This window comes from Vibrio sp. 2132-1, from assembly GCF_033344315.1.
In genome coordinates this window covers 1-184,604 of sequence record NZ_JAWPON010000012.1, presented here as the reverse complement: position 1 = coordinate 184,604, position 184,604 = coordinate 1, and the positions used below count along the sequence as shown (strand labels likewise).

164 protein-coding genes, 2 tRNA genes, 1 other RNA gene and 1 pseudogene are annotated in these 184,604 nt (G+C 44.9%); 103 read left to right on the top strand and 65 right to left on the bottom strand.

From position 1 onward, the window contains the following. Positions 1 to 150: 150 nt before the first annotated feature. The 5 genes from R8N47_RS15355 (at position 151) to R8N47_RS15335 (ending at position 2,626) form a co-directional block, all read left to right on the top strand. Positions 151 to 227: transfer RNA gene (locus tag R8N47_RS15355), tRNA-Asp, on the top strand. A 35-nt stretch (positions 228 to 262) separates the two neighbouring features. Continuing rightward, positions 263 to 339, top strand: a tRNA-Trp gene (locus R8N47_RS15350). Positions 340 to 812: 473 nt separating this feature from the next. After that, complete coding sequence (locus tag R8N47_RS15345; RefSeq protein ID WP_064353645.1) at positions 813 to 1,145, top strand: DUF1904 domain-containing protein; 333 nt, start codon at positions 813 to 815, stop codon at positions 1,143 to 1,145. 12 nt (positions 1,146 to 1,157) lie between these two features. Beyond that, a complete protein-coding gene (gene mepA / locus R8N47_RS15340; protein ID WP_064353646.1) occupies positions 1,158 to 1,994 on the top strand; it encodes a penicillin-insensitive murein endopeptidase in 837 nt (278 codons plus the stop codon). Between the two features lie 323 nt (positions 1,995 to 2,317). Continuing rightward, the gene (locus R8N47_RS15335; protein ID WP_005381765.1) at positions 2,318 to 2,626 is read left to right on the top strand and encodes a hypothetical protein; all 309 of its coding nucleotides are present in this window, start codon (positions 2,318 to 2,320) and stop codon (positions 2,624 to 2,626) included. Positions 2,627 to 2,668: 42 nt separating this feature from the next. On the opposite strand, the gene R8N47_RS15330 is transcribed toward R8N47_RS15335, so the two are convergent. From R8N47_RS15330 to rdgC, 3 genes are all read right to left on the bottom strand, one after another. Continuing rightward, positions 2,669 to 2,923 carry a YfhL family 4Fe-4S dicluster ferredoxin gene (locus tag R8N47_RS15330; protein ID WP_005381763.1) on the bottom strand — a complete coding sequence of 85 codons (255 nt, stop codon included), beginning with the start codon at positions 2,921 to 2,923 and terminating at the stop codon, positions 2,669 to 2,671. 2 nt (positions 2,924 to 2,925) lie between these two features. Beyond that, positions 2,926 to 4,326: a tRNA 5-hydroxyuridine modification protein YegQ gene (gene yegQ / locus R8N47_RS15325; protein ID WP_005381754.1), complete on the bottom strand. Its 1,401-nt coding sequence runs from the start codon at positions 4,324 to 4,326 to the stop codon at positions 2,926 to 2,928. A gap of 165 nt (positions 4,327 to 4,491) precedes the next feature. Then, a complete protein-coding gene (gene rdgC, locus R8N47_RS15320) occupies positions 4,492 to 5,406 on the bottom strand; it encodes a recombination-associated protein RdgC (protein ID WP_005381753.1) in 915 nt (304 codons plus the stop codon). 224 nt (positions 5,407 to 5,630) lie between these two features. Here rdgC and phoB point away from each other — a divergent pair, with 224 nt between their 5' ends. The 3 genes from phoB to R8N47_RS15305 are packed head-to-tail and all read left to right on the top strand — an operon-like array spanning position 5,631 to position 8,618. Beyond that, a complete protein-coding gene (gene phoB, locus R8N47_RS15315) occupies positions 5,631 to 6,320 on the top strand; it encodes a phosphate regulon transcriptional regulator PhoB (protein ID WP_005381752.1) in 690 nt (229 codons plus the stop codon). Between the two features lie 40 nt (positions 6,321 to 6,360). Then, positions 6,361 to 7,659: a phosphate regulon sensor histidine kinase PhoR gene (gene phoR, locus R8N47_RS15310; RefSeq protein ID WP_005383667.1), complete on the top strand. Its 1,299-nt coding sequence runs from the start codon at positions 6,361 to 6,363 to the stop codon at positions 7,657 to 7,659. Next, on the top strand, positions 7,659 to 8,618 hold the full coding sequence (locus tag R8N47_RS15305; protein WP_053306547.1) for a PstS family phosphate ABC transporter substrate-binding protein: 960 nt from the start codon (positions 7,659 to 7,661) through the stop codon (positions 8,616 to 8,618). The genes phoR and R8N47_RS15305 overlap by 1 nt, the downstream gene beginning before the upstream one ends. Positions 8,619 to 8,652: 34 nt before the next feature. Here R8N47_RS15305 and ppx read toward each other — a convergent pair whose 3' ends face one another. Next, entirely contained in the window at positions 8,653 to 10,158 is a 1,506-nt protein-coding gene (gene ppx, locus R8N47_RS15300) for an exopolyphosphatase (protein ID WP_053306546.1), read from the bottom strand. Continuing rightward, on the bottom strand, positions 10,142 to 12,232 hold the full coding sequence (gene ppk1 / locus R8N47_RS15295; protein ID WP_005381748.1) for a polyphosphate kinase 1: 2,091 nt from the start codon (positions 12,230 to 12,232) through the stop codon (positions 10,142 to 10,144). The genes ppx and ppk1 overlap by 17 nt, the downstream gene beginning before the upstream one ends. 207 nt (positions 12,233 to 12,439) lie before the next feature. On the opposite strand from ppk1, the gene R8N47_RS15290 reads away from it, so the two are divergent. From R8N47_RS15290 to phoU, 5 genes and pseudogenes are all read left to right on the top strand, one after another. Beyond that, complete coding sequence (locus R8N47_RS15290) at positions 12,440 to 14,644, top strand: ABC transporter permease subunit (RefSeq protein ID WP_005381747.1); 2,205 nt, start codon at positions 12,440 to 12,442, stop codon at positions 14,642 to 14,644. Between the two features lie 30 nt (positions 14,645 to 14,674). Continuing rightward, positions 14,675 to 14,906, top strand: a pseudogene (locus tag R8N47_RS28855) (phosphate ABC transporter, permease protein PstA); the annotation flags it as partial. 128 nt (positions 14,907 to 15,034) lie between these two features. Continuing rightward, complete coding sequence (pstA, locus tag R8N47_RS15285; RefSeq protein WP_373920836.1) at positions 15,035 to 16,348, top strand: phosphate ABC transporter permease PstA; 1,314 nt, start codon at positions 15,035 to 15,037, stop codon at positions 16,346 to 16,348. Positions 16,349 to 16,350: 2 nt separating this feature from the next. Further along, positions 16,351 to 17,169 carry a phosphate ABC transporter ATP-binding protein PstB gene (gene pstB, locus R8N47_RS15280; protein ID WP_005381745.1) on the top strand — a complete coding sequence of 273 codons (819 nt, stop codon included), beginning with the start codon at positions 16,351 to 16,353 and terminating at the stop codon, positions 17,167 to 17,169. 30 nt (positions 17,170 to 17,199) lie between these two features. Further along, positions 17,200 to 17,898, top strand: coding sequence for a phosphate signaling complex protein PhoU (gene phoU, locus R8N47_RS15275; RefSeq protein ID WP_005381744.1), 699 nt, complete (start codon positions 17,200 to 17,202; stop codon positions 17,896 to 17,898). Positions 17,899 to 17,960: 62 nt separating this feature from the next. On the opposite strand, the gene ppk2 is transcribed toward phoU, so the two are convergent. The 3 genes from ppk2 to R8N47_RS15260 all read right to left on the bottom strand — a co-directional run bounded on the left by ppk2 (position 17,961) and on the right by R8N47_RS15260 (position 20,446). Next, on the bottom strand, positions 17,961 to 18,737 hold the full coding sequence (gene ppk2 / locus R8N47_RS15270; protein WP_064353648.1) for a polyphosphate kinase 2: 777 nt from the start codon (positions 18,735 to 18,737) through the stop codon (positions 17,961 to 17,963). Between the two features lie 70 nt (positions 18,738 to 18,807). Then, positions 18,808 to 19,551 (bottom strand): copper homeostasis protein CutC, encoded by a 744-nt coding sequence (locus tag R8N47_RS15265; protein ID WP_141135606.1) that lies wholly within the window; start codon positions 19,549 to 19,551, stop codon positions 18,808 to 18,810. A 283-nt stretch (positions 19,552 to 19,834) separates the two neighbouring features. Then, positions 19,835 to 20,446: a peroxiredoxin C gene (locus R8N47_RS15260; protein ID WP_005381738.1), complete on the bottom strand. Its 612-nt coding sequence runs from the start codon at positions 20,444 to 20,446 to the stop codon at positions 19,835 to 19,837. A gap of 199 nt (positions 20,447 to 20,645) precedes the next feature. Here R8N47_RS15260 and R8N47_RS15255 point away from each other — a divergent pair, with 199 nt between their 5' ends. From R8N47_RS15255 to aceA, 3 genes are all read left to right on the top strand, one after another. Continuing rightward, positions 20,646 to 21,551: a hydrogen peroxide-inducible genes activator gene (locus R8N47_RS15255; RefSeq protein ID WP_005383681.1), complete on the top strand. Its 906-nt coding sequence runs from the start codon at positions 20,646 to 20,648 to the stop codon at positions 21,549 to 21,551. Between the two features lie 606 nt (positions 21,552 to 22,157). Beyond that, positions 22,158 to 23,786, top strand: coding sequence for a malate synthase A (aceB, locus tag R8N47_RS15250; protein WP_017820561.1), 1,629 nt, complete (start codon positions 22,158 to 22,160; stop codon positions 23,784 to 23,786). 120 nt (positions 23,787 to 23,906) lie between these two features. Then, the gene (aceA, locus tag R8N47_RS15245) at positions 23,907 to 25,220 is read left to right on the top strand and encodes an isocitrate lyase (protein ID WP_005381733.1); all 1,314 of its coding nucleotides are present in this window, start codon (positions 23,907 to 23,909) and stop codon (positions 25,218 to 25,220) included. 123 nt (positions 25,221 to 25,343) lie between these two features. Here the strand turns inward: aceA and R8N47_RS15240 are convergent, their stop codons facing one another. Further along, complete coding sequence (locus R8N47_RS15240; protein ID WP_017820562.1) at positions 25,344 to 25,793, bottom strand: CBS domain-containing protein; 450 nt, start codon at positions 25,791 to 25,793, stop codon at positions 25,344 to 25,346. 312 nt (positions 25,794 to 26,105) lie between these two features. On the opposite strand from R8N47_RS15240, the gene R8N47_RS15235 reads away from it, so the two are divergent. The 8 genes from R8N47_RS15235 (at position 26,106) to R8N47_RS15200 (ending at position 34,258) form a co-directional block, all read left to right on the top strand. Beyond that, the gene (locus tag R8N47_RS15235; RefSeq protein ID WP_064353650.1) at positions 26,106 to 27,272 is read left to right on the top strand and encodes a S1 family peptidase; all 1,167 of its coding nucleotides are present in this window, start codon (positions 26,106 to 26,108) and stop codon (positions 27,270 to 27,272) included. 268 nt (positions 27,273 to 27,540) lie between these two features. Further along, positions 27,541 to 28,593 (top strand): tRNA preQ1(34) S-adenosylmethionine ribosyltransferase-isomerase QueA, encoded by a 1,053-nt coding sequence (gene queA / locus R8N47_RS15230; RefSeq protein WP_005381728.1) that lies wholly within the window; start codon positions 27,541 to 27,543, stop codon positions 28,591 to 28,593. Positions 28,594 to 28,740: 147 nt separating this feature from the next. Further along, complete coding sequence (gene tgt, locus R8N47_RS15225; protein ID WP_005381727.1) at positions 28,741 to 29,877, top strand: tRNA guanosine(34) transglycosylase Tgt; 1,137 nt, start codon at positions 28,741 to 28,743, stop codon at positions 29,875 to 29,877. A 177-nt stretch (positions 29,878 to 30,054) separates the two neighbouring features. Then, positions 30,055 to 30,384, top strand: coding sequence for a preprotein translocase subunit YajC (gene yajC / locus R8N47_RS15220; protein ID WP_005381725.1), 330 nt, complete (start codon positions 30,055 to 30,057; stop codon positions 30,382 to 30,384). Between the two features lie 21 nt (positions 30,385 to 30,405). Next, on the top strand, positions 30,406 to 32,262 hold the full coding sequence (secD, locus tag R8N47_RS15215) for a protein translocase subunit SecD (RefSeq protein ID WP_213913858.1): 1,857 nt from the start codon (positions 30,406 to 30,408) through the stop codon (positions 32,260 to 32,262). 14 nt (positions 32,263 to 32,276) lie between these two features. Further along, entirely contained in the window at positions 32,277 to 33,224 is a 948-nt protein-coding gene (gene secF / locus R8N47_RS15210; RefSeq protein ID WP_005383689.1) for a protein translocase subunit SecF, read from the top strand. A gap of 164 nt (positions 33,225 to 33,388) precedes the next feature. Then, a complete protein-coding gene (locus tag R8N47_RS15205; RefSeq protein ID WP_017633921.1) occupies positions 33,389 to 33,805 on the top strand; it encodes a hypothetical protein in 417 nt (138 codons plus the stop codon). 141 nt (positions 33,806 to 33,946) lie between these two features. Next, positions 33,947 to 34,258 (top strand): hypothetical protein, encoded by a 312-nt coding sequence (locus R8N47_RS15200; protein ID WP_017633920.1) that lies wholly within the window; start codon positions 33,947 to 33,949, stop codon positions 34,256 to 34,258. Positions 34,259 to 34,328: 70 nt separating this feature from the next. Here the strand turns inward: R8N47_RS15200 and suhB are convergent, their stop codons facing one another. Then, complete coding sequence (gene suhB, locus R8N47_RS15195) at positions 34,329 to 35,132, bottom strand: inositol-1-monophosphatase (RefSeq protein WP_005381722.1); 804 nt, start codon at positions 35,130 to 35,132, stop codon at positions 34,329 to 34,331. A 231-nt stretch (positions 35,133 to 35,363) separates the two neighbouring features. Here suhB and trmJ point away from each other — a divergent pair, with 231 nt between their 5' ends. The 20 genes from trmJ (at position 35,364) to R8N47_RS15095 (ending at position 54,146) form a co-directional block, all read left to right on the top strand. Further along, a complete protein-coding gene (trmJ, locus tag R8N47_RS15190; protein ID WP_017633919.1) occupies positions 35,364 to 36,083 on the top strand; it encodes a tRNA (cytosine(32)/uridine(32)-2'-O)-methyltransferase TrmJ in 720 nt (239 codons plus the stop codon). 125 nt (positions 36,084 to 36,208) lie between these two features. Beyond that, positions 36,209 to 36,715 (top strand): Fe-S cluster assembly transcriptional regulator IscR, encoded by a 507-nt coding sequence (gene iscR / locus R8N47_RS15185; RefSeq protein ID WP_005381720.1) that lies wholly within the window; start codon positions 36,209 to 36,211, stop codon positions 36,713 to 36,715. Positions 36,716 to 36,743: 28 nt separating this feature from the next. After that, positions 36,744 to 37,958, top strand: a complete 1,215-nt coding sequence (locus R8N47_RS15180; protein WP_005381719.1) for an IscS subfamily cysteine desulfurase — start codon at positions 36,744 to 36,746, stop codon at positions 37,956 to 37,958. Between the two features lie 38 nt (positions 37,959 to 37,996). Continuing rightward, positions 37,997 to 38,380 carry a Fe-S cluster assembly scaffold IscU gene (gene iscU / locus R8N47_RS15175; protein WP_005381718.1) on the top strand — a complete coding sequence of 128 codons (384 nt, stop codon included), beginning with the start codon at positions 37,997 to 37,999 and terminating at the stop codon, positions 38,378 to 38,380. A gap of 70 nt (positions 38,381 to 38,450) precedes the next feature. Then, complete coding sequence (iscA, locus tag R8N47_RS15170; protein WP_318070352.1) at positions 38,451 to 38,774, top strand: iron-sulfur cluster assembly protein IscA; 324 nt, start codon at positions 38,451 to 38,453, stop codon at positions 38,772 to 38,774. A gap of 55 nt (positions 38,775 to 38,829) precedes the next feature. Further along, the gene (gene hscB, locus R8N47_RS15165) at positions 38,830 to 39,345 is read left to right on the top strand and encodes a co-chaperone HscB (protein ID WP_005381716.1); all 516 of its coding nucleotides are present in this window, start codon (positions 38,830 to 38,832) and stop codon (positions 39,343 to 39,345) included. Between the two features lie 21 nt (positions 39,346 to 39,366). After that, complete coding sequence (hscA, locus tag R8N47_RS15160; protein ID WP_053302969.1) at positions 39,367 to 41,220, top strand: Fe-S protein assembly chaperone HscA; 1,854 nt, start codon at positions 39,367 to 39,369, stop codon at positions 41,218 to 41,220. Between the two features lie 13 nt (positions 41,221 to 41,233). Next, the gene (fdx, locus tag R8N47_RS15155) at positions 41,234 to 41,572 is read left to right on the top strand and encodes an ISC system 2Fe-2S type ferredoxin (RefSeq protein WP_005381713.1); all 339 of its coding nucleotides are present in this window, start codon (positions 41,234 to 41,236) and stop codon (positions 41,570 to 41,572) included. Positions 41,573 to 41,616: 44 nt separating this feature from the next. Beyond that, positions 41,617 to 41,811 carry a Fe-S cluster assembly protein IscX gene (gene iscX / locus R8N47_RS15150; protein ID WP_005381711.1) on the top strand — a complete coding sequence of 65 codons (195 nt, stop codon included), beginning with the start codon at positions 41,617 to 41,619 and terminating at the stop codon, positions 41,809 to 41,811. Between the two features lie 161 nt (positions 41,812 to 41,972). Further along, on the top strand, positions 41,973 to 43,271 hold the full coding sequence (gene pepB / locus R8N47_RS15145) for an aminopeptidase PepB (RefSeq protein ID WP_005381709.1): 1,299 nt from the start codon (positions 41,973 to 41,975) through the stop codon (positions 43,269 to 43,271). Between the two features lie 95 nt (positions 43,272 to 43,366). Beyond that, the gene (ndk, locus tag R8N47_RS15140) at positions 43,367 to 43,792 is read left to right on the top strand and encodes a nucleoside-diphosphate kinase (protein ID WP_042521171.1); all 426 of its coding nucleotides are present in this window, start codon (positions 43,367 to 43,369) and stop codon (positions 43,790 to 43,792) included. A 373-nt stretch (positions 43,793 to 44,165) separates the two neighbouring features. After that, the gene (locus R8N47_RS15135; RefSeq protein WP_017633913.1) at positions 44,166 to 45,293 is read left to right on the top strand and encodes a bifunctional tRNA (adenosine(37)-C2)-methyltransferase TrmG/ribosomal RNA large subunit methyltransferase RlmN; all 1,128 of its coding nucleotides are present in this window, start codon (positions 44,166 to 44,168) and stop codon (positions 45,291 to 45,293) included. Positions 45,294 to 45,728: 435 nt separating this feature from the next. Further along, positions 45,729 to 46,679, top strand: a complete 951-nt coding sequence (rodZ, locus tag R8N47_RS15130; protein ID WP_005383707.1) for a cytoskeleton protein RodZ — start codon at positions 45,729 to 45,731, stop codon at positions 46,677 to 46,679. A 6-nt stretch (positions 46,680 to 46,685) separates the two neighbouring features. Further along, a complete protein-coding gene (gene ispG / locus R8N47_RS15125; protein ID WP_005381699.1) occupies positions 46,686 to 47,804 on the top strand; it encodes a flavodoxin-dependent (E)-4-hydroxy-3-methylbut-2-enyl-diphosphate synthase in 1,119 nt (372 codons plus the stop codon). Positions 47,805 to 47,830: 26 nt separating this feature from the next. Then, on the top strand, positions 47,831 to 49,099 hold the full coding sequence (hisS, locus tag R8N47_RS15120; protein WP_005381698.1) for a histidine--tRNA ligase: 1,269 nt from the start codon (positions 47,831 to 47,833) through the stop codon (positions 49,097 to 49,099). Between the two features lie 126 nt (positions 49,100 to 49,225). Next, the gene (locus tag R8N47_RS15115) at positions 49,226 to 49,840 is read left to right on the top strand and encodes a YfgM family protein (RefSeq protein ID WP_005381697.1); all 615 of its coding nucleotides are present in this window, start codon (positions 49,226 to 49,228) and stop codon (positions 49,838 to 49,840) included. Between the two features lie 12 nt (positions 49,841 to 49,852). Continuing rightward, complete coding sequence (bamB, locus tag R8N47_RS15110) at positions 49,853 to 51,013, top strand: outer membrane protein assembly factor BamB (RefSeq protein ID WP_064353652.1); 1,161 nt, start codon at positions 49,853 to 49,855, stop codon at positions 51,011 to 51,013. Between the two features lie 167 nt (positions 51,014 to 51,180). Next, on the top strand, positions 51,181 to 52,677 hold the full coding sequence (der, locus tag R8N47_RS15105) for a ribosome biogenesis GTPase Der (RefSeq protein ID WP_017820569.1): 1,497 nt from the start codon (positions 51,181 to 51,183) through the stop codon (positions 52,675 to 52,677). A gap of 59 nt (positions 52,678 to 52,736) precedes the next feature. Further along, positions 52,737 to 53,612, top strand: a complete 876-nt coding sequence (locus R8N47_RS15100) for a hypothetical protein (protein ID WP_064353684.1) — start codon at positions 52,737 to 52,739, stop codon at positions 53,610 to 53,612. A gap of 309 nt (positions 53,613 to 53,921) precedes the next feature. After that, positions 53,922 to 54,146, top strand: a complete 225-nt coding sequence (locus R8N47_RS15095; protein ID WP_005381691.1) for a zinc ribbon domain-containing protein — start codon at positions 53,922 to 53,924, stop codon at positions 54,144 to 54,146. Positions 54,147 to 54,159: 13 nt separating this feature from the next. Here R8N47_RS15095 and xseA read toward each other — a convergent pair whose 3' ends face one another. Further along, positions 54,160 to 55,491, bottom strand: coding sequence for an exodeoxyribonuclease VII large subunit (xseA, locus tag R8N47_RS15090; protein WP_017633909.1), 1,332 nt, complete (start codon positions 55,489 to 55,491; stop codon positions 54,160 to 54,162). Positions 55,492 to 55,722: 231 nt separating this feature from the next. Between xseA and guaB the strand changes: the two genes are divergently transcribed. The 5 genes from guaB (at position 55,723) to R8N47_RS15065 (ending at position 63,220) form a co-directional block, all read left to right on the top strand. After that, positions 55,723 to 57,189, top strand: a complete 1,467-nt coding sequence (guaB, locus tag R8N47_RS15085; RefSeq protein WP_042521181.1) for an IMP dehydrogenase — start codon at positions 55,723 to 55,725, stop codon at positions 57,187 to 57,189. Positions 57,190 to 57,288: 99 nt separating this feature from the next. After that, positions 57,289 to 58,842, top strand: a complete 1,554-nt coding sequence (guaA, locus tag R8N47_RS15080; RefSeq protein WP_005383721.1) for a glutamine-hydrolyzing GMP synthase — start codon at positions 57,289 to 57,291, stop codon at positions 58,840 to 58,842. A 165-nt stretch (positions 58,843 to 59,007) separates the two neighbouring features. Beyond that, positions 59,008 to 60,531 carry a Na+/H+ antiporter NhaC family protein gene (locus tag R8N47_RS15075; RefSeq protein ID WP_064353653.1) on the top strand — a complete coding sequence of 508 codons (1,524 nt, stop codon included), beginning with the start codon at positions 59,008 to 59,010 and terminating at the stop codon, positions 60,529 to 60,531. Positions 60,532 to 60,743: 212 nt separating this feature from the next. Further along, positions 60,744 to 62,447: a chitinase gene (locus tag R8N47_RS15070; RefSeq protein WP_054579030.1), complete on the top strand. Its 1,704-nt coding sequence runs from the start codon at positions 60,744 to 60,746 to the stop codon at positions 62,445 to 62,447. A 182-nt stretch (positions 62,448 to 62,629) separates the two neighbouring features. Beyond that, positions 62,630 to 63,220 carry an acetate uptake transporter gene (locus R8N47_RS15065; protein WP_064353654.1) on the top strand — a complete coding sequence of 197 codons (591 nt, stop codon included), beginning with the start codon at positions 62,630 to 62,632 and terminating at the stop codon, positions 63,218 to 63,220. 100 nt (positions 63,221 to 63,320) lie between these two features. On the opposite strand, the gene R8N47_RS15060 is transcribed toward R8N47_RS15065, so the two are convergent. Next, entirely contained in the window at positions 63,321 to 64,868 is a 1,548-nt protein-coding gene (locus tag R8N47_RS15060; protein ID WP_005381681.1) for an alanine/glycine:cation symporter family protein, read from the bottom strand. Between the two features lie 307 nt (positions 64,869 to 65,175). Next, positions 65,176 to 66,432, bottom strand: a complete 1,257-nt coding sequence (locus tag R8N47_RS15055; RefSeq protein ID WP_064353655.1) for a D-amino acid dehydrogenase — start codon at positions 66,430 to 66,432, stop codon at positions 65,176 to 65,178. 106 nt (positions 66,433 to 66,538) lie between these two features. Here R8N47_RS15055 and R8N47_RS15050 point away from each other — a divergent pair, with 106 nt between their 5' ends. The 4 genes from R8N47_RS15050 (at position 66,539) to R8N47_RS15035 (ending at position 71,207) form a co-directional block, all read left to right on the top strand. Continuing rightward, complete coding sequence (locus tag R8N47_RS15050) at positions 66,539 to 67,450, top strand: LysR substrate-binding domain-containing protein (protein WP_042521185.1); 912 nt, start codon at positions 66,539 to 66,541, stop codon at positions 67,448 to 67,450. Between the two features lie 119 nt (positions 67,451 to 67,569). After that, positions 67,570 to 68,838 (top strand): O-acetylhomoserine aminocarboxypropyltransferase/cysteine synthase family protein, encoded by a 1,269-nt coding sequence (locus R8N47_RS15045; protein ID WP_005381677.1) that lies wholly within the window; start codon positions 67,570 to 67,572, stop codon positions 68,836 to 68,838. Positions 68,839 to 69,045: 207 nt separating this feature from the next. After that, positions 69,046 to 70,377 carry an aspartate aminotransferase family protein gene (locus R8N47_RS15040; RefSeq protein ID WP_064353656.1) on the top strand — a complete coding sequence of 444 codons (1,332 nt, stop codon included), beginning with the start codon at positions 69,046 to 69,048 and terminating at the stop codon, positions 70,375 to 70,377. Next, a complete protein-coding gene (locus R8N47_RS15035) occupies positions 70,368 to 71,207 on the top strand; it encodes a 3-keto-5-aminohexanoate cleavage protein (RefSeq protein ID WP_033905815.1) in 840 nt (279 codons plus the stop codon). Before R8N47_RS15040 ends, R8N47_RS15035 begins: the two co-directional genes overlap by 10 nt. A 74-nt stretch (positions 71,208 to 71,281) precedes the next feature. Here the strand turns inward: R8N47_RS15035 and R8N47_RS15030 are convergent, their stop codons facing one another. The 4 genes from R8N47_RS15030 to R8N47_RS15015 all read right to left on the bottom strand — a co-directional run bounded on the left by R8N47_RS15030 (position 71,282) and on the right by R8N47_RS15015 (position 76,159). Beyond that, positions 71,282 to 72,649, bottom strand: coding sequence for a Na+/H+ antiporter NhaC family protein (locus R8N47_RS15030; protein WP_005381672.1), 1,368 nt, complete (start codon positions 72,647 to 72,649; stop codon positions 71,282 to 71,284). 180 nt (positions 72,650 to 72,829) lie between these two features. Further along, on the bottom strand, positions 72,830 to 73,417 hold the full coding sequence (locus tag R8N47_RS15025; RefSeq protein ID WP_005381671.1) for a DedA family protein: 588 nt from the start codon (positions 73,415 to 73,417) through the stop codon (positions 72,830 to 72,832). Between the two features lie 204 nt (positions 73,418 to 73,621). Beyond that, positions 73,622 to 75,157, bottom strand: coding sequence for a bifunctional GNAT family N-acetyltransferase/carbon-nitrogen hydrolase family protein (locus R8N47_RS15020; RefSeq protein WP_064353657.1), 1,536 nt, complete (start codon positions 75,155 to 75,157; stop codon positions 73,622 to 73,624). 120 nt (positions 75,158 to 75,277) lie between these two features. Then, positions 75,278 to 76,159 carry a LysR family transcriptional regulator gene (locus R8N47_RS15015; RefSeq protein ID WP_064353658.1) on the bottom strand — a complete coding sequence of 294 codons (882 nt, stop codon included), beginning with the start codon at positions 76,157 to 76,159 and terminating at the stop codon, positions 75,278 to 75,280. 398 nt (positions 76,160 to 76,557) lie between these two features. On the opposite strand from R8N47_RS15015, the gene R8N47_RS15010 reads away from it, so the two are divergent. Further along, a complete protein-coding gene (locus tag R8N47_RS15010; RefSeq protein WP_054730034.1) occupies positions 76,558 to 77,121 on the top strand; it encodes a porin family protein in 564 nt (187 codons plus the stop codon). Positions 77,122 to 77,805: 684 nt separating this feature from the next. Here R8N47_RS15010 and R8N47_RS15005 read toward each other — a convergent pair. Continuing rightward, positions 77,806 to 78,291, bottom strand: a complete 486-nt coding sequence (locus R8N47_RS15005) for a DUF6795 domain-containing protein (protein ID WP_053302978.1) — start codon at positions 78,289 to 78,291, stop codon at positions 77,806 to 77,808. Between the two features lie 640 nt (positions 78,292 to 78,931). Next, positions 78,932 to 79,660 carry a hypothetical protein gene (locus R8N47_RS15000; RefSeq protein WP_005483033.1) on the bottom strand — a complete coding sequence of 243 codons (729 nt, stop codon included), beginning with the start codon at positions 79,658 to 79,660 and terminating at the stop codon, positions 78,932 to 78,934. 348 nt (positions 79,661 to 80,008) lie between these two features. Between R8N47_RS15000 and R8N47_RS14995 the strand changes: the two genes are divergently transcribed. The 4 genes from R8N47_RS14995 (at position 80,009) to R8N47_RS14980 (ending at position 82,940) form a co-directional block, all read left to right on the top strand. Further along, the gene (locus tag R8N47_RS14995) at positions 80,009 to 80,653 is read left to right on the top strand and encodes a recombinase family protein (protein ID WP_024700125.1); all 645 of its coding nucleotides are present in this window, start codon (positions 80,009 to 80,011) and stop codon (positions 80,651 to 80,653) included. A gap of 147 nt (positions 80,654 to 80,800) precedes the next feature. Continuing rightward, on the top strand, positions 80,801 to 81,001 hold the full coding sequence (locus R8N47_RS14990) for a hypothetical protein (protein WP_005479249.1): 201 nt from the start codon (positions 80,801 to 80,803) through the stop codon (positions 80,999 to 81,001). A gap of 661 nt (positions 81,002 to 81,662) precedes the next feature. Next, the gene (locus R8N47_RS14985) at positions 81,663 to 82,274 is read left to right on the top strand and encodes a hypothetical protein (RefSeq protein WP_024700124.1); all 612 of its coding nucleotides are present in this window, start codon (positions 81,663 to 81,665) and stop codon (positions 82,272 to 82,274) included. A 168-nt stretch (positions 82,275 to 82,442) separates the two neighbouring features. Continuing rightward, on the top strand, positions 82,443 to 82,940 hold the full coding sequence (locus R8N47_RS14980) for a ribonuclease HI (protein WP_024700123.1): 498 nt from the start codon (positions 82,443 to 82,445) through the stop codon (positions 82,938 to 82,940). 50 nt (positions 82,941 to 82,990) lie between these two features. On the opposite strand, the gene R8N47_RS14975 is transcribed toward R8N47_RS14980, so the two are convergent. The 3 genes from R8N47_RS14975 to smpB all read right to left on the bottom strand — a co-directional run bounded on the left by R8N47_RS14975 (position 82,991) and on the right by smpB (position 85,755). Continuing rightward, positions 82,991 to 84,724, bottom strand: a complete 1,734-nt coding sequence (locus R8N47_RS14975) for a site-specific integrase (protein ID WP_242412941.1) — start codon at positions 84,722 to 84,724, stop codon at positions 82,991 to 82,993. A gap of 111 nt (positions 84,725 to 84,835) precedes the next feature. Further along, positions 84,836 to 85,203, bottom strand: a transfer-messenger RNA (tmRNA) gene (gene ssrA / locus R8N47_RS14970). Positions 85,204 to 85,269: 66 nt separating this feature from the next. Then, complete coding sequence (gene smpB, locus R8N47_RS14965; protein WP_005381642.1) at positions 85,270 to 85,755, bottom strand: SsrA-binding protein SmpB; 486 nt, start codon at positions 85,753 to 85,755, stop codon at positions 85,270 to 85,272. Between the two features lie 119 nt (positions 85,756 to 85,874). Here smpB and R8N47_RS14960 point away from each other — a divergent pair, with 119 nt between their 5' ends. Continuing rightward, positions 85,875 to 86,318 (top strand): SRPBCC family protein, encoded by a 444-nt coding sequence (locus R8N47_RS14960; protein WP_005381641.1) that lies wholly within the window; start codon positions 85,875 to 85,877, stop codon positions 86,316 to 86,318. Then, a complete protein-coding gene (locus tag R8N47_RS14955; RefSeq protein WP_064353661.1) occupies positions 86,308 to 86,667 on the top strand; it encodes an RnfH family protein in 360 nt (119 codons plus the stop codon). The genes R8N47_RS14960 and R8N47_RS14955 overlap by 11 nt, the downstream gene beginning before the upstream one ends. Positions 86,668 to 86,768: 101 nt before the next feature. Here the strand turns inward: R8N47_RS14955 and bamE are convergent, their stop codons facing one another. The 5 genes from bamE to nadK form a co-directional block, all read right to left on the bottom strand. After that, a complete protein-coding gene (gene bamE, locus R8N47_RS14950; RefSeq protein WP_017820585.1) occupies positions 86,769 to 87,128 on the bottom strand; it encodes an outer membrane protein assembly factor BamE in 360 nt (119 codons plus the stop codon). 242 nt (positions 87,129 to 87,370) lie between these two features. Next, positions 87,371 to 87,853, bottom strand: a complete 483-nt coding sequence (locus R8N47_RS14945; RefSeq protein WP_005381636.1) for a GNAT family N-acetyltransferase — start codon at positions 87,851 to 87,853, stop codon at positions 87,371 to 87,373. A gap of 21 nt (positions 87,854 to 87,874) precedes the next feature. Continuing rightward, positions 87,875 to 89,539, bottom strand: coding sequence for a DNA repair protein RecN (gene recN / locus R8N47_RS14940; RefSeq protein WP_005383750.1), 1,665 nt, complete (start codon positions 89,537 to 89,539; stop codon positions 87,875 to 87,877). Between the two features lie 166 nt (positions 89,540 to 89,705). Next, the gene (locus tag R8N47_RS14935; protein ID WP_005383752.1) at positions 89,706 to 90,896 is read right to left on the bottom strand and encodes a DUF3103 domain-containing protein; all 1,191 of its coding nucleotides are present in this window, start codon (positions 90,894 to 90,896) and stop codon (positions 89,706 to 89,708) included. A 265-nt stretch (positions 90,897 to 91,161) separates the two neighbouring features. Next, entirely contained in the window at positions 91,162 to 92,046 is an 885-nt protein-coding gene (gene nadK / locus R8N47_RS14930) for an NAD(+) kinase (protein ID WP_005381631.1), read from the bottom strand. Positions 92,047 to 92,192: 146 nt separating this feature from the next. Here nadK and grpE point away from each other — a divergent pair, with 146 nt between their 5' ends. The 4 genes from grpE (at position 92,193) to dnaJ (ending at position 98,095) form a co-directional block, all read left to right on the top strand. Then, entirely contained in the window at positions 92,193 to 92,789 is a 597-nt protein-coding gene (gene grpE / locus R8N47_RS14925; protein ID WP_021034134.1) for a nucleotide exchange factor GrpE, read from the top strand. A gap of 417 nt (positions 92,790 to 93,206) precedes the next feature. After that, positions 93,207 to 94,481, top strand: coding sequence for a dicarboxylate/amino acid:cation symporter (locus tag R8N47_RS14920; RefSeq protein ID WP_005381625.1), 1,275 nt, complete (start codon positions 93,207 to 93,209; stop codon positions 94,479 to 94,481). A 347-nt stretch (positions 94,482 to 94,828) separates the two neighbouring features. Further along, a complete protein-coding gene (gene dnaK, locus R8N47_RS14915) occupies positions 94,829 to 96,742 on the top strand; it encodes a molecular chaperone DnaK (RefSeq protein WP_005381623.1) in 1,914 nt (637 codons plus the stop codon). Positions 96,743 to 96,946: 204 nt separating this feature from the next. Further along, positions 96,947 to 98,095 (top strand): molecular chaperone DnaJ, encoded by a 1,149-nt coding sequence (gene dnaJ / locus R8N47_RS14910; RefSeq protein ID WP_064353662.1) that lies wholly within the window; start codon positions 96,947 to 96,949, stop codon positions 98,093 to 98,095. 69 nt (positions 98,096 to 98,164) lie between these two features. Here dnaJ and R8N47_RS14905 read toward each other — a convergent pair whose 3' ends face one another. Beyond that, positions 98,165 to 98,596: a type IV pilin protein gene (locus tag R8N47_RS14905; protein WP_064353663.1), complete on the bottom strand. Its 432-nt coding sequence runs from the start codon at positions 98,594 to 98,596 to the stop codon at positions 98,165 to 98,167. Between the two features lie 103 nt (positions 98,597 to 98,699). On the opposite strand from R8N47_RS14905, the gene R8N47_RS14900 reads away from it, so the two are divergent. The 6 genes from R8N47_RS14900 to tadA all read left to right on the top strand — a co-directional run bounded on the left by R8N47_RS14900 (position 98,700) and on the right by tadA (position 104,114). Continuing rightward, positions 98,700 to 99,215 carry a GspH/FimT family pseudopilin gene (locus R8N47_RS14900; protein ID WP_064353664.1) on the top strand — a complete coding sequence of 172 codons (516 nt, stop codon included), beginning with the start codon at positions 98,700 to 98,702 and terminating at the stop codon, positions 99,213 to 99,215. A 10-nt stretch (positions 99,216 to 99,225) separates the two neighbouring features. Continuing rightward, positions 99,226 to 99,864 carry a PilW family protein gene (locus tag R8N47_RS14895; RefSeq protein WP_064353665.1) on the top strand — a complete coding sequence of 213 codons (639 nt, stop codon included), beginning with the start codon at positions 99,226 to 99,228 and terminating at the stop codon, positions 99,862 to 99,864. Next, entirely contained in the window at positions 99,864 to 101,105 is a 1,242-nt protein-coding gene (locus R8N47_RS14890) for a hypothetical protein (protein ID WP_064353666.1), read from the top strand. Before R8N47_RS14895 ends, R8N47_RS14890 begins: the two co-directional genes overlap by 1 nt. After that, complete coding sequence (locus R8N47_RS14885; RefSeq protein ID WP_005381606.1) at positions 101,095 to 101,505, top strand: prepilin-type N-terminal cleavage/methylation domain-containing protein; 411 nt, start codon at positions 101,095 to 101,097, stop codon at positions 101,503 to 101,505. Before R8N47_RS14890 ends, R8N47_RS14885 begins: the two co-directional genes overlap by 11 nt. A 288-nt stretch (positions 101,506 to 101,793) precedes the next feature. Further along, positions 101,794 to 103,353: an AbgT family transporter gene (locus tag R8N47_RS14880; RefSeq protein WP_064353667.1), complete on the top strand. Its 1,560-nt coding sequence runs from the start codon at positions 101,794 to 101,796 to the stop codon at positions 103,351 to 103,353. 212 nt (positions 103,354 to 103,565) lie between these two features. Continuing rightward, entirely contained in the window at positions 103,566 to 104,114 is a 549-nt protein-coding gene (tadA, locus tag R8N47_RS14875) for a tRNA adenosine(34) deaminase TadA (RefSeq protein WP_081248149.1), read from the top strand. Positions 104,115 to 104,687: 573 nt separating this feature from the next. On the opposite strand, the gene mltF is transcribed toward tadA, so the two are convergent. Next, positions 104,688 to 106,265 carry a membrane-bound lytic murein transglycosylase MltF gene (gene mltF, locus R8N47_RS14870; RefSeq protein WP_064353669.1) on the bottom strand — a complete coding sequence of 526 codons (1,578 nt, stop codon included), beginning with the start codon at positions 106,263 to 106,265 and terminating at the stop codon, positions 104,688 to 104,690. Between the two features lie 299 nt (positions 106,266 to 106,564). Between mltF and purL the strand changes: the two genes are divergently transcribed. Together purL and R8N47_RS14860 are read left to right on the top strand one after the other, a co-directional pair. After that, positions 106,565 to 110,458: a phosphoribosylformylglycinamidine synthase gene (gene purL, locus R8N47_RS14865; RefSeq protein ID WP_064353670.1), complete on the top strand. Its 3,894-nt coding sequence runs from the start codon at positions 106,565 to 106,567 to the stop codon at positions 110,456 to 110,458. A gap of 294 nt (positions 110,459 to 110,752) precedes the next feature. Then, a complete protein-coding gene (locus tag R8N47_RS14860; RefSeq protein WP_025998700.1) occupies positions 110,753 to 111,061 on the top strand; it encodes a DUF3622 domain-containing protein in 309 nt (102 codons plus the stop codon). A gap of 90 nt (positions 111,062 to 111,151) precedes the next feature. Here the strand turns inward: R8N47_RS14860 and R8N47_RS14855 are convergent, their stop codons facing one another. The 3 genes from R8N47_RS14855 to R8N47_RS14845 all read right to left on the bottom strand — a co-directional run bounded on the left by R8N47_RS14855 (position 111,152) and on the right by R8N47_RS14845 (position 115,228). Beyond that, a complete protein-coding gene (locus R8N47_RS14855; protein WP_005381599.1) occupies positions 111,152 to 111,592 on the bottom strand; it encodes a hypothetical protein in 441 nt (146 codons plus the stop codon). A 118-nt stretch (positions 111,593 to 111,710) separates the two neighbouring features. Next, complete coding sequence (locus tag R8N47_RS14850) at positions 111,711 to 113,897, bottom strand: TonB-dependent receptor domain-containing protein (protein ID WP_064353672.1); 2,187 nt, start codon at positions 113,895 to 113,897, stop codon at positions 111,711 to 111,713. Positions 113,898 to 114,160: 263 nt separating this feature from the next. Beyond that, positions 114,161 to 115,228: a succinylglutamate desuccinylase/aspartoacylase family protein gene (locus R8N47_RS14845; RefSeq protein ID WP_017635689.1), complete on the bottom strand. Its 1,068-nt coding sequence runs from the start codon at positions 115,226 to 115,228 to the stop codon at positions 114,161 to 114,163. Positions 115,229 to 115,558: 330 nt separating this feature from the next. Here R8N47_RS14845 and R8N47_RS14840 point away from each other — a divergent pair, with 330 nt between their 5' ends. After that, positions 115,559 to 116,098, top strand: coding sequence for a DUF3332 domain-containing protein (locus tag R8N47_RS14840; protein ID WP_005381596.1), 540 nt, complete (start codon positions 115,559 to 115,561; stop codon positions 116,096 to 116,098). 64 nt (positions 116,099 to 116,162) lie between these two features. Here R8N47_RS14840 and R8N47_RS14835 read toward each other — a convergent pair whose 3' ends face one another. Further along, a complete protein-coding gene (locus R8N47_RS14835) occupies positions 116,163 to 117,635 on the bottom strand; it encodes an aminoacyl-histidine dipeptidase (RefSeq protein WP_053350265.1) in 1,473 nt (490 codons plus the stop codon). A 1,023-nt stretch (positions 117,636 to 118,658) separates the two neighbouring features. Between R8N47_RS14835 and R8N47_RS14830 the strand changes: the two genes are divergently transcribed. The 14 genes from R8N47_RS14830 to pgpA all read left to right on the top strand — a co-directional run bounded on the left by R8N47_RS14830 (position 118,659) and on the right by pgpA (position 131,535). Further along, on the top strand, positions 118,659 to 119,948 hold the full coding sequence (locus R8N47_RS14830) for an NCS2 family permease (RefSeq protein ID WP_005381592.1): 1,290 nt from the start codon (positions 118,659 to 118,661) through the stop codon (positions 119,946 to 119,948). A 264-nt stretch (positions 119,949 to 120,212) separates the two neighbouring features. Then, positions 120,213 to 120,677 (top strand): oxytetracycline resistance phosphoribosyltransferase domain-containing protein Tet(34), encoded by a 465-nt coding sequence (tet(34), locus tag R8N47_RS14825; RefSeq protein WP_005381590.1) that lies wholly within the window; start codon positions 120,213 to 120,215, stop codon positions 120,675 to 120,677. Positions 120,678 to 120,768: 91 nt separating this feature from the next. Continuing rightward, on the top strand, positions 120,769 to 122,016 hold the full coding sequence (gene frsA, locus R8N47_RS14820) for an esterase FrsA (RefSeq protein WP_064353673.1): 1,248 nt from the start codon (positions 120,769 to 120,771) through the stop codon (positions 122,014 to 122,016). 115 nt (positions 122,017 to 122,131) lie between these two features. Then, entirely contained in the window at positions 122,132 to 122,521 is a 390-nt protein-coding gene (gene crl, locus R8N47_RS14815; RefSeq protein ID WP_005381584.1) for a sigma factor-binding protein Crl, read from the top strand. Between the two features lie 121 nt (positions 122,522 to 122,642). Beyond that, positions 122,643 to 123,782, top strand: a complete 1,140-nt coding sequence (gene proB, locus R8N47_RS14810; RefSeq protein WP_005383771.1) for a glutamate 5-kinase — start codon at positions 122,643 to 122,645, stop codon at positions 123,780 to 123,782. 17 nt (positions 123,783 to 123,799) lie between these two features. Continuing rightward, positions 123,800 to 125,050, top strand: coding sequence for a glutamate-5-semialdehyde dehydrogenase (locus R8N47_RS14805; RefSeq protein ID WP_025768889.1), 1,251 nt, complete (start codon positions 123,800 to 123,802; stop codon positions 125,048 to 125,050). 206 nt (positions 125,051 to 125,256) lie between these two features. Further along, positions 125,257 to 125,706, top strand: coding sequence for a transcriptional regulator NrdR (nrdR, locus tag R8N47_RS14800; RefSeq protein WP_005381578.1), 450 nt, complete (start codon positions 125,257 to 125,259; stop codon positions 125,704 to 125,706). 7 nt (positions 125,707 to 125,713) lie between these two features. Further along, on the top strand, positions 125,714 to 126,841 hold the full coding sequence (ribD, locus tag R8N47_RS14795) for a bifunctional diaminohydroxyphosphoribosylaminopyrimidine deaminase/5-amino-6-(5-phosphoribosylamino)uracil reductase RibD (RefSeq protein ID WP_017635684.1): 1,128 nt from the start codon (positions 125,714 to 125,716) through the stop codon (positions 126,839 to 126,841). An 8-nt stretch (positions 126,842 to 126,849) separates the two neighbouring features. Continuing rightward, positions 126,850 to 127,503, top strand: coding sequence for a riboflavin synthase (locus tag R8N47_RS14790; RefSeq protein ID WP_005383626.1), 654 nt, complete (start codon positions 126,850 to 126,852; stop codon positions 127,501 to 127,503). Between the two features lie 173 nt (positions 127,504 to 127,676). Further along, on the top strand, positions 127,677 to 128,786 hold the full coding sequence (gene ribBA / locus R8N47_RS14785) for a bifunctional 3,4-dihydroxy-2-butanone-4-phosphate synthase/GTP cyclohydrolase II (RefSeq protein WP_005381573.1): 1,110 nt from the start codon (positions 127,677 to 127,679) through the stop codon (positions 128,784 to 128,786). A gap of 169 nt (positions 128,787 to 128,955) precedes the next feature. Then, positions 128,956 to 129,426: a 6,7-dimethyl-8-ribityllumazine synthase gene (ribE, locus tag R8N47_RS14780; protein WP_005381572.1), complete on the top strand. Its 471-nt coding sequence runs from the start codon at positions 128,956 to 128,958 to the stop codon at positions 129,424 to 129,426. Beyond that, on the top strand, positions 129,426 to 129,893 hold the full coding sequence (gene nusB / locus R8N47_RS14775) for a transcription antitermination factor NusB (RefSeq protein ID WP_005381571.1): 468 nt from the start codon (positions 129,426 to 129,428) through the stop codon (positions 129,891 to 129,893). The genes ribE and nusB overlap by 1 nt, the downstream gene beginning before the upstream one ends. 78 nt (positions 129,894 to 129,971) lie before the next feature. Beyond that, positions 129,972 to 130,937 (top strand): thiamine-phosphate kinase, encoded by a 966-nt coding sequence (gene thiL / locus R8N47_RS14770; protein WP_047102095.1) that lies wholly within the window; start codon positions 129,972 to 129,974, stop codon positions 130,935 to 130,937. A gap of 91 nt (positions 130,938 to 131,028) precedes the next feature. Continuing rightward, positions 131,029 to 131,535, top strand: coding sequence for a phosphatidylglycerophosphatase A (gene pgpA / locus R8N47_RS14765; RefSeq protein ID WP_005381569.1), 507 nt, complete (start codon positions 131,029 to 131,031; stop codon positions 131,533 to 131,535). A 58-nt stretch (positions 131,536 to 131,593) separates the two neighbouring features. Here pgpA and dxs read toward each other — a convergent pair whose 3' ends face one another. Genes dxs through xseB form a run of 3 tightly spaced genes read right to left on the bottom strand, consistent with a single transcriptional unit; the run spans position 131,594 to position 134,628 of the window. Continuing rightward, entirely contained in the window at positions 131,594 to 133,459 is a 1,866-nt protein-coding gene (gene dxs / locus R8N47_RS14760) for a 1-deoxy-D-xylulose-5-phosphate synthase (RefSeq protein WP_064353674.1), read from the bottom strand. 20 nt (positions 133,460 to 133,479) lie between these two features. Next, positions 133,480 to 134,364, bottom strand: coding sequence for a (2E,6E)-farnesyl diphosphate synthase (ispA, locus tag R8N47_RS14755; RefSeq protein ID WP_033905843.1), 885 nt, complete (start codon positions 134,362 to 134,364; stop codon positions 133,480 to 133,482). Between the two features lie 21 nt (positions 134,365 to 134,385). Continuing rightward, positions 134,386 to 134,628 (bottom strand): exodeoxyribonuclease VII small subunit, encoded by a 243-nt coding sequence (gene xseB / locus R8N47_RS14750; RefSeq protein ID WP_017635682.1) that lies wholly within the window; start codon positions 134,626 to 134,628, stop codon positions 134,386 to 134,388. Between the two features lie 263 nt (positions 134,629 to 134,891). Between xseB and pomA the strand changes: the two genes are divergently transcribed. From pomA to rlmM, 7 genes are all read left to right on the top strand, one after another. Continuing rightward, on the top strand, positions 134,892 to 135,653 hold the full coding sequence (gene pomA, locus R8N47_RS14745) for a flagellar motor protein PomA (protein ID WP_005381564.1): 762 nt from the start codon (positions 134,892 to 134,894) through the stop codon (positions 135,651 to 135,653). A gap of 14 nt (positions 135,654 to 135,667) precedes the next feature. Continuing rightward, complete coding sequence (locus tag R8N47_RS14740; protein ID WP_005383619.1) at positions 135,668 to 136,615, top strand: flagellar motor protein MotB; 948 nt, start codon at positions 135,668 to 135,670, stop codon at positions 136,613 to 136,615. A 211-nt stretch (positions 136,616 to 136,826) separates the two neighbouring features. Continuing rightward, entirely contained in the window at positions 136,827 to 138,275 is a 1,449-nt protein-coding gene (gene thiI, locus R8N47_RS14735) for a tRNA uracil 4-sulfurtransferase ThiI (RefSeq protein ID WP_005383617.1), read from the top strand. Positions 138,276 to 138,785: 510 nt separating this feature from the next. Continuing rightward, the gene (locus tag R8N47_RS14730) at positions 138,786 to 139,706 is read left to right on the top strand and encodes a transcriptional regulator GcvA (RefSeq protein WP_005383616.1); all 921 of its coding nucleotides are present in this window, start codon (positions 138,786 to 138,788) and stop codon (positions 139,704 to 139,706) included. Then, positions 139,687 to 140,310, top strand: a complete 624-nt coding sequence (locus R8N47_RS14725) for an alpha/beta fold hydrolase (RefSeq protein ID WP_005383614.1) — start codon at positions 139,687 to 139,689, stop codon at positions 140,308 to 140,310. The genes R8N47_RS14730 and R8N47_RS14725 overlap by 20 nt, the downstream gene beginning before the upstream one ends. Continuing rightward, positions 140,300 to 140,698, top strand: a complete 399-nt coding sequence (locus tag R8N47_RS14720) for a DUF423 domain-containing protein (protein ID WP_042521214.1) — start codon at positions 140,300 to 140,302, stop codon at positions 140,696 to 140,698. Before R8N47_RS14725 ends, R8N47_RS14720 begins: the two co-directional genes overlap by 11 nt. Beyond that, complete coding sequence (rlmM, locus tag R8N47_RS14715; RefSeq protein ID WP_017820611.1) at positions 140,695 to 141,786, top strand: 23S rRNA (cytidine(2498)-2'-O)-methyltransferase RlmM; 1,092 nt, start codon at positions 140,695 to 140,697, stop codon at positions 141,784 to 141,786. Before R8N47_RS14720 ends, rlmM begins: the two co-directional genes overlap by 4 nt. Positions 141,787 to 141,895: 109 nt before the next feature. Here rlmM and xni read toward each other — a convergent pair whose 3' ends face one another. The 5 genes from xni to queF form a co-directional block, all read right to left on the bottom strand. Next, a complete protein-coding gene (gene xni, locus R8N47_RS14710; RefSeq protein ID WP_025768895.1) occupies positions 141,896 to 142,678 on the bottom strand; it encodes a flap endonuclease Xni in 783 nt (260 codons plus the stop codon). A 58-nt stretch (positions 142,679 to 142,736) separates the two neighbouring features. Continuing rightward, a complete protein-coding gene (gene ppnN / locus R8N47_RS14705; RefSeq protein WP_047102074.1) occupies positions 142,737 to 144,113 on the bottom strand; it encodes a nucleotide 5'-monophosphate nucleosidase PpnN in 1,377 nt (458 codons plus the stop codon). A 291-nt stretch (positions 144,114 to 144,404) separates the two neighbouring features. Then, positions 144,405 to 145,970 (bottom strand): sensor domain-containing diguanylate cyclase, encoded by a 1,566-nt coding sequence (locus tag R8N47_RS14700; protein ID WP_005381978.1) that lies wholly within the window; start codon positions 145,968 to 145,970, stop codon positions 144,405 to 144,407. A 98-nt stretch (positions 145,971 to 146,068) separates the two neighbouring features. Continuing rightward, positions 146,069 to 148,351 carry a tetratricopeptide repeat protein gene (locus tag R8N47_RS14695; protein ID WP_017635678.1) on the bottom strand — a complete coding sequence of 761 codons (2,283 nt, stop codon included), beginning with the start codon at positions 148,349 to 148,351 and terminating at the stop codon, positions 146,069 to 146,071. A 164-nt stretch (positions 148,352 to 148,515) separates the two neighbouring features. After that, positions 148,516 to 149,361 (bottom strand): NADPH-dependent 7-cyano-7-deazaguanine reductase QueF, encoded by an 846-nt coding sequence (gene queF, locus R8N47_RS14690; RefSeq protein ID WP_025768898.1) that lies wholly within the window; start codon positions 149,359 to 149,361, stop codon positions 148,516 to 148,518. Positions 149,362 to 149,469: 108 nt separating this feature from the next. Between queF and syd the strand changes: the two genes are divergently transcribed. Both syd and R8N47_RS14680 read left to right on the top strand, forming a co-directional pair. Further along, a complete protein-coding gene (gene syd, locus R8N47_RS14685; RefSeq protein WP_025768899.1) occupies positions 149,470 to 150,015 on the top strand; it encodes a SecY-interacting protein in 546 nt (181 codons plus the stop codon). A 2-nt stretch (positions 150,016 to 150,017) separates the two neighbouring features. Continuing rightward, a complete protein-coding gene (locus R8N47_RS14680) occupies positions 150,018 to 150,794 on the top strand; it encodes a Zn-ribbon-containing protein (RefSeq protein ID WP_005383605.1) in 777 nt (258 codons plus the stop codon). Between the two features lie 126 nt (positions 150,795 to 150,920). Here the strand turns inward: R8N47_RS14680 and R8N47_RS14675 are convergent, their stop codons facing one another. The 3 genes from R8N47_RS14675 to metN are packed head-to-tail and all read right to left on the bottom strand — an operon-like array spanning position 150,921 to position 153,464. Continuing rightward, positions 150,921 to 151,730 (bottom strand): MetQ/NlpA family lipoprotein, encoded by an 810-nt coding sequence (locus R8N47_RS14675; protein WP_005381966.1) that lies wholly within the window; start codon positions 151,728 to 151,730, stop codon positions 150,921 to 150,923. A gap of 32 nt (positions 151,731 to 151,762) precedes the next feature. Next, positions 151,763 to 152,440 carry a methionine ABC transporter permease gene (locus tag R8N47_RS14670; RefSeq protein WP_005383604.1) on the bottom strand — a complete coding sequence of 226 codons (678 nt, stop codon included), beginning with the start codon at positions 152,438 to 152,440 and terminating at the stop codon, positions 151,763 to 151,765. Continuing rightward, the gene (metN, locus tag R8N47_RS14665; protein WP_005381962.1) at positions 152,430 to 153,464 is read right to left on the bottom strand and encodes a methionine ABC transporter ATP-binding protein MetN; all 1,035 of its coding nucleotides are present in this window, start codon (positions 153,462 to 153,464) and stop codon (positions 152,430 to 152,432) included. The genes R8N47_RS14670 and metN overlap by 11 nt, the downstream gene beginning before the upstream one ends. A 341-nt stretch (positions 153,465 to 153,805) precedes the next feature. Here metN and gmhB point away from each other — a divergent pair, with 341 nt between their 5' ends. The 4 genes from gmhB to treC all read left to right on the top strand — a co-directional run bounded on the left by gmhB (position 153,806) and on the right by treC (position 158,753). Next, on the top strand, positions 153,806 to 154,357 hold the full coding sequence (gene gmhB / locus R8N47_RS14660) for a D-glycero-beta-D-manno-heptose 1,7-bisphosphate 7-phosphatase (RefSeq protein ID WP_005381961.1): 552 nt from the start codon (positions 153,806 to 153,808) through the stop codon (positions 154,355 to 154,357). Positions 154,358 to 154,431: 74 nt separating this feature from the next. Next, on the top strand, positions 154,432 to 155,379 hold the full coding sequence (treR, locus tag R8N47_RS14655) for a trehalose operon repressor TreR (RefSeq protein ID WP_005381960.1): 948 nt from the start codon (positions 154,432 to 154,434) through the stop codon (positions 155,377 to 155,379). A gap of 176 nt (positions 155,380 to 155,555) precedes the next feature. Beyond that, the gene (gene treB / locus R8N47_RS14650; protein WP_064353675.1) at positions 155,556 to 156,980 is read left to right on the top strand and encodes a PTS trehalose transporter subunit IIBC; all 1,425 of its coding nucleotides are present in this window, start codon (positions 155,556 to 155,558) and stop codon (positions 156,978 to 156,980) included. An 87-nt stretch (positions 156,981 to 157,067) separates the two neighbouring features. Continuing rightward, positions 157,068 to 158,753 carry an alpha,alpha-phosphotrehalase gene (treC, locus tag R8N47_RS14645; RefSeq protein WP_064353676.1) on the top strand — a complete coding sequence of 562 codons (1,686 nt, stop codon included), beginning with the start codon at positions 157,068 to 157,070 and terminating at the stop codon, positions 158,751 to 158,753. Between the two features lie 98 nt (positions 158,754 to 158,851). On the opposite strand, the gene R8N47_RS14640 is transcribed toward treC, so the two are convergent. The 3 genes from R8N47_RS14640 to R8N47_RS14630 all read right to left on the bottom strand — a co-directional run bounded on the left by R8N47_RS14640 (position 158,852) and on the right by R8N47_RS14630 (position 162,096). Continuing rightward, positions 158,852 to 159,751, bottom strand: a complete 900-nt coding sequence (locus R8N47_RS14640) for a hypothetical protein (protein WP_064353677.1) — start codon at positions 159,749 to 159,751, stop codon at positions 158,852 to 158,854. A gap of 131 nt (positions 159,752 to 159,882) precedes the next feature. After that, a complete protein-coding gene (locus R8N47_RS14635; protein WP_064353678.1) occupies positions 159,883 to 161,403 on the bottom strand; it encodes a winged helix-turn-helix domain-containing protein in 1,521 nt (506 codons plus the stop codon). 90 nt (positions 161,404 to 161,493) lie between these two features. Then, positions 161,494 to 162,096: a YitT family protein gene (locus R8N47_RS14630; protein WP_017635671.1), complete on the bottom strand. Its 603-nt coding sequence runs from the start codon at positions 162,094 to 162,096 to the stop codon at positions 161,494 to 161,496. 347 nt (positions 162,097 to 162,443) lie between these two features. Here R8N47_RS14630 and glyA point away from each other — a divergent pair, with 347 nt between their 5' ends. Then, positions 162,444 to 163,694, top strand: a complete 1,251-nt coding sequence (gene glyA, locus R8N47_RS14625; protein WP_005381985.1) for a serine hydroxymethyltransferase — start codon at positions 162,444 to 162,446, stop codon at positions 163,692 to 163,694. Between the two features lie 405 nt (positions 163,695 to 164,099). Here the strand turns inward: glyA and lipA are convergent, their stop codons facing one another. The 12 genes from lipA to leuS form a co-directional block, all read right to left on the bottom strand. After that, entirely contained in the window at positions 164,100 to 165,065 is a 966-nt protein-coding gene (gene lipA / locus R8N47_RS14620; protein WP_005391329.1) for a lipoyl synthase, read from the bottom strand. Continuing rightward, positions 165,062 to 165,724, bottom strand: coding sequence for a lipoyl(octanoyl) transferase LipB (gene lipB, locus R8N47_RS14615; RefSeq protein ID WP_064353679.1), 663 nt, complete (start codon positions 165,722 to 165,724; stop codon positions 165,062 to 165,064). The genes lipA and lipB overlap by 4 nt, the downstream gene beginning before the upstream one ends. Positions 165,725 to 165,900: 176 nt before the next feature. Next, on the bottom strand, positions 165,901 to 166,179 hold the full coding sequence (gene ybeD, locus R8N47_RS14610) for a DUF493 family protein YbeD (protein WP_005384135.1): 279 nt from the start codon (positions 166,177 to 166,179) through the stop codon (positions 165,901 to 165,903). Between the two features lie 139 nt (positions 166,180 to 166,318). Beyond that, positions 166,319 to 167,497, bottom strand: coding sequence for a serine hydrolase (locus tag R8N47_RS14605; protein ID WP_005384132.1), 1,179 nt, complete (start codon positions 167,495 to 167,497; stop codon positions 166,319 to 166,321). A gap of 91 nt (positions 167,498 to 167,588) precedes the next feature. Then, positions 167,589 to 168,392: a septal ring lytic transglycosylase RlpA family protein gene (locus R8N47_RS14600; protein ID WP_017635670.1), complete on the bottom strand. Its 804-nt coding sequence runs from the start codon at positions 168,390 to 168,392 to the stop codon at positions 167,589 to 167,591. A gap of 2 nt (positions 168,393 to 168,394) precedes the next feature. Further along, on the bottom strand, positions 168,395 to 169,516 hold the full coding sequence (gene rodA / locus R8N47_RS14595) for a rod shape-determining protein RodA (RefSeq protein ID WP_005373004.1): 1,122 nt from the start codon (positions 169,514 to 169,516) through the stop codon (positions 168,395 to 168,397). Then, positions 169,516 to 171,432, bottom strand: a complete 1,917-nt coding sequence (mrdA, locus tag R8N47_RS14590; protein WP_005373006.1) for a penicillin-binding protein 2 — start codon at positions 171,430 to 171,432, stop codon at positions 169,516 to 169,518. Before mrdA ends, rodA begins: the two co-directional genes overlap by 1 nt. Before the next feature lie 29 nt (positions 171,433 to 171,461). Further along, positions 171,462 to 171,932 (bottom strand): 23S rRNA (pseudouridine(1915)-N(3))-methyltransferase RlmH, encoded by a 471-nt coding sequence (gene rlmH, locus R8N47_RS14585; RefSeq protein ID WP_017821762.1) that lies wholly within the window; start codon positions 171,930 to 171,932, stop codon positions 171,462 to 171,464. A gap of 4 nt (positions 171,933 to 171,936) precedes the next feature. Next, positions 171,937 to 172,254 (bottom strand): ribosome silencing factor, encoded by a 318-nt coding sequence (gene rsfS, locus R8N47_RS14580; protein ID WP_005373015.1) that lies wholly within the window; start codon positions 172,252 to 172,254, stop codon positions 171,937 to 171,939. An 88-nt stretch (positions 172,255 to 172,342) separates the two neighbouring features. After that, entirely contained in the window at positions 172,343 to 173,362 is a 1,020-nt protein-coding gene (holA, locus tag R8N47_RS14575; RefSeq protein WP_064353680.1) for a DNA polymerase III subunit delta, read from the bottom strand. Positions 173,363 to 173,367: 5 nt separating this feature from the next. Then, positions 173,368 to 173,907 carry an LPS assembly lipoprotein LptE gene (gene lptE / locus R8N47_RS14570; protein ID WP_005384122.1) on the bottom strand — a complete coding sequence of 180 codons (540 nt, stop codon included), beginning with the start codon at positions 173,905 to 173,907 and terminating at the stop codon, positions 173,368 to 173,370. Positions 173,908 to 174,059: 152 nt separating this feature from the next. Further along, entirely contained in the window at positions 174,060 to 176,633 is a 2,574-nt protein-coding gene (leuS, locus tag R8N47_RS14565) for a leucine--tRNA ligase (RefSeq protein WP_064353681.1), read from the bottom strand. A gap of 153 nt (positions 176,634 to 176,786) precedes the next feature. On the opposite strand from leuS, the gene R8N47_RS14560 reads away from it, so the two are divergent. Beyond that, a complete protein-coding gene (locus R8N47_RS14560) occupies positions 176,787 to 177,257 on the top strand; it encodes a zinc ribbon-containing protein (protein WP_005373024.1) in 471 nt (156 codons plus the stop codon). Positions 177,258 to 177,341: 84 nt separating this feature from the next. Here the strand turns inward: R8N47_RS14560 and lnt are convergent, their stop codons facing one another. The 5 genes from lnt to miaB form a co-directional block, all read right to left on the bottom strand. After that, positions 177,342 to 178,859 carry an apolipoprotein N-acyltransferase gene (gene lnt / locus R8N47_RS14555; protein ID WP_064353682.1) on the bottom strand — a complete coding sequence of 506 codons (1,518 nt, stop codon included), beginning with the start codon at positions 178,857 to 178,859 and terminating at the stop codon, positions 177,342 to 177,344. Between the two features lie 33 nt (positions 178,860 to 178,892). Continuing rightward, positions 178,893 to 179,792 carry a CNNM family magnesium/cobalt transport protein CorC gene (corC, locus tag R8N47_RS14550; protein WP_005384118.1) on the bottom strand — a complete coding sequence of 300 codons (900 nt, stop codon included), beginning with the start codon at positions 179,790 to 179,792 and terminating at the stop codon, positions 178,893 to 178,895. 105 nt (positions 179,793 to 179,897) lie between these two features. After that, complete coding sequence (gene ybeY, locus R8N47_RS14545) at positions 179,898 to 180,362, bottom strand: rRNA maturation RNase YbeY (protein WP_005373030.1); 465 nt, start codon at positions 180,360 to 180,362, stop codon at positions 179,898 to 179,900. 2 nt (positions 180,363 to 180,364) lie between these two features. Then, positions 180,365 to 181,462: a PhoH family protein gene (locus tag R8N47_RS14540; protein ID WP_005373033.1), complete on the bottom strand. Its 1,098-nt coding sequence runs from the start codon at positions 181,460 to 181,462 to the stop codon at positions 180,365 to 180,367. Between the two features lie 73 nt (positions 181,463 to 181,535). Further along, entirely contained in the window at positions 181,536 to 182,960 is a 1,425-nt protein-coding gene (gene miaB / locus R8N47_RS14535) for a tRNA (N6-isopentenyl adenosine(37)-C2)-methylthiotransferase MiaB (RefSeq protein WP_005373038.1), read from the bottom strand. A gap of 257 nt (positions 182,961 to 183,217) precedes the next feature. On the opposite strand from miaB, the gene R8N47_RS14530 reads away from it, so the two are divergent. Continuing rightward, complete coding sequence (locus R8N47_RS14530; protein ID WP_064353683.1) at positions 183,218 to 184,396, top strand: 2-octaprenyl-3-methyl-6-methoxy-1,4-benzoquinol hydroxylase; 1,179 nt, start codon at positions 183,218 to 183,220, stop codon at positions 184,394 to 184,396. A gap of 13 nt (positions 184,397 to 184,409) precedes the next feature. Here R8N47_RS14530 and R8N47_RS14525 read toward each other — a convergent pair. Next, positions 184,410 to 184,604 (bottom strand): hypothetical protein (locus R8N47_RS14525; protein ID WP_206949545.1); only part of this gene is annotated, 195 nt, incomplete at its 5' end.

Below are 184,604 nucleotides of genomic sequence, written 5' to 3'. Positions count from 1 at the left end.
ACTCAGAAGTGAAACGAAATAGCGCCGATGGTAGTGTGGGGCTTCCCCATGTGAGAGTAGGACATCGCCAGGCTTTAGTTTTATTTTCACTTTTTCGAAAAGTGAAGACAAAAGCGGACGCTTGCTTATTAAAGCGAGTGATACCACTGCGGAGTGGTAGTTCAGTTGGTTAGAATACCGGCCTGTCACGCCGGGGGTCGCGGGTTCGAGTCCCGTCCACTCCGCCACTTATTTGAGCGTCGTCTCAATAAACACGAATTACAGGGGTGTAGCTCCAATTGGCAGAGCAGCGGATTCCAAATCCGCGTGTTGGGAGTTCGAATCTCTCCACCCCTGCCATACTCTAAAGCCTCAGCAGTAATGCTGGGGCTTTTTTGCATCTGAAGAAAAGAGAATCTGACTAGTTGGAGAGCTGTCGATTCCTCTGATACCAAAGTATCGGGGGATTGAAAGTTCATATCTCCGGGATATTGGTCCACTTCACCTATCCCCCATGTTCATAACCTCTGGCTTAGGTCAGGGGCTCTTTTATTCCTAACGTATAGTTTCGGCGTCAGGTGTATGTTTATCCAACGAATATGGCATACCTTTGCTTCAGATAGTTTTATTTTCTAGTAATGTAATTACTAAATGTTGATGTATCGCTTTGCTCTTTCTGTTTTACCTTCGAATTTCATAACACTTTTTCTTCGTTATCGAGCACATCTGATTCACAATCTATTGAAAGGTCAGTGGTTACATTGGCTTGGATGATTACTGACTTGGTTCCTGTTATCATCATGCATTAATGCTAATAATTAGGAAGTAAGTTTATGCCACATTTTCGATTCCGTGCTGTAGAGCCACAAGCTGTTCAGGCATTATCAAAACCCCTTACGGATGAACTTCAGCCTCTAATGGACTGTCCGCGTGAGGATTTTACTTTTGAGTATATCTACACTACGTTTTTCAATGAGGGTGAGGTGAGTGCTGCATATCCTTTTGTCGAAGTGCTTTGGTTCGACCGTGGCCAGGTAGTGCAAGATGAAGTTGCCAAGCTTATTACGCAACAAGTGCGCGGTATCGCTGGTGCCGATATTGATGTTGCAGTTATCTTTTCCGCCTTATCTCCTAAAGCTTATTACGATAATGGCGAACACTACTAAAGGTTAAAGGCTATGAGGCTGAGTTTCATTGTAACTTTGGGTTTATGTTTCTCAGCTTCAGTATGTTCTACTCCTTGGGAGTCTGTGGTTAATCCTACCCGAAACTCTTCCTCCTCTATTGGTAGTTATGCTAACGGTTGTTTAGATGGTGCATTACCCTTGCCTCTCGATGGCGTTGGTTATCAAGTCTTACGTAGTAAAACGAAGCGCTACTATGGGCACCCTAAAACGATAGGGTTTATTGAAAATCTGGCGCTTAAAGCTCATCAAAATCTCAACACCACTCTGCTAATTGGTGATTTGTCTTTACCTAGAGGTGGAAGGTTCTCCTCTGGTCATTCTAGTCATCAAACTGGGTTAGATATCGATATCTGGTTAAGACTTGCTGACCAACCGCTTTCTTATAACGAATTACAACTTCCTAAGCCCATGAGTGTGGTGGATTTAAAAGGTTATTCCATACTTAATCATCGCTGGGAAGAACGACACTTTAAACTAATTCGGTACGCTTCAAAAAGTAAGGATGTTGCACGAATTTTTGTACATCCTGTTATTAAGGAGCAACTTTGCTTGCAAGAAAACGGCAAAGATCGTTCTTGGTTACGTAAAGTGCGTCCATGGTGGGGGCATCACTACCACTTTCACGTCAGGTTGTCTTGTCCTGATTCGAGCGACTATTGTGTTGATCAAGCACCACCTCCAGTAGGTGATGGTTGCGGTGCTGAGCTTGCAAGTTGGGCGCCAAAAGCAAAACCTACTGATACCCCTCAACGGGTAAAAACAACCTCTAAGCCCAAACGAAAAAAAGTCGTTCCACCTCAATGCTTGCCGCTTATCAATCCTAATTAGTGTTACTCTTCAGGTTTATCTGTACTTGGTGATCTCTTTTATGAAACTGGAGAAACATCATACTTTTGTCTACATTGAATAGTACCAATACAAAAACTAACCCAATCAGTTTTGGGGACATATTATAGAAATCTAAATTAAACAAAGAGTTGTAGTATGGGTAAGTTGTAACTTCTCTGTTTAGAAAAAGATCTTTCGTCACGATACTCTGGTTTCTTAGCAATATGTCTGTCAGTTGGCTAAAAAGCGATAACAACGCAGACAAGTGTGTAAGGCAGGGATATACCCTTTTCCTGTTAGAAGAGTAAATCAAGGACAAAACCATGACTATGATTTGTGCAAAAGAATTTGCAGAGTGGTTAAGACACAGATTTAGCAGTGATACTAAAGGAGTCTCTTTGACTCGAGAGGATGTGAATCACCTGACTGGGCGTCAACGCCTTGATCCGGGTTTTGTTAATGATGTGCATTATGAGCTGATGCAATATGGAATGGCTTTCGTTACTGATACGAGCCGAGAAAACTTTTATTTAATACCTGTTTCTCAAGCGGAAAATTGGCGTGAGAGACTAGAGTATCATTTTGAAAAAGAGCTATTCTGCAATATTATCCCTATTGAAAAATCAGGTTGAGAAAAGGTTCAACTTTGATGTCAAAGTTGAACCTAATTGCTCTTATGCTAACCCTTGAATAATCACGAATTTTTCAAGCAACTGCTCTTCAGTTTCGACATGGTTCGGATCAGTGATTATGCATTTTGTAATTGGACACACTGACTGACAGGTCGGCTTTTCGTAATGCCCCTTACACTCTGTACATAGCGCTGGATCAATTTCGAAAATGCTCTCTCCCATACTGATTGCCCCATTGGGGCATTCGGGATCACACATGTCGCAGTTAATGCATTTATCAGTAATGAGCAAGGCCATGGTTACTTACCAGTCGGGTTACGGGTGTCCTGCCCTGAGTTTAGATTACGCATTAATAGGCCATATTCTAAATCTAGCTCTGCTGGTACTGGAATGAATACAAAGTGACCGTTTCCTTTCGCGTCTTCAATAGACTCTGATTTGCGGTTTTCCATTGCCTCTAGCGTGAAAACAATATTGCCTTTTGGCGTCATTAGTTCAAGGCTATCACCGACAAGAAACTTATTTTTTACTTCTACTTCAGCCATGTCACCACGACGTTTGCCAGTGAATTCACCAACAAACTGTTGAGCATCAGAGACTGAGTAACCATAATCGTAGTTTTGGTAAGTATCGTGTGTATGACGGCGTAGGAAGCCTTCAGTGTAGCCACGGTGAGCTAGGCTTTCTAGTGTACCCATTAGGCTTTCATCGAATGGTCGACCTGCTACAGCATCATCAATTGCTTTACGATAAACTTGAGCGGTACGTGCGCAGTAGTAGAACGATTTAGTACGACCTTCAATTTTCAATGAGTGAACACCCATCTTAGTTAAGCGTTCAACGTGCTGAACCGCTCGTAGGTCTTTAGAGTTCATGATGTAAGTACCATGCTCATCTTCGTAAGCCGCCATTTTTTCTTCTGGACGGTGCGCTTCAGAAAGCAGAACGACTTCATCTGTTGGTTTGCCGCGACCAATTGTGGTTTCAGGGCGCTCGTCTTGTACTTCGACAGGCTGTGCTTCAGTCGGGTCGAATTTCTCTACGATATCACCAGCGTCGTTTTCTTTACCCTCTTCAACTTTGTATTCCCAGCGGCATGCGTTAGTGCAAGTGCCTTGGTTAGGGTCACGTTTGTTGATATAGCCAGAAAGTAGGCAACGACCAGAGTAAGCCATGCATAATGCACCGTGAACGAATACTTCAAGCTCAGTTTCAGGGCAATGCTCACGAATTTCTTCGATTTCTTCTAGAGATAGCTCGCGAGAAACGATCACACGCTCCACGCCATTCGCTGCCCAGAACTTAACGGTCGCCCAGTTTACAGCGTTCGCTTGTACAGAAAGGTGAATTGGCATTTCTGGGAAAGCTTCACGAACCATCATAATTAGGCCTGGATCTGACATGATCAATGCGTCAGGACCCATCTCTACGATTGGCTTAAGATCACGGATGAAGGTTTTTAGCTTCGAGTTGTGTGGTTGAATGTTACATACCACATAAAGCTTTTTGCCTAGGGCGTGGGCTTCATCGATACCGATTTTTAGGTTCTCGTGGTTAAACTCGTTGTTACGTACGCGAAGGCTGTAGCGAGGTTGGCCAGCGTAAACTGCATCTGCCCCGTAGGCGAATGCGTAACGCATGTTTTTCAGGCTGCCCGCTGGAGATAGTAGCTCAGGCACGAATGCTTTCTCAGTTGTCATTGCTCAATTCTCTTTTATCTGATCACAAGTCAGGCCAATTCCACCTAATGGAAATGGGGCGCAAATTTTACGTCAAAATGTGAACTGTGACTAGGGTAATTGTGCTTCAGATAGAAAAACGCCCTCAAAAAAAGTGAGGGCGTTATGGTTAACCTTTATACAATATTATGCGTTAGGATTCGGTAAGCCGCCTAGCGCATCGTATAGGTTGGGAAGGAAAGCACTGAACTCTCCACACATTAGAGAGAAGTCTGCATCAAATCGAGCTGCTTGATCTTCACGTGGAATATCATCGTTTTGATCTTTCAATTCATCAGAGAATTTTAGACGTTTGATGCCTGCATCTTCCGTCATAATGAACTCAATACGATCTTGCCAATTAAGCGCAAGTTTCGTCACGACTTTATCCGCAGCGATGTGGTTGCGGATTTCATCAGTGGTTAGCTCTTGCTTCTTACAGCGAATCACACCACCTTCTTCAAGTACGGATTTTAGCTCAGCTTCGTCCATCATGCTGATACCTTGAGGTGTGTCACCGCTTTTCACCCACTCGGTTAGCGTAGTTTCAATCGCCACTTCTGGAATAGCAGGAACAACAGGTAAACTACCCATGGTTTTACGAAGCAATGCTAATACATCTTCTGCTTTTTTATAGCTGCTTGCATCAACAAGGATAAAACCTTCTTTTGGCATGATGAGCACGTGAGTGTGGCTGCTGCGGCTGAATGCGCGCGGCAGTAAATCCATTACGATGTCATCTTTCAGATTGTCTTTCTCTTTCTTCTTCAGAGGACGACCTTCTTGCGCTTCCATTGCTTCTACTTTTGCATTCAATGATTCTTTGATCACAGAGGCAGGTAGCATTTTCTCTTCTTTCTTGGCGCAAATCAGAATGCGGTTTTCTGACACGTGAGTCATCATATCGCCATGTCTACCCATTGCACTGACCCAGCCAAATTTCTGTTTGTCTTGACTGCCACACGGGGTGAATCGGAATTCAGACAGCTGAGTTTCTAGTTGTTCGGCGTTAAAAGTAACCTCGCGGTTAACGCGGTATACCAGACAGTTTTTAAACCACATAAATCTTCTCTAGGCTTGATGACAAGGGACTAATCATAGGGAATTTTTGTGCTGATGTCTTAATAGAAATGAAAAATATCCGAATGAACCTCAAAAGAAAGTTATATGAAAATTTGTTTTCAAAGGTCACAAAAGTGTCATAATTGGTAGTGATAATGCTTATGCATAGAGAGGCGCTTTGTCTCTTAAATTCATTAGCTCAACGAACATAAGGTTACTCAATTATGTCTAGAAGGATTCTGGTTGTTGAAGACGAAGCTCCTATTCGCGAAATGCTGTGCTTCGTACTTGAGCAGAAAGGTTACCAAGCGGTAGAAGCGGAAGATTATGATACTGCAGTAACCAAACTGGCTGAACCCTTCCCTGATTTAGTTTTACTGGATTGGATGTTACCAGGCGGTAGTGGCATTAACTTCATCAAACATATGAAGCGAGAGGAATTAACGCGCAACATTCCAGTTGTGATGCTTACCGCTCGTGGTGAAGAAGAAGATAAAGTGCGCGGTTTAGAAGTCGGTGCGGATGACTACATTACTAAGCCATTCTCTCCTAAAGAGTTGGTTGCACGCTTAAAAGCGGTGATTCGTCGCGTTACTCCGACTGCACTAGAAGATGTAATTGATGTACAGGGATTAAAGCTTGACCCTGTATCGCACCGTGTTACGGCTAATGATGCGCCATTAGACATGGGTCCAACAGAATTTAAGATGCTTCATTTTTTCATGACGCATCAAGAACGCGTATACAGCCGTGAGCAGCTATTAAACAATGTTTGGGGCACTAACGTGTATGTCGAAGACCGTACGGTCGATGTTCACATTCGCCGCCTGCGTAAAGCATTGGAAGCTGCAGGGCATGATAAGCTGATCCAAACTGTTCGTGGTGCTGGATACCGCTTCTCGACGAAGGCATAAATTAACACGCAGCTTATCGGTACCATTTCTGGAGTTATGAGTGGTTGAAAGATTAACGTGGAAAAAGCTGGCCTGGGAGCTGGCTTTTTTTTACACCCCATGGGTGATAGTAGGTTGGATATTCGGTTATATGCCGTGGTTGCTTTTGGCTGCTACGGCATTGCAGCTTGTGTGGCATTTGCATAACCAAGTACGTTTATCTTCTTGGTTATGGGATGAAAAACGCCTCACGCCACCATCTGGTAGCGGTAACTGGGAATCTTTGTTCAATGGGTTGTATCGCTTACAACAGCGCCAACGCCGCAAACGAAAAGAGCTTACTAATCTTATTCGTCGATTCCGAAATGGTGCAGAATCGCTACCCGATGCGGTAGTGGTATTCCGTGCTGAAGGTAATATTGTTTGGTGCAACAAGCTGGCTCAGCACTTACTGGGCTTTCATTGGCCAGAAGATTCAGGTCAACCTATCTCCAATCTCATTCGTACACCTGATTTTATCAAGTACCTCAACAAGAAAGACTTTTCAGAGCCATTAGAAATGCGTTCACCACTCAATGTCGAACGCATGCTAGAACTACGTATCGTACCGTATACCGAAGGTGAACATTTGATGGTGGTGCGTGATGTTAGCCAGTTAAAACAACTTGAGGGAATGCGTCGCAACTTCTTTGCCAACGTATCTCATGAACTGCGTACACCAATGACGGTGCTACAAGGTTATCTTGAGATGACAGAAGATCCTGATATGGTCGTGGGTCCAATGTGGAGCAAAGCTCATGGTGTCATGACGGAGCAGCTTAACCGCATGAACAGTTTGGTGAACCAACTACTGACACTATCTAAAATTGAAGCGGCACCTATGCATGAGCTTGAGGAAGTCGTGAATGTGCCCGCGATGCTTGAAGTGTTAGAAAAAGAGGCGGTTAGCCTTAGTGGGGACAACCAACATAAATTGAAATTTGATGTTGATGCTAGCCTACGCGTGCTGGGCGATGATGACCAGTTACGTAGTGCTATCTCTAACCTCGTTTATAATGCCGTCAAATACACACCGCCTGGTGCGAACATTAATGTTCGTTGGTTCCAGACCTCTCAAGGCGCATGCTTAGAGGTGGAAGATAGTGGTGATGGCATTGAACCTCAGCACCTCCATCGACTTACTGAGCGTTTTTATCGAGTGGATAAAGCAAGATCACGTGATACTGGTGGAAGTGGTTTAGGGCTAGCCATTGTAAAACACGCGCTGAGTCACCATGACTCTCATTTAGAAATTCACAGTGAAGTAGGTGTGGGCAGTAAGTTTTCTTTCGTATTGCCTGAGCGTTTGGTGGTGAAATAATGACTTTACGATTGGCAAAAACATTCAGTTTATTCGCGCTTGTTTGTTCTTTTATGGCTGGCGCTCAAGATAAACCATTGCCGACTTATCATAAAACGACGGGGATTGTCGGGAACTTGCTCTCTGTTGGCTCCGATACACTTGCGGGTATGACAACGCTTTGGGTTGAAGAGTTTAAATCCATTTACCCGAATATTAATGCGCAAGTCCAAGCGTCTGGCTCTTCTACTGCCCCTCCAGCATTGACCGAACAAACAGCTCAGTTTGGTCCCATGAGCCGCCCTATGCGTTTAAGAGAGGTTGAAGCGTTTGAACGTGAACATGGCTACAAGCCAACGGCGCTTAGGGTAGCCATCGATGCAATCGGTATTTTTGTTCATCAAGATAATCCAATTCAAGGTCTTAACTTTAGTCAATTAGATGCTTTGTTTTCTGCCACGCTACGCTGTGGTGAAAGTCAATTTGTAACAAACTGGCAGCAACTCGGTCTTGAATCACAGTGGGCAAAGCGAAACGTACAGTTGTTTGGTCGTAACTCCGTTTCTGGAACTTATGGTTACTTCAAAAGTAATGCCTTGTGTGGCGGCGATTTCAAGACTCGAGTTAACGAGCAGCCAGGCTCCGCGTCAGTTGTGCAAGCTGTAGCGTCAACCATCAGTGGAATTGGTTATTCCGGTGTCGGTTATCGAGTGGCAGGCGTGCGCTTAGTCCCTGTGGCTAAAATGGGAAATGACTACGTGACTCCAACGCGAGAACATATTGTTAGTGGTAAGTACCCACTATCACGTTACTTATATGTTTACGTGAATAAGCACCCTGATTACCCATTAACACCAATTGAAGCTGAGTTTATTCGCTTTATCTTTTCTGCTCAGGGACAAGCGTTGGTTGAGAAAGATGGTTATGTGCCCATTACGGCAGACTTTGCAGAAGAAGAGTTAAAAAAAGTCGGCCTGTAAGCCGACTTTTTATTTAGGTATGGACAGTACGAGATCAGAAAGTGAGTGTCCACTTCGCGCTGTCCCAACGTTCTTGTTCTTCCTGTAAATCCGCGTGAAGTAATTTATTGTTTTCTAGCCATGCTTCATCTGTGCAGGTGAGAATCCATTCGTCATTTTTGATAGATAAGGTGATATCAGGCAATGGATCTTCATTACGCTGCCCATTTAATACGATAGAAAGTCGTAATATTTTGATGAGGCTTATAATGTCACTCTGTTTATAGAGGTTGAAATCTGGTAGTTCTTGCAATTTGAGCGCTTTACGCTGGAAGCGAGCTAATGTTGCAAGCACTAATTGCTGCTCACGGTTGAAGCCTTGTAGGGTGGAGTGCAACAGAATATAAAAAGAGTGGCGATGGAAACTACGCAAGTTGATACTTAATCCGACTTCATGAAGCAACGCTGCCCATTCTAGTAAGTCAAATAACTCACTCTTTTTCTTAATGCCTAGTTCAGAGCGTACCTGACATAACATCTCACGTGCATGCCCCTTAACACGAGCGGCATGCTCTAAGTCGACTCGGTGCTTGTTGGCTAAATTTTCTGTGGTGCGCATGCGAATATCGGAGCGTGCAAAACGTTCTTCCATTTCGTACAACAGGCCTTCGCGTAGAGCACCATCGGAGAAAAACATTTGCTCAATGCGAAGCGCTTTGAAAATCGCGGACAAAATCGCTACGCCTGCTGCGAATACGGGTTTACGTTCTTCTGTTAGACCCGCCAGCTCAATATCTTCAATTGAATCAAATTTACACAGAGTTTCGATAAGTGTATCCAGTCGACTCGCTGTGATCAGGCCATCTTCAAAACCTAATCCTACTAGCACTTCTTGAATCGCTTTGATGGTTCCTGATGAGCCGAGAGCAATATCCCAGCCCTTTTTACGATATGTTGAAGCGATGGACTCGAGTTTTTGTTCGGCCGCTAACATCGCCTTGCTGAAGTTTTTTCCTGACAGTTTGCCGTTTTTAAAGTATTGCTCTGTAAAACTGACGCATCCCATCTGTTTACTGTTGAGAAGCTCAGGCTCAAATTCTTGTCCAATAATCATCTCGGTACTGCCGCCTCCGATATCGATGACTAGTTTGGAGTTGGATTCTACTTGAGTGTGCGCGACACCTAAGTAAATCAGGCGGGCTTCTTCTTCTCCAGGGATAATTTCTATTGGGAAAGGCATCACTTCTTTTGCACGCTCGATGAAAAGGTGGGCATTTTTAGCGCGTCTTAGTGTGTGTGTTGCGGCGATACGTACATTTGACTCATCAAGCCCTTGCAACCTTTCAGCGAACATGGCTAAGCATTCTAGTGCACGCTCCATTGCGGCGTGACTTAAGTTCAATTCACTGTCGAGTCCTGATGCTAAGCGAACACGTTGTTTATGACGACTAACCAGTTGTAGGTCACTGCCAACAACTTTGGCCACCACCATATGGAAACTGTTTGAGCCGAGGTCTATCGCGGCAATGTAGCGAGTATCTTGTTCAAGTATTTGAGGCATCTGAATTTTGTTTTCTAGTTTGCTTTTCTATATTTTTAAGATAGTCATAGATAGCGATTTGAGAGCGAACTTTTTTGCGATTACCTCGTGGTACGTAAGCGTTACTCATTTCTTTATCTATTAAACGAGCCTTTACTGTATCGGTAAAATGGATATTCGTTATATCAATAATTCTCTGTTTCAAACGTGGATCACGGACTGGTACTGCTACCTCGATACGGTGATCAATATTTCTTGTCATCCAGTCTGCGGAGGAGATATAAACTTGCGGATCGCCATCATTGTGGGTGATCACCACGCGAGGGTGCTCAAGAAAGCGGTCAACAATACTGATGATGCGAATATTGTCGCTGATCCCCTCAATGCCCGGTACTAATGAGCACATGCCTCGAATGATCATGTTTATTTTTACACCGGAAGTACTTGCTCCATAAAGCTTATTGACGATGCCTTTATCGACTAGGTTATTGACCTTGATCGTAAGAGCGGCTTTTTTCCCTAGCTTGGCATTCGCAATTTCATTATCAATTAAGCGGTAGATTTGGGTTCGAGAATTACGAGGAGATACCATAAGGTGATTGAACTTCACTGGTCGGTATGGATTCTCAATGTAACCGAAGACATTACGGACTTCATTAGTGATTTCTTGATCTGCCGTAAGAAGGGAGAAGTCGGTATAAATTCGTGCCGTCTTCTCATGGAAGTTGCCTGTGCCGATGTGTGCGTAGCGAATAATTTCTTCACCTTCGCGTCGGCTAATCATCAGTAGCTTTGAGTGAATCTTAAGACCAGGTGCACCAAAGATGACGTGAACACCCGCTTCGGTTAATACTTTTGACCATTCGATATTGGCTTCTTCATCAAAGCGAGCTTGCAGCTCGACGACCACAGTGACATTTTTGCCGTTGTGCACTGCATCAATTAAAGAGTTCATCAAGCGAGAATCTTTCGCGACGCGATAAATGTTAATCTTGATACTAAGTACTTTGGGATCGAAGGAGGCTTGGCGCACTAATTCACTAATGTGGTCAAAAGTGTGGTAGGGATAATAGAGCAGAATATCTTTCGCTTTAATCGCGTCAAAGCTGTTGGCATAACCTTCGAAATCGGCACATTTCATTGGCGGGAGAGGTTTATTTTCAAGATACTCTCGTCCAACATTTGGAAAGCCGATGAAGTCTTTAAAGTTGTGATAGCGTCCGCCGGGGATAAGGTTATCGTAGTTAGAGATATTAAGTTTGTTACACAGAAACTCTAACATTTGAGGCGGCATATCGCGTTCGTAGACGAAGCGAACGGGCTTTGCTGTCAGTCGCTGATTGACACCCTCTGACATTTGTTCAAGCAAGCTGTACTCGATTTCATTGCGTAAATCGTATTCAGCGTCACGCGTCATTTTCATCGCATAGCCGCTAAGCTCATCATAATCAAAAAAGCCTTTGAACAGCTCGTCCAAACAGTGGCGGATAATATTATCAAGTAAGATGATGGTTTTTCGACGCTTTCCTTTCTGTTCTGGTACCATCACAAAGCGGGGAAGGTGATCGGTCGGAATTTCGATCAGAGCGTATTGGTAATGTTCTTCTTTACGCAGTTCTACGGCGATGTAAGCGTACTCGTCTTTGAGAAATTGCAGAACATCAATCTCGTCTTTCATTAGGAGGGGAGTGATATGCGGCATTACCTCTCTACGGAAGTATTTCGCGATCCACTTTTGTTGCGATTCATCCAGTTGCTGTTCGTTGACCAAGAAAATGCGACGTCGCGCCATTTCTCGAATCAATTCGCTGTAAAGCTCATCAAATTGTTCGTTAAGCTTTAGTGCTTTCGACTGCATTTTGGTTAACAGTCGTTTAGGGCTATCACTGCCACCGCGCTCTTGGCTGATTAGGATTCTGCGCTTCACGTCCGCAAAGCGTACTTTGTAAAATTCATCTAAATTGTTGGAAAAGATCCCAAGAAAGCGAATACGTTCGATCAAAGGGACGGTTTTATCGGCAGCTTCTTGTAATACTCGTTCGTTGAAAGACAACCAACTCAGTTCTTTTTCTATATATAGTTTTTCTGCGCTCATAACCTTACCTAGCCAAAAGTGAAGTAATACGTACTCATCTTGGAAAAATGGATGAGTGAGAACATTATGAGATTTTCATTACAGATTTATTTCATACCACGCATTGCATAAGAGTTGTATTCTTTTCAGGTGTTTAATGTGATCTGTAATATAATTGTCATCTTAACGACATATTCTAGTACTAAGTCAAAAAAGGTAGAGATTTAAATGGCACAAGCCGAGTTTTCATTGCAGGAAAAAGATAAGAAACGACTGATAAAAGATCGTTTAGTTCGACTTGCAGTGACATCCGGTGGTGTCGGCGTACTTGCGGCGCTTATTTTGATCTTTGTCTACCTCGCCATGGTGATCATTCCGCTTTTTTCTGATGCGGAGATCAAAACCAACCAAGCCATTCGAGCCACTCATATTGAAACACCACTTGCGATTTCAGTGGATGATTACGCTCAGCTCGCGTTCGTTCTAACCCAAAGTGGTGAGATTCAATATTTGTCGATGGACGATCCTACGAAACCTGCGGTGTATACACAGCAAATCGCCCAGAAACCCGTCGCTTTCTCTCAATCTGCTCCTGGGCTAGGTTGGTATGGATTTGTTGATGGGCAGGGTAAAGCGAACCTTTTCAAGCCAGAATTTAATGCCACATTGAGAGAAAATACACGTCCTCCGGAAGTGATTGAGCTAGACACCAGCATGGATCTGACACTAAGTACGCCTCAAGATCCTGTGACTCAGTTTGTATTTGCAGCTTCGACGCCCTTACCAACGGTTGTTTGGCAGACGCAAAGCGGTGAAGTGAAAGCTCGCTGGCAAGTGGCTTCGTCTTTGGGTACGTCTCCTACAACGATCGATTTTACGTTCTCTTCAGGCTTTAATACGCCTCAGCAAATGTTGTTGACACCTGACGGTGAAACGCTTTATTTGCGCGATGGCTCTGAGTTGATCGTGTTAAAGAAAACCGCACGTAAATTTGCTGTGCGAGAGGTGGTCGATCTCACTCAAGGTGATAAGAAGCATTCCGTTCGTACGATAGACTTATTGGCTGGTGCTTACTCGCTTTTGGTGACGCACAACGATGGTCGGGTGTCGCAATGGTTTGATACGCTGCAAGAAGAAAAACGCACGTTAACGCATATTCGTGATTTTAAATTGGCATCAGAGCTTAAGTATTTGTTGCCGGATTCTCATCGAAAAGGATTTTATAGCTTTTACACCAACGGCACGTTGCAAAGCCATTATACAACCAGTGAAAAACTGGTGTTGTTTAAGCGTGCGTATAATCAAGCGCCCGCAATCGCAGCAATGTCTAACAATGAACGCTACTTAATCACTTGGCAAAATAATGCGTTAAATGTTGCGGAAGTGGACAATGCCTATCCGGAAATTTCATTGTCTTCATTATGGCAAGAAGTGTGGTACGAAGGGTATCCTGAGCCTGAATTTGTGTGGCAATCGACTTCGGCGAGCGATAACTTTGAGGCTAAGTTCAGCCTAGTACCTATTGCGTTTGGAACGATAAAAGCGGCGATGTTTGCGATGCTGTTTTCAGTACCGCTCGCAGTGCTAGGTGCTATTTATACGGCTTACTTTATGTCGCCACGCATGCGTCGTGTCGTAAAACCGTCGATTGAGCTAATGGAAGCACTGCCGACGGTGATCATTGGTTTCCTCGCGGGATTGTGGTTCGCGCCTATTGTCGAAGATCACCTGATTACGATCGTCGTTATGCTGTTTGTTTTGCCCTTGAGCACCATGATTATGGGCGGGCTATGGGCATTAATACCGCAACCTTTGCGGAATCGTCTGCCTAATGGTTGGCATGCTTTAGTGCTCATGCCTGTCATATTGGTACTGATTGGGCTTGGAGTGTGGATTTCGCCTACGATTGAGCAGACGTTCTTTGGTGGCGATATGCGCTTATTCTTAACCGAGCATGGTATTGGTTACGATCAGCGCAATGCATTGGTGGTGGGGCTAGCGATGGGGTTTGCTGTTATCCCGACGATTTTTACCATTGCCGAAGATGCTATTTTCTCTGTACCGAAGCATTTATCGGATGGCTCTTTGGCATTAGGGGCCACGCCTTGGCAAACTTTAATCTATGTTGTCTTGCTTACTGCAAGCCCAGGTATTTTTTCTGCCATTATGATGGGCCTGGGACGCGCTGTTGGCGAAACCATGATTGTGTTAATGGCAACGGGCAATACGCCATTAATGGATTGGAATATTTTGGAAGGATTGCGCAGCCTGTCGGCGACCATCGCCGTTGAGTTGCCAGAGTCGGAAGTTGGAAGTTCGCATTATCGCCTGCTGTTCCTAGCTGCATTGATTTTGTTTGTGTTTACGTTTGCAGTAAACGCGCTTGCGGAGTGGGTTCGTCAGAGACTGAGAGATAAGTACCGTGCGTTGTAATAATGGTTTGAATAAAGAGCGAGTAATAACGTGTTAAATTGGATTCGTTCTGGCGCACCGTGGATATGGCTAACAGGCGGTGCAGTCAGCATCAGTTTGTTGTCGGTATTAGGGTTGTTACTCCTTATCGGCTGGAAAGGCCTGACTTACTTTTGGCCAGCGCCTTTGTATCAGTGGAATGTTGCAGCGCTGACTCCTGTACAAGGCGAAGTGCTACATGAAAATACTATTCTGATTGGTCAAGTGTATGAGCGCAGCTTTGTACCGAAGAGTTATTTGCCTGAAAGCGCAGCACAACAGTTAGAAGACGATGAAGATTTTGCCACGCGACTCAGTATCAAAATCGCTAACCGAGAGTTGTATCCCGCCGATTTTATCTCCGTATTGCAAATGCAGTTGGATGAGCCCACGACGCCAAAAGAGTGGGCGGTGATAGAGCGCAGTAGTGGTGGTTACTTCTTTGGTAAGCTGGTGGCGTTTCAAGATGGCGATAATATATACACCAGTGATATTCAATCGGTACTAAATAAAAAGCTTGATGATGCAGAAACTCTGCGCCATGAGATTGATTCTTTGGTGGTCGATCAGCTTAAAGAGCTTGGTTGGAAGCTAGAGCAGTTGCGATTAGAAAAGCGCAAGCATGAATTGAATGACACGCTGACAGAAAGCTTCTTAAAGGAAAATCAGACGAAAAAAGAGCAGATAGAAAAAGCGCTTGCGACGTTAGATTTGCAACTTGATGGTTTACGACTTCAGCTCTCTGACTATGCCTTGATTGCCGAGGATATGACGGGGTCACAAGTATCGATTCCGCTCGAAGACATTTTGGACTACTGGTATCCAAACCAAATGTCACTGCCTGATAAAGTCATGCATTGGGGAAAACAGGTTTGGAAGTTTTTATCTGAAGATCCAAGAGAGTCTAACTCCGAAGGAGGCGTGTTCCCTGCGATATTTGGTACGGTTTTCTTAGTACTCATTATGTCGATCATTGTGATGCCACTTGGGGTGATCGCCGCTATCTATCTACATGAATATGCTAAGAATAACGCTCTAACCAGAGTTATTCGTATTGCGGTTATAAACCTAGCGGGTGTTCCATCGATTGTTTATGGCGTGTTTGGTTTAGGTTTCTTCGTTTATACGATTGGTGCCTCTATCGACAACGTATTCTATGCGGAGAAGCTACCGGCACCAACCTTTGGTACGCCGGGTTTGTTATGGTCAGCACTAACTCTTGCCGTGCTGACGCTTCCAGTTGTGATTGTGACGACAGAAGAAGGTTTAACTCGAATTCCGAGCTCCGTACGACATGGCTCTCTGGCACTTGGTGCAACTCAGTTCGAAACGCTATGGCGCGTGGTTTTGCCTATGGCGACGCCAGCTATTATCACAGGTTTGATCCTTGCGATTGCGCGTGCAGCTGGCGAAGTAGCGCCACTGATGCTGGTGGGGGTCGTGAAATTGGCATCCAGTTTACCGGTTGACGGACAATTCCCTTATGTGCATTTGGATAGAAAGTTCATGCATTTAGGTTTTCACATTTACGATGTTGGCTTTCAAACCTCCAACATCGAAGCGGCGCGACCATTAGTTTATGCCACCTCTTTCCTACTCGTGACAGTGATTGTCGGGCTAAACTTAACAGCAATCAGTATTCGCAATAATTTACGAGAAAAATACAGAACGTTAGGACAAGATTAAGTATGTTTAATTTTGATAGTACATTAGGTTATGAGCCACCATTGGATGTTCATAATTTAACGGATGAACAAACAGCCATCTCAATCGAGAACCTTAATCTGTTCTATGGTCAAACTCAGGCGCTGCATGATATTTCGATGCGAATTCCCAAAGGGCGAGTCACCGCTTTTATCGGTCCTTCAGGGTGTGGAAAGTCGACGTTATTACGTTGCATCAATCGCATGAACGACTTAGTGGAAGGGTGTCGAGTCACAGGTAAAGTGCGTCTCCATGGCAAGAATGTTTATCATCCTAATGTCGATGTTGCGACACTTCGACGCCGAGTGGGGATGGTGTTTCAAAGACCCAATCCATTTCCTAAGTCTATTTATGAAAACGTAGTTTATGGCTTACGCTTACAAGGTGTAAAAAACAGCCGCAGTTTAGATGACGCAGTGGAGCGATCCTTGCGCTCGGCGGCGTTGTGGGATGAGGTAAAAGACCGCTTGCATGAGAACGCATTTGGCTTATCTGGTGGTCAGCAACAGCGCTTGGTCATTGCGCGCGCGGTGGCGATTGAGCCGGAAGTCCTGTTATTGGACGAGCCAACATCAGCGTTGGATCCAATCTCAACTTTAACTATTGAAGAGCTTATCAATGAGCTGAAGACTCAATATACTGTCGTTATCGTTACCCATAACATGCAACAAGCGGCGAGAGTGAGCGATCATACTGCATTCATTCATATGGGTAAGTTAATTGAATACTCTGACGCGGACTCGATTTTCACCTCGCCAATGAAGAAACAGACCGAAGATTACATTACGGGTCGCTACGGTTAAGTCGCGACTCTATACGGAATAAGGAACATCATGCACTTTGGACGTCATATTTCAGGACAATTTAACGTAGAGCTAGAATCGATTCGTACTCATGTATTAACCATGGGAGGCTTGGTAGAGCAGCAGCTTTCGTATGCTATTCAAGCCTTGCATAAAGAAGACATCGAACTGGCGCGTAAGGTTGTGCGTGACGATCATAAAGTGAATGCGATGGAAGTCTCGATCGATGACGCCTGTACACGCATTATTGCTAAGCGTCAGCCAACGGCAAAAGACTTGCGCTTAATCATGGCTATCATCAAAACGATCACGGATTTAGAACGCATCGGTGATGTGGCGACACGCATTGCTTACGTTGCCATTGAAAGCCCATCATCAAAAGAACGACAATTCCAAGTGTCGTTAGAGCCTCTCTGCCGTCAGGCAATTAATATGCTGCATCAGGTTTTAGATGCGTTTGCCCGCATGGATGTAGAAGCGGCAGCAGAGGTGCACAAACAAGATGACAAACTAGACGCCGAGTATGAAGCGGTGATTCGTCAGTTGATGACATACATGATGGAAGATCCAAAAAATATCCCTAATATTCTGCAAGTGATGTGGTCGGCACGCGCGATTGAGCGCGTGGGGGACCGCTGCCAGAACATCTGTGAATACATTATTTACTTCGTGAAAGGGAAAGATGTACGCCATCTAGGTGATCAAAGTATTGATGACGTACTGAAGTAACTGACTTCAATAAATAGACCAGCTTTTAGGCTGGTCTATTTATTAGAGAGAAGGAAAGCACATCAATATTTATCAGGAACGAAGGTCTGATCATCAATGGGCGCTCTGACGTAACCTTCTTTATTGAGTTCAGGTAATTCGATGGGTGAGTACTCAAGTGCTTTGTAATCAATCTGGCTTAGTAAATGACTGATACAGTTCAAGCGCGCTTTCTTTTTGTCATCAGAAGGGACGACCCACCAAGGGCAGTTTTTCGTGTCTGTATAGGCAAACATCTTATCTTTTGCTTCCGAATACTCCGCCCAGCGATGACGTGACTCTAAATCCATTGGGCTGAATTTCCAACGTTTGATCGGCGTATTAATTCGACCTAGAAAACGTTTTTCCTGCTCTTCGTCTGAAACCGAAAACCAATACTTAATCAGAATAATCCCAGAGCGTTGCAACATTCTCTCGAATTCAGGGCAAGAGCGTAAAAACTCCTCGTATTCGTCTGGAGTACAGAACCCCATGACTTTTTCGACACCTGCTCGGTTATACCAACTTCGGTCAAATAAAACGATTTCACCAGCAGATGGTAAATGAGCGACGTAACGCTGGAAGTACCATTGCGTTTTTTCTTTTTCTGTCGGTGCAGGCAGAGCCACTACGCGACCAACACGCGGGTTTAGCTTTTCTGTAATTCGCTTTATCACTCCGCCTTTGCCCGCAGCATCACGTCCTTCAAACAGAACCACCACTTTTACCCCTTTGTGTTTGACCCACTCTTGAAGTTTTACGAGCTCAACTTGAAGGTTTTTGAGCTCCTTTTCGTATTCCTTTTTCTTCAATTTAGACATACACCTTTCCTCACTCCTTGATAAACAATATGTTAGCACTCAAAAGCTATGCGCGTGAGGTTACGGTGGTCTATTTGAGAGCTGCTACGACATCGGTAATGGCTTGTGTACTTGTGATGGGGATTAAAAAATCATCGACATCGGATGCGCCCATTTTGCTTTGTTCAGCAACAAAGGTCATTTGGCTAGGGCGTGTGGTTTTGCCTGACAGATGGATTTCAGGAACTTGAGTGTCTTCTACTAACGCACGTACGTTACTCGCATTAACGCCAGCACCCGCCATGATTGCTATGCGTCCTTGGGCTTGCTTAACCAAAGCTCTAAGCACATCGATCCCTTGTGGTGCTGAAGGCGCAAGACCGGAGGTTAAAATACGTTCACAACCTAAGCTGATCACTTCTTCCAAAGCTTTTTCAGCGTCACGACACTGGTCAAAGGAACGATGGAAGGTCACGCCTAAGCCAAGCGCTTGAGCAAATTCACACAGCGCAGCCGCGTAAGGCATATGAATATCACCGTCTTGAGTGAGCACGCCGAACACGACACCGCTCAAGCCTGATTGGTGAGCTGCTTCAATATCCCAACGCATCATTTCGATCTCTTCTGCATTGTAGAAGAAGTCACCTTGGCGTGGGCGGATCATGGCATAAACTGGAACACTCGAAAGCTTAGCCGCTTGCTGCATAAAGCCATAACTGGGTGTTAGTCCGCCTAAAGCCAAAGAGGAGCAAAGTTCAATCCGAGTGGCGCCGCCAGCAATGGCGTAGTGCAGAGATTCAATATTATCAATACAGACTTCTAGGTGAGTAACCACGTTCATTCATCCTGCTAACGTTACAAATAGGTGTTGTGGCTAAGATATTAACAGGGCAAGTAAGCAGAATCTGTATGGAGGAGATGATAAATAGAGGTAAAGTTTACGCTAAAGCGTTACCTCATTTTGGCGGTTTATCTGAAGGAAAAAGAAAGCCCAGAGCAGAGGCTCTGGGCTTTGATAGGACTTTACTTAGACTGATTGGCGTTTGCGGTTTTCCGCATTAGCTTATTGCTTTATATACATCCAACCATCACACCCGTTGAGCTAGGGTGAAGGTCTATTATTTTTTGCCTAGGTCAGCTGCGTGCTCAGATAGGAACGCTGCAACACCTTTTGGAGATGCGTCCATACCTGCTTTACCTTCTTCCCATTGTGCAGGACATACTTCGCCGTGCTTCTGGTGGAAGTTAAGAGCGTCAACCATGCGTAGCATTTCGTCGATGTTACGGCCTAGTGGTAGGTCGTTAACTACTTGGTGACGTACAACGCCTTCTTCGTCGATTAGGAAAGAACCACGGAAAGCAACGCCTGCTTCTGGGTGCTCAACGTCGTAAGCTTTACAGATTTCGTGCTTAACGTCAGCAACTAGTGGGTACTTAACTTGACCGATACCGCCATCTTCGATAGCAGTGTTACGCCATGCGTTGTGAGAGAACTGAGAATCGATAGAAACACCGATTACTTCAACACCTTTAGCTTGGAAGTCAGCTAGACGGTTGTCGAATGCGATTAGCTCAGATGGGCAAACGAAAGTGAAATCTAGTGGGTAGAAGAATACTACTGCTTTCTTACCTTTAGTGAACTCTGCAAAGTTGAAGTTTTCAACGATTTCACCGTTACCTAGAACAGCTGCTGCAGTAAAATCAGGGGCTTGACGACCTACTAGTACCATTTTTTTGCTCCTAAAAAGTATGGTTAGCTCCAAACCGAATTCAGTTGTGTCGGTTTGGTTCGTGTTTGTACGAGACAAACTATAGTACAGATTGTAGTATTGAAAAAAGCGAAATAAATAGATTGAGTTAATCGAAAAAAACGATAATAACAAAACTCTTAACTCGATCACTGGAACGGCGGTAGATACAAATACAATTATGAATAAATGGCCCAGTTTGAAGCAGTTACACTATTTAGTCACACTGCATGAAACAAGACATTTTAGTGACGCTGCAGAGCGTTGTTTTGTCAGTCAGTCGACTTTAAGTAAGGGTATTCAAAACTTAGAGGAATTGATAGGTTGTCCCTTATATGAAAAGAAAGATAAGAAAAGTCCACTGGTTTTTACCCAAACAGGAGAAATGGTAGTAAAGCAGGGGCGAGAGCTGTTAGCAAAAGGGCAAGATTTGGTCGAGCTTGGACGTATGTGCCAAGGCGACGATATGCAAGGCCAGCTAAAAGTAGGATGTATACCAACAATTGCTCCGTTTTTACTGTGTGATTTGGTACAAGAGGTGAACTACCGTTTTCCACAACTGAATCTTTTATTAAGAGAAGACACGACGACAAACTTACTTCAAGCGCTCAGACATGGTGAGCTGGATGTGCTTATTTTAGCGTTACCAGTCGAAATTGATGGGATGGAAAGCCGAGTAGTGGGTAAGGATCCGTTTCGAATGGTTATAAGCGCTAATCAAGCCCAATCGGTCCCTGTGCCGATTCGTTACGCGGATTTACCTGACGAATCCGTCTTTCTACTAGAGAAAGAACATTGCTTAACGGAACATGCGGTATCAGCGTGTAAATTAACAGACAAAGAAAAAATCAATCCGTTTACGGCAACCAGCCTCCATACACTGGTGCAAATGGTTGCGAATGGTTTGGGAACAACGTTCATTCCTCAAATGGCTATCGACCATGGCTTGCTGCATAACCAGAATTTAGTCGTGATCGATCCTCCTGGTAAACAAGCTTATCGCGAAATCGGCTTAGTTTGGCGTCCGAGCTCGTCAAGAACGAAAACATTTAATCAACTTGCAGAAGTCGTTTCAGAGCTGCTTTAGCTATTAGTATTAGCCCTTACTTCTCCATTATTTATCTAAAAGCGCACTGGAAACAGTGCGCTTTCTAGTATTTTATTCTGTTGGTAAACTTTGACTTGTAAAATTTTACAGCTCTTCTTTGATGAAGCTTTCATAAAATAGTGAAATTTCACAATGTTAATTTTACACAAAGCCCTGCATACCTTGTTTGACCCCTGTTTAAATACATCTCTTCAGCCCTTGTGAATACAAGGTGTTTGTTTACCAGTCTATATTCATACGCTTGTTTGAAATGATAAAACGACTTTAAATTTAATGTAATTTTATTACGTAATAACTTACAAAATAAGGCGCTTGATAGATGGTTTTTACCTTGCGGAATAAAACTTTGAATTTTCTGTTTTGTTTATATTGGGGGTTTCACTAAACCCCTTGTTGATATAGCTTATTTAAAGGCCGATACGACTTATGTCTAGATTGAAAATACACGTAGCATTACGCAATCTATCGGCATGGCTAGACGAGTTGAACACAAAGTTAAAGGATGTAATTTGTTGTTCATAACTTACAAATGTAGCTTTACGCTGACTGCCCAAGATTGATAAAGCACGTTAAGGATGAATGATTATGCTTGCTCAGACAGAACAAAAAACACAACAACTAAAGCAAACCCAAGGCATGCTTGAGGTGAATGGAGTCGTTGCTCCAGAACATCAAGCAATTTTCCCTGTTGAAGCCCAAACCTTTTTATCTCTACTGTGTGAAAAATTTGCCGGACGTGTTGAACAGTTGCTGGAAGCAAGAGAAGAGAAGCAAGCACGTATTGATGCTGGTGAGCTACCAGATTTTCTACCAGAGACACAAGACATCCGTGAAGGAAGTTGGAAGATCCTAGGAATCCCACAAGATCTGCAAGATCGCCGTGTGGAGATTACCGGACCAACTGACCGCAAGATGGTGATTAACGCACTGAATGCGAATGTAAAAGTGTTCATGGCAGACTTCGAAGATTCAATGTCTCCAGCATGGAGTAAAGTGCTGGATGGTCAAATTAACTTGCGCGATGCTGTTAATGGCACCATCAGTTACACCAATCCTGGCAATGGCAAACATTATCAGCTGGAAGATGACCCAGCGGTGTTGATCTGCCGTGTTCGCGGCCTTCATTTAAAAGAAAAACACGTTACGTGGCACGGTCAGATCATTCCAGGTGCGCTATTCGATTTCGCTCTGTATTTCTATAACAACTACAAAGCGTTACTTCAAAAAGGCAGCGGCCCTTATTTCTACCTTCCAAAACTGCAATCGCATCACGAAGCGAAGTGGTGGAGCGAAGTGTTCCATTTCACGGAAGACTATTTCGGTTTGGATACAGGCACCATCAAAGCGACTGTGCTGATTGAAACCTTACCAGCGGTATTTGAAATGGACGAGATTCTGTTCTCGCTTAAAGAACACATCGTTGGTTTGAACTGTGGTCGCTGGGATTACATCTTTAGCTACATCAAAACATTGAAAAAACACTCAGACCGAGTACTGCCAGATCGCCAAGTGGTAACGATGGACAAGCCATTCTTAAACGCTTACTCGCGATTATTGGTACGTACTTGCCATAAACGAGGTGCTTTCGCGATGGGAGGAATGGCCGCATTTATCCCAGCTAAAGACCCGAAAGAGAATCAAAAAGTATTAGACAAGATCCAGACTGACAAATCGTTAGAAGCAAACAACGGCCACGACGGTACTTGGGTGGCTCATCCAGGTTTGGCTGACACTGCTATGGAAGTCTTTAGTGCTGTGCTGGGTGAACGCACCAACCAGTTGGATGTGAGCCGTGCAGAGGATGCGCCTATTACAGCAGCCGAACTGCTTGAGCCTTGTGAAGGCGAGCGCACTGAAGGCGGAATGCGCCACAATATTCGCGTTGCGCTGCAATACATCGAAGCTTGGATTTCTGGCAATGGTTGTGTGCCGATTTACGGACTGATGGAAGACGCAGCAACGGCAGAAATCTCACGCGCCTCTATCTGGCAATGGATTCAACACGGCAAGTCGCTAGACAACGGATTAAAGGTCACTAAAGAGCTGTTCGAGCTCTATCTCAAAGAGGAGATTGAAGTCGTGAAGCAAGAAATTGGCGAGCAGCGCTACCATGCGGGTCGATTTGAAGAAGCAGCAGACTTAATGGCAAGGCTCACGACGAGCGATGAACTGACCAACTTTTTGACAGTTCCTGGTTATGACTACCTGGATTAATAAAGAATAACTGTAACACCAATAACGTGAAGGATTTTCAAGGCAGATAGGGAAGTACTGCCTGAGAACGGAAACTCAACGCACACGCATAAAGTGCAAATTATAAAGAGGGATAGACCAATGACTAACTTAACTCGCCGCCAACAAATTGAAGCTCTGGAAAAAGACTGGGCAACTAACCCACGCTGGAAAAATGTGAAGCGTACTTACACTGCCGAGGAAGTGGTGGAACTGCGTGGCTCTATGGTGCCTGCAAACACAATTGCACAACGTGGTGCAGACAAACTTTGGTCACTGGTCAACGGTAGTGCGAAAAAAGGTTACGTAAACTGTCTTGGTGCGCTAACGGGTGGTCAAGCGGTTCAACAAGCTAAAGCAGGTATTGAAGCGATTTACTTGTCAGGCTGGCAGGTAGCGGCGGATAACAACACCGCTTCGACGATGTATCCAGACCAATCTCTTTACCCAGTAGATTCTGTACCGTCAGTAGTAAAGCGTATCAACAACTCATTCCGTCGTGCAGACCAAATTCAGTGGGCTGCTGGTAAGACGCCTGAAGATGAAGGTGGTATTGATTACTTCCTACCTATCGTAGCGGATGCTGAAGCGGGCTTTGGTGGTGTGCTTAACGCTTACGAACTAATGAAATCGATGATCGAAGCCGGTGCCGCGGGCGTTCACTTTGAAGACCAGTTAGCATCGGTGAAAAAGTGTGGCCATATGGGTGGTAAGGTATTAGTTCCTACGCAAGAAGCGGTACAAAAGCTCGTTGCAGCTCGTTTGGCTGCTGACGTAGCGGGTACAACAACATTAGTTATTGCTCGTACTGATGCGAATGCGGCGGATCTCATTACTTCAGATTGTGACCCATATGATAAAGACTTCATCGAAGGTGAGCGTACTCAAGAAGGTTTCTACCGCGTTCGCGCGGGTATCGACCAAGCGATTTCTCGCGGCCTGGCTTACGCACCATATGCAGACTTGATTTGGTGTGAAACGGCTACGCCATGTTTGGAAGAAGCACGTAAGTTTGCAGAAGCAATTCACGCTGAATACCCAGATCAATTGTTGGCGTACAACTGTTCGCCGTCCTTCAACTGGGAGAAGAACCTAGATGCAGAAACCATTGCTAAGTTCCAACAAGAGTTGGCAGACATGGGCTACAAGTACCAATTCATCACGCTAGCAGGCATTCACAACATGTGGTTCAACATGTTTGAACTGGCGCACGCTTACGCTCAAGGTGAAGGTATGCGTCATTATGTTGAGAAAGTTCAGCGTCCTGAATTCCAAGCAGCTGAAAAAGGCTATACGTTTGTTGCGCACCAACAAGAAGTAGGTACAGGTTACTTCGATAGAATGACCAATACTATCCAAGGTGGTAACTCTTCAGTGACAGCATTGACAGGTTCGACCGAAGAAGACCAATTCTAATTGGCAGAGAAACACTTCCTTAATCAGCGTCAGTAATGGCATTTTGAGCGGCAACCCTGCCGCTCTTTTTTCGTTTAACCGGTGTAAAAACGAAACTTACAACAAAGAGAATACGCTTGCGTACTACTCTTCCTGCTCGATTTCTTCAGGTTCCACTTCTTCTTGCAGTTCCAATAAGTTAATCGCAATGGTCACAAAGTCACTGTCAGTAATGATGCCGACCAATCGACCTTTGGTGACAACAGGTAGACAGCCAACTTTATGCTTTTGCATATAGATAGCGCTCTCTTTGAGCCCCGCGATAGGCTCTGCCGTCATGATATTGGTGTGCATCATTTCGTAGAGCGGTGTGTCTAAAGTAAAAGATTGTTCAGCCTCATCTGGGTGCAAGCTCGATTCTTGAGCAGCAAGAATGTCGCGTTGAGTCACCAAGCCTTGTAAGTGGTTATTGGCATCAACAACCGGAATGTGTCGAATATCAAGCGCATCCATCATGCTTTTTGCATCACGCAAGGTGTGCGTGCGCAGTAAGGTATGAGGATTACGAGTCATCATGTCTTCAACCTTGATCATAGAGACCTCCAGCGGCATTGTCCTTCTCTTAAATATAGAGAATATTTTTCTGTATATCTGGGAGCTAACTCGTTTTTCATCAATTAAATAGCACAATGCTGATGGGCTGCGTAATCTGTGTTTTATTGGTGTTTTTATTAATTTGAATAAGTCGGTTTGTGTGCGAGTCAGTTGGCATTTTTAGTTGATATTGAATGTGTTCCCAAGGTAATCCAATGAATTGAATCGCACATTTTTATTCGCTGGATTTTCCAAGATTCTTCTCTCGAAGAAGATACGTCCAGGCTTACCAAATTGAAGACAGCAACCTAGATGAAACGAACAACGTGTAACAAACTTATTGCGCTGGCAGTGGCGGCATTCAGTGTGCCATCAACACAGGCGATTGTGTTAGGAGATGAACAAACCGATCCTGTTGACCGCGTTACTTTGCGAGCAAGTAACATGGCAGAGTTTCCGCTGTGTGGTGGAACGATGCTGACAGAGCAATGGGTACTGACTGCGGCGCACTGTGTGGTGATGGGACAAGGAACCAATGAAGCAACCTACTATGTGACCCCGCCGGGTGAGCTGTCGGTGAATGCGAATGCGTATGAACTTAATTCTGCAGGGCTTGATAACTTTTATCCGGTGTCTCACGTTGTGGTTCATCCGGATTACACCCGGATTTCAAAAGCTGAGACCGACAGTAATGGCAACGTGAAACCTATCCAAACCGGTTTAGATTCAGACATCGCGTTGCTGTATCTCACGCGCCCAGTGGCAAACGCGAACTTTGCTGACCTAGCGAGTAAAGTTGACATGGAGAGTATCGAAGCACGTTTGGTGGCGGATTGGAACGATAATTACCTGACCAATCAACGTGTCGAAAATGTGCAAGTGTTTGGATGGGGGGCTACTCAGCCGGATGCTTCTGAACCTTCTTATACGCTCAAAACCACCATTAGCACATTTTTACCCATCGACAAATGTTATGAGCGTTTAGAAATTGGCAGCAGTTTTCCGGGGATCATTGATTCAAGAGACAACCAAACCAAAATTTGTACGCTACCAACACAAAACCATGTATTGGAGCCAGATAGCCATACTCAATATGGCAACTCTGCATGTAAAGGTGACAGTGGTGGCCCGTTGGTCGATGTGGCGACCGGCAAACAAATTGGTATTGTTAGTGGCGGCCCCCTTATTCTACCAACGTGTGGCTCTTTGACGATCCCAAGTTTCTATACCAAGGTGAGCCACTATTACGACTGGGTACAGTCTTACATCACTGCCGATGCGCCACCAAGTCGTTACATCATTGCGCCGAATTTTATCAAAAGTGCTAACAATGAAAGTGGTGACAATAAAGAGTGTCACGATGGCATTGCGACCAATAACTGTGATTTCAAAGGCTCAGATGATGAAGGTGGCAGTCTAGGGTTTTTGTTATTGGGTTTATTCGTGCCGTTATTCTTGTGGCGAAAGCGTGAGGTTTGATAGGGCGATTGGAATGCCAAACTAATAAGCAGCGGTATACGTTGCTTTGCTTTTTTCATGTTCTCTCTTTGGGGCTCAAATTAAAAATAGTGCCAAGTAATCGAGGCTTTTCACGTTTTATTACACTCTTCACCATGGCTTTTACTGCTATATTCTGGTGATTTGCTTGCTATTGCAGCATGTAAACATATACTAGTCTGCTGCGAAAAACTCGTCGCAATTTTATCGTCGCCTAGACGTGATTTGACCAATAGATAAGACAAGTAACATGCAAGTATCAGATTTCCATTTCGACCTTCCAGATGAACTCATCGCTCGCTACCCTCAACCAGAGCGTACCGCTAGCCGACTGCTGCAAATGGACGGCAATACCGGAGAGCTCATTGATGGCACATTTACTGATGTATTGGGCCAAGTTCAACCCGGTGACTTAGTGGTGTTTAATAATACTCGTGTTATTCCTGCTCGTCTTTTTGGCCGCAAGGAATCGGGCGGTAAATTAGAAGTGCTGGTGGAGCGCATGTTGGATGAGAAAAGCATCCTCGCGCACGTTCGTTGCTCTAAATCACCAAAACCAGGTACAACCATTATTGTTGGCGAGAATGATGAATATTCAGCAGAAATGGTTGCACGCCATGATGCTTTATTTGAACTGAAATTTAGTTCTGATAAGACGGTACTAGAAATTCTGGAAGAAATCGGCCATATGCCGCTTCCTCCTTACATCGACCGTCCAGACGAAGATGCAGATAAAGAGCGTTACCAAACGGTATATAATCAAAAGCCAGGTGCGGTTGCGGCACCGACAGCGGGCCTTCACTTTGATGATGTTCTCTTGGAGAAAATCAAAGCGAAAGGTGCAGAGTTTGCTTACGTTACTTTGCACGTTGGGGCGGGTACATTCCAGCCGGTAAAAGTGGAAAATATCAACGATCACCACATGCATGCCGAGTACGTAGAAGTACCACAAGAAGTCGTCGAAGCAATTAAAGCGACGAAAGCGCGTGGCGGACGAATTATTGCTGTTGGTACCACATCTGTGCGTTCACTTGAAAGTGCAGCGCAAGACGCATTGCAAAAAGGGACTGAGCTGGCCCCATTCTTTGGCGATACTGAAATCTTTATTTTCCCTGGTTACGAATATCAGCTGGTGGATTGCTTGATCACCAACTTCCACTTGCCTGAATCAACATTGATCATGTTGGTGAGTGCATTTGCTGGATACGAGAACACCATGAATGCTTACAAACATGCGGTGGAAAACAAATACCGTTTCTTCTCGTATGGCGATTCAATGTTCATCAAGAAGAAAACGGCGTAGTTAAAAATAGATTTACGAGTGCTAGCAGTAAGCTAGGAAATAAAGCATCCATTGCTTTGTCTCTCGCAAGGAAAAGCGACCGCTCCTTAAAGTAGGGTAGAGCCCTAAACACTCAGTCAGACTGTTTCTCTGACACCCGGAGGCATCGTGAAATTAAAATTCGATCTTAAGAAGAAAAACGGCAATGCACGTCGTGGTCAACTGACTTTCGAACGCGGCACTGTTCAAACTCCTGCGTTCATGCCAGTAGGTACTTACGGTACCGTTAAAGGTATGACACCAGAAGAAGTAAAAGGTACTGGTGCAGAAATTCTGCTAGGTAATACTTTCCACCTGTGGCTACGTCCTGGTCAAGAAGTGATGAAAATGCACGGTGACCTGCACGATTTTATGAACTGGCACGGTCCTATTCTTACTGATTCAGGCGGCTTTCAAGTATTCAGCCTTGGTAAGATGCGTACGATCACTGAAGAAGGTGTTCACTTTCGTAACCCAGTAAACGGTGACAAGATTTTCATGGACGCAGAAAAGTCGATGGAAATTCAAAAAGACCTGGGCTCTGATATTGTTATGATTTTTGACGAGTGCACGCCATACCCAGCGACACATGATGAAGCGAAGAAATCGATGGAAATGTCATTACGCTGGGCACAGCGTTCACGTGACCACTTCGAGAAGCTAGAAAACCCAAACAACCTATTTGGTATTGTTCAAGGTGGTGTTTACGAAGATTTACGTGATGTGTCGGTAAAAGGTCTAACGGAAATCGGTTTTGACGGTTATGCGGTTGGTGGTTTGGCAGTAGGTGAGCCTAAAGAAGACATGCACCGTATTCTTGAGCATACTTGTCCTCAACTTCCTGAAGACAAACCTCGCTACTTGATGGGCGTAGGTAAGCCAGAAGACTTGGTTGAAGGTGTTCGTCGTGGTATCGACATGTTTGACTGTGTAATGCCAACGCGTAACGCACGTAATGGTCACTTATTTGTGACTGGTGGTGTGATCAAGATCCGTAATGCGAAACATAAAACGGATACAACACCATTGGATCCGCATTGTGACTGTTACACTTGTCAAAACTACAGCAAGTCGTACCTTCACCATTTAGAGCGTTGTAATGAAATCTTAGGCGCTCGCTTGAATACAATCCATAACCTGCGTTACTACCAGCGTCTGATGGAAAGCATTCGTAAAGCAATTGATGAAGATCGCTTCGATGAATTTGTTACTGAGTTCTATGAGCGTCGTGGTCGTGAAGTGCCACCACTAGCAAAAGAGCAGTAATTGAAAAACTAAAAGAATTAAAGCCTTTGGCATGTCGCCAGAGGCTTTTGCTAATAAAGTAGGCTAACGCACGTTATTTTTGAGAGAGCGATCTCTATTAGTTACTCTCAGACTTGAATCTAAAATGCGAAAGCCCAATTTGTTTGATTATCAATAAAATATAATGAGGATGTTTTAATGTTTATTTCTCAGGCTCACGCAGCAGCAGAAGGCGCGCCAGCAGGCGGTGGTTTTGAAATGCTAATCATGCTTGGCATGTTCGCAGTGATCTTTTACTTCATGATTTACCGCCCACAAGCGAAACGCGTAAAAGAACACAAAAACCTAATGGCTTCTATGGGCAAAGGCGACGAAGTTTTAACTAGCGGTGGCCTAGTGGGTAAAATCACTAAGATTGCTGAAGACAATGACTACATTTCAATTGAGCTTAACGCGAACAATGAAGTAGTAATCAAGAAAGACTTCATCACTGCAGTGCTACCAAAAGGTACGCTTAAGTCTCTATAAAACAGCTAAAGGATCCTCGCTGTGCTAAACCGTTATCCATTATGGAAGTACTTGATGGTGCTTTTTGCCATCATCACCGCTGCGTTATACGCACTTCCAAATATCTACGGTGAAGATCCGGCTATTCAAGTTACAGGGGCGCGTGGCGCCTCTGTAGATATGTCAACGCTGGATGCTGTCACTACTGCTCTTAACAAAGAGCAACTTTCTCATAAATCCATTGCTCTCGAAGATGGATCAATTCTTGTTCGTTTTAACGACACTGACACACAAATCAGTGCTCGTGATGTCATCAGCGAAGCGCTAGGCAAAGACACAATTGTTGCACTTAACCTTGCACCTTCTACACCCGATTGGCTAGAAGCGATTGGCGCGTCACCATTGAAGCTAGGTCTTGACCTTCGCGGTGGTGTTCACTTCTTAATGGAAGTGGATATGGATGCAGCGATGGAAAAGCTTGTTGGTCAACAAGAAGAAGCTTTCCGTAGCGAACTTCGTGACGCCAAGATTCGTTACCGTGCAATCCGCCCTTCTGGAAAAGAAGCGGTAGAAGTGTTGTTGCGTAACGAAGAGCAATTAGCAGAAGCGAAAGCAACGCTAGAAAAGAATCACCCGGACATGGTTTTTGTCGATTCTGATTCAAATGGCCGTTACGCTCTTACTGCAACCTTTACTGAGCAACGTTTACAAGAGATCCGTAACTATGCTGTTGAGCAAAACATTACGATTTTACGTAATCGTGTCAACGAACTAGGTGTTGCGGAACCATTGGTTCAACGTCAAGGTGCTAGTCGCATTGTGGTTGAACTGCCTGGTGTTCAAGACACTGCTCGTGCAAAAGAAATTCTCGGAGCTACGGCAACGCTTGAATTCCGTGAAGTTGATGATAAAGCTGACCTATCGGCAGCGGCAAATGGTCGTGCGCCAGCAGGTAGTGAAATCAAGATGGACCGTGATGGTCGCCCAGTTGTGCTTAAGAAGCGCGTTATTCTTGGCGGTCAAAGCATCACAGATGCAAGCTCAAGTGTTGATGAATATGGTCGTCCACAAGTTAACATCTCGCTAGACAGCGAAGGTGGTAATAAGATGTCTGCGTTCTCTAAGAAGAACATTGGTAAGCTAATGGCTACCGTGTTTGCAGAATACAAAGACAGTGGCCGTCGTACGCCTGAAGGCAAAGTTATTCTGGATAAGCATGAAGAAGTCATCAACCAAGCAACGATTCAATCGGCTCTTGGTCGTAACTTCCGTATCACAGGTATCGACTCTGCTGCAGAAGCACACAACCTAGCAATTCTACTACGTGCTGGTGCACTGATTGCACCTATCTCTATCGTTGAAGAACGTACCATTGGTCCATCAATGGGCCAGCAAAACATCGATATGGGTATCCAAGCATGTATCTGGGGTATGGTTGCCGTAATGCTATTTACGCTGCTTTACTACCGCGGCTTTGGTTTGATTGCAAACATCGCTCTAATGGCAAACTTGGTGCTTATCATTGGTGTTATGTCGATGATTCCAGGCGCTACCATGACGCTTCCAGGGATAGCCGGTATCGTGTTAACAGTCGGTATGGCGGTTGATGCGAACGTACTGATCTTCGAGCGTATCCGTGAAGAAATTCGTGATGGACGCAGTCCACAACAAGCAATTCACCAAGGTTACGCGAATGCATTCAGCACGATTGCTGATGCGAACATCACAACACTAATTACTGCAATCATTCTATTTGCGGTCGGTACAGGTGCGGTGAAAGGTTTCGCAGTTACTCTATCTATCGGTATCTTAACTTCAATGTTCACCGCCATTATTGGTACACGTTGTATCGTGAACCTGATCTACGGTGGCAAACGCGTTGATAAATTGTCGATCTAAGGCTGGGAATTAATATGTTTCAAATTCTAAAAGCAGAGAAGACGATCGGCTTTATGCGTTGGTCGAAAGTAGCATTCGTTTTTTCAATTATAATGATTGCTGCTTCTATCTTCACTTTGTCAACCAAGTGGCTTAATTGGGGTCTAGATTTCACTGGCGGTACGCTTATCGAGGTAGGTTTTGAACAGCCAGCAAACCTTGAAGAGATTCGTGCAGCACTAGATTCCAAAGGCTTTGGTGATGCGACAGTACAAAACTTCGGTAGTGCTCGTGAAGTCATGGTCCGTCTTCGTCCACGTGATGACGTTTCTGGTGAAACGCTAGGTAACCAAATCATTGGTGCTATCAAAGATGGTACTGGCGAAAGCGTAGAAATGCGTCGTATTGAGTTCGTAGGTCCCAACGTTGGTGATGAGCTAACAGAAGCTGGTGGTCTAGCGATCTTGGTATCGCTGATCTGTATCCTGCTTTATGTATCGATGCGATTTGAATGGCGTCTAGCGGCTGGTGCGGTAATGGCATTGGCTCACGATATAATTATCACGCTAGGTGTCTTCTCGTTTCTACAAATTGAAGTTGACCTGACCATCGTAGCTGCGCTACTGACGGTTGTGGGCTACTCACTCAACGATACCATAGTTGTATTTGACCGGATTCGTGAAAACTTCCGTAAGATGCGTAAGGGTGAACCTTCAGACATTATGGACGCCTCAATCACTCAAACGTTGAGCCGTACATTGATTACATCTGGTACGACGCTGTTCGTGGTAATTGCACTGTTCATGCAGGGTGGTGCGATGATTCACGGCTTCGCAACTGCACTACTACTAGGTATCACTGTTGGTACTTACTCTTCTATCTACGTAGCATCAGCACTAGCGCTAAAACTGGGCATCCAGAAAGAGCACTTGATGCCACCTCAAGTAGAAAAAGAAGGTGCAGAGTTCGACGAAATGCCATAAGGCAGATTGAGAACCGAAAACAAAAACCGCTGAACAATCAGCGGTTTTTTTATGCCTGATAGATTTGAAAGTTTCATTTTTTTTTGAGGTACTTCCAGCTTGAATTGTAGTTTTTTGATTGAGTTGAATATCGGAAGTATGTTCAACAATTTCGGGAGGAAATAATGTCAAGGCAAGCTGAAATAAAAGTACAGTTACTGAAGTTTGTAGAGATTTCTTACAAGCACAATAAAGGTGTTACCACCAAGCTAGTTACTGGAGGGAAAAGGTTCAAGTTAGCAGTTGATGAGTCAGGTAAAGTAACTTTATCTGGTGAGCTTGGATTTACTAAGTTTGAAGTTTCAAAAGAAATGGTTGAAGAGCTGGGCATAAAATTAAAAGCCGTTTCTGTTACTTTTAAAACTACTCGTGATGGTGTTTTGACATACAGTGGGAGTGTTTCTCTTTTTGGTGTTGTTTCCTTTGGAGTTACTGGGCAGGTAAATGTCCGTGAGCTTTTAGAGCAGTGCGAGTGGGGGCTTTGTAAGTACAGATTTAAGCCGAGTAAAATTGATCAAGCGCTCCGTGAAGCTGGGGTTTAGTTGGTTATGCTAAATAGAATTCTACCTATTCCGGTTTTACTAAGTGTTTCAACGCCCTGCATCGCAAGTCCACTCCACGATACTTACCTTGATATACGTAATAATTTATACAAGATGCAGTATATAGAGGTGGTAGAAGCTATGGCAGGACCAAATCTATCGATTGAAGAGCTGAACAGTATTAAGTCTCACCCAATAAAATTTGGTCATCAATTTCCATTTTTATCATCTATCCCATCAAGTTTGGTTACAGAGCTGTCTTACTTTGAAGAGTACAGTGAGGATGGAGGAGTTGGATGTCTTTCTGTAAATGGCTTTGGTGATGTATACCAGCCAGTCACGGTTTCGCTGCAGTTTTTAATGAAGGAACAAATATGGAAGGTTAAGCACGTAAAAATAGACCACTTATCTGACTACGACCGTTTCTACAAACAGGCTGATTGTTCGAAATAAAAAAGCCCCGCTCAATGAGCGGGGCTTTCTAAAGTCATCAGCGTGACGGGCTATATATGACTTTCAAATCTTACTTAAGGATCGCGCTGTTACCGTTTTCGCGGATGTGCTTAAGGATAGATTTTACGCCACGAGCGCTTGAAGCAACGATGTTACCAGACTTCATGTAGTCAGTGCCGCCAGCAAAGTCTGTTAGGATTGCGCCAGCTTCACGAGCAATAAGCTCACCTGCTGCCATATCCCAAGGTTTTAGGCCTAGCTCGAAGTAACCATCAACACGGCCAGCAGCCACGTAACAAAGGTCAAGAGCAGCAGAGCCGCTACGACGGAAATCAGCACATTCAGTGAATAGCGCACCAACGATCTTGATGTAAGACTCAGCGTGTTGTTTCTGCTTGAATGGGAAGCCTGTTGCTAGAACAGTACCTTGAAGGTCTTTTAGTTGAGCAACACGAATACGTGCACTGTTTAGTTGAGCGCCGGCACCGCGTTGTGCAGTGAATAGCTCGTTTTGCATTGGATCGTAAACACAAGCAACTTCAGTTTTGCCCTTAATACGAACAGCGATAGAAACCGCGAAAGTTGGGTAACCTTTTACAAAGTTAGTGGTGCCATCCAGAGGGTCGATGATCCATTGTACGTCTTTATCTTTACCTTCGATAAGACCTTGTTCTTCAGCAACGATACAGTGCTCAGGGTAAGACTGCTTGATAGTATCGATGATGATGTATTCTGCTTCTTTGTCTACGTTAGTGACAAAGTCATTAGTGCCTTTAAGAGTAGATTCTACTTTATCAGTGTTTTCTAATGATTTAGCAATATGATTGCCTGCCTTTCGCGCAGCGCGAATAGCAATGTTTAGCATTGGATGCATACGAATTTCCCAACGGATGTTAAAGAACAAATGAAAGCGGCGGCGAGTATACCAGAGATAATCAAAAAGGGAAGTGGTTATTTTTTACTCTAATTGCGGCCGACTGAGTGTACAGATCATACTGCGGACGAGAACAATAACCAAGAATGAGAAGAGAGGTCTGCTTGCCTCTAGGGTGTCTTAAAAAACTATGATAACATTCTGCGGTTTTAATTTAGGTAGCAAACACAGATGTTGGATCAAGTAAAAATTGTACTCGTAGGTACCTCTCATTCAGGCAATATTGGCTCAGCAGCTCGAGCAATGAAAGTGATGGGTTTAAACCAACTAGTATTAGTCGATCCACAATGTGAAGTGGATGAACAAACTCTTGCTTTAGCTGCGGGTGCTGGTGATATTGCTCAAAATGCAAAGATTGTCGGCACATTAGAAGAAGCGGTTGAAGATTGTGGCCTTGTTGTGGGTTCTAGCGCCCGCTCTCGTACATTAGAATGGCCAATGCTCGAGCCACGTGAATGCGGTGAGAAATTTGCAGTTGAAGGCCGAAAGCATCCGGTTGCGCTCGTGTTTGGCCGAGAAAGAACTGGTTTGACAAACGAAGAGCTACAAAAGTGCCACTACCATGTTTGTATTCCCGCTAATCCTGAGTACAGCTCGCTTAACCTAGCGATGGCTGTACAAACTCTCAGTTACGAAGTGCGAGTTGCACACTTGAACTTAGAGCAAAGCCAGTTTTCCCCAAATGAATCGGAAGAATACCCGCGTCATCGAGAACTCGAATTGTTCTTCGAGCATCTTGAAAAGGTGATGGTTGAGACCCAGTTTATTAACAAAGAGCAACCTGGACAGGTGATGAATAAGTTGCGCCGTTTGTTCTCTCGTGCTCGACCAGAAACCCAAGAACTTAATATTCTACGAGGCGTTTTGACTTCGATAGAAAAGAAGTTCTGAGTGAATAATAACCACTTTAGATGTGAGGATGAATACCTGAGTAAAATGGTCAAATAAATACTTGACCAAATTACTCAGGTATGGAAAAATCTTAACCATTACAAACCATGTGGATACGGTGTGGTATGAAACTTACATCTAAAGGAAGATATGCGGTGACAGCCATGCTGGATGTGGCACTGCATTCGCAACAAAACCCTGTACCTCTGGCTGATATTTCAGAGCGTCAAGGGATCTCGCTCTCTTACTTAGAGCAGCTATTTTCAAAATTGCGTAAAGCAGGTCTCGTTGCCAGCGTTCGTGGTCCTGGTGGTGGTTACCGACTTGGTGCCGACGCTCACAGTATCGCTATTGGTACCGTGATTGCTGCCGTTGATGAGTCAGTAGATGCAACCAAATGCCAAGGTAAAGGAGATTGCCAAGGTGGAACACGTTGCCTTACTCACACGCTGTGGCGTGACCTAAGCTCTCGCATTAGTGACTTTTTGAATAACATCACTCTTGGTGAGTTGATGACAGACAATGAAGTACTCGAAATTTCTGATCGTCAGGACATTGATCTGGCGGTAACCCATGGGCTATCAAACAAAAATACAACCGCCGCGCCCATCGGTGTAAACGTCCGCTCTTAGCGGTCAGCTTTTTACATTGGAGTAGAGAATGAAACTGCCGATTTATCTTGATTATTCCGCTACATGTCCAGTTGATCCACGTGTTGCTGAAAAAATGGTTCAGTACATGACAATGGATGGCACATTTGGCAACCCAGCGTCACGTTCGCACCGTTACGGCTGGCAGGCAGAAGAAGCGGTCGATACTGCTCGTGAGCAAATTGCTGACCTTCTAAATGCAGATCCTCGCGAAATCGTATTTACATCTGGTGCGACAGAATCAGACAACCTTGCGATTAAAGGTGCAGCGCACTTTTACTCGAAGAAAGGCAAGCACGTAATCACTTGTAAAACAGAGCACAAAGCCGTTCTTGACCCATGTCGTCAACTTGAGCGTGAAGGCTTTGAAGTGACTTACCTTGAGCCAGAATCAAATGGCTTGATCGATCTAGAGAAGCTTAGAGCAGCCATGCGTGATGACACCGTGCTTGTGTCTATTATGCATGTAAACAACGAGATTGGTGTGGTTCAAGACATTACAGCGATCGGCGAACTGTGCCGTGAGCGTAAAATTGTTTTCCACGTGGATGCTGCGCAATCTGCTGGTAAATTACCAATCGACGTTCAAGAGATGAAAGTTGATCTAATTTCACTTTCTGCTCACAAAGTTTACGGTCCTAAAGGTATCGGTGCACTTTACGTACGTCGTAAGCCTCGTATTCGTCTTGAAGCGCAAATGCACGGTGGCGGTCATGAGCGTGGTTTCCGCTCTGGTACACTTCCTACTCACCAAATCGTAGGTATGGGTGAAGCATTCCGCATTGCAAAAGAAGACATGCAAAAAGATTACGATCATGCTTTAGCGCTTCGTAACCGTCTTTTTGATGGCGTGAAAGACTTAGAAGCAGTGACGGTAAACGGTGACTTTGAGCAGCGTGTACCACACAACCTAAACATCAGCTTCGCATTCGTAGAAGGTGAATCACTACTAATGTCGCTTAAAGATCTAGCGGTATCTTCTGGTAGTGCTTGTACGTCTGCAAGCCTTGAGCCTTCTTACGTTCTTCGTGCCCTAGGCATGGATGACGAATTGGCTCACAGCTCGGTTCGTTTCTCGTTTGGTCGTTTCACGACTGAAGAAGAAATTGATTACGCAATTGAACAAATCCGCGTTGCAGTGACTAAGCTACGCGACATGTCTCCTCTATGGGATATGTACAAAGAAGGGATTGATTTGAGCACTGTTGAATGGGCTCACCATTAATCTCAGGGATTGAAATAGAGGATTCGAGGTAATTTATCATGGCATACAGCGAAAAAGTAATTGATCACTACGAGAACCCACGTAACGTTGGTTCATTCGATAAAGAAGATCCATCAGTAGGTAGCGGCATGGTTGGCGCTCCTGCGTGTGGTGACGTAATGAAGCTTCAAATCAAAGTGACACCTGAAGGTATCATCGAAGATGCGAAGTTCAAAACATACGGTTGTGGTAGTGCAATCGCATCAAGCTCACTAGTAACTGAGTGGGTAAAAGGTAAGTCAGTTGATGAAGCGGCAGCAATTAAAAACTCTGAGATTGCTGAAGAGCTAGAGCTTCCACCAGTGAAAGTTCACTGTTCTATTCTTGCTGAAGATGCAATCAAAGCAGCGGTTGCTGACTACAAGAAAAAACACCAAGAATAATTATTCCGTAATATAATGGGAGCTTTGACGCTCCCATTCCAATCGAAATTTAGACAGACTAAGGTGCAGTATGGCCATCACAATGACAGAATCAGCGGCAAGTCGCGTAAGAGCATTCCTAGATAACCGAGGCAAAGGTATCGGTTTACGTCTTGGAGTGAAGACGACTGGTTGTTCCGGCATGGCATACGTACTTGAGTTTGTTGATGAGCTCAATGAAGAAGACGAAGTATTTGAACTCTCTGGAGTGAAAATTATCATCGATCAAAAGAGCTTAGTGTACCTAGATGGTACTAAATTGGATTACGTGAAAGAAGGGTTGAATGAAGGTTTTGAATTCAACAACCCTAACGCGAAAAGTGAATGTGGTTGTGGTGAAAGCTTCAACGTCTAATTGATTGTCCTTCTGGGCAAACGAGTCCGGAAGGCTTTACTAGGACCCGAACTTAATGAATCACTTTGAATTATTTGGGCTACCAAGTCAGTTTAAGCTGGATGGTAGCCTTCTTTCTTCTCAGTTCCGAGAACTACAAAAACGCTTCCACCCGGATAACTTTGCAACGGGCTCAGAACGTGACCGTTTGATGGCGGTGCAAAAGGCGGCGCAAATCAACGATGCCTATCAAGTTCTGAAAAATCCTATTTCTCGCGCCGAGTATATCCTCGCAGAGCAAGGTGTTGAGATCCGAGGTGAACAGCAAACAATGCAAGATCCGATGTTCTTAATGGAGCAAATGGAACTGCGCGAAGAACTGGAAGAGATTGCTGACAAGTCCGATCCTGAATCGGCGCTTTTTGACTTCGACTCTAAGGTCAGCAAAATGTACAAACAGCATCTGGCAAGCGTCGAGCAAGAGCTTGATGATGGTCTATGGACTGAAGCCGCAGACCGAGTTCGTAAGCTAAAATTCATTGCCAAACTAAAGAACGAAATTGAGCTAGTCGAAGACAAACTCCTCGGCTAGTAAGCGTGACAAGGACCTATCATGGCACTACTTCAAATCGCAGAACCGGGCCAAAGCTCGGCACCTCATGAGCATAAGTTAGCAGCGGGTATCGACTTAGGTACTACCAACTCTTTGGTTGCTTCTGTACGTAGCGGCGATGCAACTCCACTTGCGGACGAGCAGGGCCGTACTATTTTACCTTCAGTCGTTAATTACGCTGAGGAAACGTTAACGGTCGGCCACGAAGCCAAAGCCAAAGCAGAGTTTGAACCAGAGAACACGATTATCTCTGTAAAACGTTTGATCGGTCGTTCATTAAAGGACATTCAGTCCCGTTACTCTTCACTTCCTTATCGTTTTAAAGAGAGTGAAAACGGCCTGCCAATTCTGCAAACACCTCAAGGTGACAAAAACCCGATTGAAGTATCTGCGGACATCCTAAAAGTATTGGGTAAGCGAGCTGAAGATACGTTAGGTGGTGAGTTAGCTGGTGTAGTTATTACCGTTCCTGCTTACTTTGATGACGCGCAACGTGCAGGTACAAAAGATGCGGCGAAATTAGCTGGTCTTCATGTTCTCCGTCTACTTAACGAACCAACCGCTGCGGCAATTGCTTATGGCCTAGACTCTGGTCAAGAAGGTGTGATTGCGGTTTACGATCTAGGTGGCGGTACTTTTGATATCTCTATCCTACGTTTATCGAAAGGCGTATTTGAAGTATTAGCAACAGGTGGCGACTCTGCATTAGGCGGTGACGACTTCGACCATCTATTTGCCGATTATTTAATGGAGCAAGCGGGTCTAGAAGCGCCGCTTTCTGCAGAAAAGAACCGTACACTGTTGAACATTGCTACTGAAGCTAAGATTGCTTTCTCTGAGCAAGACAGTGTTGACGTTGACGTTTTTGGTTGGAAAGGCACCGTGACTCGCGAGCAGTTCGAAGATCTGATTCGTCCGCTAGTGAAGAAAACCCTGATGTCTTGCCGCCGTGCGCTGAAAGATGCGGATGTAGATGCGGAAGATGTACTTGAAGTAGTCATGGTCGGTGGCTCAACACGCACATTGCTTGTACGAGAAATGGTTGGCGAATTCTTTGGCCGTACACCACTGACAAGCATTAACCCAGATGAAGTCGTCGCAATCGGTGCGGGTATTCAAGCTGATATCCTAGCGGGTAACAAACCTGACTCTGAAATGTTGCTTCTTGATGTGATTCCACTGTCGCTCGGTATTGAAACCATGGGTGGTTTGGTCGAGAAGATCATCCCCCGCAACACTACGATTCCCGTTGCGCGTGCGCAAGAATTTACCACATTCAAAGATGGCCAAACGGCGATGAGTGTTCATGTGGTACAAGGTGAACGTGAAATGGTTGATGACTGTCGTTCACTTGCTCGCTTCTCGTTAAAAGGTATTCCTCCGATGGCAGCGGGTGCGGCACATATTCGCGTGACTTACCAAGTTGACGCAGATGGCCTTCTTTCTGTTACGGCAATGGAGAAGAGCACTGGTGTTCAATCAGAGATTCAAGTAAAACCTTCTTACGGCTTAAGTGACAATGAAGTGGCGGATATGTTGCGTGATTCAATGACGCACGCAAAAGAAGACATGCAAGCTCGTGCCTTAGCTGAGCAGCGTGTTGAAGCCGACCGAGTGATAGAAGGTTTGATTGCAGCGATGCAAGCTGATGGTGATGACTTACTATCAGAACAAGAGAAACAAAACTTGATTAAAGCCATCGAAGCCTTGATTGAGCTGCGTAATGGTGATGATGCAGATGCGATAGAGCAGGGCATTAAAGATACCGATAAAGCGAGCCAAGATTTCGCATCACGCCGTATGGATAAATCGATTCGAGCTGCGTTGTCAGGTCAATCAGTAGACGATATATAAGAGATAAGTAGTTATGCCTAAGATTATTGTATTACCACACGACGATTTGTGCCCAGAAGGTGCAGTGTTGGAAGCAAACTCTGGTGACACCGTTCTAGACGTAGCGCTAAAAAACGGTATCGGTATTGAACATGCGTGTGAGAAGTCATGTGCGTGTACTACCTGCCACGTAATCATCCGTGAAGGTTTTGATTCACTCGAAGAAAGTGAAGAACTAGAAGACGACATGCTAGATAAAGCGTGGGGTCTAGAGCCTGAGTCACGCCTAGGGTGTCAGGCGAGAATTGCTGATGAAGACTTGGTGGTAGAAATTCCTAAATACACATTAAACCACGCTTCAGAAGATCACTAAAACTATCTTCCCAATATAGGGAAGAAGCAAAAGGAAGATGAGCAATGAAATGGACAGATTCTCGCGATATCGCGATTGAACTTTGTGACAAGTTTCCAGATGTCGATCCAAAAACAGTGCGTTTTACCGATCTTCATCAATGGATCATGGAGTTAGATGAGTTTGACGATGAGCCAAACCGTTCTAATGAAAAGATTCTAGAAGCCGTTATCATGTGCTGGATGGACGAAGCAGACTAAGTCTGTAAAACACAGCCTAGTTAACAATTCTTACTAAAAAAAGCGGACCTTTAGGTCCGTTTTTTTATCCAATTGACATTTTTGCCCTACATAATGCTAACATCCGTGAGTTATTTAAAAGAAGCAGCGTAGGCAACGCTGCTATAAGACAAGGAGAAACCATGTCTACACAGATGTCTGTATTTTTAAGTCAAGAGTCGGCAGCACCACATTGGGGTGAAAAAGCACTGCTTTCATTCGCTGAAAACGGCGCAACTATTCACTTAGGTGAAGGTCATGATCTCGGCGCAATTCAACGTGCAGCTCGTCAGCTAGATGGCCAAGGAATTCGTTCTATTTTTCTTTCTGGTGATAACTGGGATCTAGAGAGCGTATGGGCTTTCCACCAAGGGTTCCGTAACCCTAAAAAACATGGCTCAGTTGAGTGGGCAGCATTGTCTGATGAAGATCAAGCAGAGCTTCAAGCTCGTATTACTTCGACTGATTTTACCCGCGATATTATCAACAAAACGGCAGAAGAAGTTGCTCCTCGTCAGCTAGCGACAATGGCTGCTGAATTCATCAAATCTGTTGCGCCGAAAGGCACGGTGACAGCTCGTATCGTCAAAGACAAAGACTTGTTGGCAGAAGGTTGGGAAGGTATTTACGCAGTAGGCCGTGGTTCTGAGCGTACTTCTGCGATGCTTCAGTTAGACTACAACCCAACTGGTGACGAAAACGCACCTGTATTCGCATGTCTTGTGGGTAAAGGCATCACCTTTGATTCCGGTGGTTACAGCTTGAAGCCTTCTACCTTCATGAGTGCAATGAAAGCAGATATGGGTGGCTCGGGTACTATAACTGGTGGCCTAGGATTAGCTATCTTGCGCGGTTTAAACAAGCGCGTAAAACTGATCTTGTGTTGTGCTGAGAACATGGTTTCTGGCCGTGCCCTTAAGCTTGGCGACATCATCACTTACAAAAACGGCAAAACCGTTGAGATTATGAATACCGACGCGGAAGGTCGCTTGGTGCTTGCCGACGGTCTTATCTACGCCAGTGAGCAAAAGCCTGAGTTAATTATTGACTGCGCGACGCTAACAGGCGCAGCGAAGAATGCGTTAGGTAACGATTACCATGCGCTAATGAGCTTTGATGATGAGCTATCGCATCAAGCGCTTACGGCGGCAAACCAGGAAAAAGAAGGCTTGTGGCCGCTACCACTTGCTGACTTCCATCGAGAAATGCTGCCATCTAATTTTGCCGATTTATCGAATATCAGCTCTGGTGATTATTCTCCAGGTGCAAGCACTGCAGCTGCATTCTTGTCTTACTTCGTTGAGGACTACAAAAAAGGCTGGTTACATTTCGACTGTGCGGGTACGTATCGTAAAGCCGCTTCTGATAAATGGGCTGCGGGAGCAACGGGTATGGGTGTTCGTACACTTGCTCGTTTCCTCAATGAGCAAGCTGGAAAATAAGATTGATTGCAGCACTCTCTTGTTTGAGTGCTGCTCTTACCCAGTAAGTCACTTTAAAAGCACAACTATTATTACAAGTACAGAAAGGAAATTTTATGGCTCTAGAAAGAACATTTTCAATCATTAAGCCTGATGCTGTAGAGCGAAACCTAATTGGTGAAATCTACAATCGTATTGAAAAGGCTGGCCTACGTATCATCGCTGCCAAAATGGTTCACCTGACAGAAGATCAGGCAAGCGGCTTTTATGCAGAGCATGAAGGTAAAGAGTTTTTCCCTCCTCTAAAAGAGTTCATGACATCTGGTCCTATTATGGTTCAGGTATTGGAAGGTGAAAATGCGATTGCACGTTACCGCGAGCTAATGGGTAAAACCAACCCAGAGGAAGCGGCATGCGGCACTTTGCGTGCTGATTACGCACTCAGCATGCGTCACAATTCAGTTCATGGTTCCGATAGCCCTGAGTCTGCCGCTCGTGAAATTGAGTTTTTCTTCCCTGAATCAGAAGTTTTCTCTCGCTAACTCGTTCATGCATCACTTTTGCGTGATGATCTAGTTCGTAACAACCTCGGATTTGTCCGAGGTTTTTTATTCCGCGTTCTCCATTTCACCGGCGAGTTCATTCGTAATTATTCGCGAAGACGTTGGCTAATCTGAGCATCTTACAGGGGGGAAAGCTTAGTTAAGTGTGTTTGTTCTCACTGTTTTCTCTGTATCACTTCTACGCTTTTGCTGTCGGTTGTCTAATCATTATTCTCACCGCAAAGTCTGTTTAAAATTTAATCGTTTTTATTTTAATGCCTTAGCAAACTCAGGGTCTTACACCCCTTGTTGTAGCTGCATAAAGGCTGTACAATTCGCGCCCTTATTCTTGTTTCAGTCATTGAGAGGCAACATGACCACTGAAAAAATCAATCTACTCGACTTTGATCGCAAAGGCATGCGTCAGTTTTTCGCGGAAGAACTTGGCGAGAAAGCGTTTCGTGCCGATCAGGTTATGAAGTGGATCTACCATTTCGGTGTCGATGACTTCGAAAAAATGACAAACATCAACAAGAAGCTGCGCGAAAAGCTTTTACACAAGTGTGAAATTAAAGCACCAACTGTAGCAGAAGCCCAGCATTCTTCAGACGGCACGATCAAGTGGGCAATGAAGGTTGGTGATCAGGATGTAGAAACGGTTTACATTCCAGAAGATGATCGCGCAACGCTTTGTGTATCTTCTCAAGTAGGTTGTGCATTGGAATGTAAGTTCTGCTCAACAGCACAGCAGGGCTTTAACCGTAACTTGAAAGTTTCAGAGATCATCGGTCAGGTGTGGCGTGCTGCACGTGAAATTGGTCTTGAGAAAGAAACAGGCCGTCGCCCAATTACGAACGTCGTGATGATGGGCATGGGTGAGCCGCTTCTTAATATGAAGAACTTGATTCCTGCATTGGAGTTAATGCTGGATGACCTTGGCTTTGGTTTGTCGAAGCGTCGCGTAACCGTATCAACATCAGGTGTCGTTTCTGGTCTTGATCAGATGACGGGCAAAATCGACGTTGCGTTAGCGATCTCTCTTCATGCGCCAAACGATAAGCTGCGTAGTGAAATTATGCCAATTAACGATCGTTGGGATATTCAAGATTTCCTAGCATCCGTTCGTCGTTACATTGCTTCATCGAATGCAAACCGTGGCAAGGTAACAGTCGAGTACGTGTTGCTTGATCATGTGAACGATGACATGGACCATGCACGCGAGCTGGCTGAATTGATGAAAGACACACCATGTAAGATTAACTTGATTCCGTTTAACCCGTACCCAGGTTCACCTTACAAGAAACCAAGTAACTCACGTATTGATCGCTTCCAAAAAACATTGATGCAATACGAGCACACAGTTACGGTTCGTAAAACACGTGGTGATGACATTGATGCCGCATGTGGTCAGTTGGTCGGTGATGTAATTGACCGAACTAAACGTACGGCAATGCTGAAAGCGTCACGCGGTGCTGATACCATTGAAGTGAAAGCTGTATAAACGACCGGAATTCAAAAATAGCCAGAGCCATTCGCTCTGGCTATTTTGTTTATTGTTTAGGACATTTTCGCCAAGATTTGGGACTATCACTCTTCAACCTAAGGTTATTTGGGTATAATTTCGAATTCCTTTGTCAAAGTTTGGACAAAAGCTTGAGCTATCTGTTAGTTTGAGTGTAAAGAGTTTTTGTCTTCGTTGCGCATTCGCTTATCATGATATGTAACACTAACGATGACACCGATAATTCTCAGCACTTTCTCACATACGTTTTGCTGATTTTTGCAAAACGGGTATTCGCACTCAGATCGCTGAGAGTTTCTTAAAATTATTATTTTTGGTTAACGCGTTTTGGCTAGCTATCTTTAAAGAGGCTTAAGAACAATAACGAAAATACATGACCACGTTAGCCACTAAAACAGATTAAATACCGCCATTATGACAGAACACGAAAATACGAATGAAGTGCCACTCTCTATTGAAGCTGGCACATTACTGAAAAACAAACGTGAATCCTTGGGAATGAGCCAAAAGCAAGTTGCCGACCGCCTGAGGCTTCGCATTTCTGTGATTGAAGATATTGAAAATAACCGATTTGAATCTCAACAAGTCGCGACATTTACGCGTGGTTACTTACGCTCTTACGCTAAATTCGTAGGTCTTGATGAGAAGGTGGTTTTGACGGCGTTAGAGCAGACTGCCGATGCTCAGCCTCAAGAGCAAGAAATTGAAATGCAAAGCTTCTCTCGTAAAACAAAAGACGAGAAGCACAATAGCCGTATTATGCTCCTTACTTGGGTTATCGGGCTAGTCATTATTGGCATTTCAGCTGCATGGTGGTGGCAAAACCAACAAGAGAATAGCCTAACTAAGGAAGTAACGGATTCAAGTGTTGAAGCGCCGCAGCCCACTGCTCAAGAATTAGCTGATATCGATTTGATGACGGCTGAAGAGTTAATCGCAAGCACTCCTGAAGAAGTTGCTTCAACTAATGAAGGTGTTGCTGAATTGACTGAAGCACCCGTTGAGCAAGGGGCGGATCCTTTGCTGACTGAAACTGAAAATACAACAAGCGTAGATTCTGAAGAACCTGTTGCCGTGATTGAAGCGGCGGAAGAGGAACAGCCTGCGCCAGTAGTACCTGAAGGCATGACACTTCTTACTATGAAGTTTAAAGCGGACTGTTGGATTCAAGTAAAAGACACCAATGGTAAAACGCTGGTAAGTGGTACTCATAAGCCAGGACAAGATGTAGAACTTACCGGAAAAGCGCCATTTAAAGTGATATTAGGCGCACCGGAAGGGGTTACAATGACATTTGCAAGTGAACCTGTCGACCTTTCTGGGTATACTTCAGGCAAAGTAGCTAGATTCACTCTACCGTTATAAAAAATTATGCAACACGAATCTCCAATTATTCGTCGTAAATCGACGCGTATTTATGTGGGTGATGTGCCAATTGGTGATGGTGCGCCAATTGCAGTACAGTCAATGACTAACACTCGCACGACTGACGTAGAAGCGACAGTCGCTCAAATCCGAGCACTAGAAAAAGTCGGCGCAGATATCGTTCGAGTTTCTGTACCTACGATGGACGCAGCAGAAGCTTTCAAACTGATTAAACAGCAAGTTTCTGTACCATTAGTGGCTGATATTCATTTCGACTATCGTATCGCGCTGAAAGTGGCGGAGTACGGAGTTGACTGTTTACGTATCAACCCAGGTAACATCGGCAATGAAGAGCGCATTCGCGCTGTTGTTGATTGCGCTCGCGATAAAAATATCCCGATCCGTATTGGTGTCAATGGTGGATCTTTGGAAAAAGATCTACAGATGAAATACGGTGAGCCTACGCCAGAAGCCTTGGTTGAATCGGCGATGCGTCACGTAGATCATCTCGATCGTCTTAACTTTGACCAATTTAAAGTTAGCGTGAAAGCTTCAGACGTTTTTCTTGCGGTGGATTCATATCGTCTGCTGGCGAAGAAAATCGATCAGCCTCTTCATTTAGGTATCACAGAGGCGGGTGGTGCTCGAGCTGGCGCTGTTAAGTCATCTGTTGGCTTAGGTATGCTGTTATCTGAAGGGATAGGCGATACGCTGCGTATCTCTTTGGCTGCCGATCCAGTTGAAGAAATCAAAGTCGGTTTCGACATCCTTAAATCTCTGCGCATTCGCTCTCGAGGCATCAACTTTATTGCGTGCCCAAGCTGCTCACGCCAAGAATTCGATGTGATTGGTACGGTGAATGCACTGGAGCAACGTTTAGAAGACATCATCACGCCAATGGATGTGTCTATCATCGGTTGTGTGGTAAACGGCCCTGGTGAAGCAGAAGTTTCTCACTTAGGTCTAGCAGGTAGTAACAAGAAGAGCGCATTCTACGAAGATGGTAAACGCCAGAAAGAGCGCTTTGATAACGATGACCTTGTGAATAAGCTAGAAGCTAAGATCCGTGCGAAAGCAGCTATGATGAATGGCGAAAACCGCATCGAAGTTAAAGTACAAGATTAATCTCAACGAGAATTACGGTAAGTATTGTGGCAAAAACAATTCAAGCAATTCGAGGCATGAACGATTGCCTCCCAACTCAGTCGCCACTGTGGCAAAAACTAGAAAACACAGTGAAAAATGTAATTAGCGCATACGGTTATAACGAAGTGCGCATGCCAATCGTTGAAGAAACAAACCTATTCAGCCGCGCTGTTGGTGAAGAAACAGACGTCGTTTCAAAAGAAATGTACACCTTTGATGACCGTAACGGCGACAGCCTAACACTTCGCCCTGAAGGTACGGCGGGTTGTGTACGTTCATGTATTCAAAACAGCCTTATCAACCGTGATGAACAGCGTCTGTGGTACATGGGGCCTATGTTCCGCCATGAACGTCCGCAGAAAGGTCGTTACCGTCAATTCCACCAGTGTGGTGTTGAGGTGTTTGGTCTAAATGGTCCAGATGTTGATGCAGAGCTTATCATGATGACGGCGCGTCTATGGCGTGAGCTAGGTATCAATGAGCATGTCCGTCTTGAGCTGAACTCTATCGGTTCTCAAGAAGACCGCGCAGACTACCGTACTGCACTGGTTGCATTCCTTGAGCAACATATTGATGTGCTAGACGAAGATTGTAAGCGTCGCATGCACACGAATCCACTGCGTGTTCTGGATACGAAGAACCCAGACGTTCAAGCTATTTTAGGTGATGCACCTCGCCTTTCAGATTACTTGGGTGAAGAGTCTAAAGCACACTTCGCAGGTCTATGTGAACTTTTAGACGCCGCAGGTATCAAATACACAGTTAACGAACGTCTAGTTCGTGGTCTGGATTACTACAATCGCACGGTATTTGAGTGGATCACTGAGAGCCTAGGTGCTCAAGGCACTGTATGTGGCGGTGGTCGTTACGATGGCCTTGTAGAGCAATTAGGTGGTAAACCAACACCAGCGGTTGGCTTTGCAATGGGCCTAGAGCGTCTAGTACTGATGCTAGAAACGTTGGAACTGACAGACGTTCGTCGCAGTGTTGACGTGTACGTAGTCACAGCGGGTGAAGGCACCATGATGGCAGGAATGAAGCTAGCAGAACAGCTTCGCGAGTCTGTTCCAGGCGTTCGTGTGATGAATCACTTCGGTGGCGGTAACTTCAAGAAACAGTTTAAACGCGCAGACAAAGTTGGTGCTGTTGTAGCATTGGTTCTGGGCGAAAACGAAGTTGCGGATAATACCGTAGTACTGAAAGACTTAGCTGGTGGTGAGCAAGAGACTTACAACCAAGCAGAAGTTGCAGAAAAGATCGCAGCACTGATTTAAGTCTTTTAGTAATCTAACAAAATTACATCCTAGTTCGTAAGCTAAGGCTCCCAAATGTGGAGCCTTTAAACGAAATAGGAACAATGGCAGCTAAGCTGCCATTTACATGTTTTAAGAGGACAGGAAGTGGAACTTTACGATACTGAAGAACAACAAGTTGAAGCCATTAAAGACTGGTGGAAGGAAAACGGCAAAGCCGTCATCATCGGTGCGGTTGTTGGTTTAGGTGGTCTATTCGGCTGGCGTTACTACCAGGATTCTGTGATTCAGGCGAGTGAAGCAGCTTCTCAAAGCTACACGACAGCAATGAATGCTTTGCAAGACAAAGGCACTGATGCTCAAGCTGACGTGAAAGCTTTCATTGAGTCAAATGAAGTAAAAGAATATTCAGTATTGGCTGCGCTACAACTTGCTAAAGCACAAGTTGAAGCTCAAGACCTTTCTGCTGCATTGGAGCAACTGAAGTGGGCGCAAAGCAACACTCAAGATGCTGCGTTGTTACCATTGATTAGTTACCGCATTGCGCGTATTGAGACGGAAATGGGTAACTTCGACGCTGCAACGGCAGAGCTAAGTAACGTCACTGATACAGCATGGACAGGTCGTATTGCTGAACTTCGTGGCGATATTGCGATTCGCCAAGGTGACAAAGATGCTGCGTACGCTGCGTATACTGAAGCTCAGCAAGCGGCAGATGCAAGCCCGACACTACAAATGAAATTGGACGATCTGGCGAAATAAGGACCGCATTGGATGAAAAGAGTCTTTAAGAAAGCCTTGCTAGGGGCGTTAACAATGGGAGTACTTGTCGGTTGTGCAGGTGAGAAAGACACCATTGTAATGGCGCCACTACCTCAGGTAGACAGTCAGTTTACAACCAGTAGTGAGTGGAGCACATCGGTTGGCGATGGTGTTGGTCATTACTTTTCAAAACTATCCCCTGTATTTGCGAATGATACATTGTTCGTGGCAAGTCGTGATGGCTTAGTAAAAGCGCTGGATCCTGAAAACGGTAAACAACGTTGGCAAACGGACCTAGAAGAAGATGTCATTGCTCGTCTCTCTGGTGGTATCACAGCGGCATACGGAAACCTTTACATTGGCTCTGAGAATGGTGAAGTCATCTCTCTTGACCAAGAAACAGGTGAAATTGTTTGGCGTGTCAAAGTTGGTGGTGAGGTACTGGCGAAGCCAGTTGCAGATTCAGGCCTTATTATCATCAATACTAGCCGAGGCATGTTGATTGCCCTTAATGAGAGTACAGGTGAGCAACGCTGGGCATTGAGTACAGAAGTGCCGAACTTAACTTTACGTGGCGACAGTACTCCGACTGCAATTGGTGGCGGTGTATTTTGGGGAACGGCAAATGGCCGACTCGCAGCTGCTATCGTTGAGCGTGGTCAGTTGATTTGGCAACAGCCTGTTGGTACGCCAAAAGGCGCGACAGAAATTGATCGTTTGGTTGACGTTGATTCATCGCCAATTGTGCTAGGCGGTACTCTTTTCACCATTGGATACAATGGCCAACTTATCGCTATTGACTTGCGTTCAGCGAACCCGATTTGGAAGCGTAATTACTCATCTGCGACAGACATTTCTACAGATGGTAGTCGCATCTTTGTGATAACGGAAAAAGATCATGTTGTTGCCGTTGATTCACGAAGCGGAACTGAGTTGTGGGAAAACAGCTTGCTTGAGCACCGACAACTTACAGCGCCAGTTATTGTTGGCAATTATCTCGTTGTCGGTGACACGCTTGGTTACCTTCACTGGATGGATCGTTCAACGGGCGAATTTGTTGCGCAGCAGTTTGTCGATGATAGCGGCTTGGCTGTTGGCCCGACGTTATTGTCGGATGGTTATGTGATTACAACTCGCAACGGCGATGTAAAGAAACTAACCATTAACGAATAATATCGTGATATAATTCACATTCGGCTCCTGGCTGGTGACAGCTAGGAGCCGTTTTGTTGTTTGAATTTATTAACCCTGACGTGGTTATAGGTAAAAAGCTGGTTTGATTTGGCATCGAGCAAGTCGTTACCTATAACTACAGAAGAAAGATTATTGTAGAGGTTGTTATGGTACCTGTTGTAGCTCTAGTAGGGCGTCCGAACGTAGGTAAATCTACACTATTTAACCGATTGACTCGCACTCGTGACGCGTTGGTTGCGGACTTTCCAGGCCTAACGCGAGACCGTAAATATGGCCAGGCGAGACTTGGTGAAGAGCACGAATTCATTGTGATTGATACTGGTGGTATCGATGGCACAGAAGAAGGCGTGGAAACAAAGATGGCAGAACAGTCATTAGCCGCGATTGATGAGGCTGATGTTGTATTGTTCCTTGTTGACGGTCGTGCTGGTCTGACACCTTCAGATGAAGCAATTGCTGCGCATCTGCGTAAAATTGAAAAGCCAGCGATGCTGGTAGTAAACAAAATCGATGGTATTGATGCCGATGCGGCGTGTGCTGATTTTTGGCAGCTCGGCGTGGATGATATGTACCAGATTGCGGCTGCTCATGGCCGTGGTGTGACCGCTTTGCTTGAGCGTGCTTTATCTCCATTCTTTGATGATCTACTAACAAGTGAATCTGAAGAAGGTGAGATTGAAGACCTGACTGGATTCGAAGACGAAGAGCCTCTTGTTGAAGATTACACTGAAGAAGACGCAGAAGCTGAATTCAAACGCCTTCAAGAGCAGCCGATTAAGTTGGCGATCATCGGTCGTCCTAACGTAGGCAAATCGACACTGACTAACCGTATTCTGGGTGAAGAACGTGTGGTTGTATACGATATGCCTGGTACAACGCGCGATTCTATCTACATCCCGATGGAGCGTGATGGACGCGAATACGTACTAATTGACACCGCAGGTGTTCGTCGTCGTGGTCGTATCAATGAAACGGTTGAAAAGTTCTCTGTTGTTAAGACGCTGAAAGCGGTAGAAGATGCAAACGTCGTTCTACTGGTGATTGATGCTCGTGAAAATATTTCAGACCAAGACCTAAGCTTGCTTGGTTTTGCACTGAATGCTGGCCGCTCAATTGTCATCGCCGTTAACAAGTGGGATGGTCTAGACAGTGACGTGAAAGAAAGCGTGAAGAAAGAACTGGACCGCCGTCTAGGATTCGTCGACTTCGCGCGTATCCACTTTATCTCTGCGCTGCACGGTACTGGCGTTGGTCACTTGTTTGAATCTATCCAAGAAGCATATAACTCGGCGACAACGCGTGTGGGTACGTCAGTACTGACGCGTATCATGAAGATGGCTGTGGATGATCACCAACCGCCAATGGTTCGTGGTCGTCGTATCAAACTCAAATACGCACACGCAGGTGGTTACAACCCACCGATCGTTGTTATCCACGGTAACATGGTTCGTGAATTGCCAGATTCGTATAAACGTTATCTGATGAACTACTTCCGTAAGTCTCTGGAAATTATGGGAACACCGATTCGCATTAACTTCCACAACAGTGATAACCCATACGAGAACCGTACGAATAAGCTTACGCTATCACAAGAGCGTAAACGTAAGCGTATGATGTCGATGGTGAAAAACCGCAATAAATAATGAAATTCGAATACCCAAGTTTCTACTTGGGTATTTTTTTATCAAAAGTAATCGTAAAAATGACTATCACAGCAACAAAGACTCGTTTTTGTCATCAAACATGGCAATTAGAAGCACAAATACAGCTCGTTCAATATACGGAAGAAGTGACTTACGTTATTACAGATGTCACGCCGTTCCATCCCGTTAGTCACATATGGCCGGATCACCCTGCAGACAAAGGAACGTTGAAGGTGAATGGGGCTGAGCATGACGTAGTAGATTGCCAAGTTGGGGCAGTGGAGCAGGAAAGTGGTGCTCTGTATGTGGGTAGTGACATCCCTGTAAAGCGTGATGCTGAAGGTTGGGTGTTTGTCGTCGTGCATGTTTTATCACGTACGGAATCACTTGTTACTGATGATTTGGTGACATTGGCGGTAGATAAGGATTACCAACGCGCTTTGAGTCGAGGCCACACTGCAGGACACTTAGCGTATTTGGCGTTGAATAAAGTACTAGCGGAAGACTATTGGCGAAAAGACGCAGACCGCAAAGACCCACATGGTTATTATGACTTTAATAGCTATGCACAAGTTACGAGTTATGTTACTCCAGACAAGTGCCTCGATACGTACCGTTTAGGCAAAACACTCCGTAAAAGAGGATTAAACAGTGCAGATATGCTGAATGACCTCCAGGCGATTGCAGAAAAAGTGAATGGCCAACTGGTTGAATGGCTTCAAAGAGATGCGATGATCACCATGGAATGCCACGGCGATAGATTAACGGATTCTCGCTATTGGAAGTGCGATTTAGGGGAAGGTCAATTAGCGGTAATCCCTTGTGGTGGAATGCATGCGAGCCATTTAAATGAGTTTGCTTTTATCCAAGTTAAACTCGTTAAGCTCGACGCTCAAACTATCGAAATGCACACCAATGTAAACACTGCTTTTTGAATAAGATCTTTTTATTAAATTCTGATTTTTCGTTTAATTAAATCTCTTTAAGGTTTTTTATTCTGTCTTAAATTGGAATGCAGAATATGTAACTTATGCTTTCGGTGTGTGGTTATATAAATATTCTTTTAAGGGGTGATCGCTGATCAAGGAGTAAATATCAGACGATCAGTATAAGATCCTACGTATCAAGTATGGTTAACGCCTCGTGAAACTTGTTGGGGCGGTGATGAAGAGCAACATACTTGTTCGTTATTTTGAGTAGCATGCGTTACTCGAAATTGCTTAGTTTAGAGAGAGGAACGGGATATGCAGCAGAACATTTGCCCGACTTGCAATGTCGAACTGGAATGGACAGGACAATACCATTGTGCACAGTGTGAATCGGATTTTAAAAAAGTAGGTTTTTGCCCTGATTGTGAGGCAGAGCTGGAGAAGCTGCAAGCATGCGGTGCTGCGAGTTACTTTTGTAATGTGTGTAATGAACTCAAATCAAAATCACGTGTCCGATTTGAGTTCCAGAAAGTCAGTTAACCAGAGTTTGTATTCAGTTAACGGTAGAACGAACGTCGCCTTCGGCTAACCGGGTAATCAATACATCTCCCGACTTTACATCTGAAGATTGCGTAATTACTTTACCTTGCTCAGTTTGAGTAATTGAGTAACCTCGTTTCAATGTCGCTAGTGGGCTGACGGTGTCCAACTTTTCTGCGGCAATCGCGAGTTGATGGCGCATAGTCAGTAATTTGCGATCCATTGCATCCATGAGCTTTTGCTCAACACGTTCTAGCTTCGACTTCTGCTCGGCAAGGCGTGTTACAGGAGAATTTAATTGCAGCCGATAATGTTGACGCTCGATTCGCTGTTGACGCAAGGCAATAAAACGACTCATCGCTCGCTGTAAGCGCATGTCCAACTCATCTAACTGTTGCGTCTGACGTTGCAAGCGATAGCTTGGGTGCTGTCTCTCTAGACGGTGCACTAATTGAGCAGATTGCTGCTTTTGTTGTGCTAGGTAGTAACGCATCGCGCTCGCTAACTTATGCTGGCGGGTAACTAAAGCTTGATCTTTGTGGCTGTTATCACGGCTTACTAGCTCAGCGGCTGCTGATGGAGTAGGCGCGCGTACGTCGGCGACAAAATCAGCTATTGTCACGTCAACTTCATGTCCAACGGCGCTAATAATAGGAATTTGGCTTGCTGCAATCGTGCGAGCTAATATCTCGTTGTTAAAGCACCATAAGTCTTCTAATGAACCACCACCTCGGCCCACAATTAGCACATCACATTCATCACGGCTGTTAGCGCGACCAATGGCTTGTGCAATTTGAATGGCTGCGTCCTCACCTTGTACCACTGTAGGATAAATCACAACAGGTAGGGAAGGATCACGACGTTTCAATACGTCTAAGATGTCGTAAAGCGCGGCACCAGTTTTCGATGTGATGACGCCAACACGTTTAGGGTGCTCAGGCAAAGATTGCTTATTGATTTGAGCGAACAACCCTTCTGCTGCAAGCTTCATTTTCAGCTCTTCAAACTCTTGCTGAAGTCGGCCGTCACCTTCCGGTTGCATGCTTTCGATGATCAATTGGTAGTCACCGCGAGGCTCATAAAGAGAAAGACGAGCTTTTACTAGGACTTGATTACCGTTAGCGGGCTTGAAAGTAACGCGGCGATTGTTACCACGAAACATGGCACATTTAACTTGAGCGCGAGAGTCTTTAAGAGTGAGGTACCAGTGACCAGAGACAGGAGCTGAAAAGTTGGATATCTCTCCGACGAGCCAAACGATCCCCATTTCGTTTTCAAGGAGTAAACGAACTTCTGCGTTGAGACGAGAAACAGTAAAGATGTTTTGATTGGTCTTGGAGAGCACAGCTAATCTCTTAGACGTGAGTATGGAAATTAGCGGCAATATAATACATAGCAAGGGGGTAATTGCAAGAAAAAAATTAAAAAATTTGTGGTCAAGCGATTGCGTTAACCGTATAATCCCTCCGCAATATCTAATCCAAATGTAGCTTGTTGCTAACACAGGTTACCCTCATTATGCGAAACGATGAGATTGGATTGTTCTTTTTACTCCTCTAATTGTGAGATATTGCAAATGCTAAGAATTGCCAAAGAAGCGCTGACATTCGATGACGTACTACTTGTGCCAGCACACTCCACCGTTCTCCCAAACACAGCTGATCTTCGCACTCAGCTAACTAAGAACATCACCCTAAACATCCCAATGATTTCAGCGTCTATGGACACTGTTACTGAAGCTCGTCTAGCGATTGCGCTAGCGCAAGAGGGTGGCATTGGCTTTATCCACAAGAACATGTCTATTGAGCAGCAGGCAGCCGAAGTTCGTAAAGTTAAGAAGTTCGAAGCTGGTATGGTGACTGACGCGGTTACTGTAAACCCTGACGCGACCATCGCTGATGTTGTTGCACTCACTGAAAAACATGGTTTTGCAGGTTTCCCTGTTGTCACTGAGAGCAATGAGCTTGTTGGTATTATCACTGGTCGTGACGTTCGTTTTGTGACGGACCTTTCTAAGAAAGTATCTTCAGTAATGACGCCAAAAGAGAAGTTGGCAGCAGTTAAAGAAGGTGCAACACGAGAAGAAGTGCAAGAGAAAATGCACGAAGCTCGTGTAGAGAAAGTATTGGTTGTGAATGATGAGTTCCAACTAACCGGTATGATTACTGCGAAAGACTTCCACAAAGCAGAACGTAAACCAAACGCATGTAAAGATGAGCGTGGTCGCCTACGTGTTGGCGCAGCCGTTGGTGCTGGCGCTGGTAACGAAGAGCGTGTTGCTGCTCTAGTTGAAGCAGGCGTTGACGTTCTACTTATCGACTCTTCACACGGACATTCTGAAGGTGTACTAAACCGCATCCGCGAAACTCGCGCTGCTTACCCAGATCTAGACATCATCGGTGGTAACGTAGCAACAGGTGCTGGTGCTAAAGCACTAATCGAAGCTGGCGTAAGCGCAGTGAAAGTTGGTATCGGCCCTGGTTCTATCTGTACAACTCGTATTGTAACGGGTGTGGGAGTTCCACAAATCACTGCAATCGCAGATGCGGCAGAAGTGGCTAATGATTATGGTATTCCGGTTATTGCTGATGGTGGTATCCGTTTCTCAGGTGATATCTGTAAAGCAATCGTAGCTGGCGCATCATGTGTGATGGTTGGTTCTATGTTTGCTGGTACTGAAGAAGCGCCGGGTGAAGTGATTTTATACAATGGCCGTTCTTACAAGTCTTACCGCGGCATGGGTTCTCTTGGTGCTATGTCTCAAGGTTCTTCTGACCGTTACTTCCAGTCTGACAACGCAGCGGACAAGCTAGTACCAGAAGGCATTGAAGGTCGTATCGCATACAAAGGCCGTCTAAAAGAGATCGTACACCAACAAATGGGTGGTCTACGTTCAAGCATGGGTCTAACTGGTTCTGCAACTATCGAAGATATGCGTACGAAAGCTGAATTTGTACGTATCTCTGGTGCAGGTATGCAAGAGTCTCATGTACACGATGTTCAAATTACTAAGGAAGCGCCGAACTACCGTCTAGGGAACTAATTACCTAACGGAAACGTTTGCTTTTTCCTTGAAGCATTAAGAAGAGGCGAGTACACTCGCCTCGGTTTTAATCACTTAGCCTTAAAAAGACTGCTCAAAATGACTAAAAATATCCATGACCAACGTATTCTGATCTTGGACTTCGGTTCTCAGTACACTCAATTAGTAGCACGCCGCGTACGTGAAATCGGCGTTTACTGTGAACTATGGAGCTGGGATGTAGAAGAAGCGGATATTCGCGAATTCAACCCAGATGGCATTATCCTATCTGGCGGTCCAGAAAGCGTAACGGAAGAGAACTCTCCACGCGCGCCTCAATATGTGTTTGACTCTGGCGTTCCTCTACTTGGCGTATGTTACGGCATGCAAACTATGGCGGAACAGCTAGGAGGCAAAGTAGCGGGCTCTAACGAACGTGAGTTTGGCTACGCTCAGGTTAAAGTTTCTGGTGAATGTGCTCTATTTAAAGACCTTGAAGCAACTCAAGACGTTTGGATGAGCCATGGCGACAAAGTAGTAGAGATCCCAGCCGATTTCGTAAAAGTTGGTGAGACAGACACTTGTCCTTACGCTGCGATGGCGAACGAAGAGAAGAAATACTATGGTGTTCAGTTCCACCCAGAAGTGACACACACAAAAGGTGGCCTACAAATGCTTGAGAACTTTGTTCTTGGCGTATGTGGCTGTGAGCGTCTATGGACTTCGGAATCTATCATCGAAGACGCGGTTGCTCGCATTAAAGAGCAAGTGGGTGACGACGAAGTTATCCTAGGTCTATCTGGTGGTGTTGATTCATCGGTAGTTGCGATGCTGGTTCACCGCGCAATCGGCGACAAGCTAACGTGTGTATTTGTTGATAACGGTCTACTTCGTCTAAACGAAGGTCAACAAGTAATGGATATGTTCGGCGACCAATTTGGTTTGAACATCATCAAGGTTGACGCTGAAGAACGCTTCCTAAAAGCACTTGAAGGCAAGTCTGACCCAGAAGAGAAGCGTAAGACTATCGGTCACGTATTCGTAGATGTATTCGATGAAGAGTCTAAGAAGCTGAAAAACGCGAAATGGCTAGCTCAAGGTACGATTTATCCTGATGTAATCGAGTCAGCTGCATCTAAGACTGGTAAAGCGCACGTGATCAAATCGCACCACAACGTGGGCGGTCTTCCAGATGACATGGAAATGGGTCTTGTTGAGCCACTACGTGAGCTGTTCAAAGATGAAGTACGTAAGATTGGTCTAGAGCTAGGCCTGCCTTATAACATGCTTTACCGCCACCCATTCCCAGGTCCAGGTCTAGGTGTTCGTGTTCTTGGTGAAATCAAGAAAGAATACTGTGACTTGCTACGTCGTGCTGATGCTATCTTTATTGAAGAGCTTCACGCTGCAGACCTATATGACAAAGTATCTCAAGCGTTCACGGTATTCCTACCAGTTCGCTCTGTAGGTGTAATGGGCGATGGCCGTAAATACGACTGGGTTGTATCACTGCGTGCAGTAGAAACCATCGACTTTATGACGGCACACTGGGCGCACCTACCATACGACTTCCTTGGTAAGGTATCTAACCGTATTATCAACGAAGTTGATGGCATTTCTCGTGTTGTTTACGACATTTCAGGTAAGCCACCAGCGACTATCGAGTGGGAATAATTTTCCTCTAGACAGTTGAGTTTATAAGAACCAGCCTTCGGGCTGGTTTTTTTGTACTTCAAGTTTGTGAAGAGGTGGTTCAACTTTTTTGTGAGAGATATATACATGCGGTTAAATTAAATATATATTCACTTTAGTTGTTTAATTATCATAAATGGTATTGCTATGGAACAGGCTGACGTTACCTCTCTCATTCCCATCCTTATTACTCTTTTCCTCGCGCTGACCACAAGAAATGTCGTTGTTGGTTTATTCGCGGGTGTGGTGAGTGGTGTCGCTATGCTTGAAGGGACATTTGTCGAAAAAGGGCCACTAGACTCGTTTAGTGCATTGATGAAAAGCTATCTACTGCCGCAATTAACTGACAGCTACAATGCGGGCGTCATTTTGCTCTTGGTCTTTATTGGTGGCTTTGTTGCCTTGATGGAGAAATCTGGCGGTGGTGTGGCGTTTGCTAAAAAGGTTACTCAATGGGTTGCGAGTAAATGCCAAGCTCAACTGTCCGCATGGTTCGGTGGTGTGGTTATTTTCTTCTCAGACCTTGGTACACCACTGATTGTTGGCCCTGTTTTTCGCCCTTTATTTGATAAGTTAAAAGTATCACGCCAAAAATTAGCTTTTATTATCGACTCTACTTCCTCTCCCGTCGCAATCTTGATCCCTTTTATCGGATGGGGCGTTTACATCATGGGATTGATTCAAAAAGAGTTTACTGCCCTGAATGTCAGTATGAGTGATTGGGATGCTTTCATTGGTGCGATCCCGTATCAGTTTTACGCCTTTCTTGCGATCGCGATTGTGCCGATTGTCTCTTTCTTCAAATTAGATTTCGGACCGATGGCGAAGGCTGAACAACTAGCAGAGCAGGGCTCCGACTTTGGGAAAGTGCAGGAGTCCATGAATGTGTTTACGCATAAAAATGCAAAATCTAGTTTTGTATGGGCACCTTTGCTCGTTATGCTGGTGGTTCTATGTACCATCCTCGTGCCACACGGTTTTCCATTTCAAAAAGTGGCAGGATCAACGTTTAGGGCTGCACTTTCTTCTGCATATTTCTTCGCGGCCTTCACTTTAATTGCGCTGATGGCGTTTTATGGCGTAAGAAAGCTTTCGGATGGTATTCAGGTTTATCTGAAAGGGATGTCAAACATGATGTCAGTGGCGGTGATTCTGGTATTGGCTTGGGCGCTTAGCTCGGTTGGGAAAGAATTAGGTGCAGCTGCATACATTGCTGAACAAGCTCAAGCCGGTTTCCCTTACTGGTTATTGCCAGCGGTTGCGTTTTTACTGGCCGGTATTATCTCGTTCGCTACGGGATCATCTTGGGGGACGTTTGCCATCATGATGCCATTAGTGATCCCAACTGCCGTCGCGATTGATGCACCACTGTTGGTTTGTATTGGTGCGGTATTATCTGGTGGCTTGTTTGGCGATCACTGTTCTCCCATCTCTGAAACTACGATTTTGTCGTCGACAGGAGCGGGGTGTGAACAGTATGAGCACTTCCGTACACAATTACCTTACGCATTACTCAATGGAATGATCGCATTGGGGTGTTTTCTTTTAGCTGGAATCAACGCCTCACCAGTGATTGTGCTTGCCGCAATTATTTCTCAGTGTGTGGTTTATTTTGTGCTGTCTAAACAAAAGTCAACCGCGAAGCTAGAGGTGGTTTCGGCAGATCAATAAAGAGAGAAACATCACAAAGCGGAGGCTCACAGGGTCTCCGCTGTTCTTTTGAGTCAAGGTAACATTTTTCTTGTGACAAAATGTGTGTGAGGACCTATTTATTCATTTTGTCTCGCAGAATCAACGTACTTGGCTCGGTGTTTCGTATATATGATCCACTATATGTCTAGTTATTCCTCGTATATTGTATTGTTGAAATCCGGAGACTAGACATGTTTGCACTCAAACATCTTCCTCTTGCATTGAGTTGTGTCTTAGCAGCACAAGTGAATGCGAGTATGAATATTCAGCCCGATCCGCAAAATCCGAATGGTTATGTTATTGCTCGTGGTGACGTTCAAGCCGTAGAGCAAAGCAAAACTTCTGATCCTATGTATGCCATTTGGTCACAAGCATTAGAGACACGCCCGAACTCAGTAGTTGAAGCGATTGTTCCAGGGGCGACAACCAACCCAGAAAACGTGAAGCGTGTAGAGCGTGTATTCCCCGAAAGTGAGTGGGACTTCCTGACTCAAATGGCGGCACCTGAATACACTTACACGCGTTTCCTACGTGCAATTGGTAAGTTCCCTGCATTCTGTGGTGAGTACACAGACGGTCGTGATTCGGATGCAATTTGTAAAAAATCGATCATGACAGCGTTTGCTCACTTTGCACAAGAAACCGGTGGCCATATTTCGATCGATAACGTATCGGATAATCCGCTAGGGTTGGAAGAGTGGCAGCAAGCTTTGGTTCATGTGCGAGAAATGGGATGGTCTGAAGGGCAAGAAGGTTACACAACAGGTTGTGGTCAAAATGACTGGCAAAACAAACGCTGGCCATGTGAACCTGGACAAGGTTACTTTGGACGTGGTGCAAAACAGCTTTCTTACCATTTTAACTATGGCGCGTTCTCTGAAGTGATGTTTGATGGTGATGCATCTGTATTGCTAAAAAATCCAGGCTTGGTTGCGGATTCGTGGCTGAACTTAGCATCGGCTATCTGGTTCTTCCTAACCCCACAAGCACCGAAACCTGCAATGCTACATGTGATTGACCGTACTTGGGTGCCTTCACAGCGTGAGCTTGATGCTGGCATTGGTTACGGCTTTGGTACCACCATCAACGTGATCAATGGTGGTATTGAGTGTGGTGAGCAAAACAAGGATAAAGGTCAACCTGTTAACCGTATTCGTTATTGGGAAGGTCTTGCCGCCCATTATCAAATTCCAATTGAAGCCGATGAGACCAATACCTGTTGGCAGCAGACGCCTTACGGTAGCTTAAATCTGAATGGTGCGACAGACGTGTTGTACACCAACTGGGATGGAAACTGGAAATACTACTCAGATCGTCCGGGAGGCCACTCTTTTGAATGTGAACTTGTTGGTTTCCAAACGGCTTACTCTGCGCTAGTTGCGGGTGATTATGAGAAATGTGTAACTAACTTCTACCAATCTCATGCGGGTTGGCCAGAAGTTCGTGTAGTTGACAAGTTAGATCCAGTGGATCCGGTCGATCCGCCTGTAGGTGGTGTGGCAGCTTGGGATTCTGGCAAAGTATATAACACGGGGGAACAAGTCTCTTACCAAGGTGCTGTTTACGAAGCGAAATGGTGGTCACAAGGTAATGAGCCAACGAAAGGAGACCCGTGGAAGCTGGTTTCAGGCACTCCTACGGAGCCGCCTACAACGGAACCTGAACCACCGGTGACTGAGCCAGAGCCGCCCGTCACAGAACCTGAGCCGCCAGTAACCGAGCCAGAACCACCAGTGACAGGCAATTTTATTCAGTGGGAGCCGGGTGTAACGCAAGTCGCTAACGGCGATAAAGTGACGTACCAAAACAAATGTTTTGTTGCGAAAAATGGCCCAGGAGTGTGGGAAAGCCCAACGCAAAGCAACTGGTTCTGGGACGAGATTTCTTGTCAGTGATCGAGTAAAAAACAACCTAACCATCTATAAAGACTCTGCTTTTTTGCAGGGTCTTTTTTTATATATGTAGTGGTTTATTTATGGAATCTAAGTTTTCAATAACAGCTTTTCTCTTTTGTTCTGGAGCCCATTAAAATTCGCGCGCATTTTTTATCAACATTTTTGAAAAAAGGTATTTGTACATGTCGACAAAACTGGCTAACCCAGCACCGCTAGGTCTAATGGGTTTCGGTATGACCACTATTCTGCTCAATATTCATAATGCAGGATTTTTCCCAATTGACTCTATGATTCTAGCGATGGGCATCTTTTACGGTGGCCTTAGCCAAGTAATCGTTGGCATCATGTGTTTTAAACGCAGTGATACGTTCGGCACAACTGCGTTTACTTCTTACGGTCTATTTTGGCTAACATTGGTTGGTCTAATCGTAATGCCTCACATGGGTCTTCCTGCAAGCCCTGCAAGCTTTATGGGTTGGTACCTAGCGCTTTGGGGCATCTTCACTGGTTTCATGTTCATTGGTTCTCTATGTTACCCAACAGCGAAGCAAGTGGTATTTGGTTCTCTAACTATCCTGTTCTTCTTGCTTGCTGCTCGTGATTTCACTGGTAGCGAAGTGATCGGTGCTATCGCTGGCTTCGAGGGTATCTTCTGTGGCGCAAGTGCAATTTACTTTGCAATGGCGCAAGTACTGAACAACGAATTTGGTCGTGAAGTATTACCTGTCGGTAAAGCAAAAATCGCTCGTAAAGTTGAAGCGGTTATCGCCTAAGCTGTTACTCATAATGAAGAAAGGGGGATTAACCATTGGTTAATCCCCCTTTTTTATGTCCTCAATCGGACCACTGCTTTTTCTTATTTATGTGATAACGCTATGTTGATGGTTGCTCAACAGTTTCTGCGCTATTGCTGTCTGCCGTTGGTGCTTTACCCGTTTTACGTCGGTACTTATCTTCCCAGTAATCTGCGCCTTTAATGCCCAGTGCAACAGGGTTAAATGTAAAATCGGTCACACCACGTTTTTGTTGCTCTTCGTAGTCGTTCAATGCTTTGAGTGCAGGCTTCGACATAAAGAAGATGATCAAAATACCGATGATGTTTAGCCACGCCATCAGTCCTACGCCTACATCACCCATCGCCCATGCTAAGTTGGCGGTTTTCACGGTTCCGTAGAACACGGATGAAATAATGATGACTTTCAGAATAAACATCAGTCCATTTACTTTGAACGTACGACGAATGTAAGCAATGTTCGTTTCTGCAATGTAGTAGTAAGCCAGAATGGTCGTAAACGCGAAGAAGAATAGAGCGATTGCGATGAATGGCTTACCCACGCCAGGTAGTGCGCTTTCGATCGCCATCTGTGTAAACACAGGGCCATTTGCACCAATATCCGCTGGTAGGTTTTGAACCAGGAATGTACCTTCAATCGCACCATTTACGTTGTACGCGCCAGTGATAAGAATCATGAACGCGGTTGCTGAACACACAAGTAATGTATCGATGTAAATAGAGAAAGATTGAACAAGACCTTGCTGAGCTGGGTGATCAACACTCGCTGCTGCTGCTGCGTGAGGACCAGTACCTTGACCTGCTTCGTTGGAGTAGACACCACGTTTTACACCCCAGCCGATTGCTGCACCAACGCCTGCCATTGGTGTGAACGCGTCACCAATGATCATGCCGAAAATGCGTGGAACCTCACCAATGTTTAGAAGGATGATGACAAACGCAGTAATGATGTAAGCTAACGCCATAAATGGCACAACGACTTGGGTAAAGTTCGCGATACGCTTTACGCCACCAAAAATGATGAAAGCCAAAATGACACAAACAACCGTACCAGTGAAAATTTTAGCAAAACTGAAGGTACCAATAGCGGTTTCAATCATGTCACCTGAGCCAAATGCGGCTTCTACTGCGTTACCGATACTGTTCGATTGAACGCCAGGAAGTAGAACACCACAAGCAAAGATGGTCGCGATAGCAAAGATCCAAGCGTACCATTTTTGTCCCATTGCTTTCTCAATATAGTAAGCAGGGCCACCACGGAACTCGCCTTCGTCTTCTTCTTTATAAATTTGTGCAAGTGTTGATTCTGCGTATGCGGTTGCAGCGCCAAAGAAGGCTACGACCCACATCCAGAATACGGCGCCTGGGCCACCGAAACCGATAGCAGCAGCAACACCAGCAATGTTACCTGTACCTACACGGCCAGACAGTGAAACGGCAAGTGCCTGAAATGATGATATCCCTTTTGTTGAACTCTTCCCTGAAAGTAATAAGCGCCACATCTCAAAGAAGTGACGAATTTGTACAAAACGCGTCATGATTGAATAGAACAAACCTGCGCCAAGGCACAAATAGATCAGTACCGGGCTCCAAATAATTCCATTCAGAAAATCAACTAATGACTGCATGAGTATTTTCCCTGTTAGTTGTGTTTGTGGTTGTTTTTCACACAATACATTACCCTTTATGTAATGCAATTGTTAACTTTTTTAGCTACAAATCCTTTGTAGCGTGATGATGAACACAGAATGGAGAGTAGTTGTTAAAATTTGGTTCTTGTTGCTTATTTGCTCCTTTTAGGTAGAAGATTTGCCTGATGATTAATTATGCAGCACATTGTCATTTAAATGTGCTGCGATTTTGATGAGTTAAAAATGCCAGTGGTTATGCATTTTGTGGAGTAAGTGTCTGCCTGTTTTTTGTTCAGTCATGTCCTCAGGCGTAACGACAAAGGTTAAGCTCCGCATTATCCATCACTTTTGTTTTTTCACCTTTCATTACGCTTGCTAGCAATTGACCTGAACCACAAGCCATCGTCCAACCCAGAGTTCCGTGTCCGGTGTTAGTAAAAAGGTTATCGTATTTAGTCGCGCCGATAATTGGTGTGCCATCAGGCGTCATTGGCCTAAAGCCGCTCCAAAACTCAGCTTGGCTGAAGTCACCACAACGAGGAAAAAGATCACGGATGACCATTTCGATAGTGTTTTTGCGCTTTTGTGGAAGGGAAGTATCAAACCCTGCTAATTCTGCGGTGCCAGCTACGCGAATTCTGTCATCAAATCGAGTCATAGCGACTTTATAGGTTTCATCCATCACAGTAGATCGAGGAGAGAAGTGTTCATCTTCCATCGGGATGGTGAGTGAATAGCCTTTGACAGGGTAGACCGGAATATCAATATCGAGTTGCTTGAGTAGCGCTGTAGAGTAGCTGCCAGAGGCCACTACATATTGGTCTGCTTTAAATTGTCCTCGGTTCGTTTGGACACCTATGATCTTTTTGCCTACTGTAACCCAATTGCTTACTTCAGTATCGAACTCAAATCGGACACCGTGTGCCTTAGCAAGCTCCGTTAGTTGTTGGCAAAATTGATGGCAATCGCCCGTTTCGTCATCAGGTAGATGCAAGCCACCAACCAGTTTGTCTTTCACAAGTGCAAGCCCTGGCTCTTGTTCAATACATTGTTCGACGTCCATTAGCTTAAATCGGGTTCCGCTTTGTTCAAGGAGCTGCATGTCCTTTTCAATAGCTTGCAGCTGTTGATGTGTTCGGAATACTTGCAAGGTCCCAAACTGACGTCCTTGATACTCAATGGCGTGTTCTTGGCGTAACTGTTCTAAGCAAATACGGCTGTGGTTAGCGATCGAAAGCATGCGAGCCTTGTTAACTTGATAGCGAGGTAGGGTGCAGTTCGCGACCATTTTACTCGCCCAGCGGATCATGTCGGCATTCAGAGTGGGTTTGATTTTAAGTGGAGCATGCTCTTCCACTAACCACTTAATGGCTTTAACAGGAACACCAGGCGCAGCCCAAGGCGAAGAATAGCCATACGAGATCTGCCCGGCATTGGCGAAGCTCGTTTCCATGGCACTGCTTGGTTGGCGGTCAATGACGGTAACTTGATAGCCTGCTTGAGATAAATACCAAGCAGAGGTTAAGCCGATAACGCCGCTGCCTAATACGATGACTTCCATTGATGCACTCCACACATTTATCAGAGTGCTCAGTTTCTTTTCTTTACCTTTTATTAACAATCGATATAAATTACACACAGTGTTTAGAAAAACTATAGGCTCAAGGATGAAAAGTAATCTGATAAGTGGTTTGTGCCTATTTAGCCAAGTCGCGGAGTACAGTAGCTTTACTGGTGCCGCAAGACATTTACACCTCACCACTGGTGCCATAAGCCAACAAATTATTCATTTGGAAGCGTTATTAGGTTTTACTTTATTTGAACGCCACTCTCGCGGTATTCGTTTAACCGTAAAAGGCACTCAGTTACACCAAGCGACGCAGTTTCACTTTTCGGAACTGAGCAAATTGCTTGATGAGCTCAAAGTAGAAAAGCAAACCAATGAAATTCGTTTGAAGTTGACGCCTTCTTTTGCTTTCAAATGGTTAGTCCCAAAGCTCGAAAGCTTCCATCATGATAATCCGGATATCCAAGTACAAATCTTTGCGGAAGGTGCGCTGGTAAATAGTGAGATAAAAGACTATGACGTCGCAATTGACTATGGTCTTCATCCTTATAGAAATGCTAACGCGGAGCTGATTTTGGATGAGCATCTGCTACCGGTGATGAGTCCAAAATACCTTGAGGATCATGGCTGGCTAAAAACGTTGTTTGGTGAGCAAAAAAACTCAATGCCAGTGAAGCAATGGCAAGAGGCGACGCTACTACACGATGCGATGCCATGGGAAAAAGCGACGCGTGACTATGAGTGGCTATATTGGGCGTCAGCGATGGGGTTGGATTTTAAAACCGATGTCGGACACTTTTTTAATCGAACGGATATGGCGATGTCTGCAGCCGAAGCTGGCGTTGGGATTGCGATGGCTCGAATGGCATTGATTGAGGATGAATTGACGACAGAGCGTTTGGTTTCTCCATTCAAACCGATTCCTGCCAATGCAGGGTATTACTTGATCATGAACACACGTACGAATGCGACAGAAACGTTTCGTCACTGGTTACTTGGACAGTTGAATTAGCGTTTTATCTCTGTGATTTATCCCTACGTTATTTGTTGAAAAATTGGGCAATATAAGTTTTATAAGCAAGGTAAGTGCTTTGCTTGCCGCTATTTGAGTGATGAAAGACAGGGAAGAACATGAAAGACGAAACGCTATCCATCCATTTTGGTTACGAAACTGACCCGACCACCAAATCTGTCGCGACACCGATTTATCAAACAGTCGCGTACGAGTTTGACAACGCGCAGCACGGCGCTGATCTGTTTAACTTGGAAGTGCCGGGGAATATCTACACTCGCATCATGAATCCGACTAACGATGTTCTGGAAAAACGCATGGCGGCGTTAGAAGGCGGCATTGCTGGATTGGTCGTGAGTGCGGGGAGTGCAGCGATTAACTATGCGATTCTGACCTTAGCGCAAGCGGGCGATAACATCGTTTCTACGCCGCAACTTTATGGCGGTACTTATACCTTGTTTGCGCACATGCTGCCAAATCAGGGTATTCAGGTGAAGTTTGCTAAAGATGACAAGCCAGAAAGTTTGGCCGAGTTAATTGATGAAAATACCAAAGCGGTGTACTGCGAGAGCATTGGTAACCCTGCAGGTAATATCATCGATTTAGAACGTGTGGCGGAGCTTGCTCACGCACAAGGCGTGCCTGTGATTGTGGATAACACCGTCGCGACGCCAGTGCTGTGCAAACCCATCGAGTTCGGTGCGGATATAGTAGTTCACTCTCTCACTAAATACGTTGGTGGGCATGGCACCACATTGGGTGGCGTGATTGTGGATTCAGGTAAATTCCCTTGGGCGCAGCACAAAGACCGCTTTCCTGTTTTCAACCAACCAGAACCTTCTTACCACGGCGTGGTGTATACCGAAGCGTTTGGTGAGGCGGCATTTATCGGGCGTGCGCGTACCGTACCACTGCGTAATACCGGAGCCGCATTATCACCGATGAATGCATTTATGCTTATGCAAGGGCTAGAAACGTTACCGCTGCGTATGGAGCGCCATACCGAGAACACACTCAAAGTGGCTGAATTCTTGGAACAGAATGACAAAGTCAGTTGGGTAAGTTATGCCGGATTGCCAAGTTCTGAACACTTCCATCTCGCCGAAAAATACATGAAAGGTAAGCCTTCTGCGATTTTGTCGTTTGGTTTAAAAGATGGTTATGACGCTGGTGTGCGTTTTTATGATGCTTTGAAAATCTTTAAGCGTTTGGTGAACATTGGCGATGCAAAATCATTGGCTTGTCATCCTGCATCGACGACTCATCGTCAATTGAGCGAAGCAGAACAAAAACAAGCTGGTGTGTCTCCAGAGATGATTCGTTTATCGGTGGGTATTGAACATATTGACGATATTCTAGCCGATTTAGAACAGGCACTAAACGCGTAAACGATTCTGTTTTTAGCTTTGGGTTACCCATAGGCCAGCCTTTAAAAAAGCTGGCCTATTTTTATTTTATTGTTTAAATATCAAGGGTTTTGGTGTTTTTGGTTTGTGGCATTCCAAAAGCTCATAGAGGGTGAGATTTATTCTCTTGTCACGTTTGGGTTTGTTCCTGATGATGTGTGCAAGTATTACACATTGGAAGGGACTCAAATGTCTTACGTATTTCACCGTCATTGCCATGCCACGCTACCAATCATCGATAGAGGTGAAGGTGTTTATCTATTCGATAAGCATGGAAAGCAGTATCTCGATGCTTGTGGTGGTGCTGCGGTATCAAACCTTGGCCACAGTCATCACGCCGTTAAAAAAGCCATGTTGGAACAGATCGAGCGAGTGCCATTTGCTCATACTGGATTTTTTACTAGTGACAACAGTGAGCGCCTAGCAGAATTGATTTGTCAGCATATGCCTGAACAGTTCAACCATGTGTATTTAGTCAGTGGAGGATCAGAAGCGGTGGAGTCGGCACTAAAAATGGCGCGGCAGTATTTCGTGGAATCAGGTAAGCCAGAGAAAAAGCAATTCATCGCGCGTCAGCAAAGTTATCACGGTAATACCTTGGGGGCTCTGGCTGTCGGAGGTAATGAATGGCGACGTGAACCGTTCAAACCCATCTTACACCCGAGCCATCATATCGCCCCGTGCTATGCTTATCGTTATCAGCAGAGTCATGAGTCGGAATTGGATTACTCATTGCGAGCGGCGAATGAGCTAGAGGCAAAAATTCTTGAGTTGGGGGCTGATAATGTCATGGCTTTTGTCGCCGAGCCCATTGTGGGTGCCACCGCTGGAGCTGTGCCTGCAACGCAAGGCTATTTCAAGCGTATTCGCGAAATATGCGACCAATACGATGTGTTATTGATCTTGGATGAAGTCATGTGTGGCGTTGGACGCAGTGGCAGTTTTTTTGCGTTTGAGCAAGAAGAGGCAGAGCCCGATCTGGTTTGTATGGCTAAAGGGCTTGGTGCGGGTTATCAACCTATTGGCGCGGTGGTTGCGAATGATCGAGTCTACCAAGCTATTGCCGGTGGAAGCGGTTTTTTCCAACATGGTCATACTTTTATGGCGCACCCTGTGGCGTGCGCTGCTGCCGTGGCGACCATTCAAACCATCTTCCAAGATGATTTGTTAACGGCGGTGAATCGGCAAAGTGCTTTGGTGCGTAATGAGCTTACTTCTGCATTGGCCCATTTACCGTACATTGGCGACATTCGTGGTAAAGGTTTGTTTTTTGGCATTGAGCTGGTGGCCGATCAAGAAAGCAAGGCGCCTCTGAGTAAAGCCACATTGGCAGACAAACGCATCAAACAGCGAGCAATGGAAAATGGCTTAATGTGCTATCCAATGGGCGGAACGATTGATGGCGTTAATGGGCACCATATCTTGCTTGCGCCGCCATTCATTATTCAGCCTCACCATATTGATGAGCTAGTTGGCAAACTCTCATTAACGCTAAAAGAGGTAGCGAAGGAATGGAATTAGAAAATCGATGTATACGAGAGCCTATCGCTATTATCGTGGCCCCAAACGGTGCAAGAAAAACTAAGCACGATCACGCCAGCTTACCCATGACAACAGACGAACTGGTTGCAGAGGCTATCGCTTGTCAAACGGTAGGGGCTGCCATGATCCATTTGCATGCTAGAGACGCCAACGGACGTCATTCATTAGACATCGACGACAACATGGCAATTTACCATGCCGTGAAAGAAGCGGTGGGACAAAACATGATGGTACAGCTCACCACAGAGGCGGTGGGCTTGTATTCTCCGCCACAACAGATGGCGTTAGTTAAAGCTGTGAAACCAGAAGCGGCTTCTTTTGCATTGAGGGAGTTAATCCCTGATCGCGCAAGTGAGAAAGAAGGGCATGCCTTTTTCCATTGGGTGGCAGAACACAACATCGTGAGCCAAATTATTCTCTACGATGCAACCGACATTGAACGTTATTTCCAACTGCGTGATGCGGGCGTGTTACCTAAAACGCATCAGCATGCATTAGTGGTGTTAGGGCGTTATCACCAAGCTCAACAGTCTTCGCCATGGGATTTACGAGGTTTGAATTTGGCGCGTTTTGTCGAGGAAGAAATTCGATGTGCCATTTGTGCTTTTGGCGCGCGAGAGCAAGACTGTTTAGCGAGTGCGATGTTACTTGGATTCGATGTGAGAGTGGGGTTTGAGAATAACCACGTCGATGTGGCAGGCGAATTAGCAATCAGTAACGCGGCTCAGGTGGAAGCTCTACGCGATGTGGCGCATCGCTTTGCGATTCCTTTACGCAGTGCGCAAAGTTTGCGTTCAGCTTTGAAGTAAATCTGCTCGCGGAAAAGAAAAAAAGAAGAAAGGAAAGTAAAAAGGCTCCATCGGAGCCTTTTCGGTATTTGTCGTTAGTTCTCAGTTTGCGCTACAGGTTGACGAGCGGGATGTTTGATAAACACCGCGACAACAGCCGCTATCGCTAATGCAAAACAGTAGTAAGAATTGGCAACTACTTCAAGTGGCGAGAGGTTGAACACGGAACCTAGCAGTAGTACTTGAGCACCGTAAGGCAACACGCCTTGCACCACGCATGAGAAAATGTCTAACAAGCTTGCTGAGCGGCGAGGAGAGACATTATTCTCTTCCGCCAGTTGGCGAGCAACGCTGCCCGATACAATGATGGCTACGGTGTTGTTTGCCGTACAGCCATTGACCATTGATACCAAACCTGCAATACCTAGCTCGCTTGCACGACTGTTCGCATGCTTAGAGTGACTAGAGCCAAACGCGTGGATAAGGCTACTAACGAAATTTGTTAGAAAAGCAAGACCACCTTGGCGACGCATCAGTTCACTCAAGCCACCAATCAGCATGGATAACAAGAAGATCTCTTGCATGTTACCAAAGCCTTTGTATACGTCTTGGGCTAGATTAGTTAGTCCGTAATTGTCAATCGATGCCAAGCTCACGCCGCCAGCCAAAAGAATGCCAATCGACAGAACCACAAACACATTCACACCAGATACCGCTAGGATCAAAATAGTGATGTACGGCAAGACTTTTAGCCACTCAATATCGCCAGTTGCAGGCACTTGAGTCGCGGTGCTGTTGAAAGCGAACACTGCAATCGCGATCAACGCCGCAGGCAAAGCAATACGAATGTTCTCTTTAAACTTGTCTTTCATCTCACAACCTTGAGAGCGTGTCGCCGCGATCGTGGTGTCAGAGATGATAGAAAGGTTATCACCAAACATAGCGCCGCTCAGCACAACGCCTGCGGTTAACGGTAAGCTCATTCCTGCTGATTCAGCAATACCCAACGCTACGGGGGCAACGGCTGCGATGGTACCCATCGAAGTGCCCATTGCTGTTGCGATAAAAGCAGAAATCAGAAAAATGCCCGGTAAAATCATGCTGGTTGGAATAGCGGATAAACCAAGGTTCACTGTTGCATCAACACCACCAGAGGCTTTTGCTACCGCAGCAAAGGCACCTGCAAGCAGATAGATCATACACATTGCGATGATGTCTGGGTGGCCAACACCACGCATGAAGTGTTCGATTGAGCGGTTAAGTTTCTCTTTACTTAAAAGAAACGCAATGATGATGGCTGGTAATACCGCGATGGGTGCAGGCAACTGGTAGAAGGCAAATTCCACGCCTTGCAAAGATAAGTAAGTGCCTACGCCAATAAATAGCGCAAGGAATACAATTAATGGGATCAGTGCGACCGCAGACGGTGCAACTGTTTTAGTAGTTTGTTGGGAACCGGACATGTAAACGACAATGTTAATGATAAGAGAGAAGAGCAGACTAATATCACATTTCTACATTGTCAACGTCTAGACGTCTAAATGGCCGTTTAAATTTTACACGTAAAGAAAAAGAGAAAAGCTCGTGTTGCGTATCTCACTGATACCACGAGCTTTAGTTATGCGCTAATGAAGAGACTGTCGTTATTGCATTGATTTGGCTTTTTTGCGTTTAACAATACCTAAAACCATCCACGTAAATAAGACAGCAGCAAATGCCCATACCAGATATTTGTATTCGGTGTACAGGTTGCTCAACACGCTTAAATGCTCAAATGCAAAGTGAGTTAACAAGCTGAATACCAATACCCAAACCGTCGCCGCGAGAGCGTTACCGAGCAAAAACTCTCTACGTGGCATTTTCGCGATACCGCATGCAAGAGGCATAAATTGCTTCATTCCTTCAATAAAGCGGCTGACGACCAAGCACGTAGGGCCGTATTTCTGGATAGTCAATTGAAGCGTTTGCATCTTCGGGCCGGAAATGTAGCCTTTTTTATCCAACCAGCCTTCAAAGTAATAGCCGATTAGGTAACCACAGGTATTACCCAAAAAGCAGCTCAGCCACGATACCATCATTACCATACTTAGGTTCATGACTTGTTCTGACGAGAGCAAAGATGCCGCGATCATCAGTGATTGACCAGGCATCGGGATACCTATCCCTTCTAGAAATATACTGACAATCAGCGCAACGTAGCCGTATTGCTCAAGCAAAGGCTTCATTGACACGAGAAGTTCGTTAATCTGTTCCAAAAGCTTTCCCCCAATAAAAGCGGAACGAAGTTGGAGTGATACTCCGAATGTCCTATTGGGTCAATTCTTGTTTCTCACCATTGAGAAAAACTGACATGCCTCTGATAATTGCGCAGAATCAACCTGCAGCAGGCTTTATTCGCCGCCACGCTCTTTGGTAGCGGCGAATTAGGGAGATCCTTATGACTCTTTGGCTTTGGTGAATGCACCATACAAATCAAGGCGGCGATGACGTAAGTTGGTGACAGAGCCTTCGGTATTAAGCTGTTTCAACTTAGTCAAATCAACATCAGCGAAGATTATCATTTCGGTGTTGGCGCTTGCTTCTGTCAAGGTCGCATCGTGTGGAAAATAGATATCCGACGGTGAAAATACGGCAGATTGTGCGTACTGGATATCGACATTATCAACACGAGGTAAGTTGCCAACACTGCCACCAATTGCAACATAGCATTCGTTTTCAATAGCACGCGATTGGGAACAAATTCGTACTCGTTGATAGCCATTTTTTGTGTCCGTCCAGAAAGGAACGAATACAATTTGTGCGCCTTGTTCTGCTAACATTCTTCCCAATTCAGGGAATTCGCTGTCATAACAAATCAGTATGCCGACTTTGCCCGCATCGGTTTCGAACACTTGAACATTGTCACCACCGTCGATCACCCAGTCTCTTTGTTCATGAGGCGTGATGTGGATTTTATATTGAGCGTTAATTTCACCATCTCGTTGCAGCAAGTAGGCCACATTATACAGTTTGCCATCTTCGATAACGGGCATACTGCCTGCAATAATGTTGATGTTGTAGGTGACTGCCATCTGCGAGAAACGGTTTTTGATCTCTTCCGTAAAGCTAGCCAAAAAGCGGATTGCTTCAACGGAATTTTTGTCGTTTTGCAAGCCCATCAGCGGTGCGTTAAAGAACTCAGGGAATAGGGCGAAATCGGCCTTGTAATTCGCAAGAGAAGAAATGAAGAACTCAGCTTGATCGAGCAAATCCTCCAGGTCATTCATCGCGCGCATTTGCCACTGTACAACACCAATTCGAATCAGAGTCTTTTCTACATCGTGTACGGATTGAATATCCTCTTCGTAGAAAAAGTTATCCCACTCCAGCAGTGTCGCGTAACCTTTAGAAGCGCTATCCTCTGGTAAGTAGCCGCGCATGATTCGTTTTACATCGAAGTCGTTAGCAAGCTGAAAAGACAAAATAGGGTCATGAAGCTCACGGCGTTTTACTTTGTCGATGTATTCAGCCACGCTCAGTTCGTCAGCATATTTGTGGTAATTCGGGATGCGACCACCGGCTAAAATTGCTTTGAAATTCTTACTCCGGCAAAGTTCTTTACGCGCATCATACAGACGGCGACCTAAACGTAGCCCTCGATAGTCCGGGTGGACAAATACATCGAGACCATACATTGCATCACCGGTTACTTGATTCTGTATGACGTTGTTTTCGGTAATGATGTCGGTATATAGATGAGGAAGAGAAAAGCGGTTGTAGTCCACTTTAATGGTTAATGCTGCACCGACTATTTTGCCGTTATCTTCAATACAGATTTGGCCATCAGGAAACTGATGAATGAGATCCATAATAGTCAGCCGTGGCCATGAGCCGCCAACATCAGGAAACACTAAGTCCATTAGTTCTGCAAGCTCAGGGTAATCCGTTGGCTCAATGGTACGTAATGAGAGTTTGGGCGAATTGCTGTCCATATCTTTCAATCCATTTATCCTTTTGAAACAGTGTTAATGAGAATGCCACAATTTGGAGCAGACAGATACTGAAGTCTTTGAGTTGTTTTGGTTTACCAAAAGCATTTCAAGAAAACAATATTAGCTTAGTTTGCTCTTCAACCATTCGTAAAACGCCGCCACTTTCTTAGCCGATAGGCGATAATTCGGGATCATCACGTAATAACCATAACCACTCTGTAAAGTTAGGTTGAGAATATGTTGGATATCCCCTCTTAAAATAGAATTCTGCGCCATAAAATCAGGAAGTAAGGCGAGTCCTTTTCCCATTTTGACGGCTTCGTAAGCTAGGTAAAAATGTTCAAAGCCTACAGGTTGATAGGTAACGGGAGATTCTACAGTGTAGACAGCTTTAAATTGCTCCCATAGCTGAGGGCGAGTGATTTGAGGTATAAAAGGATAATTGCTAACAGCGTGCACACTCTCAATTGCAGGAGCATTTGTACAACCGACTAATAACAATGTTTCTTCGCACAGTAAGTGGCTGTATTCATAATGTGTGGATAATGGAAGGCAGCGAATATGTAAGTCACTTTCGTTGCTCGAATCTTTGACGTTCCCATCCCCAGTACAGACTATTACTCGGATGTTAGGATGTTGCTGGTGGAAGTCATCAATATTAGGTATCAACCAAAGACTGGCAAAAGAAGGGGTTACGTCCACGGTGAGTAATTCTTGCTTTGAATCTGACTGGATTAAGTTGGCAGTTGCATGCTGAATAAGCTCCAAAGCTTCTGTGACTTGCGGCAGATAACGCTTGCCTTCTTCGGTTAACTCAATACCACTCGTCCCTCTTTGTATTAAAGGTAAGCCCACCAATTGCTCCAGCGATGCGATTTGTTTGCTTACTGCGCTTTGCGTAATACATAGGGCATCCGCTGCTTTAGAGAAACTGAGGTAATTAGAGACCGCGACAAACGTCCTTAATGCTCGAATAGAAGGGTATTCACTGCCTTTTAACATACTTCAGTTCCATTAAACTCTGCTTAGGCAAAGAGTAGAGTATTCACGGCTTGAAGCAAAGTAAGATGCAACGTATGTGTGATTAGCTTCCTTTCTTATAAAAACTAGCTAAGCGTTTTTTGACTGATTAATCTACAAGAGTATTTTAGATGTTTATTTAATTTCTTTGAAAAATCTACAAATTAACAAGAATCTTTTTCACATCAGCGATTAACCTCAATTTAGTATTGTTTATATAAAGTAAACAGACAGCTCTTTTTTTCTGTTTTTGTTCGGCGTTCTTTAGAGGATTGTCAGTGTTCTATAAAATTAAATATATTTTTCATTAATTTAAAGTTGGCATTGCATTTGCTCTTTACTATTCGAACCTTCAATGGAACTTATATTAGGAGAACGAAATGAAAAGCAATGTTGTTACTTTGATTAGCCTTTTTTCTTTAGCAACGTTTAGTACTTTATCACATGCTGCGGACTCCAACGATCATGGTGTATATGTTGGCACCAACTACGGTTACTTAAAAGTTGATGGACAAGATGACTTTGATGATGACAGCGATGTTATTCAAGGTTTAGTTGGTTACCGTTTTAATCCTTACTTAGCGTTGGAAGGTGGTTACATTGATTTCGGTAGCTATGGTAATAACCTAGCAAATGCCGAAACGGACGGCTATACAGCGGCTCTAAAAGTTACCGCTCCCATTGCTGATCGTGTCGACCTTTACGCAAAAGGCGGTCAAATGTGGTACTCGACGGATTACAACGTTGCGGGCTTCCAAGGCAACAAAGATGATGAAGGTGTATTCGCTGGTGCCGGTGTCGGTTTTAAAGTTACTGATAACTTCTTAGTTAACGCAGAATATATGTGGTACGACGTAGAACTCAATGCGGAGAATGTCGCGAACGGTGCAAACACGGAAACAGACTTTAACCAAGCATCACTAGGTGTAGAGTATCGCTTCTAATATAGTTAGCCGTGCTGGACTCAATAAAAGTGCGAAGCAAAATAGCTTCGCACTTTTATTATTTATCATTCAAATAATTTAAGACCGATGAAGCGTATATATAAAACGATGGCTAATTTATTTTATTGTTACTCCAGGGTATTTAATACGTTACTAGCATGACTGTCTAGCCTTTTTACTAACCTTGAAAAACAAAGCTTTATTGCTCTACAAGTAATATTAGATAGGTTAATTTCCGCATTGCCTGACATTACATTTATGTGGCCTATAATACCGCGCACGTGTTCGTTACATTCATCTTTTAGCTCTGAAATTAGCTAATTGAACCCAAGTAGCAAGGCCTACGGTCGCATCTGTTGTATTATATGACCCAGACCTGAAATTCTTAGTAAAGTCAAAGTTGAAGAGACTATTTTACTTACCCAACCATCAGTCATCCGAGCATTATATCTATTGTTGAAGTCAAGAAATACGTTGCGTTCTAGGTAAGCTTGAGATTTGGGTTGTAGTGCCGACCACTCATTACTTGTAGCGGTATTGACATAACCCGGAACAGATTTTTTTCCTAGTCCATGAGCGCAGAAGTCGATACCAGAACCTCCTTCTAATCGATACTCAATGCCCCCGTGAATGAATGGCCAAAGAGGAGACATAGGAACTGGAGTTGCATCATGAGTGCATTATTTAATTTCCATACAAGTCAGAGTCTATATAACCAAATAAGTTACATTGGCTGTTCACGTAGTAGTCATCGTTTTCTTCATCATCAATTGAAAAAGCAAAGTACTTAAGAGGGTTCTCAGTGTCACAAGCAAGGTTAGCCATGTTATTTTTTACGTAATCCTCTATTTTATAACCATCAAAGCTTCCTTCCCAAATAATAGTACTTTCATCATTGCTGAGTTCTGCGACTAAAACAATAGTTACATAGCGATCAATGAGAGGAGTGCTTATGACGTCTTTATTTTCATAGACTGGAGAAAACTCAAAGCGACCAGTACTGTCTGTGAATGTTGATAAGTCTATTGATTTCCCTGACATGCTTAAACCAATACTAAGGCTAACCTTTAGGCTACTAAGTGGTTTTCCTTTCTTTGTTAACACACCATTGATTTGCGGTGTGTATTGATTAACGTGTTCGTCATTCAATTTACTTTCTTCAAAATTCATTACAATGCTCACTAATATGACTGTAATAATTCCAGCAACTTAATTTTTCACAACAATATTTTCATTTTGAAATTTAAAAATCTATATATGTTGTGTTTCTGTTCAATATCTAAGGTTACTTTGTGATTAGAGTTACATTATTTTTTGTAACTACTGTTTGTAGTCATTACATCTATAGAGTTGTAATGAAACAAGCGAGTAGGGACTAACAATGAATACATCAATCAATTCATCGAGGGAGATGAGTATAGACTTTAGACTTAGATCTAGTTATCTCTTAGAAAGGATAGGTAAGCAGAAGACTTTTAAGTTACAGGGCTTTTAGTACCATGCTCTCTGCCTTTTTGATTAGTACTTATGAACTTCTTGTTTACTGATTAATACTCAACGAGTTTGTAAACCTACATGGGCCAAAGGTATGCGGTAATCTATGTAGTAAGATTTCAGAAAGCATGAATGTTTGAAAAAAGAGACTATTTTAGTTGATACAAAAAAGGCCACCCGAAGGTGGCCTTTTCCAAACGTTTGGTGGAGCTGGCGGGATTCGAGAGTTCGTCGCCTTTTCCTCTGTAAGTCTCTGATATACAAGGAAGGTACACCAGTGGTTTACTCGAAATGTAGCACACCTTGTAGAACACTGCTAGTTCGGTTCAGTTCCCTGTTGGGGAGTTGAATTGGAGGCGTTGTTGTTTTGGGTGGGTATTGCAGCTTGAGAGTCTCGCATTTTTCTAAATTTACGTGTGGGTATGAAGTTCATAAGGAATCGCTTCCAAGCCCCTATACTTAGGTAGTCTTGTAAGGCTTGCGTAAATTCGATTATCTCCAAGTACTTCGTTTTGAGGTGCCTATTGTATTCTTGTCTAAGACCCACAATTTCCCATTCTTGCTGACCTACAGGTGCTTTTCGGATTTCAATGCTAAGGCTTTCTCGCAAATGTACAACGTTGATGAGTTGGGCATGATGGGCGTTTAAGGCTGAGATTTGCATCCGTAGTAGGAATAACTCAGAGCTTCGAAAGCTCGCAGGCAAGTGCAGAAGTTGAGTGGGGTAGTCAATAAGTGCAGCAATACCACTCAAAGTCATTTTTCCGTCTATGCCTCTTAACCTCAATAACTCGTTGTTGAGTACCCCTATATTAGCCCGACACCGCATGAGGTTGTCTTCAGTGAGACCTATTAATTGCTGACGCACAATACGGTTGTAGGATAGAGTTTTAAGCTTACCTCCAAACCAGCCAACAAGTAAGGAAAGCACAATACCTAGAACAGCACCAAGGACTGCTGCAAAAATTGTTAGATAGGTGTTTGATGCATCGAGCTGACTGGATAGGTTGGTGAGGTAATTGCTCACGAATTCATCAAGGTTCATATATGCTCTCACGAGTGATTCATAATGTTTACTATATGCATCTTGGCGCTTTAATCAAAATGTGACGGAGTGATGTGTGATGGTCGAATAATTTTTGCAAAAAAAATTTCTGGAGCCATTGTTTATATGTCTTGTCCTCAAATCCCCCCCTAACCCCTTTAGCGAAAGTAGTCATTCTTGCTAGTTAGACTCAGTGCCACGTTTTATTTTTCGATGTATGTCTTAGGTTATGCCCAAAAGCATACACTCTAAGGTTGTTATTTTTGTGTGCTTTAGGTGTTGACTTGTCGATATACATACAATAAGTTAAGCATATAGTAACCTAAAGCACTCGTTCGAGGTATGACAATGACAACTCAATCCAATGACAGTAACTCAATGGTCTTTGCTTATGTCCGTGTGTCGACTAAGGAGCAGAACGTGGACAGCCAATTGAGTGACATCTCAAAGCTTTACCCTGATGCGGAGATTACGACAGAGAAAGTGTCGGGTACTGTGCCAGCTAAAGAGAGGGCAGGGCTATCGGTTCTTCTTGGTAAGCTACGTAAAGGAGATACTCTAGTCGTATGGTGGGTTGACCGTTTAGGGCGTGACTATCGAGACGCTGAATCGACTATACGTGAGCTTCTCGACAGGGGTGTGTGCATTAAGACTATCAACCAAGGTCTGACGTTCTCATACTCAAGCAAAGATGATGACATGCAGAACATGGTCACTGACATCCAGATTACCATGCTCACGGCTATGGCTGCGGCAGAGCGTAAGAATCGCTTAGCGTCGGCTGAGGCTGGAAGACAAGCGCTTAAAGCTAACCCTACGAAGTGGGCTGAGAAGTTCCAAGGACGCAAACCTAATACCAAGCAGCATCAGCGTATCATTGAGTTGTTACTTGAGGGCAAGTCTATCCGTGGTGTCGCTCAGGAGCTTGGCTGTAATGCAAGTACCGTACAGAGAGTGAAGAAGAAGGCGGTTGAAGCTGGCACCGTGTTCTAAGTGTCGGCTGATTGAACAATAAGTGCTCACTTAGCAAGCTCTTGCGTGACCATATTCAAGTTATTGCACTCACTAGTGACTACACATAACACAACCAAGTTGAGTTTCGGTATCTTTAGCTCACCTTAAGCACAAAGGAGCATTGATATGAACGACGTCTTAACTATTAAAGCCTCTAATCATCTTGATACTCAAACGCTGCTTACAACGCAAGACTCGCAGTTGCACCAAGAGGTGTGGGGGCATGTTAAAGCGTTAGTAGAGCTTGGTGTCTTTGAGGACGCTACAAATGGCATTGAGAATGTCTTAGCGCCTTACATGGCAGAGGTTAACGCCGAGCTTATCTAAGTCACTTGGGCGGGTGCAACGCCTGCCCTTGTCTGTTTTAGTTAGGTCAAACCATCGAGATATCAACGCTCTCATCCCCTGCCTTTACGCTCTCTTTGAGTCTCAACGCAATGCCAATCGAATTACGACTGCCTATAGGGCGCAGCCCGATACGGTGAGTCTGACAGGATGTTAATAACCTGTAATTACGACTGCCTATAAGAACAAACCCAATGCGGACTGTAGCCGCCAAACCACAGCAAGAAGTCACACATCAGAGTCACGCACTGAGTGGGCTTCAAGGCCATCACCTCGTAACCTCTCGGCTTCATAGAGAGTGAGTCTTAATGCCTTGGGCAAGCAGAGAGACAAAGAGCAACACATGCACCAGACGCAAAGCTTAAGAGTTCTCTTTAAGGGAAGCTTTAAGCTTGTAAGACGTGCTGGTGTAGGGCGTGGATACTTAAAGTCTGTCTTTAAGATGTGATTGTAGTTATTAACAATAACAATCACTTACTTAGAGCTTAACTTAAAGTAGTTCTTAGAGAGACTTTAAGCTCTGCGCCTTCCTATCAATCATCGTCCTTTCTACCCAACCCTAAGTAACTACTCAATGCCTTTCTTATATATGTTGCAGTCTTGCAGGATTGTTCTGTAATTGATTGTTTTTAAAGGACTTGATATGACGTATGTAAACAACTCAAAGCTGAAAGCTAAGCTTGCTTGTGCACTTGAGTACTCAGACCTTAGTCGTCGCCAGATGGCCGTCTTTGATAACGCCTGTCGTTTGTCTGGGGTAGGTCGAGGGCTGTCTAGAAGCCGAATCTTTCGATTGCTTCAGACGCTCGATACACTTACCTATGACAGTCTTGAAAGGCGTCTTAATGTCAGTCTCAAAGCACTAAGCCGCGAGTCGTATTCAAAGCGCACCATTGCGTTGTACTTATCTGTTTGCCGTAAGGTAGCGTCTCAGTTAGCACAAATGTATGGGATACCTCGTCATGAGACAACAATCCCTGAAAGTGAGTCTCAGTACAGGCTCAGTGTTAGCGACAAGCGAGTCTTTACTGTTGCTGAACGAATGCTACCGAAAGGGGCAAAGTATCTTATCGTGTCGATGTCGACGCTTGAAGAAGCTCTAAGGCTCAAGCCTCGTACTATTCGAGAGTCGCTAAAGCGGCTTGACCACCACGGCTATATCGTGTGTTTAGGTGGTGATGAAGGTGCGAACTACAGCATTACCTTTAAACGCTCGATACATGCCACATCAGCGCTATCACTCCAAGCTGCCTGATTAACCCTCAGATCTCCACAACCCACAATAGGCCACCACAAGGTCTACTTCACTTCAAACCCAACGCTTAACCGCAAAGCCATGCTGTCAGCTAGTCACTACGAGTCTTTCGTTGGTGTAGTTGGCTATGTGGGGCTTTCGGTGTGGCTTTACGATTAAGGGCTCAATATGAATACACAACTTCAAACGACACATCTATTACACAACGCTCAGCACCCACTAAGTATCTATTGCGATGGTTCAGCACCAGACAATCAGCACGGGTGTCTTCAAGGGGGTGTTGGTATCGCGGTTTACGACGCTCTTGGTCAATGCGTCTATGAGTACTCATCCTCGGTTCGCAGGACTGGCGGTGTTACCAGCCAAAGGGCTGAGCTTCTGGCTCTCATCATTGCCTTACTTGTAGCAGGTGAGGGGGACAATGTCTTTAGTGACAGTCAGTACTGTGTGCGGGGCTTCAATGAATGGCTTGATAGCTGGAAGCGTAACGCTTGGCGCAACTCAAGCAAGAAGCCTGTCGCTAATCAGGACTTATGGATGCTGATAGATGAGCTTAAAGCTATTCGTCCACGTGTTAGCGTTGAGCACGTAGCTGGTCACTCTGGCGTCAAAGGTAATGAGCATTCAGACTGCTTAGCGAGACAAGCAGCCGAAGGTAAAATGTAAAATGAAAGGTAACACTTGGGTAGACGTCAGGTGTTACCTTTTAATTTGTACTAGTTAGATAGTACATAGGGCTTTATGTCGAAGTCGAACGTAATGTTGTCCAATATAGGAGCTAATGCTGATGCGACATAAGCTTTACCATACCGTCCAAACGTTTCACTTCCGTCCTCATGACCCACATAGGCTGCTGCATGACTGCGGGATACGCCTGATTGCTTCAGGGCGTTGATGAAAGTGTGCCTGAAAGAATGGTAAGCCTTATGTTCGTTCTTGGCGTTAGGCAGCACTTTGTCGCGGAAGCGAGCAAACCATTTGGATGGTGCTTGTCCATACCCATCTCTTCCTCTCTTAAGCTCAGGAAAGACGCGCTCATGAGTGAGGTTCTGTACGTAGTCAACGAACCCTAGTTCAATTAATTTAGGGTGCAGTGGAATAGTGCGAATTGAACTCATATTCTTGGTTTTCTGGTCTTCTTGAGTATTGGTGATGGTCATAGTCCAAAGTCCGCTCTCATCATCTCTACGAACGTCACATACATGCAACTGACACAACTCGTTGAGACGAGCACCTGTATAAAGCCCTAGTACAGGTAGCCAGTAATAGTGTGGGTGTTTACTCTCACCTCCTTGGAAGTATGGATGCTGAAATAGGGTCTTTAAGTCAGACTCAGTGAACGCGCTACGCTCATCAGATGCCTTTTTCTTGGTCTTTACTTTGAGTCCTTTAAAGGCATTCTTGGACGCGTACTCATTCAACACGCACCAGTCGAAGAATGAGCTAACACCAGTCATTGTGTCATTTGCTGTGCTTACTGCCATCGGTGTCGGTTTGAGAGCAATGACATCATCAACAGGTAAGCCCTTAAAGCTCGACACTTTGTTGAGGTTCGCTGGTAACTGCAAGAGTTTATCCTTGAACATCAAAGCATCAGCACGCTTGAGAGAGTCAATAGGACGGTCGCCCAAGATGTATAGCATGAGTCGCATACGAGCCTTGTAGCTTTCAAAGGTCTTGGGTTGCATGTTGTCTTTTTCTCTATCCTTGAGGTAAAGCTCTACGCATTCAGATAACAGCAAGCTTTGATGTTCGCTCTCCGTAGGAGCTTGCGTTCCCCTTAGTTCATGAAGGTAGGTATCAGACGCATTAGGTAACTCAAGACGCTCTGCCATCACATCCGTGAGCTGAGTAGTTAATGAGGATAGTCCTTGTATCGACTTTCTACAGCTCTCGATGACAAGTTGTCTTTGAGTTTCAAATGGTTGCTCTACAAAGTACTCGTAGTGCTCTGACTCCATCGCACCCTCAATGATACGCCATGAGCGCGAAAGCTTGGCGTCATACTCACTCAATCTATTTTCGGCAAGGTCGCACATTAGTTCGCATAAATCATCTCTCATTGCCTCAATACCCGTAAAGACGCTCTCACGCTCCTTTAGTGGCGCAGTAAAGACTTGTGCGTGTAGTAAGCTCTGAGTTCCTACTAGGTTGCCAGACGTCGCTTGAGTGATTTCTTTGTGTTGAGCTTGGCTAGCTTTGACGTCAACGAGCACCTCAAGTGGGTTACTTGCGTAGCCTTTAGGTTTGCTTGTCGTTGTTGCGAGAGTCTCATGCTGCGCAAATAGGACGTCATGCTCTACAGATAGCTGACGCGCTCTAACACGAGCTTCTGCGACAGACTTGGTGCGCAGTGAGATTTTGATGGACTTTTTGTTGCCAAAGAATGGCTGAGAGTGGGTTGGGATACGGCGTTGATAGTACCAGTTACCGTTTGCCCGTTGTGTCATGTGCAAAGTGTCATCTCCGTCCATATGTAGAACAGGATGTACCTCAATTTCTCTTTTCATAGGCATATATAAAAAGAAAGCCCCTGAAAAATCAGAGGCTTACATGATGTTTGGTGGAGCTGGCGGGAGTTGAACCCGCGTCCGAAAACCGTTCATCATTGGTACTACATGCTTAGTCGATCTTTAATTTCGCCACCCACCTGCGAACCGACACGCTAATGAATGACTAGCCTGAATTAAAATTCGCCGTTCATCTCTCAGGCGGGAGAATCCGGGCTAGCGCGTTTGGGTTTGATCCCTCGTTGATCCCCGTCTTACGTGCGGAAGCTAGGGCGAGAGAGCTCTTAGCAGGTTATTAAGCTGCTAGTGCGTAGTTTTCGTCGTTTGCGACTATTTTTTTGCGGTTTGTTAACGAGGCCTACCGCACCTCGGCATGCACCTCAGACTTCTGAATTCCCGTCGAATCCTAAATCAGCCCCAGGTAATATTCGCATAGTAACAGAAAAGCATTGGCTGTCCAGTACTATGCGTTTAAGTGGTCAAGATTAACGCAGCGCGCTCTTCATTACGCGTGCTTTTTCTCTTGCCCAGTCTTTTTCTTTTAGATCCGTACGTTTATCGTGCAGCTTTTTACCTTTTGCTACGCCAATTTTTAGTTTCACCCAAGAGCGAGACCAGTACAGTGAGAGGGCCGTTAATGTCATACCTTCACGGTTTACACGTCCGAATAGATTATCCAGCTCACGACGACTCATTAGTAGTTTACGCACACGTGTAGGATTCGCCACAACGTGTGTCGATGCCTGATTTAAAGGAGTGATTGTCATGCCACTCACAAAGGCTTCACCGTCACGCATAAATACGTAACTTTCAGAAATATTGGCTTTACCTTGGCGAAGGGCTTTCACTTCCCAACCTTGGAGCTCCAAGCCAGCTTCGATTTCATCATCGATGAAATACTCGTGGCGAGCTTTTTTATTCAGCGCGATAGTATTGCTACCCGCTTTTTGTTTCGTTTTTTTCTTTGCCATAATAGCGTCATTATACGGGTTGGATATCGGATAGGAAATCCTTTTATTTGCGCAATCGTGGAATAAAAGTAAAATTGGCGAGTAGCTTTAAATCTGTACATGTATCGATAGGAGTATGTATGAAGCAAGTCAGCCGTTCTGCGCTTGTGTCTTTTAGCGCCGAACAGATGTTCAATCTGGTTAATGATGTTGCTAAATACCCTGAATTTCTGCCTGGTTGCTCGGGCTCTAGAATCATTGAGTCTTCGGGGAATGGTATGGTGGCTTCTGTCGATGTGGCGAAGGCTGGAATCAGCAAAACGTTTACGACTTCAAATGAGTTGATCCCCGGTCAGGCAATTATGATGAACTTGGTGGATGGCCCGTTTAAGACGTTGCGTGGTGGTTGGATTTTTACCGCGCTAGATGAGCAAGCTTGCAAGGTTGAACTAAAGCTTGAGTTTGAATTCTCAAGTAAAATGATTGAGATGGCCTTCGGTAAGATTTTTAACGAGCTTACTAGTAATATGGTAAATGCATTTACTAAACGCGCAAAACAGGTCTACGAGTGTTATGAGTATTGAGTCAGATATGATTCACGTTGAGGTTGTCTATGCTCTTCCTCATGAACAGCGTGTATTTAACTTAGTGGTAAATAATCACGCAACGGTAGAAGAGATCATTCGACAATCCGGTGTATTGGAGTTGTACCCTGAAATTGATTTGTCCAAGAACAAAGTGGGTGTGTTTAGTCGTAACGTGAAGTTGGATGCGACCGTTCGAGATCGAGACCGAATAGAGATTTATCGTCCGTTACTCGCCGATCCGAAAGAGATTCGCCGTAAAAGGGCGGAGCAGGCTAAAGCCGAGGGAAGTACAGACCCAGTCACCGGTGGCAAGCCTAGTTCTGTACGTAAAAATAAGCAGGATTAATATAAACCCAATAGCTCATGTGAGTTACTCAAAGTTTGACTAACGTGATTTCTATATAATAAAAAACCTCCCAAACGGGAGGTTTTTTTGCAAAAGTCAGTTTACTGAATTTGCTCGTAAAATGCGTCACTTTTTGGAAAGTCACCACTGATGTCTGCGAGTGTGCCTTGGTCATTAAAGTTTACAATCAGATCTTTCTGTACTGGTTCGCCATGGCCAGGAGTATGATGATAGATGTAATACCAAGTGTTTGGATAGCCGTTTTCAATAAGCATTGGCGACCCTAATACGAAGCGAACCTGTGCTTTAGTCATCCCAAACTTTAATTTATCAACCGCACTTTGTTCTACATAGTTGCCTTGGTTGATATCAATACGATAAACCAGTCTTTCCAATACCGAACATCCTGTCAGCAATGTCATTGCTAATGGTACGGCAACTAACCACTTCTTTAATTGCATAATAATTTCTTAGTAACCTTTAAAATACTGCGCTGATAATAAACAAGCTCGACGCAGATGTAAAAAGCTATGCGTCGTATGGTAGACAATCTGACAACGAATTTTGAGTTGAGTTGCATTTATTCACCGATATTAGGCGGTAAATGTCACCACATGACGTATTAGTTAGGTGACGAAGAGCACATTTCAATCGGAGATAGGGTGATGGACGCTTTCAGCGGTGAGCCAAGCCTAGTGACTCGTTAGTCGGTTTTGGCGAATTCGCGTAATGCATCACCTGAAAAACGATAATACTCTTTTTCATGAATTAGTGTTGCACCAATTGAGCGGTAAAACTGACCTGCGGTAGGGTTACTACTTTCAGCTGTCCAGTCCAACCTTTGGCATCCACACTTGATCGCCAAAGATGCCAGATACTTCATTAACTTGAGACCAACCCCTTTTCCTCGAACCTTCGAAGATACGAACAGATCTTTTAAGTACATCTGCCCTGAGAGTTTTGGGGCAGGGAACATGACGGTATAAGATGCAAAGCCTACGACGTCATCATTATCGTAAACCGCAATGATATTAACACCAGAATGTTCAGAGAAGACTTGGCTCTTTAGATAATGGACCAGATCGTGTTTTGATGAAGCTTTTTCTTTGAAGTAGTAATGTTCTAACTCAATAAAAATAGGGATGAGATCTAAGCAGTTGGTTTTGTGTATTGCTCTGATATCCATATCTCATCCCTTGTCGATTTATTAAGCGGCGATAAGCAGTTCTTTTGCGTTTGCCAACGTTGAGTCGGTTATTTGACTACCACCAAGTAAGCGAGCTAATTCTGCCACACGTTGTTGTTCATCTAATGCGTGCATTTGGGTTTCGGTTTGGCCTGCTTTGGTTTGCTTAGCAACAAACATTTGTTGATGGCCGCATCCGGCAACTTGAGGGAGGTGAGTGACACACAATACTTGAGTAGATTCGCCAAGCTTGCGTAGCATTTTGCCCACTACGGCAGCTGTTGGGCCACTAATACCTACGTCCACTTCATCGAAGATTAAACTTGGTGTATCTACTTTCTGAGCGGTGATCACTTGGATAGCTAGAGAGATACGTGATAGCTCACCGCCTGACGCAACTTTTGCTATAGGTTGCAATGGTTGTCCCGGGTTGGTCGATACTAAGAAGCACACGCTGTCCATGCCAAGCGGCGATGGGTGCGTGTTGTCATTGCTAACTTCGATACTGAATACTGCTTTCTCCATGCTCAATTCGTGCATGCTTTGTGTGATCAGTTTGTTCAGTTCTTTTGCGTAACGGCTGCGTGATTTGTGCAGTTTTTCTGCTTGTGTTAGAAAGCTTTGGTACTTGTGTTCTACTTCTTGAGCAAGTTCATCTAAACGTTCATCGGAGCAATCTAACGCTTCTACTTGGGCCAGAAGATCTTGATGATGCTGGTAGAGTTCTTCTGGCATTACGTGGTGTTTACGAGCTACAGACATCACTTTAGAAAAACGTTCTTCTACATAAGCCATACGAGCTGGATCAACATCGATGCCATCTAAGTAGCTGCGTAATTCATTCTTCGTTTCTTCAAGTTGAATCATCGCTTCTGACAGCATGTTAGGTAGCTCAGATAGCTTTTCATCTAATTCGGCTAATTGAATTAGGGAGTGATTGGCCGATTGCAAAATACCAAGCGCATTGACTTCTTCACCTTCGTAAATAAGTTCGATGGCTTGCTGACAGGTAGTGGCGAGTTCACCACTGTTGGATAGTCGTTTATGCTCTTGCTCGAGCTCTGCAAATTCTTCTTCACCTAGCGATAACTCATTCAGTTCTTTGATTTGGTATTCAAGCAACTGTTTTTGCGCCTGGTTTTGCTGGCTATTTTCTTTTAGCTGCTTGAGGTTATTATCCGCCTGACGCCAATGCTGGTAAGCACTTCGTGTGCTTTTTAGTAGGTTTAAATGCCCAGCATATTGGTCGAGCATGGCCATTTGGTGCTCACTTTTCATCAATTGATGATGAGCGTGCTGCCCATGGATATTGATAAGTAGCTGCCCTAGAGATTTGAGTTGTGATAGTGGAACAGGGCTGCCATTAATGAAGGCTCTTGAGCGGCCTTCTTTTGTGATAATACGACGCAAAATACACTCACTGCCATCTAGCAGATCGTTATCTTCTAACCAACGTGTTGCATGTAAGTTGTTGTCCAATAAAAAAGCGGCGCTAACTTCGGTTTTCTCTTCACCTTGTCGCACCATGCCGGCATCGGCTCGTCCGCCTAAGCAGAGCCCTAAAGCATCGATAGCAATGGATTTACCCGCGCCTGTTTCACCTGTAATGGTGGTCATGCCCTTAGAAAGCTCGAGTTGTAAAGACTTAACAATCGCAAAATTATTAACACTTAGATGAGCCAGCATTTTATTTACCTGTATAACTGAACAATACTGTATAAGAGAACAGTATATACTGTTTCTTTATACAGTAAAGTCAGGTAGGGAAAATTTTCTTTGTAGGCTGTTTTTTTGTGATGAAGTGGGAAAAATGAGCCGATGTGATTACAACGACTCATTAAAATTGAACAGGTTACGGACGAGTTGGGTTAATCGTTAGTGGTTCTAGTGTGACGACTGCATTCACACCTGCACCTGGGTGATCTACGTATGAAGTATCTTGCATTAGAGTGTAGTAAACGTCGACGAAGTCATCATCATTCGTGAGTACACCATCGGGGATAGTGTCGATGATCTTGTTCGTGATTTGCGGAATAATCGCGTAAGCCTGAACTTCTGGATCTGGAATCGCTTTCAATACTTCTTCGGCAACTTGAACAAGGAGTTTTGCCAATTGTTTATAGTCTGTGCCGTCATCTTGCTCCATGAGCACAATGTCTGCCGCACCCCAGCGGTAACGAGACCAGTGAATAATGATCTGATTTGGATAGTAATCTTGGTTATCGTAGTCTAAGTATGGAAGCTCCACCAAATCGAGAGTAGGTTCATCACGACTTGGATTGACGCCCGTTACGATAGCGTAGATTTCTGCCTTGCCAGAGATCCAAGGTTCTTTGTCATCGGCTAGACGGATCTTTTTCAACTGCGTGGTTTGAATTGGAGCCGCTTCGCCCACTGCGCTACTTGACAATAGCGGTGTATTTTGGCGTTGTTCATCAGCAATATATGGTTGAACTAAAGCTGGTTGACCGAGTTTTTTCATCTCAGCTTGCATAGCTTGCAAGCCTGCTTTTAGCTCTGCAGAGCTATTGTTATCAACGACAAGTACAGGTACCTCAGGGAGCTGGTAAACATCGAGTTGATGGATGTTGCCATAAACATCAAATGCTTCGATGTATTGCCAATTCTCATCATCACCACTTGGTTCAAATGCAAATAATGGCTCGACCTCGCCACTTTGCCATGCTGTTATCATGGCTTCATTTGCCAAGCGAACTTCTAACAACTGATCAGAGTATTCAGAAATACCTTTCCAGCTACGAATTTGAGTGTCAGCTTGTACAAGCTGGCGGCTGAACTCTGAGTTAGGGTTTTGCTTAACAAATGCTGATACAGACACGTTAGTCTGTTGCGGAGTAATATCTCTTCTCAGCATGGGTTCAATGGCAGCATAATTCTCACTCAATTGTTGAGCTAGGGCCCGTTTCGTCTTAGTGATATCTTCCGCTTTTGCATTGGACACACTGTTGACTTGCGTTTCCTCTGATTGGCAGCCAATAAGTGCTAATGTACTGAGAACAGACAGAATGATGGTTTTCTTCATAATATGTCCTTTATTGATTGTATGAAATAGAGTTAATACTCTATTCATGGTGAGAATATCACCGGACATAGATCATTGAATTTGCTTTTCTATCTTTTGTGTAAAGTTTGCCCACAGGATCAAAATTTATAAGCTTCTCTTTAATGATGACAAATATCGTGTCGCCTCACTACTTTGTGTCTATTTCTTGTCTAAGAAAGCCAAAAGCCAGTAGCAATTGAGCTGCTGGCTTTTTTATTGAAGTTATTACCCTGAGTAACAAGTGTTAGAACAATTTACTAGACCAGCCAAGCTTATTCCGTAAGACGTGATAGTAGCTGTAGTCTTTTGGATGGATGAGCTTTAGTACATTTGGACTTTGATAGATGTGAATTTCGTCGCCAGGGGTAACTGGAAGTGAGACTTGTCCATCACAGCTAACTTCTTGTGTTCCACGGTTTTCTGGTGATACCACCAATTTAATTCGACGTTTTCCATCAACCACCAAAGGTCGACTCGACAATGTATGCGGGAACATTGGCACGAGTGAAATGGCATTCAAGCTAGGAGAAAGAATTGGGCCGCCGCCAGAAAGTGAATATGCCGTCGAGCCAGTCGGAGTGGAGACAATCAAACCGTCGGCCCGTAAAGAGAAGGCGAAGCTTTCATCTATGTACACTTCAAATTCAATCATATGGGCAATTTGCCCTGGGTGAAGTACGGCTTCGTTTAGCGCAGCGTTATGACTCTTTATTTGTCCGTGGCGGTGTACTTCCGCCTCTAAAAGAAAACGCTCCTCTTCAATATACTCACCGTCGAGTACCGCTTGCAGAGACGCTTGGAAGTCGTCTGGGTTCAAGTCAGTTAAGAAGCCCAGATTTCCACGGTTCACGCCTATAACTGGTACATCAAATCGGGATAAAATTCTTGCTGCACCTAGCATGTTGCCATCGCCACCAACCACAATGGCTAGATCGGCATTTTTTCCTAGTTCAACTAAGCTAGCAAACTGACTCTGTGGGATATCATCCAGTATTGCGGCAAGGCGATCGTCAATGAATACTTTATAGCCCTCAGAGGTCAACCATTGGTACAACTCTTTATGAGTTTGAATTGCTTGTTGATCTCTTGGTTTTCCGATAATCGCGATCACGTTACATGGATTTTTCATAGCATTTCCGCATTAAAGAGGCTTGAATCAGGAATCTTCATCCCCATAATAATGGCAAGTCACCTAAATATGCGAATTTTTATGTGGTTAAAGCCCGCAAAAACGCGCATGGCTTTAAGGGCATTATGTTGAATTCTGGAGATATCATGAGCAACGAAGAAAACAAAGTTACAGAAGAAGAGCTTGATCAAATCATCGAAGAGGCTGAAAAAGTAGAAGCTGAAGCACAAGAAGTTGAAGCTGAGCTTGAAGAGCTTGGTGATGAGACAGACGCTAAGATTGCTCAACTAGAAGCGGCACTATTGTCTAGCGAGGCAAAAGTAAAAGAGCAACAAGATGCGGTGTTGCGTTCTAAAGCTGAAGTAGAAAACATGCGTCGTCGCACTGAGCAAGAGATCGATAAAGCACGTAAGTTTGCGTTGAACAAGTTTGCAGAAGAGCTGCTTCCTGTTATTGATAACCTAGAGCGTGCAATTCAAGCGGCAGATACAGAGAATGAAACTGTGAAGCCGTTCCTAGAAGGCGTTGAACTAACACATAAAACGTTTGTAGACGTTGTAGCGAAATTTGGCTTGAAAGCAATCAACCCTGAAGGTGAAGCATTCAATCCAGAGTTCCATCAAGCGATGTCGATTCAGGAGAGCCCTGATCATGAATCAAACACTGTTATGTTTGTTATGCAAAAAGGTTACGAACTAAACGGCCGTGTGATTCGTCCGGCAATGGTAATGGTTGCTAAGTAACTTTAACTGCCTGTTTTTTAAATATAAAAGCGCCCATCATTTTTGATGGGCGCTTTTTTGTTTTAAACATAAATGACTGCATCGAACTTCGTTGTATATCGATAAATGAAAATTTGATCCCCTTCATATTTTTTCCTATTGGTTAATTATTTTCCTATAGGAGATTTTCTCTCATCTCGCTGCGTGTTTATTAACGGAAAGGGCTATAAGTGATTGTAATCATTCGTTGTGTGAATATTTGTTCTGCATAGGAATGTAAATATAGTCATTTTTTCTAAAACAATGTCGTTAACAAAAATGTAAATTATCACTTTATTTTGTAACTTCGGTGTGTATGATTTGCGACTAATGCTTTAAAAGTAAGCATATATAACTACAAAAATGTAAATAGTAAACACAACATATCGGAGATTTATAATGGATAAATCGCTTTCTAGTAAGATTTTTATAGGCTTGTTTGCCGGCCTTGTGCTGGGGACAGCAATTCAGTACTTATTTAGCGGTATTGCGATTTTTGATACATACCTACTTGGAGCAGCAGAAGGTGTTGGCGGCATGTTCGTCTCACTGATCAAATTGCTTGTTGTTCCTTTAGTTTACGTTTCAATCGTATGCGGCATTGTTGACTTGAAAGACATCAGTGCATTTGGTCGTCTTGGTGGAAAAACTTTTACCCTTTACATTCTTAACACCATCATTGCGATTACGGCGGCTTTGACTGTCGGCTTGATCTTCCAGCCAGGAGCGGGCGCTAATCTAGCAGGAACGGTATCTGAGGCTGTACAGCTGACAACGACAGAGACGCCGGACATTTTCTCTTTAGTTGTTAACATTGTTCCTAGCAATCCTGTACAAGCGTTTGCTAGCGGCGACATGCTGCAAATCATCTTTATGGCAATTTTGACGGGGCTTGCAATTCAAGCTTTGGATTCTCGTGGTGGCCCAGCTATTCGCACATTCAAAATGGCAAATGAAATCATGATGAAATTGGTTGGATTAGTGATGAGTCTTGCACCATATGGTGTGTTCGCACTAATGATTCAACTAGGTGCAACGCTAAACGCCAATACATTAATGTCCGTTGCCGGTTACGTGGCTTTGGTGGTTGCGATGTTGGTGTTCTGGATCTTCTTCTTCTACCCAATGGCAGTGAGTATTGCGACAGGAACTTCTCCAAAGACTTTCCTACGTGCAACTCGTGAGCAGATTCTTTTCTCTCTATCTACCGCGAGCTCAAACGCGACTATCCCGGTAACGATGCGCACACTGACAGAAAAGCTTCAGGTCTCTAAATCGGTTGCTGGCTTCGGTGTACCACTGGGCGCAACGATGAATATGTCTGGTGTGTCTATCTATATTGCTCTAGCAACGATGTTTGTTGCGAACGCTTTTGGCCAGCCAATTAACACCGCAGACATCTTCACACTTGGCTTAACTATTCTTCTGTTATCTATTGGTGCTGGCGGCGTTCCTGGGGGCGGCGTGGTAATGGTAGGCGTTTTGCTTCACCAACTAGGTTTACCACCTGAAGGTTTAGCAATCATTGCAGCGGTCGACCGTATAAATGATATGTTCTGTACATCATCTAACGTTGTCGGCGACACGGCAGTGAACACCATTGTTGCAAAAACAGAAGGTGAGATAGGTAAAGAAGAAGGTGTTGATGCTGAGCCTGCTCAAGCGAACGCCTAATACCTTGAATAATTTATTTTAACCCTAATATTGAAGCGAGCTCTTATGAGCTCGTTTTTTATTTAGGAAGAGTCGGACATAAATAAATTTATCTGGGAAATGACGTTTTGTTGCGCTACAGCAGTGTGACGAGTTCCCAACTAATCAGAAAGAAACACATAAATTTCGAAAAAAGACGCTTTTTTTTAATTCTGCCCTTGAAAAGCATTTTGCCGCCCTTATCTATGTGGCATAGAGAAGCAAACATTGATTATTTTTGTTTGTGAGCAAGGGTTGAAACCCGATTCTCCTCCCCCCACATTGGGGTTATAACCAAACGAAAATAGAATTTATTCGGAGATAGCCAGATGGGTAAAATCATTGGTATTGACTTAGGTACTACTAACTCATGTGTTGCTGTATTAGACGGCGACAAACCACGTGTAATTGAAAACGCAGAGGGCGAACGTACTACTGCATCGGTTATTGCTTACACTGACGGTGAGACGCTAGTAGGTCAACCAGCGAAACGTCAAGCAGTAACTAACCCAGAAAACACGCTATTTGCAATTAAGCGTCTAATCGGTCGTCGTTTTGAAGACGAAGAAGTTCAGCGTGACATCGAAATCATGCCTTACAAAATCGTTAAGGCTGACAACGGTGATGCTTGGGTAGAAGCGAAAGGCCAAAAAATGGCAGCTCCTCAGGTTTCTGCTGAAGTTCTTAAGAAAATGAAGAAAACTGCTGAAGACTTCCTTGGTGAGGAAGTAACTGGCGCAGTTATCACAGTACCTGCTTACTTTAACGATGCTCAGCGTCAAGCGACAAAAGATGCTGGCCGTATCGCAGGTCTAGAAGTTAAACGTATCATCAACGAACCAACAGCAGCTGCGCTAGCTTACGGTCTTGATAAGAAAGGCGGCGATCGCACTATCGCGGTATACGACCTTGGTGGTGGTACATTCGATATTTCAATCATCGAAATCGATGAAGTTGAAGGCGAGAAAACATTCGAAGTTCTAGCAACTAACGGTGATACTCACCTAGGTGGTGAAGACTTTGATAACCGTCTAATCAACTACTTGGTTGATGAGTTCAACAAAGAGCAAGGCATCAACCTTAAAAACGACCCACTAGCAATGCAGCGTGTTAAAGAAGCAGCAGAGAAAGCGAAAATCGAGCTTTCTTCTACTTCTCAAACAGACGTAAACCTACCTTACGTTACTGCAGATGCAACTGGTCCTAAGCACATGAACATTAAAGTGACTCGTGCAAAACTAGAATCTCTAGTTGAAGACCTAGTACAACGCTCTCTTGAGCCATTAAAAGTAGCTCTAGCTGACGCTGACCTATCAGTAAACGACATCACTGACGTAATCCTAGTTGGTGGTCAGACTCGTATGCCAATGGTTCAAGCGAAAGTTGCTGAGTTCTTTGGTAAAGAAGCGCGCCGTGACGTAAACCCTGACGAAGCAGTAGCAATGGGTGCTGCAGTTCAAGGTGGTGTACTTGCTGGTGACGTTAAAGACGTACTACTACTAGACGTAACTCCACTGTCTCTAGGTATCGAGACAATGGGTGGCGTGATGACTAAGTTAGTTGAGAAGAACACAACTATCCCAACTAAAGCGAACCAAGTTTTCTCTACAGCGGAAGACAACCAGAGCGCGGTAACTATCCACGTTCTACAAGGTGAGCGTAAGCAAGCGATGTACAACAAGTCTCTAGGCCAATTTAACCTAGAAGGCATCCAGCCTGCACCACGTGGTATGCCACAAATCGAGGTTACTTTTGACCTTGATGCGGATGGTATCCTACACGTATCTGCGAAAGACAAGCAGACTGGTAAAGAGCAGAAGATCACTATCCAAGCTTCTGGCGGTCTAAGCGATGAAGACATCGAGAAAATGGTTCAAGAAGCAGAAGCTAACAAAGAAGCGGACAAGAAGTTCGAAGAGCTAGCGACTGCACGTAACCAAGCTGACCAAATGATTCACGGTACTCGTAAGCAAGTAGAAGAAGCTGGTGAAGCGCTACCTGCAGAAGAGAAAGAGAAGATTGAAGCAGCAATTTCTGAGCTAGAAACAGCACGTAAAGGCGAAGACAAAGAAGCTATCGATGCTAAAGTTCAAGCACTAATGACTGCTTCTCAAAAGCTGATGGAAATCGCTCAACAACAAGCTCAAGCGCAGCAAGCACAAGGTGCTGACGCAGGTGCACAGTCTAAAGAAGACGACGTTGTAGATGCTGAGTTCGAAGAAGTTAAAGACGACAAGAAATAATATTTCTTAACCAGATGGCTGCATAGCCATCTGGGGTCGATAAGACTTCGTGTGCGGGCGTTTGGGGCAACTCTTACGCCCGTCTGTTTGTAAACGCTGTCTTTCTAGTTAAGTATGTTGCAGACAAGTGCACTTACCTAGAACGATACAAACACCAAGCGGTGAATCGATGCCGTTTGTAGTAATTAACTGGTGACGAAGAACATGTCAAAACGTGATTTTTACGAAGTATTAGGCGTAAGCCGTGATGCCTCAGAGCGCGATATCAAAAAGGCGTATAAGCGTCTAGCGATGAAATTCCACCCAGACCGAAACCAGGGTGATGATTCTGCGGCGGACAAGTTTAAAGAAGTAAAAGAAGCGTACGAAGTTCTGACCGACCCTCAAAAGAAAGCGGCGTACGACCAATACGGTCATGCAGCTTTTGAACAAGGCGGCGGTGGTTTCGGTGGCGGCGGCTTTGGCGGCGGCGGTGCTGATTTCGGCGACATCTTTGGCGATGTATTCGGTGACATCTTTGGTGGTGGTCGTCGTGGCGGTGGTGGCCAACGTGCCCAGCGAGGTGCTGACCTACGTTACAACATGGAATTGACGCTAGAAGAAGCGGTTCGTGGTGTAACGAAAGAGATCGAAGTACCGACACTAGTACACTGTGATACCTGTGATGGTAGTGGCGCGAAGAAAGGTTCATCTGCTGAAACATGTGGTACCTGTCATGGTCATGGTCAAGTACAGATGCGCCAGGGCTTCTTCGCAGTGCAACAAACCTGTCCTACCTGTCACGGCAAAGGTAAAATCATTAAAGACCCTTGTAATGAGTGTCATGGTCAAGGTCGTAAGCAGAAAACAAAAACACTTAACGTTAAGATCCCAGCAGGTGTTGATACTGGCGACCGTATTCGTCTATCTGGCGAAGGTGAAGCGGGAGAAATGGGAGCACCAGCGGGTGACTTGTATGTACAAGTGCACGTGAAAGAGCACCATATCTTCGAGCGTGATGGCAACAACCTATACTGTGAAGTGCCAGTAAGCTTTGCGATGGCAGCTCTAGGTGGTGAAGTTGAAGTACCAACCCTAGATGGTCGCGTAAGCCTAAAAGTGCCTTCAGAAACGCAAACAGGTCGTATGTTCCGTATGCGTGGTAAAGGTGTGAAAGGCGTTCGCGGTGGCGGTGTTGGTGATCTTATTGTTAAGTTGGTTGTTGAAACACCAGTAAACCTAAGCTCACGCCAAAAAGAACTGCTCAAAGAGTTTGAAGAGTCTTGTGGTGGTGAAGCGGCGACAAAGCACAAGCCTAAATCAGAAGGCTTTTTCAACGGTGTGAAAAAGTTCTTTGATGATTTAACCAGCTAAGACGTTAGTGAAAAGCACAAATACAAAGGCCTGCTAAAATGCAGGCCTTTTTGCATCTCGGTGTTCTTCCTAATTCCAGCAATCACTTGGTTCTTCGACATTTGTTGACGTTAAAGTAATCGTTTTAGAACCAGTCAAGCACTCGTCGTCGTCTTGTCCCAGAGCCGATTTTGCTGTTGCTGTAATGGTATAGGCCGTACTTGCAGAGCTCGCAATATCGAAAGAAAATCTATTTTTGTCTGAGTCACATAGAGTGCATGTCCCTCCAGAGAGAATATGACTCCAGTCGTACCCACCATCATAAGATGTCTCTAGCTCTAGCTGAATTCGACTAAGATCGCTCAAGGCAACCGTCCTATGAGACTTGATTACATGATTAGTGTAAGAAGGGTAGGCGACCGCAGCAATGATCCCGACAATCACGACAGCTATCAGTAATTCGATCAATGTCATCCCTCTCAATCCTTTTTTGTAGCCGTTACAACGAGAAATTCGAATCATCACGAGTAGTTTCCTTTTCACTTTTCCGCCTATTTTTGGCAGGTGATAGCATCTGTGCAAGATGAATTACGGCCCTTTTGCCGTTTACATAGGAATTTGGGAAATGCCTCGCGGGTTTACGTTGTTGGAGCTTCTTATTACTGTTGCTGTACTGAGTATTATATTGGCGTTTGCAGCTCCATCTTTCCAAAATGTTTTTGAAACCAACAAAATGCAGCGCTTAGCTAATGAATTGCATGGCTTTGTTATTGAAGGCAAGTCTGAAGCAGTATTACGGCGTGAAAGACTTTGGGCACACATCATCATGTCTGGGAGTTCATCTAGTGACGGAAACTGGCGTATTGATTTGACAGATAACGGAGCTGAGGGGGCTGGGACTGTGTTGTTCTCTTTATCAGGTAAGCCGTATGACGGTATTGTCGTTACACCTAGCTACGATTCAGACCAAATCAGTTTTGACGACGTTTATGGCCGACCATCATCAGGAAGCTTGAAGTTTCATCCTGTTGGTGAATCATCAAAAGTCTTAAAACTTATTTCTCACACTTTATCTGCTCGCGTGCGAGTGTGTAGTGATAGCAACAGTACAGAATATTACGGTTATTCAACTTGCTCTTAAAAGGATGATTATGTTTAAACAAAAAGGGGCAAGCCTTGTTGAGTTTATGATCGCATCGGCACTTGGGCTTATTTCTCTTGCTACAGTGGGGTCAATCTATGTGAGTGGTCAAAGGGTGATAATGGAACGGTCGAAAGAGCTAATGTTGTTACAGAACTCTGAAAGTGTTGTGCAAATGCTCAAGAGTGACATTCAGCGTGCTGGTTTTGATGGTAACGATGGCAATTCTATAAAAATATCTGGCTCATCAAACACAATTTACACTCTCGATGATGTTGATAGAGGGGTGATTGCTTATGCTTATTACATAGGTGTTTCTGGCGCTGGCGCTAGCTCTTTTCCTTTATATAAAAACGTAGCTTATGAGCAACGAGTTAGCACGCCAGAGTCGCTATTTGTTTGTGAAAAAAAACAAACAACGATATGGGATGTTGATGACGTGATTAACCTTGCAGGCACTCGCTCATGTAAAAATCTTTTTGATAAGAAAGTTATTCACGTTAATCGTTTTGACCTTACTAGTGAACTGTTAGAAAGCACTGATGCAAAAAGTGTACTGGTGACCGTTACATTGGGAACCGAATTGAAAGATGCGACTGATATTCGCACTCAGCAGTCGTTTACTGCGATGCAAAGGAACTGGCAGTAATGAAGAAACAACAAGGTGCAGTAGCGTTACTCGTTGTCAGTGTATTACTTGTCGCAGCGTTAATGATGTCGCTTGGTAGCTACAAGTCTCTTTTTTATCAGATCAAGCGTGCCAACAATCAAATTGAAGCACGACAAGAACATTGGCTTGCAGAAGGGGGATTGGAGTGTGGCTATGCGATAAATAAAGCGGATATGTCGATCGCACCAAATATGCAAGACTACTCTAGTTGTTTACAAAGTACTGTTGTCGCAACTCAATCTTTGGTGGATCCCAAATTCTACGAGCTATCTTCAAGCGTAAATAACCGAGTTGAGACCTTCAAAAGTATTGAAGTAGTTGGTAGACCAAGCGGAGCTATACAAGCCCGCTCAGATTTGAAGTTAATGGGCTCTTATCTTTTTACACCTGAATTTGTCGAGCAGGATACTTGTGTTTCTGTTCGATTTATGAAATCAGTAGTAATGGAGGGCGCTTTTGTTACTTCACACCCTTCTGGAAAAACGTGTAGTTCATCTCATATGACTAACACTGCCCGCTTAGGGTTATGCGTTTCTGGTGACGCTAACTGCGATGATTCTGGTGGCGTAAACGACTACAAAGTGAAAGTCATTGGTAACAATCAAAATTATATTGGCGACGAAAAGATGTTTGAGCATGATTTTGTTCATGACCCAAATCTTGACCCTTTTGAAGCTTTTTTTGGTTATCCTCGCTCCCAATTAACTCAAATAAAGAATGGATTTGTGGTGATTGATGGGAGTGTGGCAAGCAGCTCGTCAACAGTTAAATCTTGTGTTGATAGAATTGTTAGTTCATTTTCTGTGAGCGACAAAGTGTGGGTGGTTGGTGATTGTGACCTAGAAACTGGTATCGGAATCAGCCTCAATTCTAGCCCTAAGCTTCTTGTTATCGAGAATGGCTTATTGTCGGTTAATGGGGTTGACTCTTTTCCCGGAACTGTTTACCAATTGTTTACTTCTACAGTTAGTGACATGTCCGCAAGATGGACATCAGATGTCTCAGTCACTCCATTTATAGGAGGACTCTCTACAGACGAAATAAAGAAGCTTACTTTTTTTTCCCGTGGCGCTTTCAAGCCTGTAGGTGGATATGTTTTCGACACCCCAGGAGGGTTAAGTGTCTTTGGTGCTGCAGTTAATTTGGAGTTTGATTCAACATCTGTACCCAATGTTCACAAGAAAGTAAAATGGAAAAAGGGCTCCTGGAATGATCTCTAAACAAAAAGGTTTTAACCTTCTTGAAGTTCTAATTTCTTTTCTACTTATCGGTGTTGGGGCTCTAGGTTTAACGAAGCTAAACGTATATCTAGAACGCGAATCCGAATATGCCATAAAAAGTATTGAAGCACTTCGTCTAGCAGAAAACCAGCTCGAATGGTTCCGGACGCGTGGTGCTTCTGCGGCGATGTCTACCATCACACCTGCAAATTTTGCTTCTATTGCAACAGGCTCTTCTGTTACTGGATCTTATGTCGTCGAGTGGGAAGTTCCAGCTGCCACGGTTTCAGGAACACTGAAAACTATCACCATTACCTCTAGCTGGAAGGATAGAATCGGCGAGACGCGATCAGTTCAGCTTAAAACGATGATCTCACAATACAGTGAATTCGAAAACTAAGTTCAATTGCATACATGGGCTGAGACAAATGCGGATGTAACTCCTGTTTGATACCGGATTTGTCACGGTTAATAAATGGTTTTTGAACTGTTAATTGAGTTGATGTTCTACTGTTTTTATTATGTTTAATTGAAGTGGTGTTTTTGCAAAAAATGTCTCCAATTATGAAAAAAAATCTAGAACCTTGTGCTTTCTCCATTAGTGTTTACTAGAATACTCGTTGGATAGTAGGTCGTTATAATTATTCAAATAGGCCTTGGCACCAACATCATTCACTATGGAGTTACCATGAGTAACCAAGCTGTAAATAAGGCACCATCATCGAAGCCGAGCGGGATGGAGCGCTTTTTAAACTTTATCGAGAGGACAGGTAACAAAATTCCTGATCCTGCGATTTTGTTCTTCTGGGCATTGATCATTACTTGGGCGGCGTCAGCACTTTTGTCGAATGTATCATTCGCTCTTCCAAACCCTCGAACGGGCGAAGCTCTTACTATCACCAACTTACTTACGGGCGAAGCGCTAGCAAGTTTCCTTGCTAACATGGTGACGACGTTTACTGGCTTTGCGCCACTGGGTATCGTACTTGTCGCAATGCTAGGTGTGGGTGTTGCAGATTCTTCGGGTTTTATTACGACGGGTCTTAAGAAGATGCTGAACTTCACGCCAGCTAAGCTTCTTACTCCAATGCTTATTTTGGTTGCCATTGTATCGCATACTGCGGCAGATGCAGGCTATGTTCTAGTTATTCCTCTTGGCGGTATTATCTTCCATGCGGCAGGTCGTCACCCTTTAGCAGGTATTGCGGCAGCATTTGCAGGTGTATCTGGTGGCTTCTCTGCAAACTTTATCCCTTCAGGTATCGATCCGCTATTGGCTGGCTTTACGCAAACTGCGGCGCAGGTTCTTGATCCTGAATATGTGGTTAACCCATTAGCGAACATCTTCTTCACTGGCCTATCCTCTATCATTATTGTGGGGATTGGTTGGTACGTGACAGAGAAAATCATCGAGCCTCGTTTATCAAAAATGCCAATTGATGATGATGCGGAAACCGCGCCAAACCTAGGTTCATTTACTGAACTGGAATCAAAAGCATTCCGTTATGCAGGTTGGGCAATGATGGCGGGTATTGCTTTACTTGTTGCAGCGTTAATTCCAGAAACATCAGCACTTCGCTCGCCTGAAGGTGAAATTACAGCCTTCTCAGCACCGATAATGAAGTCTATCGTGCCGTTGATCTTTATTCTGTTTATCATTCCTGGTTACGTTTACGGTAAAGTGTCTGGAACGTTCAAGACCAGCAACGACATTATCAAAGCGATGGCTGATACTATGTCAACCATGGGCGCATACATTGTTATGTCGTTCTTCTGTGCTCAGTTCCTATCTGCATTTGCTCAGTCAAACATCGGTACGATGCTAGCGTTGTATGGCGCAGAAGGCTTAAAAGCGATGAACCTACCAGGTGAAGTGACCATCATCGGTATGATCCTTCTAACCGCATCTGTAAACCTACTTATTGGTTCGGCATCGGCAAAATGGGCTTTAATTGGTCCAATCCTAGTGCCAATGCTAATGGCGGTTGGTATCTCGCCTGAGCTGTCTCAGGCGGCTTACCGTGTGGGTGACTCTGTATCGAACATCATTTCGCCTCTAATGGTATTTTTCCCTCTTGTTGTGGTTTACTGTCAGCGTTATGTGAAGTCGGCTGGTATCGGTACGCTTGCGTCACTAATGATGCCATTCTCGATCGCAATGCTGATCGGTTGGTCTATCTTCCTAGTTGCTTATTGGATGGTAGGTATCCCGCTAGGCATTCAAGCTCCTTACACTTACACAATGTAAAAACGTGTAGGGTGTGAAAGCCGCTAATTGGCAGCCAAAAAGCGCAGGTCTTCGATCTGCGTTTTTTTGTTCTCGTAAAACGAACATCGATAGGTCTTGTAACTAGTTTTTTGGAGTTGCAGACTTTGTCCCGTGATGTGTTGCTGTAGTGAAACCGAAGTTGGTGATAAAATTCCTGACTTCAATCGTTTTTTGTTTCTTTGGAGCCTCCTTTGTCTAACCATCCGTTTTCCCCTCAAGATGAATTGTTTATGCGCAGAGCGATGGAGCTTGCTGAGCAAGCAGAAGCTGAGGGGGAAGTACCTGTTGGCGCAGTGCTTGTCAAAGATGGTGAAATTATCGCTGAGGGGTGGAATCGCTCTATTGGTACTAATGACGCTACCGCACATGCTGAGATCCAAACGCTGCGTAAAGCAGGCCAAAAGCTAGAAAATTACCGCCTTCTGGATACGACGTTATATGTAACACTTGAGCCATGCCCAATGTGTGCCGGAGCCTTATTGCATAGCCGCGTTAAGCGGGTTGTTTTTGGAGCGCCAGATTTAAAAGCTGGAGCAGCAGGAACAGTGCTTAATTTGTTTGAAAGTCAAGCCGCTTACCATTACGCCTTAATTGAAAAGGGGCTGCTAGAAGATGAGTGCCGTACTCAGCTACAAGCGTTTTTTAAGCGCCGCCGAAAGGAAATTAAAGCGAAGAAGCAAGCACAAAAAGCATTAGAAAATGGAGAGAGCGAACAAGGTAGTAGGAGTGGTGAGGGCTAGCAAACACCTACAACGTGGTAGATGTTTGCTTGGACGCACTAGTGATTGACTAAATGTACAAAAACACGATTACGTGAACTTACTTTCTTTTTCATACATGTCAGTTTACGTTTACGTCGGATAGCAGCTACTGTGTTATTTAAACGCTTTGACTGCACTCTACGTCTTCTCATATTCAAAACCTCCTGCAGACAAGACTTATACCAGTAAAGTGCGGCTCATCGATGCTTGGCAATAGGCTCGATAATCGCACTAAACATTGTATGGTTTAAACGTTCTTCATTTGACTTCTGCATTGCACAGAGCCAGCAAACAATTTCAATACGATGCTTAATAATAGGAGTGACGTTATTTCGGCAGAGTGTAGCCGAAGGCGCCGCTTCATCAAGTGAGCTAAACCATGTGGTTACAAAGCAATCAGTTTTACTAACGATGAAGAAAAGGCGACCAACCAAAGGAATGGTTGAGTGTGGTTGGTGTCACTCAGAATATTGGATTCTAGATAAGTTTTCGTTAGGACTCAACAAAAATGACGAGCTTCATAGGCTCGTCATTTTTTAGTTTACCGCGGGTTTATTCTTCAATGCTTTCTTGTTCGGTGTCTTCTTCAACCGTGACGTCAGAAGCGCCAGAGACTTGTTCTACGACGGTCTCTACTGCGCCCGATATCAAAATGTCGGGGTTGAGCGGCGGAATCACTTGCAAGTCATCGCTATTCTCATCAATCGCTGGCTGTTGGCTGACATGACCAATGATGGATTGGTAGTAACGTCGAATATTTTCTACGTAATTACGCGCTTCATCGCCTCTGGCGTACCCATAGCGAGTTTGGCTGTAATAGCGCTTCTGACGAAGTAAAGGCAGCCTGTCTTTTACATCGGCCCAAGCGTTCGGATCGCCACCTTGTGCTTTGGTGAGTCGTCGTGCGTCCATCATGTGGCCGTAACCAATATTGTATGAAGCTAACGCAAACCATATTTTTTCATGCTCGTTGATGCTATCAGGCACGCGACCTACAATGCGACGTAAGTACTCGACACCACCACGAACAGATTGCTCAGGGTCTAAACGGTTTGTTACCCCGACGCTTTTCGCCGTTGGCAGAGTCAGCATCATCATCCCCCTAACACCCGTTGGCGATTTTGCTGTTGGTTTCCAGTGTGACTCTTGATACGCCAATGCTGCAATTAAGCGCCAGTCGAACTCTTCGCTGTACTTTTGGAATAAAGGTGCCCACTTAGGCAATTTGTCATCCAGAGCTCGAATGAATGCGCGAGTATCAACGTAATCAAATGCCTCAATATGACCAATGTACTTTTCTTCGAGGGTGGACAGTTCTCCTGATTGTTTGATGTTACCGAAAAACTCTATCAGCATCGCATACAAACTTTCGTCTTCAGAACGTCGAGTAAACCAAGACACTGGTTGATCTTCTGTAAGTTCAAATGCGAGCGCAAGATCGGGGTAAAGGCGTTGAGCTAGGGAAAGTTCCACCGAATCAGTCACAGTAAAACGTAACTCACCCGTCGATACGTATTTGAGTAAGTCTTTCGTGTCAGCATCACCAACAATTTCAAACTGAAGTTCTGGATACTGCTTCTTTAACGCTGTTAGGGTCGGAACATATTGCGATTGTTCAACGATCTTTAATGTTTGCGCTCCTGCATTTGTATCTTCGTCGGACTCGTCGTCTTTCGAGGCTTGGTATTCAATGAGTTGTTCGATATCACGTGGTCGAAGTTGCCCTTTTTTATATACCACTTGTTGGCTTACATAATAATAGGCAGGGCCTGGTCTAAATCGTTTGACTGCTTGTGACGTTTGATTTAAACCCGTAGCGATGATATCGATATCTCCTTTCTTAAGAGCAGGAAAAAGCTCAGCCTGGCGAAAGGCTGGTTTAATCTCGAGTTTGACGCCGAGCTGCTCCGCAAACTGACGCGCCAATTCGTAATCCAACCCTGCGGGACCATCGGGTCCTATGTAGTAGGAAAGCTGATTGTTTAGCGTGCCAACACGAAGCACACCACGTTCTTGAATTTTTTCAAATTCACTTTTGGGCTCCGACTCAATCTGGCAAGCAGAGAGCAAAAGAACAGAAACTAAAATTAGAGCACTGCGCTTGAGCCGGTTGAAGTGACTTATTTGCATTAATAGGTACATCTTGGAAAATTTCTATTTGCCTTTATATCAAAGCGAGCTCATGGGGCAAAGTGAATCACACACTTATAACGTGACATTGTGTGTTTTATCGACATTTTAGTTGTAATTCAAATTTGACAAAAAAAATGACGCAAACGGTTGCTTTTGGTGTTACATCACAAAAACAATTACTATATAATGCGCTCGCAATGACGAGGTGGAATCGGCATAGGTTCGACAGGGCTTATTTTAAGTGTCTGAATTTATTCCAATATCACCTTAATCAATTGCATAAGAGACCTAAGCACATGAGAATTTTGCGTGGCTCCCCAGCTCTTTCTGAGTTTCGTGTTAATAAACTACTGGAACTTTGTCGTGAACAAGATCTGCCTGTAACTGGTATTTATGCCGAGTTTATGCACTTTGCCGATCTAAAGTCAGACCTTGATGACCAAGAGTTAGAAAAACTTGAAAAGTTACTAACTTACGGCCCAACCATCGAAGAGCATGAGCCTGAAGGTCTTCTACTTCTTGTCACGCCTCGTCCTGGCACTATCTCGCCTTGGTCTTCTAAATCTACCGATATCGCTGTTAACTGTGGTCTGGATAAAGTGAAACGTCTAGAGCGTGGTACGGCTTATTATGTCGAATCTTCAGTTGTTCTATCAGAAGCTCAAGCTGACGCTGTTAAAGCGTTAATTCACGACCGCATGATGGAAACAGTATTCACAGCATTTGAAGCCGCATCAGCATTATTTACTGTTGCAGAGCCTAAGCCTGTCGCACATGTTGATATCTTAGCTGGCGGTCGTCTTGCGCTTGAAGAGGCAAACGTTTCCCTTGGCTTGGCACTCGCAGAAGATGAAATTGATTACTTGGTAGAGAACTTTACTAAGCTTGGGCGTAACCCAAACGACATTGAATTGATGATGTTTGCTCAGGCGAACTCAGAGCATTGTCGCCACAAAATTTTTAACGCAGATTGGACTATCGACGGGGTAGATCAACCTAAGTCTTTGTTCAAAATGATCAAAAACACTTTTGAAACGACACCTGACTATGTGCTGTCTGCATACAAAGACAACGCAGCCGTTATGACAGGTTCTAAAGCGGGGCGTTTCTTCCCTGACCCTAAATCCCGTCAATACACATACCACCATGAAGATACGCACATCTTGATGAAGGTAGAAACGCACAACCACCCAACGGCAATCTCTCCGTGGCCGGGCGCATCGACTGGCTCAGGCGGTGAAATCCGTGACGAAGGCGCGACGGGTATCGGCGGTAAGCCAAAAGCGGGTCTGGTTGGTTTTACAACCTCTAACTTACGTATTCCTGGTTTTGAACAGCCATGGGAAACCGACTTCGGCAAGCCGGGTCGTATTGTAAATGCGTTAGACATCATGCTTGAAGGTCCTCTAGGAGGCGCGGCATTCAACAACGAATTTGGTCGTCCAAATCTATTGGGTTACTTCCGTACTTACGAAGAAAAAGTCACTTCTCATGCGGGTGAAGAAATTCGTGGTTACCACAAACCAATCATGATTGCTGGTGGTATGGGTAACATCCGAGATGAACACGTACAGAAGAAAGAGATTCCAGTGGGTGCGAGCCTAATCGTACTTGGTGGTCCGGCAATGAACATCGGTCTTGGTGGTGGCGCGGCGTCCTCAATGGCATCTGGTCAGTCAGCAGAAGATCTGGACTTCGCTTCAGTACAGCGTGAAAACCCAGAGATGGAACGTCGCTGTCAGGAAGTGATCGACCGTTGTTGGCAGTTAGGCGACGACAACCCAATCGCATTTATCCACGATGTGGGTGCAGGCGGTATCTCTAACGCATTGCCTGAACTTGTCGACGACGGTGAGCGTGGCGGTAAGTTCCAATTACGCGATGTACCAAACGATGAGCCGGGCATGAGCCCACTGGAAATCTGGTGTAACGAATCACAGGAACGTTACGTTCTAGCGGTAGCGCCAGAAAACATGGAAGCATTCGACGCAATCTGTAAGCGTGAACGCGCACCGTATGCAGTGGTGGGTGTAGCGACAGAAGAGCGTCATCTAACGCTAGAAGATTCTCACTTCGACAATACGCCGATCGATATGCCAATGGATATCCTGCTTGGTAAGCCACCGAAGATGCACCGCGACGCAACCACACTAAAAGTGGAAAGCCCTGCCATTGTTCGTGATGGTATTGAGCTTAATGAAGCGGTGGATCGCGTACTTCGTCTTCCTGCTGTTGCAGAAAAAACATTCCTAATTACTATCGGTGACCGAACAGTAACGGGTCTGGTTGCTCGTGATCAAATGGTTGGTCCTTGGCAGGTACCAGTAGCAAACTGCGCAGTAACAGCGGCAAGCTACGACACTTACCATGGCGAAGCAATGTCGATGGGTGAGCGCACGCCAGTGGCATTACTAGACTTTGGTGCATCGGCTCGCCTAGCAGTTGGTGAGTCACTAACGAACATTGCGGCAACAGACATCGGTGATATTAAACACATTAAACTGTCTGCGAACTGGATGTCTCCAGCGGGTCACCCAGGTGAAGATGCGGGTCTTTACGAAGCAGTGAAAGCGGTGGGTGAAGAACTGTGTCCTGCTTTAGGTTTGACTATCCCAGTTGGTAAAGACTCCATGTCGATGAAAACCAAGTGGGAAGAAAACGGCGAGAGCAAAGAAGTTACTTCTCCACTGTCGCTAGTTATCACGGCATTTGGTCGTGTGGAAGACGTACGTAAGACCGTGACTCCTCAACTACGCACTGACAAAGGAAATACTTCTCTAGTTCTTGTTGACTTGGGTAACGGCAAAAACCGCTTAGGTGCGACAGCATTGGCACAAGTATACAAACAGCTGGGTGACAAACCTGCTGACGTAGATAATGCAGAGCAGCTAAAAGGCTTCTTTGATGCAATGCAAGCGTTAGTACGTGATGACAAGCTAGTGGCTTACCACGATAAAGGCGACGGCGGTCTGTTTGTTACACTGGCTGAGATGGCATTCGCGGGTCACTGTGGCGTAAAAGCGAACATCGCAGAGCTGGGTGATGATGCGCTAGCCGTTCTATTTAACGAAGAGCTAGGTGCGGTTGTTCAAGTTAAGAATGATGATCTAGATTCAGTTCTATCTACTCTGGCGGCAAACGGCTTAGAGGCATGCTCACATGTGATTGGTTCTGTTGAAGCTTCAGACGACTTTGTTATCACTTCTGGTGATGCAGTTGTGCTTGAACGTTCACGTACCGAACTACGCGTTATCTGGGCTGAAACAACGCATAAGATGCAAGGTCTACGTGATAACCCTGCGTGTGCAGACCAAGAGCACGAAGCTAAGAAAGACAACTCTGACCCTGGTCTAAACGTTAAGCTCAGCTTCGACGTAAATGAAGACGTTGCAGCACCGTACATTGCGAAAGGTGCTAAACCTAAGATGGCAATCCTACGTGAGCAGGGCGTTAACTCCCACGTCGAAATGGCAGCAGCGTTTGACCGAGCTGGTTTTGAAGCAACCGACATCCATATGAGCGATATCCTAACGGGCCAAGCGGTACTGGATGAATACCATGGCCTAGTAGCTTGTGGTGGCTTTTCTTACGGCGACGTACTAGGTGCGGGTGAAGGTTGGGCTAAGTCTATCCTGTTTAACGCACAAGCTCGTGAACAGTTCCAAGCCTTCTTCAACCGTGAAGAGACGTTCTCTTTAGGTGTATGTAACGGTTGTCAGATGCTATCAAACCTGAAAGAGCTGATCCCAGGTGCAGACTTGTGGCCACGTTTTGTGCGCAACGAATCTGAGCGTTTTGAAGCGCGCTTTAGTCTAGTTGAAGTTCAGAAATCTGACTCTGTATTCTTCGACGGAATGGCTGGTTCGCGCATGCCAATCGCGGTTTCCCACGGTGAAGGGCGTGTAGAAGTACGTGATGCAGAGCACCTAGCAGCGATTGAGGCATCAGGTACGGTTGCGGTTCGTTACGTGGATAACCTCGGTAACCCAACACAACAATACCCGAACAACCCGAATGGTTCGCCAAACGCGATTACCGGTTTAACAACAGCAGACGGTCGCGTAACTATCATGATGCCTCACCCAGAGCGCGTATTCCGCACAGTTGCAAATTCTTGGGCTCCGGAAGGTTGGGGTGAAAATGGCGCTTGGATGCGTATGTTCCAAAATGCCCGTAAGAATATCGGTTAATTAACCAAAGGTTAATGTAGCTTAAGTAAAGCGTTGGTTGAGAGACCAGCGCTTTCTTTTTTCTTATCACTCTTTTTCTTCGTCGCTCTTTCTAGTGACTTGGCGAAACGTTGCTTTGTTCTGCCTCTTCTTTGTCATCTATTATCTAGCGTAAAAAACTTGCAGCGTTTAGATTACTTTTATGCTCTAATACCGCGCTTACCAAGGGATGGTGTTAAACAGCTCAGCTTAGATGGAGTTATCAAGTTGACCGAATCCCTGATTGATCCCTAAATCCCTTAGGAAATGAAAGAAATGTCTAAGAATCCAAAATTTGCTATCCGCGTCACTGAAAAACGTAACGGCTGGAGCGCAGAAATCACTCGCCAAGTGACATCTCGTAAGACTGTAGTATCAAAGCGTGAAACAGGCTTTGACAGCGAAGAGAAAGCACAAGCTTGGGCTGAACAAGAACTGGCTGGATTTATCCAAAACCAAGTGGTTCGTAACGAGCGTAAAGCAGCGCAACGTCAAGAGCGTGAAGCAGAACAACTAGCGGCAAAAGTTCGTAAAGAAGAAGCCCGCAAAGCACGTGAAACCGAAGTAGACACTGACGAAGAATAAGTTTAAATCGGTGAGATGGTGACGTTACCCATCAAACAAATAGTGAAAATGCCCTGAGTTTTGTCTCAGGGCATTTTTTATTTATATCGGCTAAAAACAATCCGATGATACGGACAGGCTAAACGTGCCGTCTTCAGGGGCTGCAAATTGTTTATTGCCAGGAAGAAGGTGAGGGTTATTAGCATAAGTGCGATGTGTCGATTTGACCTTTGCAGAATGTCTTTCCGGTAAATCAAAGTGTTGTAAGCCGTCAGATAGATCGTTTGCTTCACCGTAGTCGAAATGTGTTGCGACGTCTTTGGGCTGCTTGGCGTAACGACAGTGATCCGGCTTACCATCTTCGTGCCAAGTTAAAGAGTTAGTTTTTGCATCTAGATTCAGGTTATTTGCTGTTGGCTGTGCGTAAAAATCTTCTGAAACTTGGTGCTTGCTTTGTTCTTGTAAGTAGTCTGCAATGTTCTCAGAAGCTTGCGCTAGGCTACCTACAGGGAAGAAGCAAATCAGAAGAAGCCGTGTTTTTAGATTGTTCATAATGTGTATGCAAGCAAAAGGAAATGATAATACTGATAAATAAAACGGCGTGCAATTATGGCCATTGGATACGATATAACAGGGCAGTTAATGTCTGCCCTGCATCTTTTAGGTATGGTTAGTATTGATAAGTGAGGTGCAGTTTGACTTCGCGACCAGGCGAAGGCACGCCATTAGATAGGTATGCTTCGTAGTAACGATCGGTTAAGTTTTTCACAACCGCGCCAACGCTCAAGCCTTCGACTTGTTGTATTTCCCAAACCACGTAAGCGTTTTGTAGCGTGTATTGCTCACTTGGCGATTTCACTTTTAAATTATTACCGCTTGCCTTGGTTTTGGTTTGCGCATCATACCAACGGACTTCCCAGCCCGTACGTAAACCAGGAATCCATTCGTAACCTAAACCCAGATTAATGTTTAATGGCGGTACATCAGGATGATCATCATCTGAACCTGTAGAGTCAGATAGGCTACCTTTGTTTTTGCCGCGAATGTAACTTGCTGAGAAATTACTGTAGAAATCTTCAATCCGGTATTGTGAAATTAGCTCAAAGCCATAGTTTTTAAAGCCATCTAGGTTTGTATTCCAGCTTTGTAACTCAGTAGTATTTTTGTCGAGGTTATCGCCCGTTCGTATATCAACTGTGTCGCTAACATCGTTATAGAACATAGTTAACTCTGTTGCGAGGTTATCGCGAGAGTTCACCAGCCCTTCCGTTAAGTTGATAACGCTTGCTTGATAAGCATGGATACGAGACACGTCCAGATTCAAAGCAGTAGCCGTAGCGGTAGCTCGCGCATATTGCACTGAGTAGATGTTATCAACGGTTGGTGCTTTTAAAGCGTAGGCGTAGGAGGCGTTTAAACGCGTATTATTGCTCGCATCAAAGTCGATATCCAAACGTGGGCTAAAGCCTTTATGCGTCGTTTCACCGTAGTTATGTCCGGCAACTGGATCATTATAATCCGGCGCAGCGTTCCCTTTTCCTTCACTCTTGATGTATTCGTAACGCAGAGAAGGTGTGATTGTTAGGCGGTCTGTTGCTTGATAGTGATCAGCAATGTAAGCGGCATAAATTGACTGCGTGCCAGATGGTTCGTAGTAAGGGGTGTACCAACCGTAGTTTTTCGCTTCATTACTGTCGTATGATGCGTTGAATACTAACGAGTCTCTATCGGTTTTTTGATATTGAAGCCCAGTGACTAGAGTGTGGTCTCCGAATTGCGCTTGGTTAAACACATCAACGTAATCACGCTCGTAACTCAGCCATGACTCATGACCGTAACTGCCAACAGAAACGAACATTTTCTCGAATGCTACGTCAGGGCGAACCCAATGACGATCGTTTTCGGAACGTGCCATTTTGATATTGAAATCAATATACGGGTTAGTCGGCATGTAGTGGTAAGAGATGGTCGTGGTGTTGTCCGTGTATTTGTTATCGACGGTGTAAGCGTATTGGGCTTTTTCTAATGAGCCGTATTTCTTGATATTGTATTCGGTGATGTTAGGCATTTTTCCGCGGCGGTTAGCCCAAGGTTTACGACCTTCATCTTTGTAGCGAGTGTGGCTAATTTCAAACTCGTGATCGTTGTTTTCATAACCGACCTTTACGAGCATGTTTTCTTGCTCATAACCTGAGTAATCCAGCGTTTCACCACCTCCGACTTTAATGTCATCAGAATCTTTTACCGAGCCATTCGCTAGAAAATAAAAACCAGTATCGTTTTTACCATAGAGTGTTAGCGTGTAGGCGTTCTCATCGCCGTTGGTGTTGTATGCACTTGAGATGCGAGCACCAAAGTTTCTTTCGCCGTACAGGAGATCATCGACACTTTTGGTTTTAATGCGAATGGAGCCACCAAACTTCCCGTTGAGTGCTCGATAGTCGTGCGCGCCCTTGATAATTTCTGCTTCGCCAATTAAGAACGGATCAAAAAAGAAGGTACCGTAGCGGTATTGTTGAAAGCCAATTGGAGCGCCATCGACAAACACGGCGATATCGCTTGGATCATCAAAACCACGAATGTTAATACGTTCGCCACCAGAACGACCGCCACCATCTATTGATGCACCGGGAACGGCATCGATCATTGAGGCAAAATTAGAGTACTGTTGCTCTTCAATCTCTGACCAATTAATGGTGGTTTGCGCAGGCTCAGCAATGGTAATAGGTTTGGCATAACGAACGCCTATGACTTCAAGCTCTTCATTTGGCGCTGTCTCGGCATATGAATAAAGAGGGAAGAGCAAAGCCAGTGAAATGAGATTTACTTTGAGTGGATGACTTTTTAATCGTTTCATATTGATGATTTATAGTGTTTTTATGAAGCTCGGATTATAAGAACATTATTACGATTAATAAATGATAATGAGATTAATTATCAAATGTGTTTTTGCGACGGATTGTAAAGTTTTTTATCCATTCGTGGAAACTACGATAAGTATCGTTAGCGTACATAAAACAAAAAGCCCAGCATCATGGACGCTGAGCTTATTGGCTTTAAACAAGATAGTGCGAGCACTGTTGCTCCTTTTGAGCTAATCAGGCGCCTACTTGGTAGGAATTACTGAGTTTCTAACGGTATCTGTCCGGTGGTCAGCGGCTCGGCATCGAATTCAGTGAGGCCTTCAATATAGCTTTCGACTGCTTGCTCTAAAGCATTATCACCTTGGTTAAAATAGGCAAGGTGGAAAATTGCATCGCCTTCGTTCACCAATGGTAATGTTTGTTGACCGATAACCAAACCACGCTTCGGGGCTTTTAGTTCTATCTCGTCATGACCAAGAGGAGAGCTAATATAAGCGAGCGTTTCACCCTGTTCTACTTTGTCTCCCAGATTAACGACAGTACGCAAAATGCCGTTACCTGACGCGCGAACCCAGCTGGTGGACTTCGCTATGATAGGCTCAGGCAGCTTTTTCCTGCTCGCACGCAACATACCAATGGCTTGCATTACGCGCCGAACCCCGAGTACACCAGCGCTGATCGAAAGTGGATCAAAACGCAATGCTTCGCCAGCTTCGTAGGTGAGCACTGGAATATCGCATTTTTCTGCTTCACTGCGTAAAGAGCCATCACGCAATGCTGAATCAACAATCACTGGCGTTGCAAATGCTTGAGCAATACGCAGAGTTTCTGAGTTGCTTAAGTTTGCGCGGATCTGTGGCAAGTTCGTGCGATGAATGGCCCCTGTGTGTAGATCCAAAATGTAGTCACAACGCTTGGCAATGTTGTTAAAGAACCCGTGTGCCATACGAGATGCAAGTGCGCCTTTTTCACTGCCAGGAAAGCAACGGTTGAGATCTCGTCGGTCGGGCAAGTAACGAGATTTATGGATGAAACCAAAAACGTTAACGATAGGTACTGCAATGACAGTGCCTTTCAGTTTTTGTGGATCCAGTTGGTTAATGATCTGACGAACGATTTCTACGCCATTAAGCTCATCACCATGGATAGCGGCATTCACCATTAACACTGGTCCTTCTTGTTTCCCATGGATGATTTCCACAGGAATAGATAAAGGCGAATGTGTATATAGCTTCGCTGCTTCAAATTCGATCTCTAATCGTTGTCCTGGTTGTATTTGATGTCCTAAGAGCTCAAATACTTTGCTTTTTTTACTTCTGGCCATAAACCATCTCTGTCAAATGCGTCATCAGCAATGTAACAATTGCTGCAAAATCGCACTAATCATTCTCATTAAGGACACGACAAATTACTTTAATCGTCATGCGTGAAATTTTGGTATGTGTGAAGTTTTTGTTTTCAATATGATCTTTTCTATCAGTTTAATACATAACAAGCCATAGAGAAGAGAGCGCAATAATAGCCTTAAAAAATGTGACTGTATTAAAAATAATACTGTTCATGGAGGACAAAAAAACGGACTTTTAACCCTACTTTTTATCCGATAATATCCGCGCCGAATTTGAGGTTTCACACTTTCTAACTAGAGGTTTTGATGAAAAAGGCAATTGCTAAAATTGGTGCATTGACTGCGGTAGCAGTTTCACTTTCAGGTTGCGTAGGTAGTAATGCCGTGACAGGTTATGTCATGGGGTTTAACTTGAAAGCTGTTGACAACCGTTACGCTCGAGGTGGCCTAAATATGCTTTTAGCGCCTGTTTATGGTGTCGCGATCGCAGCGGATTATATCGTGTTTAACTCTCTAGAATTTTGGACGGGTAAGAACCCGTTAAATGGTAAGCCACATATCTTCGATACAAAGGTAGATACTTACATTGATGTCAATCACCAGTTAGATAAGTCGTTAACGACGGCACCAATCGCACCATTAGCGGATAACCGTGTCATTGAGCAGGGGCGAATGCAGCAAATCGATGAGAACACTGTTCAAATGGATATTACTTACAGTAACGGTGAAAAGGCGACACTCATGGGTGTACGCGATGGTGAGTTTGTTACTTACTACATTGATGGTGAAGTTGCTGCACAAACCTCAATGGATGAATTAGCCGCTTACGCGCAAAACCGTGTGTAGTTGGGTTCAACTAAACCAAAAAAAGGGTGCCGTATGGCACCCTTTGTCATTTTTCGTGATTGAATTATGCTTTCTCTGGAATCGCTTCTAAAAGCGCGACCATCTGTTCCCAGTACAACTGAACAGTATCAATCTTCACTTTCTCATCTGGAGAGTGAGGGAATTTTATTGTTGGACCGAAAGAAACCATATCCATGTGTGGGTATGGTTCTTTAAATAGGCCACACTCAAGACCAGCATGGATGACCATGATGTTCGGCTTATGACCGTAAATGCCTTCATACATATCACGGAAAATTGCCATGATCTCGGAATCTGCATCTGGCTTCCAGCCAGGGTAAGCGCCTGAGAACTGAATTTGTGCGCCTGCTAGCTCAGTAATCGAGCGCAGCATGCTTTCCACTTGGCTACGGCCAGAGTCAATGAGAGAACGAATCAAGCAAAGCACGGTGACTTTATTTTCTTCTGTGCTGATCACACCAACGTTTAGAGAAGTTTCAACAACGCCTTCCACCTCATCACTCATACGGATTACGCCGTTTGGACAAGCGTTAAGTGCCGCAATGAATCGTTGCTGATCGGCGATTGAAAATACTTGCGCGTCAGTCGTGATCACTTCATTAAAGGTTACGATACCTGTTTCGATTTTACCCAATTCAGTTTTAAGCAGCTCAGTGTAGTGGTTGAACAGCTCAGCAAGCTTGTCTTGGTTTTCGACAGGAAGCGCGACAGTAACAAACGCTTCGCGAGGGATTGCATTACGTAAGCTACCGCCACGGAATTCGACTAAACGTAAATCAAGCTCTTGAGCATGACCGGCAAGGAAACGACCAAGTAATTTGTTGGCATTACCGCGACCTGTGTGAATGTCACAACCTGAGTGACCACCTTTTAGGCCTTTCAGCGTCAGTTGGCGTGTTACAAAACCTGCAGGCGTTGATTCTCGAGAAATATCGAAAGTCATGGTGCCATCAACGCCACCTGCACAACCCATGTAGACTTCGCCTTCTTGCTCAGAGTCTGTATTTAGAAGAATCTCACCCTCTAACCAACCAGCTTCAAGGCCAAATGCGCCAGTCATGCCTGCTTCTTCATCAATCGTCAGCAGAACTTCGAGTGGACCGTGCTTAATATCTTTAGATGCCAATACAGCAAGGCAAGAAGCCATACCAATACCGTTATCTGCACCAAGCGTCGTGCCTTTCGCAGTTACCCATTCGCCATCGATGTAAGGTTGGATTGGATCTTTGGTGAAGTCGTGTTCAGTGTCTTCGTTTTTCTGCGGCACCATGTCGATGTGTGCTTGAAGTACAACAGCCTTCTTATTCTCCATTCCTGGTGTCGCGGGCTTTTTGATGAACACGTTACCGGTTGGATCACGGCGAACGTCAAAGCCTTGCTCTGTTGCCCAGTTGATAATGTACTGTGCTAATGCTTCTTCATGTTTCGATGGATGAGGGATAGAACAAATCTTATCGAAAAACTGCCAAAGTGGAGCAGGTGATAAGGTACTGATCTCAGAATGGAACTCAGACACGGAGGACTCCTTTTGATGTGCTTTGCCAAATATATACCGTAAAAATATTATCAAGGTAGCATTAAATGCTAGACGATTTGGCCTTCAAATTGCCGTTAGCATACCACCAGATAAGGAGTACGAGTAGTCGCGATCACAAGGATTTCTCTCAGAACTGTCACAGTTTGTGAATACAATAACAAGCACTATGTGTTCTCTATCATATATTCTGAAAGTGGCTTTATTTTTTAATTCATAAAGTTGTAATTTAATTACACATAAACTTTGATAAAGGTCAATTTGTGCATTTTTTGTGATTTCAATCACTAAAATGCTTGTAATTAAATTTCTTGGTGGTATATTTGTAACCAGCTTCTGAGAGAAGAATGAAATGCTCAAAGGATGAGTCCGTTTTATCGCCTCCAAGGAACCGAGAAATCAACGAATGTTTAATTGATTTAAAAGGTGATAGTTATGAAAGGTTTACCAAGTACAATGTTCTGGAATAGCAAGTCTGTTTACACCGGTAACTTTGTATACCCAACAAGCTTTGGCTACTAAGTGAAGTCAACGCATGTGACTCGAACAGTTTGTTCACCCCTATAAATTGGAATTTTTTTTCAGTGATAGTGCTGACATGATTCACCGCCACCCAAATTGGGTGGCGTTTTTTTATCTCTATTTTCTCTTCCTGACTCACTTATTGCCATCAAAGCCTTCTTCTATTCCCCATTCTTCGGTTTTATCGACTTTTCCATCAAATCTGTTAGATACCATGTTTAAAATGGGCCTTTTTCATCTGAAAGTTTAGTACATTGCTCAGTTTTTATTCTCTTTTAGAGAACTGTGTTATCTGGGTTACCTATTGTTTTATAAGAATATATTTCTTTGCTTGCTATGATAGATTAGAGAATGTGTTTCATATCCAAAGAAAAAAAACGCATTAGAGTGAAGATTCTATCTAGAATTTGCTATTTGATAACTTTATAATTCCCGCCAATCGATTACGCAACCGTTTACTTTTTACCTTTACAGGATTCGATCATGCTCGAGAGGCTTTTTAAACTCAGTGAAAATGGCACAAATGTGCGCACTGAGATCATTGCAGGTGTTACGACCTTCCTAACTATGGCTTACATTATTTTTGTAAACCCAGCGATCCTGTCGGATACCGGTATGGACCGTGGCGCCATTTTTGTCGCGACTTGTCTTGCTGCCGCAATCGGCTGTTTTATCATGGGATTTGTTGCCAATTACCCAATCGCACAGGCACCAGGAATGGGCCTGAACGCATTTTTTACTTACTCTGTTGTATTGGGAATGGGTTATACGTGGCAAGTTGCGTTGGCGGCTGTATTTGTTTCTGGCCTTCTGTTCATTCTTTTAAGCGTATTTAAGATCCGTGAGTGGATTATTAACTCGATCCCGCATTCTCTACGAACAGGTATTTCAGCTGGTATTGGTCTTTTCTTAGCGTTTATCGCATTAAAAAATGCAGGTATCGTCGTTGATAACCCAGCGACATTAGTTTCTATGGGAGAGATCACATCATTGCCATCTGTATTGGCCGCGATTGGCTTCTTTCTTACGATTGCACTGGTTCACCGTGGTGTGAAAGGTGCGGTGATGATCGCCATTCTTGGCGTTACAGCGCTTGGTCTTCTATTTGGTGATGTGCAGTGGGGCGGTATTATGTCAACGCCACCAAGCATTGCGCCAACTTTCATGCAACTGGATTTCTCTGGTTTGTTTGAAGTAGGCATGATTTCCGTCGTATTTGCTTTCCTATTTGTCGATTTATTTGACACCGCAGGTACGCTCGTTGGCGTTTCTCAAAAAGCTGGTCTAACTGACGAGAATGGCAACATCCCTCGTTTAAACAAAGCGTTACTTGCAGACTCAACAGCAACGTCAGTAGGGGCATTACTTGGTACCTCCAACACGACATCTTATATTGAAAGCGTTTCTGGTGTAGCTGCGGGTGGGCGTACTGGTCTAACAGCCGTGGTTGTTGGTGTACTCTTCCTACTTGCTCTATTGTTCTCACCACTTGCGGGTATGATCCCTGCTTATGCAACGTCAGGTGCGCTATTCTATGTGGCGATCTTGATGCTGTCTGGGCTAGTAAGCATTGATTGGCGTGACCTAACTGAAGCGTCCCCAGTTGTTGTGACTTGTTTAGTTATGCCGCTAACATTCTCGATTGCAGAAGGTATCACGTTAGGCTTTATCGCATACGCGGCGATCAAGTTATTCAGCGGTAAGGGCCGTGAAGTGTCGATGAGTGTATGGGTGATGTCAGCCATCTTCATCGTTAAATACCTCGTCGGTTAATTTCTCGAGCAAAAAGCCAGTGTGGATTTATTCACGCTGGCTTTTTCTTTTTTTACGTTGTTCACAGAAGACGGTTTTTCTGCGGAATAGGCAGAGAATTTTGATATCACCGTTGGTATTAGCGGTGTGTTTCGGTAGAATAATCGTTTGCGCAGCTTGAAATCCTCGTCTCCAAACATTTTGGAGAAGTTAGTGAGCATTCCGCTTTTGAGTGACTTCGCTAGATTTTGAGGATGCATATTTTCAAATTATTAGGTTATTACAATGAGTAAAAAATTCATTATCACTTGGGATGCAATGCAGACTTACTGCCGTGAACTGGCTGAAAAACAAATGCCAGCTGAGCAATGGAAAGGAATTTGGGCGGTAAGCCGCGGCGGTTTGGTTCCTGGCGCTATTTTGGCTCGTGAACTGGGTATTCGTTACGTTGATACAATCTGTATTTCAAGCTACGACCATGATCATCAGCGCGACATGACGGTACTAAAAGCACCTGAAGGTGATGGCGAAGGTTACCTAATCGTTGAAGACCTAGTAGACAGTGGTGATACAGCGCGCAAACTACGTGAGATGTATCCAAAAGCGAAAATGATCGCTGTGTGTGCGAAACCATCAGGCAAAGAGCTGCTGGATGATTACGTTGTAGATATTGCTCAAGACACTTGGATCGAGCAGCCTTGGGATATGTCAATCCAGTATGCTGAGCCAGTAAACCGCAAGCAAAAATAAGCGCGGTTAAAGAATATTGAGAAATGCCCCTTTATAGGGGCATTTTTTTTATTATGATATTAAATCATGCTAATAGCCTAGGGTTCTTCCTATGTCTGAAGACGTCAGTAAAAATCTTTCCGAAACTTTGTTCGTGAAACATAAGCAAGCAAAAGAAACCTCCGCGCTTACCCAGTACATGCCGACCAGTAAAAAAATACTTGATGAACGAGAAGCGCAAGGTGATCGTGCTTGGTATCGTCATTTGCGTCGCTTGCAATGGGCTTGGCAAGGATTGTCTCCGATCGAAATGGAAGGCGTACTGTCCAAAATTGCTTCATCTTCTCACTCGCGAACCAATGATGATTGGTTAGACACTGTAATGGGTTATCACAGTGGTAACTGGACATTTGAGTGGATCAAGCTTGGTATGGATCATCAGAAGCGAGCAAATGAAATGCAAGGAGAAGAGGCAGCGGATGAACTCTTCACTGCTTCTTTGTGTTTTAGTATTGCAGGCTACCCACATTTAAAAAATGACAATTTGGCATCGCAGGCTCAAGTACTGGCAAACAAAGCGTATTCTGACGGCGCAGAAAAAACTAAGTACACCATCAAGCAAATTGAAGTGCCTTACCAAAATCGCAAAATCATCGCGAACCTCCATTTACCAAGAACGGATAAACAGTTGCCTGTGGTCATGGTGAGCGCTGGTTTGGATACTCTACAAACCGACATGTGGCGTTTGTTCCGTAATCGTCTTGCACCGCGAGATATTGCGATGTTAACCGTGGACATGCCTTCGGTAGGGCATAGCTCTCATTGGCCCTTGACCGAGAATTCAAGTTGCCTACATCAAGCGGTATTGAATGAGCTTTACTCGCTACCTTGGGTTGATCATCACAAAGTGGGGTTAGTTGGGTTTCGTTTTGGTGGTAATGCCATGATCAGACTCTCTTTTGTTGAGCAAGAAAAGATCAAAGCTTGTGTCGCTCTAGGCGCACCCGTACATGATATTTTTACTTCCCCTCAGAAGTTACAAAAAATGCCGAAGATGTACCTAGATCTTTTGGCTTCCCGTTTGGGGAAAAATGCGGTTGATATTAATAGCATGGCTGGTCAGATGATGGCGTGGTCATTGAAGGTTCAGGGCTTCCTGAGCAGTCGAAAAACCAAAGTGCCTATTTTGGCTTTGAGTCTTGAGGGCGATCCAGTGTCGCCACACAGTGATAATCAACTTGTTTCTCTATTTAGCCAGTATGGTAGAGCGAAAAAAATCAGTTCCAAAACAATTACAAAAGGATATGAGCAATCCCTCGATTTAGCCATAAAGTGGCTAGAAGATGAATTATTAGGGTGACAATTCTCCTAAATTAGTTAAGAGTGATATATCTGAGCAAAAAATAAGCTCATGATAATTAAAAATAATAATCATTCTTGGGTGTTTACTTTTAACTATGAAAACGGAGATTCATATGTCAGAGACGACTCAGGGCCCGACTCACTTTCGCTTGATGTCAAAGTTGAAGGCGATAGGGCCTTACCTGCGCGAACCACAATCGCAAGAAGGGCGCTATTATTTTGATTGTTTATCTGTATGTGTAGACGACAAAAAATCGCCTGAGAAGCGTGAATTTTGGGGCTGGTGGATGGATTTGGAATCCATCGAGGGAGGCTTTACTGCTAAATATCATATTGGCAAGTACAACAAAGAAGGGCAATGGGTATCTGAAGCCCTTCCCAAAAAAGTGGTAGAGGAAGTGTATCTCACGCAGAGCACATTCCATCAAAAGCTGGTTGATACTTTAGAAGAACACTTCAAATTAGAAGTCGAATATCACACGGAGTCTTTCGATTTCGCTTAATTTGGTTGTTTTCATTTAATACCAAACAAAAAGGTGCGAAAACGCACCTTTTCTCTTGTTAATTCCCTATTTGATTGTTAAAACATCCTCTCTTTATTTGTTTTTCACTTCAGAAGACATCATGACAACGAATCAACAAAATGCAGTTGTTTCACAACCACAAACTGTCGTTGTGAAACTGGGTACAAGTGTGCTGACAGGCGGCACTCTGGCACTCGACCGTGCACACATGGTTGAGTTAGCACGCCAGTGTGCTGAGCTTAAAAAACAAGGCCATTCAATCGTAATGGTTTCGTCTGGTGCGATTGCAGCAGGCCGTGAGCATCTTGGTTACCCCGCATTGCCCAACGAGATGGCGAGTAAGCAGTTACTTGCCGCGGTGGGGCAGAGTCGCTTGATTCAAACATGGGAGTCTTTGTTTGGTATTTATGGTATCAAGATCGGCCAAATGTTACTAACCCGTGCCGATTTAGAAGATCGTGAGCGATTCCTTAACGCGCGTGACACTATTAATGCGCTCGTTGCGAACGATATTGTTCCTATCGTAAACGAAAATGATGCCGTTGCGACTAGCGAGATTAAAGTTGGCGATAACGACAACCTTTCCGCTTTGGTAGGCATTTTATGTGGTGCAGATAAGCTCTTGCTTTTAACGGACCAAAAAGGTCTGTTTACTGCTGACCCTCGTAAAGATCCGAACGCAGAGCTTATCAAGGAAGTAAAAACCATCGACGATACGCTGCGTAAAATCGCAGGTGGAAGCGGTACAACATTGGGTACTGGTGGTATGGCAACGAAGCTGCAAGCCGCAGACATCGCTCGACGCGCAGGTATCGAGGTTATTATTGCTGCTGGTAGTGCGCCGAATGTTATCTTTGACTCTCTAAGTGCTGAACCTCAGGGCACGCGCTTCCTACCTTGCGCTGAAGCCTTAGAGAACCGTAAACGCTGGATTCTAGCGGGACCTGCGGCATCGGGCGACATCGTTATTGATGATGGTGCAGTCAATGCTGTGGTCGGCAAGGGGAGTAGCCTACTTGCTAAAGGGGTCATCAAAGTTAGTGGTGACTTCGCACGAGGCGAAGTGGCGCGTGTAACAAACGCTCACGGTAAGTTGGTGGCTCGTGGCATCAGCGCCTACTCAAGTGATGACCTAACTAAAATTACGGGCAAACACAGTAAAGATATCATCTCTATTTTGGGGCATGATTATGGCTCTGAGGTGATTCACCGCGATGATCTGGTCGTCATTCAGGAATAGAATTAGAGGGAAGCAAAGTGGATTTAACGAATATGGGTAAAGCTGCTAAAGATGCAGCTTTCGAATTAGCGACAGCGTCAACTGCGCAAAAGAACCAAGCATTAGCCATCATCGCTGATGAGCTAGAAGCAAACTCCGCTGCTATTTTGGCGGCAAACGCTAAAGACATCGAACTTGGCCGTGAAGCGGGTTTAACCGATGCGCTGCTCGATCGCCTTTTGCTTAATGAAGAACGATTGACTGCAATTGCGAATGATGTTCGCAACGTCATTAGCTTGAACGATCCTGTAGGCAGTGAAATAGACAGTAAGGTACTGGAAAATGGGATGTCACTGTCTCGTCGTCGTGTGCCGCTTGGTGTCGTAGGCGTAATTTATGAAGCGCGTCCAAACGTAACCATTGATATTGCAGCGTTGTGCTTGAAAACCGGCAACGCAAGCATTTTACGTGGTGGCAAAGAGACATTTTTCTCGAATATGGAATTAGTGAAGGTTATTCAGTCTGCGCTCGCAAAGGCGAACCTTCCAGCCGCTTCTGTGCAGTACATTGAAAAACCAGATCGTGAGCTTGTTTCTCAATTGCTTAAGTTGGACGATTACGTCGACATGATCATTCCACGCGGTGGTGCTGGCCTACACAAAATGTGTAAAGAAAACAGCACGATTCCGGTGATTATTGGTGGCTTTGGTATCAGCCATATCTTTGTCGACGAATCCGCTGATCTAGAGAAATCCCTGAATGTGGTTGAGAACTCTAAAGTTCAACGTCCATCTGCGTGTAACTCATTAGATACGCTGCTCGTGCATGAAAAAATTGCAGCGCAATTCCTACCAATGATCGTAGAGCGCATGAACGATAAAGTGACCTTCGTGACAGAGCCTAAGGCAAAAGCACTGATGGCTCAAGCAACACAAATTCGCGATGCTGTTGAAGGTGACTTTGATACTGAATGGTTGAGCTACACTCTTGGTGTAAAAGTTGTGTCTGATGTGAAAGATGCCATTGTTCATATGCGTGTCCATAACGCGAGCCACTCAGATGCGATCATGACCAATAGTTTGGAAAACTCAGAACTGTTCATCAATTCTGTCGGTTCGGCGGCGGTTTATGTGAATGCTTCAACGCGCTTTACAGACGGTGCGCAATTTGGCCTTGGCGCAGAAGTCGCAGTATCTACGCAAAAGCTACATGCACGCGGTCCGATGGGCTTAGAAGAGCTAACTAGCTACAAGTGGGTTGGTAAAGCGAACTACTTAGCACGCAGTTAACACATTCGACGAGATCTTGAGTGAAAAAGGGGCCTTTGCGCCCCTTTTTGTTTTGTCTAACATACCAATTCCGCTACACTACATGAGCTTTTATTTCGGTTTGAAAGCGTTATACCCAAATAGCTTTAATAGAGTCCGTATAACCATGAACGCGTGGTTATCCGTGATTGCTCATGAGGTTATTTTGGTATAGATATGGAGGTGATATGCATTGTCCTTTTTGTTCCGAGAACGATACCAAAGTTATTGATTCCCGCTTAGTGGCTGATGGCCATCAAGTTCGACGTCGCCGTCAGTGCTTGGCGTGTAGCGAGCGTTTCACTACGTTTGAAAGCGCAGAGTTAGTGATGCCTAAAGTGATCAAATCGAATGGCAACCGTGAACCATTTGATGAAGATAAAATGGTTGGCGGTATTCAACGCGCTTTAGAGAAACGCCCAGTGAGTGCCGATTCTATAGAGTTAGCGATCAGTATGATCAAATCACAACTGCGTGCGACGGGTGAGCGAGAGGTTCCGAGTGAAATGATTGGTAATTTAGTCATGGACCAGCTCAAAGAGCTCGATAAGGTGGCTTACATTCGTTTCGCTTCCGTTTACCGCAGCTTTGAAGATATTCGCGAGTTTGGCGAAGAGATTGCCCGCCTAGAAGACTGAGTAGCTCATGACTCAACACACTCTTGAAAGAGCGTTTTCTGATTTAGATTTCGCCATGATGTCACGAGCTATTAAGTTAGCGAAACGTGGCATTTATACCACCGCCCCTAATCCAAATGTAGGGTGTGTCATCGTTCGTGATGAAGAAATTGTCGGTGAAGGCTATCACCATCGTGCTGGTGAGCCGCATGCCGAGGTGCACGCGATGCGCATGGCGGGTGAAAAAGCAGTTGGTGCAACCGCTTATGTGACGCTAGAACCTTGCTCTCATTACGGCCGTACACCGCCATGTGCCGAAGGGCTGATTAAAGCCAAAGTGGCACGTGTGGTTTGCGCCATGGTAGACCCAAACCCGAAAGTTGCAGGTCGTGGCATCCAGATGTTACGTGATGCCGGAATTGAAGTACAAATCGGCTTGTTAGAGCAAGATGCCCTTGCCCTTAACCCTGGTTTTATAAAGTACATGCGTACAGGCATGCCGTTTGTTCAATTAAAAATGGCAGCCAGTTTGGATGGGCAAAGCGCACTCAGTAATGGTCAGAGCCAATGGATCACCTCCCCAGCGGCCCGCCAAGATGTGCAGCGTTATCGAGCGATAAGTGGTGGCATTCTTTCTACTAGCAAAACGGTGATTGATGATAATGCATCACTCAATGTGCGCTGGGATGACTTACCTAATAGTGTTCAAGCGCAGTATTTACAAGAAGAGCTTCGTCAACCAGTACGTGTAATCTTAGACCGTCAGAACCATTTAACTGATGCGCTCAAGCTGTTCCATACCGATGGAGAACGAGTTATTGTTCGCTCTGATGGAGACTGTATCCCTCTATTGGACAGCGCTGACCAAATTGACTTATCAACGACATTAAAACGTATCTCGGATGAGCACCACATCAATCACTTATGGGTTGAAGCTGGAGCTACGCTAGCGAGTGCGATGATAAAGGCTAATCTTGTAGATGAGCTCATTGTTTACCTTGCGCCAAAACTCATGGGCAGCGATGGTCGGGGGCTTATCGGTGCTTTAGGGTTAAGCGCTATGGCTGACGTCATAGATTTAAACATTACAGACGTTCGTATGGTTGGGGTAGACATTCGCATCACCGCCACCATAAAACGTAATGAAATTAGATAAGAAATAGTATGTTTACAGGAATAGTAGAAGCAGTGGGCAAGTTAGCTGCGATTACGCCGAAGGGCGAAGACATCACCGTCACGGTTGAAACGGGTACGCTTGATATGTCAGACGTTAAGTTAGGCGATAGCATTGCGACCAATGGTGTTTGCTTAACGGTAGTTGACTTCGGAAGCCACTATTACAGTGCTGATCTGTCATTAGAAACCTTGAAGAAAACTGGGTTTGCTGATTACCAAGTAGGCGATAAGGTGAATCTAGAAAAAGCCATGTTGCCAACAACGCGATTGGGTGGACATATCGTTTCTGGCCATGTCGATGGGGTTGGTGAAATTGTCGAACGCAATTCAGTTGGCCGTGCGATAGAGTTTTGGGTTGCAATGCCTGCGGAAATTAGCAAGTACGTTGCAGAGAAAGGCTCGATTACTGTTGATGGTATTAGCCTAACCGTCAACGACTTACGTAAAAATGCTTTTAAGCTGACGATCGTTCCTCATACGAGTGAAGAAACTACGATTGACCAGTTTCAAGTGGGGCGCAAAGTCAACTTAGAAGTTGATGTACTTGCGCGTTATATGGAGCGTTTACTGCAAGGACAACAAGAAGATAAGGCCGAGTCTCGTATCACGATGGACTTTTTACAGCAAAACGGTTTTGCATAAGTCTTGGGAGTGGCTGCGTGAGGCATGCGATAAAGAGCAGACTCACAGAACACCGCGAGATTCATTGACTTGCTTAATGCAAAGCTCAAACTATTGACCTAACTAGCATTCACTGCAACGTAATTTTTCATTGCTGTCGCAATAACAAATTTAGAATAACGGGATAACAGACTATGCCAATCAGTACGCCACAAGAAATTATTGATGATATTCGCGCAGGCAAAATGGTCATCCTCATGGATGATGAAGACCGCGAGAATGAAGGTGACTTGATCATGGCTGCCGAGCATATTACGCCGGAAGCCATCAACTTTATGGCAACCTATGGCCGTGGCCTGATTTGTTTAACCATGACCAAAGATCGTTGCGAAAGTCTAGGTCTGCCACCAATGGTGCAAGACAATAATGCGCAATACACCACCAACTTTACTGTTTCGATTGAGGCAGCAGAAGGGGTAACGACTGGTATTTCAGCCGCAGATCGCGCACGTACCGTTCAAGCAGCAGTCGCGCCAAACGCTAAAGCTGCGGATTTGGTGCAGCCTGGTCACATCTTCCCTCTCGCAGCTCAAGACGGCGGTGTACTGACTCGCGCAGGTCACACTGAAGCAGGCTGTGATTTGGCTCGTCTTGCTGGTTTAGAGCCAGCATCGGTGATTGTTGAGATCTTAAATGACGACGGCACCATGGCTCGTCGCCCAGATCTAGAGATCTTTGCAGAGAAGCACGGTATTAAATTGGGCACTATTGCCGACCTAATTGAGTACCGCAATAACACTGAGACAACGATTGAACGTGTGGCAGAGTGCAAGCTACCGACAGAGTTTGGCGAGTTCACGTTAGTCACTTACAAAGACACCATTGATAACCAAGTGCACTACGCAATGTGCAAGGGCGATTTGAAAGAAAAAGCGCCACTGGTTCGCGTTCATCTTCAAGACGTTTTTACCGACTTACTACGTAGCGATCGTAATGCAGAGCGCAGCTGGACACTAGATAAGGCAATGAAACGCATTGGTGAAGAAGGCGGTGTGCTGGTTGTTCTTGGCCATGAAGAATCGACCGATCTACTTATTCATCGCGTGAAGATGTTCGAAGCGCAAGACAAAGGTGAAGCCCCAACGCTTGCTAAAAAACAAGGCACGTCTCGCCGTGTTGGCGTTGGTTCACAGATTCTTGCGGATCTCGGTGTACATGATATGCGCCTTCTGTCATCGACCAACAAAAAGTACCACGCGTTAGGTGGTTTTGGTCTGAACGTTGTTGAGTACGTCTGCGAGTAACAACCGAACAATAAGTTCCTAGTCTTTGACGTGCTTAACTCGTCAATGGCTAGGAACCGGTGATTTGCCTCCAATTTCCATTAGATATTGCTCACAAATTTGTGCTAGAATCCGGCGATTCTCACTTGATGAACATATTTCACTTATAAATAGAGTTAAAGGAAAGCTTATGAAAGTGATCGAGGGTGGCTTCCCAGCGCCAAATGCAAAAATTGCTATCGTTATTTCTCGTTTCAACAGTTTTATTAACGAAAGCCTACTTTCTGGTGCGATCGATACACTAAAGCGTCACGGACAAGTAAGCGAAGACAACATCACGGTTGTGCGTTGTCCAGGTGCCGTAGAACTACCTCTAGTAGCTCAGCGTGTTGCTAAAACTGGCAAATTCGACGCTATTGTTTCTCTAGGGTCTGTTATTCGCGGTGGAACGCCTCACTTTGACTATGTTTGTAGTGAAATGAACAAAGGTCTAGCACAAGTGTCTATGGAATTCAGCATTCCAGTAGCATTTGGTGTTTTGACTGTTGATACGATCGATCAAGCGATTGAACGCGCAGGAACCAAGGCTGGTAATAAAGGTGCAGAGGCTGCACTAAGCGCACTTGAAATGATTAATGTACTATCTGAAATTGATTCCTAATGGGGGCCAGTGTGAAACCAGCCGCACGTCGTAACGCACGTCAATTCGCTCTACAGGCGATCTACTCATGGCAAATTACTAAAGAGAATGTTGCCAAGATTGAAGAACAGTTTTTGTCTGGCGACAAATACGATGAAGAAGAACTTCATGCATCTGAGCCAGCGCTTGCTGCTCCAGAGACAGACGTAGCTTACTTCCGTGAACTATTAAGCGGTGTTGTACTTAGCCACGCTGAGCTAGATAGCAAAATTCGTCCATACATCTCTCGTCCTATGCAGGATTTAGATATGATGGAACTTGCTCTTCTTCGCCTTGCTATGTACGAGATGACTCGTCGCGAAGATGTTCCTTACAAAGTTGTTATCAATGAAGCGATTGAACTTGCAAAAGTTTTTGCAGCAGAAGATAGCCACAAGTTTGTGAATGGTGTACTTGATAAAGCAGCACCTCACATTCGTAAGAAATAACGATTTCTTCAATGAAAAGGTCAGCACATGCTGACCTTTTTTGTATCAAAAGCTTTTACATCAAAAAGTAAGTGAATTATGTCTGGTGAATTTAATCTGATAGACAAGTATTTCGTCGGTCGTCAGAGCCAACGTAAAGATGTCCATCTAGCCGCTGGTGATGATTGCGCTTTGGTCAAAGCGCCAGCTAATGTTCAGATTGCGATTAGCACGGATACATTGGTAGCTGGAACGCATTTCTTAGCCGACGCGAACCCAGCATGGGTCGCACACAAAGCATTGGCTTCTAACATCAGTGATTTGGCGGCGATGGGCGCAACGCCTGCGTGGGTGAGCTTTGCATTAACGATGCCTGAGCCAGATGAAAAATGGCTTGCTCCTTTCTGTGATGCATTTTTCGAACTGGCTGATTACTATGGTATTCAGTTAATAGGCGGTGATACCACCAAAGGGCCATTGTGTCTGACACTCACGGTGCAAGGTTTTGTACCTGAAGACAAAGCGCTCACGCGATCCGGAGCCAAGCCTGGGGATTGGGTATATGTAACGGGAAACCTTGGCGATGCAAAAGCTGGCTTGGATGTGATTCTAGATGACTCTCTGCGCAGCAGAGCCGGCGCGGAAGCACTAGAGCGAGCTCATTACCTTAGTTCTCCGCGTGTGCTTGCTGGACAAGCTCTTGTTGGCTTAGCCTCGTCGGCGATAGATATTTCAGATGGTTTAATCTCTGATATTAAGCACATTTTACAGCGATCTCAGGTTGGGGTTAGTATTGATGTCTCTCAGCTACCGATCTCTTCAGAATTAGTCCAGTTTTTAGATGATAAGATCAGCGCGCAGCAGTATGCTTTAGCAAGTGGCGAAGAATACGAGTTGTGTTTTACCGTGCCGGAGCAAAATCGAGGCTCGTTACAAAGCGCTTTATCTCATACTGGCTGTAAGGTCACATGTATTGGTCAAATCCGACCAAATGGAACCTTCGAGCTGCATGATAACAATCAACCACTTGATTGGGACTTAAGTGGCTTCGACCACTTTAAATGATCTGAGCTAAGCTCTAGCCAAGAGCCTGTTACTATTGAGTAACTCGCAGGCATGACGATTGAAACCAAACTAGCAGTATAGGTTTAAGGATATGACCAACCCTCTTTCTCTGATTTCATTAAAGAATCCGTGGCATCTATTGGCGACGGGTTTTGGCAGTGGATTATCCCCGTTTATCCCTGGAACAATGGGCACACTGGCGGCCGTGCCTTTCTTTTTGCTGTTGGCACAATTACCATTTACGGCGTATGTCATTGTTGTTCTGATCTCGTGTGTGATCGGCATTCAAATATGCCAAGTGACGTCTGCAGACATGAAAGTACATGATCATGGTTCAATCGTATGGGATGAGTTTGCGGGCTTTTGGATTACGATGAGCATTGTACCTGCACTGAATATTCCACTCACTGAATGGAAGTGGTTGATCACTGGCTTCATCTTATTTCGTTTTTTCGATATGGTAAAACCTTGGCCAATTGGGTGGCTAGATAAGCGAGTTCACGGTGGGCTAGGTATTATGGTTGATGATATCGTGGCGGGAATTATGGCTGGTGTTGCCCTGTTTCTAGTCGCAAAATACGCTGGCTGGATGAATTAAACCATGAACTAAACACTGGACGTAAAAAAGGGATGCCATGAGCATCCCTTTTTACATGCTATTTTGCTAAATAATCCAAGATGGATTTTTCAATTCCTTTTGCATCGAGACCAAGCTCTTCATGCAGTTCATCTTGTGTTCCCTGATGAATAAACTCATCGGGTAAACCTAGGTTTAAGACTGGCTTAATGATTTTATCTTTCATCATGAACTCAACGACACCCGCACCTGCACCACCTGCGATAACATTTTCTTCTAACGTCACGAGCACGTCATGATCTGCGGCTAATTGACGAATTAATGCTTCATCGAGCGGCTTCACAAAGCGCATATCAGCAACAGTGGCGTTAAGGTATTCTGCCGCTTCTAGCGCGTTACCCAAGAAAGTACCAAAGCTCAGAATAGCAACTTTTTCACCTTGGCGAACCATGCGCCCTTTACCGATTTCTAACGCCGTAAACTCAGTTTCGATTTCTACGCCCATGCCGCTACCACGAGGGTATCGAACCGCACTCGGGCCAGAATGCTTATGGCCAGTGTAAAGCATTTGTCGGCACTCGTTTTCGTCGCTTGGCGCCATGATCACCATGTTCGGAATACAGCGCATAAAGCTCAAATCGAACGCACCTTGGTGAGTTTGACCATCTGCGCCAACGAGACCTGCGCGGTCGATCGCAAACATCACTGGTAAGTCCATGATCGCGATGTCGTGGATCAATTGGTCATAACCACGTTGCAAGAAAGTCGAATAGATAGCAACGATTGGATGATCGCCCGCAATTGCCATGCCTGTTGCCAGTGTCACTGCGTGCTGCTCAGCAATCGCCACATCAAAGTATTGGTCTGGGTACTCTTTTGAGAAACGCACCATACCTGATCCTTCGCGCATTGCTGGCGTAATTGCCATTAGCTTAGGATCTTGGGCCGCCATGTCACATAAAAAGTCACCGAAGATCTTTGAGTAAGTTGGCTTACCGCCACTGCTCTTCGGTAAGCTATTGTTTGCCGGTGCGAACTTCGGCACTGCATGGTAGCCGATAGGATCTTTCTCGGCAGGCTCATAACCTTTGCCTTTCTTGGTCATGATGTGTAGGAATTGAGGACCTTTGAGCTCACGCATATTTTTCAGCGTTTTGACGAGTTCATTGACGTCGTGCCCATCAACCGGGCCAATGTAATTAAAGCCGAACTCTTCGAACAGAGTACCAGGCACCACCATGCCTTTTAGGTGCTCTTCCGTACGGCGAACCAACTCTTTAATAGGTGGAACACCAGACAGCACTTTCTTACCGCCTTCACGGATAGAAGTGTACAAGCTACCAGAAAGTACTTTCGCAAGGTGGTTATTCAGGGCGCCGACGTTTTCTGAAATCGACATTTCGTTGTCGTTCAAAATCACCAACATATCAGGATGAACGTCGCCAGCGTGGTTCATGGCTTCGAATGCCATGCCTGCTGTAATTGCGCCATCGCCAATCACACTGACAATTTTACGGCCTTTGCCTTCTTTTTGTGCGCTGATGGCCAAGCCAAGACCTGCACTGATAGATGTCGAAGAGTGACCGACAGACAACGTGTCATATTCACTTTCTTCACGCCAGGGGAAAGGGTGTAGACCATCCTTTTGGCGAATTGTTGGCATTTTATCGCGACGTCCGGTGAGGATTTTGTGCGGGTAAGCCTGATGACCAACATCCCAAATCAATTTGTCGATAGGGGTGTTGTAAACATAATGCAGAGCGACAGTTAGCTCTACGGTGCCTAAGCCAGACGCTAAGTGTCCGCTAGATTGGCTCACTGAATTTAGCAGATACGTTCGCAGTTCATCACACAGATTTGGTAATGTTTCTTTCGGAAGAAGACGTAATTCTTCCGGTGTATTTGCTAACGCCAGTGTTGGGTACTTTGAAATATCAAGAGTCATATAAATGCGCGCTTATAGTGTTAATTTTTGCGCTCGATGACATATCGGGCGAACTCTTCGAGTAACTGAGTATTGTATGGGATAGCTTCCAATGCTTGAAGTGCTTCCTGTAACAGAGTGTGAGCTTTCTCTATGGCTCCCTCTAAACCCAGCAGGGAAGGATAAGTGCTCTTATTCAGACCTTGGTCGGAACCTTGAGGCTTACCCAGTGTTTCTGTGTCACTGATGATATCAAGAATATCGTCTTGAACCTGAAACGCCAAACCAATTGCTTTTGAGTAGCGCTCCAAGTGAGGTAGAACCTCGATACCTTTCTCACCAGCAGCTAATGCACCTAATTTTACCGCACAATCAATCAGAGCTCCGGTTTTTTTACGGTGTATCTCTTCCATTTCTTCAAGAGAAACTTGGCGATTTTCCGCGCCTAAATCTAAGGCTTGCCCTACACACATGCCGCTGGCACCAGAGGAATGCGCTAAGGCTTTGATCATGCTGATGCGTTGAGCTTCAGCCGCCGGGCTTAATTGACCATCAGCAATAATAGTGAAGGCAAGAGTTTGTAGTGCGTCACCTGTCAGTATTGCGGTTGCTTCATCAAACTTAATATGACAAGTTGGTTGACCTCGACGCAGTTCATCATCGTCCATGGCTGGCAGATCATCATGAATGAGTGAGTAGGCATGTATACATTCGATAGCAGCGGCGGGGGTGTCTAAGTCTTCAGGTTTACAGCCGAGCATTTGACCTGTGATGTAAACAAGAAAAGGGCGAACGCGTTTTCCACCTAGCAAAAGGCCGTATTTCATTGCTTGAATCAATGGCTGCTCTTGATATGGAAGCTGATCGAGCCACAAATTCAATTGCTGATTGTTTCTTTGTTGAAAAGACGTCAATGTCTGTTGCATCACATTGCTCACTACTGATTGTTATTCTGAATCTGGTTTGAAGTCACTCAGTGGTGCTTCATCATCTTCATTAAGAAGAATGCTCACGCGCTGTTCGGCGTCGCTTAATTTAGTTTGGCCTGCACGAGCTAAGGCAATGCCTCGTTCAAACTTACGCAGGGCATCATCTAGAGCAAGATCGCCATTTTCTAATTGATCAACCAAGCTATCAAGCTCTTCAATGGTTGCTTCAAAGGTCATGTTTTCTGGTTTCTTGACCGCCATCTTTTTTCTGCCTTAATCAAGCCTCGGGTAAGATGCACGAAAGTTACCTTAGCCTAGTAACTTGGTCAAATTTAACCTTATATAATTGTCACAAAATTAGCGTTCAACGAGTCTAAGCGGTGAAACCCCATATTTTGGTTGAGGTTGTTAGGTGTAATTTGTGATCCATTAGCTAAGATTTTTCTAAAAATTCTGCGCGAGTTGTCGATACAGGTAATAATCCGCCCAATGGCAGTATTTGAGTATAGCGTGAGGAGTGCTTTGTGGATTTAGCAACCCTATTAGGTTTGATTGGTGGTTTTGCATTCGTCATTATGGCGATGGTGCTTGGTGGCAGCATCGGCATGTTTGTCGATGTCACGTCGATCCTTATTGTCGTTGGTGGCTCAATATTCGTCGTGTTGATGAAGTTCACAATGGGACAGTTTTTTGGTGCGACAAAGATTGCAGGCAAAGCTTTCATGTTTAAAGCGGATGAACCCGAAGACCTGATCGCAAAAATTGTGGAAATGGCCGATGCGGCGCGTAAAGGTGGTTTTCTTGCTCTTGAAGAGATGGAAATAAACAACACATTCATGCAGAAAGGCATTGATCTACTGGTTGATGGCCATGATGCCGACGTTGTGAGAGCGGCACTCAAAAAAGACATCGCGCTTACGGATGAACGACATACGCAAGGTACTGGTGTATTTCGCGCCTTTGGCGACGTTGCTCCTGCAATGGGAATGATTGGCACCTTGGTTGGTCTTGTTGCGATGCTTTCAAACATGGATGACCCTAAAGCGATTGGACCAGCAATGGCCGTTGCACTCTTGACCACATTGTATGGCGCGATCCTGTCCAATATGGTGTTTTTCCCTATTGCGGATAAGCTTTCTCTTCGCCGTGACCAAGAAACGCTAAATCGCCGTTTGATCATGGATGGCGTATTAGCGATTCAAGATGGCCAAAACCCGCGAGTGATCGATAGTTACTTGAAGAACTACCTCAATGAAGGTAAACGTGCCCTTGAGATTGACGAGTAACTTGGAGAGTCGTGATGGATGATGAAGATAACAAATGCGATTGTCCGCCACCTGGCCTCCCGTTATGGATGGGGACATTCGCAGATTTGATGTCGCTACTGATGTGTTTCTTTGTTCTTCTGCTCTCGTTTTCTGAGATGGATGTACTGAAGTTCAAACAAATTGCAGGATCAATGAAATTTGCCTTCGGTGTGCAAAATCAGCTTGAAGTGAAAGACATTCCTAAAGGTACTAGCATTATTGCCCAAGAGTTTCGACCGGGTCGGCCGGAACCAACTCCGATTGATGTCATCATGCAGCAAACCATGGACATCACTCAGCAGACGCTCGAATTTCATGAAGGGGAGTCTGATCGAGCTGGTGGCACAAAACGTGATGAAGGCAAGTTAACGGGTGGGCAATCGCCAGAAACGTCAACTCAAAACAATGAATCTGCCGAAGCGGACATGCAGCAACAGCAATCTAAAGAGATGTCGCAAGAGATGGAAACCTTGATGGAAAGCATCAAGAAAGCCTTAGAGCGAGAGATTGAACAAGGCGCCATTGAAGTTGAAAACCTCGGTCAGCAGATTGTTATACGTATGCGTGAAAAAGGTGCATTCCCAGAAGGTTCGGCCTTCTTGCAGCCTAAGTTTCGCCCTTTAGTTCGTCAGATTGCAGAGCTAGTAAAAGATGTGCCAGGCATTGTTCGAGTATCTGGCCATACAGACAATCGACCGCTAGATTCGGAACTTTATCGCTCTAACTGGGATCTCTCTTCTCAGCGCGCAGTATCAGTCGCGCAAGAGATGGAGAAAGTGAGAGGCTTCTCTCATCAACGTTTAAGAGTACGAGGCATGGCGGATACGGAGCCCTTGTTACCGAATGATTCTGATGACAATCGCGCACTTAACCGACGGGTTGAAATCAGCATTATGCAAGGCGAGCCTCTCTACAGTGAAGAAGTGCCGGTAATTCAATAACTAGGCTTTAGTTTTAAGTCAGTAAAGAGACAAGAAAGCGAGCAGATTGCTCGCTTTTTTTGTTTTTCCAATCCGCTTGGGTGTATAATCTTGCGCCTTAAAAGTGAGCTCAGACTACTTTTTGTGACTGAAACGCGGTTTTACTGCGTATGAAGTATTGAAGTTGAGTGTCACTCTTTGTTGATTGCGAAACTAACCTGCGAATTAGACTATGAAATTTATTGTAAAGCCCCATCCAGAAATTTTTGTAAAAAGTGAATCTGTGCGTAAGCGCTTCACAAAGATTTTAGAGTGCAACATTCGTAACATCATTAAGAGCCGCACGGAGTCTGTCGCGGTATTTAACCGTCGTGATCACATTGAAGTGACCTCTGAGAGTAACGAATTCCACGCTGAAGTTCTTGAGGTTTTGACTCATACACCAGGCATTCACCACGTACTGGAAGTGAAGCAAACTGAATTTAAAGACTTGCACGATATCTTCGAGCAAGTGCTAGAACTCAACCGTGCTGCACTCGAAAATAAAACCTTTGTTGTACGTGCGAAGCGTCGTGGCAAGCATGACTTTACCTCTATTGAACTAGAGCGTTATGTAGGCGGTGGTTTAAATCAAGCGATTGAAAGCGCTAGTGTTAAGCTACGAAACCCAGACGTGACGATCAAGGTAGAAGTCTCGAACGACAAGCTAAACCAAGTATTGTCTCGTCATAAAGGCCTAGGTGGTTTCCCTCTGGGTACGCAAGAAGACGTGTTAAGCCTGATCTCGGGTGGTTTCGATTCTGGTGTTTCAAGCTATCTTCATATCAAGCGTGGTTCAAAAGTACATTACTGCTTCTTTAACTTGGGTGGTCCAGCACACGAAATCGGCGTTAAGCAGGTTTCTCACTACCTATGGAACAAATACGGTTCTTCAGCAAAAGTACGTTTTATCTCAGTTGATTTCGAGCCTGTGGTTGCGGAAATCCTAGAGAAAGTCGATGACGGCCAAATGGGCGTGATCTTGAAGCGTATGTTCATGCGTGCAGCAGGCATGATCGCTCAGAAGATGAAGATCGAAGCATTGGTAACAGGTGAAGCGCTAGGTCAAGTATCGAGCCAAACGCTAACCAATCTACGCCACATCGATAACGTAACAGACACGCTGATTCTGCGTCCGCTTATCAACTGGGATAAAGAAGACATCATCAATCTAGCACGTGAAATCGGCACAGAAGATTTCGCAAAGACAATGCCAGAATACTGTGGTGTTATCTCTAAGAAGCCAACCGTGAAAGCGGTGAAAGGCAAGCTAGAAGCTGAAGAAGAGAAATTCGACTTCAGTATCCTTGAGCAAGTGGTTCAAGAAGCTCGCATGATGGACATTCGTGATATCGCGAAAGAGTCTGAGCAAGCCGCACCAGAAGTAGAGCAAGTTCAAGCGGTAGAAGAGCACGCGGTTGTGCTAGATATTCGTAGTCCTGAAGAGGAAGACGATAACCCACTTGAAATCGAAGGTGTGGATGTGAAACATATCCCTTTCTACAAGCTGGGTACACAGTTTGGTGACTTAGACCAGTCTAAGACATACCTACTTTACTGTGACCGCGGTGTGATGAGCCGTCTGCAAGCGCTTTACTTGCAAGAGCAAGGCTTCAGCAACGTAAAAGTTTACCGTCCATAGCTGACTGTTAAAATACGTTAAAAGGCGCAAATTGAGACATCAATTTGCGCCTTTTTTGTTTTTGATCGCGTTACAGACAACCATTACTTAGCATAATGTTGAGGCTCATCGCAAAGCCATACACTTTGTGTTGATATAACGATAATTAATCCGAAAGAAGAGTAATAAAGTGATATTGCTGCCAGATATGCGGATGAGATTTTTGATAGATAAAAAAACACCGCCTAATTTAGGCGGTGTAACAAATTTGACAGACAGGTCAAAAATAAATACAGGAAGTATATGTTTTGTCACAGGGAGTGTGGACAAAACATTATGGTAGAAATCTACCTAACTCGAAATACGAGTTTGCAAACACAACATCGCAACAACGAAGCCAATTGATTTCCAAAGAAATCAAGCCGTTCAGGCCCGTGTTGCGGGGTGAAATATAGAATTTATCTGGCTGTTCGACAACGGACATTTTATAATGTTTCAGATTAAAAAAACTAATCCTATTAGAGGTCCCATATGTCTCGCAGATTGCCTCCATTAAATTCGCTTCGAGTCTTCGAAGCGGCTGCTCGTCATCTCAGTTTTACACGAGCAGCAGAAGAGTTATTTGTTACTCAAGCCGCGGTCAGTCACCAGATTAAAGCGCTTGAAGAGTTCTTATCATTGAAGCTCTTCCGTCGACGTAATCGTTCTTTGTTGTTAACAGAAGAAGGCCAAAGTTACTTTCTCGATATCAAAGATATTTTCACCTCGATTGCGGAAGCGACAGATAAGGTGTTGGAACGTAGCGAAAAAGGGGCATTGACGATTAGCCTACCGCCGAGTTTTGCTATCCAATGGCTTGTACCTCGTTTGGCCGATTTTAATGCTCAAGAGCCCGATATCGATGTACGTATTAAAGCCGTAGATATGGATGAAGGCTCACTGACTGATGATGTTGATGTGGCGATCTACTATGGCCGTGGGAACTGGCCAGGTTTGCGAGCAGATAAATTGTACCAAGAGTTTTTGATCCCACTTTGTTCACCTTCATTACTTTTGGGTAACAAACCATTAGAATCTTTAAGTGACCTCAAATTACATACTTTGTTACACGATACTTCGCGTAAAGACTGGAAGCAGTTTGCTCGTCATTACAACATTGAAGGCATCAACGTAAACCACGGTCCTATTTTTAGTCACTCAACGATGGTGCTACAGGCTGCTGCGCACGGTCAGGGGGTCGCGCTCGGTAACAACGTACTCGCCAAACCTGAAATGGAAGCCGGACGACTCATTGCACCATTCGACGAGGTGTTGATATCTAAGAATGCATTCTATGTGGTGTGTCATGAACAGCAGGCAGATATGGGCCGAATCGCAACGTTTAGAGACTGGATGTTAGCAACCGCGAGAAAAGAACAAGAGGAAGTATTGGATGAATCACTGGATAGCTGAGGGACCTGAAAACGGACCGCTGTTTATTTTTGCTCACGGCGCAGGTGCGGGGATGGAGCATGACTTCATGACAGCTGTCGCCAAAGGATTAGTGGAGCAAGGTATTCGTGTAGTGCGTTTTAATTTCCCTTACATGGTGAAACGTTCGGAAGATGGCAAAAAGCGTCCGCCCGATCGCGCGCCAAAGTTGCTCGAAGCATACAGCGAAGTGATCGCTCACTTTACTTCTTCTCCCGTGGTTATTGGTGGTAAGTCAATGGGCGGTCGTATGTCGAGCTTGTTGGCTGAAAATGAGCTGGTGGCGGGCATTGCCTGTTTAGGGTTTCCATTTCACCCGCCGGGAAAGCCAGAGAAATACAAAGGCGAACACTTAGCAACCATTGAGAAACCTACGCTGATTCTGCAAGGGGAACGAGACACCTTTGGTAAGCGTGAGGAATTCGATGATTTCGTCCTTTCGTCACAAGTAACGGTGAGCTTTTTACCTGATGGTGACCACAGCTTCAAACCGCGCAAGATCTCAGGTCATACTGAAGTGGGTAACATTGCACTCGCGATAGAGCAGTTAGCGGCGTTTATAAAAGAGGTGTACAGTGAAAAGTAAGTGGTTACTCTCATTCTCTGCTCTGTCTGGGCTGATTTCGGTCGCTCTTGGAGCATTTGCTGCTCATGGGCTAAAAGCGACACTGGCCCCTTATTTGCTCGGTGTATTTGAGACCGGAGTTCTGTATCAATTTATTCACACGTTGGCGATTGTGTTTTGTGCCATTCTGCTTCTGCTCAATTTGGGACAAAAAGCACAAAAATATTTTTTCATTGCGGCGATTTGCTTTATTATCGGCATCTTTTGTTTTAGCGGCAGTCTTTACGCGCTGGCGCTGACGGGCATTAAGTGGTTTGGGCCAATTACTCCTGTGGGAGGATTACTGTTCATGATTGGTTGGTGTCTGTTCTTTTTTGCTGCGTTCAATATCAAAGAGGTCTCCAAGTGAAACAACTAATGCTCTATTGCCGTTCTGGCTTTGAGAAAGAGTGTGCTGGTGAAATTCAGGACAAAGCGACACAGTTGGAAGTGTATGGCTTCCCTCGTGTGAAGAGAAACTCAGGTTATGTTGTCTTCGAGTGTTACCAAGATGGAGATGCCGACAAACTTGCGAGAGGTTTAGACTTTAAGTCTTTAATTTTTGCTCGACAAATGTTTGCGGTAGCAGCTGAGTTTCAATCGTTGCCAAGTGATGACCGCATTAGTCCAATTTTGAATGAACTAGCAGACATTGAAGCATTCCCTCGTTGTGGTGATTTGAGAATTGAAACGCCAGATACAAATGAAGCGAAAGAGCTACTGAAATTCTGCCGTAAGTTTACCGTCCCAATGCGTCAAGCGTTGCGCGGCAAAGGCTTAATGCTGAACAAAGATAACGCGAAAAAACCAGTACTGCACATTTGCTTTGTTGAGCCTGGCCACTGTTACGTTGGTTACTCTTACACTGACAACAACTCACAGTTCTTCATGGGTATCCCTCGCCTTAAATTCCCAGCAGACGCTCCAAGTCGTTCAACACTTAAACTGGAAGAAGCATTTCATGTCTTTATTCCACGTGAAGAGTGGGATGAGCGTTTGGCACCAGGTATGTGGGGTGTGGATTTAGGTGCATGTCCAGGCGGTTGGACGTACCAATTAGTGAAGCGCTCAATGTTCGTTCACTGCGTAGATAACGGCATGATGGCAGACAGTTTGATGGAAACTGGCCAGATCAAGCACCATATGGTGGATGGTTTTAAGTTCGAACCAGACCGCAAGAACGTAACATGGATTGTTTGTGACATGGTGGAAAAGCCAGCTCGTGTTGCTCACCTGATGGGACAGTGGCTGTTAAAAGGTTGGGCAAAAGAGGCCATCTTTAACCTTAAGCTGCCAATGAAAGGGCGTTATGACGAAGTGCTGCAAGACCTTGAAAATCTGAAGCAGTTCCTCATTGATAATAAGGTAAAGTTCAAGCTACAAGCTAAACATTTGTATCATGATCGTGAAGAGATCACGATTCATATCCAATGTCTGTCGAATATTTCACCTTACTAACTTTATTCCCCGAGTCTTTTGGGAATAGTGATTAGAATAGAAAAAGCGCCTTCAAATGGCGCTTTTTTAATATCTGCCGGATTTCATGGTGTGAAACTTCCATCGGGCACTACTTCGCTTTGTTTGGCCCTAAAAAGCGAATATCTTGCAAGTTAAAGCCTAGTTCGATATCGCACTTTAAAGCGGCGACGCGTTTACATAAACGAGCAGACTCAATGTGCTCGTCCAATTTTTTACGGTATTTCGGTACGAGGTCTTCACTAGCGTAGGCAGCTTCAATACTCTCAAACTGAGTGAGAATCTCTTTCGCTGCTTTCGGGCCAATTCCAGGTACGCCCGGAACCTGGCTAGAGCTTATCCCTGTCAATCCCCAGTAGTCCGCTAGTTGATTTGGTTTTACGCCGAACTCTTTTTCGATAAATGGTTCATCTAACCAACGGTGTTGGAAATAATCACGGATTTGTAGGGTAGGGGAAAGTAGCTGGCAGTAACCTTTGTCTGTGGAAACGATGGTGACTTTTTCACCATGGCTGGCCACTTTCGTTGCGAGTGTAGCAACCAAATCATCTGCTTCATCGCCTTCAGAAAGCAATGAATCAATACCTTGCTCCCACCACGCTTGTTGAATCGCATCTAACCCTTGCAGTAGTGGCTGAGGCATTGGCTTTCGGTTTTGCTTATAGTCAGGGAGAATTTCAGCGCGCCAACCTCTGTCTTGTTCGTGGTGATCAAAAACTGCGATGATGTGTGTCGGGTTGGCCTCTGACAGAATGCGAGTGAGGGTTCTTTGCGTTGTGGTTATGGTTCTTGCTATGTCGGTTGGATCTGGTTGTGCTGAGTGCACTCGGCGGATCAGGTTTAGGGCATCAATGATAACAAGATGAATAGACATAATGACTTAGCAATAAAAAAGGGGCGTAATGCCCCTAGTGTAACGAATGCTAGCCTGACTATCGACCACCAATTTCCGGGTGAGCGATTCGATAACACGGTTCGTAGTCTGAACCGCCAGGTAATTTCATTCGGTGCTGTTCGACAAAGTCTTTTAGCAACTTATCGAGTTTTTTCATGAGGACTGCGTCGCCATGAATGGTGAAAGGCCCTCTACGTTCTATTTCTCGAATGCCTTCAGCCTTTACGTTACCTGCCACTATGCCAGAGAAGGCTTGACGCAAGTTGGCCGCTAAAACTTGCGGTTCTTGATCTAGGCTTAAATCCAATTGTTCCATCGACTCATGAGTAGGCTCGAATGGTAGTTGGAAGTTTGGCTCAATTTTCAATGACCAGTTAAAGCTGTACGCATCGCCTTTCTCTTTTCGGTGAAGGCGTACCGAGTCCATGGAGCGTTTCATAATACGAGCGACTTCTGCCGGGTTGTCAATGATGATCTCGTAGTGCTTTTGCCCTTCCTCACCAAGTGTGTCGCGAATGAACTCATCAATAGAGCGGAAGTACTCTTCACTCTCTTTTGGTCCTGTTAATACGATAGGCATTGGCTGATCGGCGTTATCCGGGTGCATCATGATGCCAAGAATGTACAGTAGCTCTTCCGCTGTGCCCGGGCCTCCTGGGAAAATAACGATACCATGAGCCATACGGACGAAAGCTTCCAAGCGCTTTTCGATGTCGGGCATGATGACCAGTTCATTTACTATTGGGTTTGGTGGCTCGGCAGCAATAATCGAGGGTTCGGTTAAACCAAGATAACGTTGCTGAGTATAACGTTGCTTTGCGTGCCCAATTGCTGCACCTTTCATCGGCCCTTCCATTGCACCAGGGCCGCAACCTGTGCAGATGTTAAGTTCACGCAGGCCCAGTTCGTTACCCACTTCACGTGTGTACTGATACTCCACTCCATTGATAGAGTGACCACCCCAACATACGACAAGATTCGGTGCGATACCTGGAGTTAATGCTCTGGCATTACGAAGAATGCCGAATACGAGGTTCGTAATGTGAATTGGGTTAGTAAGGTTGAGCCGCTGGGCGTCTGCCAAATGCATGTTTACGTAAACGATATCACGCAATACGGAGAACAGATGCTCTTGGATACCTTTAATTATTTCGCCGTCAACAAAAGCGTGCTCTGGCGGATTAGTCAGCTCAAGCTTAATACCACGCTCACGACGCACGACGTTGACATCAAACGATTGGTATTTATCGAGCAGTTCTTTCGAGTTATCGGTATGGCTACCGGAGTTCAACACCGCTAATGTGCAATTACGGTACAGCTGATAAAGTTCACTCGAGGCTGTGTTCTTTAAGCGCTCTACTTCTAGTTGAGATAGCAAGTCCATGCTACCAGCGGGGCTTATATGGGTAATCATAACGCCTCCTTGTGTTGCATTAATTTGAGGGAAAGTACCAACTTACCTTTTTGGTGTTATACGTATGGTTTGATGAAAGGTAGTTGGCCGATTTGGTTTTATGGTTATCAACTCCCAAGCAACCTCAAGATGATACATTTGCCTTTTATAAATACATCATCTTGAAGTGACTTGGGTTTTTACAGCTTAGCAGACTAAAAGGGAAGAAATGTGATAACTCGTTGAAAATGGGTGGTTATAAAGCGAAGATTGCACCAAATTTGGTTTGTTTGCTCGCTTTTTGTACGAATCTTAGCTCCAGTTAAGCTGGTTTGTTCCACGTTTTTTAGCGTCCGCAAGCATCTTGCCAAGACGATCGAGCACATACTCTGGCGTATCGGACTCTTTGAAAGACGTCGATACAGCAGCTAAGGTAATCATGATATTTTGCTCACGGAACTTAAAGGGTAATTGGCTAATATCACGCTGGATATGCTTAATAAGATCCAGTGTGTATTCTTCAGATTGTTCCGGGACGAGTAGAATGAACTCCTCGCCACCAAAGCGAGCCACTGTTTCCGTTTCTGATACGCGCTTGTTAATAGTACGAGCGATGATCTTCAGCGCTTTATCGCCAGCCGTATAACCATAGCTATCATTCACCGCTTTGAAATTGTCTACATCAAACAGCACAACACGAAGGTTTTGCTGAGAGCGAATCCAACGGCGATACTCTAGCTCTAGTCGATCGTTAAATGCAGTGCGGTTATAAACTTTAGTCAGCGGGTCGAGCAACATACGCTGAGCTTGGTCATCTAAGCGTCGACGATAATCTTGCGTAGTTTCAAATACCGCTTCGAGTTGGTTCTTACTGTAACTTAACCGCTCTTGCAGCGCTTGCTCTCGCTCTTCCGTCATTTTCAGTCGCTCTGTCAGCGACGCCATTTTTTCGAGAAGAGGCGTGATTTCTTTTTTCACAACCGCGATATCTTGAGCTTGATTAAGTGACTTTTGGCTTAATTCAACCAAGCTGTTCATTTCTGTGTTGAGCTCTTGGCGGTGTTCAAAGTAGGTATGATGCTGGTCGACGTTCTGATGAACGGTTTTTAGGTTACTTGCGAGAGAAGTGTTCAGCTGATCAAGGAATTGGCTAGACGCCTCGCGCTCGAACTTTGTTGCTTCGACAACCAATTTCAGCGTTGAGAGCGTAAGCTCAATGAGAGACTCGGCACTCACGCCAAGGAGCAACTTAGCGCGAATATCCAGCAATCTATCGCCTGATTCTCCCTCGAAATCAAGCTCTGTAATAGTATGTTGGAGGTCGCTGGCTAAGCACTCAAGCTGAGATCTGTCGGGATTGTTTTCAAATTCACTAAGATGTAGACGTGAATTAGACGTGATGATTTTCAGAGCGCGTTCGTAAATACTCAGTAGCTTAGTGGCTTGATCAGCTTTATTGCTAGCGTGAACTTCAGAGAAACTCATCAGGTTCCGTAGTTCACGTTTTAACTGCGCAGGTAAGCCCGTGACACGTTGCAGTGTTTCACCACTGTGCTTGATTTGTTCGTCAAGGTAACCGTTTTGTTTATCCATCGTCTTCGACTGCTGTTTGAGCATCCTCTCTAATACCGCTAAACGCGGGATAAGAGTGCTGATATCTTTTTGATGTTGCAGCTCTTGTTGGATTTCAAATAGGTAGTTGGATACCTGAGTATTCGAACCCTGGCAAGCTGAAGACAATGATGCCACAACGCGTTTAAGAACTTGTTGTTCACGTTTGAATTTGAGTGAAGTATCACGATGAGTCAGTCTGAGTTGGTCAAGTTGACAACTCAGCTGATGCAGCTGCGACTGAATATCGGATTCCAAGATTCCCATGAAGTGACTACGGTTAAGTCCATGTACTACTGACAATTATCTGATAATAACAAAAAACTTTATAGCGTCATTAGTTATTACGTTCAACAGGCGTTTAATTATCCATTTTTTAATATTTTCTTGATGTCGTCCTCATTCTTGTAGGACGAATGGATCTTGATCAGGCCTTGGCTAATGGCATGTTGACAGGCAGTTCTTATGTTACCTGTTGCAAAGCTAGCAGCAGGCGCATTATCGATGGCTTTTAAGAACACCCAGTGGCTTTGCTTATCCTTCAAGCTGACTTCTCGTGCGATGTGAGTAGCAAGCAATAACAGATCGAGTAATTCCTCATCGTTAATTGCAGTGTAGGCTCGGGGTAAGAACGGATAATCGCTGATGCCCATACGAATAATACGATTGACGTTGTGCTGCTGTGCGAACTCATCCACCCAAGTCTGGAATTTTTCGAACATGACTTCGGCAGAAGCATCACGGTCAGCGTTCGGTTCTATGTAGAGTAAGTTCGCATCTGAGAAATGGTAAAGACGCGACGGTTTTTCTATTTTTTCCGCAAGGAAGTCGCCAAATGCCCGTTCTAGTTCTAGACCTGCCTTATAGCCGTTATGGACGTACATGCTTCGTAAGAATGGCAAATCGATCATAACAAAGCGTAGGCGATCATTAAGTGGTTCGTGGATCAATTCACCCATTTGCCATTGCTCGAAAGTTTCGCTCGACTTTTTCAATGAGCGAGAAAGCTTAACATTCAGCATACGCAAGTTACGTAAACGAGAGCGAGAGTGGGTGAAGAGGTCGTTACGCAGTTTTTCGATTTCACTTGCTTGGCGCTGCATAATGACACCACGGCGCATAATGAACAAAAACATGACCAAGACAGTAATAAACAATGCAAATGAGATTTTCTGGAATTTACGATGCTCTCTTTCCACTTGCTCTAAGCGTTCTGATTGACCGATGTAATGGATGGTTTGTTCGGCAAATTCTTTTTGCTGACGGAACGCATCCTCACTGATTTGGTTAAGCTGCTTTTGTTCTAGACGAACGAGGTTGGTGTATTTTTTATAAGCTTGCAGAGAAAGTTTGTATTCGCCTGCCTGCTCGTAACCCAACCCAAGTAAACGGTATGACTGCTGCTTAATGAAGTTGTTATTTTCAGGTGACTTTTCAGCAAGTGCTAACGCCAGCTTAGCATTAGTAATGACGTCTTTACTGTCATTTTGATGATAAGCCAGACCTGACTGAAGCAGGGCAGCCTTTGCTTCAAGCTTAGGAATATTGGTGTATTCTAAAAGCTCTTTAGAGCGGTCTAAGTACTGCTCTGCTAGCGCGTAGTTATAGAGTTGTAGGTAGGTAGCCGCCAAGCTTAAGCGAATTTTAATGATTCTATTGATGTTCTTACTGGTACTTTCATGGTCAAGCACGTTGAAGTAATGCACTAACGCAAGGTTAAACTTACCCTGATAAAAGTAGATGTCGCCCATTTGCTCTAGGACGTCCGCTAGGATCGGAGAGCTAGGGTAAGAGTCATAAAAATCTGCGGCTTGAGATAAGTATTCGATCGCTTTGTCGTACACTCGTCGCTCCTGGAAGAGCCTAGCCAAAAGGCGATTCACTTTTGCTAATCTTGCACCACTGTTACTTTCAATAGATTGCCAATAACCGTATAGCAGCTCTGACAAAGCCAAATTGTATTTCTTGCTATTGAGGTAAAACTCGCCGACGGCTGTGTAGTAGTCGATCAAGGCTAACTCAGAGCGGCTATCGTCAAGCATGGTCTTTGCTTCAGAGTACAAGTTTTCCGCTTTAATGATATCGCCACTATGTGAAGCGAGGAGTGCTCTTTGCATCACTAGTCGGTAGCGAACGCTGTCGGTGCGTTGTAATACGGCATCGGCTTCATCGAGCTGTTGTTCAATTTGGTTAAGCGTGTCTTCCGCTTTTGAGTAGTTTTCGTCGTACATCCAAATCATTTGGTTGCGCATCAGCTGGAGATCTAAGTCCATGTACGGCAATTGATATTCTTGCGCTAAGCGTTCCGCTTTATTTAGGTGCTCGATAGCCGAACGAACATTACCCATGGCGTAATCTGCCTGAGCGATAATCTTGTGCGCTTCGATGGTGCTGCTTGGTGTGCGAACGCTACGATCTGTTTCGTCGCGAGACATGGCTGAAGGGCTGTCACTTTCTTTGCGTTCTGTTAGCTCACGCTGTGACAAATAGTTGGTTGCCGCTTGTTTTGCTTGTGATGGTTCTATTTCCGCCAATTGTTGTGCTTCGTTGAGTAACGCGGACGATAAAATGGTTGCATGAAGTGGCTGTACAAACAGCAAGCAAAGAAAGCCAATCAATTTGAATAGACGCGAACTGTCCCAAAACATCCTTTCGTTCCCTCGAACTGTTTTTAGATATGGCGATAACGGCGAAAAGCCTCAATTAGCCGTTTAAATGCGGGTTGAAGCCATTTGATATAGTAACATGCTTGGACAATAAAAACGTCCGGCAACCCTTTAGATTGCCGAACTTATTTCTGTTGCCTATGCGCTTACTGACGAGCCATACGGTGATTGTGAGCTGGCTTATCTTGTTCCGTTGAGCGGTAAGGGTTGATATCCAAGCCTCCACGGCGCGTATAGCGGGCAAATACGGTCAGTTTGCTTGGTTGGCAGTATTTCATTAGATCCGTAAAAATACGCTCTACACACTGTTCGTGGAACTCATTGTGCTCGCGGAAAGACACTAAGTAACGTAACAGCTTCTCACGAGCTATTTTTGCGCCTTGGTAGCGAATTTCTACACTGCCCCAGTCGGGTTGGTTAGTGATCAAACAGTTTGATTTCAATAGGTGGCTATGTAGCACCTCTTCAACTTGTACTTCACCTGCTGCACCTTCAAGCAAATCGGCATCGAAATCGTAACTGGTGATGTTAATGTCTTGGTCATCAATACATTCACCGTCCATTGTTACGATAGGTTGATTGGTATAGTGGGTCACTGGATTCACCTCAACCAGCACCTTTTCACCTGCGCATTCAGAAAGGTCTTGTGTTAAACGCTCAGTCACTTCTTCCCAGCTTGCAAAGCGGGTTTGGTTATAGCTGTTTAAGTACAGTTTGAAAGACTTCGATTCAATCAAGTTTGCGCTGGTGGCTGGAATGTATACTTCGCCAACGGCCACTTGTGGTAAACCTTTACTATTTAACCAAGACAGTTCGTACAGCGTCCAAATGTCGTGCCCCATGAAAGGCAGAGTATCGCCTAACTGGAGGTCATCTCGGTTCAGGCTGCGAGGGACTGGTTGCAGCAAGCTTGGGTCATACTGGTTCGCATACTCGGTCGTTTTACCTAGTGTTAGGCCAGCAAGCTCTTTAGCGTCAGAATATTTGCTCATACTTTGTGGTCGTTTTCGATTAGAATGGCGAGAATTTTACTGAATCCGCTGGTCAATTGCCATCCGGCAAGTACGGCTATCTGATAAATAAGGAATGAGGAGACCTTCATGACCCCAAACGTTACTCAGGCGCTACAAGAGTTCAGCCTGCGCTACCAACAAGCTTGGCAAGCTAAGCACAATGAGTTGCCAAGCAGTGAAGAGCTTGCAGAGCTTGTTTCTCCTTGTGTCGAAGAGAAGCGTGATGGAAAGGTGCTTTGGAAAGCGGTCGCACGTGATGAAATGGCCGATTTCACCAATGTGGAAAATGCGATTGAGTTGTCACTGCAAGATGATGTTAAAGCCTTTTATGGTTCTCAATACTGCGCTGATATGGAGGCAACTTGGCAAGGTAATTCGTTGACGCTGCTGCAAGTCTGGAGCGATGACGATTTCGTGCGTCTACAAGAAAATATTCTTGGTCATTTGGTGACGCAGCGCCGCTTGAAACTTAAACCAACAGTATTTATCGCAGCGACAGATGAGGAAATGGATGTGATTTCTATTTGTAACCTCACTGGCAATGTGATTCTAGAGCGTTTGGGCACCTCTAAACGTGATGTATTGGCAGATTCATTGGTTGAGTTCTTGAATAAGTTAGAGGCTGCCGTCTAAGTATGTATGTTGTTGAGTTGCAGTTTGAGTGTTTTGATAACACCACCGTCAGCGCGGTAGACAAAGCCATTAATGGCTTGATGGATGCTCTGCGTTACAACGGTCAAGTATTAGGTCGTGAATTTCCGATAGTGATGGGAGAAGGTGAATTTTTCGTTCGTGTTGTTTGCCCAGAACAAGACAGCTTGCATCCACGTTATCACTCAGATTTCGTCAAAGTGTGCATGAACCGTTTGTCGGATGCGTCTTTGCTTGCTCCGAAAATGCGTATGCTGGGGCGTGATTTGAATTCAGAACAAGCAGCCGAAGAAGAGACACCTAGCTGGCAAGTGTTGTACACGACTTATGTTCATACGTGTTCGCCTTTGCGAAGTGGTGAAACCCTGTTGCCAATTCCTTTGTATCGTAATGAGCCAACACTTAATGGAGACCATAAAGCCGTCATTAAGTGGCAGACTGAGTGGCAAGCGTGTGATGAAATCCAAATGGCAGGGGGTTGCCGAGCGGAACATGCGGCGCTGCACGAAATTTGCGATGTGGATAGTGTGCTGTTTCGCCGAGGTTGGGACTTACGTGGCCGTATCGAATACATCACGAAGATCCCTACGTACTATTACCAGTATCGTGTCGGAGGTCAGTCACTGGAGAGCGAGAAAGCGCGCAAGTGTCCAAAATGCGATGGCGAGTGGCTACTCGATGAGCCACTACATGACATATTTCATTTTAAGTGTGATGACTGCCGAATCGTTTCCAACATCTCTTGGGACCACCTTAAGTAGCGAATTGAAGTTACTTAAATGGGCGGATAGACAAATAGAAAGGGCTGATGTTTTCACATCAGCCCTTTTAGGTTTAGAACGTTTATGTTTAGAACGTTGTTTTCGGTCATGTTTTGAAAAGTGGGATTACCAACCTTTCACAACACCGCCTTTGAACAGCTCTTTTGCCGCTTCGTAAACTTCTTCCGTTTGGTAAGCTTTTACGAAGTTTTGTACGTTTTGCGCATTAACATTTTCTTCGCGAGCGACAATTAGGTTTACGTATGGTGAGTCTTTATCTTCAACGAACACGCCGTCACGCTCTGGCGATAGGTCGATAGAGCTTGCGTAAGTGGTGTTGATGATAGATAGCGTTACGTCATCCAGTGAACGTGGAAGCTGTGGGGCTTCTAGTTCAATGATTTCGATATTTTTAGGGTTGCCTACGATGTCACGTACTGTAGCGAGTAGACCAACGCCATCACGTAGCGTAATCAAACCTTGTTGCTCAAGAAGCAGTAGTGAGCGACCTAGGTTCGTTGGGTCGTTTGGTACTGCGATGCGTGCGCCATCTTGAATTTCATCAATTGATTTTACTTGCTTTGAGTAACCAGCAATAGGGTAAACGAATGAGTTACCCGCGATAGCCAGTTTGTAGCCGCGGTCTTTCACTTGTTGGTCTAGGTATGGTTTGTGCTGGAACGCATTCGCGTCTACTGAACCATCATCCAGAGCGGCGTTTGGTGTTACGTAATCGGTAAATGTTACTAGCTCAACGTCTAGGTTGTATTTCTCTTTTGCTACTTTAGCGGCAACTTCGGCTACTTGTGCTTCAGCACCAGCAATAACGCCAACTTTTACTTTGTTTACGTCTACTTCTTTGTCGCCGCAACCCGCTAGAGCAAGAGCAGAGGCGGCCGTTGCTACAGTCAAAAGACCTTTAAGGCTAAATTTCATCTTTATCTCCTTATAATTTGTATTTTTGATGCTTATCTGTGGTCTACACGGCGCACCACTGCGTCGCCGATAGACTGAATAATCTGTACTAGAACAATCAACATCACGACAGTCACGGCCATGATAGTTACATCGTAGCGGTGGAAACCGTAACGGATGGCTACGTCGCCTAGGCCGCCGCCGCCTACCGTACCCGCCATAGCTGAGTAGCTAACGAGAGTGACCAAGGTAATCGTTACTGAGTTAACAATAGTCGGCATTGCTTCAGGCAGTAGAACTTTTGTGATGATCTGTGTTGGTGTCGCCCCCATTGACTGCGCAGCTTCCACCAAGCCTGTCGGTACTTCTAATAAAGCACCTTCAATAAGACGAGCGACAAAAGGAATGGCGCCAATAGTCAGTGGGACGATTGCTGCGGTTGTACCGATAAAGGTTCCAACCAGCATTTTTGTCACTGGAATAATCGCAACCATCAGTACGAGGAATGGCACTGAGCGACCAATGTTAACGATAGCGCCTAAGCCGCTATTTAGTTTGGTGTTTTCAAGTAGGCCGCCTTTTTTAGTAATATGGAGGATTACGCCTAATGGAATACCCACAGCAAAGCCGACTAATCCGGCAACCGCAACCATGTAAAGCGTTTCCCACGTTGCACCTAAAAGTAGTTTGCTGTTTAAACTCAGCCATTCAGAAATCGTATTAAAGGACATAACCAAGTACCTCTACTTTTACGTTGTGCTTACGCAGGTATTCAAGAGCTGCGTTGTCATCTTCTTCGTTACCAAATAGCTCTGCGACCATCATGCCGAATTTCACGCCACCAGCGTAATCAAGGTCGGAACTCAAAATACTCACATCAATATTGTATTTACGAGAAATTTGCGACATTAACGGTGCATCGACGGTTGCGCCAGTAAACTCTAAGCGAACCAACGGATAGCTGCCATCAACACGCTCTGCTTGCAGACGTGCTTGGTAATCTTCAGGAATGGAAAGATCCAGCGTTGAGCGAATGAATTGGTGTGCCAGCTCTGTCTTAGGGTGCGCAAAAATATCGCCAACGGTGCCTTTTTCCACCAGCTCACCACCACCGATGATTGCTACTTCGTGACAGATGCTTTTTACGACTTCCATTTCGTGAGTGATAAGTAAAATCGTGATGTTGAGTTTGCGGTTGATCTCTTTCAATAACTCAAGGATAGATTGAGTTGTTGCTGGATCTAGTGCGCTAGTGGCCTCATCACAAAGCAGCACGCTAGGATCGGATGCCAATGCACGAGCAATTGCCACACGCTGTTTTTGTCCGCCACTTAAGTTAGATGGGTAGCTCTCGTGTTTGTCGGCTAAGCCTACAAGCTTTAGCAACTCAGTTACTTTTGTTGTGATTTGCGATTTGTCTTTACCTGCCAGTTCTAGGGGTAATGCCACATTATCAAACACAGTACGAGACGAAAGCAGGTTAAAGTGCTGGAAGATCATGCCAATGTTACGGCGTGTTTCGACTAGTTGTTTTTTACTGAGTTTGGTTAGATCTACACCATCAACGATGATGGAACCAGAGGTCGGCGCTTCTAGCATGTTGACACAGCGGATCAGCGTACTTTTACCAGCACCTGATGAACCGATAACACCAAAGATGGTGCCTTTGTCGATGTGTAAGTTAATGTCTTTCAGGGCAAGGATTTCCTTACTGCCTTGGTAGAACACTTTATTGACGTTTTTTATTTCTATCATGTTTCAACCTGCCCAAAGATACGGGGAACTTCGCTGTCAAAAACGGCCTTTGACAGAACTTAATGTTGAGCTTTATCTCAATTTTCAGTTGATGCTATGGGTTAAGCAGAATGAAGTCAATAGATATTTTTACGTCTAGACGTCTAAATGTATGGATGTTCTGTTTTGAAACGAAGGTGTATAGATAACAAGCAGGAGGTAGACGGCGGGGCACCCTCAGATTTACCGATTCTTGCCCAACAAATCAACCGTTTTGTCGAGGCCTAGAATGAATTAGATAGTGTTGAAGTTTATAAGGTATGTAATAATCTGATTAAACCGAGTTAATAGAGAAATACGTTTTGGCAAAACCTGCTGTTTTTATCGATCGTGATGGCGTGATAAACGTTGACCACGGCTACGTTCATGACGAACATGATTTTGAGTACATTGATGGTGTATTTGAAGCGACGAAAGCGCTAAAAGATAAAGGCTACCTTCTAGTGTTAGTGACGAATCAATCGGGCATCGCACGCGGTAAATTCAGTGAAGACCGTTTCTTGTCTCTGACTCAATGGATGGATTGGAACTTTGCTGATAATGGTGTTGAGTTCGATGGTATCTATTACTGTCCACATCATCCAGAACATGGCATTGGCGAGTACAAGCAAGATTGTGAGTGCCGTAAGCCAAAACCAGGCATGTTCATTTCTGCGCGTGACTTCTTGAAGATCGACATGGAGAAATCTGTGATGATCGGCGATAAAGCTGAAGACATGATGGCAGCAGAAGCGGCAGGCGTTGGCACTAAGATTTTGGTTCGCACTGGTAAGCCAGTAACGGAACAGGGCGAAGCCATTGCAACGGTAGTATTAGATAGCATTGCAGATGTGCCTGCGTACTTAAACAAGTAATCTTCATTACTGACTGAGATAAGGGAAGCCACTGCTTCCCTTTTGTTTGATTCCTTCTTTTAATCTGAACACTTATGAGCAAAAAACTCACCATTCTTGATATCGCAAAATTGGCAGGCGTGGGCAAATCAACAGTAAGCCGTGTGCTTACTAACGATCCCAAGGTAAAACCGCAAACGCGTGAGAAGGTAGAGCAAATCATTCGTGAATCAGGCTACGTCCCATCAAAGTCGGCGCAGTCGATGCGTGGTGGCAGCCAAAAAGTCATTGGGGTTATCATCTCCCGTTTAGACTCACCATCAGAAAATCGCGCCGTTGGTACCATGCTCAATGCTTTGTATTCCGCTGGTTATGATGCGGTGATCATGGAAAGCCAATTCGATCGCGATAAAACCAATGAGCATTTGGATGTGCTTAAACGTCGCAACGTCGATGGGGTGATCGTGTTTGGCTTTACTGGATGTGATGAGCGAGCATTGGCGGAGTGGGGGAATCGTATCGTCGTGATCGCGATGGACACGCAAATGGTTTCCTCGATCAACTACGATAACCAAGGTGTGATAGACATGGCTTTGTCTCACCTTGAGCAGCAATCTTTATCTCGCATTGCTTATATTGGTGTTGATCCTGAAGACAAAACCACTGGCTTAGCTCGTCTAAATGCTTATAAAGCTTGGTGTCAACGCAAGCAAATTGCACCTTGTTTCCAAACGGGTAAGTTGAGCCATGAAAGTGCTTATCAGTTGGTAGACAAAGTCCTTCAATCTGATACTCAGGCCATCGTGTGCGCCAGTGACACTATCGCGTTGGGCGTGATTAAGCGTCTTCAAGAGTTAGGACGTGAAGACGTGGTTGTGACAGGTGTTGGTGGTAATGAATTGCTCTCTTTCCTTTTCCCTAAAGTATTTAGTGTCGACCCAGGTTATACCCTTGCAGGTGAGAAGTCCGCTAACATGCTGATCAATCAATTAAATGGCGATGAGGAAGTGGTTCACTTTACTCAACAGCCTATCGTTTGTTAATCCACACTAAAACGATCTGCTCTAAAATTATACTGTGATCATTCTCAATTAATGGGACTGTTCCCATTTTGTTTTTTGTCTTCGAATGGCAATATTAAAATTAAGAAATGGGAATGTTCCCATTTATAAAAACAAAATGATGAATCGAATGTATCCAATACAGGGTGGACAAAGTTATGAGTAAGATTGCGCGTAAAGACGTGGAGCGTCTTATTGAGCTGGTCGGGGGGCCGGACAATATTGCCAGTGTAAGTCACTGTTTAACTCGCTTGCGTTTTGTTCTAAATGATACGGACAAAGCAGATACGAAACAGTTAGAAGCATTACCGATGGTGAAGGGCTGTTTTACCAACGCAGGCCAGTTCCAAGTGGTTATCGGTACTGAAGTGGATGAAGTTTACAAGGTACTGATCGGACTGACGGGTAAAAGTGAAGCCAGCAAAGACGAAGCGAAGAACGCTGCTCGTCAAAACATGAATATCGTTGAGCGTGGTATTTCCCACCTTGCAGAAATTTTTGTACCACTGCTACCTGCGATCATTACCGGTGGTCTGATTCTTGGCTTCCGTAACGTGATTGGCGACATCAAGATGTTTGATGGTCAAACGCTAACGGAAATCAGCCAGTTTTGGGCAACGGTACACTCTTTCCTATGGCTAATTGGTGAAGCAATCTTCTTCTTCCTACCAGTTGGCGTGTGTTGGTCGACAGTGAAAAAACTCGGCGGTACTCCGATTTTGGGTATCACATTGGGTGTCACGCTGGTTTCGCCACAGTTAATGAACGCCTACCTAATTGGTAAGCAAGTGCCTGAAGTATGGGACTTTGGCTTATTTGCCATCGAGAAAGTGGGCTACCAAGCGCAAGTGATTCCGGCAATGCTCGCTGGTATGGCACTGGCGTTTATTGAAACCAACTTAAAACGCATCATTCCGTCTTACCTTTACCTAGTGGTTGTGCCGTTTGTCTCTATCATTGTGTCTGTGATTCTTGCGCACTCTATCATTGGCCCATTCGGTCGTATGTTGGGTGATGGTGTTGCTTTCGCAGCAAAAGCAGCCATGACAGGTGACTTCGCAATGATTGGCTCAACCATCTTCGGCTTCCTATACGCGCCATTGGTCATTACTGGTATTCACCACACCACTAACGCGGTTGACCTTCAATTAATGCAAGAGCTAGGCGGCACGCCAATTTGGCCTCTGATTGCACTTTCAAACATTGCTCAAGCGTCTGCGGTCGTCGGCATCATTATCATCAGTAAAAAACACGGCGAGCGTGATATCTCAGTGCCTGCGGCTATCTCTGCTTACCTTGGCGTGACTGAACCGGCGATGTACGGCATCAACTTGAAATACAAGTTCCCAATGCTGAGCGCGATGATCGGTAGTGCGTGTGCTGCTGCTATTTGTGGTAGTGCGGGCGTAATGGCGAACGGTATCGGTGTGGGCGGTTTGCCGGGCATCTTGTCTATCCAACCGCAGTTCTGGGGCATTTTTGCTTTGGCTATGTTAGTCGCAATGCTGGTACCTGCTGCATTAACGTTAATTCTTTATAAGCGTGCACAAGCCCAAGGTGAGCTTGAGCCTGCAAACGCGTAATTCTATTTGAGGCAGTGACTTGGCTGCCTCCTCCTATTTTTCTTTTCAAATTTTAAGTTTCCGATTACTGGTAAGTGAGTGTTAGAAATGGCTATGACCAAGCATGATGAGAGCTGGTGGAAAACCGCAACCATCTATCAAATTTACCCAAAAAGCTTTTGTGACAGTGGCAGTAAAGGCACGGGCGACATCAAAGGGATCATTTCTAAGCTGGATTATCTTAAGCATCTTGGTGTGGATGCGATTTGGCTGACGCCGGTTTACCAATCGCCAATGATCGACAACGGTTATGACATCTCCGATTACTACTCGATCAATCCACAGTTCGGCACTATGGAAGATTTCGATACTTTGCTAGCAGAAGCGCATCAGTTGGGCATTCGTATCATCATGGACATTGTAGTGAACCACACGTCGACAGAACACAAGTGGTTCCAATCCGCACTGGGTGATAAAAACAGCCCATACCGTGATTACTACATCTGGAAAGATCCGGTAGATGGTGCTGAACCAAACAACTGGCAATCAAAGTTTGGTGGCAACGCTTGGGCGCTGGATGAAAAAACAGGCCAGTACTATTTGCACCTTTTTGCTAAAGAGCAAGCGGACTTAAACTGGGAAAACCCAGTAGTGCGTGAAGAAGTGAAAGAAGTCATCAGCTTCTGGGCAGACAAAGGTGTCGATGGTTTCCGTCTCGACGTTATCAACCTGATTTCCAAGCAGCAAGATTTTCCAAGTGATGATATTGGTGATGGTCGCCGCTTCTACACCGACGGCCCACGCGTGCACGAATACCTTCAAGAGATTAGCGAATCTGTGTTTCAAAAATACGGCAGCGTGACGGTGGGTGAAATGTCTTCCACCACACTAGAGCACTGCCAGCAATATTCTTCGCTAGACGGCAAAGAGCTATCCATGGTGTTCAACTTCCATCATCTGAAAGTCGATTATCCAAATGGTGAAAAATGGACCAAAGCGCCGTTTGATTTCATTCAGTTAAAACAGGTCTTCAATCATTGGCAAACGGGCTTAAATGGCAAAGGGTGGGGGGCGCTGTTCTGGTGTAACCACGACCAGCCACGCGTTGTGAGCCGATTAGGTAACGACGAGCAATACCGTGTTGAATCTGCCAAGATGCTTGCGGCATCAGTGCACATGATGCAAGGCACACCTTATGTTTACCAAGGGGAAGAGATCGGCATGACCAACCCGGGTTATACCGAAATCAGCCAATATCGTGATGTTGAAAGTACTAACATGTACGACATCATGGTCAACCGTGATGGTGTATCTCATGACTATATGATGGCGATCTTGGCACAGAAGTCGCGTGATAACTCACGTACACCAATGCAATGGAACAGTGCAAAACACGCGGGCTTTACTGAGGGCACACCGTGGCTTGAAGTGGCGCAGAATTACACTGAAATCAATGCTGAAGCTGCGGTTGCCGATTTGAACTCGGTGTTCTACTTTTACAAGCGTCTGATTGAACTGCGTAAACAGGTTCCAGTGATCACCGATGGTCGTTACGAGGACCTGCTGCCAGAGCATAAACGTATTTTCGCTTACGCTCGTCAGAACGATAAGCAAACGCTGCTGTGTATCAATAACTACTACGCTGAAGAGGTGGAATGCGTTCTGCCAGAACGTTTTGATATGAGTAAGGCGAAAAACTTGCTATCTAACTATCAAAACTCAGCGAGCGCAGTCGCGTCAAACCATCAAGTGTTACGACCTTACGAAACTCGTATTTTATTGATAGAAGAATAAACTCGGGTGTCATCACCCCTAAGATTGATGTTCGAGATGAAGGCTTTGGTGTGCTCCCCAAAGCCTTTTTTATTGAGATATCTCTAAAAAATGCGAGCTTATTTTGTTTCAATCGCTGTTAGCTGCACTTTCTCTTCGTTGATTTGTACTTGTTGTACTTTCAGCAGTTCAATTTGTTCAATCAGACCTAAGCTCGGATTAAACCAACGTTCTGCCGAAGTGGCGAACTCCATTGAGTCCATATCATCACAGTTTAGGTTGTAGATGTTCTCTTCCATCAGGTATGCCGCTTCAATTTTCTTGCCTGAGATCGAGAACGCTTTACGCACACCAGTCTCTCGGATTTGCTGTTGCCAAACCACTTGGCAAGATGCTGTCATAGGAAGGTTTTGTACCCACTCATGATCTTCAAAACGGTCTAGAAGGTTGTGAACTGCGTAGCCTGTAAGAGTGGTTTGCAGAGACATAGTTTCTTCACCGATGTCAATATTCGGGCTTTTCTCTTTTACGTCGTCACCGTTTAGGCGGAAAATCGGACTGCTGTGCATAAGCATGGCAATAAACTGATGACCAATGAAATAAGCGTCAGTGATTTCATGGAGTGCACCATCTGATCCTACAAAGTAAAGCGTATTGCTCTCTTCGTCGTCGTTGTACTGCTCGTCTGAATAGTAGAACTGTTCGGCGCCGTAGTTCACCAAGTCATTAACCAACTGGACCATTGCCTCGCTGTTTGGGATTTGTGCCAATGCTGCCAATATTTGCTCGCGATCCATCGCTTGGAAGCTCAGTTTCATGTCGCCTTCTGGTTGGCCATCCAAGCTAAATGCGTAGTTTAGCTGTGTGCTTGGCGTGGGAGCGAAGATTGAGTTGTGAATCGAGACGTCGAAACTTTCTTGAGGCACTTTGTTTGGATTCGCACTGCCAGAAGACGAACCTCCGCCACAGCCGTAAATAGCCAGAGTTGCTGCTGCGATAAGCGTCATTTTGTTTAGCATGGTTTACATTCCTGATTGATAAGGCCGCTTCATGTTGGGCCGTTGCTTGAATGCGAGCATGCTAAGTTCAGTGAGAGAAAAAGGGCAAAAAACAAAAGATAACAGGGGTTAATGAAAGCTTAATTTTATATTTAGGTCTTTGTTTTATTTGGGGTTATTTCGTTGGCTACGTTAGTGCAATACTCGTTAATGAGCGCTTTCCATCGGCTTATGATTTCTTGATCGGTCACACTAACATGCAACGTTTTCCACGGTTGGAGGCAAGTCTCTTTTGATTCAGATTGAGAAAGACGTTCAAACAAGGTTTCGGAAGGTAAAACGCGCAGCAGCGCCACCAGTGATTCCATGTAGTTGAGACGGAACTGTTCAAGTTTGTTCTGCTTATAAGCAATGTGAGACACAAAGGTATAAATCAGTGCGTTTTGGATGCGTGAGTCGCCATCTGGTGTCGTTAACAGAGCTTTTGCCCTGTCTAAGTTACCTAATTTGAAATGCAATAGACCTAACCAGAGGCTCAGCTCATCTGGCAAAACATCAAACGACGATTGTACTTGAGTTAAATACGCTTCCAGCTTTTGATGTTCGTGCTCGTATAAGGCGAGATGTCTTGCCGTTGTGATAGCCGCAAACTCATCAGATTGTCGGAGAGGTCGGCTAGAAAAGGCATTCTCGAATAACATTTTTTTGTGAACACCCGAAAGCTGCCACGTACTTGCCGAAGGTGCAGGCAGATTGAAGTATTGCGCGACATCCGAGTGCATTTGGAAAATATCCGATTGTAAGGAAGATAAACGCAGTGTGTACTCATTGCGAAACGCCAGCTTGCCCGTCGCAGGATAAATAAGGTTCATCTGCGCTTTCAAGATGCCCTGTTTTGCGCCGTCTTTTAACTCGATATTGAGCTCGTAGTCGCTGGTCTGCATGTTTCGTGCGCCAGGGAAATATGGCGTATGACCGATAGGATCAAGAAAGTAACTGGGAGCATCTTGGTTGGCGATGTCGGTGTATGGATATTCGACTTGTTGTTGCAGCAAGATGGCTTTGACCAGTATGCGGTATTTTCGCGCCTGAGAGCCGATTGAATCGACACGGTTGAGTAGTAGCTCGACTTTGGGAATCAGTAGTTGATGACGTGTTTGTTGTGTTGAGATTTCTTGGCGTTGCCATAACAAGCTTGCGAGCGTCACGCTACAAACTGCAAGTATGGCACACAAGCTATAAGCAAAAATCAGCTTGAAGTTCTTATTCCTCGCAACCTGAGTTGGGATAACGCGTCGATGGCTTTTCGCTGGTGGCACCAAACGAATATTGGCAGGGTTAAGAAAGTAGCCTTTGCGGGGGTAAGTGACTAAAAGCTTAGCGGCATCGTATTCGGGTAAGTACTGCTGTAGCAGGGCACGTAAGGTGCTAATGCGGTTCGTGAGCACATTCTTAGAGATGAACTTGCTCTGCCAAATGGTTTCAATAATGGTGTCAGCAGAGAGTGGGTGGCCAACGCTTGTTAACAGCAGTTCTAATAATTCAATGGTGCGAGGTTCAAGATCAATCGCGATAACATCTTGATGAAGGGTCTGTGTCTTCGGGTTATAGATCAGCTCTCCAATCGCAATATAACTGTGAGTCTGTTTAGCTTGTTGCAGAAAGTCGCGCATACCGTACCGATCTATTTGGAAATCGCGAAGTATTATATAGCGATTGGAGCGCGAAATCTTATAAATCGCGCTTCAATCATTATCAAAAATTTATGAACCGTAGGTCACGGAATAGCGGTGCGGTTTGTGGTTCATCGCTAACACGAGATTGAGTGCAAACGCCCCCAAAATTGAAAGGCCAATCACTTCTGGTGTGACAAAGAAGAATGAAGCAAACAGGATACATGCATCGATTGCCATTTGGCTTTTGCCAACTGAAATGCCAAATTTGTCTTGGATAAACAAACACAGCACGTTAAAGCCACCCAAGCTGGAGCGATGTCGGAATAGGATCAGCATACCGAGCCCCATTAAAAGCCCGCCTGCGACGGCGCAATAAACTTCATTTACCGATTCGAGCGAGATTAGCAAATAAAGATGATCGGCAAAGATAGAAACCAACGCGCCAGAAATGGCACTATTAATGGCGAAATGACGGCCGAAGCGTTTCCATGCTAGTAAGTAAAAAGGACTGTTTGCTAAAAAGTACAGCACACCAAAGGTAAAAGGTGTAAATTGGCTAATAAGCAGAGCCAATCCAGTCGTGCCTCCCGTTAGAAGGTTAGCGGATTGGAGAAAGAAAACGCCTTGAGCTACTAAAAAGGTACCCGTGAGAATCGCTATCCAGTCTTCTTTTAATGAGTGTTTTTCCATCAATGTTGCAGTCATTAGTGATAAATAAGGCGTGCATAGTAGTAAAAAGATGATCTTTTCGGTAGCTAGAGGGTAAAATTTACGGTAAACCTATGTAATTGCTGTTTTACAGGGTGTAAAGCACAAATTTGACAGGCAATAGATTGTCGTTATGCGATTGCAATGCTGGCATGGTAAACATTGCTTGTCATCATGAAAAAACTGCATGAGAAAAATTGTAAATTTCTCTTTATGACCTAAATCAAATTATGTAGAATGCGCGCCATTAGGGTGACGAAAACGTTTGCGTCGGGTCATTCAACAGTTTTTTTGCAACTTTCAGTACTAATCTGAGTCAGGAGATACAGATGCTTAAGCGTGATATGAACATCGCAGATTACGATGCGGAACTGTTCGCAGCTATCCAGGAAGAAACTCTTCGCCAGGAAGAACACATTGAACTTATCGCTTCTGAAAACTACACAAGCCCACGTGTAATGGAAGCGCAAGGTTCTCAGCTAACGAACAAATACGCTGAAGGCTACCCAGGTAAGCGTTACTACGGCGGTTGTGAGTACGTAGATAAAGCTGAAGCACTAGCAATTGAGCGTGCATGCCAACTATTTGGTTGTGAGTACGCTAACGTACAGCCTCACTCAGGTTCTCAAGCAAACAGCGCAGTTTACATGGCGCTTCTTAACCCTGGCGATACAGTTTTAGGCATGAGCCTAGCACACGGTGGTCACCTAACTCACGGTTCACCAGTAAACTTCTCGGGTAAGCACTACAACGTTATCCCTTACGGTATCGATGAAGCTGGTCAAATCAACTACGACGAGATGGAACAGCTAGCACTTGAACACAAACCTAAGATGATCATCGGTGGTTTCTCTGCTTACTCGCAAATCGTTGATTGGAAACGCATGCGTGAAATCGCTGACAAAGCAGGTGCTTACTTATTTGTTGATATGGCGCACGTAGCGGGTCTTATCGCCGCCGGTGAATACCCAACACCAGTACCGCATGCTCACGTGGTAACAACAACGACGCACAAAACACTAGCAGGTCCTCGCGGTGGTCTTATCTTGTCAAATGCTGGCGAAGATATGTACAAGAAACTGAACTCAGCAGTGTTCCCTGGTGGTCAAGGTGGCCCTCTAATGCACGTTATAGCTGGTAAAGCAGTAGCGTTCAAAGAAGCGATGGAGCCAGAGTTCAAAGCTTATCAAGCTCGCGTAGTGAAAAACGCAAAAGCAATGGTTGGTCAGTTCCAAGAACGTGGCTACAAAATCGTATCTAACGGTACAGAAAACCACTTGTTCCTTGTTGACCTAATCGACAAAGATATCACTGGTAAAGACGCAGACGCGGCACTAGGTGCAGCAAACATCACTGTAAACAAGAACTCAGTACCAAATGACCCACGCAGCCCATTCGTAACGTCTGGTATTCGTGTAGGTACGCCAGCGATCACTCGCCGTGGCTTCACTGAAGAAGATGCAAAAGAGCTAGCAAACTGGATGTGTGACGTTCTAGATAACATCGGCAACGAAGAAGTTATCGAAGCGACAAAACAGAAAGTGCTAGAAATTTGTAAGCGTCTACCAGTTTACGCCTAACATTTTTTGAAAATAACTCAGGCGAACTCGTTCTATTTCTGCGATTCGGTTTGATTATTTGATTGATGAAAGGTCCTCATTTGAGGGCCTTTTTGTTTGTCTGGCGTTTGGAATGAGATATAGCGAGAGAGTGTGATAAGGGGATGGCTACCAACACTGTCCCTTTTCAATATATCCAAACCACGTCATTCCGACGAGCCTAGGCGAGATCAGGAATCTTGTTGAGGCACACTCTTTTACTCAGAGTTTCCCTAAAAATCATCAGTATTCTGAAAACTGATTCTGAATCACGCTCGTTCCTCGCTGTTCAGAATGACAGTGGTAGAATGGCTTTTTATCATCATTTGTCAGATACAAAAAAGGTTGGCACTGAGCCAACCTTTTCTCTTCAAAACAAGCGAGAGCTTATTTAATCTCGATACCTTGAGCTTGCATATCGGCATGGTAAGAAGAGCGAACAAATGGACCACACGCTGCATGCGTGAAGCCAAGTTCTAGTGCAACTTCTTTTAGCTCGTCAAACTCTGATGGTGGAACGTAACGTTCTACTGGCAAGTGGTGACGGCTTGGCGCTAAATACTGGCCTAGAGTCAGCATCGTTACGCCGTGTGCGCGTAGATCTTTCAGTACTTCGATGATTTCTTCTTTGGTTTCACCAAGACCCATCATCAAACCAGACTTGGTCGGTACATCGGGATGCTGCTCTTTGAACTTCTTAAGAAGCTCAAGTGACCATTTGTAGTTCGCACCTGGGCGAGCTTTACGGTAAAGACGTGGCGCGGTTTCTAAGTTGTGGTTGAAGACATCTGGCGGATTGTCTTTCATTAGATCAAGCGCTACATCCATGCGACCACGGAAGTCAGGAACCAGTGTTTCAATCTTAATATGCGGGTTTAACGCACGGATCTCGCGGTTACAATCGGCAAAGTGTTGTGCACCGCCGTCACGCAGATCGTCACGGTCAACAGAAGTGATTACTACGTATTTCAGCTTCATATCGGCAATGGTTTTCGCCAGTTTTTGAGGCTCTTCTGCTTCCGGTGGTAATGGGCGGCCATGAGCAACGTCACAGAAAGGACAACGACGAGTACAAATAGCACCTAAGATCATGAAGGTTGCTGTACCGTGGTTAAAACATTCCGCTAGGTTCGGGCAAGATGCTTCTTCACATACGGAGTGAAGTTTATTCTTACGCATCGCCGCTTTGATGTCTTGAATTCGTTGGCTGTCGGCTGGTAGCTTGATCTTCATCCAATCAGGCTTACGTAGCACTTCTTTCTGCTCTGTAGGCATGTTCTTTACGGGAATCAATGCCATTTTATCGGCGTCACGATATTTAACGCCTTTTTCCATCTGGATTGGTTTGCTCATGCTTTATTACCTTGAGAAGGTGCTTCTGTGCTGAATTCTACTTGCTCATAATCGAGCAAAGTAACGAGTTCTTCTATTAATTGTTTTTCTACGGCTTCTACATTGTCTGGGCCGCCAAATTGGCTGACCTGAACCATTTCCATACCTTCATAACCACAAGGGTTAATACGCAGAAACGGTGTTAAATCCATATTTACGTTCAAGGCTAAACCATGAAACGAGCATCCTTTACGAATGCGTAAACCGAGAGAGCATATTTTTTTACCGTCAACGTAAACGCCTGGTGCGTCAGGTCGCGCGGCCGAATCGATATTGTATGCTTTTAGCGTGTTGATCACGAGGTTCTCGATAGTGGTAACGAGATCTCGTACACCTAATTTTTTGCGGCGTAGGTTGATCAAGAAATAGGCGACCAACTGACCAGGGCCATGATACGTAACCTGGCCTCCGCGATCACTTTGTACAACAGGAATATCGCCAGTGTTAATCAAGTGCTCAGCTTTACCTGCCTGTCCTTGCGTAAATACTGGGTTATGTTCTACCAACCAGACTTCATCACGGGTTTCTTCTGTGCGTTGGTCGGTGAACTCATGCATCGCCTTCCATACAGGCTCATAGTCTTGGCGGCCAAGTCGTTTTACAACAAGTTGGTGTTGCATGGGAATTCCTGTTGCTAATATATAAAGTTTTTGGATTATAAACCGGATAACCCTGATGCTCTACCGCTGCGTAACAGATTTTTAACTGAAAGCGATGTAAAGCCTCGTTATCTCTTTGATAAATAAAAAGAAAGCAGCCAAGGCTGCTTTCAAAAAAAATTTAATATATCAAAAAATTATAGAACCATGCGTACGATGTCAATTTCACCTAACTCTTTGTACAGTGTCTCAACCTGCTCGATAGAGGTTGCAGTAATGTTGATTGACACAGAGTGGTAGTTGCCCTTAGCACTTGGTTTAACGGTCGGGCTGTAGTCACCTGGAGCATGGCGCTGAATAACTTCAAGAACAAGCTCTGGAAGTTCAGGCTTTGCATGACCCATTACCTTGTAAGTAAATGAACAAGGGAACTCAAGCAGGTCTTTTAATTTTGCATCAGAGTTGATGGTTAGCATATCGATAACTCCAGTAGATATTCGTTGCGGTGCGAAATAGTACAGTCAAATTAGGGGGAACTCAAGACGAGGAGCTCAAACTTAAAAAGCCGCCCATTCAGGCGGCTTTGCGAATAAGTTTGCTACTCTAACGTTCTTTTTAGAAGAAGCTCTTGAATAACAATACGATGTAATCCCACATGCGGCTAAATAGACTACCTTGCTCTACGGTTTCTAGTGCCATTAGTGGGTACTCGGCAATATCTTCACCATCGATCTGATAGTATAGCTTACCAACTACATCACCTTTATTAATTGGGGCTTCTAGCTCTTTTTCAAGGACGAAGCTTGCTTTTAGGTTTTTCGCTTCACCACGCGGTAGTGTTACGTAAGTATCTTGGTCAAGACCCAGTGCTACGGTGTCTTTGTTACCCATCCACACTTTTTCTTCTACGAACGTTTCACCTGCTTTGTGCGGTGCCACTGTTTCGAAGAAGCGGAAGCCGTAGCTTAGCAGCTTTTTGCTTTCTGACTTACGAGCATTGGCATCTTTAGTACCCATAACGACCGCAACCAAGCGCATTTGACCTTCAGTTGCTGAACTTACTAGGCTGTAACCCGCATTACTTGTGTGACCCGTTTTGATGCCGTCAACGTTCATGCTCTTATCCCAAAGTAGACCGTTACGGTTGTATTGGGTGATGCCGTTGTAAGTAAATTTCTTCTCTGAGTACACTCGGTACTCATTTGGTACGTCACGGATAAGTGCTTTACCTAGCAGTGCCATGTCGTATGGTGTTGAGTACAATTCTGCGTTATCTAAGCCATGAACGTTGGCAAAGTGCGAGTTAGTCATACCCAATGTGTTGGCCCAAGCGTTCATTAGGTCAACAAATGCATCTTCTGAACCTGCAATATGTTCTGCCATCGCAACACAGGCATCGTTACCTGACTGGACGATGATACCTCGGTTCAGGTCACGTACTTTAACTGTTGTGCCTACTTCAATGAACATCTTTGATGAATCAGGGAAGTTTTTCGCCCACGCATTTTTACTGATGGTGACATCATCATCTTCTGAGATATTACCACGCGCTAGCTCTTGGCCGATTACATAGCTGGTCATCATCTTAGTCAGACTAGCTGGAGACAATTTTGTGTTCATCTCTTTCTCTGCCAGTACTTTACCTGAATGGTAATCCATCAGCACGTAGCCCTTCGCCGCGATTTGAGGGGCATCTGGAACAACGATAGGTGATGCAAGAGCAGATTGAGCGAAAGTTGCAGAAAGGGCAACCGAAGAAACGAGAATAGATTTCACAAACTTATTTTTATTCATGGTAATTCAAATTTTTGGGTTAACTGCAGACATCTTATCAGAATCCCTAGTTATGTAAGAGGGGGATCAAAGAGAAATTCATGACACGAGGTCATTTGGCAGTGTTGTGTTTTTTAATAAATGCAGACGAATAGCCGAGCAACTTTACTTTATCTAATGTGGCTTGCGTCAGGGAATAGTCAGTAAATGGCCCTAACAACAAGCGATAAGACTCTTTCGCACTCTCTAGGAAAGTTTCTGTATCCAATTTTTGACCAAGCTCGGTACCTAAAGTTCGCGCGCGTTCTTCATTTTTTGATGATGCCACTTGAATAACGTACCTAGGGTGCGCTTCTAATGACTTTTTGTCCGTGGGCTGATTGATACTGATCACTTCAATTTCCACGTTCGCGGTGCCTGTTTTTATGACATCTAACTTGTGCGCGGCGGCATAGCTTAAATCAATGATACGGCCATCGTGAAAAGGACCTCGGTCATTAACTCGTACTATGGTGGTTTTGCCGTTGTCAGTATTGGTAACTTTTACGTAACTTGGTAACGGTAGCGTTTTATGTGCTGCCGTCATTGAGTACATGTCATAGATTTCGCCATTAGAAGTCAAATGACCTTGGAATTTTTTCCCATACCAAGATGCGCGGCCTTTTTCTTTAAAGCCTTTCGCATTGCGAACTATTTTGTAGTCTTTGCCACGCAAGTGGTAATCTTTGTTCCCACCTAGGCTGTACGGTTCATATTTAGGATGCGCATCCTCGATGTGTTCGACTGAAAGCGGTGTATCCGGTGCAACATCAGATTCGAGTTCGTAACGGCCTTCTTGTTCTTTTTGGCTAGTTGATGAACAGCCTGCCAAAATAAGAGCAGAGAAAACCAAGGAATATAAAGCGCGTTTTTGCATGTCTAGGTCGCCTTAGAGAATGCTTTTCGGTGCGTATGAATCGACATCAGAATACCAAAACCAGCCATCAAGGTTACCATTGATGTGCCGCCATAACTGATGAGTGGCAACGGTACACCTACTACAGGTAGGATGCCACTTACCATGCCAATATTTACAAAAATATACACGAAGAAGCTGAGTACAATACTGCCTGCCATCATTCGTCCAAATGCGGTTTGCGCTTGGCTGGCGAGATATAAACCTCGTCCAATAATAAATAGATAGATGGCTAAAAGGCAAAGGAAGCCAATCATACCCCATTCTTCAGCAATTACTGCAAAGATAAAGTCAGTGTGTCGTTCTGGAAGAAATTCTAGTTGTGACTGCGTACCTTGCAACCAACCTTTGCCGGAAATACCACCGGAGCCAATCGCAATTTTACTCTGAATAATGTGGTAGCCCGCTCCTAGCGGATCAGATTCCGGGTTAAATAGAGTACGAACTCGCACTTTTTGATACTCTCGCATCAAGAAAAACCACAGAATTGGAATGAAACCACCTAATGCAATCGCAGCACCAGCGATGATTTTCCAGCTAATGCCGGCGAGGAAGATAACAAAAATACCGGAAGCGGCGATCAGGATCGAGGTACCTAAGTCAGGCTGCTTTGCAATGAGAATGGTTGGTAAGCAGACCATAATCAGTGCAACAATGAGTGTTTTTAGCGTTGGTGGAAGGGGCTGTCTACCGACATAGCGAGCCACCATTAATGGCACTGCGAGCTTCAATAGCTCTGACGGTTGAAAGCGCACAAAACCGAGGTTAAGCCAACGCTGCGCGCCTTTCGATGCTTCACCGAAAAACAGCACGCCGAAAAGCAGTATAACGCCACCAACGAACATCAAAGGTGCCAAGCTTTCGTAAGTTCGTGGAGAAAGCTGTGCAAGGACGAGCATCACAACGAGTGAAAGCACCATTCGCATGGCTTGGCGATCCATCATCAGTAAACTTTGGCCACTGGCGCTGTACATGATCACCAGGCCAAACCCCATCAGGGCCAGTATGCCAAGTAGGAGTGGTAAGTCGATATGGAAGCGTTCAAACAGGGCGCGATTTTTACCTGTAGAGGGATCCATCTTCATTACTGTTTTACCTCTTTCTTCGCATTGTTTTCAGGCTCAATTTCTTCTGGACCAAGAACGACTCGGTCAAAAATTTTCCTTACTACTGGGGCACCGTTACTAGAACCACCACCGGCATTTTCTAGTACTACAGTGACGACCACTTTAGGATCATCAAATGGTGCAAAGCCAGTAAATAACGCATGGTCACGTAAGTGCTCGGCGATCTCATCGGCGTTGTATTCTTCGTTTTCACCCAGACCGAAGACCTGTGCAGTACCTGATTTACCCGCTGTTTCATAATTCATTTTGTAGAATGAGCGGCGAGCTGTTCCGCGCGTGCCATGGTTTACCCGACGCATGCCTTCTTTCGCCATATCCCAGTACTTTTTAGGCACATTCTTGATTGGTGGGTAAGTCACGTATTCTGTCGCTTGCTGCTCTTCGAAGTCGTTACCATTTTCTATCGTCGCTTTGAGCAAGTGAGGTGCGATCACTTCTCCCTCGTTTACTAATACGGAGGTTGCTTTGGCGATTTGCATTGGTGTTGCTGTCCAATATCCTTGGCCGATACCCACAGGGATCGTATCACCTTTATACCACGGGGTTTTATGGCGAGACATTTTCCAGTCACGAGTCGGCATGTTTGCCTTACTTTCTTCGTAGATATCAATGCCAGTGTAATCACCAAAACCGAACATCATCATCCAATTCGAAATACGGTCAATACCCATGTCATAAGCGATTTGATAGTAGAAGGTATCAACAGACTCTTCGATCGACTTAATGATATCGACGCGCCCGTGCCCCCAACGCAACCAGTCACGAAACGGACGAGTGTTAGAGTTTGGTATGCGCCAATAACCAGGGTCATTTCGTGTGGTGTTAGGTGTGACGACACCTTCTTGCAGCGCGGCTACCGCCATAAATGGTTTGATGGTAGACGCAGGAGGGTAAATGCCAAGTGTAGTGCGGTTGACCAAAGGACGGTTTTTATCGTTCAAAAGGGCGCGATAGTCTTTACCTGAGATTCCGTGCACGAACGAGTTAGGATCATAGCTAGGGCTTGAAACCATAGCCAGTACGCCGTTGTCTCTAGGATCGATTACTACAGCACTGCCTCGGCGGCCGTCCAACAATTGGTGTACGTACAACTGCAAGTTGATATCAAGGTTTAAAACGATGTCTTTTCCGGGTACAGGTGGAACGTACTTTAAGGTACGAATTACTCGGCCGCGGCTGTTTACCTCGACTTCTTGATATCCGGCTGTACCGTGTAAGAGGTCTTCGTAGTATTTTTCAATACCCAGCTTACCAATGTCGCGAGTGGCTTGGTAGTTCGCGTCTTTTTCTTCTCGGATCAGGCGTTGCATGTCGCGATCATTAATTCGAGAAACATACCCAATCACGTGGGTTAAGACTTCGCTGAAAGGGTAGTAGCGCTTTAAGGTCGCACTTATTTCCACACCTGGAAAGCGGTACTGATTGACGGAGAATACCGCTACTTGTTTTTCGTTCAGTTGGGTAAGCAGTGGGACCGATTTAAATCGACGAGTCCGTTTACGCTCGTGGTGGAAACGTTCAATCTGGTCTGGTGTAATTTCCAGAATAGTTTGTAATTCTTGGATGGTTGCATCAATGTCTTTAATTTTTTCTGGGGTCAGTTCTAAGTTAAAGACGGGACGGTTCTCTGCCAGTAAAACGCCATTTCGGTCATAAATTAGACCTCGGTTAGGCGCGATAGGCACTACTTTGATGCGGTTATCGTTCGAGCGGGTTTGATAGTCTTGAAACTGGTTCACCTGAATGTTGTACATGTTGGCAACCAGAGCTCCCATCAAGACAACAATGCCGATAAAAGCAACAATAGCGCGGCTGGCAAACAGACGCGCTTCGGCTTGATAATCTCGGATTTGACTGCGGCGTTTACGAATCATTAACGCTTGGCTCTAAAGTTAAACAACGATTATTCGCGATGATAAGGGTGGTTAGCGGTGATGCTCCACGCTCGGTATAAGCTTTCTGCCATTACGATACGCACTAGAGGGTGGGGTAGCGTTAAGGCAGATAATGACCAGCTTTGGTCTGCTGCAGCTTTGCATGCAGGAGCGAGTCCTTCGGGACCGCCGATTAATATTGATACATCACGGCCATCTAATTTCCAAGCTTCTAACTGCTCAGCGAGTTGAGGAGTGTCCCATTTTTTACCTGGGATATCTAACGTGACGATACGGTTGCCTTTTGGTACCGCCGCGAGCATCGCTTCTCCTTCTTTTTGCAGGATGCGAGCGATATCGGCATTCTTACCACGCTTGCCAGCAGAGATTTCAATCAACTCCAACGGCATATCATGCGGGAAACGGCGACGATATTCTTGAAAGCCTTCCTCAACCCATTTTGGCATTTTTGTGCCAACAGCAATTAGTTGAATTTTCAAAAGATTAACCCCAGAGTTTTTCTAGCTGGTAGAGTTCGCGGTGCTCTTCTTGCATCACGTGAAGCATGGCGTCGCCCATATCTAGGACTACCCATTCACCTTCGTTTTCACCTTCCATTCCTAGTGGCTCAAGACCGGCTTTTTTCACTTCTGTTGCAACATGGTCAGCGATGGATGAAACGTGGCGTTTGGATGTACCAGTACAGATGATCATGTAATCTGTCACGCTTGATTTATCTTCCACATTTAGGACGATAATGTCTTCCGCTTTCATGTCGTCGGCTTTATCAGCTAAAAAGTCTTTCAGTTCTTCGCGAAGCACTCGGTTTTCCTCGGTTTGTCTCTTATCTCTACAGTGTTTTACATTCTTGCTTGCAAAACAGGTCGCGCACTATATCACGCTTTGATTTTTAAATTGCCAGCTTAATATCAGGAGAGCAGGTTTCTAAGCTCAACTGATGAATAGTTGGCCATACAGACTCGTCATACTGAGTTTTGGCTTTTATCTCGGCTTGAGCCAACAAGGAGAGCAATGCACAAATACGACTCGCTGATAAGCGGGTCAGTGCTGCGTTATAGAGTGGACGCTTGTTTTGCCAAACTCGATATTTCTCAAATACCTGGTTCATTCCCATTTGACTTAAGTCTTGATGCATATTTAAAAGTTGGCTCAACTCTTTTTGTACACTTCGAATCAAGATCACGGTCTCAACCCCTTCCGCCTCAAGTTGGCGAAGAATACGTTGTGCACGGTTTGCTTTACCTGCCAGTAAGGCGTCGATCCAGTTAAAGGTAGTGAAGTGATTATGGCGACTTAGGGCTTCCTCTAAACGTATGATGGTCAGCTCACCATCCGCATAGAGTAGGGCCAATTTCTCTAAGCTTTGTGTCAATGCAAATAGGTTACCTTCATGCCATTGAGCCAACATTTGCAGTGATTGCTGATCGGGTTTTAGTCCCAACGTGCGGCAACGTGTCTGAATGAACATAGGTAGGCGTTGAAGGTCTGGCGACAAGCAGCTTACCCAATCGCCTTTTGAGCTTAATGTTTTGAACCATTTCGCATTTTCTTGGGCTTTGGTCAGTTTGCTACCAACAATGACGAGCATGATGTCATCATGAAGCATATCACACAGTGTTTGCAGCTCTTTGCTGACGGCGGTTGTCACGCCACTTTCAGGAATTTCAAGCTCAATCAATTGACGGTTTGAAAACAGGCTCATCGCTTGGAAACAGTCGTAAACTTGGTTCCAGTCGATGCTAGCATCCACCGCAAAACGGTGTTTTTCCTCAAAACCTTGCTGAAACGCTGCCTTTTGGATGGCTTGGCGGCTTTCTTGAATCAGTAACGGCTCATTACCAAAGATTAAGTAAACCTGTTTAACTTGTTTAGTTAAATGATCCGTTAGCTTATCGGCATAAATTCGCATAGTGACTAAGAGTTTTTGTTCGCTGGCTCAGAGATTTGTCCTGCTTCATATTCGGCACGAATACGGCCCAACTGGCGCATCATCTGTTTTGCAGCTTGCAAGCGCATCTCGTCTTCAATTACGTCACGCTCAACAGATTTTGCAAGTGCGGTCAACGGGTTGTCTAGGTAGTTGCGGTTTACTGTTGTCGTAAAGTTTTTAGAACCATAGCCAGGAATTGTCACACGGTATTTTACTACGTATGTCAGCTCTTTTTCTGCTGCACGGCTATTTTGATAAAGCGATAGTGTACGCTCATCGATTGTCGCTTCCGTCAAATGAAGGTTGGGTACCGTCGATGATGGTTGAACAAGTTCAACTTTGTTCAGTTCGAGTTGAGAGCGAACATAGCGAGTTAATTCACTGTATTCATCGTAGCTGGAGAAAGACATAGTGTGCAGCTCTTCCGGTACGGAATACTCGCCGCGAAGGTGAAAACCACAGGCAGAAAGAAGCCCCGCTAATACCAATACCACTGGTAGTTTAATCAAAGAGAAAAAGCGCATTGATTGTATTCATCCTAAATTGAAGGGGTTATTTACCTTAAACCACTCATGTGAATGGTTTGAGGTAAATAAACAGGGTAGAAAACTACCCTGTTTAATGACTCTTGGTTAACAAATAAGTTCGCTAAACAGAGACAAATTGACAGCTGCGATTAGTTTGCAACGATGTTCAGCAGTTTACCTGGAACGTAAATAACTTTACGAATAGTCAGGCCATCAGTGAACTTAACCACGTTTTCGTCGTTTAGACCAAGCTGTTCGATATCGTCTTTAGAGATATCAGCTGGGACTGTTAGCTTCGCACGTAGCTTACCGTTAACTTGAACAACGATAGTTTTTTCGTCTTCAACTAGCGCTTTTTCGTCAAACGTCGGCCATGCCGCGTTATCAATGTCTGTTTCACCTAGTGCTGCCCATAGCTCGTATGAGATATGCGGAGTGATAGGGTAAAGCATGACAACAATAGCTTTCAGTGCTTCGTCAAGGATTGCACGATCTTGCGCAGATTCTTGAGGCGCTTTCGCTAGTTTGTTCATCAGCTCCATGATCGCTGCGATCGCGGTGTTGAATGTTTGACGACGAGCGATATCGTCCGTCACTTTCGCGATAGTCTTGTGAACGTCGCGGCGAAGTGCTTTTTGATCACCAGAAAGCGCTGAGGTATCTACTGCTTCTGCTGCACCTTTCGCTGTGTGCTCTTTCACTAGTTTCCAAACACGTTTTAGGAAGCGGTTCGCACCTTCTACGCCAGACTCTTGCCATTCAAGTGTCATGTCCGCTGGAGACGCGAACATCATGAATAGACGTACTGTGTCAGCGCCGTACTTGTCTACCATTTCTTGAGGGTCGATACCGTTGTTCTTAGACTTAGACATCTTGATCATGCCTGAGTGCGTTACATCACGACCTTCAGTGTCTTTAGCAGAAGTAATGCGGCCTTTACCATCACGTTCAACGGCTACGTCTGTTGGAGCTACCCACTCTTTGCCGCCTTTCTCGTTCTCGAAGTAGAACGCATCAGCCAGTACCATGCCTTGACACAGTAGTTGCTTGAACGGTTCGTCAGAAGTTACGTAACCCGCATCGCGCAGTAGTTTGTGGAAGAAGCGTGAGTACAGTAGGTGCATACAAGCGTGCTCGATACCACCGATGTATTGATCTACTGGTAGCCAGTAGTTTGCTTTTTCTGGGTCTAGGATGTCGTCCGCTTGTGGTGAACAGTAACGCGCGTAGTACCAAGAAGATTCCATGAACGTATCGAACGTATCTGTCTCACGTAGAGCAGGTTCGCCGTTAAAGGTTGTCTTCGCCCACTCTTTGTCTGCTTTGATTGGGCTAGTGACGCCGTCCATTACCACGTCTTCTGGAAGAATCACTGGTAGTTGGTCAGCAGGTACTGGGTGAACTTCACCGTCTTCAGTCGTTACCATTGGGATTGGTGCGCCCCAGTAACGTTGACGAGATACACCCCAGTCGCGTAGACGGAAGTTTACAGTCTTAGTGCCTTTGCCCTCTGCTTCTAGCTTCGCTGCGATTGCGTCGAATGCCGCTTGGAATTCTAGGCCATCGAATTCACCTGAATCGAACAGTACACCTTTCTCAGTGTATGCTGCTTCAGAGATGTCTAGCTCGCTGCCATCAGCAGGCTTGATAACTGGCACGATGTCTAGACCGTACTTCGTTGCGAACTCGTAGTCACGTTGGTCGTGTGCAGGTACAGCCATTACCGCGCCTGTACCGTAGTCCATCAGAACGAAGTTTGCTACGTATACTGGTACTTCGCGGCCGTTCAATGGATGAATAGCAGTAAGGCCAGTAGCCATACCTTTCTTCTCCATTGTCGCTAGCTCAGCTTCTGCAACCTTGTTGTTCTTACATTCGTCGATAAACGCTGCAAGCTCTGGGTTGTTCTCTGCAGCAAGAGCTGCAAGAGGGTGGCCGGCTGCGATGCCCACGTAAGTCACACCCATTAGCGTATCTGGACGTGTTGTGTAAACTTCTAGGTCTTGTTGACCCTTAACTTCAAACTTCAGCTCAACGCCTTCAGAGCGGCCAATCCAGTTGCGCTGCATGGTTTTCACCATTTCAGGCCAACCTTCAAGCTTGTCTAGGTCGTCTAGTAGCTCTTGAGCGTATTCAGTGATTTTGATGAACCATTGAGGGATTTCTTTTTGCTCTACAGGCGTATCACAACGCCAGCAACAACCGTCTTCAACCTGCTCGTTTGCAAGAACAGTTTGGTCGTTAGGACACCAGTTAACAGAAGAAGTCTTTTTGTAAACTAAACCTTTCTCGTAAAGTTTAGTGAAGAACACTTGTTCCCAGCGGTAGTACTCCGGTGTACATGTTGCGAATTCACGGTTCCAATCGTAACCAAAGCCTAGAAGCTTAAGTTGGTTCTTCATGTATTCGATGTTTTCGTAAGTCCAAGGTGCTGGCGCAGTTTTGTTTTTTACTGCTGCGTTTTCTGCAGGTAGACCGAATGCGTCCCAACCGATTGGTTGCATCACGTTTTTGCCTTGTAGGCGTTGGAAACGAGATACTACATCACCGATAGTGTAGTTGCGCACGTGACCCATGTGCAGTCGACCACTTGGGTATGGGAACATGGACAGACAGTAGAATTTTTCTTTATTTGGGTCTTCACTTACAACAAAGGTTTTGTTGTCATCCCAGTGCTTTTGAACTTTTTGTTCAATATCTTGTGGGTTGTATTGTTCTTGCATCGATGGTATCCGTTATCTTGGAATTTGTGAGTTCGGTTAGAACAGACTTAAATAGATCGTCATAGAATACCTAAAGCTAGGGATCACAACAATAGCCAATCTGTACCCATGCGCCCTTAAGTGACGCAGGTAGGAGAAAGATGGAGGTCAGTTATGCCTAAACGTAAAACAGGTTATGAGGAAATGCTCGAGGATGTGATTGAAACCTTGAAGCACAGTCCGGAAGAAGTTAACAAAGCGATTGAGACGTCGGGCAAAGTGGTGGATGCTGCTAATGACTTGACCAAAGATGAATTGGCTTTAATCAAAGCGTACCTTAAAGCAGACTTAAAAGAGTTTTCAGAGAGTTACGAGGATAGCAAAAGCGGCCCGTTTTACTTAACGATTGCGGACTCGATATGGCAAGGGCTGTTAGAGATTACTGACCGAACTAAAGTTGAGTGGGTTGAGTTGTTCGATGACTTAGAGCATCAAGGGCTATATGAAGCAGGAGAGGTGATAGGCTTAGGCACCTTGGTCTGTGATGAGTGTGGTCACAAGACAACGTATAACCACCCAACTGTAATCATTCCGTGTATTAAATGTGGTCACAAAGGCTTTACTCGCCAGTCATTAAAACCATAAATGGCGAGTAACGACTGTATAATGCAATGAATAAAAAAGAGGCTTAGTCGCCTCTTTTTTGTCTTTTCTACTTTCAAGCTGTTATCAGCTCTGTTTTCTTCTTAAACCGAAAGCCAGAGCTAAACTTAACCCTATCCAAATATACAATGGCCAAGTACCAACGATTCGATATGGCGTTTTCCCATCGGTTGGGGTGAGCTCTGCGCGCAGTACTGCAGTTTCAAACTGCGGTACTTGCTCAACGATTTTACCTTTGTGATCGGTTACCGCTGTTAATCCGTTGTTAGTCGAGCGGATGAGCGGTTTACCTAACTCTAAGGCACGCATACGGGCGATCTCCATATGCTGAAGAGGACCGATAGAGTGACCAAACCATGCATCGTTCGAAAGCGTTAGAATGAAGTCTGTTTCGTCAGTCACATTTTGACGCACTTGCTCATTAAAGATGATCTCATAGCAAAGCGCTGGTGCCATGTGCATGCCATTCGCAACGATGTTTGGTTGCACAAAAGCCCCACGGCTAAACGACGACATCGGTAGGTTAAAGAATGGCGCTAATGGGCGCAAAATATCTTCAAATGGTACAAACTCACCAAACGGTAGTAGGTGATGCTTATGGTAACGTTCGCTTAAATCGAAGCTGTAGTCACCGTATGGTGTGATGCCGAGGGACAGAATACTGTTGTAGAACTGTCGGTCTTCAGCTTGGTTGACGACACCGGTGATGATTGCGCTGTTATTCATTTTTGCAGCGCTGTCGATATTGCTCAAAAATGAAGGCACTTCAATTTCAAAAGCGGGAATTGCTGCTTCTGGCCAAACGATAATGTCAGCGTCCCAGTTTTCACGAGTTAAGTCAGCGTATTTCATGATGGTTGGCCAGCGTTGACTTGGTAGCCACTTTAGGTTTTGGTCTACGTTACCTTGAATCAGCGCGAGCTTAGTCGTGTCTTCTGGTCGGGGTGTTACCCAATCGTAGTTGCGAATCCCAAAGCCAGTACTGAGTAGTACCGCAGGGATAATCACCACCAGCCACTGCTTATGAATCCATGCATAGGCTAACGCCCCTGCGCTGATAAGGATAAATAGAGTAAGCAGTTCTACGCCGCCAATTGGTGCAAAGCTTGCGAGTGGAGCATCTATCTGGCTATAGCCTAGCCATAACCAAGGGAAGCCGGTCATCACCCAACCACGCAACCAATCACTGATCAGCCATAAAGCAGGTGCAGCGAGAAGTGCTTTTGTGAGCGTAAATTGAGGAAACAGCTTGTTGTTGAGCCAAGCAAATAAGCCTGAATAAACAGCCAAGTAGGCAACAAGCAAGCCCATTAAAAATAAATTGGCAATGAGCGGCATACCGCCAAAACCGGAGATACTGACGTAAACCCAGCTAACGCCAGTTGCAAATTGACCTAACCCCCAAGCATAACCAATCCATAGTGCGCGTTTCGGAGTTTGGTTAGCAAGAAGAATCAGTAGAATTGCAGGGCTAAGAATGGCAATAGGCCACAGCTGGTAAGGAGCGAAAGCGAGTGTAGTAGAGGCGCCAACAAAAGCGGCCACTAAGGGCCGCTTAAGGCGATGAAAGAGTTCATTCATCATTGTAATTTTCTGAGATTCCCAATGGGTATCGCGTTACTCTTGAGTGGCTTCAACCAGGGTTTCTTCGTCTGGGATCGTCACTTGGAGTTGAATGACACGACGGTTATCGGCAGCGGTGACTTTGAAGTTGTAGCCTTCAATTTCAACCAGTTCACCACGAGAAGGTAAGTGACCAAAGGCAGTCATGACCATACCACCAACGGTATCAACTTCCTCATCGCTGAAGTTGGTTCCGAATGTCTCATTAAACTCTTCGATGGTTGTCAGCGCTCTGACAGCAAACGTATGCTTGCTCAGCTTACGAATGTCCGTCTCTTCACTTTCATCGAATTCATCTTCAATATCCCCGACGATTTCCTCAAGGATATCTTCAATGGTCACAAGACCAGAAACACCACCGAATTCATCGACAACAATGGCCATATGATAACGTTCTTCACGGAATTCTTTCAGCAGTCGATCAACGCGTTTACTTTCCGGTACCACAACCGCTGGTCGAATGACTTCTTCGATATCAAATGGATTACTGCCTGAGCCTAAGTATTTAAGTAAGTCCTTCGCTAGAAGTATGCCTTCCACATGGTCTTTATCTTCGCTGATCACAGGGTAGCGAGAGTGTTGAGCATCGGTAATCAAAGCAACCAAGGTATCAAGGTCGTGAGTACGCTCAACTGTAACCATTTGCGAACGCGGGATCATAATGTCACGCACACGCATTTCGGAGATTTCCATAACACCTTCGAGCATATCGCGAGTGTCATGGTCAATCAGGTCGTTAACTTCAGAGTCGCGGATAACATCCACAAGCTCTTGGCGATCTTTTGGTTCGCCCTGAAATAGTTGACCTAGACGTTCAAAGAAGGACTTTCTACTCGGACCTTCTGCCTTTTCTTTCTTATCTTCGTTAGAAGAGGGAGAATTATCTTCGTTCATTGTTTCTCAATTAAGTAACGCTATCAGAAGTGTGATAGCACACATAGAGAGGCGAACACGAGAGTCATTTAGGTGGTTCGCCTTTCCCTGTCGAGTGGCCAATAGCTACTCTTTTTCAGCAATGTAAGGATCTTCATAACCCATACCTTGCATGATTTCGGTTTCGAGGGACTCCATCTCTTCGGCTTCGTCATCCTCTATATGATCATAACCTAGCAGATGCAAGCTGCCATGTACAACCATATGCGCCCAATGTGCTAGCAGAGGCTTGCTCTGTTCAACCGCCTCTTTTTCAACAACTTGGCGGCAAATAATCAAATCACCAAGTAAATCTATTTCCATACCAGGAGGTGCTTCAAATGGAAACGACAACACATTAGTTGGTTTATCTTTGCCGCGATACTCATGATTGAGCGTATGACTTTCTTGTTCATCAACAATACGAATGGTGACTTCGGCTTGTGGCTGGAAGAGAGGAATTGTCTTATCTAGCCACAATTGGAAATCTTGCTGCGAAGGCAGACCTTCTTCATTTTCGACTGCCAGTTGCAGATCAAGTTCAATCGCCATGATTATTCCTTAGTTGAAGCAACTTGTGCATTCAGTTCGGCTTTTGCTGCTTCTAGTAACTTCGCATCGCGTTCTTCACGACGGCGTTTCTCGAACTCTTTACGCTCTTTCTGGTCTTGTGCTTCCCACTTCTCGTACGCGTTAACGATACGAGCAACCACAGGGTGACGTACAACGTCGTCGGCTAAGAAGAAGTTAAAGCTGATGTCGTCAACTTCGCTTAGTACTTCAATAGCATGACGAAGACCCGATTTCGCACCACGAGGTAAGTCAATCTGCGTGACATCACCAGTGATAACCGCGCGAGAGTTAAAACCAATACGCGTTAGGAACATCTTCATCTGTTCAACTGTGGTGTTCTGACTCTCATCAAGAATGATAAAGGCGTCGTTTAGAGTACGACCACGCATGTAAGCAAGAGGGGCAACCTCAATCACGTTACGTTCAATCAGCTTCTCTACGCGCTCAAAGCCCAGCATTTCAAATAGGGCGTCGTATAGCGGACGTAGGTATGGGTCGACTTTCTGGCTTAAATCACCAGGTAGGAAGCCCAATTTCTCACCAGCTTCAACCGCTGGACGAGTAAGTAGAATACGGCGGATCTCTTGGCGCTCTAGTGCGTCAACAGCTGCTGCTACAGCAAGGTAGGTTTTACCTGTACCAGCCGGGCCAATACCAAAAGAAATATCATGCGTGACCATGTTAACCAAGTACTGCGCTTGGTTTGGCGTACGTGGTTTGATCACACCTTTCTTGGTTTTGACGAAGACTTCTTTACCATGCTCGATATTAGACTCAGTATTCTGCTCAAGAACACCAGACTCTTTGATCGCTAGATGGATTTGCTCAGGCTCAATATCTGGGATCTCACCTCGTACAGGTGCGGTATCAACATATAGAGTTTTCAGGATATCCAGCGCAGCTGATGCGGTATGAGGTTTACCGACAATCGTAAAGTGGTCACTACGGTGGTTAATTTCAACGCCTAGACGACGTTCTAAATGCTTGATGTTGTCATCGAATGGACCGCACAGGCTAGCTAGTCGGCGGTTGTCTGAAGGTTCTAGGTTAATTTCTAGAGTTACGATTTTATTGCTCAATGTTGCCTCTCATTTTTTGCCACTTAGTGAGAGCCTGATAACGACCAGGCTCTCTATGGCTATTTATACGAGCTTACGGCGTAAAAGTAGCTACACCCAGCTCATCTTCGCGACGTGTTTTCGCCATCATCTGCGTTGGGGAAATCACACTACGAAGATCCATGTCTTTTTCAGTACGTACTAGCTCACCACGCAGTGAGTTTGCAAATACGTCTACGATCTTCACATCAACGAACTGACCAATTAGGTCTGCACTACCTTCAAAGTTTACTACACGGTTGTTTTCTGTACGAGCGCGTAGTTCCATTAGGTTTTTCTTCGAAGGACCTTCAACTAGAACACGTTGTTCTGTGCCAAGCATTAAGCGAGAGTAACGCATCGCTTGAGCATTGATAGTTTGCTGTAGTTCGTAAAGGCGCTCTTTCTTCACTTGTTCTGACACATCACAAGGGTAATCCGCTGCTGGCGTACCTGGACGTGGAGAGAAAATAAAGCTGAAGCTCATGTCAAAGTCTACATCTTTGATTAGCTTCATGGTGTCTTGGAAGTCTTTGTCTGTCTCACCAGGGAAACCAACAATAAAGTCTGAACTGATTTGAATATCAGGACGAGCTTTACGCAGTTTACGGATGATCGATTTGTATTCGATAGCGGTGTGAGGGCGTTTCATCATCGTTAGGATACGGTCACTACCACTTTGCACAGGTAAGTGCAGGAAGCTCACAAGTTCTGGCGTATCTTCGTATACTGCGATGATGTCGTCTGTGAATTCTAACGGGTGGCTCGTCGTGAAACGAATACGGTCGATACCATCGATAGACGCAACCAAACGAAGCAGTTCTGCAAATGAACAGATCTCACCATCGTGCATAGGACCACGGTACGCGTTTACGTTTTGACCCAGAAGGTTTACTTCACGTACGCCTTGTTCAGCAAGTTGGGCGATTTCGAACAGTACGTCATCCATTGGACGGCTTACTTCTTCACCACGAGTGTACGGTACGACACAGTAAGTACAGTACTTAGAGCAGCCTTCCATAATAGAAACGAATGCTGTCGCACCTTCAGCGCGAGGTTCAGGTAGGCGGTCGAATTTTTCGATCTCTGGGAACGAAATGTCCATAACTGGTGCATCATCGGACTGAGATTGTTTGATCATCTCAGGTAGGCGGTGCAAAGTTTGTGGGCCAAAAATAACGTCAACGTATGGTGCACGTTCACGAATATGGTCACCTTCTTGCGTTGCTACACAACCACCTACACCGATAACTACGCCAGGTTTTTTATCTTTTAGTGTTTTCCAGCGGCCTAGCTGGTGGAAAACTTTCTCTTGCGCTTTTTCACGGATCGAACAGGTGTTAAGTAGAAGTACGTCTGCTTCCTCTGGCTCTTCCGTCAGCTCGTAGCCGTTTGCAGCATTAAGCAGGTCGGCCATTTTTGATGAATCGTATTCGTTCATCTGGCAGCCCCAGGTTTTAATTAGCAGTTTCTTACTCATCTCACTTTCGCTCGTTCAGTTGTACTTAAATCGGAGAGCTATTGCTCAAATTATAGCCGCCATCACGGCGGTAAGCGGCGTATTGTACTGCTTTAAAAAGCACCTGACTAGTGATCTAGCTAATTCTCTGCAAAGCCTGATGAAATCTAGTTTTTCGCCCTATGCAGAACAAGGTTTTTTGTTAAACAATTTTGTAAAAATAGCCATGGAAAGTACAATAAAAAACGCCAATTAATCAGCACGATGAAGAGTGAAAAATGAACAAGTATGACATCGCCGTGATCGGTGGCGGTATGGTTGGGGCAGCCGTCGCTGTTGGATTTGCCAAGCAGGGCAGAAGCGTTGTCTTGGTCGAAGGTACAAAACCTAAAGTTTTTGATGCCGCTCAGGCGATGGATATTCGTGTATCTGCAATCTCGCACCAGTCGGTGGAGTTACTTGATTCACTCGGAGCATGGTCAGAGATCAAGAGCATGCGAGTTTGTCCTTATCGGCGGTTAGAAACTTGGGAGCACCCAGAGTGCCGTACTCGTTTTCACTCTGATGAATTGTCATTGGATCAGCTAGGTTACATTGTTGAAAATCGCCTAATCCAATTAGGTCTTTGGCAAGTCTTCTCTCAGTATGAAAATCTAACCGTGATGTGTCCTGAGCGATTAAAAGCCATTGAGTTTGCAGATGTAAATCTTGTGACACTAGAAAGTGGGGAGCAGTTTGAAGCTAACTGGGTGATTGGTGCTGATGGTGCAAACTCTAAAGTTCGTCAATTGGCTGGAATTGGTGTAACTGCGTGGGATTACCGACAACACTGCATGTTGATTAACGTGAAAACAGAATTGCCTCAGCAAGATATTACTTGGCAACAATTTACACCTTCAGGCCCACGTTCATTTTTACCTCTGTGCTCTTTGAGTAACGACGATGGTCAAGTAGAAGGCCAAGGTTCTTTGGTTTGGTATGACTCGCCTAAACGTATTAAACAACTGTGTGCGATGAGTAAACCTCAACTAAGAGAAGAAATTTTACGTCATTTCCCTGCTGAATTAGGCGATATTGAAGTTTTACAGTTTGGCTCATTCCCACTCTCTCGTCGTCATGCGCAAAGCTACTCAAGCAAAAATTGCGTGTTAGTGGGTGACTCTGCCCATACGATCAACCCGCTTGCAGGGCAAGGGGTAAACTTAGGCTTCAAAGATGTAGACGTTCTCCTTTCGGTAACAGAACAACAAGAAAAGCTGGAAGATACCTTACTCGCGAAATACGAACGCGCACGTCGACCTGACAACTTACTCATGCAGACGGGCATGGACTTTTTCTATAAAGGTTTTAGCAACGATCTTGGGCCATTGAAGTTCGTACGTAATGCTGCATTGAAGCTTGCTGAAAACTCAGGGCCAATTAAGGCTCAAGTACTGAAATACGCGTTAGGTATGTAGTAAGCTACTCAAATCACAGATAGAAAAAAAGCGAGCCATGAGCTCGCTTTTTTAATTCGGCAAATCTAATGATTTCCCGAGTCCAGAACCAAAAAAAGAAAAAACCCAGCAAAGTCATGCTGGGTTTTCCGATAATGGTGCGGAAGGAGAGACTTGAACTCTCACACCTTGCGGCGCCAGAACCTAAATCTGGTGCGTCTACCAATTC

Bases quoted from the DNA above. Each gene is read 5' to 3' on its own strand.
- hscB (WP_005381716.1), top strand. From the start codon at position 38,830: ATGAATCACTTTGAATTATTTGGGCTACCAAGTCAGTTTAAGCTGGAT.
- proB (WP_005383771.1), top strand. From the start codon at position 122,643: ATGACAACGAATCAACAAAATGCAGTTGTTTCACAACCACAAACTGTC.
- R8N47_RS15030 (WP_005381672.1), bottom strand. From the start codon at position 72,649: ATGTCCGGTTCCCAACAAACTACTAAAACAGTTGCACCGTCTGCGGTC.
- R8N47_RS14855 (WP_005381599.1), bottom strand. From the start codon at position 111,592: ATGAACAATCTAAAAACACGGCTTCTTCTGATTTGCTTCTTCCCTGTA.
- R8N47_RS14895 (WP_064353665.1), top strand. From the start codon at position 99,226: ATGTTTAAACAAAAAGGGGCAAGCCTTGTTGAGTTTATGATCGCATCG.
- R8N47_RS15260 (WP_005381738.1), bottom strand. From the start codon at position 20,446: ATGGTACTAGTAGGTCGTCAAGCCCCTGATTTTACTGCAGCAGCTGTT.
- R8N47_RS15240 (WP_017820562.1), bottom strand. From the start codon at position 25,793: ATGATCAAGGTTGAAGACATGATGACTCGTAATCCTCATACCTTACTG.
- R8N47_RS14880 (WP_064353667.1), top strand. From the start codon at position 101,794: ATGAGTAACCAAGCTGTAAATAAGGCACCATCATCGAAGCCGAGCGGG.
- R8N47_RS14890 (WP_064353666.1), top strand. From the start codon at position 99,864: ATGAAGAAACAACAAGGTGCAGTAGCGTTACTCGTTGTCAGTGTATTA.
- R8N47_RS14730 (WP_005383616.1), top strand. From the start codon at position 138,786: ATGTCTCGCAGATTGCCTCCATTAAATTCGCTTCGAGTCTTCGAAGCG.
- R8N47_RS15345 (WP_064353645.1), top strand. From the start codon at position 813: ATGCCACATTTTCGATTCCGTGCTGTAGAGCCACAAGCTGTTCAGGCA.
- rodZ (WP_005383707.1), top strand. From the start codon at position 45,729: ATGACAGAACACGAAAATACGAATGAAGTGCCACTCTCTATTGAAGCT.
- pstB (WP_005381745.1), top strand. From the start codon at position 16,351: ATGTTTAATTTTGATAGTACATTAGGTTATGAGCCACCATTGGATGTT.
- R8N47_RS15065 (WP_064353654.1), top strand. From the start codon at position 62,630: ATGTCGACAAAACTGGCTAACCCAGCACCGCTAGGTCTAATGGGTTTC.
- xni (WP_025768895.1), bottom strand. From the start codon at position 142,678: ATGTCTATTCATCTTGTTATCATTGATGCCCTAAACCTGATCCGCCGA.
- ispG (WP_005381699.1), top strand. From the start codon at position 46,686: ATGCAACACGAATCTCCAATTATTCGTCGTAAATCGACGCGTATTTAT.
- iscR (WP_005381720.1), top strand. From the start codon at position 36,209: ATGAAACTTACATCTAAAGGAAGATATGCGGTGACAGCCATGCTGGAT.
- ppk1 (WP_005381748.1), bottom strand. From the start codon at position 12,232: ATGAGCGCAGAAAAACTATATATAGAAAAAGAACTGAGTTGGTTGTCT.
- dxs (WP_064353674.1), bottom strand. From the start codon at position 133,459: ATGACTCTTGATATTTCAAAGTACCCAACACTGGCGTTAGCAAATACA.
- lnt (WP_064353682.1), bottom strand. From the start codon at position 178,859: ATGATGAATGAACTCTTTCATCGCCTTAAGCGGCCCTTAGTGGCCGCT.
- R8N47_RS15000 (WP_005483033.1), bottom strand. From the start codon at position 79,660: ATGAACCTTGATGAATTCGTGAGCAATTACCTCACCAACCTATCCAGT.
- smpB (WP_005381642.1), bottom strand. From the start codon at position 85,755: ATGGCAAAGAAAAAAACGAAACAAAAAGCGGGTAGCAATACTATCGCG.
- R8N47_RS14635 (WP_064353678.1), bottom strand. From the start codon at position 161,403: ATGCGCGACTTTCTGCAACAAGCTAAACAGACTCACAGTTATATTGCG.
- ppx (WP_053306546.1), bottom strand. From the start codon at position 10,158: ATGCCTCAAATACTTGAACAAGATACTCGCTACATTGCCGCGATAGAC.
- holA (WP_064353680.1), bottom strand. From the start codon at position 173,362: ATGCGAATTTATGCCGATAAGCTAACGGATCATTTAACTAAACAAGTT.
- leuS (WP_064353681.1), bottom strand. From the start codon at position 176,633: ATGCAAGAACAATACAACCCACAAGATATTGAACAAAAAGTTCAAAAG.
- purL (WP_064353670.1), top strand. From the start codon at position 106,565: ATGAGAATTTTGCGTGGCTCCCCAGCTCTTTCTGAGTTTCGTGTTAAT.
- der (WP_017820569.1), top strand. From the start codon at position 51,181: ATGGTACCTGTTGTAGCTCTAGTAGGGCGTCCGAACGTAGGTAAATCT.
- thiI (WP_005383617.1), top strand. From the start codon at position 136,827: ATGAAATTTATTGTAAAGCCCCATCCAGAAATTTTTGTAAAAAGTGAA.
- yegQ (WP_005381754.1), bottom strand. From the start codon at position 4,326: ATGACAACTGAGAAAGCATTCGTGCCTGAGCTACTATCTCCAGCGGGC.
- pepB (WP_005381709.1), top strand. From the start codon at position 41,973: ATGTCTACACAGATGTCTGTATTTTTAAGTCAAGAGTCGGCAGCACCA.
- R8N47_RS15180 (WP_005381719.1), top strand. From the start codon at position 36,744: ATGAAACTGCCGATTTATCTTGATTATTCCGCTACATGTCCAGTTGAT.
- R8N47_RS15100 (WP_064353684.1), top strand. From the start codon at position 52,737: ATGACTATCACAGCAACAAAGACTCGTTTTTGTCATCAAACATGGCAA.
- R8N47_RS15305 (WP_053306547.1), top strand. From the start codon at position 7,659: ATGACTTTACGATTGGCAAAAACATTCAGTTTATTCGCGCTTGTTTGT.
- R8N47_RS14790 (WP_005383626.1), top strand. From the start codon at position 126,850: ATGTTTACAGGAATAGTAGAAGCAGTGGGCAAGTTAGCTGCGATTACG.
- R8N47_RS14605 (WP_005384132.1), bottom strand. From the start codon at position 167,497: ATGAATAAAAATAAGTTTGTGAAATCTATTCTCGTTTCTTCGGTTGCC.
- ndk (WP_042521171.1), top strand. From the start codon at position 43,367: ATGGCTCTAGAAAGAACATTTTCAATCATTAAGCCTGATGCTGTAGAG.
- R8N47_RS15020 (WP_064353657.1), bottom strand. From the start codon at position 75,157: ATGGACAGCAATTCGCCCAAACTCTCATTACGTACCATTGAGCCAACG.
- ribD (WP_017635684.1), top strand. From the start codon at position 125,714: ATGACTCAACACACTCTTGAAAGAGCGTTTTCTGATTTAGATTTCGCC.
- pgpA (WP_005381569.1), top strand. From the start codon at position 131,029: ATGACCAACCCTCTTTCTCTGATTTCATTAAAGAATCCGTGGCATCTA.
- treB (WP_064353675.1), top strand. From the start codon at position 155,556: ATGAGTAAGATTGCGCGTAAAGACGTGGAGCGTCTTATTGAGCTGGTC.
- R8N47_RS15335 (WP_005381765.1), top strand. From the start codon at position 2,318: ATGACTATGATTTGTGCAAAAGAATTTGCAGAGTGGTTAAGACACAGA.
- R8N47_RS14630 (WP_017635671.1), bottom strand. From the start codon at position 162,096: ATGGAAAAACACTCATTAAAAGAAGACTGGATAGCGATTCTCACGGGT.
- secF (WP_005383689.1), top strand. From the start codon at position 32,277: ATGTTTCAAATTCTAAAAGCAGAGAAGACGATCGGCTTTATGCGTTGG.
- ybeY (WP_005373030.1), bottom strand. From the start codon at position 180,362: ATGGCGATTGAACTTGATCTGCAACTGGCAGTCGAAAATGAAGAAGGT.
- iscU (WP_005381718.1), top strand. From the start codon at position 37,997: ATGGCATACAGCGAAAAAGTAATTGATCACTACGAGAACCCACGTAAC.
- R8N47_RS14995 (WP_024700125.1), top strand. From the start codon at position 80,009: ATGACAACTCAATCCAATGACAGTAACTCAATGGTCTTTGCTTATGTC.
- R8N47_RS14955 (WP_064353661.1), top strand. From the start codon at position 86,308: ATGAGTATTGAGTCAGATATGATTCACGTTGAGGTTGTCTATGCTCTT.
- R8N47_RS15015 (WP_064353658.1), bottom strand. From the start codon at position 76,159: ATGTTAAAAGGCAGTGAATACCCTTCTATTCGAGCATTAAGGACGTTT.
- nusB (WP_005381571.1), top strand. From the start codon at position 129,426: ATGGGGGCCAGTGTGAAACCAGCCGCACGTCGTAACGCACGTCAATTC.
- guaA (WP_005383721.1), top strand. From the start codon at position 57,289: ATGACTAAAAATATCCATGACCAACGTATTCTGATCTTGGACTTCGGT.
- ribBA (WP_005381573.1), top strand. From the start codon at position 127,677: ATGCCAATCAGTACGCCACAAGAAATTATTGATGATATTCGCGCAGGC.
- pstA (WP_373920836.1), top strand. From the start codon at position 15,035: ATGCAGTTGGATGAGCCCACGACGCCAAAAGAGTGGGCGGTGATAGAG.
- R8N47_RS14960 (WP_005381641.1), top strand. From the start codon at position 85,875: ATGAAGCAAGTCAGCCGTTCTGCGCTTGTGTCTTTTAGCGCCGAACAG.
- R8N47_RS15035 (WP_033905815.1), top strand. From the start codon at position 70,368: ATGGAATTAGAAAATCGATGTATACGAGAGCCTATCGCTATTATCGTG.
- queA (WP_005381728.1), top strand. From the start codon at position 27,541: ATGCAAGTATCAGATTTCCATTTCGACCTTCCAGATGAACTCATCGCT.
- syd (WP_025768899.1), top strand. From the start codon at position 149,470: ATGACCCCAAACGTTACTCAGGCGCTACAAGAGTTCAGCCTGCGCTAC.
- R8N47_RS15070 (WP_054579030.1), top strand. From the start codon at position 60,744: ATGTTTGCACTCAAACATCTTCCTCTTGCATTGAGTTGTGTCTTAGCA.
- R8N47_RS14740 (WP_005383619.1), top strand. From the start codon at position 135,668: ATGGATGATGAAGATAACAAATGCGATTGTCCGCCACCTGGCCTCCCG.
- xseB (WP_017635682.1), bottom strand. From the start codon at position 134,628: ATGGCGGTCAAGAAACCAGAAAACATGACCTTTGAAGCAACCATTGAA.
- iscX (WP_005381711.1), top strand. From the start codon at position 41,617: ATGAAATGGACAGATTCTCGCGATATCGCGATTGAACTTTGTGACAAG.
- R8N47_RS15330 (WP_005381763.1), bottom strand. From the start codon at position 2,923: ATGGCCTTGCTCATTACTGATAAATGCATTAACTGCGACATGTGTGAT.
- suhB (WP_005381722.1), bottom strand. From the start codon at position 35,132: ATGCATCCAATGCTAAACATTGCTATTCGCGCTGCGCGAAAGGCAGGC.
- phoB (WP_005381752.1), top strand. From the start codon at position 5,631: ATGTCTAGAAGGATTCTGGTTGTTGAAGACGAAGCTCCTATTCGCGAA.
- R8N47_RS14900 (WP_064353664.1), top strand. From the start codon at position 98,700: ATGCCTCGCGGGTTTACGTTGTTGGAGCTTCTTATTACTGTTGCTGTA.
- treR (WP_005381960.1), top strand. From the start codon at position 154,432: ATGAGCAAAAAACTCACCATTCTTGATATCGCAAAATTGGCAGGCGTG.
- phoU (WP_005381744.1), top strand. From the start codon at position 17,200: ATGCACTTTGGACGTCATATTTCAGGACAATTTAACGTAGAGCTAGAA.
- R8N47_RS15255 (WP_005383681.1), top strand. From the start codon at position 20,646: ATGAATAAATGGCCCAGTTTGAAGCAGTTACACTATTTAGTCACACTG.
- lipA (WP_005391329.1), bottom strand. From the start codon at position 165,065: ATGAGCAAACCAATCCAGATGGAAAAAGGCGTTAAATATCGTGACGCC.
- frsA (WP_064353673.1), top strand. From the start codon at position 120,769: ATGTCTGAAGACGTCAGTAAAAATCTTTCCGAAACTTTGTTCGTGAAA.
- R8N47_RS14530 (WP_064353683.1), top strand. From the start codon at position 183,218: ATGAACAAGTATGACATCGCCGTGATCGGTGGCGGTATGGTTGGGGCA.
- R8N47_RS14600 (WP_017635670.1), bottom strand. From the start codon at position 168,392: ATGCAAAAACGCGCTTTATATTCCTTGGTTTTCTCTGCTCTTATTTTG.
- bamE (WP_017820585.1), bottom strand. From the start codon at position 87,128: ATGCAATTAAAGAAGTGGTTAGTTGCCGTACCATTAGCAATGACATTG.
- R8N47_RS14840 (WP_005381596.1), top strand. From the start codon at position 115,559: ATGAAAAAGGCAATTGCTAAAATTGGTGCATTGACTGCGGTAGCAGTT.
- ribE (WP_005381572.1), top strand. From the start codon at position 128,956: ATGAAAGTGATCGAGGGTGGCTTCCCAGCGCCAAATGCAAAAATTGCT.
- R8N47_RS15075 (WP_064353653.1), top strand. From the start codon at position 59,008: ATGGAACAGGCTGACGTTACCTCTCTCATTCCCATCCTTATTACTCTT.
- R8N47_RS14975 (WP_242412941.1), bottom strand. From the start codon at position 84,724: ATGACACAACGGGCAAACGGTAACTGGTACTATCAACGCCGTATCCCA.
- dnaJ (WP_064353662.1), top strand. From the start codon at position 96,947: ATGTCAAAACGTGATTTTTACGAAGTATTAGGCGTAAGCCGTGATGCC.
- R8N47_RS15010 (WP_054730034.1), top strand. From the start codon at position 76,558: ATGAAAAGCAATGTTGTTACTTTGATTAGCCTTTTTTCTTTAGCAACG.
- trmJ (WP_017633919.1), top strand. From the start codon at position 35,364: ATGTTGGATCAAGTAAAAATTGTACTCGTAGGTACCTCTCATTCAGGC.
- aceA (WP_005381733.1), top strand. From the start codon at position 23,907: ATGACTAACTTAACTCGCCGCCAACAAATTGAAGCTCTGGAAAAAGAC.
- treC (WP_064353676.1), top strand. From the start codon at position 157,068: ATGGCTATGACCAAGCATGATGAGAGCTGGTGGAAAACCGCAACCATC.
- R8N47_RS14905 (WP_064353663.1), bottom strand. From the start codon at position 98,596: ATGATTCGAATTTCTCGTTGTAACGGCTACAAAAAAGGATTGAGAGGG.
- R8N47_RS15200 (WP_017633920.1), top strand. From the start codon at position 33,947: ATGGCAGGACCAAATCTATCGATTGAAGAGCTGAACAGTATTAAGTCT.
- mepA (WP_064353646.1), top strand. From the start codon at position 1,158: ATGAGGCTGAGTTTCATTGTAACTTTGGGTTTATGTTTCTCAGCTTCA.
- R8N47_RS15055 (WP_064353655.1), bottom strand. From the start codon at position 66,432: ATGGAAGTCATCGTATTAGGCAGCGGCGTTATCGGCTTAACCTCTGCT.
- R8N47_RS14695 (WP_017635678.1), bottom strand. From the start codon at position 148,351: ATGTTTTGGGACAGTTCGCGTCTATTCAAATTGATTGGCTTTCTTTGC.
- glyA (WP_005381985.1), top strand. From the start codon at position 162,444: ATGCTTAAGCGTGATATGAACATCGCAGATTACGATGCGGAACTGTTC.
- R8N47_RS14885 (WP_005381606.1), top strand. From the start codon at position 101,095: ATGATCTCTAAACAAAAAGGTTTTAACCTTCTTGAAGTTCTAATTTCT.
- nrdR (WP_005381578.1), top strand. From the start codon at position 125,257: ATGCATTGTCCTTTTTGTTCCGAGAACGATACCAAAGTTATTGATTCC.
- guaB (WP_042521181.1), top strand. From the start codon at position 55,723: ATGCTAAGAATTGCCAAAGAAGCGCTGACATTCGATGACGTACTACTT.
- ispA (WP_033905843.1), bottom strand. From the start codon at position 134,364: ATGCAACAGACATTGACGTCTTTTCAACAAAGAAACAATCAGCAATTG.
- R8N47_RS15045 (WP_005381677.1), top strand. From the start codon at position 67,570: ATGAAAGACGAAACGCTATCCATCCATTTTGGTTACGAAACTGACCCG.
- R8N47_RS15290 (WP_005381747.1), top strand. From the start codon at position 12,440: ATGGCACAAGCCGAGTTTTCATTGCAGGAAAAAGATAAGAAACGACTG.
- ppnN (WP_047102074.1), bottom strand. From the start codon at position 144,113: ATGATTACCCATATAAGCCCCGCTGGTAGCATGGACTTGCTATCTCAA.
- R8N47_RS14845 (WP_017635689.1), bottom strand. From the start codon at position 115,228: ATGGCCAGAAGTAAAAAAAGCAAAGTATTTGAGCTCTTAGGACATCAA.
- thiL (WP_047102095.1), top strand. From the start codon at position 129,972: ATGTCTGGTGAATTTAATCTGATAGACAAGTATTTCGTCGGTCGTCAG.
- R8N47_RS14850 (WP_064353672.1), bottom strand. From the start codon at position 113,897: ATGAAACGATTAAAAAGTCATCCACTCAAAGTAAATCTCATTTCACTG.
- R8N47_RS15050 (WP_042521185.1), top strand. From the start codon at position 66,539: ATGAAAAGTAATCTGATAAGTGGTTTGTGCCTATTTAGCCAAGTCGCG.
- R8N47_RS14670 (WP_005383604.1), bottom strand. From the start codon at position 152,440: ATGTCCTTTAATACGATTTCTGAATGGCTGAGTTTAAACAGCAAACTA.
- queF (WP_025768898.1), bottom strand. From the start codon at position 149,361: ATGAGCAAATATTCTGACGCTAAAGAGCTTGCTGGCCTAACACTAGGT.
- yajC (WP_005381725.1), top strand. From the start codon at position 30,055: ATGTTTATTTCTCAGGCTCACGCAGCAGCAGAAGGCGCGCCAGCAGGC.
- miaB (WP_005373038.1), bottom strand. From the start codon at position 182,960: ATGAGTAAGAAACTGCTAATTAAAACCTGGGGCTGCCAGATGAACGAA.
- ybeD (WP_005384135.1), bottom strand. From the start codon at position 166,179: ATGCTAACCATCAACTCTGATGCAAAATTAAAAGACCTGCTTGAGTTC.
- R8N47_RS15060 (WP_005381681.1), bottom strand. From the start codon at position 64,868: ATGCAGTCATTAGTTGATTTTCTGAATGGAATTATTTGGAGCCCGGTA.
- R8N47_RS14985 (WP_024700124.1), top strand. From the start codon at position 81,663: ATGACGTATGTAAACAACTCAAAGCTGAAAGCTAAGCTTGCTTGTGCA.
- aceB (WP_017820561.1), top strand. From the start codon at position 22,158: ATGCTTGCTCAGACAGAACAAAAAACACAACAACTAAAGCAAACCCAA.
- mrdA (WP_005373006.1), bottom strand. From the start codon at position 171,432: ATGATTCGTAAACGCCGCAGTCAAATCCGAGATTATCAAGCCGAAGCG.
- grpE (WP_021034134.1), top strand. From the start codon at position 92,193: ATGAGCAACGAAGAAAACAAAGTTACAGAAGAAGAGCTTGATCAAATC.
- rdgC (WP_005381753.1), bottom strand. From the start codon at position 5,406: ATGTGGTTTAAAAACTGTCTGGTATACCGCGTTAACCGCGAGGTTACT.
- R8N47_RS14920 (WP_005381625.1), top strand. From the start codon at position 93,207: ATGGATAAATCGCTTTCTAGTAAGATTTTTATAGGCTTGTTTGCCGGC.
- bamB (WP_064353652.1), top strand. From the start codon at position 49,853: ATGAAAAGAGTCTTTAAGAAAGCCTTGCTAGGGGCGTTAACAATGGGA.
- dnaK (WP_005381623.1), top strand. From the start codon at position 94,829: ATGGGTAAAATCATTGGTATTGACTTAGGTACTACTAACTCATGTGTT.
- R8N47_RS14990 (WP_005479249.1), top strand. From the start codon at position 80,801: ATGAACGACGTCTTAACTATTAAAGCCTCTAATCATCTTGATACTCAA.
- R8N47_RS15235 (WP_064353650.1), top strand. From the start codon at position 26,106: ATGAAACGAACAACGTGTAACAAACTTATTGCGCTGGCAGTGGCGGCA.
- R8N47_RS14700 (WP_005381978.1), bottom strand. From the start codon at position 145,970: ATGGGAATCTTGGAATCCGATATTCAGTCGCAGCTGCATCAGCTGAGT.
- R8N47_RS14860 (WP_025998700.1), top strand. From the start codon at position 110,753: ATGTCTAAGAATCCAAAATTTGCTATCCGCGTCACTGAAAAACGTAAC.
- R8N47_RS14725 (WP_005383614.1), top strand. From the start codon at position 139,687: ATGAATCACTGGATAGCTGAGGGACCTGAAAACGGACCGCTGTTTATT.
- rodA (WP_005373004.1), bottom strand. From the start codon at position 169,516: ATGAAGATGGATCCCTCTACAGGTAAAAATCGCGCCCTGTTTGAACGC.
- iscA (WP_318070352.1), top strand. From the start codon at position 38,451: ATGGCCATCACAATGACAGAATCAGCGGCAAGTCGCGTAAGAGCATTC.
- R8N47_RS15135 (WP_017633913.1), top strand. From the start codon at position 44,166: ATGACCACTGAAAAAATCAATCTACTCGACTTTGATCGCAAAGGCATG.
- corC (WP_005384118.1), bottom strand. From the start codon at position 179,792: ATGAACGAAGATAATTCTCCCTCTTCTAACGAAGATAAGAAAGAAAAG.
- fdx (WP_005381713.1), top strand. From the start codon at position 41,234: ATGCCTAAGATTATTGTATTACCACACGACGATTTGTGCCCAGAAGGT.
- R8N47_RS14680 (WP_005383605.1), top strand. From the start codon at position 150,018: ATGTATGTTGTTGAGTTGCAGTTTGAGTGTTTTGATAACACCACCGTC.
- mltF (WP_064353669.1), bottom strand. From the start codon at position 106,265: ATGCAAATAAGTCACTTCAACCGGCTCAAGCGCAGTGCTCTAATTTTA.
- recN (WP_005383750.1), bottom strand. From the start codon at position 89,539: ATGCTGGCTCATCTAAGTGTTAATAATTTTGCGATTGTTAAGTCTTTA.
- R8N47_RS14560 (WP_005373024.1), top strand. From the start codon at position 176,787: ATGCCTAAACGTAAAACAGGTTATGAGGAAATGCTCGAGGATGTGATT.
- metN (WP_005381962.1), bottom strand. From the start codon at position 153,464: ATGATAGAAATAAAAAACGTCAATAAAGTGTTCTACCAAGGCAGTAAG.
- R8N47_RS15040 (WP_064353656.1), top strand. From the start codon at position 69,046: ATGTCTTACGTATTTCACCGTCATTGCCATGCCACGCTACCAATCATC.
- hscA (WP_053302969.1), top strand. From the start codon at position 39,367: ATGGCACTACTTCAAATCGCAGAACCGGGCCAAAGCTCGGCACCTCAT.
- R8N47_RS14830 (WP_005381592.1), top strand. From the start codon at position 118,659: ATGCTCGAGAGGCTTTTTAAACTCAGTGAAAATGGCACAAATGTGCGC.
- R8N47_RS15205 (WP_017633921.1), top strand. From the start codon at position 33,389: ATGTCAAGGCAAGCTGAAATAAAAGTACAGTTACTGAAGTTTGTAGAG.
- nadK (WP_005381631.1), bottom strand. From the start codon at position 92,046: ATGAAAAATCCATGTAACGTGATCGCGATTATCGGAAAACCAAGAGAT.
- lptE (WP_005384122.1), bottom strand. From the start codon at position 173,907: ATGCGCTTTTTCTCTTTGATTAAACTACCAGTGGTATTGGTATTAGCG.
- R8N47_RS15095 (WP_005381691.1), top strand. From the start codon at position 53,922: ATGCAGCAGAACATTTGCCCGACTTGCAATGTCGAACTGGAATGGACA.
- lipB (WP_064353679.1), bottom strand. From the start codon at position 165,724: ATGCAACACCAACTTGTTGTAAAACGACTTGGCCGCCAAGACTATGAG.
- R8N47_RS14980 (WP_024700123.1), top strand. From the start codon at position 82,443: ATGAATACACAACTTCAAACGACACATCTATTACACAACGCTCAGCAC.
- R8N47_RS15005 (WP_053302978.1), bottom strand. From the start codon at position 78,291: ATGAATTTTGAAGAAAGTAAATTGAATGACGAACACGTTAATCAATAC.
- crl (WP_005381584.1), top strand. From the start codon at position 122,132: ATGTCAGAGACGACTCAGGGCCCGACTCACTTTCGCTTGATGTCAAAG.
- R8N47_RS14640 (WP_064353677.1), bottom strand. From the start codon at position 159,751: ATGCTAAACAAAATGACGCTTATCGCAGCAGCAACTCTGGCTATTTAC.
- R8N47_RS14945 (WP_005381636.1), bottom strand. From the start codon at position 87,853: ATGGATATCAGAGCAATACACAAAACCAACTGCTTAGATCTCATCCCT.
- R8N47_RS14935 (WP_005383752.1), bottom strand. From the start codon at position 90,896: ATGAAGAAAACCATCATTCTGTCTGTTCTCAGTACATTAGCACTTATT.
- ppk2 (WP_064353648.1), bottom strand. From the start codon at position 18,737: ATGTCTAAATTGAAGAAAAAGGAATACGAAAAGGAGCTCAAAAACCTT.
- R8N47_RS14675 (WP_005381966.1), bottom strand. From the start codon at position 151,730: ATGAAATTTAGCCTTAAAGGTCTTTTGACTGTAGCAACGGCCGCCTCT.